General features: G+C 62.3%; 209 protein-coding genes and 2 pseudogenes (2 of these 211 running past the window's edge). 88 read left to right on the forward strand and 123 right to left on the reverse strand.

Annotation, left to right across the window (positions count from 1 at the left end; genetic code table 11):
* The 7 genes from QMY55_RS16165 to QMY55_RS16195 all read right to left on the reverse strand — a co-directional run.
* A protein-coding gene (locus QMY55_RS16165; RefSeq protein ID WP_283485184.1) for a pseudouridine synthase crosses the window boundary here: on the reverse strand, window positions 1-466 show its beginning. It extends 1115 nt beyond the left edge of the window; 466 of the gene's 1581 nt are visible here — the first part of the coding sequence; it begins with the start codon at window positions 464-466; the stop codon falls past the left edge of the window.
* Window positions 463-1632 carry an SMC-Scp complex subunit ScpB gene (gene scpB, locus QMY55_RS16170; RefSeq protein ID WP_283485185.1) on the reverse strand — a complete coding sequence of 390 codons (1170 nt, stop codon included), beginning with the start codon at window positions 1630-1632 and terminating at the stop codon, window positions 463-465. The genes QMY55_RS16165 and scpB overlap by 4 nt, the downstream gene beginning before the upstream one ends.
* Before the next feature lie 99 nt (window positions 1633-1731).
* Window positions 1732-2823: an RluA family pseudouridine synthase gene (locus QMY55_RS16175; protein ID WP_283485186.1), complete on the reverse strand. Its 1092-nt coding sequence runs from the start codon at window positions 2821-2823 to the stop codon at window positions 1732-1734.
* Between the two features lie 2 nt (window positions 2824-2825).
* Complete coding sequence (locus QMY55_RS16180) at window positions 2826-3686, reverse strand: peptidoglycan DD-metalloendopeptidase family protein (protein ID WP_283485187.1); 861 nt, start codon at window positions 3684-3686, stop codon at window positions 2826-2828.
* Between the two features lie 13 nt (window positions 3687-3699).
* On the reverse strand, window positions 3700-4485 hold the full coding sequence (locus QMY55_RS16185) for a protein-L-isoaspartate(D-aspartate) O-methyltransferase (protein WP_283485188.1): 786 nt from the start codon (window positions 4483-4485) through the stop codon (window positions 3700-3702).
* Window positions 4482-5270, reverse strand: coding sequence for a 5'/3'-nucleotidase SurE (gene surE, locus QMY55_RS16190; RefSeq protein WP_283485189.1), 789 nt, complete (start codon window positions 5268-5270; stop codon window positions 4482-4484). The genes QMY55_RS16185 and surE overlap by 4 nt, the downstream gene beginning before the upstream one ends.
* 277 nt (window positions 5271-5547) lie before the next feature.
* Entirely contained in the window at window positions 5548-7377 is a 1830-nt protein-coding gene (locus tag QMY55_RS16195) for a methyl-accepting chemotaxis protein (RefSeq protein WP_283485190.1), read from the reverse strand.
* A gap of 157 nt (window positions 7378-7534) precedes the next feature.
* On the opposite strand from QMY55_RS16195, the gene QMY55_RS16200 reads away from it, so the two are divergent.
* From QMY55_RS16200 to QMY55_RS16210, 3 genes are all read left to right on the forward strand, one after another.
* On the forward strand, window positions 7535-8512 hold the full coding sequence (locus QMY55_RS16200) for an NADPH:quinone oxidoreductase family protein (protein WP_283485191.1): 978 nt from the start codon (window positions 7535-7537) through the stop codon (window positions 8510-8512).
* Between the two features lie 86 nt (window positions 8513-8598).
* A complete protein-coding gene (locus QMY55_RS16205; RefSeq protein WP_283485192.1) occupies window positions 8599-10206 on the forward strand; it encodes an alkaline phosphatase D family protein in 1608 nt (535 codons plus the stop codon).
* 44 nt (window positions 10207-10250) lie between these two features.
* Window positions 10251-11903, forward strand: coding sequence for a phospholipase D family protein (locus QMY55_RS16210; RefSeq protein WP_283485193.1), 1653 nt, complete (start codon window positions 10251-10253; stop codon window positions 11901-11903).
* A gap of 27 nt (window positions 11904-11930) precedes the next feature.
* On the opposite strand, the gene QMY55_RS16215 is transcribed toward QMY55_RS16210, so the two are convergent.
* Window positions 11931-13289, reverse strand: coding sequence for an NAD(P)/FAD-dependent oxidoreductase (locus QMY55_RS16215; protein WP_283485194.1), 1359 nt, complete (start codon window positions 13287-13289; stop codon window positions 11931-11933).
* 387 nt (window positions 13290-13676) lie between these two features.
* Between QMY55_RS16215 and QMY55_RS16220 the strand changes: the two genes are divergently transcribed.
* From QMY55_RS16220 to QMY55_RS16230, 3 genes are all read left to right on the forward strand, one after another.
* On the forward strand, window positions 13677-13940 hold the full coding sequence (locus QMY55_RS16220) for a ParD-like family protein (RefSeq protein WP_283485195.1): 264 nt from the start codon (window positions 13677-13679) through the stop codon (window positions 13938-13940).
* On the forward strand, window positions 13937-14743 hold the full coding sequence (gene map, locus QMY55_RS16225; protein WP_283485196.1) for a type I methionyl aminopeptidase: 807 nt from the start codon (window positions 13937-13939) through the stop codon (window positions 14741-14743). Before QMY55_RS16220 ends, map begins: the two co-directional genes overlap by 4 nt.
* 91 nt (window positions 14744-14834) lie before the next feature.
* Window positions 14835-15167, forward strand: coding sequence for an SMR family transporter (locus QMY55_RS16230; protein ID WP_283485197.1), 333 nt, complete (start codon window positions 14835-14837; stop codon window positions 15165-15167).
* Here the strand turns inward: QMY55_RS16230 and QMY55_RS16235 are convergent.
* The 5 genes from QMY55_RS16235 to QMY55_RS16255 all read right to left on the reverse strand — a co-directional run bounded on the left by QMY55_RS16235 (window position 15161) and on the right by QMY55_RS16255 (window position 18425).
* Window positions 15161-15841 carry an alpha/beta hydrolase gene (locus QMY55_RS16235; protein WP_283485198.1) on the reverse strand — a complete coding sequence of 227 codons (681 nt, stop codon included), beginning with the start codon at window positions 15839-15841 and terminating at the stop codon, window positions 15161-15163. The genes QMY55_RS16230 and QMY55_RS16235 overlap by 7 nt on opposite strands.
* A 164-nt stretch (window positions 15842-16005) precedes the next feature.
* A complete protein-coding gene (gene arfB / locus QMY55_RS16240) occupies window positions 16006-16422 on the reverse strand; it encodes an alternative ribosome rescue aminoacyl-tRNA hydrolase ArfB (RefSeq protein WP_283485199.1) in 417 nt (138 codons plus the stop codon).
* A complete protein-coding gene (locus tag QMY55_RS16245) occupies window positions 16419-17345 on the reverse strand; it encodes an alpha/beta fold hydrolase (protein ID WP_283485200.1) in 927 nt (308 codons plus the stop codon). The genes arfB and QMY55_RS16245 overlap by 4 nt, the downstream gene beginning before the upstream one ends.
* 2 nt (window positions 17346-17347) lie before the next feature.
* A complete protein-coding gene (gene aroQ, locus QMY55_RS16250; protein WP_283485201.1) occupies window positions 17348-17791 on the reverse strand; it encodes a type II 3-dehydroquinate dehydratase in 444 nt (147 codons plus the stop codon).
* Between the two features lie 307 nt (window positions 17792-18098).
* Window positions 18099-18425, reverse strand: coding sequence for a hypothetical protein (locus QMY55_RS16255; protein WP_283488988.1), 327 nt, complete (start codon window positions 18423-18425; stop codon window positions 18099-18101).
* A gap of 190 nt (window positions 18426-18615) precedes the next feature.
* Between QMY55_RS16255 and QMY55_RS16260 the strand changes: the two genes are divergently transcribed.
* From QMY55_RS16260 to QMY55_RS16275, 4 genes are all read left to right on the forward strand, one after another.
* A complete protein-coding gene (locus QMY55_RS16260; RefSeq protein WP_283485202.1) occupies window positions 18616-20433 on the forward strand; it encodes a glutamine--tRNA ligase/YqeY domain fusion protein in 1818 nt (605 codons plus the stop codon).
* Between the two features lie 406 nt (window positions 20434-20839).
* Entirely contained in the window at window positions 20840-22240 is a 1401-nt protein-coding gene (locus QMY55_RS16265) for a YdgA family protein (RefSeq protein ID WP_283485203.1), read from the forward strand.
* A 236-nt stretch (window positions 22241-22476) separates the two neighbouring features.
* Window positions 22477-24510: a DUF3300 domain-containing protein gene (locus tag QMY55_RS16270; RefSeq protein ID WP_283485204.1), complete on the forward strand. Its 2034-nt coding sequence runs from the start codon at window positions 22477-22479 to the stop codon at window positions 24508-24510.
* Window positions 24511-24571: 61 nt separating this feature from the next.
* Window positions 24572-25216, forward strand: a complete 645-nt coding sequence (locus QMY55_RS16275) for an FMN-binding negative transcriptional regulator (RefSeq protein WP_283488989.1) — start codon at window positions 24572-24574, stop codon at window positions 25214-25216.
* A gap of 55 nt (window positions 25217-25271) precedes the next feature.
* On the opposite strand, the gene QMY55_RS16280 is transcribed toward QMY55_RS16275, so the two are convergent.
* From QMY55_RS16280 to QMY55_RS16300, 5 genes are all read right to left on the reverse strand, one after another.
* Complete coding sequence (locus QMY55_RS16280; RefSeq protein WP_283485205.1) at window positions 25272-26042, reverse strand: helix-turn-helix transcriptional regulator; 771 nt, start codon at window positions 26040-26042, stop codon at window positions 25272-25274.
* A 172-nt stretch (window positions 26043-26214) separates the two neighbouring features.
* Window positions 26215-26613 carry an NUDIX hydrolase gene (locus QMY55_RS16285; protein ID WP_283485206.1) on the reverse strand — a complete coding sequence of 133 codons (399 nt, stop codon included), beginning with the start codon at window positions 26611-26613 and terminating at the stop codon, window positions 26215-26217.
* A gap of 65 nt (window positions 26614-26678) precedes the next feature.
* Window positions 26679-26888, reverse strand: coding sequence for a DUF2783 domain-containing protein (locus QMY55_RS16290; RefSeq protein WP_283485207.1), 210 nt, complete (start codon window positions 26886-26888; stop codon window positions 26679-26681).
* On the reverse strand, window positions 26885-28495 hold the full coding sequence (locus tag QMY55_RS16295; RefSeq protein ID WP_283485208.1) for an FAD-dependent oxidoreductase: 1611 nt from the start codon (window positions 28493-28495) through the stop codon (window positions 26885-26887). The genes QMY55_RS16290 and QMY55_RS16295 overlap by 4 nt, the downstream gene beginning before the upstream one ends.
* 20 nt (window positions 28496-28515) lie before the next feature.
* Window positions 28516-29475: an MBL fold metallo-hydrolase gene (locus QMY55_RS16300; protein WP_283485209.1), complete on the reverse strand. Its 960-nt coding sequence runs from the start codon at window positions 29473-29475 to the stop codon at window positions 28516-28518.
* 333 nt (window positions 29476-29808) lie between these two features.
* Here QMY55_RS16300 and QMY55_RS16305 point away from each other — a divergent pair, with 333 nt between their 5' ends.
* Window positions 29809-30657: a peptidoglycan DD-metalloendopeptidase family protein gene (locus QMY55_RS16305; protein ID WP_407650529.1), complete on the forward strand. Its 849-nt coding sequence runs from the start codon at window positions 29809-29811 to the stop codon at window positions 30655-30657.
* 112 nt (window positions 30658-30769) lie between these two features.
* Here QMY55_RS16305 and QMY55_RS16310 read toward each other — a convergent pair whose 3' ends face one another.
* Entirely contained in the window at window positions 30770-31273 is a 504-nt protein-coding gene (locus QMY55_RS16310; RefSeq protein WP_283488991.1) for a DUF2242 domain-containing protein, read from the reverse strand.
* Between the two features lie 367 nt (window positions 31274-31640).
* Between QMY55_RS16310 and QMY55_RS16315 the strand changes: the two genes are divergently transcribed.
* The gene (locus tag QMY55_RS16315) at window positions 31641-32459 is read left to right on the forward strand and encodes an META and DUF4377 domain-containing protein (RefSeq protein WP_283485210.1); all 819 of its coding nucleotides are present in this window, start codon (window positions 31641-31643) and stop codon (window positions 32457-32459) included.
* A gap of 625 nt (window positions 32460-33084) precedes the next feature.
* On the opposite strand, the gene QMY55_RS16320 is transcribed toward QMY55_RS16315, so the two are convergent.
* On the reverse strand, window positions 33085-33432 hold the full coding sequence (locus tag QMY55_RS16320) for a MoaF-related domain-containing protein (RefSeq protein WP_283485211.1): 348 nt from the start codon (window positions 33430-33432) through the stop codon (window positions 33085-33087).
* A 249-nt stretch (window positions 33433-33681) separates the two neighbouring features.
* Here QMY55_RS16320 and QMY55_RS16325 point away from each other — a divergent pair, with 249 nt between their 5' ends.
* Window positions 33682-35037, forward strand: coding sequence for an MFS transporter (locus QMY55_RS16325; RefSeq protein WP_407650705.1), 1356 nt, complete (start codon window positions 33682-33684; stop codon window positions 35035-35037).
* A 99-nt stretch (window positions 35038-35136) separates the two neighbouring features.
* Here QMY55_RS16325 and QMY55_RS16330 read toward each other — a convergent pair whose 3' ends face one another.
* Window positions 35137-36132: a diaminopimelate dehydrogenase gene (locus tag QMY55_RS16330; protein ID WP_283485213.1), complete on the reverse strand. Its 996-nt coding sequence runs from the start codon at window positions 36130-36132 to the stop codon at window positions 35137-35139.
* Window positions 36133-36205: 73 nt separating this feature from the next.
* The gene (gene rarD, locus QMY55_RS16335; RefSeq protein ID WP_283485214.1) at window positions 36206-37096 is read right to left on the reverse strand and encodes an EamA family transporter RarD; all 891 of its coding nucleotides are present in this window, start codon (window positions 37094-37096) and stop codon (window positions 36206-36208) included.
* 5 nt (window positions 37097-37101) lie between these two features.
* Between rarD and QMY55_RS16340 the strand changes: the two genes are divergently transcribed.
* Both QMY55_RS16340 and QMY55_RS16345 read left to right on the forward strand, forming a co-directional pair.
* Complete coding sequence (locus QMY55_RS16340) at window positions 37102-37251, forward strand: hypothetical protein (protein ID WP_283485215.1); 150 nt, start codon at window positions 37102-37104, stop codon at window positions 37249-37251.
* Between the two features lie 172 nt (window positions 37252-37423).
* The gene (locus QMY55_RS16345) at window positions 37424-38182 is read left to right on the forward strand and encodes a pseudouridine synthase (RefSeq protein WP_283485216.1); all 759 of its coding nucleotides are present in this window, start codon (window positions 37424-37426) and stop codon (window positions 38180-38182) included.
* A 54-nt stretch (window positions 38183-38236) separates the two neighbouring features.
* On the opposite strand, the gene QMY55_RS16350 is transcribed toward QMY55_RS16345, so the two are convergent.
* On the reverse strand, window positions 38237-39268 hold the full coding sequence (locus tag QMY55_RS16350; protein ID WP_283485217.1) for a DHH family phosphoesterase: 1032 nt from the start codon (window positions 39266-39268) through the stop codon (window positions 38237-38239).
* Window positions 39269-39571: 303 nt separating this feature from the next.
* On the opposite strand from QMY55_RS16350, the gene QMY55_RS16355 reads away from it, so the two are divergent.
* A complete protein-coding gene (locus tag QMY55_RS16355; protein ID WP_283485218.1) occupies window positions 39572-40771 on the forward strand; it encodes a M20 aminoacylase family protein in 1200 nt (399 codons plus the stop codon).
* A gap of 142 nt (window positions 40772-40913) precedes the next feature.
* Here the strand turns inward: QMY55_RS16355 and QMY55_RS16360 are convergent, their stop codons facing one another.
* Together QMY55_RS16360 and ylqF are read right to left on the reverse strand one after the other, a co-directional pair.
* Window positions 40914-43187: a putative bifunctional diguanylate cyclase/phosphodiesterase gene (locus QMY55_RS16360; RefSeq protein WP_283485219.1), complete on the reverse strand. Its 2274-nt coding sequence runs from the start codon at window positions 43185-43187 to the stop codon at window positions 40914-40916.
* Between the two features lie 93 nt (window positions 43188-43280).
* Window positions 43281-44333 (reverse strand): ribosome biogenesis GTPase YlqF, encoded by a 1053-nt coding sequence (gene ylqF / locus QMY55_RS16365; RefSeq protein ID WP_283485220.1) that lies wholly within the window; start codon window positions 44331-44333, stop codon window positions 43281-43283.
* A gap of 84 nt (window positions 44334-44417) precedes the next feature.
* Here ylqF and QMY55_RS16370 point away from each other — a divergent pair, with 84 nt between their 5' ends.
* Both QMY55_RS16370 and QMY55_RS16375 read left to right on the forward strand, forming a co-directional pair.
* On the forward strand, window positions 44418-44642 hold the full coding sequence (locus QMY55_RS16370) for a hypothetical protein (RefSeq protein ID WP_283485221.1): 225 nt from the start codon (window positions 44418-44420) through the stop codon (window positions 44640-44642).
* Window positions 44639-44857 (forward strand): oxidoreductase-like domain-containing protein, encoded by a 219-nt coding sequence (locus QMY55_RS16375; protein WP_283485222.1) that lies wholly within the window; start codon window positions 44639-44641, stop codon window positions 44855-44857. Before QMY55_RS16370 ends, QMY55_RS16375 begins: the two co-directional genes overlap by 4 nt.
* A gap of 21 nt (window positions 44858-44878) precedes the next feature.
* Here QMY55_RS16375 and QMY55_RS16380 read toward each other — a convergent pair whose 3' ends face one another.
* The 3 genes from QMY55_RS16380 to QMY55_RS16390 form a co-directional block, all read right to left on the reverse strand.
* Window positions 44879-46528, reverse strand: a complete 1650-nt coding sequence (locus tag QMY55_RS16380) for a methyl-accepting chemotaxis protein (RefSeq protein WP_283485223.1) — start codon at window positions 46526-46528, stop codon at window positions 44879-44881.
* Window positions 46529-46670: 142 nt separating this feature from the next.
* Entirely contained in the window at window positions 46671-48197 is a 1527-nt protein-coding gene (gshA, locus tag QMY55_RS16385; RefSeq protein WP_283485224.1) for a glutamate--cysteine ligase, read from the reverse strand.
* A 260-nt stretch (window positions 48198-48457) separates the two neighbouring features.
* Window positions 48458-49369: an SDR family NAD(P)-dependent oxidoreductase gene (locus QMY55_RS16390; protein WP_283485225.1), complete on the reverse strand. Its 912-nt coding sequence runs from the start codon at window positions 49367-49369 to the stop codon at window positions 48458-48460.
* A gap of 729 nt (window positions 49370-50098) precedes the next feature.
* Between QMY55_RS16390 and QMY55_RS16395 the strand changes: the two genes are divergently transcribed.
* The 10 genes from QMY55_RS16395 to tolA all read left to right on the forward strand — a co-directional run bounded on the left by QMY55_RS16395 (window position 50099) and on the right by tolA (window position 58098).
* Window positions 50099-50398 (forward strand): 2Fe-2S iron-sulfur cluster-binding protein, encoded by a 300-nt coding sequence (locus tag QMY55_RS16395; RefSeq protein ID WP_283485226.1) that lies wholly within the window; start codon window positions 50099-50101, stop codon window positions 50396-50398.
* Window positions 50399-50741: 343 nt separating this feature from the next.
* A complete protein-coding gene (ribBA, locus tag QMY55_RS16400; protein ID WP_283485227.1) occupies window positions 50742-51863 on the forward strand; it encodes a bifunctional 3,4-dihydroxy-2-butanone-4-phosphate synthase/GTP cyclohydrolase II in 1122 nt (373 codons plus the stop codon).
* A gap of 18 nt (window positions 51864-51881) precedes the next feature.
* Window positions 51882-52364 (forward strand): 6,7-dimethyl-8-ribityllumazine synthase, encoded by a 483-nt coding sequence (gene ribH, locus QMY55_RS16405; RefSeq protein WP_283485228.1) that lies wholly within the window; start codon window positions 51882-51884, stop codon window positions 52362-52364.
* Complete coding sequence (gene nusB, locus QMY55_RS16410) at window positions 52357-52893, forward strand: transcription antitermination factor NusB (RefSeq protein WP_283485229.1); 537 nt, start codon at window positions 52357-52359, stop codon at window positions 52891-52893. Before ribH ends, nusB begins: the two co-directional genes overlap by 8 nt.
* Before the next feature lie 127 nt (window positions 52894-53020).
* Complete coding sequence (locus QMY55_RS16415; protein WP_283485230.1) at window positions 53021-53797, forward strand: DUF1963 domain-containing protein; 777 nt, start codon at window positions 53021-53023, stop codon at window positions 53795-53797.
* A 14-nt stretch (window positions 53798-53811) separates the two neighbouring features.
* Entirely contained in the window at window positions 53812-55017 is a 1206-nt protein-coding gene (locus QMY55_RS16420; RefSeq protein WP_283485231.1) for a pyridoxal phosphate-dependent aminotransferase, read from the forward strand.
* An 88-nt stretch (window positions 55018-55105) separates the two neighbouring features.
* Complete coding sequence (gene ybgC / locus QMY55_RS16425; RefSeq protein ID WP_283488992.1) at window positions 55106-55594, forward strand: tol-pal system-associated acyl-CoA thioesterase; 489 nt, start codon at window positions 55106-55108, stop codon at window positions 55592-55594.
* Complete coding sequence (gene tolQ, locus QMY55_RS16430) at window positions 55591-56289, forward strand: protein TolQ (protein ID WP_283485232.1); 699 nt, start codon at window positions 55591-55593, stop codon at window positions 56287-56289. Before ybgC ends, tolQ begins: the two co-directional genes overlap by 4 nt.
* Before the next feature lie 144 nt (window positions 56290-56433).
* A complete protein-coding gene (locus QMY55_RS16435) occupies window positions 56434-56865 on the forward strand; it encodes a biopolymer transporter ExbD (protein WP_283485233.1) in 432 nt (143 codons plus the stop codon).
* A 69-nt stretch (window positions 56866-56934) separates the two neighbouring features.
* Window positions 56935-58098: a cell envelope integrity protein TolA gene (gene tolA / locus QMY55_RS16440; protein WP_283485234.1), complete on the forward strand. Its 1164-nt coding sequence runs from the start codon at window positions 56935-56937 to the stop codon at window positions 58096-58098.
* Window positions 58099-58270: 172 nt separating this feature from the next.
* Here the strand turns inward: tolA and QMY55_RS16445 are convergent, their stop codons facing one another.
* Complete coding sequence (locus tag QMY55_RS16445; RefSeq protein ID WP_283485235.1) at window positions 58271-58774, reverse strand: SRPBCC domain-containing protein; 504 nt, start codon at window positions 58772-58774, stop codon at window positions 58271-58273.
* Between the two features lie 92 nt (window positions 58775-58866).
* Between QMY55_RS16445 and QMY55_RS16450 the strand changes: the two genes are divergently transcribed.
* Window positions 58867-59829, forward strand: a complete 963-nt coding sequence (locus QMY55_RS16450) for a LysR family transcriptional regulator (protein ID WP_283485236.1) — start codon at window positions 58867-58869, stop codon at window positions 59827-59829.
* On the opposite strand, the gene QMY55_RS16455 is transcribed toward QMY55_RS16450, so the two are convergent.
* Window positions 59826-60581: a sulfite exporter TauE/SafE family protein gene (locus QMY55_RS16455; protein ID WP_283485237.1), complete on the reverse strand. Its 756-nt coding sequence runs from the start codon at window positions 60579-60581 to the stop codon at window positions 59826-59828. The genes QMY55_RS16450 and QMY55_RS16455 overlap by 4 nt on opposite strands.
* A gap of 144 nt (window positions 60582-60725) precedes the next feature.
* Between QMY55_RS16455 and QMY55_RS16460 the strand changes: the two genes are divergently transcribed.
* A complete protein-coding gene (locus QMY55_RS16460; protein WP_283485238.1) occupies window positions 60726-61673 on the forward strand; it encodes a LysR substrate-binding domain-containing protein in 948 nt (315 codons plus the stop codon).
* Window positions 61674-61679: 6 nt separating this feature from the next.
* On the opposite strand, the gene QMY55_RS16465 is transcribed toward QMY55_RS16460, so the two are convergent.
* The 3 genes from QMY55_RS16465 to QMY55_RS16475 form a co-directional block, all read right to left on the reverse strand.
* The gene (locus QMY55_RS16465) at window positions 61680-63446 is read right to left on the reverse strand and encodes a methyl-accepting chemotaxis protein (protein ID WP_283485239.1); all 1767 of its coding nucleotides are present in this window, start codon (window positions 63444-63446) and stop codon (window positions 61680-61682) included.
* Window positions 63447-63784: 338 nt separating this feature from the next.
* Entirely contained in the window at window positions 63785-65179 is a 1395-nt protein-coding gene (locus QMY55_RS16470) for a sigma-54-dependent transcriptional regulator (protein WP_283485240.1), read from the reverse strand.
* The gene (locus tag QMY55_RS16475) at window positions 65176-67005 is read right to left on the reverse strand and encodes a sensor histidine kinase (protein ID WP_283485241.1); all 1830 of its coding nucleotides are present in this window, start codon (window positions 67003-67005) and stop codon (window positions 65176-65178) included. Before QMY55_RS16475 ends, QMY55_RS16470 begins: the two co-directional genes overlap by 4 nt.
* A gap of 136 nt (window positions 67006-67141) precedes the next feature.
* Between QMY55_RS16475 and QMY55_RS16480 the strand changes: the two genes are divergently transcribed.
* From QMY55_RS16480 to QMY55_RS16510, 7 genes are all read left to right on the forward strand, one after another.
* Window positions 67142-67780, forward strand: a complete 639-nt coding sequence (locus QMY55_RS16480; protein ID WP_283485242.1) for a DUF4166 domain-containing protein — start codon at window positions 67142-67144, stop codon at window positions 67778-67780.
* Between the two features lie 7 nt (window positions 67781-67787).
* Window positions 67788-69293: a TIGR01777 family oxidoreductase gene (locus tag QMY55_RS16485; RefSeq protein ID WP_283485243.1), complete on the forward strand. Its 1506-nt coding sequence runs from the start codon at window positions 67788-67790 to the stop codon at window positions 69291-69293.
* A 62-nt stretch (window positions 69294-69355) separates the two neighbouring features.
* The gene (gene trhP / locus QMY55_RS16490; RefSeq protein WP_283485244.1) at window positions 69356-70744 is read left to right on the forward strand and encodes a prephenate-dependent tRNA uridine(34) hydroxylase TrhP; all 1389 of its coding nucleotides are present in this window, start codon (window positions 69356-69358) and stop codon (window positions 70742-70744) included.
* A 155-nt stretch (window positions 70745-70899) separates the two neighbouring features.
* Window positions 70900-71760, forward strand: coding sequence for a plasmid replication/partition related protein (locus QMY55_RS16495; protein ID WP_283485245.1), 861 nt, complete (start codon window positions 70900-70902; stop codon window positions 71758-71760).
* A 245-nt stretch (window positions 71761-72005) separates the two neighbouring features.
* Window positions 72006-72521, forward strand: coding sequence for an adenylyl-sulfate kinase (gene cysC / locus QMY55_RS16500; RefSeq protein ID WP_283485246.1), 516 nt, complete (start codon window positions 72006-72008; stop codon window positions 72519-72521).
* A gap of 5 nt (window positions 72522-72526) precedes the next feature.
* The gene (locus QMY55_RS16505) at window positions 72527-73384 is read left to right on the forward strand and encodes a sulfotransferase family protein (RefSeq protein WP_283488993.1); all 858 of its coding nucleotides are present in this window, start codon (window positions 72527-72529) and stop codon (window positions 73382-73384) included.
* A 63-nt stretch (window positions 73385-73447) separates the two neighbouring features.
* Window positions 73448-80932 carry a DUF4347 domain-containing protein gene (locus tag QMY55_RS16510; protein WP_283485247.1) on the forward strand — a complete coding sequence of 2495 codons (7485 nt, stop codon included), beginning with the start codon at window positions 73448-73450 and terminating at the stop codon, window positions 80930-80932.
* Window positions 80933-81096: 164 nt separating this feature from the next.
* On the opposite strand, the gene QMY55_RS16515 is transcribed toward QMY55_RS16510, so the two are convergent.
* The 4 genes from QMY55_RS16515 to QMY55_RS16530 form a co-directional block, all read right to left on the reverse strand.
* Window positions 81097-83994 carry an aconitate hydratase gene (locus QMY55_RS16515; protein WP_283485248.1) on the reverse strand — a complete coding sequence of 966 codons (2898 nt, stop codon included), beginning with the start codon at window positions 83992-83994 and terminating at the stop codon, window positions 81097-81099.
* A gap of 167 nt (window positions 83995-84161) precedes the next feature.
* Window positions 84162-85295, reverse strand: coding sequence for a CaiB/BaiF CoA transferase family protein (locus QMY55_RS16520; protein WP_283485249.1), 1134 nt, complete (start codon window positions 85293-85295; stop codon window positions 84162-84164).
* Window positions 85296-85332: 37 nt separating this feature from the next.
* Window positions 85333-86328 (reverse strand): Bug family tripartite tricarboxylate transporter substrate binding protein, encoded by a 996-nt coding sequence (locus QMY55_RS16525; RefSeq protein ID WP_283485250.1) that lies wholly within the window; start codon window positions 86326-86328, stop codon window positions 85333-85335.
* A gap of 100 nt (window positions 86329-86428) precedes the next feature.
* The gene (locus QMY55_RS16530; protein ID WP_283485251.1) at window positions 86429-88135 is read right to left on the reverse strand and encodes an acyl-CoA dehydrogenase family protein; all 1707 of its coding nucleotides are present in this window, start codon (window positions 88133-88135) and stop codon (window positions 86429-86431) included.
* Window positions 88136-88243: 108 nt separating this feature from the next.
* Here QMY55_RS16530 and QMY55_RS16535 point away from each other — a divergent pair, with 108 nt between their 5' ends.
* On the forward strand, window positions 88244-89131 hold the full coding sequence (locus QMY55_RS16535) for a LysR family transcriptional regulator (RefSeq protein ID WP_283485252.1): 888 nt from the start codon (window positions 88244-88246) through the stop codon (window positions 89129-89131).
* Between the two features lie 88 nt (window positions 89132-89219).
* On the opposite strand, the gene QMY55_RS16540 is transcribed toward QMY55_RS16535, so the two are convergent.
* From QMY55_RS16540 to QMY55_RS16555, 4 genes are all read right to left on the reverse strand, one after another.
* Window positions 89220-90020, reverse strand: coding sequence for an amino acid ABC transporter permease (locus tag QMY55_RS16540; RefSeq protein WP_283485253.1), 801 nt, complete (start codon window positions 90018-90020; stop codon window positions 89220-89222).
* Window positions 90017-90679: an amino acid ABC transporter permease gene (locus QMY55_RS16545; protein WP_283485254.1), complete on the reverse strand. Its 663-nt coding sequence runs from the start codon at window positions 90677-90679 to the stop codon at window positions 90017-90019. The genes QMY55_RS16540 and QMY55_RS16545 overlap by 4 nt, the downstream gene beginning before the upstream one ends.
* Before the next feature lie 3 nt (window positions 90680-90682).
* Complete coding sequence (locus QMY55_RS16550) at window positions 90683-91585, reverse strand: glutamate ABC transporter substrate-binding protein (RefSeq protein WP_283485255.1); 903 nt, start codon at window positions 91583-91585, stop codon at window positions 90683-90685.
* 304 nt (window positions 91586-91889) lie between these two features.
* On the reverse strand, window positions 91890-92507 hold the full coding sequence (locus QMY55_RS16555; protein WP_283485256.1) for a YdeI/OmpD-associated family protein: 618 nt from the start codon (window positions 92505-92507) through the stop codon (window positions 91890-91892).
* A 238-nt stretch (window positions 92508-92745) separates the two neighbouring features.
* On the opposite strand from QMY55_RS16555, the gene QMY55_RS16560 reads away from it, so the two are divergent.
* A complete protein-coding gene (locus QMY55_RS16560) occupies window positions 92746-94191 on the forward strand; it encodes an IS1182 family transposase (RefSeq protein ID WP_283485257.1) in 1446 nt (481 codons plus the stop codon).
* Window positions 94192-94457: 266 nt separating this feature from the next.
* Here QMY55_RS16560 and QMY55_RS16565 read toward each other — a convergent pair whose 3' ends face one another.
* Complete coding sequence (locus QMY55_RS16565; protein ID WP_283485258.1) at window positions 94458-94898, reverse strand: hypothetical protein; 441 nt, start codon at window positions 94896-94898, stop codon at window positions 94458-94460.
* Window positions 94899-95210: 312 nt separating this feature from the next.
* Between QMY55_RS16565 and bfr the strand changes: the two genes are divergently transcribed.
* Window positions 95211-95675, forward strand: coding sequence for a bacterioferritin (gene bfr / locus QMY55_RS16570; RefSeq protein ID WP_283485259.1), 465 nt, complete (start codon window positions 95211-95213; stop codon window positions 95673-95675).
* A gap of 71 nt (window positions 95676-95746) precedes the next feature.
* On the opposite strand, the gene QMY55_RS16575 is transcribed toward bfr, so the two are convergent.
* Window positions 95747-96436 (reverse strand): 7-cyano-7-deazaguanine/7-aminomethyl-7-deazaguanine transporter, encoded by a 690-nt coding sequence (locus QMY55_RS16575; protein WP_283485260.1) that lies wholly within the window; start codon window positions 96434-96436, stop codon window positions 95747-95749.
* A 247-nt stretch (window positions 96437-96683) separates the two neighbouring features.
* Window positions 96684-97106, reverse strand: coding sequence for a hypothetical protein (locus QMY55_RS16580; RefSeq protein WP_283485261.1), 423 nt, complete (start codon window positions 97104-97106; stop codon window positions 96684-96686).
* Window positions 97107-97244: 138 nt separating this feature from the next.
* Between QMY55_RS16580 and QMY55_RS16585 the strand changes: the two genes are divergently transcribed.
* The gene (locus QMY55_RS16585) at window positions 97245-98099 is read left to right on the forward strand and encodes a helix-turn-helix domain-containing protein (RefSeq protein ID WP_283485262.1); all 855 of its coding nucleotides are present in this window, start codon (window positions 97245-97247) and stop codon (window positions 98097-98099) included.
* An 88-nt stretch (window positions 98100-98187) separates the two neighbouring features.
* Here QMY55_RS16585 and acnB read toward each other — a convergent pair whose 3' ends face one another.
* The 5 genes from acnB to QMY55_RS16610 all read right to left on the reverse strand — a co-directional run bounded on the left by acnB (window position 98188) and on the right by QMY55_RS16610 (window position 104265).
* Window positions 98188-100773 carry a bifunctional aconitate hydratase 2/2-methylisocitrate dehydratase gene (gene acnB / locus QMY55_RS16590; RefSeq protein ID WP_283485263.1) on the reverse strand — a complete coding sequence of 862 codons (2586 nt, stop codon included), beginning with the start codon at window positions 100771-100773 and terminating at the stop codon, window positions 98188-98190.
* A 97-nt stretch (window positions 100774-100870) separates the two neighbouring features.
* On the reverse strand, window positions 100871-101431 hold the full coding sequence (locus QMY55_RS16595) for a hypothetical protein (RefSeq protein ID WP_283485264.1): 561 nt from the start codon (window positions 101429-101431) through the stop codon (window positions 100871-100873).
* A gap of 30 nt (window positions 101432-101461) precedes the next feature.
* Complete coding sequence (locus QMY55_RS16600) at window positions 101462-102466, reverse strand: HpcH/HpaI aldolase/citrate lyase family protein (protein WP_283485265.1); 1005 nt, start codon at window positions 102464-102466, stop codon at window positions 101462-101464.
* Entirely contained in the window at window positions 102463-103266 is an 804-nt protein-coding gene (gene tam / locus QMY55_RS16605) for a trans-aconitate 2-methyltransferase (protein WP_283485266.1), read from the reverse strand. Before tam ends, QMY55_RS16600 begins: the two co-directional genes overlap by 4 nt.
* Before the next feature lie 9 nt (window positions 103267-103275).
* The gene (locus QMY55_RS16610; RefSeq protein WP_003063568.1) at window positions 103276-104265 is read right to left on the reverse strand and encodes a malate dehydrogenase; all 990 of its coding nucleotides are present in this window, start codon (window positions 104263-104265) and stop codon (window positions 103276-103278) included.
* Window positions 104266-104491: 226 nt separating this feature from the next.
* Between QMY55_RS16610 and QMY55_RS16615 the strand changes: the two genes are divergently transcribed.
* The 7 genes from QMY55_RS16615 to QMY55_RS16645 all read left to right on the forward strand — a co-directional run bounded on the left by QMY55_RS16615 (window position 104492) and on the right by QMY55_RS16645 (window position 110467).
* A complete protein-coding gene (locus QMY55_RS16615; protein ID WP_283485267.1) occupies window positions 104492-105283 on the forward strand; it encodes a GntR family transcriptional regulator in 792 nt (263 codons plus the stop codon).
* A 146-nt stretch (window positions 105284-105429) separates the two neighbouring features.
* A complete protein-coding gene (gene sdhC, locus QMY55_RS16620; RefSeq protein ID WP_283485268.1) occupies window positions 105430-105855 on the forward strand; it encodes a succinate dehydrogenase, cytochrome b556 subunit in 426 nt (141 codons plus the stop codon).
* A 41-nt stretch (window positions 105856-105896) separates the two neighbouring features.
* Entirely contained in the window at window positions 105897-106262 is a 366-nt protein-coding gene (gene sdhD / locus QMY55_RS16625; protein ID WP_283485269.1) for a succinate dehydrogenase, hydrophobic membrane anchor protein, read from the forward strand.
* A 33-nt stretch (window positions 106263-106295) separates the two neighbouring features.
* Window positions 106296-108101, forward strand: a complete 1806-nt coding sequence (gene sdhA / locus QMY55_RS16630; protein ID WP_283485270.1) for a succinate dehydrogenase flavoprotein subunit — start codon at window positions 106296-106298, stop codon at window positions 108099-108101.
* A 27-nt stretch (window positions 108102-108128) separates the two neighbouring features.
* A complete protein-coding gene (locus QMY55_RS16635) occupies window positions 108129-108833 on the forward strand; it encodes a succinate dehydrogenase iron-sulfur subunit (protein WP_158386142.1) in 705 nt (234 codons plus the stop codon).
* Window positions 108833-109126: an FAD assembly factor SdhE gene (locus QMY55_RS16640; protein WP_158390658.1), complete on the forward strand. Its 294-nt coding sequence runs from the start codon at window positions 108833-108835 to the stop codon at window positions 109124-109126. Before QMY55_RS16635 ends, QMY55_RS16640 begins: the two co-directional genes overlap by 1 nt.
* Before the next feature lie 30 nt (window positions 109127-109156).
* The gene (locus QMY55_RS16645) at window positions 109157-110467 is read left to right on the forward strand and encodes a citrate synthase (RefSeq protein WP_283485271.1); all 1311 of its coding nucleotides are present in this window, start codon (window positions 109157-109159) and stop codon (window positions 110465-110467) included.
* Window positions 110468-110700: 233 nt separating this feature from the next.
* Here the strand turns inward: QMY55_RS16645 and QMY55_RS16650 are convergent, their stop codons facing one another.
* The gene (locus QMY55_RS16650) at window positions 110701-111687 is read right to left on the reverse strand and encodes a quinone oxidoreductase family protein (protein WP_283485272.1); all 987 of its coding nucleotides are present in this window, start codon (window positions 111685-111687) and stop codon (window positions 110701-110703) included.
* Between the two features lie 114 nt (window positions 111688-111801).
* Here QMY55_RS16650 and QMY55_RS16655 point away from each other — a divergent pair, with 114 nt between their 5' ends.
* The 3 genes from QMY55_RS16655 (at window position 111802) to QMY55_RS16665 (ending at window position 118597) form a co-directional block, all read left to right on the forward strand.
* Window positions 111802-113115, forward strand: a complete 1314-nt coding sequence (locus QMY55_RS16655) for a DEAD/DEAH box helicase (protein WP_283485273.1) — start codon at window positions 111802-111804, stop codon at window positions 113113-113115.
* 144 nt (window positions 113116-113259) lie between these two features.
* Complete coding sequence (locus tag QMY55_RS16660) at window positions 113260-118110, forward strand: DUF3320 domain-containing protein (RefSeq protein WP_283485274.1); 4851 nt, start codon at window positions 113260-113262, stop codon at window positions 118108-118110.
* 58 nt (window positions 118111-118168) lie between these two features.
* The gene (locus QMY55_RS16665) at window positions 118169-118597 is read left to right on the forward strand and encodes a helix-turn-helix domain-containing protein (RefSeq protein WP_283485275.1); all 429 of its coding nucleotides are present in this window, start codon (window positions 118169-118171) and stop codon (window positions 118595-118597) included.
* Between the two features lie 58 nt (window positions 118598-118655).
* Here QMY55_RS16665 and QMY55_RS16670 read toward each other — a convergent pair whose 3' ends face one another.
* Window positions 118656-119993, reverse strand: a complete 1338-nt coding sequence (locus tag QMY55_RS16670) for a GntP family permease (RefSeq protein WP_283485276.1) — start codon at window positions 119991-119993, stop codon at window positions 118656-118658.
* A 331-nt stretch (window positions 119994-120324) separates the two neighbouring features.
* Window positions 120325-121323 (reverse strand): GlxA family transcriptional regulator, encoded by a 999-nt coding sequence (locus tag QMY55_RS16675; protein WP_283485277.1) that lies wholly within the window; start codon window positions 121321-121323, stop codon window positions 120325-120327.
* Between the two features lie 364 nt (window positions 121324-121687).
* Here QMY55_RS16675 and QMY55_RS16680 point away from each other — a divergent pair, with 364 nt between their 5' ends.
* From QMY55_RS16680 to fghA, 6 genes are all read left to right on the forward strand, one after another.
* Window positions 121688-122629: a LysR family transcriptional regulator gene (locus tag QMY55_RS16680; protein WP_283485278.1), complete on the forward strand. Its 942-nt coding sequence runs from the start codon at window positions 121688-121690 to the stop codon at window positions 122627-122629.
* Window positions 122630-122760: 131 nt separating this feature from the next.
* On the forward strand, window positions 122761-123705 hold the full coding sequence (locus QMY55_RS16685) for a PDR/VanB family oxidoreductase (RefSeq protein WP_283485279.1): 945 nt from the start codon (window positions 122761-122763) through the stop codon (window positions 123703-123705).
* Window positions 123706-123737: 32 nt separating this feature from the next.
* On the forward strand, window positions 123738-124805 hold the full coding sequence (locus QMY55_RS16690; protein WP_283485280.1) for an aromatic ring-hydroxylating dioxygenase subunit alpha: 1068 nt from the start codon (window positions 123738-123740) through the stop codon (window positions 124803-124805).
* A gap of 30 nt (window positions 124806-124835) precedes the next feature.
* On the forward strand, window positions 124836-125840 hold the full coding sequence (locus QMY55_RS16695) for a xylose isomerase (RefSeq protein ID WP_283485281.1): 1005 nt from the start codon (window positions 124836-124838) through the stop codon (window positions 125838-125840).
* Between the two features lie 159 nt (window positions 125841-125999).
* Window positions 126000-127118, forward strand: coding sequence for an S-(hydroxymethyl)glutathione dehydrogenase/class III alcohol dehydrogenase (locus QMY55_RS16700; protein ID WP_283485282.1), 1119 nt, complete (start codon window positions 126000-126002; stop codon window positions 127116-127118).
* A gap of 125 nt (window positions 127119-127243) precedes the next feature.
* Entirely contained in the window at window positions 127244-128113 is an 870-nt protein-coding gene (fghA, locus tag QMY55_RS16705) for an S-formylglutathione hydrolase (protein WP_283485283.1), read from the forward strand.
* 131 nt (window positions 128114-128244) lie between these two features.
* Here fghA and QMY55_RS16710 read toward each other — a convergent pair whose 3' ends face one another.
* The 6 genes from QMY55_RS16710 to phnD all read right to left on the reverse strand — a co-directional run bounded on the left by QMY55_RS16710 (window position 128245) and on the right by phnD (window position 133418).
* Entirely contained in the window at window positions 128245-128544 is a 300-nt protein-coding gene (locus QMY55_RS16710; RefSeq protein ID WP_283485284.1) for a putative quinol monooxygenase, read from the reverse strand.
* A 245-nt stretch (window positions 128545-128789) separates the two neighbouring features.
* On the reverse strand, window positions 128790-129656 hold the full coding sequence (gene phnX, locus QMY55_RS16715) for a phosphonoacetaldehyde hydrolase (protein ID WP_283485285.1): 867 nt from the start codon (window positions 129654-129656) through the stop codon (window positions 128790-128792).
* A 45-nt stretch (window positions 129657-129701) separates the two neighbouring features.
* Window positions 129702-130790 (reverse strand): iron-containing alcohol dehydrogenase PsrA, encoded by a 1089-nt coding sequence (gene psrA, locus QMY55_RS16720; RefSeq protein WP_283485286.1) that lies wholly within the window; start codon window positions 130788-130790, stop codon window positions 129702-129704.
* Window positions 130791-130876: 86 nt separating this feature from the next.
* The gene (gene phnE, locus QMY55_RS16725) at window positions 130877-131725 is read right to left on the reverse strand and encodes a phosphonate ABC transporter, permease protein PhnE (protein ID WP_407650531.1); all 849 of its coding nucleotides are present in this window, start codon (window positions 131723-131725) and stop codon (window positions 130877-130879) included.
* Window positions 131725-132546, reverse strand: coding sequence for a phosphonate ABC transporter ATP-binding protein (gene phnC, locus QMY55_RS16730; RefSeq protein WP_283485287.1), 822 nt, complete (start codon window positions 132544-132546; stop codon window positions 131725-131727). The genes phnE and phnC overlap by 1 nt, the downstream gene beginning before the upstream one ends.
* Complete coding sequence (gene phnD, locus QMY55_RS16735; protein WP_283485288.1) at window positions 132543-133418, reverse strand: phosphonate ABC transporter substrate-binding protein; 876 nt, start codon at window positions 133416-133418, stop codon at window positions 132543-132545. The genes phnC and phnD overlap by 4 nt, the downstream gene beginning before the upstream one ends.
* Before the next feature lie 129 nt (window positions 133419-133547).
* On the opposite strand from phnD, the gene QMY55_RS16740 reads away from it, so the two are divergent.
* Complete coding sequence (locus QMY55_RS16740) at window positions 133548-134411, forward strand: LysR substrate-binding domain-containing protein (RefSeq protein WP_283485289.1); 864 nt, start codon at window positions 133548-133550, stop codon at window positions 134409-134411.
* Between the two features lie 79 nt (window positions 134412-134490).
* Here the strand turns inward: QMY55_RS16740 and QMY55_RS16745 are convergent, their stop codons facing one another.
* The 4 genes from QMY55_RS16745 to QMY55_RS16760 all read right to left on the reverse strand — a co-directional run bounded on the left by QMY55_RS16745 (window position 134491) and on the right by QMY55_RS16760 (window position 137083).
* Window positions 134491-134874, reverse strand: a complete 384-nt coding sequence (locus QMY55_RS16745) for a DUF1090 domain-containing protein (RefSeq protein WP_283485290.1) — start codon at window positions 134872-134874, stop codon at window positions 134491-134493.
* A gap of 120 nt (window positions 134875-134994) precedes the next feature.
* Entirely contained in the window at window positions 134995-135501 is a 507-nt protein-coding gene (locus QMY55_RS16750) for an SMI1/KNR4 family protein (RefSeq protein ID WP_283485291.1), read from the reverse strand.
* Window positions 135498-135923, reverse strand: coding sequence for a hypothetical protein (locus QMY55_RS16755; RefSeq protein ID WP_283485292.1), 426 nt, complete (start codon window positions 135921-135923; stop codon window positions 135498-135500). Before QMY55_RS16755 ends, QMY55_RS16750 begins: the two co-directional genes overlap by 4 nt.
* A gap of 32 nt (window positions 135924-135955) precedes the next feature.
* Entirely contained in the window at window positions 135956-137083 is a 1128-nt protein-coding gene (locus QMY55_RS16760; RefSeq protein ID WP_283485293.1) for a PA0069 family radical SAM protein, read from the reverse strand.
* Between the two features lie 356 nt (window positions 137084-137439).
* Here QMY55_RS16760 and rnk point away from each other — a divergent pair, with 356 nt between their 5' ends.
* Window positions 137440-137847 (forward strand): nucleoside diphosphate kinase regulator, encoded by a 408-nt coding sequence (gene rnk, locus QMY55_RS16765; protein ID WP_283485294.1) that lies wholly within the window; start codon window positions 137440-137442, stop codon window positions 137845-137847.
* Window positions 137848-137976: 129 nt separating this feature from the next.
* Here rnk and QMY55_RS16770 read toward each other — a convergent pair whose 3' ends face one another.
* Window positions 137977-139149, reverse strand: a complete 1173-nt coding sequence (locus tag QMY55_RS16770; protein ID WP_283485295.1) for an acyltransferase family protein — start codon at window positions 139147-139149, stop codon at window positions 137977-137979.
* 244 nt (window positions 139150-139393) lie between these two features.
* Here QMY55_RS16770 and QMY55_RS16775 point away from each other — a divergent pair, with 244 nt between their 5' ends.
* The gene (locus QMY55_RS16775) at window positions 139394-139978 is read left to right on the forward strand and encodes a GbsR/MarR family transcriptional regulator (protein WP_283485296.1); all 585 of its coding nucleotides are present in this window, start codon (window positions 139394-139396) and stop codon (window positions 139976-139978) included.
* A 40-nt stretch (window positions 139979-140018) separates the two neighbouring features.
* Here QMY55_RS16775 and gntR read toward each other — a convergent pair whose 3' ends face one another.
* A complete protein-coding gene (gene gntR / locus QMY55_RS16780; protein WP_283485297.1) occupies window positions 140019-141092 on the reverse strand; it encodes an HTH-type transcriptional regulator GntR in 1074 nt (357 codons plus the stop codon).
* Between the two features lie 189 nt (window positions 141093-141281).
* On the opposite strand from gntR, the gene QMY55_RS16785 reads away from it, so the two are divergent.
* The 6 genes from QMY55_RS16785 (at window position 141282) to eda (ending at window position 147411) form a co-directional block, all read left to right on the forward strand.
* A complete protein-coding gene (locus tag QMY55_RS16785) occupies window positions 141282-141857 on the forward strand; it encodes a gluconokinase (protein ID WP_283485298.1) in 576 nt (191 codons plus the stop codon).
* Complete coding sequence (locus QMY55_RS16790) at window positions 141835-142341, forward strand: TRAP transporter small permease (protein ID WP_283485299.1); 507 nt, start codon at window positions 141835-141837, stop codon at window positions 142339-142341. Before QMY55_RS16785 ends, QMY55_RS16790 begins: the two co-directional genes overlap by 23 nt.
* A 10-nt stretch (window positions 142342-142351) precedes the next feature.
* On the forward strand, window positions 142352-143632 hold the full coding sequence (locus QMY55_RS16795) for a TRAP transporter large permease (RefSeq protein WP_283485300.1): 1281 nt from the start codon (window positions 142352-142354) through the stop codon (window positions 143630-143632).
* Window positions 143633-143756: 124 nt separating this feature from the next.
* Window positions 143757-144764, forward strand: a complete 1008-nt coding sequence (locus tag QMY55_RS16800) for a TRAP transporter substrate-binding protein (RefSeq protein ID WP_283485301.1) — start codon at window positions 143757-143759, stop codon at window positions 144762-144764.
* Window positions 144765-144943: 179 nt separating this feature from the next.
* Entirely contained in the window at window positions 144944-146791 is a 1848-nt protein-coding gene (edd, locus tag QMY55_RS16805; RefSeq protein WP_283485302.1) for a phosphogluconate dehydratase, read from the forward strand.
* On the forward strand, window positions 146776-147411 hold the full coding sequence (eda, locus tag QMY55_RS16810; RefSeq protein ID WP_283485303.1) for a bifunctional 4-hydroxy-2-oxoglutarate aldolase/2-dehydro-3-deoxy-phosphogluconate aldolase: 636 nt from the start codon (window positions 146776-146778) through the stop codon (window positions 147409-147411). The genes edd and eda overlap by 16 nt, the downstream gene beginning before the upstream one ends.
* A gap of 73 nt (window positions 147412-147484) precedes the next feature.
* Here eda and cydX read toward each other — a convergent pair whose 3' ends face one another.
* Genes cydX through cydD form a run of 5 tightly spaced genes read right to left on the reverse strand, consistent with a single transcriptional unit; the run spans window position 147485 to window position 153868 of the window.
* Window positions 147485-147625: a cytochrome bd-I oxidase subunit CydX gene (cydX, locus tag QMY55_RS16815; protein WP_283485304.1), complete on the reverse strand. Its 141-nt coding sequence runs from the start codon at window positions 147623-147625 to the stop codon at window positions 147485-147487.
* Between the two features lie 21 nt (window positions 147626-147646).
* Entirely contained in the window at window positions 147647-148798 is a 1152-nt protein-coding gene (gene cydB / locus QMY55_RS16820; protein WP_283485305.1) for a cytochrome d ubiquinol oxidase subunit II, read from the reverse strand.
* A gap of 23 nt (window positions 148799-148821) precedes the next feature.
* Window positions 148822-150408, reverse strand: a complete 1587-nt coding sequence (locus tag QMY55_RS16825; RefSeq protein WP_283485306.1) for a cytochrome ubiquinol oxidase subunit I — start codon at window positions 150406-150408, stop codon at window positions 148822-148824.
* Window positions 150409-150440: 32 nt separating this feature from the next.
* Window positions 150441-152177 (reverse strand): amino acid ABC transporter ATP-binding/permease protein, encoded by a 1737-nt coding sequence (locus QMY55_RS16830; RefSeq protein WP_283485307.1) that lies wholly within the window; start codon window positions 152175-152177, stop codon window positions 150441-150443.
* Entirely contained in the window at window positions 152174-153868 is a 1695-nt protein-coding gene (gene cydD, locus QMY55_RS16835) for a thiol reductant ABC exporter subunit CydD (RefSeq protein WP_407650532.1), read from the reverse strand. The genes QMY55_RS16830 and cydD overlap by 4 nt, the downstream gene beginning before the upstream one ends.
* A 523-nt stretch (window positions 153869-154391) precedes the next feature.
* On the opposite strand from cydD, the gene QMY55_RS16840 reads away from it, so the two are divergent.
* Window positions 154392-155138: a hypothetical protein gene (locus QMY55_RS16840; RefSeq protein WP_283485308.1), complete on the forward strand. Its 747-nt coding sequence runs from the start codon at window positions 154392-154394 to the stop codon at window positions 155136-155138.
* A gap of 74 nt (window positions 155139-155212) precedes the next feature.
* Here the strand turns inward: QMY55_RS16840 and QMY55_RS16845 are convergent, their stop codons facing one another.
* The 18 genes from QMY55_RS16845 to QMY55_RS16930 form a co-directional block, all read right to left on the reverse strand.
* On the reverse strand, window positions 155213-155542 hold the full coding sequence (locus QMY55_RS16845) for a hypothetical protein (RefSeq protein WP_283485309.1): 330 nt from the start codon (window positions 155540-155542) through the stop codon (window positions 155213-155215).
* A 204-nt stretch (window positions 155543-155746) separates the two neighbouring features.
* On the reverse strand, window positions 155747-155965 hold the full coding sequence (locus tag QMY55_RS16850; RefSeq protein WP_283485310.1) for a DUF2274 domain-containing protein: 219 nt from the start codon (window positions 155963-155965) through the stop codon (window positions 155747-155749).
* Window positions 155962-157239 carry a TrbI/VirB10 family protein gene (locus QMY55_RS16855; protein ID WP_283485311.1) on the reverse strand — a complete coding sequence of 426 codons (1278 nt, stop codon included), beginning with the start codon at window positions 157237-157239 and terminating at the stop codon, window positions 155962-155964. Before QMY55_RS16855 ends, QMY55_RS16850 begins: the two co-directional genes overlap by 4 nt.
* A gap of 2 nt (window positions 157240-157241) precedes the next feature.
* On the reverse strand, window positions 157242-158246 hold the full coding sequence (gene trbG / locus QMY55_RS16860; protein WP_283485312.1) for a P-type conjugative transfer protein TrbG: 1005 nt from the start codon (window positions 158244-158246) through the stop codon (window positions 157242-157244).
* Window positions 158243-158947 carry a conjugal transfer protein TrbF gene (trbF, locus tag QMY55_RS16865; protein ID WP_225582379.1) on the reverse strand — a complete coding sequence of 235 codons (705 nt, stop codon included), beginning with the start codon at window positions 158945-158947 and terminating at the stop codon, window positions 158243-158245. The genes trbG and trbF overlap by 4 nt, the downstream gene beginning before the upstream one ends.
* 17 nt (window positions 158948-158964) lie before the next feature.
* Entirely contained in the window at window positions 158965-160359 is a 1395-nt protein-coding gene (trbL, locus tag QMY55_RS16870; RefSeq protein WP_283485313.1) for a P-type conjugative transfer protein TrbL, read from the reverse strand.
* Between the two features lie 12 nt (window positions 160360-160371).
* Window positions 160372-161115 carry a P-type conjugative transfer protein TrbJ gene (gene trbJ / locus QMY55_RS16875; protein WP_283485314.1) on the reverse strand — a complete coding sequence of 248 codons (744 nt, stop codon included), beginning with the start codon at window positions 161113-161115 and terminating at the stop codon, window positions 160372-160374.
* Window positions 161112-163562 carry a conjugal transfer protein TrbE gene (gene trbE / locus QMY55_RS16880; RefSeq protein ID WP_283485315.1) on the reverse strand — a complete coding sequence of 817 codons (2451 nt, stop codon included), beginning with the start codon at window positions 163560-163562 and terminating at the stop codon, window positions 161112-161114. Before trbE ends, trbJ begins: the two co-directional genes overlap by 4 nt.
* A 12-nt stretch (window positions 163563-163574) precedes the next feature.
* Window positions 163575-163847, reverse strand: coding sequence for a VirB3 family type IV secretion system protein (locus QMY55_RS16885; RefSeq protein ID WP_283485316.1), 273 nt, complete (start codon window positions 163845-163847; stop codon window positions 163575-163577).
* Window positions 163844-164236: a TrbC/VirB2 family protein gene (locus QMY55_RS16890; RefSeq protein ID WP_034075569.1), complete on the reverse strand. Its 393-nt coding sequence runs from the start codon at window positions 164234-164236 to the stop codon at window positions 163844-163846. Before QMY55_RS16890 ends, QMY55_RS16885 begins: the two co-directional genes overlap by 4 nt.
* Window positions 164233-165303 (reverse strand): P-type conjugative transfer ATPase TrbB, encoded by a 1071-nt coding sequence (trbB, locus tag QMY55_RS16895; protein WP_283485317.1) that lies wholly within the window; start codon window positions 165301-165303, stop codon window positions 164233-164235. The genes QMY55_RS16890 and trbB overlap by 4 nt, the downstream gene beginning before the upstream one ends.
* Complete coding sequence (locus tag QMY55_RS16900) at window positions 165300-165770, reverse strand: CopG family transcriptional regulator (protein WP_283485318.1); 471 nt, start codon at window positions 165768-165770, stop codon at window positions 165300-165302. Before QMY55_RS16900 ends, trbB begins: the two co-directional genes overlap by 4 nt.
* Window positions 165767-167773, reverse strand: a complete 2007-nt coding sequence (locus tag QMY55_RS16905) for a conjugal transfer protein TraG (protein WP_283485319.1) — start codon at window positions 167771-167773, stop codon at window positions 165767-165769. Before QMY55_RS16905 ends, QMY55_RS16900 begins: the two co-directional genes overlap by 4 nt.
* A 233-nt stretch (window positions 167774-168006) precedes the next feature.
* On the reverse strand, window positions 168007-168273 hold the full coding sequence (locus QMY55_RS16910; RefSeq protein WP_283485320.1) for an EexN family lipoprotein: 267 nt from the start codon (window positions 168271-168273) through the stop codon (window positions 168007-168009).
* Entirely contained in the window at window positions 168270-169214 is a 945-nt protein-coding gene (locus QMY55_RS16915) for a LysR family transcriptional regulator (protein WP_283485321.1), read from the reverse strand. Before QMY55_RS16915 ends, QMY55_RS16910 begins: the two co-directional genes overlap by 4 nt.
* Before the next feature lie 22 nt (window positions 169215-169236).
* Window positions 169237-170658: an amidase gene (locus QMY55_RS16920; RefSeq protein WP_283485322.1), complete on the reverse strand. Its 1422-nt coding sequence runs from the start codon at window positions 170656-170658 to the stop codon at window positions 169237-169239.
* Entirely contained in the window at window positions 170652-170864 is a 213-nt protein-coding gene (locus QMY55_RS16925; RefSeq protein WP_283485323.1) for a hypothetical protein, read from the reverse strand. The genes QMY55_RS16920 and QMY55_RS16925 overlap by 7 nt, the downstream gene beginning before the upstream one ends.
* Window positions 170861-172102 carry an MFS transporter gene (locus tag QMY55_RS16930; protein WP_283485324.1) on the reverse strand — a complete coding sequence of 414 codons (1242 nt, stop codon included), beginning with the start codon at window positions 172100-172102 and terminating at the stop codon, window positions 170861-170863. The genes QMY55_RS16925 and QMY55_RS16930 overlap by 4 nt, the downstream gene beginning before the upstream one ends.
* A 114-nt stretch (window positions 172103-172216) precedes the next feature.
* Here QMY55_RS16930 and QMY55_RS16935 point away from each other — a divergent pair, with 114 nt between their 5' ends.
* Window positions 172217-172780, forward strand: coding sequence for a TetR/AcrR family transcriptional regulator (locus tag QMY55_RS16935; protein ID WP_283485325.1), 564 nt, complete (start codon window positions 172217-172219; stop codon window positions 172778-172780).
* Window positions 172781-172836: 56 nt separating this feature from the next.
* Here the strand turns inward: QMY55_RS16935 and QMY55_RS16940 are convergent, their stop codons facing one another.
* From QMY55_RS16940 to QMY55_RS16980, 9 genes are all read right to left on the reverse strand, one after another.
* Window positions 172837-174840: a relaxase/mobilization nuclease and DUF3363 domain-containing protein gene (locus QMY55_RS16940; RefSeq protein ID WP_283485326.1), complete on the reverse strand. Its 2004-nt coding sequence runs from the start codon at window positions 174838-174840 to the stop codon at window positions 172837-172839.
* A 457-nt stretch (window positions 174841-175297) separates the two neighbouring features.
* Complete coding sequence (locus tag QMY55_RS16945; RefSeq protein WP_283485327.1) at window positions 175298-175897, reverse strand: S26 family signal peptidase; 600 nt, start codon at window positions 175895-175897, stop codon at window positions 175298-175300.
* Complete coding sequence (locus tag QMY55_RS16950; protein WP_283485328.1) at window positions 175894-176439, reverse strand: DUF2840 domain-containing protein; 546 nt, start codon at window positions 176437-176439, stop codon at window positions 175894-175896. The genes QMY55_RS16945 and QMY55_RS16950 overlap by 4 nt, the downstream gene beginning before the upstream one ends.
* On the reverse strand, window positions 176436-176723 hold the full coding sequence (locus QMY55_RS16955) for a chromosome partitioning protein ParB (protein WP_073646916.1): 288 nt from the start codon (window positions 176721-176723) through the stop codon (window positions 176436-176438). The genes QMY55_RS16950 and QMY55_RS16955 overlap by 4 nt, the downstream gene beginning before the upstream one ends.
* A complete protein-coding gene (parA, locus tag QMY55_RS16960) occupies window positions 176720-177358 on the reverse strand; it encodes a ParA family partition ATPase (protein ID WP_283485329.1) in 639 nt (212 codons plus the stop codon). The genes QMY55_RS16955 and parA overlap by 4 nt, the downstream gene beginning before the upstream one ends.
* Before the next feature lie 289 nt (window positions 177359-177647).
* Window positions 177648-178496 (reverse strand): replication initiator protein A, encoded by an 849-nt coding sequence (locus QMY55_RS16965; RefSeq protein WP_283485330.1) that lies wholly within the window; start codon window positions 178494-178496, stop codon window positions 177648-177650.
* A gap of 26 nt (window positions 178497-178522) precedes the next feature.
* The gene (locus tag QMY55_RS16970; RefSeq protein WP_283485331.1) at window positions 178523-178804 is read right to left on the reverse strand and encodes a helix-turn-helix domain-containing protein; all 282 of its coding nucleotides are present in this window, start codon (window positions 178802-178804) and stop codon (window positions 178523-178525) included.
* Window positions 178805-178879: 75 nt separating this feature from the next.
* On the reverse strand, window positions 178880-179683 hold the full coding sequence (locus QMY55_RS16975; protein ID WP_283485332.1) for a DUF2285 domain-containing protein: 804 nt from the start codon (window positions 179681-179683) through the stop codon (window positions 178880-178882).
* A gap of 321 nt (window positions 179684-180004) precedes the next feature.
* Window positions 180005-180352: a DUF2958 domain-containing protein gene (locus QMY55_RS16980; RefSeq protein WP_283488996.1), complete on the reverse strand. Its 348-nt coding sequence runs from the start codon at window positions 180350-180352 to the stop codon at window positions 180005-180007.
* A 265-nt stretch (window positions 180353-180617) separates the two neighbouring features.
* Between QMY55_RS16980 and QMY55_RS16985 the strand changes: the two genes are divergently transcribed.
* The 3 genes and pseudogenes from QMY55_RS16985 to QMY55_RS16995 all read left to right on the forward strand — a co-directional run bounded on the left by QMY55_RS16985 (window position 180618) and on the right by QMY55_RS16995 (window position 182079).
* Window positions 180618-180908, forward strand: coding sequence for a helix-turn-helix domain-containing protein (locus QMY55_RS16985; RefSeq protein WP_283485333.1), 291 nt, complete (start codon window positions 180618-180620; stop codon window positions 180906-180908).
* Between the two features lie 34 nt (window positions 180909-180942).
* Window positions 180943-181101, forward strand: a pseudogene (locus tag QMY55_RS16990) (HNH endonuclease); the annotation flags it as partial.
* 72 nt (window positions 181102-181173) lie between these two features.
* Complete coding sequence (locus tag QMY55_RS16995; protein ID WP_283488997.1) at window positions 181174-182079, forward strand: HNH endonuclease; 906 nt, start codon at window positions 181174-181176, stop codon at window positions 182077-182079.
* Between the two features lie 308 nt (window positions 182080-182387).
* Here QMY55_RS16995 and QMY55_RS17000 read toward each other — a convergent pair whose 3' ends face one another.
* A complete protein-coding gene (locus QMY55_RS17000; protein WP_283485334.1) occupies window positions 182388-182702 on the reverse strand; it encodes a DUF736 domain-containing protein in 315 nt (104 codons plus the stop codon).
* A 710-nt stretch (window positions 182703-183412) separates the two neighbouring features.
* On the opposite strand from QMY55_RS17000, the gene QMY55_RS17005 reads away from it, so the two are divergent.
* The 3 genes from QMY55_RS17005 to QMY55_RS17015 are packed head-to-tail and all read left to right on the forward strand — an operon-like array spanning window position 183413 to window position 185045.
* A complete protein-coding gene (locus tag QMY55_RS17005; RefSeq protein ID WP_283485335.1) occupies window positions 183413-183919 on the forward strand; it encodes a MarR family winged helix-turn-helix transcriptional regulator in 507 nt (168 codons plus the stop codon).
* The gene (locus QMY55_RS17010) at window positions 183916-184692 is read left to right on the forward strand and encodes a HEAT repeat domain-containing protein (protein ID WP_283485336.1); all 777 of its coding nucleotides are present in this window, start codon (window positions 183916-183918) and stop codon (window positions 184690-184692) included. Before QMY55_RS17005 ends, QMY55_RS17010 begins: the two co-directional genes overlap by 4 nt.
* Before the next feature lie 14 nt (window positions 184693-184706).
* Window positions 184707-185045, forward strand: coding sequence for a DUF6616 family protein (locus QMY55_RS17015; protein WP_283485337.1), 339 nt, complete (start codon window positions 184707-184709; stop codon window positions 185043-185045).
* Between the two features lie 148 nt (window positions 185046-185193).
* On the opposite strand, the gene QMY55_RS17020 is transcribed toward QMY55_RS17015, so the two are convergent.
* From QMY55_RS17020 to QMY55_RS17030, 3 genes are all read right to left on the reverse strand, one after another.
* Window positions 185194-185403 carry a hypothetical protein gene (locus QMY55_RS17020; protein WP_283485338.1) on the reverse strand — a complete coding sequence of 70 codons (210 nt, stop codon included), beginning with the start codon at window positions 185401-185403 and terminating at the stop codon, window positions 185194-185196.
* Window positions 185404-185464: 61 nt separating this feature from the next.
* A complete protein-coding gene (locus QMY55_RS17025) occupies window positions 185465-187534 on the reverse strand; it encodes a ParB/RepB/Spo0J family partition protein (RefSeq protein ID WP_283485339.1) in 2070 nt (689 codons plus the stop codon).
* 81 nt (window positions 187535-187615) lie between these two features.
* Window positions 187616-188443: a DUF932 domain-containing protein gene (locus QMY55_RS17030; RefSeq protein WP_283485340.1), complete on the reverse strand. Its 828-nt coding sequence runs from the start codon at window positions 188441-188443 to the stop codon at window positions 187616-187618.
* Window positions 188444-189511: 1068 nt separating this feature from the next.
* Between QMY55_RS17030 and QMY55_RS17035 the strand changes: the two are divergent.
* Window positions 189512-190385 (forward strand): annotated as a pseudogene (locus tag QMY55_RS17035) (IS5 family transposase).
* A 221-nt stretch (window positions 190386-190606) separates the two neighbouring features.
* On the opposite strand, the gene QMY55_RS17040 reads toward QMY55_RS17035, so the two are convergent.
* From QMY55_RS17040 to QMY55_RS17105, 14 genes are all read right to left on the reverse strand, one after another.
* The gene (locus QMY55_RS17040; protein ID WP_283485341.1) at window positions 190607-191419 is read right to left on the reverse strand and encodes an HNH endonuclease; all 813 of its coding nucleotides are present in this window, start codon (window positions 191417-191419) and stop codon (window positions 190607-190609) included.
* Window positions 191416-193137 carry an ATP-binding protein gene (locus QMY55_RS17045; protein ID WP_283485342.1) on the reverse strand — a complete coding sequence of 574 codons (1722 nt, stop codon included), beginning with the start codon at window positions 193135-193137 and terminating at the stop codon, window positions 191416-191418. The genes QMY55_RS17040 and QMY55_RS17045 overlap by 4 nt, the downstream gene beginning before the upstream one ends.
* A gap of 2 nt (window positions 193138-193139) precedes the next feature.
* Window positions 193140-194768 carry a restriction endonuclease subunit S gene (locus QMY55_RS17050; RefSeq protein ID WP_283485343.1) on the reverse strand — a complete coding sequence of 543 codons (1629 nt, stop codon included), beginning with the start codon at window positions 194766-194768 and terminating at the stop codon, window positions 193140-193142.
* Window positions 194769-194861: 93 nt separating this feature from the next.
* Window positions 194862-196277 carry a class I SAM-dependent DNA methyltransferase gene (locus tag QMY55_RS17055; protein ID WP_283485344.1) on the reverse strand — a complete coding sequence of 472 codons (1416 nt, stop codon included), beginning with the start codon at window positions 196275-196277 and terminating at the stop codon, window positions 194862-194864.
* A 143-nt stretch (window positions 196278-196420) separates the two neighbouring features.
* Window positions 196421-196723 carry a helix-turn-helix domain-containing protein gene (locus QMY55_RS17060; protein WP_027016815.1) on the reverse strand — a complete coding sequence of 101 codons (303 nt, stop codon included), beginning with the start codon at window positions 196721-196723 and terminating at the stop codon, window positions 196421-196423.
* Window positions 196707-197090, reverse strand: a complete 384-nt coding sequence (locus QMY55_RS17065) for a type II toxin-antitoxin system RelE/ParE family toxin (protein WP_003462995.1) — start codon at window positions 197088-197090, stop codon at window positions 196707-196709. Before QMY55_RS17065 ends, QMY55_RS17060 begins: the two co-directional genes overlap by 17 nt.
* Window positions 197091-197227: 137 nt before the next feature.
* On the reverse strand, window positions 197228-198427 hold the full coding sequence (locus tag QMY55_RS17070; protein ID WP_003462997.1) for a tyrosine-type recombinase/integrase: 1200 nt from the start codon (window positions 198425-198427) through the stop codon (window positions 197228-197230).
* Between the two features lie 226 nt (window positions 198428-198653).
* Window positions 198654-199610 (reverse strand): NAD(P)H-dependent flavin oxidoreductase, encoded by a 957-nt coding sequence (locus QMY55_RS17075; RefSeq protein ID WP_283485345.1) that lies wholly within the window; start codon window positions 199608-199610, stop codon window positions 198654-198656.
* A gap of 98 nt (window positions 199611-199708) precedes the next feature.
* Window positions 199709-201499, reverse strand: a complete 1791-nt coding sequence (locus tag QMY55_RS17080; RefSeq protein WP_283485346.1) for an acyl-CoA dehydrogenase — start codon at window positions 201497-201499, stop codon at window positions 199709-199711.
* Window positions 201500-201562: 63 nt separating this feature from the next.
* Complete coding sequence (locus QMY55_RS17085) at window positions 201563-202714, reverse strand: ABC transporter substrate-binding protein (RefSeq protein WP_283485347.1); 1152 nt, start codon at window positions 202712-202714, stop codon at window positions 201563-201565.
* 138 nt (window positions 202715-202852) lie between these two features.
* Window positions 202853-203785 carry an electron transfer flavoprotein subunit alpha/FixB family protein gene (locus QMY55_RS17090; RefSeq protein ID WP_283485348.1) on the reverse strand — a complete coding sequence of 311 codons (933 nt, stop codon included), beginning with the start codon at window positions 203783-203785 and terminating at the stop codon, window positions 202853-202855.
* Window positions 203786-203799: 14 nt separating this feature from the next.
* The gene (locus QMY55_RS17095) at window positions 203800-204549 is read right to left on the reverse strand and encodes an electron transfer flavoprotein subunit beta/FixA family protein (protein WP_283485349.1); all 750 of its coding nucleotides are present in this window, start codon (window positions 204547-204549) and stop codon (window positions 203800-203802) included.
* A gap of 315 nt (window positions 204550-204864) precedes the next feature.
* Window positions 204865-205644: an enoyl-CoA hydratase gene (locus QMY55_RS17100; RefSeq protein WP_283485350.1), complete on the reverse strand. Its 780-nt coding sequence runs from the start codon at window positions 205642-205644 to the stop codon at window positions 204865-204867.
* A gap of 41 nt (window positions 205645-205685) precedes the next feature.
* Complete coding sequence (locus QMY55_RS17105) at window positions 205686-206645, reverse strand: histone deacetylase family protein (RefSeq protein ID WP_283485351.1); 960 nt, start codon at window positions 206643-206645, stop codon at window positions 205686-205688.
* Window positions 206646-206681: 36 nt separating this feature from the next.
* Here QMY55_RS17105 and QMY55_RS17110 point away from each other — a divergent pair, with 36 nt between their 5' ends.
* Genes QMY55_RS17110 through QMY55_RS17130 form a run of 5 tightly spaced genes read left to right on the forward strand, consistent with a single transcriptional unit; the run spans window position 206682 to window position 213099 of the window.
* Window positions 206682-207602, forward strand: a complete 921-nt coding sequence (locus QMY55_RS17110; protein WP_283485352.1) for an AAA family ATPase — start codon at window positions 206682-206684, stop codon at window positions 207600-207602.
* Between the two features lie 35 nt (window positions 207603-207637).
* Window positions 207638-208675 carry a DUF58 domain-containing protein gene (locus QMY55_RS17115; RefSeq protein WP_283485353.1) on the forward strand — a complete coding sequence of 346 codons (1038 nt, stop codon included), beginning with the start codon at window positions 207638-207640 and terminating at the stop codon, window positions 208673-208675.
* Window positions 208672-210771, forward strand: a complete 2100-nt coding sequence (locus tag QMY55_RS17120; protein WP_283485354.1) for a transglutaminase family protein — start codon at window positions 208672-208674, stop codon at window positions 210769-210771. The genes QMY55_RS17115 and QMY55_RS17120 overlap by 4 nt, the downstream gene beginning before the upstream one ends.
* An 11-nt stretch (window positions 210772-210782) precedes the next feature.
* Window positions 210783-211910 carry a lytic murein transglycosylase B gene (gene mltB / locus QMY55_RS17125; protein WP_283485355.1) on the forward strand — a complete coding sequence of 376 codons (1128 nt, stop codon included), beginning with the start codon at window positions 210783-210785 and terminating at the stop codon, window positions 211908-211910.
* A gap of 31 nt (window positions 211911-211941) precedes the next feature.
* Entirely contained in the window at window positions 211942-213099 is a 1158-nt protein-coding gene (locus QMY55_RS17130; RefSeq protein WP_283485356.1) for a lytic murein transglycosylase, read from the forward strand.
* Between the two features lie 4 nt (window positions 213100-213103).
* Here QMY55_RS17130 and QMY55_RS17135 read toward each other — a convergent pair whose 3' ends face one another.
* Window positions 213104-214399: a branched-chain amino acid ABC transporter substrate-binding protein gene (locus tag QMY55_RS17135; RefSeq protein ID WP_283485357.1), complete on the reverse strand. Its 1296-nt coding sequence runs from the start codon at window positions 214397-214399 to the stop codon at window positions 213104-213106.
* Between the two features lie 91 nt (window positions 214400-214490).
* Between QMY55_RS17135 and QMY55_RS17140 the strand changes: the two genes are divergently transcribed.
* Complete coding sequence (locus QMY55_RS17140) at window positions 214491-214874, forward strand: Hsp20/alpha crystallin family protein (protein ID WP_283485358.1); 384 nt, start codon at window positions 214491-214493, stop codon at window positions 214872-214874.
* A 272-nt stretch (window positions 214875-215146) separates the two neighbouring features.
* Here QMY55_RS17140 and tsaD read toward each other — a convergent pair whose 3' ends face one another.
* The 3 genes from tsaD to QMY55_RS17155 all read right to left on the reverse strand — a co-directional run bounded on the left by tsaD (window position 215147) and on the right by QMY55_RS17155 (window position 217601).
* On the reverse strand, window positions 215147-216187 hold the full coding sequence (gene tsaD, locus QMY55_RS17145) for a tRNA (adenosine(37)-N6)-threonylcarbamoyltransferase complex transferase subunit TsaD (protein WP_283485359.1): 1041 nt from the start codon (window positions 216185-216187) through the stop codon (window positions 215147-215149).
* A 90-nt stretch (window positions 216188-216277) separates the two neighbouring features.
* Window positions 216278-216730: a CBS domain-containing protein gene (locus QMY55_RS17150; protein WP_283485360.1), complete on the reverse strand. Its 453-nt coding sequence runs from the start codon at window positions 216728-216730 to the stop codon at window positions 216278-216280.
* 193 nt (window positions 216731-216923) lie between these two features.
* Window positions 216924-217601, reverse strand: coding sequence for a DUF937 domain-containing protein (locus QMY55_RS17155; protein ID WP_283485361.1), 678 nt, complete (start codon window positions 217599-217601; stop codon window positions 216924-216926).
* 255 nt (window positions 217602-217856) lie between these two features.
* On the opposite strand from QMY55_RS17155, the gene ybiB reads away from it, so the two are divergent.
* The gene (gene ybiB, locus QMY55_RS17160; RefSeq protein ID WP_283485362.1) at window positions 217857-218849 is read left to right on the forward strand and encodes a DNA-binding protein YbiB; all 993 of its coding nucleotides are present in this window, start codon (window positions 217857-217859) and stop codon (window positions 218847-218849) included.
* A gap of 11 nt (window positions 218850-218860) precedes the next feature.
* The gene (cobA, locus tag QMY55_RS17165; protein ID WP_283485363.1) at window positions 218861-219652 is read left to right on the forward strand and encodes a uroporphyrinogen-III C-methyltransferase; all 792 of its coding nucleotides are present in this window, start codon (window positions 218861-218863) and stop codon (window positions 219650-219652) included.
* Between the two features lie 70 nt (window positions 219653-219722).
* On the opposite strand, the gene QMY55_RS17170 is transcribed toward cobA, so the two are convergent.
* Entirely contained in the window at window positions 219723-220226 is a 504-nt protein-coding gene (locus tag QMY55_RS17170; protein WP_283485364.1) for an acyl-CoA thioesterase, read from the reverse strand.
* 145 nt (window positions 220227-220371) lie between these two features.
* On the opposite strand from QMY55_RS17170, the gene QMY55_RS17175 reads away from it, so the two are divergent.
* Both QMY55_RS17175 and QMY55_RS17180 read left to right on the forward strand, forming a co-directional pair.
* Window positions 220372-220974 (forward strand): SMI1/KNR4 family protein, encoded by a 603-nt coding sequence (locus QMY55_RS17175; RefSeq protein ID WP_283485365.1) that lies wholly within the window; start codon window positions 220372-220374, stop codon window positions 220972-220974.
* 74 nt (window positions 220975-221048) lie between these two features.
* The gene (locus tag QMY55_RS17180; protein ID WP_283485366.1) at window positions 221049-222341 is read left to right on the forward strand and encodes a BaiN/RdsA family NAD(P)/FAD-dependent oxidoreductase; all 1293 of its coding nucleotides are present in this window, start codon (window positions 221049-221051) and stop codon (window positions 222339-222341) included.
* Here the strand turns inward: QMY55_RS17180 and QMY55_RS17185 are convergent.
* Window positions 222314-223354 carry a BMP family protein gene (locus tag QMY55_RS17185; RefSeq protein ID WP_283485367.1) on the reverse strand — a complete coding sequence of 347 codons (1041 nt, stop codon included), beginning with the start codon at window positions 223352-223354 and terminating at the stop codon, window positions 222314-222316. The two genes, QMY55_RS17180 and QMY55_RS17185, sit on opposite strands and share 28 nt — an antisense overlap.
* 450 nt (window positions 223355-223804) lie before the next feature.
* Between QMY55_RS17185 and rpsU the strand changes: the two genes are divergently transcribed.
* Window positions 223805-224017, forward strand: a complete 213-nt coding sequence (rpsU, locus tag QMY55_RS17190) for a 30S ribosomal protein S21 (RefSeq protein ID WP_003052999.1) — start codon at window positions 223805-223807, stop codon at window positions 224015-224017.
* A gap of 124 nt (window positions 224018-224141) precedes the next feature.
* Window positions 224142-224588, forward strand: coding sequence for a GatB/YqeY domain-containing protein (locus QMY55_RS17195; protein ID WP_283485368.1), 447 nt, complete (start codon window positions 224142-224144; stop codon window positions 224586-224588).
* A 113-nt stretch (window positions 224589-224701) separates the two neighbouring features.
* Here QMY55_RS17195 and QMY55_RS17200 read toward each other — a convergent pair whose 3' ends face one another.
* On the reverse strand, window positions 224702-225637 hold the full coding sequence (locus tag QMY55_RS17200) for a LysR substrate-binding domain-containing protein (protein ID WP_283485369.1): 936 nt from the start codon (window positions 225635-225637) through the stop codon (window positions 224702-224704).
* 130 nt (window positions 225638-225767) lie between these two features.
* On the opposite strand from QMY55_RS17200, the gene QMY55_RS17205 reads away from it, so the two are divergent.
* A complete protein-coding gene (locus QMY55_RS17205; protein WP_283485370.1) occupies window positions 225768-226856 on the forward strand; it encodes a tartrate dehydrogenase in 1089 nt (362 codons plus the stop codon).
* A gap of 91 nt (window positions 226857-226947) precedes the next feature.
* On the opposite strand, the gene QMY55_RS17210 is transcribed toward QMY55_RS17205, so the two are convergent.
* Entirely contained in the window at window positions 226948-227571 is a 624-nt protein-coding gene (locus QMY55_RS17210) for a LysE family translocator (RefSeq protein ID WP_283485371.1), read from the reverse strand.
* A gap of 131 nt (window positions 227572-227702) precedes the next feature.
* Window positions 227703-227999, reverse strand: partial view of an NAD(P)H:quinone oxidoreductase gene (wrbA, locus tag QMY55_RS17215; RefSeq protein ID WP_283485372.1) — the 3' end only. The gene runs 303 nt beyond the window's last position; the window shows 297 of its 600 coding nt (coding positions 304-600); the start codon falls outside the window, past its right edge — the gene reads right to left on this strand; its stop codon occupies window positions 227703-227705.

The following is a 227999-nucleotide window of genomic DNA, read 5'->3' on the forward strand; positions in this document are numbered from 1 at the left end:
GAGAATCGACCTGAGGCGCCAGCACACGCTTGGCCGGCATATCGCTGCCGTTTTCCTCTTCATCGTCAAAGTCACCCGAGATCACATCGGCAAAGGCTATGTTCTGGCCCTTGTGAGACTTGACACTTTTTTGTACTTCAGCGCTGTCTGTGATTACCTCATCAGCTTCAAAATCTGCAGCATCCTGTGCTTCCAACACCATTTCCTGCTCGGCCACGGGCTGAGCCAGCTCTTCAGTGACAGGAGCTTCTTCTGCACGCGGCTTGCTCACGCGCTTGCGGGCCGGCTTGACCTCGGCAGCGCCGTCCTTCTTGACGCCGGCACGCTTGCGCGCAGCCGCGGGCTTCTTGGCCTCGGCGCCATCCTTGGGCTTGACCACGCGCGGCTTGCGGGGCTTCTTGAGCGGCTCGGCTTCCGGGGAAGCGGCTGCAGGCTCTGGCATCTGATTCGATGTCTCGTTGTTCATTCCGGTTTTCCTTCGGGGATGACGCCATCGTCACCCTCCACAATTCGCTCGTTTGCTGAATCGCCGTGCAATGCATCGTCGGCCAGCGCAATGTTCTTATCTTCCACGGCTTCGTCGTCATCGACACCGTAGTCATCCTCGAGAAACGCCTTCAGGCCCACCCATTCGGCACGCCCCGTCTTCCTGGCGGCTGGCGTGGACTCAGGTTCCGCCACCTTCACCGTCCTGGCGGGCTTGGCCACCTTGGGCCTGCTGACAGCGCTGACCGCGGGCTTCTCCACGTCAGGCTCGACCACAGGCTCAGTCACCGCCTCAGGCTGCCACTCAGGTGACTCAATCTCTTCTATTTCAGTAGCTGCTTGCGCAACACCCACCAACGTTTGAGCCGGGTTTGAATCCAACTCCTGAATTTCAGCCTCCGGCTCCACTCCAGACTCTGGCTGAGCTTCGGCAGTTTCTATGCGGCCCGCAGCTTCCTCTGCTTGATCGACCTCGGCCTGCGCTTCAGGCTCTGGCACAACCTCGGTTTCTGCTTCAGCCAGCGCTGCGGTGTCACCACCGTCCTGCGGCAATGCGTTCTCAGCACCCGCTTCCGACCCGGCGGCTTCACCGCCGTCCTCTCCATCCAGCGCCTTGAACAAGCTTTGCTGGGCCTGGGTTTCTTCCAGCATGGGCAACTGGTCCAGCGACTGCAGGCCCAGGTCATCGAGAAACTGGCGCGTGGTGGCAAACAGTGCCGGGCGACCCACGGTTTCCCGGTGGCCGATGACCTCGATCCAGCCTCGATCTTCGAGCTGCTTGATGATCAGGCTGTTCACCGTCACGCCGCGAATATCCTCGATATCGCCACGCGTGACCGGCTGACGGTAGGCAATGATGGCCAGCGTCTCCAGCGTGGCACGCGTGTACTTGGGCGGCTTCTCGGGATGAAGCTTGTCCAGATACACCCGCATTTCGGGTCGGCTCTGAAAACGCCAGCCCGAAGCCACCTGCACCAGTTCCACGCCCTTGAGGGCCCAGTCTTTTTGCAGGTCCAGCAGCAAATCCTTGATCGTGTCCGAGCCCAGCACATCATCAAAAAGTGAGCGCAACTCCCGCAGCGTTACAGGCTGCGGAGCACAAATCAATGCTGTTTCAAGAACCCGCTTGGCATCTACCGTATTCATGGGCGCAGCGTTTCGGGAGCGGCCGTCGCACCGTTTGCGGTGGGACGCCTGATTCTAAGAAGTGAGGGAAGCGCCCCGGAGATGCCATGCGAGTGATGGTCAGAGGCTTTCGGGGGGATTGTAACGCAGACCCCATAAATCCAGTGCTGCAGCCATGTCTTGCGGCGGCTGCGCATAGAGCACCAGCGGCTTTCTGGACACCGGATGTTCGAAAGCCAGCCTGAAGGCATGCAGGGCCTGTCGCTCCAGACCGCCCTCGGGATGGCCGCCATACAGTGTGTCGGCAATCAAGGGGTGGCCCAGCGATGCCATGTGCACACGAATCTGGTGCGTGCGCCCCGTGTGCAGCGTGCAGCGCACCAGGGTATGAGAAGCATCACCGGCCAGCCAGTCGAAATCGGTTTGCGCCTGCTTGCCCGGGTGCAGATTCAGGTCCACCACTGCCATGCGCAGGCGGTTGCGCGGGTCACGGCCAATGGGCGCATTGACTTCGCGGCGCTTGCGTGCGCCCCATTCCTTGTGGGCAATGGCCAGGTACTGGCGACTCACATCGCGCGCCGCAATCATCTTGATCAGGGCATCCATGGTGCTGCGATTGCGCGCCACCACCATCAGGCCGCTGGTGTCCTTGTCCAGACGGTGGACGATACCGGCGCGCGGCACCTGGCGCGCTTTTTCATCGCGCGCCAGCAGGCCGTTGAGCAGCGTGCCCGTCCAGTTTCCGGGAGCGGGGTGCACCACCAGACCGGCAGGCTTGTTGATGACCAGCAGATCATCGTCCTCATAGACCACCTGCAGATCCATGGCTTCGGGCTGAAAAGCCATGGACTGCTGGGTAGGCCGCATTTCCACACGCAGCAGATCGCCCACCGCCACCTTGGCCGAGGGCTTGAGCAGCACCTTGCCATTGAGAGTGACGGCGCCATCGGCCAGCAACTGCTGCAGATAGCTGCGCGAGAACTCGGAAACGCCCTGCGCCAGCACCTTGTCGGCGCGCTGGCCGTGATGCTCGGTGCTGACGACCAGCTCGCGCTGCTCGACCTCGGGGCTGCCAAGCTCGGGATCGTCAACGGCTTCCTCGGACGATTCGTCCCAGTTTTGATCGGCACTGCGTGTCATATTCTGCGCATCAGAAGACACAAGCCCCTGCGGGGCAGGGGCTTGTGAGGCTTGCTTGCGTTGTCCAGCCATGCTCAACGAGAGGGCAGATAGCGCGAAGGATCGACAGGCTTGCCCTGGCGACGCACCTCGAAGTGCAGCTTGACGCGATCGGCGTCGGTGCTGCCCATTTCGGCAATCTTCTGGCCCTTTTTCACCGACTGGTCTTCCTTGACCAGCAAGGACTGGTTGTGGGCATAGGCCGTCAGATAGGTGTTGTTGTGCTTGAGGATGATCAGGTTGCCGTAGCCACGCAGGCCGGCACCGGCATACACGACACGACCATCGGCAGCAGCGAGCACTGGGTCACCGGCCTTGCCGCTGATGTCATAGCCCTTGTTGCGGGCCTCATCGAAGCCGGCAATCAGCGAACCGCTGGCAGGCCAGATGAAATTCACATCGTCGGCGCCCTTGGCAACCGGCGCAGGGGTGGTTGCAGGCGTGGATGGCACGGGCGTTGCCGTTGCAGCGGGGGTGGTCGTCGCCGAGGATGATGTCGCGGTGCTGCCACCGCCCACAACCACAGGCGCGACACTGCGACCCGAACCCGACGATGCGACGGGCGCATCACGTCCTGGCGGCACCACGCGCACCACCTGACCGACTTCGATCACATTGGGGTTGTCCAGATTGCTCCAGCGAGCAATGTCCTTCCAGCTCTGGCCATGCTCCAGGCCAACCTTGATCAGCGTGTCACCGGGCTTGATGGTGTAGTAGCCGGGCTTGCCCGCATTTTCCGCACCGGGCAGGGACTTGACGTCCACACTGGAAGACGAGGAGGCCGACTGTCCGCGATCCTCCACAGGAGCCCTGTTTGCCTGGGTGGAGCAACCTGCCAGGATGACACCTGCCAGCACAGCCGTTCCCAATGCACCAAGACTTCGCGATACCAACATAAGCTATTCCCTTCTAGGCGATCCCCGATTTTAGAGGGACAAAGTTGACTGCTTCCAAAATTGTCTGTTTAAAACCGTGTGAACTCTTGTCAATCACCAGCAGTGCCTGCTTACCAGCGCCCACCACGACAGGAGCCACCAGGCGTCCACCAACGGCCAGCTGGTCGCACCATTCCTGCGGCACGGACTCTCCGCCCGCCGCTGCAATAATGCCCGCATAGGGTGCGCCGCTGGCAAAGCCCACCATGCCGTCCCCCAGAATCAGGTGCACATTGGACAGGCGCATGGGGCGCAGATTGCTGCGGGCTTTTTCATGCAGGCCGCGCAGACGCTCGATCGAGTAAACCTCTTTGGCCACCATGGCCAGCACAGCCGCCTGATAGCCGCAGCCCGTGCCGATCTCCAGCACACGCCCCAAGCCGGCCTTGCCCGCATCGGAGTCCAGCAGCAACTCGATCATGCGCGCCACCACGCTGGGCTTGGAGATGGTCTGACCCAGGCCTATGGGCAAGCTGGTGTCTTCATAGGCCTGATTGACCAGCGCACTGTCGACAAAACGATGGCGCTCCACCGTCGCCATGGCCTGCAGCACCGCAGGGTTACCGACACCTGCTGCACCAATGCGCTGGGCCATGCGCGCACGCACGGTCGAGGAGTCCAACCCCACACCGACGGGGGACGCGGCCACACGCAACGGATTGATGGGCTTGGGCGCTGCGGGCGCACGCGCCGCGCTGGTACTGGTTTGCACCGAACGGGCAATCCAGCCCGGTACCTGAGGCGAGCGGCGCTCGTTCACGATGACACCGCCGGCGAAGAGGCTTGCTGGCCCGCCAGTTTGCTGGCTGTCTGCGCCCAGTAGCCCAGATTTTCGTGATCGGTCAGATCCACCTTAAGCGGTGTCATGGCCACATGACCATGGGATGTGGCGTGGAAGTCCGTGCCTTCCGAATCATCCTTGGCCGCGCCAGCGCTGCCGATCCAGTACATGGTCTCGCCGCGCGGACTTTGCTGCTGAATAGCCTGCTCGGCCGCATGGCGACGCCCCAGGCGGCACAGCTTGACGCTTTTGAGCGCGTCCAGCGGCATATTGGGGATGTTCACATTGAGCAACCATGGCAGGGCACCGATCAGCTGCTGGCTTTGCATGTCCTGCACCAGTTGGCGCGCCGTGGCGGCCGCTGCTTCCAGCTCGGCCCAGCCCTTGTCCACCTGCGAGAAGGCGATCGATGGAATACCGAACAGATAGCCTTCCATGGCTGCACCCACGGTACCCGAGTAAATCGTGTCGTCGCCCATATTGGCGCCGTTGTTGATGCCCGAAACCACGAGGTCAGGCCTGTAGCCCAGCAGCCCCGTCAGCGCGATATGCACGCAGTCGGCCGGCGTGCCGTTCACATAGCGAAAGCCGTTGTAGGCCTTGTGCACATACAGCGGCGCGTTCAGCGTCAACGCGTTGGACTTGGCGCTGTTGTTGTGCTCGGGCGCCACCACTTCAACGTCTGCCACAGTACGCAGCGCATCGTGCAAGGCCACGATGCCTGGGGCCTGGAAGCCGTCGTCATTGCAAATAAGAATCTTCATGGATGCTGCGGATTGTAGGCGTGCCGCGCGTCACGACAGAGACACGCGGCATTCACGCCACACTTCCATCATCATCGCCGCATACGGCCCCTAAAAGACCAGAAATGCCGCGTCAACCGGCATTCGGAATGTACATAAAACCAAGCATGGCGCCTGCCCCTTCGATGAAGGGGAGGACGACGCCAGCAGATCCGGGTCACCCCGCCCTGCCAGAAGCTCCTGAAAAAGGAGCTTCTGGCGCTTACAGGACAAGGGCCGAGACCTGATCTGGCTTGCTTCAACTCCGGGACAGGAACGCCTGCCTGCCCGTGGGCTCCGGCAGCTTGAAGCCAGCCACCACATCGGCCAGGTTCTGCGCCTGCTGCTGCAGCGACTGGGCGGCAGCCGTGGCCTCTTCCACCAGGGCGGCATTCTGCTGGGTCGCCTGGTCCATCAGGCCCACCGCCGTACCGACTTCGGCAATGCCAGTGCTTTGTTCCTGGCTGGCGTTGCTGATTTCAGCCACGATGGTGTTCACCTGCCGGATGCTGTCCACCACCTGGGCCATGGTGGCGCCAGCGTCCTGCACCTGGCGACTGCCGCTGGCCACTTGCGTCACCGAGTCTTCGATCAGCATCTTGATTTCCTTGGCCGCTTCGGCGCTGCGTCCGGCCAGGGTGCGCACCTCGCTGGCAACCACGGCAAAGCCTCGCCCCTGTTCCCCGGCGCGGGCAGCCTCCACGGCGGCGTTCAGCGCCAGGATATTGGTCTGGAAGGCAATGCCGTCGATCACGCTGATGATGGCCTCGATCTTGCGCGAGGCCTGCTCGATGCCGCCCATGGTCTGTACGACCTGACCAACCACCTCCCCGCCATGTACGGCGATGTCGGAGGCATCATGCGCCAGCTTGCGTGCCTGCTGGGCATTGGCCGCATTCTGCTGCACGGTGGCAGTGAGCTCCTCCATCGCCGCGGCGGTTTCCTCCAGGCTGCTGGCCTGCTGTTCGGTGCGATTGGAGAGATCCTGGTTGCCCGAGGCAATCTCGGTCGTGGCCACACGCACGTTTTCCGCAGAGGCGCGGATTTGCAGCAGCACGGCAGCGATCTTGTCGGCGAACTGGTTAAAGGCGTGGGCGATCTGCGCCAGCTCATCCTTGCCGGAGGCATCCATGCGACGGGTAAGATCGCCCTCGCCGCTGGCAATGTCAGCCAGGGCATTGCGCACCAAGGGCAGGCGGCGCAGCAGACGCGTGATGATCAACAGCATCACCAACGCCGCCCCCAGAGCGCTCAAAAGAGTGACGCCGCCGGCAATCCAGGCCAGATGAGTCAGCCCCTTCAGGGCATCGTTCTTTTCGGCAACCACCAGCAAAATCCAGTCAGTCCCTGCAATTTTTGCGGCATAGACAAAGTCGTCTTCCGCACCCAGCGTGGCTTCGGTGTGCCCGTTGCTGCCGGCAAGCTGCTGGATCAAGCCCAGACTCAGATCATCATCCAGCGCCGTGATAGGCTTCAGCGTCAAATCTGCGCTGGGGGCCACCAGAATCTGGTTGGCCTTAGCATCCAGCAACACGCCAAAGCTTTTGCTCGTGGGGTGAATCGCCTTGACTTTTTCGATGACGGTGGTCAGCTCCACATCCGAAGCGATCACTGCCGTGGTCTGGCCGTTCTCGATGATGGGCTCGATCAGGCTGACCACCAGCCGGCCCGTACCGGCATCGGGATAGGCCGCAGTAGTGCCGGGCTTGCCTTCTTGCACAGCCTGCTTGTACCAGCCACGTTGTGTGCCGTCGTAATCCGCAGGGCGGGGCGAAGTGAAGGCGTGGGATTTGTCTGCACGCACAAAGTAGGCCAGATCCAGCCCGGCTTTTTCTGCAGCCTGCAACATGGGCATGGGATCGGACTGATCCATCGCCAACCGGATGGAACTGGTGAGCCGGCGCTTGTCGCCGATCCACTGCGCCAGCTCGCTGGCGTGTTGCTGGGTCTGCCCGCTCAGATGCTGATTCAGGTCTTTCAGCATGTTGTCACGGGTGACGTACAACACCGCGCAGGACAGGGTCAACACCGCCAAAACGGCCACGCCAATGCTGGCCAGTAATAGGCGGGTACGCAAGCTATGCCACATAGAACTCCCTCTGATAATTGCTTGTGATTTGACTTCACACTATGTCACGAATGAAACATGGTGCTGTCAAAGGGTGGGCTAGGATTTTCGATAACGGATTGGGTGGTGCCCTGTTGCCCATCGCCGTACTGAATTCAGCAATACCAGGAGACTTCCCATGCACGCTTGGCTCTGCACCACGCCCACCGGCGTTGAAACCCTGAAGTGGACCGAACAGCCCACTCCCGCACCCGGCCCCGGCCAGGTGCTTCTGGAGATCAAGGCCGCCAGCCTGAACTTCCCGGATCTGCTGATCGTGCAGAACAAATACCAGATCAAGCCTCCCCTGCCCTTTGTACCCGGCTCCGAGTACGCGGGCGTGGTGCAGGCCGTGGGCGAAGGGGTCAAACACCTCCAGGTCGGCCAGCATGTGGCCTGCCTTTCAGGCACGGGTGGATTCGCGACACATACGCTGGCACCCGCCGCCATGTGCATGCCGCTGCAAGGCAGCTTCCCCTTTGTCGATGCCGCCGCCTTCATCATGACCTATGCGACGTCGCACCATGCGCTGATAGACCGGGGCCAGCTCAAGGCGGGCGAAACCGTGCTGGTGCTGGGCGCGGCCGGCGGCGTGGGCACGGCAGCCATACAGATTGCCAAGGCCGCTGGCGCACGCGTGATTGCAGCAGCTTCCACCGATGAAAAATGTGCGCTGTGCAAAACGCAGGGAGCAGACGCCACCATCAACTACAGCCAGGGTGATTTGCGCGAGGCCATCAAGGCCGCCACCGATGGTAAGGGCCCCGATGTGATTTACGACCCGGTGGGTGGCGACTTTGCCGAACCGGCCTTCCGCTCCATCGCCTGGCGTGGCCGCTATCTGGTCATCGGTTTTGCCTCCGGCCCCATTCCCTCGCTGCCGCTGAATCTGCCACTGCTCAAGGGCGCCTCGCTGGTCGGCGTGTTCTGGGGCGACTTCGCCAAGCGCGAACCACAGAACAACGCGGCCATGATGCAGGAGCTGGCCCAGTGGTATGGTCATGGCAAGATCAAGCCAGTGATAGACCGCACCATGCCCATGAGCGAGCTGTTTGCCGCCTATGAACGCATGGGATCGCGCCAGGTACAGGGCAAGCTGGTACTGGTCAACGAGTGAGGCTGCTGTAAACCGTGGCGATACCTGCCGGGTCAAAGGGATACTTCCAGCCACTGGCTACACAACCCAAGCCCCCCAGCATCGCCATGTTTTCACCCCTCCTCACACCCACGGCCGATCGCCGGCGCTTTCTGATTGCCTCGAGCCTTGCCACGGCCGTGGGCGCCCTGCCCGCCTGGGCCCGCGCTGGCGAAGCGCTGGCGCATAACCCCTTCACCCTGGGCATTGCCAGCGGCGACCCGCAGCCCGACAACATCCTGATCTGGACCCGGCTAAGCGCGCCACCAGCCTATCTGGGCAGCGATATAGCGCCAGAGCTTGCACCCCAGACCGTGTACTGGGAAGTGGCCCACGATGAGCAGTTTCGCCAACCGGTAGCCCAGGGCCAGAGCATGGCCCTGCCGGAGCATGGCCATGCTCTGCACATCCAGGTCAATGGTCTGAGTCCCGATCGCTGGTACTTCTACCGCTTTCGCTGTGGCAATGCCTTCAGCACCACAGGCCGCTGCCGCACTTCCCCCGCTGCCGGATCCAGCGCTCAGAAGCTCCGCATGGCCGTGGCCTCCTGCCAGCGCTGGGAGCATGGCTTCTACACCGCCTGGGCCGATGCGGCGCAGGCGGCACCGGATCTGGTGCTGTTTCTGGGCGACTACATCTATGAATATGCCCAGCACGCCAAATCCGAAGGGCTGGCCCGCCCCCAGCCGCTGCGCACCGCCCGGACACTGCAGGACTATCGCGACCGCTACGCTCTGCACAAAAGCGATGCCCATCTGCAGGCCGCCCACGCGGCTTGCAACTGGTCGGTCATCTGGGATGACCACGAGGTAGAAAATGACTACGCATCCCAATACGGACGTGGGGAACCCGCTCACTTTTTGGCAAGACGCAACGCCGCCTGGCAGGCTTTCTATGAAAACATGCCGCTGCGGGCCAATGCCCTGCAGCGCGGCTCTCAAGGCCTGGCCCTCTATCGCAGCCTGCAATGGGGAAATCTGGCCCGACTGCATCTGCTCGATGGCCGCCAATACCGTGATCTGCAAGCCTGCCGCCCCGAAGGCAAGGCCAGCACCGGTACGGTGGACCCCAAAGAATGCGCAGCGCTGCACGACCCCGGACGCAGCTTTCTGGGCTGGGAACAAGAGCGCTGGCTGGGCCGGCAATTGCAGGCCGATGCAGGCTCTGCCAGCCATGCCCCGCAATGGAGCACACTGGTGCAGACCACGCTGTTTGCCGCCCGCAAGCACCCCAGCGGCAAGCAGTCCACCGACAGTTGGGACGGCTACCCTGAAGCCCGCCAGCGCCTGGTACGCCAGATCAGCGAAAGCCGGCCCCGTAACAGCGTGCTGCTGGGTGGCGACATCCACCAGAACTATGTCTGCAACATTCCCGCCCTGAGCGATGAGGCCCCCGGGCAGCGCAACCCCGTGGTTGCCAGCGAGTTCTGCGGCACATCCATCAGCTCGCACAGTGGCACGAGCCAGACCAAGGTGGACGCCATTGTGCAAAACAGCCCGCAAGTCACTTATGCACGCTGTGATGAGCGTGGTTACAGCCTGGTGGAAATCACGCCCCGCCAGATGATGACCGAGCTGCGCGCCGTCACCGATCCGCTCAAGGCCGACAGCAGCGTCTATACCCTGGCACGCTTTGCAGTGGAGGACCGCAAGCCGGGCCCCATCCGCATCGGTTGATGTTTCCGCCCTGGCGCACCGGACGGCTGCGGCATACTTGACGCATGCCATATACAAGTGCTGCAGCCCCTGCGTTTCCATTCTGGCGGTCTGCCGCCACCGGCCTGCTTCTGGCCGGTCTGCTCACCGGCTGCGGGCTCCCGCCCATGCCCCAGCGCACGGAAACCCATGCCATCAGCGCCGAGGAGTCCCGGCAGACCTTGCTGGGTCAGGGGCTGGCGCCGCTGGAGCAGATCCATCCCGGTAAAAGCGGCATTCACTTCCTGCCCGACGCCTATGACGCGTTTGCGGCTCGCGCCCTGCTGGCCCGGGCGGCACAGCGCACGCTTGACGTGCAGTACTACATCTGGCGCAACGACACCACAGGCCACCTGCTGCTGGACGAATTGCTGCTGGCCGCAGATCGTGGCGTGCGTGTGCGCCTGCTGCTCGATGATGGCGGCACGGGGGGCCTCGATGCCACCCTTTCCGCGCTCGACCAGCACCCCAATATCGAAATACGCCTGTTCAACCCCTTTGCGCTGCGCACGCCCAAGGCCCTGGGCTACCTGACCGAGTTCTCGCGCACCCAGCGGCGCATGCACAACAAGAGCTACACGGCGGACTCTGCGGCTTCCATCGTCGGTGGGCGCAATATCGGCGATGAGTACTTTGCCGCGACAGACGGAGTGCTGTTCGCCGACCTGGATGTGGTGACCACCGGATCCGTGGTCCAAGAGATTTCACGCGAATTTGACCGTTACTGGAACAGCCCGTCGGCCTACCCCGCCACCAGCATCCTGCCCCCCATGCCCGAGCGTGCGGTCGAGCGCGTCTATGAAGGCCTGCACGCCGATGTGAACCGACCCGAGTCCAGAGCCTATGTCGAAGCCGTGCGCCAAAGCCGCTTCAGCCAGGAACTGCTGGCCGGCACCTTGCCGCTGCAATGGGCGCCCACCACGCTGGTCAGCGATGACCCCGCCAAGGTTCTCAGCGAAGCGGCCAAGGAAGACCTGATGCTGTCGCAGCTGGCACCCATCATCGGCAAGCCCGAGCATTTTCTGGAACTGGTCTCACCCTATTTTGTGCCCACCAAGGCCGGTGTCGAGGCCTTTGCCCGCCTGCGCGATCAAGGTGTGCGCGTGCGCATCCTGACCAACAGCCTGGAAGCGACCGACGTTGCCATGGTCCATGCCGGCTACGAGAAATACCGCAAGCCGCTGCTGGAGAAAGGCGTGGAGCTGTACGAAATGCGGCGCGAAGTCGATCTGCAGCCCCAGTCCACCACCGCCAGGGTCGCCAGCCAAGTACGCGCCGAGGAAAAGCGCGAGCCGCCCTCACCCGCGACACTCAGCGGCAGCTCGGCCACCGGCAGCTCCGGCGCCAGCCTTCATGCCAAGACCTTTGCCGTCGATGGTCAGCATCTGTTCGTGGGCTCGTTCAACTTCGACCCACGCTCGGCCATGCTCAATACCGAGCTGGGCGTGGTGATCCAGCACCCCGAGATGGCCCGGCAGATCACCACTGCGCTGGACCAGCACCTGCCGCGCATGGCGTACAAGGTGGAACTGGATCAGAAGCAGAAACTGCACTGGAGCGGACTGAACCCGCGGCCACCGCACGAGCCGCAGTCCTTCGGTACGGACCCCGGTACCAGCTGGTTCAAGCAGCTGCTGGTGCGGGTGATGAGCTGGCTGCCGATCGAGGGCCTGCTGTAGACCCCCTCAAGCCGCCATCGGGCCTGCTCAGTCGAGACGGATCGAAGGCCGCAGCCGCGAATTCATCAGATCGATCAGCCACAACAGACCGCCGCGCCAGAAGCCATAGAGCCGGGCCTGGTGCGAGCGGTACAGCATGATGTGGCTGAGCATGGCCAGGCGGCCACGAATCACACCGCCGTTGAACAGGCCGAACTTGCCCAGCGACCCATAGGCGTCGTAATGCGCGAGTGAGACCAGAGCGCCAAAGTCGCGATAGGCAAAGCCCACGGTTTGGGCGCCAGGCCTCTCCAGCACATGCGGCAGCGTCTCGATCAGATAGCGTGCCTGTTGATGCGCCACCTGCGCCGTGGGCGGCAGAGGGGCTTCCTGGCCGGGCAGCGTGTAGCTGGCGCAGTCGCCCAGCGCATAGATATCGGGGTCGCTGGTCTGCATCGCATCGTTGACCAGCAACTGGTTGCTGCGCGTGGTCTGCAGGCCCAGGCGGGTCAGAAATTCCGGCGCCTTCACCCCGGCCGCCCAGACACGCAGGCTGGCAGGAACCAGCTCGCCATTGGCCAACTCGAAGCCCTGCTCGGTCGCGCAGCTCACGCGGCCGCTCACAATGACCGAGACACCCAACGCCTGCAGGCGCACCCTTGTCGCCTCGGAGATCTCCTCGGGAAAACTGGGCAGCAGCCTGGGGCCGGCCTCGATCAGCACGATACGGAACTTGGCGGCTTCGCCCAACGCTCCGTAAGCAGTAGCACTCTCCGCAAGCTGGACAAGCTCTGCAGCCAATTCAACGCCTGTGGCACCACCGCCCACAATGGCGACCTGCAACGGCTCGCCACTGGCCATGCAGCGCACCATGCGCAAGCGGATTTCCTGGTTGAAGGCATCGGCCTTGCGGCGCGAGTCGATCATGAAGCAGTGCTCGTTGACGCCCGACGTGCCGAAGTCATTGGCACCGCTGCCCACGGCGATGACCAGCTTGTCATAAGGCAGGCGCCGGCCTGCCACCAGCTCACGGCCATCGGGGGCATAGATGGGGGCCAGCAAGATTTCACCTGCCTCGCGGTCCAGACCGCACATCTCGCCAGGCTGGTAGGCGAAGTGAGCATCGCTGGCCTGGGCCAGATAGGTGGTCTGCTGCTGGGCCAGATCCCGCGTTCCCGCCGCAATGGTGTGCAACATGGGCTTCCAGACATGGGCCGAATCGCTGTCCACCAGCGTCACGCTGTCTATGCTGTCGCTGCCCAGCTTGCCCAGCGCCGTGGCCACCTCCAGCCCGGCCACTCCTCCACCCACCACCACAATGCGCGCCGCATGGGAGTCGCGATTCCTGCGCGCTCTGCGGGTCTGTTGAACATCGGTGTGCTCGGAGGGATCGACGGTGTGTTCCATGAATTTCTGTCTGGTTGCAGGGTCTGGACGTTTGCCAGTTCAACCCTGTGCCGCAAGGCATCCATAGATTTTTCTTGCATTTCGATAGCAGGAAATACAGAAGGGACATAGGGAAAACAGATGAAATATATCTTTTACAAGAGTGCCGGGGCCAGACTCCTCACACCCGGCCTCAAGTCTTGCAACATTCATTCTCGAAAATGCCTGTATCCCTTTTCAGACAAGCGCAAGCAGCTATCAAAATTTTCAATGCCCAGTCAAATTTCCCGCATGCTCTGAGCGCTCCGGCGTGCAGGATCTGTCAGTGATTTCAAAATCCGCACGTTCTTCCATGCAATTGCCGCTTGTCAATATACGAAACGTATACAGCCGCTATGATCGCCGGCCATGGGAATCGTCAAAATTTCAGATCAGCTGCACGATCAAGTGCGCCTGTCCAGCGCGGCTCTTGGCCGCTCCATCAACGCTCAGGCCGAGCACTGGCTGCGGGTCGGCCAGATGGCCGAACACCACCCTCAGCTCAATTACGAAGGCATCTGCGCCCTGCTGCTGCAGCAGGCCGAACGTGATCTGCAGCTGAGCGAGCCCGCTCCTGCCCCGACCGCCCTGCGCCGCCCACGCCCAGTGCGTCTTGTCGGAGGTCTGCAATGAAGCGCGGCAAGCAAAAAACGGTGCCTATTCATGATGCATCGGATATCTACCTGTCCCGCAAGGCAGGCGGTCTGGCTGCCAAGGTACTGGCCATGCTCACGCCCCATGTCCAACCCGGCATCAGCACGGGCGAGCTGGACAAGCTGTGCCATGACTACATCGTCAACGAACTCCGGTGCGTGCCGACCAATGTGGGCTACTACGGCTTTCCCAAGACCGTATGCACCTCGGTCAACCATGTGATCTGCCACGGCATCCCGGATGACAAGCAAATCCTCAAGGATGGCGACATCATCAACGTGGACGTCGCCGTGACCACGCCCGAAGGCTGGATAGGCGATACCAGCCGCATGTACCACGTGGGCCAGCCCAGCAATCTGGCCAAGCGCCTGGTCAACACCACGTACGAAGCCTTGGTGGCCGGCATCCATGCCGTCAAGCCCGGCGCGACATTGGGCGATGTGGGCCATGCGATTCAGACCGTGGCCCAGCGCGAGCGCTTTTCCATCGTGCGCGAATACTGCGGTCACGGCATCGGCAAGGTCTATCACGACGAGCCCCAAGTGCTGCACTACGGTACACCGGGTCAGGGCCTGGTGCTGCAGCCCGGCATGATCTTCACGATCGAGCCCATGCTCAACGCCGGCAAGGCGGCGACACGCGAGCTGGCAGACGGCTGGACGGTGATCACCAACGACAAATCGCTGTCCGCCCAATGGGAACATATGGTGGTGGTGACCGAAACCGGCTTCGAGGTGCTCACCCCCTGGCCCGAAGGCACGGGCGAATACCCCGCCATCTAAGCAGCCGCCCAAGGCCTGTTGCCTTGCGGCCCCCTGCTGGCAACCCAGCTTTTAAACAAGGCCGGGTTGCCGGAGCTCCACATTCGCCACCATGAACAACTATCTGTACCTGGGCCTGGCCATCCTCAGCGAGGTGATCGCCACCTCGTTTCTGGCCAAGTCCAACGGCTTCACCAATCTGGCGCCCACCGCCACTGCCCTGGTGGGCTATACCATCTCTTTTTTCCTGCTCTCCCTGACCTTGCGCACCGTGCCAACGGGCGTGGCCTATGCCATCTGGTCGGGCGTGGGCATCGTGCTGGTGTCTGCCGTGGCCTATTTCTGGCAGGGCCAGAAGCTGGATGCACCGGCCCTGATCGGCATGGCCATGATCGTGGGTGGCGTGCTGGTCATCAATCTGTTTTCCAAGACCGCCGGTCACTGATCGTCATCGGCTGCGGGCTCCGTCAGATCCTGCAGCCATTGCATGCTGGCGCCAAGCTCCTCCGGGCGTATCTCATGCGCTCCCGGATACTCCTGATAGCTGAGCTGCAGCGGCAGCTGCGCCAGCCGGTCGCGTATGGCATGTGCACTGGTCAGCGGAATCACATTGTCATAAGTGCCGTGGCTGACCCACGCGCTTTTCCCGTCGAACGCCTGAACAGGCGCATGCAGCGATGCGATCTCGGGCAGCAGGCGGCTATGCCAGATCAGCACGCCGCGCAAGGTCTGGGGCTGAGTCAGCAACTGGCTCAGCGCCATGATGCCGCCCTGGCTGAAGCCGCCCAGCACAATGCGCTGCGCAGGAATGCCAAGCTGCTCCGCACAGGCCTGCACGGTCTGCTGCACCAGGGCCCGGGCCTGCTGCTCCTGCGGTACATGGATATGGCGGGTGCCATCGGCATCCACGGTGAACTGGAACCAGGCATAGGCCCCCTGCCCCATGGCAAACGGCGCACGCAGGCTGATGACATGAAACTGCGGCGGCACATAGGGTGCCAGTCCGAACAAGTCCCGCTCGTTGCTGCCCACGCCGTGCATGAGTACCAGCAGCCAGGGCTGCTGCCCGGGTCCAGGCCGGGCAGGCCGCTCCAGAAAGCTCAAAGACGATGAATTCATGGCAAAAACCCCATAAAAGCCATATCTGGCAAGCGCTATCAGCTATCTTTTTCGGTACAACAACACAGCCCGCCGCCAAGGACAGGGCCACGCACCATTGTCGATCAATATTATTTTGATAGCAGTCGGCGCCTGCTGCCGTGAGTTTGGCACCACAAAGGCCGCTAATCCCTATCGACAGGGCGGCTGCGCAGCTGCTTGACTCCGCTGCGCAGGCTCTTTCCCTGCAGGCGCCGCTGCTGTGAAGACCAGGTCGGCTTGGTCGGCTTGCGCACCCGGGGAGGCCTTGCCACGCTGGCTACCAGCGCGTTGAGGCGCTGCAGCCCATCCCAGAGATTGTGTTCCTGCGTGCGGTACTTCTGCGCCTTGATGACCACCACGCCCTCGCTGGTGATGCGCGAATCGCCCAGCGCCAGCAGCCGCTGCTGCACATCAGGCGGCAGGCGCGAGCTGCGCACGTCAAAGCGCAGATGCACGGCACTGGCCACCTTGTTGACGTTCTGGCCGCCAGGGCCTTGCGAGCGCACGGCCGTCCACTCGACGTCGGACTCCTGCAGTTCCCAAAGCAACGGCTGTGTCATGCCAGCACCTTGAGCAGCGCTGCCGTGGTGGCTGCCGGGTCTTCATGCTGCACCCAGTGACCCAGGCCGTGCAACATCTGCCAGTTCACGCCCGCCGCATGACTGCGCTGCAAAGCCGCCCGAAGCTCATCCATGCGACCGATATACAGTGGGTCAAACTCTCCATAGATGGCAGCCACGCGGGCCTTCACCCGCGGCAATGCCTGGGCCAGGATGTCGGTTCGCGACAGGCGTCGGCGCGGCAGCCGGTCACGTGCCACGTTCAGCGCATGCAGGGCCAGAGTTTCTTCATCAATGCGGCTGGCATCATGCAGCATCAGCTCGGCCAGATTGTGATGATGTGCCTGCATCTGTGCCTGCAGGTCCTGCAGATGACGCCAGCCCTTGAGCCTGACCACCCGCCCCTCGGTAACTCCCATGGCCGGAGCACCAACCAGCACGAGCTGGCGAATATGCTCGGGGTGCTGCGCAGCCAGCAAACCTGCAGCCATGCCGCCAAAGGAAAACCCGATCAGATCGCAGACGGGCGAGCTGCCATGCTGCGCCAGCAGCTGTTCCAGGCCATGGGCCAGTGGCGCAATCATGGTATCCACATCCGTGCCACCGGGCACGCCATCAGACTCGCCAAAGCCGGGCAGATCCGCAAGCCACAGGCTATAGCCCGCCTGGGTCAGGGGCTCGATCACGCGCAGCCAGTGCGTCCAGCTGCCGCTGCCGCCATGCAGCAGCACCAGAGGCACGGCGTGGCGGGCCACACCAGCTGGGGGCTCCCAACCATGCCACACCATGCGTCCAGCATCTGCCTGCTCGCCAAGTGGTGTAGTGACCCGCCGGCTGCGCACCAGCAGGCTCTGAATGCTTGCAGGCACCTCCAGCCCCAGCGCGTCGGCCACGGCTTGCAGCGTCTGCGGCGACTCGGCCATGGTTACCACTGAGCAACCGCCTCGATGGCCAACCCATAGCCAGCCACGCCAAAGCCGCACATCACGGCACGAGCCGCGGCGGACAGGTAGGAATGGTGGCGAAAGCTTTCGCGCGCATGGACATTGCTAATATGCAGCTCCAGCAGCGGCACGCCCGTGCCCTTGACCGCATCAAGGATCGCCACACTGGTATGGGTGTAGGCGGCAGCATTCATCACCACGGCAGCCAGTTCGCCCTTTGCATGAACCAGGCCTGCTTCGTGCACCCAGTCCACCAATTCGCCTTCATGGTTGGTCTGACGGAACTCCAGCGCCAACCCATGGCGTGCGCAAGCCGCTTCGCAAAGCTTTTTCACATCTTCGAGGGTTGCCGAGCCGTAGATGGCAGGCTCACGCATGCCCAGCAGATTGAGATTGGGGCCATTGAGTACGTAAACGGTTTTCACGGGCTAGCTCTCCTTGTTCTTGATCCGTCCCAGATTCACTGCCCGGATTATGCGAGTGCCCAGACCTGGCACAGGCATAAAACGCCCCGCGCTTGCTCACTGACGTGTAGCCACTGCCCCCAAGGGGGTCACTTTATTGCCTTGGGGCGGCCCGGCGGTCATAAAAAAGCCCCCCAAGCTTGCCCACTTCGTGTGGCCGCTGCCCCCAAGGGGCCACTTATGGCCTTGGGGCGGCCCGGCGGCGATAAAAAACGGCTGCCGAAGCAGCCGCGCACTAAAACCTTACAACGTCAAGCCTGGTCTTTGCTTACCAACGATGTCCGTGACCATGGCGATGGCCGTGCCAGCGAGGGCCGCCACCGTAGTAGCCATAGCCGGGAGTCACATAGACCGGCACAGGGCGGTAGATTGGACGAGGCTCATAGTAGACCGGAGCGGGTGGCGCATAGTAGACGGGGCGGGGAGGCGCCACATATACAGGAGGGGGAGGCATGTACACGGGCGCAGGAGCACCCACCACCACGCCAGGCACGCCCACGCCGATGGACAGGCTCACACCGCCATGGGCCTGAGCCGCCATACCCACCATCAAACCAGCAACAGCCACAGCACCTGTAGCCAGAATTTTTGTCATCTTGGGGAAAGTTGCCTTGAACATCACAATCTCCTCTTTCTCATTGAGCTGGGCAGGCCGACAAATGCATGCGGAACCTGTGACCCTATCGATACAACGCATGAGAATACGATTTGGATGTCAAGATTCCTCAAAAACATTGTGTCCGCAGGTAAATGCGAGGTCATGAGGCTCGCCCTAAAATGGCGCAATGAGCTCTGCTGACGCATCCAAATCCAATAACGCCGCTCCTGAAGCGGTCAAGCCCACCAACTTTCTGCGCCAGATCATCGAATCTGATCTGGAAAAGGGTACGCATCTCCAACGCCGCTGGGGCGGCAACCCGGGCGACGCCCAGCATCACAGGCAGGGCCAGCCCGATCCGGCCAAGATCCGCACCCGCTTCCCGCCCGAGCCTAATGGCTATCTGCACGTGGGCCACGCCAAGAGCATCTGCGTGAACTTCGGTCTGGCCCGGGATTTCGCCGGCACCTGCCATCTGCGCTTTGACGACACCAACCCCGTCAAGGAAGATCAGGAATATGTGGACGCCATCATCGACGCCGTGCACTGGCTGGGCTTTGACTGGAAAGATGCCGACGGGCATGAGAACCTCTACTTCGCCAGCAACTACTTCGACTTCATGTACCGCGCCGCCGTGTACCTGATCGAGCAGGGCCTGGCCTATGTGGACGAGCAGTCGGCCGACGACATGAAGGCCAACCGTGGCGACTTTACCCGCCCCGGCGTGAACAGCCCGTTCCGCGATCGCAGCGTGGCCGAAAACCTGCAGCGCTTTGCCGACATGAAGGATGGCAAGCTCGAGGACGGCGCGGCCGTGCTGCGCGCCAAGATCGATATGGCGTCGCCCAACATCAATCTGCGCGACCCGGCGATTTACCGCGTGCGCCATGCGGAACACCACAACACTGGCAACCAGTGGTGCATCTACCCGATGTACACCTTCGCCCATCCCATCGAGGACGCGCTGGAGCACATCACCCACTCCTTCTGCACGCTGGAGTTCGAAGACCAGCGCCCCTTCTACGACTGGTTGCTGGACCACCTGCGCGAAGGCGGCCTGATCGACGCGCCCCAGCCTCGCCAGTACGAATTTGCCCGTCTGAACCTGACCTATGTGGTCACCAGCAAGCGCAAGCTCAAGCATCTGGTGGACAGCGGCCTGCTCAACGGCTGGGACGACCCACGCATGCCCACCATCTTCGGCCTGCGCCGCCGCGGCTTCACACCTGCTTCGATCCGCAATTTCTGCGATCGCATCGGCGTGACCAAGGACTACAGCTGGATTGACTACTCCACGCTGGAAGGCTGCCTGCGCGAAGACCTGGAAAACCAGGCTCATCGCGCCATGGTGGTGCTGGACCCCGTCAAGCTGGAGCTGACCAACTGGGCAGAAGTGTTCGGCAGCGCCGATCATCTGGAGCAGTGCACCCTGCCCGCCCTGCCCCATGCAGCCGAAGGCGAAGCAGTGCCCGAACGCCACTTCACTCTGGGCCGCGAGGTCTGGATCGAGCGCGAAGACTTCGCCGAAGTGCCGCCCAAGGGCTACAAGCGCCTGTTCCCCGGTAACAAGGTGCGCCTCAAGGGCGGTTATGTGATCGAGTGCACCGGCGCCGAAAAGGATGCTGACGGCAACGTGACCAAGGTACTGGCTACCGTGGTGCCCGACACCAAGAGCGGCACGCCCGGCGCAGATAGCGTCAAGGTCAAGGCGGCCATCACCTGGGTGGGCGCTGCCGACGGCGTCGAAGCCGAGGTGCGCCTGTACGACCGTCTGTTCACCGATGCCCAGCCCGACGCTGGTGGCAAGGACTATCTGGCGCTGATGAACCCCGACAGCCTGAAGGTGATCACTGCCTATGTGGAGCCATCGCTCAAGGCCGCCCAGCCCGACGACAAGTTCCAGTTCGAGCGCTTTGGCTACTTTGTCGCCGACCGCAAGGATCACAGCGCAGAAAAACCTGTCTTCAACAAAATCACGGGCCTGAAGGACAGCTGGGGCAAATAAGCCCTCGCTCCTGTTTACGGCCTGAGTGCAAGCTGCCTCTTTTTCAAGGAGGCAGCTTTTTTTATTGCCGCCGAGCCCCCCCAAGGCCATAGGCAGCCCCTGGGGGGGTAGCGACCACATGTTTGTGTGCAAGTGCAGGGGCTTTTTACGCCTGTTTCAGCACAATGACTGCAAAAAATGGGCAATTGCGTCGACTTCACTCAGCAAGCCACTTTGCCTTGTCGCGAGATGCCCAGACAGTATCGCGGTGCACCGCCAGAAGTTGCGCCTGCAGCTACTTTCTAAAGAAAAGCATCAAAACAGCATCAAAAACAAGAACTGCAACCTTTTCTTTCTACAATTCCGTACAAGATCCCGCTATCAGGCGGCATATTTCAACTGTTTTAGTCAATAACCAAGGGACACAATGAGCAAAAAAGTGGGCATAGGTATTGCAACAGCCGCCGTGATGGTGGTCGCCGGTGCACTGGGCACCAGCTATTACATGGGCGGCAAGCTGGAACAGGAGTTCACAGCCAACCTTCCCAAGCTGAATATGAACGGCGTGACGGTCAAGGTCGTCAGCTACGAGCGCGGCGCCTTCTCCTCCACTGCCAAGACCAGCTGGACCATGGAGGGCGGTGACGAGCCCGTGCAATTCATGGCCGATCACAGGATCTCGCACGGCCCGCTGCCCATGGGCCATGCGGCGCAGATTCACACCAGCTTCCAGCTGCCCGCCGATGCCGATGAGGCCTTGAAAACCGCCCTCAACGGCCGCTCTCCCCTGGAAGTCGATACCAAGCTTGGCTGGGGTCGCAGCAGCTCCAGCGTCATGACCTCACCGGCCGTCACCGCGCGCATCAAGGACAGCGATGTGAACTGGGGTGGCATGAAAGTGGAATGGGACATGCCTGCCGATATGAAGGCCGCCAAGGGCACCGCCCAGTTCGCAGCCCTGCACTTCAAGGACGAGGAAGGCAGCGCAGGCATGGACAAGGCGCAGATGCGCTTTGACATCAAGCAGCCCGAAGGCCAGAAGTTCTGGATCGGCCCTTTTGCCATGACCATCGACAAGTTCTCCGCGCTCAAGCAGGAAGAGGAAGGCAAGACCTCGGCTTCCAGTTTTGAAGGCATCAGCATGGACAGCGATACCAAGCTGAACGGGGATGTGGTAGAGATGACGCTCAAGAGCGGCATCAAGAGCATCAAGCTGGAAGATGCCAAGGCCGATGATCTGCTGCTGGACGTGAGCTTGCACAACCTGGATGCCAGCTGGATCAACAACGTCATCGACATGAGCAAGCGCAAATCGGCCAGCACCGATGAAGGCGAAGCCCCCGAAGACCTGGAGCCCGATCTGCGCGAGAAGCTGATGAACAGCCTGACCCAGGCTCTGGCACGCAAGCCGTCCATTGATATCAACCGAGTCTCCATGCGCACCGAAGACGGCGTGAGCGAATTCGGCGCCTCCCTGTCCTATATCGGTGATGGCCAGAAGATGGGCAATCTGCTCAAGGACGTCAAACTCAGCCTCAAGGCCGATGTGCCATCCAAGGCCATGGACGCCTTCCTGGTCTCTCGCAAGAAAAATGCGCTGTTGTCGGTTTTCGAGGATGAGAGCGAGTACAAGCCCGAAGAAATCGAAGAAACTGCCAAGCTGCAAGCCCAGGCCAGCGTGCAGGCTCTGAAGGACAAGGGCATTTTGCTGGAGAAGGACGGCAAGCTGAACACGCAGATCGTCTATGCCAATGGTGAGATTCAGGTCAACGGCAAGGCACTGGACGACACCGGCACAGCCGTGCTGATGGGCGAGGCCCTGGAATAAACAAGGAAGCGGACATGACATTCATCCTGGCTGTGCTGGTGGTAGCTGCCATCGTGGTCTGGCTCATCATGCGCTGAAACCTTAACTCTTTTACCCCTCAAGCCCAGGCCCATCCTGGGCTTTTTGCTATCCAAATCAAGGATTCCCAAAAACTCTTCTTTGCTTACAAACTGCTGTCAACGACAAGCCCATGATGGCGTTGAAATAGCAATGGACCCAAGTCCCAGGAGAGTCAGATGTCGTATCCATCCACCAAGAATCAGCAGTCATGGCGGCTTGCCGCCACCGCCTGTGCAGCCCTTGCTCTGCTCAGCGCCTGCAATGACAAGGACAAACCTGCAGCCTCGGACACGACGACAGCCCCGCCCCAGACGAGCCTGAGCGACAGCGGCCCGGCAACCGGCCCTCAACCCATCGCCCCCGTAGCCTATACACCGCCGTCTGCCGAAGTGCTCTATCAGATGGTGGCCCCTATTGCCCTCTACCCCGACAAGCTGGTCGCACAAATTCTGGCCGGCGCCACCTACCCGGAACAGGTCACAGCCGCAGAAAGCTGGCTAGGCCAGAACCCCGGCCTGCAAAAGACTGCCATGAGCAATGCGGTCAACGCCCAGAACTGGGACCCTTCCATCAAATCGCTGACCCAGTTTCCCAATGTGCTGGAGCAGCTGGCCTCCAACCTGCCCTGGACCACCGCGCTGGGCAAGGCCTATTACAACGACCCGGCTGATGTGCTCAATGCCATACAGGTCATGCGCAACCGCGCATACAAGGCGGGCACGCTCAAAAGCTCCAAACATCTGGTCGTCAGTGCCGGCAGTGCTCCCAGCCAGGGTGATTACACGCCCAGCAACGCTGTTTCCGCCATTCCACAAGCGGTGATCGCGCCGCCGGAGCAGTACATCGAAATTGCCCCCTCCGAAGTCAGCACCGTCTATGTGCCCCAATATGATCCCGGCGTTGTCTATGGCGAACCGCTGCCGGTCTACGGAGGCTATAACTACGTCTCTGCGCCTGTCGCAGTAGGCGTCGGCGTCCCCGTCGCCGCAGGCCTGTTGGGCTTTGGCGCAGGCGTGCTGCTGGCGCAGGCCAGCATGCCCCATCCGTCCTGGGGTTGGCATTCCTGGGATATGCACTGGGGTGCACCCGAGCGTCATGACTGGCGCCCAGGCATGCCTCCACCCCCTCCCATGGCCAGGCCTGCCGTGGTCTACAACAACCAGACCTATATCTCCCAGTCGCGCACGGTGCGCACCGTGGTGCAGAACAATCAGCACACGGAGAATGTCAGAGTCACCAACATCTACGAAAACGGTGCGCCTAGCCATGCCATGCCGCAGGCAGCCATGGCCACCGGGGTAGGAGCAGCCGCCGGAGCGGCAGTGCTCGCGGCCAGCCATGGCATCGGCTCCAGGCAGGTCCCCGTGCAGCAGGCCATGCCCCCAACCGGCCAGCCTCCCTCACCCCAGACGGCCCGTATGCCCTCTCCTGCTGGCACACCCACGATGCCTGCCATGCCCATGCATCAGCAGGCCCATGCCCAGGGCATCATGGATCAGCGTGCCGGCATGCCGTCCGGACAAGCCCAGATACTGCCGCAGCAAAAAGCACCGCAAGCCATGATGCAGCAACAACATCAGCAACAGTTGCAACAGGCGCAACACGAGCAGCAGCAACGCCAGCAGCAGGCCCAGATGCAAGCGCAACAACAAGCTCAGCAGCAAGCCGCCCTGCACCAGCAGCAACTGGCCCAGCAGCGTGCCGGGGCTCAATCACAGCAAAAGCAGGCTGAGCAACAGGCCCAGATGCAGCAACGCCAGCAACAGCAGCAGCTGGCTCAGCAACAGGCACAACGGGAAGCCACCCAGCACCAGCAGCAGATGGCACAACAGCACGCGGCCCAACAGCAACGCCAGGCGGAACAACAGGCCCAGATACAGCAACGCCAGCAACAGCAACAACTAGCTCAGCGCGAACAGCAGCAGGCACAACGGGAAGCCGCCCAGCGCCAGCAGCAGCAACAAATGGCACAACAGCGCGCAGCCCAGCAGCAGCAGCGCCAGGCGGAACAACAAGCCCAGATGCAGCAACAACGTCAGCAGCAGATGCAGCAGGCCCAGCGTGAGCAGCAGCAACGCCAGCAGCAGGCCCAGAGAGAGGCGCAGCATCAGCAGCAAATGGCTCAGCAGCGGGCAGTCCAGATGCAGCAGCGCCAGGCCGTTGCCCATGCCGCCCCTCAGCAGCATGGCGACCATCACGAGCACCGATAGCCGAGCCGGCATCCGGTTAGCATGGACGGGTCTGCCTATTTACGTCTCGCTGCCCCCGTCCATGTACAACCCCGCCCACTTTGCAGTTACCGACGAAGCCCGTCTTCACGCCCTGATACACCAGCATCCTCTGGGCTGTCTGGTCATGCATGGCCCGCACGGGCTGGATGCCAATCACCTGCCCTTCGAGCTGCTGCAAGCCGATGACGGCAGCCTGAGCCTGCAAGCCCATGTCGACCGCGCCAATCCGCTGTGGCAGCAACTGGCCAATGGCGATCCGGTCATGGTCATCTTCAAGGCCGCCGACGGCTATATCTCGCCCAACTGGTACCCGAGCAAGCATCAGACGCATGAGCAGGTTCCGACCTGGAACTATCAGGTCGTCCATGTCCATGGAAAGATCCGGATTCGCGATGACGAGAAGTTTCTGCGCGGCGTTCTGGGCCGCCTGACCCGCACACACGAAACCCGTGTTGCCGCCTTGCCCGGCAATGATTTCAAGCCCTGGAAGATGAGCGATGCTCCCGCGGCCTATCTGCAAAAATTGCTGGGAGTCATCGTGGGGCTGGAGATCGAGGTGCTGCGCCTGGAAGGCAAATTCAAGCTCAGCCAGAACAAAGAGAGCAGCGACCGCGTGGCGCTGGTGCAGACCTTGTCGGCACTGGGCCAAGCCGATATGGCCCAGGCCATTGAAAAACCCCTATAAAAATCGACTCTAGCGCTTACTCATCAAGCGCTGGCAGCTATTGATTTCAAAGCATTCAGTGCAGCAGGCCGGCCAGAAAATCGCTGGCCCGATTGAAGCGATAGCGCTCATAGGCACGCTGGCGGTAGGTCAGCACCGTGGCGGGCTTGATGTCCAGCGCCTGCGCAATTTGCGCCGCACTCTCACCCAGCAAGGTCTGGGCCACGATGGAGCGCTCTCGTTCGGTCAGCTGCGGAAAGGAACGCTGCAGCCGCTGAAGCAGCGTCTGTGCGGCATCAGGCGGTGCAGGCTCTGCAGCAATGGCTGAATGACATTGCGCATGCAGGCTGAGCGCGGCCATGGCGACCTGCCCCAGCGACCAGAGCTGACTGGCAGATTCCCCTTGCGCGTTCAGACCGCGGTAAAAGCTCAGCACCATGAGCTTGCCTGGCTCCTGCCAGCCAAAACTGACCTTGTCCAGAAAGCCCGGTTGCTCAAAACACAGCTCTCGATACTCTCCCTTGGGAATATCGGCAGCGCGCACCTGACGGCTGAAACCGCAGGCCTTTCCCGCCAGCGAACCCGTCAGCAGCGGATCGGAGGCATGAAAGCGGCGCGCATATTCCCCCGTGCGCTCGGCAATGCCCTTGCGCTGCCCCGAGGCAAGCAGGGTCTGGACATCGCCCCTGCCGGTGTCGACCTGATAGGCAAACACCTCGTCAATACAGTCAAACTGCCGCGCTGCCCCAAGCAATGCCGAGGCGAAATGCGGCGTCGCAGCCGCCTCTATCAGCGCCTGACCGAGGCTGGGACTGAGCAGCGCCGGTCGGGAAAAAATTGCAGCCATGGCCTGTCTCGCTTTGCTGAGGGCCTGTGATGAACTCCACTATGGCGCCGCACGCCAGTGACCTCACAAGCTCTTTTGAATCATCGGCAAAGAATAGCCTGCCTGCATCGCAGGCGCAGCAGGGCGACTCCCGATGAGTGAGCAGGCCTGCCCCCTCAAACCACCTGGAATCTCAGTTCAGAAGTGCCGGAATGATGCAATGCTTGAGCAATGGTGCGACATCCTCCGGCAGGGGCCGATTCAGTGGCAGCCATTTCATCTCCGCGATTTCGGCAGCGTTGCAAGGAGAGCATCCCTGCGGCAACTGGACCAGAAAGGCATGCGCATGCACCGTGGTGTCGGCCTCATTGGCGGCCACTGCATCAAAGATGCCCAGAGGCTTGAGCGAAGACTCGGCAATCTCCAACTGCAGCTCTTCCCGGATTTCACGGATCAAGGCCCTGGCAGGAGTTTCGTCGGCATCCAGCTTGCCGCCCGGTAGCATCCACGCTGAGGTGTTCTTTTTGCGCACCACCAACAGCTCCTGCTTCTGATTGAGAAAGCACGCGGTGGCAATTTTCAGATTGTGCATTGCACAATTTTAAGTGCCCGCATCTGCGGCCAAGCCCATCCGAAATAGAGCGAAGCCATCCCCTGTCAGAGCTCCTCGCCTTCTGCCTGGCCCTTGGCCAGCGCTATCGCCTCCAGCACCACGGCACTGCTGCCGATATGGTTGGACAGGGCCAGGATCAGCCGGGCGCAGGCCTTGAGGCTTTGCGCTTCGTCCAGACCCTCATGCATCAGCAGCAGTTGCTGGTAGACATCGTCCACATGGTCCAGATTCGGGGTTCTGATCAACGGGGTCATTGCTGCACTCCTTGGGCGCGGGCCAGGCTGGCCTGCACCGTGGCGACAGATACCGGAGACTGCCAGCGCGCAGCCACATAGTGGTCGGGGCGTATCAGATAGCCGCAACCGGGCTGCAGCCCATAGCGTGCCTGCAGCAGGCTGTGATCACCAGCCCATTGGGCAATGTCGAGCAGCTCCACCCCTACCGGCAGACCCTGCGTCCAGCTATTGGCCAGCAGCACAAAGCGCCCGCCCAATTGCGGCAGCAGCCATGCTCCATTCACAGGAGCATCCAGCGCGGGTGAGCCGGGCGCTATACCGCTGTTCCAGACCTGATCGTCCGGCGTATTCAAACGGCTTTGCGGATAGGAAATCGCCGTGGATAGCCGCCCCGAATTGACAAAGGGGCGGGCAAAAGCCTCGGTGGCCGCCAGTTCCAGCACCGCATCGCGAAAAGCCTTGCTGACCGTGGTCTTGGGCGTCAGAAAGTCGGTGGAACGCGTGGAGTTGAGAATGTTCTCGTCCGCCGTGGTCACGGCTTCCTCGTTATAACTCTCCAGCAGCTCCTGGCCCGCCTGACCGCGCATGACCAGATCCAGCTTCCAGCCCAGGTTGTCGATATCGGCAAAGCCGCCGTTGCAGCCGCGCGCGCCAAAGGGCGAGACCAGATGCGCGCTATCGCCGGCAAACAGCACATGGCCGTGCACAAAGCGGCTCATGCGGCGGCACTGGAAAGTGTAGATGCTGTACCACTCCTGGCTGAACTGCACATCCGGGCCCAGCATGGCACGTACATAGCGCTCCACGTTTTCGGGCTGCACGCAGGCCTGGCGGTCTATGCCCCAGCCCAGCTGAAAGTCCAGCCGCCACACACCATCGGGCTGGCGATGCATGAGAGCCGACTGGCCGGGGTTGAACGGCGGGTCGAACCAGAACCAGCGCTCGGCAGGACGCTCCTGCTCCATGCGAATGTCGGCGATGAGAAAGTTCTCCTCGAACACGCGGCCATCGAAATCCAGCCCCATGAGGCCGCGCACCGTGGACTTGCTGCCATCGCAGGCCACCAGCCAGTCGGCGTGGATCAGATAACGGCTCTCGCCGGCCAGCACCTCCAGCTCCACCCCCTCTGGCAGATGGCGCACGGCCTCGATCTGCTGGCCCAGGCGCAGCTCCACATTGGGCAGGTTTTGCAGAGCGCGCAGCAGCGCATCTTCCACGTAGTACTGCTGCAGATTGATGAAGCCCGGATACTGCTGATCCTTCACGGGCAGCATGTCAAACTGGTAGACAGACTCCTCGCGATCGCCCCAGAAGACCTTGCCCACATTCCAGGTCACGCCTTTTTGCAGGAGCTCCTGGCCCACACCCAGGCGTTCCAGAATGTCCAGCGAGCGCTTGGAAAAGCAGATGGCCTTGGAGCCGCCAGCGATGAAGTCCAGCTTGCTGATGACCAGCACCTTGTGCCCGCGCCGCCCCAGATCCAGCGCCATGGCCAGGCCCACCGGGCCCGCGCCGACAACCACCACCGGAGCCTGCTCCGGCACATCTGTCGCCGGTGCGGCAGTGGCGCCAATATGTCGCCACACGGGCACGCCACGGTGATGCGTGACAGGCTGCGGAGCCATGCTTGCTTGCGCCATATGCATCACCCCTGCAGTTGTGCCCAGACTTCCTGATCACGCTCGGCCGTCCAGATACGGGGCCAGTCGATGCCGTCAAACTCGTCCCACAGGCGCTGCACATCGAAGGGCAGGCAATGCTCGAAGATGGGCCAGCGGCCAAACTTGGGCGCCAGCGCCTTGTGCGTGGCCTCGAACGCCTCCTTCAAAGTGCCGCCGCGCTTGTGCACGGCGCCCACATTGTCGATCATGCCGCGCAGGAATTCGCGCGTCTGCTCGATGGCCGCATCGGTGGCCGCCGTGCCCTTGGCAACGGCTCCGCGCCCGCCCACGATGAATTCGGCACGGTATTTCTTGAGGTTGTCCAACGTCTTGCTGGCCCACTCCATATGGAAGGCATCGCCGGTGTAGAGCGCAGCTTCGGCTTCGACCAGATCGCCGGCAAACATGGTTTTGCTCTTGTCGTGCCAGACGATGATGTCGCCCGCTGTGTGGCCGCGGCCTTCAAAGCGCAGGTCCAGCTTGCCGCGGTTGCCGCCCAGATCGATCTCGAACTGCGTATCGAAAGTCTGTGTGGGCCAGGTCAGACCGGGAATGCCCTCGGGTTCCTTGAACAGTCGCGGCATGCGGCCGTACTCGCTGTCCCAGTCCTGCTGGCCGCGCTCCTCTATGAGCTTGCGCGTGGTCTCGCTGGTGATGATGTGCTCGGCATCGAAGGCCGATGCGCCCAGTACGCGCACGGCGTGGTAGTGGGTCAGGATCAGGTATTTGACGGGCTTTTGCGTGTGCTCGCGCAGCTTGGCCAGCCAGTCTCGCGCAGCCGCAGGCGTGGCACGGGCTTCGATGGCAACGATGAAATCCTCCCCTTCGAAGGCACCCACATTGGGATCACCTTCGGCCGTCAGCGCATAGACGCCGTCGGCCAGAATTTCCAGGGTTTCTTTTTTGGCCGCTGTATCGGCCGACGATGCAAAAGGCTTTGCCATGGGTGTACTCCTTGAATCTTGTATGAACGAACCGGCGGGCTTGCTGCCCCGCTTCTGCATTCGCAACCACACCAGTCTGCGCAAAGTCGGCGCCCTTGTCTGTCCATAGTTCTATGGACAAATTGGCACAAACCACGACCCAGGTCCGGTCTGTGCCTGCATGGCTTCGTGCTATGGTTCCTGTATCAGCAAGCGTTTGATACATCTGCGCTTGAAGCCAATAGGACTTAGGAACTTACGCAAACAAGCGCCAAGGACTGCTGCCTTGAGGTGAGGCACTTGCCCGAACCGGATGGGCATCAGCCGCGGCCCATTTCCCTGCAGGATTTCTCCATGAATACCGCTTTTGACCGCCGCCAGTTGCTGCAATGGATGGGCACCGCTGCCGCCGCCAGCGCCCTTCCCGCCTGGGCTGCCAAAGACAATCGCCTGTGGCCGCAGGACAGCCGCGTGCCCGGCGGCGTGGCCCGCCTGTCGCTGGGTCCGGCTTCCAACCGGCCTACGCTGAGCTTCAACGATGCACCCGTGCTGGTGCTTGGCGACATGATCGAATGGACGGCCATCGTCGGCATTCCGCTGTCCACCGCGCCGGGGCAGTACCCGCTGCAACCGAAGGCCGACGGCCAGCCGCGTGAAATCATGCTCACCGTGCAGGACAAGAAGTATGTGGAGCAGCGTCTCAAGGTCTCGCCCAAGACCGTGGACCTTTCCCCTGAGGACAATGCGCGTTACGAGCGCGAGGCGGCTCACCTCAAGACCGTGATGACCAGCATGGCCCAGCCTCTGCCCATGGCGCAGGAACTGCGCATGCAGGTGCCAGTGCCGGGACGTCGCTCCAGCAGCTTCGGCCTGCGCCGCGTCTTCAACGGCCAGTCACGCAATCCGCACAGCGGCATGGATATCGCTTCCCCCACCGGTACGCCGGTCAAGGCGCCGCTGCCGGGCAAGGTCATCGATGTGGGCGACTATTTCTTCAACGGCGGCACCGTCTGGCTGGACCACGGCGGCGGCCTGCTGTCCATGTACTGCCACCTGAGCCAGGTGGACTGCAAGATCGGCGACATGCTGAAAACGGGGGACGCCTTCTGCAAGGTAGGCGCCACGGGCCGCGTAACCGGCCCGCACCTGCACTGGAGCGTGATGCTCAACCGCGCCATGGTGGACCCGGCGCTTTTCATCTGAGCGCTATCTGCACCTGCAAAAAAGCGGCCGGAAAGGCCGCTTTTTGCTATGAATTTCAGACTTGGTGCGCAGGAGTAGCAAGCGCTGCAAGACGATTCAGTGCAGATTCACATTACGGTGTGTCCCTGTCCTGCTTCAGATAGTTTTCCACCAGCTCGAAGAAGCTGTCGTAGAAACTGCGCGCGGAAATGGTTTCGCTACCCACCTTGACCAGGGAGTCGCTGCTCGATGAAAAAGGCAATGACAAGGAGCCCAGCGCCCCAACCCCCACACTGGCCGAGCTGGCACTTTTCTTGAGGGCATAGCGGTCCTGCAAAGCCGTGGCAAAACCCAGGCTCACCTGACCATCGCTGGTCTGCGGCACACAGACCACCCGGAAATTGATCTCCAGATTGGTCTCCATATTGGGCTGGAAGCTCTTGCGCCCCTCTATCAGTTCCTGCGTCCTGGCCGTGGCGATGTAGCCCTGGCTCAGCAACGCACGGCGCGCCGCCTCGCAGGTCTGGGCGGGCGGGGCATCAAAGCCGCGCGAGAAAGTGGAGCTGGAATCAAAGGTCTCCTGCACTGCCACCGGACTGGGAGCATGTGACGCACAAGCCCCCAGAACGGCGGCCATCAGGCTGGCAACTCCCAGACGCAACCAAGTTTTTCCCGACAAAACAACTCCACCTGCGCGCACAAAACCTCCTAGGTACATCAACCGTGGCACCAAGCGTAGCAGCTTGGCAGGTGTGCCCGAGCCCGGTTGGGTTCGGCATAGATTTTTTTTCGATCTTTACATGGCGGAGCAGACATGCAGCTGGCATAGGTTGACACTCTTTGCATTTCCTTCATGCGCGCAGCCGTCTTCGTGGGTTATGGTTCTGCTTCTATAGGCGTCTGCCTGCGCAATCTTCAGCCCGGCGCATTATCGGGGGAACTGTCAGTGCGCGGCGGACTCCAATAGGGTAGATTTTTTTCATCCATATCTTGAAGGAACACTTATGAAATTTCGCTGGACCTGGTGCCTACCTCTGATCGCCACTGTGACGCTGGCCGCCTGCGGCACCACTGGCGGCGGCGCCAGCAAGCCCGGCCCCAGTGGCCCTGCAGGAGATGCCAACTCCCTGACGGCCTACCACTGGAAGCTTCAGCAAGCATTCAATCCTGCTGGCGCTGATGACCAGACCTGGTTCCTGGATTCGACCAAGGCCCCCATCGAGCTGGAATTCATTGAGCAGCGCGCAGTCGTCAAAAACCTGTGCAACGTCATGTCCGCCGGCTACAGCGTGGAAGGCCAACGCCTGAACGTGCAAAGGCCCATGAGCACGCTGCGCGCCTGCGCCGACAACCAGCTGATGATGCTGGAGCAGAAAGTCGCCCGTATCCTGCCCACCACCAAGCAATGGAATGTGCAACTGCCTGCCAGCGCTGCCGAGCAGCCTCGCCTGACCATTCAGTTCATCGACGGTACACGCTGGCAACTGCAGGGCAGCCCCACCCCGCAGACCAAGTACGGCGGCAAGCCTGAGCGCATGTTTCTCGAGGTCGGCCCCGAGCGCAAACCCTGCAGCGCAGGCGCAGGCCGTCACCAGTGCCTGCAGGTACGCGAGATCCGCTATGGCGACAACGGCGTCAAGACCTATACCGGCCAGTGGGAAAACTTCTACAGCGAGATCGAGGGCTACAAGCACCAACCCGGTATCAGCAACACTCTGCGCATAGACCGCTACAAGCTCCAGAACGTGCCGGCAGATGCCTCCAGCTACGCCTATGTGCTGGACATGGTGATCGGCTCCGCCGTCGAAAAGCCAAGCAAGTAAGCATCCGCCCCACTTGCACCAAGCCGGCCTCAGGCCGGCTTTTTTATGGCCGCAGGGTCGTCCAAAGGCAATAAGCGCCCCTTGGGCGCAACTGCCACACGAAGTGGGCAAGCGTGGGAGATTTTTATGCCTGCCGGCAATGTTTCACGCCATGCGCATGGAACCTGGCCGGCCAGGCTGGCAACTATCTATTTCCCATAATTACTCTTTGATGACAGCCACTTGCAAAGAAAATGCCAGTCGCAGGCAATTTGCAACGCATTTGTAAAGTTATACCCAATTGCTGTGGGCGGTCCTGTGGACAAATCCACCCTCCCCCCTGCAAACCCGCATAAAACCTGGGCCGATGTTCCGCGATCAAAAAATACGCAGCCCGCCTGGCCCTGCGCAATGTTTCACGGATCCCCAAAGGCCCCCACGCTTGCCCACTGGCGCGTGGCCGCAGCCCCCCTCGAGGGGCCACTTATGGCCTTGGCCTTGAGGGGGCCGCGGCCATAAAAAAGCCGGCACCTTTTGGATGCCGGCACAGAGGAGAGACCTGGGTTTCAGCGCACAAGGCACAGGATTTCAGTGGGCACTCGTCGCCATCATGTCGGAAGTGCCAGGGCTTGCATTTTCAGGCAGCTCAACGCAGATGGAAACTGCCTTGAACAAACATGGACGAGCGATGTCCTGTTTCGCACTGCTCATCGGCATAGGACCAGAAGGCCTGCACCGTACCTTTGGAGGAGTCTATGACCTGGCTCACGGTGAAGCCGGTTTTTTCGACCCAGTTCAGAAAGTGCAGATGGTCGCTGAGCTGCAGATAGCTCAGGCTCTCACAGCCCTCGGAGACATGGCCTTGAGAGTCCACCACCCGCCAGCGCATCTGTCCATTGGCGGTGTAACGGACTTCCGCTCGGCTATCGGGAAACTCGATGACCGCTTCGCGACCCAGCAGCGTTCCAGCGTATTGAAGGGAAAGCATGGACATGATGGCGACTCCTTCTACAACTGCACGGTCTATGGCAACAGAATTCATTGACGTGCAACTATGGTGGCGCTGCGCCCAAGGGCGGCTTGTGGGAATGAACCGCATGCCATCGTCGGCAAACATTTTTTGACAGGCAGAGATTCAGGTCACGAATTCATAGCTGCACTGCCAAGACCAGCACCGCCGGAACTTTTCCAGGCAGTCAGCACCAGCACAGCGCAAAAACGCAAGATCACAGATACTTCCAGCCTGCCAGAACACCATCACCGTCGCCATGCGCGCTCTGGCTGGCCTTCCCTTCCCGCGCCTTCACATTCCACCGTGCCCAGCACCGCCTCTTCCTCACTGCCACCGCTGCGCGATCGCGCCTTTGTCTCTTTTGTACTGGCCCGCATGCTGGCCATGTTCGGCCAGCAGATGCAGGCCGTGGTCGTGGCCTGGCAGGTCTATGACATCACGCGTGATCCGCTGTCGCTGGCCTATGTGGGTCTGGCCCAGTTCCTGCCCATGATGGGTCTGTTGATTCCCGCTGGAGACCTCAGCGACCGCATGAGCCGCAAACGCCAGCTGGGCATGAGCTGGCTACTGGCTACCGTCTGCTCGGGCCTGCTGTGGCTAATCTCGGAAGCGGGCATCCACCATGTGCAGTGGATTTATGCCGTGCTGGTTCTGTTCGGCTGCAGCCGCGCCTTCAGCGGGCCTGCGCTGCAAAGCCTGCTGCCGCAGATCGTGGCCCGCGAGCAACTGGCCAAGGCCCTGGCAACCAACAGCATGCTGATGCGCATCTCCGCCATCGCCGCTCCGGTGCTGGGCGGCCTGCTCTACGCCCTGGGTGGCGGGGTTCTGACCTATGCGGTCTGCGGCCTGGGGCTGCTGCTGGGAGCCGCGCTTTTGAGCCAGGTGCCCGTGCGTTTTGCCGCTGTGCAGCAACGGGGCGCACAGGATGAGAGCTCGATGTGGCAGCGCTTTGTCCAGGGCGTGAACTTCATGCGCACCAGGCCCATCATCCTGGGCACGATTTCTCTGGATCTGTTTGCCGTGCTGCTGGGCGGCGTGGTGGCCTTGCTGCCCGTCTATGCGCATGAAGTGCTGCAAGTCGGCCCGCAAGGCCTGGGCCTGCTGCGCTCATCGATGGCCATGGGAGAGGTCTGCATGGGCCTGTGGCTGTCGGCCCGCCCCATCAACCGCCATGTCGGCAAGGTGATGTTCGCGGCCGTGGCCGTGTTTGGCCTGGCCAATCTGGTGTTTGCGCTTTCGCACTGGTTTGTGCTATCCATGCTGGCACTGGCCCTCGCGGGCGCGGCCGATATGGTCAGCGTCTATATCCGCGGCGCGCTGGTGCAGTTTTCCACGCCCGACCATATGCGCGGCCGCGTGAATGCGGTGAACATGCTCTTCATAGGCTCATCCAACGAACTGGGCGAGTTCCGCGCGGGCAGCAGTGCCTCGTGGTTTGGCGCCGTACCTGCCGCCGTTCTGGGCAGCTTGTGCACGCTGGGCGTGGTGGGCGCTTGGATGACGCTGTTCAAGCCGCTGCGCGATGTGGACAGGCTTGAAGATGCAGCCCGCGTGGGCACAGGAAAAGACAATCCCGTCAATTCCTGATTTGATAGCTATCAGCGCTTGATATATAAGAGATAGAGTTCAATTTATACAAAAAAGCCTCATCCGAAGATGAGGCTTTTTATCTGGAGCTCAGTGCGGTTACAGCATCTGGGCGCGCAGATCGGCCGCGCTCTTGGGCGACAGCAGGCCGGGAGCCACGTCAAACACGGTCTTGCAACCATGCTGACCGGTCTGGGCCATGCGGTGCACGGCGCGGGCATAAGCCACGAGCACGCTGGAGGTGAACTCGGGGTTGCTGTCCAGTTGCAGACGGTATTCGATGACCTGCTTGTTCTCCGCGCTGGTGTTGCCGCTGCGGATCACAAAACCGCCATGGGGCATGGTCGCATGATCGCGCGCCAGCTCTTCGGCGCTGATGAAGTTCACCGTGGTGTCGTACTCGTCGAAGTAGTGAGGCATTTCCACGATGGTCTTACGCACGGCCTCGGCATCGGCGCCGTCCTTCAGCACCACATGGCATTCGCGCTTGTGCTTTTCACGCGTGGACAGCTCGGGGCGCACACCGGAGCGCACCTTGTTGACGGCCTCTTCCACGGGAATCGTGTACTGCACGCCGCCGGCCACGCCTTCGACGCGTCGGATCGCATCGGAATGCCCCTGGCTCAGGCCCTTGCCCCAGAAGGTGTAGGTTGCACCATCGGGCAGCAGGGATTCGCCCATCACACGGTTGATGGAGAACATGCCGGGGTCCCAGCCGGCCGAGATCAGCGCCGTGGTCTGTCCGCCCTGGGCGGCCTTGTCCACATTGGCAAAGTGCTCGGGGATGCGGGCGTGGGTGTCGAAGCTGTCGATCAGGTTGAAATGGGCCGCCAGCTCGGGGGCCTGCTTGGGCAGATCATCCTTGGAGCCGCCACAGAGAATCAGCACATCGACCTGCCCCTTGTGCGAGAGCAGGCTGTCCATGGCGTACACGGGGGTGCCGGCGTGCAGGGGCTTGAGCTGCGCGGGATCGCGGCGGGTGTAGATGCCCACCAGCTGCATGTCGGGGTTCTTGGCGATGGCAGCTTCCACGCCACGGCCCAGATTGCCATAACCAACGATACCAACGCGCACAGAGGATGTTGTCGATGCCATTCGGGGCACTACCTTTCGAGAAAAAGCCAAAAAGCAATTATTGCCTTGCTGCACCACGCGGGAAACGCTGCGCTCAGTGCAGTCTGTGTGAACGTACGCGCCATAAATGCCAGATGCCATCGACGATTAGCAGGCCCACCGCCACGAAGATCAGCGCATAAGTCAGCACCTGCTGCGGTGCAATGCTCTCGCCCAGCAACCAGGCCACCACCACCAGCAGCGCCGGCTCCACATAGGACAGCAGCCCGAACAGGCCCAGGGGCAGCCAGCGACTGGCAATCATGTACAGCGCCAGCGCCACGGCGCTGACCATGCCCAGCACCGCCAGCAGCACCCATAGCTCTGAATGACCGGCGACCAGCGGCCAGCTGTTGGGTGCGCGCAGCGTGAAGGCAATGGCCGCCGGCAGCAGCAGCGCCATGTCTATCCAGTGGCCGGCCAGCGTATCGGTCTGCAACCAGCGGCGCAGCGAGAAATACACGGTGTAGCCCAGCGCCACCACCCAGGTTTCCCAGGACATGCCGCCGGCCTGCCAGAACTCGTGGCCCACGCCCACGGCGGCCACCAGCGTGGCCAGCGCCTGGCCACGCGTCAGCCGCTCGGCAAACAGCAACCGCCCCGCCACCACCATCACCAGCGGCAGCAGAAAATAGCCGAGCGACACGGGCAAGGCGCGCCCGTTCATCGGCGCCCACATGAAAATCCATAGCTGCACGCCCAGCAGCGCTGCGCTCAGCAGCAGCAAGCCGCCAAACCTGGGTTGCTTCCAGGCCCGCGCCAGCAGCGCACGCACGGCTGCCGTTTCCTTGAGCGCAAACAGCAGTGCCGTAGTGAAGGGCAGTGTCACCAGCACCCGCCAGCCAAAGATCTGCTCGCCATCGAGCGGCGCCAGAAACGGCGAGAGGTAATAAAGGGAAGCGAACAGAACGGACGCCAGAACCGAGACAACAACGCCCTTGAACATCAGAGTTGAAAAATCAAGAAAAACAGCTTCAAACGCTTGCTGGTAAAGCGCAAGAAGCTAGGAATAAAGAGAACAGAATTTATGCAAACAAAGATGCACCAGGGCTTTGCCTTGAAGCGAAGCTCTTGCTTGAATCTGATCTGCACAAGTCGTGAAAGTATTGCGGCAGACCTTGCGCCGCCGCGAACCAGCCCGGCATTGTCCAGTAACCCGAAGCTGCACATGCACCCCTGCACCGATGCCAGCCCTGGCCGCCAGGAATGCACTGACCGCTGCGCACAAGAGCCGCCGCTGCGGTAGAGTGCGGCTCGCCACCCGCTTTGCCCCATGACCGAATCTGCCCTGCCCGCACATCCCCCTTTGCACATTCTCTGGCAGGACGAACACCTGGTCGCGGTCTACAAGCCTGCGGGCTGGCTGGTGCATCGCACGGGGCTGGATGCGCACGAAACCCGCTTTGTCATGCAGGCGCTGCGTGATCAGCTAGGTCGCCATGTCTGGCCCGTGCACCGTCTGGACAAGGGCACTTGCGGCGTGCTGCTCATGGCCCTGCACAAGGAAGCCGCGCAGGCCCTGGCCGCCAGCTTTGCGGCGCATGAAACCCGCAAGGAATACCGGGCCCTGGTACGCGGCTGGCTGCCCGATAGCGTGGAGGTGGAGCATGCCCTCAAACCCGACGATGCCCCCGAGGATGCACCGGTGCAGCAAGCTCACACGACGCTGCGCTGCCTGGCGCGCCTGTCCTGGCCCGAGAGTTACGACGGCCGCCATCCAGAGACCCGCATCAGCCTGGTCCAGGCCCTGCCCACCACAGGGCGCAGACACCAGATTCGCCGCCACCTCAAGCATGTGGCCCATCCCATCATCGGCGACGCCACCCATGGCAAGGGACCGCTGAATCGCTGGTGGGCCGAACGTCTGGGCCAGCAGCGCTTGTGGCTGCATGCCCAATCGCTGGCAATCGCCCACCCCATGAGCGGTGAGCCCATGCGCTTCGAGGCCGACTGGTCAGCGCTCGGCCATTTGCAGGAAGCGCAGGACTGGCAAAGGCTGCTGGCCCTGCCGGGCTGGCAGGCTGTCACATGAAAAAAGCGGCCAGCGCTTACCCATCAAGCGCTGGCCGCTATGGTTTTTCAGCAATCAGGCAGACTTGGGCGTAGCGCGAATCCACTTGCCTTCTTCATCGAACTGCAGGCTGGGCGCGGCCACAAACTCGTACTGGCCTTCCGGGTCGGACTTGAGTTCACCCTGCAGCAGCTCCACCAGACGTTCGTTGGGCATCTTGAAGCCGCAAGCCTGCGCATGACCGCCGCCGCCAAAGCTCTCGGCCAGCGGAATGCAATTGAACTCCGAACGCGAACGCAGGCCCACCTTGGTGCCCTTGTGATTGGCATGCCACATCAGGGCAAAGCTGCCGCTCTGGCGCGCCAGCAGATCGCCAACCTGGCTGTGGAACATGCCGGGGCAGTTGACCATCAGGCCCTGCTGGCCGTTGAAGACCAGCACTTGCGCGCCGTCAGCGATGTCCGCGCACAGCTTCTGGAACTTCTCGTCCATTGCTCCGCCACGGGCCATATAGGCGGCCTCCTGCTCGGGCGTGAAGGCCGCGATCTCGGCCCAGCGCTCGAAGCTGCGCTCCGGCTCCATGTCCAGGGCCGCCAGAAAGGCCGCGCTTTCGGGAAACTCCCATTTCCAGATATCGCGGTCTTCGATGTAGCGAATCAGGCCGGGCACGGGCTTGTCGGCCTGGAAGAACTCCCAGCCCAGGCGCGCGCCCGACTTGTTCATGTCGAAGTGCACCGCGCCGCAGTGGCACTGGTAGCCATTGAGCTTTTCGGCCGCGCTCTTGTGATGATCCAGCACCACGAGTTTGGCCACGCGCGACTCGATTTCGGCCATCAGCGCGGGCTCGAAGGCAAAGTCCAGCACATAGACAGCGCGGCCGCTCAGATCGCCGAGGTCATCGGCGCTCAGGATCTCGCCATGGTCGAGACCGCGAAACTCGGCCTGGCCTTCATAGAACAGCCAGGCAGCCAGGGCCGCACCAAAGCCGTCGGGGCAGCGGCGGCCATGATAGAGAATGAGGGGATTGAGATCGTTGCGATCGGGGCGCACCAGCAATTGCTGGAACAAAGTGGGTTTGGCGCCCGATGGAGTGTTCTGTGCGGTCATAGCCGGGTATTTTCGCCGTTTGCTGCACTGCACGACAAAGCGCGGGCATTGCGGGTCCGCGCCGTCTGGCCGGTCCCATGCCGGTGCGCACTCCGGGCCTGGCAAGCCCCTCGTAAGTCACCGCTTGCTACTGGGCGAGATAGCACAAGCGCTGATACCCCTGATTTCGGTATCTACCTAAGCGCGGCGCCGCCGCATACGCCTATGATGGGGGTCTTGCTATTGAAATGCTGCGGTCACCGGCAGGCCCGCCTTGCTCGCTTGCCAGGACAGTTACAGCACTGGGTGCTCCGCGGCCCCTGTATGCGATCTACACCAGATATCACTCCTCACCTCGGCACACTGCTCAGTTTTCGCCGCGATCTGCACGCCAATCCTGAGCTCAAGTACGAAGAGCACCGCACCGGCGACAAAGTCGCCGCATATCTCACCGCCCTGGGCCTGACCGTGCACCGGGGCCTGGGCCAGACCGGCGTCGTGGCCAGCATCTACGGCAAGGGCCGCAGCAAGGACAACCCCGGCCGCAGCATCGGCATCCGCGCCGACATGGACGCGCTGCCTGTCACGGAAATCAATACCTTCGATCACATCAGCCAGAACAAGGGCCGCATGCATGCCTGCGGCCATGACGGCCACACCACCATGCTGCTGGGCGCCGCCACCACCCTGGCACAGCACCCCGACTTTGACGGCACGGTGCACCTGATCTTCCAGCCCGGCGAAGAAGGCGGTGCTGGCGCCAAGGCCATGATGGATGACGGCCTGTTCGAGAAATTTCCCTGCGAAGCCGTGTTTGCGCTGCACAACTGGCCCTCGCTGCCCGCCGGCCAGATGGCAGTGCGCGTGGGCCCCATCATGGCCTCCACCCTGCGCTTTCAGATCAAGGTCATGGGCAAGGGCGGTCACGCGGCCATGCCCCACACCACGCTGGACCCGATTCCCGTGGCCTGCGCCATCGTGACGCAGCTGCAGACCCTGGTCTCGCGCAGCACCGACCCGCTGGATTCGGCCGTGCTCACCGTGGGCAAGATCACCAGCGGCACGGTCGAGAACATCATTCCCGACGAGGCCATCATTGCCGGTACCGTGCGCACCCTGAAGAAGGAAACGCGCGAGATGTTCGTGGAAGGCCTCAAGCGCATCAGCAGCCATGTGGCCGCCGCGCATCTGTGCCAGGCCGAGTTCACGCTGCGCCCCGGCGCCTACCCCAACACCACCAACCACGCCCGCGAAGCCAAGTTCATGGCCGCCGTGATGCGCGAGGTGGTGGGTGATGCCAATGCCTTTGACGATGTGCTGCCCGCCATGACATCCGAGGACTTTGGCTTCATGCTCGAAGCCGTGCCCGGCGCCTATGGCTGGATCGGCAACGGCCCCGGCAACGGCCAGCCCGGCGTGAGCCTGCACAACCCGGCCTATGATTTCAATGATGACAATATCGGCCGTGGCTCCAGATTCTGGGATCTGCTGGCGCGCCGCTATTTCGAGCAGCCCGCTGCCTGAGGACTTGCGCTTCATCGAAAAAGCCCGCAACCATTCATGACAGCGGGCTTTTTTTCATTGCCGGGCCGCCCCAAGATGAAAACGCCGGGGCCGCCTAGGTCCTACGACCACACGGCAGCGAGGGAGCACGGGGAGCCATTTCTCATGCCGTCCCTGAGCGGTCAGGTTCACCAAGCACCTCGGCCATCCATTGCTGCTGCGGCATGGGTTTACCCAGCAGCAGGCCTTGCAGCACGATGTCCGGGTTCCACTGCATCAGTTGCTCCGCCTGCTCCTGCAGCTCCACGCCTTCGGCCACCACCCGCAAGCGCAGGCGGCGGGCAATCAGCAGCATGGCCTCGACCATGGCTGCATCCCTGTCGGAGCGGTGACTGCCACGCACAAAGCCCTGGTCGATCTTGATCTCATGGATAGGCAGATGCTTGAGGCTGTACATGGACGAATAGCCCGTGCCAAAGTCGTCCAGCGCGATCTCTATGCCCATATTGCACAGCTCCTGCAGCAAGTTGCGCACCTCATGCATATCGCGAAGCACCACCCCCTCGGTGATCTCCAGCGTGAGCTGGTGCGGATTGGCCCCGGTCTCATGCAGCACTGCCTTGAGCATGGGCATGAACTCCTCATGCCCGAACTGGATGGCGCTGATATTGACCGACAGCCTCAGGCCTCGCTCCACAAAGGCAGGCTGCGCCAGCAGCATGCAGGACTGACGCATCACCCATTCGCCCAGGCTCACGATCAGCTCGGATTCCTCGGCCACGGGGATGAACTCCACGGGGCTGACCAGCCCCCATTGCGGATGCTGCCAGCGCACCAGCGCCTCGGCGCCCACACACTTTCCATCGGCCGAGGCCTGGGTCTGCAGGAACAGCCTCAACTCGCCCTGCGAGATGCCGTTGCGCAGGTCCCTGGCAATGCGCATGCGCTTGATCAACTCCTTGGCCATGCGCGGCTCGAACAGCAGCACGCTGCCCGGACCGATCTGCTTGGCCTCGTGCAATGCGACGCTGGCAAAGCGCAGCACATCGCTGTTGCCCACTGCATCGGCCCCGGGCTCCATCACGGCTCCGCCCATGGAGCAGCTGACGGACTCCACTCCGTCCCTGCCCAGCAGCTGGAACGGGCGTTGCACCGCTTTTTTCAGCGTGCGGGCATATTGGTTCAGCTGCTCTTTCGCACCTGCAGCGGTGACGTCCAGGTTCTCGAAAAACAGAGCGAACTCCGCCGATGCGATGCGCCCTACCCAGACATCATCGGGCAAGACCTCCACCAGCCGCGCACCGATGGCATGTACCAGCTCGTCGCTGTACTGCATGCCATGCGCATCGCCAAAGAGCGAAAAGCTGTCCACATCCAGCAGCAGCAGACCATGGCAGACACGCCGCTTGCCGTGAGCCAGGGCCCGCAGATGCAGCGCCAATGAATGGCGGTTGGGCAGGCCGGTCAAGGAGTCCAGGTACACGAGATCATGGATGCGCCGGGCTGCCAGCACTTTTTCCGACAGATCCCGCTTGAGCTCGACATAGTTGACGACCTCGCCCCGTGACGTGCGAATCGGCGCCACAAGCACGGATTCGCGCAGCGGCTCTCCATTGCGGGTGCTGTTCGTCATCTCGCCGCTCCAGACCTTGCCGGCCTTGAGCTGCTCCAGCACCCGCTGCCTTGCAGCCTCGCTCATTCCCACGGTGGATATTTTTTCGGTGGGCTGATGCAGCACCTCACTGCGCGTATAACCGGTACGCGCCAGAAAAGCCTCGTTGACGTAGACGATCTTCAGTTCCGGGTCGGTGATGACAATGCTCTCGGGGTGCTGTTCCACCGCGCGCTGGAACTTGCGCAGCTCATGCTGACTGGCTTCCAGCGAAGCCAGCATGTCCAGGCTTTTCTGCTCGCGCCGGCTCAGGCTGGCACGGGCAATCAAGGTCGTCATCAAAGCCAGGCCCAGCATGCCCAGCATATAAAGCAGCGCGGTCAGCTCAAACGTGCGGCCCGGTGTCGCATTGAAAGCATCCAGTGCCCATAGCCCCAGCAGAGTCAGCGCCGACAGCAGCAACATGGCCACGGCCTGAAAAGCGCCCAACAGCCAGGCCGTGACCAGCACCCAGACCGGAAACCCCATCGTGGCCTTGCTGACCAGTCCGCCCGAGCACAGCGTGGTGGCCACCCCCAAGGCCCAGTTGGCCCAGACAAAGAACAGCGCAGCCATTTGCCAACGTCTGGCCTTGATCATCCGCTGCGTGATCAGCGCCGTGGGCAGCAGCAGAAACACCAGCGCAGTCATCCACCATGACACCTGCGTCAACATCAGCGCAGACACCGTCAGCACCAGTCCCAGCCCGCTCATCCAGAGACAGGCGAAGCGCAGCACATGCCGCATGGACAGACGGTTTCTGACCTCGATGAAATGACCCTGCATGCGAAGCTCGCGACCCTGTGGTGATGCCAGGCCCTATGCTAGCCGCAGACAGGGACTCGACTCCAGCCCCGGCACGCAGGGAAACTTCGCCAATCAGTGTTTTGGCGCGCGTGGCTTGGCGCCGGCCTTGCCTGCTTCGGCCTTGGCGGATGCGCCCTTCTTTCCCGTCGAAGTGGCGGCACGGCCCCCGTCTTCGCGCGGCGGGCGAGGAGCACGGTTTTTCTTGCGCGCCGCCGCCTGGGCATCCTTCCTGGCCTGGCGCTCGGCATCTTTTTGCTGGCCTTCGGCCAGCCAGGCCTCGAACTCGGCAGGCGTTTCCAGCGTGATGCGCCCCAGGATGGCATCGCGGAAATCGGTCAGCACCAGCTCTGCCGCTTTTTGCAGATTGACACGGCCACCGCTCATCACGGCGCCGCGCTTCTTGCCGATCAGCGTCAGCAATTCGTCATCATGCAGCGTGGCAATCTCTGCGGCATCCAGCCCCAGCTTGTAGCGCGCGTCCAGCATGGCGGCGTAATGCTTTTGCAGATACAGCAGCAGCTCCAGCGCCACCAGCTCTTCGTCATAGGCATTGCGGCCCACAGCCCCGCTGGCGGCCAGGTTGAAGCCGCTTTTCTCGACAATGATGCGCGGCCACAGCATGCCCGGCGTATCCCAGAGATAGAAGTCGTCGGCCAGCACGATGCGCTGCTCGATCTTGGTGATGCCGGCTTCGTTGCCCGTCTTGGCCTGGGTCTTGCCGCTCATGGAGTTGATCAGCGTGGACTTGCCCACATTGGGCACGCCGCAGATCAGCACGCGCATGGGCTTGGCCATGCCGCCACGGCTGGGAGCCAGCAGCTTGCATTGCTCGATCAGGCGCTTGGTGGGGGCGGGCTCGGAGGCATCGAGCGCGATGGCACGCGTTTCGCTCTGGGCGTTGTACCAGTCCAGCCAGGCCCGGGTCTGCACGGGGTCGGCCAGATCCTGCTTGTTGAGAATCTTCAGGCGCGGCTTGTGGCCTGTCATTTCCTGCAGCAAGGGGTTGGCGCTGGAGCCTGGCAGGCGCGCATCCAGCACCTCGATGACCACGTCGATTTCCTTGACGCGCTCCATGATGGCCTGGCGTGTCAGGTGCATGTGACCGGGGAACCATTGGATGGCCATATCAGCGTATCTCTCTTTTCAGGTAGGTGAATTCAGGCGCGCAAGGATAATCGCCCTCTGCTTTTCTGACCCGCGCACCCTGCTATGCCCCTGCCTTCTACCCCCCAAAAATCCAAATCCCGCAATGAAATTCTGATCAAGGGCCTGACGATTGCGCTGATCGGCATCATTATTTTGCTCGCCCCGGTTTTCAAGCCCGAAAGCGGCATCGGCCAATTGTTTGCCCAGTCCTATCTGGTGGGCTGGTTTGCGCTGGTGCTGGGCCTGGCCTTCATCGCCCAATATCTGCTGGCCCGCTTCAAGAAGTGACGGACTCCGCCTTGCTGCAGCCGCTGGCCCGGGCCCGCAGCCAGATTGCGCAGTGGCAGGTCCGCGCGGCTGCGGCCGGCCTTGCGCTGCGCAAGCCGCCGCCCGAGCCAACCAGTTGCTGCGGTCGCGGCTGTAACGGCTGCGTCTGGGAAGGCTATTACGACGCGCTGGGCTTCTGGCTGGAAGATGCCGCCCAAGCCTTGCAGGCATGCTGAAAGCCTGCCACCTCGGCCGAATCAAGCCATTTCCTGCTCCAGCGCAGGCAGGTAAAGCGCATGAACTTCTGTTTTCATAGCATTTTCATCGTGCCCCGCCAGTTGCCGATCACCGATGCGAAAGCGCCCGGCGCCCGCCTCCAGCCGCTGAGCCTGATGAAATAGTTCGCGCGCGGCGGCGCTGGACTCGGCCACCAGGCCCGCATTCTGGCTGGTCATATGGTCCAGCACCTGCACGGCCTCGCTGATCTGGGCAATGCCCTGGTTCTGGGCCTGGGCGGCTTCCGTGATCGAAGCGATCAGGCCGCTGACCTTGTGCACATCGCGCACGATGTTCTCCATGCGCTGGCCAGCCTGCAGCGCCAGGGTCTGGCCCGACTGCATCTGCCGCGTGGAATGCTCCATGAGCTGACGGATCTGCTTGGCCGCTTCGGCGCTGCGCTGGGCCAGCTCACGCACCTCGGCCGCCACCACGGCAAAGCCTCTGCCCTGCGGGCCCGCACGTGCGGCCTCGACGGCCGCATTGAGCGCCAGGATATTGGTCTGGAACGCAATGCCGTCGATCACGCCCACGATCGCGGCCACCTGCTGATTGCTTTGCGCCAGCTGCTGCATATTGCTGACCACCTGCTGCACCACGCTGCCGCCGCTTTCCGCAGCCTCGGCCACGCTGCGTGCGCTGTGGTCCGCATGGCGCGCGCTGTCGGCCGACTGTATGACCAGGGTGACCATGCTCTCTATGCTGTCTACCGTGGTCTTGAGCTGCTCGGCCGCATGGGCCGTGCGGTCTGACAGGTCGCTGTTGTCCTGTGCCATCTGGCTGGAGGCCGCCGCCACGGCCACCACGCCCCCCTGCACCTCGCCCACCAGGCCACGCAGCTGCTGCGTCATCTGCGCCAGCGCCTGCATCAGCTGCCCCGGCTCGTCGAGCCGCTGCGCGCCATCTCCCTGGGAGGTGAAGCTCAGATCGCCTGCCGCAATGGTTTGGGCCAACTGCACGGCCTGTGCCAACGGCATGGTGATGGAGCGAATCGTGGCCAGGGACAGCAGCGCACCCAGCAGCCCCATAAGCAGCCCCACGCCCATGGCCATGCGCTTGGCCAGGCCGCTCTGGGCCTGGGCCTGCTGCTCGGTCTGCTGGCGCTGCTGCTGCTGAGCGGTGATGAAGGCGTCCTGCGCCTGTACATAGCGCTGCGCGGCCGGCACCAACTGCTCATCGACAAGCTTTTGCGCCTCCCAGGCCTTGCCCAGATCGCGGGCCTGATAGGCCTGCTCGTAGATGCTCAGCACGGCCTTGCGCTCCTGCTCGACCCGTGCCAGGCCGCTGCGGTCCGCATCGCTTTGCGCACCCTGCTGCACCTGTTGCTGCAGGCCGCTGGCCTGCTGCATGAGAGCGCGGGCTTTTTGCGAGAGCTGGGCAATCAGATGCTCTTCGGACGAAAGCACGCTGGCCAGGGCCGCTTCCACGCTTTGCAGCGTCAGCGCCTGCCAGCGCAGCGCCAGATTGATGCGCTGGTCCGTGGCCTGCACGGCCGCACTCACCCGCTGCTCCACATTCTGCAGATAGCTGAACAGACCGCCCGCCACCAGTACACAGCACAGCAACAGCCCCAGGAACAAAGCCCACATCTTGCGGGCCACCGAAAGGTTCTGGAATTTTTTCAACAACATGAACACACCGTCGATCAGGCATCCGGGCACTGCGCCCGTCGATCGTTACGATATGAAACACAGATGTCAGCGCTATGACAAATATGAAAAAAGCGCCTGCAACCCAGAGGTCACAAGCGCTTTCAGCTATCAAATTGCTAGATCAAAGCAGGCTGGCCGGGTCCATATAGCGCAGCCGCCATTCTTCAAAAGTCAGCGTATCGGCGGCCTCGATGGCCGTCTGGTCCGCAAAGGACTTTTCGCTCATCTGCTCGAAGCGCTGCTGCTGCTCGGCCGTCCAGGGCATGGCCAGCAAGGTATCACGCGCCCTGGCCGACTGCGCCGTCATGAAGTCGATGAAGCGGTTGTCATAGGCACCGGTCAGCTGCTCCAGCACATGGGCCGAAGGCGTGATCTGCGCGCCGTTGACGCGGTCCAACGCCTGCTGCAGAGCCGCGCTGTAGTCGCCGCAACCGTGGGCGGCATCAAGCGCCTGGGCATAGGGCTTGCATTGCTGCAGCACATCGAGCGCCCAATCCGTCAGCAGCACCTGCTGACCGTTGCGCACGAGCTTGAGGCCGGGCTCGCGGCCCTGCTCGGCCGTCAGATGCTGGTTGTGCTTGAGGTCGGCGATTTCCTGGGGCGTGTCGGGCGGGCTGTCTGTGTGCAGGCAGTGGAGCAGAAAGACATCGAGCATGCGCATGGTGGCCGGGGCAATGCCCACGGTCTCGAAGGGATCGATATCCATGAGACGCACTTCCACATACTCCACGCCACGCTCGCGCAGCGCGTGCAGCGGACGCTCGCCGCTCTTGACGGTGCGCTTGGGGCGGATGGTGCCGTAGAACTCGTTTTCGATCTGCAGCAGGCCCGTGCCCAGCTGGTTGTAGTCGCCCCCGGGGTTGCGCACACCCAGTTGCTCGTAGGCCGGATAGGGGCGTGTCAGCGCTTCGTGCAGCGAGTCGGCATAGCCGTCCAGACCGTTGTAGCTGACGTTGATGCTGGACTGCGCATCGCTCTGATAGCCGAGGCGCCCCATGCGCAGCGAGGTCGCATGCGGCAGATACAGCGCGTCCTTGCCGTCGCCCAGCGGCTGCAGGCGGTGCTCGCGCCCTTCGACAAAACAGGGGCACAGCGCGGGCGACGCGCCATACAGATACAGCAACACAAAGGCATCGCGGCGGAAATTGCGGATCAGCGCAAAGTACTCATCGCTGCTGACGCCCGGTAGCGACCAGTTGTAGTGGATGCCCGAAATGGTCTGCATGCGCCGGCCATAGCGGTGGCCCAGGCCCATGCGGTAGACGCTCTTGGAGCGACCCGAGTGCGAGCTGCCGTAGCGGCCCAGCGGAATCGTCTCGTCGATGGGCAGCCTGCAGGGCATGCTGGAGTTCCACATCAGCTCGCCGCTTTCGCTGAGATTGCGCAGCACGAACTGATGCACCTCCATCAGCTCGTCCAGGCATTCCTCCACGCCCAGGCGCGCGCCGGTGATCAGCTCCAGCTGCGACTCGCTGTAGTCGGTGGTGATATGGGGATGAGTGAGGGCCGAGCCCAATTCGGCCGGATGCGGCGTCAGGGCCAGCGAGCCCGTTGCCAGCGCCCGCAGCCCTTCTTTCTCGATGCCGCGACGAATGCCCAGCAGCCTTTCGGCGGAAGGCATGTTCACGGCGGCCTGCGATGTCTTCATTCTTTTTACCTTTTGGTGAAGACGCTGACGACAAACTTCGTCTGCCCAATCGCGCCCAGACGGCGAATCATAGAGAAACACAAGGCAACGCGATGAACGCTGGCCGCTAAACCACCGGTTTCGGCCTGTCAGCCTTCAAGAGTGCGTGGGATGCGCCAGCAAAATGTCAGGATCACCAGTCAATCCAGCGTGAGCATACGCCCACTTCCAGGCGTAAAAAAGCCCTCCAGGGAGGGCTTATGCAAGACGTGCTAGACGCTCTAGTGCCCATGCGCCTTCATGGCCTTGCCCACTTCCACCTGTCCCTGCACCGAGCCGCTGCCAGGCACCTGCTCGCCTTCGCGGGCCGTGACTTCGGCCAGTCGCGCAGCCAGCTCTTCGGGCACGCCATCGCCCATGCCCAGGTAGACACCCTCGGTCATGGTGATGTGCGCTGCCTCGAAACCGCCTGCGCCAGCGCAGAGGATGGTACGCGTGGGCGCGCGCTCATGGGCCAGCACCAGCATGGCGGGCACCACGGCCTCGGGCCTCAGGGCTTCAAGCACGGGCTCGGGCAACAGGCCGGCCGTCATGCGCGTGGCCGCCGTGGGCGCCAGGGCATTGACACGGATATCGTTCTTGGCGCCTTCGATGGCCAGGGTCTGCATCAGCCCCACCTGGGCCAGCTTGGCCGCGCCATAGTTGGCCTGGCCGAAGTTGCCATAGAGGCCCGTGGACGAGGTCGTCATCACGATGCGGCCATAGTTCTGCGCCTGCATATGCGGCCACACGGCCTTGCAGCAGTTGGCAGCGCCCATCAGGTGCACATCGACGACGAGACGGAAATCCGCCATGTCCATCTTGGCAAAGCTCTTGTCACGCAGAATGCCGGCGTTGTTGACCAGGATGTCCACGCGGCCCCAGGTGTCGACGGCCTGCTGCACCATGGCCTGCACCGCTTCGAAGTCCGTGACCGATGCTGCATTGGCAATGGCCTCGCCACCAGCAGCGCGGATTTCATCGACCACCTTCTGCGCCGCCGTGGCCGAGCCGCCCGAGCCGTCAACCGCACCGCCCAGATCGTTGACCACCACCTTGGCGCCGCGCTGGGCCAGGGCCAGCGCATGCAGACGACCCAGGCCACCGCCCGCACCGGTCACGATGGCCACACGACCTTGAAAATCCATTGCCATGATGTCTAGCTCCTTGCTCTGTGCATTGATGGCAGTCACTGTAAGGGCTGCATGCTGCAGTGCAGCGTAGCCTTGGCGACTGATGCGGGTAATTCAGGAGCAGTCACTATGAATTCAGGAGCTTCTTACGCCTGTCCATATTTCATTTCAAATATCTTTTTTATCGAAGTTGAAGGTATTCAGGCGCTGCAAGCTCATTTAGTCATAGCAGTCACATTTCATGCACAGGCTGAGGCTTTTCCCCATTTTTTCTCAACAAGCCTGTGGACAAGCTTGAATAGCTTCTAAAGCACCGCAAAAAACCATTGATTTCATTGAAATTTTTATAAACGCCTTATTTTTAAGCAGCTTCATGGGAGACATCGAAACTTATCCTGCATCTTGCTGAACAAGCTTGTGAACAACTGCACAAGCCGCATGAATAAGCCACGCAAGCCATTGATTTACAAAAGAATCAAGACAGATGCTCATTTAATAGGCAAATAAGCAGCGCTTTGGCGACGGCTGACCATCCACAGCGGGCTCCAGGCCCTGAACTGGAATTACCCCCATTTCCGCTGAACAAGCATGTGGACAAGGCCATCCAAAGTGCATGCAATTTCTGTAAGCCGTTGTTTTGCAAGGCATCTTGATGATCTGCTTAAAAACCAGGCAAACCGCTTGTCCTCCACGGCCTTGGCAAAGGCGATACAAACAGAGGTTTTGCATGCTCTTAGCCGCACCGTATTCATGTCCAACGATTCCCCATTTGCCCCACCTTTTTTCATAGCCAAATGCGAGCCCAGCGGCCATCAGGTCGATGCCTGGGCCGACCAGCCTCTGCTCGATTCGCTGGAGGGCGGCGGTGTGGACTGGCCCAGTTCCTGCCGCAACGGCACCTGCCGTACCTGTCTGGGGCAACTGGTCTCGGGCTCGGTGCACTACGAGATCGACTGGCCGGGCCTGACCGCCGAAGAAAAGGCCGAGGGCTATGTGCTGCCCTGCTGCGCCTACCCCGACAGCGATTTGGTTTTGAAGAACGCCCCCTGAGCCGCGTTGCGGCTTCCCTCACCGGGGACGGCAGCCTCGCCGTGAGGCGGTGGGGCCGCCCAGGCTCTTGCTGGCTGCCCCTGATCTGGAGAGCGCCTGGTTCTTGCTCTGCATCACGGTTTCAGGGGCAACTGCCACGCTGAAACCTCGCTCTGCAATAGAATGAGTGCTTTGTGCAAGGCTTCGCCCTGCTACAAAGCGGCCCTGCTCTGGCGTCCGCCCCACACGTTCTTTGGAAGTCCTGCCTGCGCCCTCTGGCGGCGTAGTCAATGCCTGACTGGTGCGTGTAAGCGCCAGTTGCTGACTGCAATGCATCGCATCATCACGTCCCAAAAGGCATTCCATGAACAGCTCCCTCCAACCCGTGCCCATCTCGCCCATCGAAGAAATCGTGGCGGAAATGCGTGCCGGCCGCATGGTCGTTCTCGTTGACGAAGAAGATCGCGAAAACGAAGGCGATCTGGTACTGGCATCGGACCATGTCACGGCCGATGCCATCAACTTCATGGCCAGGTTCGGGCGCGGCCTGATCTGCCTGACGCTGACCCGCGAACGCTGCGAATTCCTCAAGCTGCCGCCCATGGCGGCACGCAACGGCACCGTCTACAGCACGGCCTTCACCGTTTCCATCGAGGCTGCCGAGGGCGTGACCACCGGCATCTCGGCCGCCGACCGTGCGCGCACCGTGCAGGTAGCCGTGAACAAGGACAGCCAGCCCACCGATCTGGTGCAACCCGGCCATGTCTTTCCGCTGCAGGCGGTGGACGGCGGCGTGCTGATGCGCGCCGGCCATACCGAAGCCGGTTGCGATCTGGCGGCTCTTGCCGGTTGCTCGCCCTCTTCGGTGATCTGCGAGATCATGAAGGACGACGGCACCATGGCCCGCCTGCCCGATCTGCAGCTGTTCTGCGCCGAGCACGGCATCAAGATCGGCACGATTGCCGACCTCATCGAATACCGCAGCCGCAACGAGTCGCTGCTGCAGAAAGTGGGCAGCCGCCCCATGCAGACGGCCCATGGCGAATTCACCGCCCATGCCTTCCGCGACATTCCCAGCGGCTCCGTGCACCTGGCGCTGGTCAAGGGCGAATGGCAGAGCAACACCACCGTGCCCGTGCGTGTGCACGAGCCCCTGTCGGTGCTGGATGCGCTGGAAGTCGGCCGCAACCAGCATTCCTGGTGCCTGGACGAAAGCCTGCAATACATTGCCGACAACGGCCAGGGCGTGGCCGTGCTGCTCAACTGCGGCGAATCGGGCGAGCAGTTGCTGACCCAGTTCGAGGGCAAGGCACGCTCGGCCCAGGCGCCCGAACGCGGCCGCATGGATCTGCGCACCTACGGCGTGGGCGCACAGATTCTGCGTGAACTCGGCGTGAGCAAAATGCAGCTCATGGGCCAGCCCCGCCGCATGCCCAGCATGGCGGGCTACGGCCTGGAGATCACCGGCTACATCCCCAAGAAATAAAGAGACGGAATACCAAGCATGCAAAACGCAGAAAAAGGCCAAGGCCAGAACATGAACGGCGCTGAACTGAAAATCGGCATCGTGCAGGCGCGCTTCAACGAAAGCATTACCAACACCCTGTTTGCTTCCTGCCGCGACGAGCTGCTGAAGCTGGGTGTGAAGACCGAGAACATCGACCATGTCACAGTGCCCGGCGCACTGGAAGTGCCCGTGGCACTGCAGGCCATGGCCGAAACCGATCAGTACGACGCCCTCGTGGCGTTGGGCTGCATCATCCGTGGGGAGACATACCACTTCGAGCTGGTGGCCAATGAATCCGGTGCAGGCGTGACACGTCTTGCCCTGGACTACCACCTGCCGATCGCCAACGCGATCATCACCACCGAAAACACCGAGCAAGCCATTGCCCGCCAGGTCGAAAAAGGGCGCGATGCTGCCCAGGTCGCCGTGGAAATGGCCAATCTGCTCAACACCTACGACGACTACGAAGATCATGAGTGAAGAACAATCCAGCGACTCCGGCTCGCGCCGCCCTCCCCAGAAGCGCACGGGCCTGACCAGCACCGGCGCACGCAAGGCGGGCTCCAAGTCCAACCGCAGCCGTGCGCGTGAATTTGCGCTGCAAGGCCTGTACCAGCACATCGTGGGCCGCAACGCGGTGCTCGACATCGACCGATTCACCCGCGATCTGGCCGGCTTTCACAAGGCCGATGTCGTGCATTACGACGCACTGCTGCGCGGCTGCGCCGAGAATGAAGCGGCGTTGGATGCACTGATCACGCCCAAGCTGGACCGCGGCCTGGCCGAGATCTCGCCCATCGAGCATGCCTGCATGTGGATTGGTGTGTACGAGTTCCAGAACTGCCCCGATGTGCCCTGGCGCGTGGTGCTCAACGAGTGCATTGAGCTGGCCAAGGAATTTGGCGGCACCGACGGCCACAAATATGTGAACGCCGTGCTCAACGGCCTGGCCCCCGAGCTGCGCGCCACCGAAGTGGCTCACGATCGCGCGAGCAAGAATCAGGCTTGATATGGAAGCGGGCTGCTGCAGCCCGCCTCTGCGGCGGGCCCAGCCCCGCCCTTTCCACGTTTTCGCCGCTTCTTCACTACTTTCCCCGCCGCCTTTTTCGCCGCCTAGGCATGCGCAAGGACCATCCATGGACTCCTCTCGTCTGGCATCTTTGGCCCCCAGCCCCAAGCTGACTCCTGAAATCGCCCAGGAGCTGGCGCCCTGGCTGGCTCTGAACACCAGCGCCTGCTGCGTACTGGAGGTTGGCGGCTTCAGGCCCAGCGGCGATCCGGCGGCCTCGCATTTCGGGCTCTCCCCGCTCATGGCCGCCGACGAGGCCTGGCCTGTCGACGCCGCAGGCCAGCCCATGCAGTTCATCGCCCAGCTCAATCTGGAGCAAGCCCCCTGGAAGCCCGAGGCACTCCAAGGCCTTGCGCTGCTGCAGTTCTTTGTCGGCGAAAAATTCATAGAAAGCGGCTGTGCCCCCGAGACCTGGGCCATCCGGCTGCGCCATGACACTGCGGGCCTGATACCGCGCGAGCAGCCCCTCTTTCGTGACGACGCCTGGATAGGCAAGGGCTTTGAAGCACGCTGGCTGGCTCCGCAACAGGATCATCCTTGCTACGACGACGGCTGCATGCGCCTGCCCGAAGGTATGCCTGAGTTTCCCGACGACGCCCACGGCCTGTGCTCGGGCCGCACCAAGCTGGGCGGCTACGCCAGAAGCCTGCAGCACGAGATCGCTTTTCTGCCTGCCGTTGAAGATGAGGACAGCAACTGGCAGCCCTCGCCCCACGAGCCCGAATACCTGCTGCAGATCGACAGCGAAGCCAAAGCAGGCCTGAACTGGGTCGATGGCGGCATCGTCTACCTGGGGCGCAACCCCGCTACCGGCCAATGGTCGGCGCACTGTCAGTTTTATTGAGAGAACATTGCTTCATGTCTGTCATTGAGCTATCCCGCCGCGCCCAGCGCATCGAGCCGTTCTATGTCATGGAAATGGCCAAGCACGCACAGCAAGTGGCCCGCCAGTCCAGCGCCAGCGACTCGCCCATGATCTATCTGAACATTGGCGAACCCGACTTCAGCGCCCCGCCCCTGGTGCAGCAGGCTGCCGAGCGCGCCATCCGCGACGGTCGCACCCAGTACACCCAGGCACCGGGCCTGCCCGAGCTGCGCGAGCGCATCAGTGCCTGGTACGCCAGCCGCTTTGGCGTGGATGTGCCGGCCCGGCGCATCATCATCACGGCCGGCGCCTCGGCCGCGCTGCAGCTGGCCTGCCTGGCGCTGATCGACGAGGGCGACGAGGTGCTGATGCCCGACCCCAGCTACCCCTGCAACCGCCACTTTGTCTCGGCCGCCGAGGGCAAGCCCGTGCTGATTCCTTCATCGGCGGCGGAGCGCTTCCAGCTCAGCGCCGCCAAGGTCGAAGCCGCCTGGGGCGAGCGCACGCGCGGCGTGATGCTGGCCTCGCCCTCCAACCCCACGGGCACCTCGATTGCGCCCGACGAGCTGCGCCGCATCCACGAAGTCGTGCGCGCCAAGGGCGGGCTGACCATCGTCGATGAAATCTATCTGGGCCTGTCCTATGACGAAGCCTTTGGCCAATCGGCCCTGAAGCTTGGTGACGACATCATCTCCATCAACAGCTTCAGCAAATACTTCAATATGACGGGCTGGCGCCTGGGTTGGATGGTGGTGCCGGAGTCTCTGGTCGCACCGATAGAGATGCTGGCCCAGCACCTGTTCATCTGCGCCAGCACCGTGTCGCAATATGCGGCCCTGGCTTGCTTCGAGCCCGAAAGCATTGCCGAATACGAACGCCGCCGCGCCGAGTTCAAGGCCCGCCGCGACTACTTCATTCCCGCGCTGGAGTCTGTCGGCCTGCCTGTGCCTGTCAAGCCCGATGGCGCTTTCTACGCCTGGGCCGACTGCCGCGCCGCGGCCGAGAAGCTCGGCGTTGCTCAGGGGAACACTTGCAGCTGGGACTTTGCCCACGCTCTTGTGGACCGCGCCCACCTGGCCATCACTCCCGGCCGCGACTTTGGCCAGGCCGAGACGGCCAGCTATGTCCGCTTTTCCACGGCCAACTCCATGGAGCAATTGCAGGAAGCCGTGGCCCGCCTGAAAAAACTGCTCGGTTGAACCTTTGATGACGCAAAGCAAACTGAACGCCCTGTCGCATGACACCGGTGCAACGGACAGAAATGCCGAGCAAGGGCCGCCCCGCAGCATGGGCTGCCCCAGCGAAGGCATTGTCCCCCTTGAGGGGGGCCCGGCGAGGGGAAGCGACGCAGTCGCCCAGGGGGGCTTCACATACCCTATCCGCGTTTACTGGGAAGACACCGACGCCGGCGGCGTCGTCTTCTACGCCAACTACCTCAAGTTCTTCGAACGCGCACGCACCGAGTGGCTGAGGTCTTTGGGCATCGCCCAGCACAGTCTGCGGGAACAAACGGGCGGCATCTTTGTCGTAACTTCAGCGCAGATCGAATATCTGCGTCCGGCGCGACTGGACGACCAACTCATTGTTACCGCAAAGCTGCAAAGCTCGGGCCGTGCTTCGCTCACAATCGAGCAGCAGGCATTGCTGGTGAACACTGACAATCAATCCCAACAACCTGTGCTGCTGAGCACGGGTCTTATCCGAATTGGGTGGGTGGATGGTCAGACCATGCGCCCCACGAGAATTCCAAACCGTATCCTGGAGCAACTTTCATGAACTCCCAAGACATGTCCATCCTCAGCCTGATCCTGCAGGCCAGCTGGGTGGTGCAACTGGTCATGCTGATTCTGGTGATCGCATCGATTGCCAGCTGGGCCACCATTTTCCGCAAGGCCCAGACCCTGAAGCGCGTGCGCACGCTCAACGACAACTTCGAGCAGGACTTCTGGTCGGGCACCAGCCTCAACGACCTCTATGCCTCGGCCGCGCAGAACGCCAAGACCGGCGGCCCCATGGAGCGCATCTTTGCCAGCGGCATGCGTGAATATCAGAAGCTGCGCGAGCGCCGCATCGGCGACGTCGCCACACTGATGGACGGCACACGCCGTGCCATGCGCGCCAGCTTTCAGCGCGAGCTTGACGAGATCGAGTCTGGCCTGTCCTTTCTGGGCACCGTGGCTTCGGTCTCGCCCTATGTCGGCCTGTTCGGCACCGTCTGGGGCGTGATGCACGCCTTCACGGGCTTTGCCAATATGGAGCAGATCACGCTGGCCACCGTCGCCCCCGGCATTGCCGAAGCCCTGGTCGCCACCGCCATGGGCCTGTTTGCGGCCATTCCGGCCGTGACGGCCTACAACCGCTACGCCCACAACATCGACCGCATCGCCAGTCAGGAAGAAACCTTCATCGAGGAGTTCTCCAACATCCTGCAGCGCAATGTGGGCGCCACCACCAGTGCCTCCGGCCATTGAAATGGGACAGCCCCTGAGTCGCTTCGCGCCTTCCCCCTTGAAGGGGGGCGACACCTTCGCTGGGGCAGCCCCTGCTGCGGGGGCTGCCCTTGCCCGGTGTCTCTGTCCTGTGCTGTGCAACCTTTTTGCAAGGAGTGAGGATTCATGCCAGCCATGAGCTCACGCGGCCGCAACCGCCGCACCGTCAACGAAATCAATATGGTGCCCTTCATCGACGTGATGCTGGTGCTGCTCATCATCTTTATGGTGACGGCTCCCATGCTCACGCCGGGCTCCATCAACGTACCGAGCGCAGGCAAATCCTCGCGCCCGCCGACCAAGAACATCGCCTATGTGCTGCTGGACAAGGATGGCAGCATCCAGTTCAAGAACGGCAGCAGCACACAGACCGTCAAGCTTGATGATCTCAAGGGCCTGGCCCAGTCCTGGCAGGAAGGCCAGGGCGAAGACAGTGCCATCCAGATCGTGGCCGACAAGGGCCTGCCCTTCGACGATGTCATGAAGGCACACACCACGCTTTCCAAGGCCGGCGTCAAACGCATCGCCTTTGGCGTGGTCTCCTCTTCCAGCAACTGATCTCATTCATGAAACTCTGCGCCCCCGCAGCCCCCTTGAGGCCGCAGTCCGGCAGACCACCAATTCACCATGCCTAACCAGCAAGACCGCGATCAGTTTGCACCGCCCCGCCCCAAGGGCCGGGTGCGCTCCTGGTCGCTCGCCCTGGCCGCGCACGGCCTGCTGATTGCGGCCCTGATGTGGACGGTGCGCCCCCCCAAAGAAGCCGACGAAGCCATGGTCGAGGCCGAGGTCTGGAGCAGTTCTGCCCCAGCCTCGGCCCCTGCCGTGACTCAGCCTGCACCGACTCCCGCGCCCTCACCGGAGCCCGTACCCGAGCCTCCGCCGCCGCCCCCACCACCGACCCCGGCTCCCGAGCCCGTTGCTGCACCAGTGCCCGCACCAGCCCCCAAACCTCAGCTTCATGACGACGATCACGAGGCCGAGATAGCGCTGGCCAAAAAGAAGAAGCTGGAGCAGCAGAAGAAGGAAAAGGCCGAGCAGGAAGCCCGCGAACAGCGCGAGAAGGAGCGCAAGGAAAAAGCCGAAAAGGCCGAGAAGGAAAAGGCTGAAAAAGCGCACCAGGAAAAGCTGGACCGCCTGAAGGCCGAGAAAGCGGAAAAAGCCGAGAAAGAGCGCAAGGAAAAGCTAGAGCACGAGAAAAAGGAAAAGGCTGAAAAAGCGGCCAGGGACAAGGCCGAGAAGGAAAAAGCCGAGAAGGCTGAGAAAGAAAAAGCCGAAAAAGCCGCCAGGGACAAGGCCGAGAAAGAAAAGGCCGAAAAGGACAAGGCTGCCAAAGAAAAAGCCGCAAAGGACGCCAAGGAAAAGGCGGCCAAGGAAGCCAAGGCTGCCGATGAGCGCCGCAAGGCCGAGCTGGCGCGCCTGCAGGGGCTGGCCGGCAGCGCTGGCGGCAGCGGCGGAAGCGACCACAGCGGCAGCGGCGGCAGTCGTAGCGGTGGTGCGGGCAGCAGCGCCAGCGGCGGCCCCTCGGCAGGCTATGCGGCCAAGGTGGCTGCACGCGTCAAGCCCAACATCGTCTACCCCGATGCGGTCAGCGGCAATCCGCGCGCCGAAGTCCGTGTGCGCACGGCCCCGGACGGCACCATCACCGGCGCTACGATCTCCAAGTCCAGCGGCAATCCCGCCTGGGATGAGGCCGTGGTCCGGGCGCTGCACAAGACCGACAAGCTGCCGCGTGATATCGACGGCAAGGTGCCATCCGATCTGGTCATCGGCTTCCGACCTCAGGACTGAGGCTCTGCCCAACACAGGCAACTATGAAATTCATAGCTTCCTGCGCTTAACCCAAAAGGGCTTGAAGGCTAAAAACCTTCAAGCCCTTTTTGATTCTGCGGCCTCAGGAACAAGTCTGTAATGGCATCGCGGGCCGAAGCCTGTGAAAACCGTAGCAGCCGACAGTGCGGCCCTATTGCTCGGCAGCGGACTTGAGCGCGAGGTTCAGGCGCTCAAAGTCGGGGCGAAACTCTTCAACGTCCATCCACCAGAGCAACAAGCCTCTAAACCGCTCCCCATGCACCAGCCGCGTGCGCGGACGAGAAATATCTGGCCGCTGAACCGGTTGCAGCTCAAAGAAATGCTCACCGTCAAAAATGCGGGGAAACAGCAACCGCCCGCGCCAGCGCAATTCACGGGCGGCCTGCACCTTCAGAACCAGCGGCCTGAACTGCATGCGCCTGCCTTGCGAAGTCTGCAGCTGGTTGATCAGCCTACCCCCCTGCACCAACTCGCCCTGCATGGAAACAATGAACGGATTCCAGTGGCTGTAGCTTTCGGGATTTCCCAACAGCTCCCAGACTCTTTCCGGCGTGGCCTCGATCTCGATGCTGGTGTGCAGCTCTGCCTTCGGGGCCCGCCAGAGCGCCAGCGCAGTCAAAAGAATGGAAGTTGAAATCAGCAAAATTCCAGGCATGGCAAACCTTTCAAGTCATGAGCGAGAAATGCTAGGCAAACCTTGCCCAAACTAAAATTGCCTAAATACTTGCAGTTGATATACGAAAATCAATGAACCAAGCCTCCTCAGAGTCCGGGCAGAGCAGCCCGCCTGCGCCGCCCAGCTGGGAACTTTGGCGCAGCTTTCTGGCGGTTGTGGAGCACGGCAGCCTTTCGGGTGCAGCGCGGGCCCTGAAGTTGACGCAGCCCAGCATCAGCCGACATGTCAACGCACTGGAGCAGTGCCTGAATGCAGCACTGTTCACGCGCTCGCGCCATGGCCTCAATCCCACGCCGCTGGCGACCTCATTGCTCGCACAGGTGCAAAGCATGGCGTCTGCTGCCGAAAGCCTGTTGCGCAGCGCATCCGCAGCGAGTGCTCAGGCACAGGGCATCGTGCGTATCACTGCCAGCGAAATGGTTGGCACCATGGTTCTGCCCCCCATGCTGGCCGCATTTCGGGAGCAACACCCGGCCATCGTGGTCGAGCTGGCCCTGTCCAACCGCAACGACGACCTGCTGCTGCGCCAGGCCGATATCGCAGTACGCATGCAGCGCCCCACGCAGGCAGCATTGGTTGCACGCCATGTGGGCTCGGTCAAAGCAGGGCTGTTTGCCCATCAGAGCTATGCCCGCAGACATGGCCTGCCCGGCAATCTGCAAGCGCTTTTTGCGCATCCGCTGATCGGGGTGGACCGGGATGAAACGCCTTTGCAGCACCCGGCTCTGGCAAAGCTTGGCCTGAGCCGTGAAAGCTTTGCCCTGCGCTGCGACAGCGACGTGGCGCAGTGGATGGCCATGCGGGCCGGATTCGGTATCGGGGCCTGTCAACACTCGCTGGTCGCGGAAGACCCGCAATACCTGCATGTGCTGCCTGAAGAGGTGCAATGGAACTACGAGATGTGGCTGGCCATGCATGAAGACCAGCGCGATACCTTGCGAATACGGCTGCTGTTTGACCATCTGGCCAATGGCTTGCAGCGCCATCTGTCGCAGACCGCAACAGCACCGCAGCCACCTGGGCCTGCCTGCTAGAAAAGCATATACACGCCCAACACCATCAGGCTTCCCATCAACACCTTCTTGAAACGCACAGGCGAGAGTTTTTCACGCAGCACCTCGCCCCAGTGCATGCCAGCCAAGGCAGGAATCAACATCAAGCCCGAAACCACCAGGCCGAGGCCCAGACCGCCGGAGACAGCGCCCTCCTTTTCAAACCACCACATGCCCAGCCCCAATGCCACGGTGGACACGGTGAAGCACAGGCCCATGGCCTGCATCAGTGCCTGACGCGCCAGCCCCAGAGATTGCAAAAAGGCCACGGCAGGCACGACAAACACACCGGTCAATGCGGTGATGCCTCCGGTGACAAAGCCCACCACCAGCCCCGACCAGGCCTGATGCCGTTGCGGCATCAGCCATTGCGGCCCGCACAATCCCCAAAACCCGTAGACCACCAGCGCCAGCCCCAAGGCCATACGCGCGCCAGGCAGGCCGCCCACACCGCCCCAGATGGCCATGCCGCCCAGCGTACCCGCCATGATTCCCAGCTGCATGCCTCCCAGACGCTTGAGTAGCAAAGGCAAGGTGTTGACGGGCCGCATCTGCACCACATTGGTCACCAGCGAGGGCAGCAGCAACAGCGCCGCCGCCTGCGCGGGCGGCATGAACAGCGCCAGCAAGGCCATGGAGACCGTGGGCAGCCCCAGGCCCAGCATGCCCTTGACCCATCCCGCCAGGCCAAACACCGCGACAGCGGCTGCGACCAGCCATGCTTCACTCAACATACTCATCCTTCAGATTTACCGAACTATCGACTCATGAGAAATTGCTTCACAAGCTCTTGACAGCCCAGATAATCCGCCGATAAATAGTGTTACACCAGCTGGATTTTTCAAACCAAGACTTCGTTAAAACCTGAATCACTTGCCATGCGCTTTGACCTCACCGATCTGCAGCTATTCGTGCATATCCTGGACAGCGGCACCATGACGGCTGCCGCGGCGCTCTCGCACATCACGCTGGCCTCGGCCAGCGAGCGCGTACGCGGCATGGAAGAGCAACTGAGCTGCGCCCTGCTGGAGCGCAAGGCGCGCGGGGTATCGCCAACGGCGGCTGGTCATGCGCTGGGCCAGCATGCGCGCCAGGTGCTGGCCCAGATGCAGCAGCTGCGCGGGGCCATGGGGGAGTTCGGTGCAGGCCTGGCCGGTCAGATCCGGCTGCGCGGCAATACCTCGGCCTTGCGCGAGCACCTGCCGCTGGCTGTTGGCGGCTTTTTGCTGCAGCACCCGCAAATCGCGCTGGAGCTGCAGGAATGCCCCAGTGTCGAGGTTCTGGATGGCCTGCGCCAAGGCCTGTGCGATCTGGGCGTGGCTGCCTGGGATGCAGACCAGCCTCCACCACTGGCCGGCCTGGAGTGCAGCATGTGGCGCTCCGATCAACTGGTGGCCGTACTCGCAGCCGACCATCCGCTGGCCGGGCATTCCAGCCTGACGCTGGCCGATCTCGTGCATGAAAACTGGGTAGGCCTGCCGCGTGACTCGGCCCTGCAGCAGTTGCTGATAAAGCAGGCCCTGAGGCTGGAAAAGGCCGATGCCGAAAAAAAGCCCCCTCTCACAGGCAGCACACTGCGCATGCGCGTGCAGCTGCCTCACCCCGAGGGTCTGTGCCAGTTGGTTGGGCAGAAGGTAGGCGTCTGCATCCTGCCTGCCGCCGCGGTCCGGCGCCACGCCGCAGCCACCGGGGTCGTGGCCGTACCTCTGGGCGACGCCTGGGCCAGGCGCCAGCTGTGGCTGTGCACGGCCAGAGGCAGCACCTTGCCCGGCCCGGCCAGCCAGTTGCTGGCCCATCTGCGCCGGGAGGCCGCTCTGCAGCCGTAGCCAGCGTTAAAAGGTCTCCCAATCGCCCCCATCATCAGATGCGGCAGTGCGCGCAGCAGGCTTGCCGGTAGCGGCAGGAGCAGCGGTCGCCAGTGCGGGGCGCTTGGGCTCCACCTTCCTGGCGGGCACAGCTCTGCTCGGCGCAACCGCAGGCTTGGGGTGAGGTTTGGCGACTCCAGGTTCATGCTGGATCAGCCCCCTCTGGCCCGCATCGCCGGGCAGCCGAAAGCGCGAGACGGCTTGCTGCAAACGGCGGGTCTGCGCTTCCTGTGAGCCGGCAGCGGCCGCTGCCTCCTCCACCAGGGCCGCGTTCTGCTGCGTGTTCTGGTCCATCTGGGTCACGGCCTGGTTGACCTGGGAAATGCCCGAAGCCTGCTCCTGGGAAGCGGCCGAGATCTCGCCCATGATGTCCGTCACACGCTGCACCGATGCCACGATCTGCTGCATCAGCTCGCCCGCATGCGCCACCTGGGCCGAGCCTTCGTCCACCTTGGTCACGGAGTCCTCGATCAGACCCTTGATCTCCTTGGCCGCCGTGGCCGAGCGCTGGGCCAGCGCCCGCACTTCGGAGGCCACCACGGCAAAGCCCTTGCCCTGCTCGCCGGCACGCGCCGCTTCCACGGCGGCATTGAGCGCCAGGATATTGGTCTGGAAGGCAATGCTGTCGATGACGGTGACAATTTCCGCCATGCGCCTGGAGCTGTCGGCCAACGCGCCGATGGTGGCAACAGCCTCCGTGCCGGCCTGACCGCCGCGCACGGCCACCTCCAGGCTGCTGGCGGCCAGTTGATTGGCCTGACGCGCGTTGTCGGCATTCTGGCTGACGGTGGAAGACAGCTGCTCCATGCTTGCCGCAGTCTCCTGCAGGGCCGAAGCCTGCTGCTCGGTACGGCTGCTCAGATTGGCATTGCCCAAGGCAATCTCCTGCGCCGCAACGCCGATCTCGTTCACGCCCTGGCGCACTTCGGTCACCATGCCGCTCAGGCTGGCCTGCATGCGCTGCAGCGAAGCCATCAGGCGGCCGATCTCGTGATGAGCTTCGGGGATACGGCCCGTCAGATCGCCCTGCGCCACGGTTTCCAGCACGCTGTTGGCCTCGGCTATGGGGAGCAGTACCTGGTTGCGAATGAACAGCCAGCAGCCCACGGCCAGCGCCAGGCCCAACACCATCAGCGCCGTGCTTCCGGCCAAGGCCTGAGATTGCGAAGCCTGGGCCTCGGCAATCAGGCTGTGCGAGCGCTGGTCCGCCGCCTCCAGATAGGTGCGGGTGGCCGCTGTCAGACCTTGCAGGGCATTGCGCCGCTCGGCGCGCATGGCCGTGCCGTAGTAACCTTCCTCATTACCGCTGCGCAAAGCCTGGGCACTGCGCTGCGCCATGTCCTTGTAGACCTGGAAGGCCTTGACCAGGGCACGGGCGCGCTCCTGCTCGTCCGGCAAGGCCTTGCCCTCGGTCTCGGCCAGAAAGGCCTGGGCCTGCTTGTCGGCACTGGCCAGCGCTTTTTCCGCATCGCCCACAGCCTCCTCCAGCGCAGCCTTGTCACCACGCAGCAATTCGCGGTAGCCCGTGGAAAACTCCAGCCGGTTCTCCACGATATGGATCTGCATCTGCTTGATGGCCATCAACCGGCCCTGAAAAAAATCGTACTGAGCCTGGGTTCCTGCAGCGCCCTTGACCGTGCTGTGCAGGCCTTCACCTATGGCCACCGCCAGGGCCAGCAGCATCAGGACCAGCACCAGGATCAACCCCTTGCGGATACTCAGAAATCGGAACATCGAAAACTCCCGTTGTGAACAACTACCTTCACCGCAACACAGGCCAATGCTGACGACGCGGCCGTCCGATTGTGCGCATCCCTGCCCTGCAGGTATCGCTGGAAAAACAGGTATTCGACCATCCAGCCCGGGCGACCGACAGCGCCCGCACACTCAGGTAAAACGGGTGTATTGCAAAAGTCGGTGCCCACTCGTAGGTCAGCAGCTGTGCTACCTCAGGCTGCGGTGCTGCGGCGGCGGCTCCATGCGCAGACAAACGGGCTGGCTCCTCACCAGCACTGCTCCAGCAACCACCTCAAGGCAGCAACGACAAAAAACATTGCTGCAGAGCAGTCAGCTCAGGTCTTGAGCCCCAGCCGCGCAAGCTTTTTGATCAAGCCAACACGCGAAATACCCAGACGCCGCGCGGCTTCGGATTGATTGCTGCCCGCCTGCTCCATCGCGTCACGGATCATGCGGGTTTCCAGCTCGGCAATGGCTGCATCCAATGCACCAGCTTCCATCGACACTGGTGCAATTGCTGCACTGATCTCGGGCAGGCTCATGCTCTCGCCACTGGCAAACTTCAGCAGATCCACATCGACCAGCTCGCTGTCCGGCATGATCAGCGCGCCCGCGGACTCGACCGTAGCGCGCAGTTGGCGCACATTGCCTGGCCATTCATGTGCGGCCAGCCAGCTCAGCGCTTCAGGCGTCAGACGCGCATGGCTGGCCACGCCGCGTAAAAAGCGCGCCGCCAGCAGTGGCACATCGTCTTGTCGCTCGGCCAAGGACGGCGTACGCAACACCATACCTTTCAACCGGTAATAAAGGTCTTCGCGAAAGCTGCCCTCGCGCACCATGGCTTCCAGATCGCGGTGAGTCGCTGCCACCAGCCGCACATCGGCTTTTTTCAGCTCTCGCCCGCCCACGGGCATAAAGCTGCCTTCTTGCAAAAAGCGTAGCAACTTGACCTGCATGGGCGCGGGCATCTCACCCACTTCGTCGAGAAACAAGGTGCCGCCATGCGCGGTTTCCACCAAGCCGGGCTGGTCGCGATACGCACCGGTAAAACTGCCTTTGAGGTGGCCAAACAGCTCACTTTCCAGCAACTCCGCAGACAGCGCCCCGCAATGAATCACGGCAAACGGACCGCCGCTTCGGCGGCTTCCCTGGTGCAAAGCTCGCGCCACCAGCTCCTTGCCCGTACCCGTGGGGCCCAGCACGATCACATTGACCGAGGTGGCAGCCACACGCTGCACCATGGCGCGCAACTGCAGCATGCAGGCAGTCTGTCCGACCAGGCCCATTTCGCCATTGCCGTGCGCCAAGCTGGCGGCGCGCAACTCGCGCAACTCTTCATCCAGCCGCGCCTTGTGCATGGCGCGGGTGACAACAAAGCGCAGCATGTCCGGATCAATCGGCTTGGTGAGAAAGTCCCACACGCCCTGTTCCGCCGCACGTAGCGCTAGGTCACGATCTCCATGGCCGCTGAGCACCACCACCACCGCCGAAGAAAAATGCGGAATCAGCGAAAGCCCCGCCTCGGGGTCCATGCTGGGCGGCATGGCCAGATCCAGCAACACCACCTGCGGTGGGTCTTGCACAAAGGCCTGCAAGGCTTCATCCACATCGCCGGCCACCGAGACCCTGTGGCCCAGATTGCGCAAAAAAGAACTACCCAGGCGCTGATAGGCGGGCTCGTCATCGACCAGCAAAATATGGCCTACAGCGGAAGTCTGCACTTTATTCATAGAGGTGAGGTCTGCGGAAAACGCAGCGTAAAACAGGTTTGCCAGGGTGCACGCGTGCTCAGTTCGGCAGTTCCTCCATGGGCCGCCATGATGCGTGCAACAATGGCCAGGCCAAGCCCTGTTCCGCCAGGGCTGCGCGATGCAAAGGGTTGAAAAATCTGCTCGCGCATGTCGGCAGGAATGCCAGGGCCGTCATCGCAAACATGGACCAGCAGTTGCTGGGCGCTGCTCTCCACATCCACATAGATGCGCCGCTGGCCTGCCGCAGCCTTGGCATTGGACAAAAGATTGCTCACGGCCTGATCAAAGCGCACCGGGTCCACCAGTGCCTGCACAGGCTGCGCCAGAACCGCGCCAAGCTCGATGCCCGGCACATGTCTTGCCAGGCTCTGCATACGCGCCGCAATATCGGTTTGCACGGGCTGAATCTGCCAGGGTTTGGCGTAGTCCAGCAGATCTTCGGTCAACCGCGAGATACGGCCAATCTGCGCATTGACCTCCTGGCGCGTCTCCGCAGGCGACATGGCCACCGCCATGCTGATGATGTTGAGCGGGTTGCGCACATCGTGCGCAACCGTGGCGGCCAGCGAACCCAACTCAGCCAGCCGTGCCTGCAACTGGTACTCACGCTCACGCTGCTGGGCCAGCTCCGCCAGTTCCACCTGGGTGGCGGCATCCGCCAGCGTGGCACCAAACAGCTCCACCCAGTGGCGCTGGCCGGGTGATGCTTCATCGAACCCCGTCAAGATGGTTTGCCATTCGGCGCCCGCATGGCTGCTTGATTTGGTGCAGCACATGGTGGGCGCATGGGTCTGCGCCCCGGCAGTGGCCAACACCTGCATGCTGCGCTGCAATTGCACGCATACATTGAGGCCCATGCGTTGCGAGGCCATTTGGGCTGCGTTGTCTGCCAAGGTCTCCATCGATGCGCCCTGGCTGAGCTGACCACGCCACTGGCGCAAATCGGCAGCCGATGGAACACCGCCCGGGTAGACCAGCTTGGCTGCAATGCGCCAAACCGGCCCGCTCAATGCCACACAGGTTGCGGCAACCACCACGGCATTCAGCCACCTGGAATCCATGGGCAGCAGCACCGTCAGCGGCACCACCATCACGCACAACAAGATCAGCAAGGCCGACGCCAGCGCACGCCGCGCCCAGACATTCGCCACAAACACGCGGTAGCGCAGGATGCCGTACACCAGGATCACCGGGTAGGCAGGCGCAGCCAGCACCTGCCAGGGGTACACAGGAATATCCAGCGCCGCAAAAAGATAGCCCGACATGGCCATCAAGCCCCAACCGCAAGACACGGCAACCGCCGCAATTTGCCGCCGCCGCTGCGAAGACGCATGCCACCACCCGACTGCCAGCGCCAGCATGCCGCCAGCAGCCAGCACGACCCAGGCAATGCTGCTGATCCAGCCATGGATATTGGGCACCACCACCCATTCCACCCCCGTAAAAGGCGGGAAATGCTTGAACTCCCCAGGCCACCCAACCAGGGACTGGACAGTGGCCAACCCCGCCATTGCATAGGCCAGGCGCATCCATCCCGGCCTGATGGCAACCTCGCAAAAAATCACACAGAAATGCAAAAAAGCGGCGGACGTCAACGGTAGCGATGACAGCAGCAGCATGGCCACGGGCGCGGTCTCGATACCAGCCCAGTTGGGCAGCTCATTGCCCACAATCCAGGCCGCGACACCCAGCAGAAAGATCACCAGCAGACGCGCGCCTTGCACCTGCCGGGCCCAGTTCATCAGCACGGCACTGAGCGCCAGCGTTTCGATCAAGGTCAGCAACAAAGCAATATGGATGAGCATGGCCTGCACTGTAAACAGCGTTGACGATTTGCGATAGCAAACTGCCCCAACCTGTATACGACGTTTACAGGTCATAAAAATAATTCAATGAAATCAATGCACTAGAAAATGGCACGGTTGCTGCGTAGCTATAGCCATGCACACCACACCCCACTCCACTGCAGGCGCTACCGCTCAGCCAGAGCTGGATTTCGCCCTATTGGCGGGCGTTGCGGCCTGGCAGCAACTCTCGCCCGCCATACGCAAGCGCTTTGCCGCCGGGCATGGAGATGTCGCCTATCACGGCAGCTTGCAACTGCAGGCCTCTGTGATTGGCCGCGTGTTTGGCGCTATTGCCCGCTTGTTTGGCAGCCCGCTGGCAGCCAGGCGCAAACACCCGGTGGCAGCCACGGTCAACGTTCTGAGCGATGGACAAGGCGGCGTGATTTGGGAACGGCATCTGGGCCAAGCCGGCCAGACAGGCAGCCAGTGCGTGCGATCCACCAAACGGCTGGGACCTGGTGGCGGGCTCGATGAATGCACGGACGGCGGCCTTTCCATGCGACTTGAGGTCTGCGTGGAGGAAGGTGCCCTGGTCTTCTACAGCCGCCACTACTTTCTGCTGCTGGGTCGCTGGCGCCTGCGGGTGCCCAGCCTGTTGACCCCCGGCACCTGCCGCGTGGAACACCGCGACGAAGGCCCGGGCTGCTTTCGCTTCACGCTGGACATGAAGCACCCGCTATGGGGCCACACCTTTCACCAAACCGGGATTTTTCACGACCCCAAGGAGTCATGAGATGAACATGCATCTTGTTTTCGCCGTCATGAGCTTTCAAGCCTTGGTCGGTGCTTTTGACAACTTCTGGCACCACGAACTGGAGGCCAGACTGCCGCAGCGCATATCCGCCCGCCACGAACTGCGCCTGCACTCTGTGCGTGAGGCCATTTATGGCCTGCTGTTTGCCGGGCTTGCCTGGGTCCAGTGGCAAGGCTGGTGGGTCATGCTGCCTGCGGGCCTGCTGCTGGTGGAAATGTTCATCACCATTGCCGATTTTCTGGAGGAAGACCGCAGCCGCAAGCTCCCGCCGCTGGAGCGCGCCCTGCACACGGTGCTGGCTGTCAGCTACGGCCTGCTGCTGGGTGTGATTGCCCCCTTGTTCTGGCAAGCGGCGCAGCGCCCCTCGGCATTGATGCTGACCTCTTATGGTCTGTGGTCCTGGCTATTCAGCGTGGCCTCCATCGGCGTATTGGCCTGGAGCGTACGCAATGCCATTGCCGTGCGTGAACTGGGGCGCATGGTCGCCCCCCTGATGGATCCGCCCGCAAACCCGCAGGCCCGGGCGCAAGCGATTGGCCGATTGACCGTGCTGGTGACCGGTGGTACAGGTTTCATAGGTACGGCGCTGGTGCAAAAGCTGCTAAGTGAAGGCCGCCGCGTGATTGTGCTGACCCGCGATCCGCTCCAGGCCCGCGCTGCTCTGGGGCCAATGGTGTGGTGCGTGGACCGACTGGACGATATTCCGTCGGAAACACATATCGACGCCGTGGTGAACCTGGCTGGCGCAGGTATTCTGGGCGCACCGTGGACCCAAGCCCGCCGCCAATTGCTGGTAGGCAGCCGCCTGGAGATTGCCCGGCAACTGCGCCAGCTCATGCAGCGGCTGGAGCGCAAACCCGAAGTGCTGATCACCGCATCTGCCGTGGGTTATTACGGCGTACCTGACAACGACGATGCTTTGACAGAGAGTGCGCCTGCCCAATCCGGCTGCTTTCAGTCCGAGCTATGCGTCGCGATCGAAGCGGCTGCGCTGCAAAACCAGGACATGGGCATTCGTGTGGTCTGTCTGCGCCCCGGCATTGTGCTGGGCAAGGATGGGGGGGCCTACCCGGCTCTGGCTTTTGCCGCCCGTCTGGGCCTGGGCGCGACACTGGGCACGGGTCGGCAAGTCATGCCCTGGATTCACCGCGACGATGTACTGGGCCTGATTACCCACGCCATGGCCGAGCCCGCAGTGCAAGGCCCGCTCAATGCAGTAGCTCCGCAAATGCCCAGCCAGCAAGGCTTCACGCGGGCACTGGCCGCATCTCTGGGCCGCAATGCCTGGCTGCGCCTGCCTGCATGGCCGCTGCGCCTGGGTCTTGGCGAGATGTCGCAACTGCTGCTGTGTGGGCAAAACGCCGTGCCAACGCGGGCGCTGGCCAGCGGTTACCGCTTTACCCACGCCAGTCTGGAGAGCGCCCTGGCGGTTCTGGCGCATCCAACTTCAGAGCAGGCGGCGCCGGTCGCGCTTTATCAAGAGGCCTCTTGACACCTCCCAACCCACTGCCCAGCACTTTTCAAGCGCCATATCAATCTGTGGTGAAAAGCGCTATGCAGGACAATAGCGCCATCATGACCCTCAAAGCCCCCGAACTGCTGCTGCCTGCCGGCTCGCTCGACAAGATGCGCGCCGCCTACGACTTTGGTGCCGACGCCGTCTACGCCGGCCAGCCGCGCTACAGCTTGCGCGCTCGCAACAACGAATTCCGCCTGGAGCAGATCGGCCAAGGCATTGCCGAGGCGCATGCGCGCGGCAAAAAGTTCTTCCTGACCAGCAATCTGATTGCGCACAACGACAAGGTGCGCACCTATCTGCGCGACATCGAACCCATCATCGCCATGAAGCCCGACGCCATGATCATGGCCGACCCCGGGCTCATCATGATGGTCAAGGAAAAGTGGCCCGAGCAGGAAATCCACCTGTCCGTGCAGGCCAACACCACCAACCACGCCACCGTGAAGTTCTGGCAGAAGATGGGCGTCTCGCGCATCATCCTGTCGCGCGAGTTGAGCCTGGACGAGATCGAGAAGATCCGCCAGGAATGCCCCGACATGGAGCTGGAAGTGTTTGTGCACGGCGCGCTGTGCATCGCCTACTCGGGCCGCTGCCTGCTGTCGGGCTACTTCAACCGCCGCGACCCCAACCAGGGCACCTGCACCAACGCCTGCCGCTGGGACTACAAGACGCATGACGCGGCCGTGGACCCCAACACCGGCGAGGCGCTGGGCCAGACCATGGAAAACGGCTTCAACTTCGAGGAAGCCAAGAACGATCTGGACAACCAGTTCACCAGCACCTGCGGCGACCAGCAGCGCCATCCCAAGGCCGATGCCATCTATCTGCTCGAGGAAAAAGGCCGCCCCGGCGAGATGATGCCCATCATGGAAGATGAGCATGGCACCTACATCATGAACTCCAAGGACCTGCGCGCCGTGGAGCATGTCGAGCGCCTGACCAGGATCGGCGTGGACTCGCTCAAGATCGAAGGCCGCACCAAAAGCCTGTATTACGTGGCCCGCACGGCCCAGACCTACCGCCGCGCCATCGACGACGCCGTGGCCGGTCGCCCGTTCAACCCGCATCTGATCACCGAACTCGAAGGCCTGGCGAATCGCGGCTATACCGGCGGCCTGCTGGAGCGCCGCCCTGCCAATGACTACCAGAACTACGAAACCGGCCACAGCGTGCTGCAGCGCAGCCACTTCGTGGGCGCGGTGCGCGGTTATGCCGACGGCATGGCCGAGATTGAAACCATGAACCGTTTCGCCGTCGGCGACACCATCGAAGTGATTCATCCCCAGGGCAACCGCCAGGTCAAGCTGGAGAAGATGTTCAACCTCGAAGGCCAGCCCGTGGAAGTCGCACAAGGCAACCCCGTGCGCGTGCGCATTCCGCTGGAAGGCCCTGTGGAAGGTGCGCTGATTTCGCGACTGCTGTAAGCTCGACCGGCTTTGCTTTTCCAACGCCCCATTCGCTGGGGCGTTGCTCTTTTGTCTATAGCTGCTTTCGCTCGCCCCGTCTTGAATTCACATTGATTTCATGCTGAAAGCGAATACCAACAAGCGCAAGCAGCTCCTCAATTTAAAGAACACACATGGAACTGAAGATTGACGAAGGCCTGAAGGCCTATATCGACCCTCTGACCCCGGACGAGCACGAATCGCTGGAGCGCAGCATCCTCGCCGAAGGCTGCCGCGACTCCCTGGTGGTCTGGGGCGATCTGCTCATCGACGGCCACAACCGCTACGGCATCTGCCAGAAACACGGCCTGCCCTACAACACCGTGCAGGCCACGCAGTTCAAGAACATGGACGACGTGCATCTGTGGATGATCGACCAGCATCTGGGCCGCCGCTCGGTCTCCGACTTCCAGCGCGGCGTGCTGGCGCTGCGCAAGCGCGAGATCATTGCCGAGCGACGCGCTGCAGCAGCCGCTGCCGTGAACGCCGCCAAGGCCGCCCAGCCGGCCAGCGAGGAAGCCCCCAGGGAAGGCGAGACCGACCCCGTGGTGGCCCAGGCTCTGGCCAGCGTGGCCAAGGTGCCCGACGAGGCACTGGACACACGTGAAGCCCTGGCCCGCGCCGCCCGCCTGTCGGCCGGCCAGGTCAAGATGATCGAGACCATCCAGGAAAAGGCCGCGCCCGAAGTCGTGGCAGCGGTCAAGGCCGGCGAACTCTCGCTCAATGCCGCAGCCGTGGTCGCCACCCTGCCCGAGGAAGAGCAGCAGGCCGTGGCCGCCGAAGGCGCCGATGCGCTCAAGCAGGCCGCCAAGCGCGTGCGCGACGCCAAGAAAAAGCCCAAGGCCGCCAAGCCCGAAACCGAAGAATCGGCAGAAGCCGCGCCAGCCGCCAGCCCCGAAGAGCTGCAGGCCCGCGTCACTGAGCTGGAAGCTGAAAACGAGCGCCTGCGCATGCAGGTCAAGACGCTGCAGGAACTGCTGGCCGAGCAAGGCTGATCTCCTTCTGCCGAAAGCCAAAAAAACCCAAAGGCGAGACCGAGGTCTCGCCTTTTTCATGCCTGGGTTGCGCTAGCAATAGATCGTTTCGGATGCTCATCGTGTACCAATGGTTGCCTCAGATAAGACTCAAGTCATAGAACAGCCTCTTCCAAATACCTGAAATCAGTGATTGCACAGGTGTGTGCCATACATATAGGATTCACAGTTAATTACATTTATTGACAATCTCATACCTCTTGTATATGCCTTCTCATACAACCACGACTTGGTGGTTAACCGGCTTATCAGGTGCCGGCAAGACCACTTTGGCGCAGGCTCTTGCCAAAGAGCTGCGCGACCGTGCTGAAGCAGTCTGCGTCGTGGATGGCGATGAGTTGCGCAGCGGCTTGAGCCAAGATCTCGGCTTTGATAGTGCCAGTCGTGCGGAAAATGTCCGCCGTGCAGCTCACATGGCACGCATCCTCAATGCCAACGGCATTCATGCCGTGGTCGCGATGATCTCTCCTGCGGCGAAAGAGCGTGATGCCGCCTTGGCCTTGATCGGCAAAGAGCGCTGCAAGGAAATCTATATAAACACACCGCTGGAGATCTGCATGCTGCGCGATCCCAAGGGCTTGTATAAGCGTGCAGAGATAGGTCAGCTGACGCAAATGACCGGTGTGCAGTCGGCTTACGAGCCTCCACTCAGTCCCGCCTTGCACCTCGATACCAACGTCACTGAGATATCGCAGGCTGTGCTACAAATTCTTGCCATTTGACCCCAATGCGCTACCACTTCATCACCGGCCTGCCCCGCTCTGGCTCCACCCTGCTGTCGGCCCTGCTGCTGCAAAACCCGCGCTTCCACGCCGGCATGACCAGCCCCGTGGGCAGCCTGTTCAAAAGCATGATCAATCAATTGAGCGCAGGCAGTGAGTTCGGCCCTGTTGTCAGCAAGGAGCAGCGCCGCCGCCTTGTGCGCGGCCTGTTCGACAGCTACTACGCAGACCAAGCCCAGGCGGGCAAGAGCGCAGTGTTCGACACCAACCGCATGTGGAGCGCCCACCTGCCCCTGCTCATAGACCTGTTCCCCGGCGCCAGGCTCATCGCCTGCGTGCGCAACGTGGCCTGGGTCATGGACAGCATCGAGCGCCGCTACCGCGCTAACCCCTACGAGACCACGCGCCTGTTCAACGACGACACCGAGCGCAACACCGTCTACAGCCGCGTGGACACCCTGGCGCAGCGCAACCGCATGGTCGGCTACCCCTGGGCTGCTCTCAAGGAAGCTTTCTATGGCGAGCACGCCGCATCGCTGTTGGTGGTGGACTACGACCTGCTGGCCCAGGCGCCTGAGAAAGTCATGCCGCTCATTTACCAGTTCCTGGGCGAGCCAGAGTTTGGGCATGACTTTGGCAATGTGCGCTACGACGCTCCGGACTTCGACGACGCCCTGGGTCTGCACGGCCTGCATAAGGTGCGCAGCAGTGTGGCATTCCAGGCACGACAAACCATCTTGCCTCCCGACCTGTTCGAGCAGTACAGCCGCCTGAGCTTCTGGCAAGACGGCAGCCGCAGCCGGGCGAACGTTATCACGGCCAAGCCGGCCCCCTGCCCTCCACCGCGCCGGGAAAGCTATTGAATTCATAGCTTCTTGCGCCCGTCAGCAGGGCGCTAGAAGCCAAAAAATACCCCAAGGAACGCCATGACCGACAGCACCGCTACCCATGACATCGTCTTCATCGACAGCCGTGTGCAAGACGCCGCGACCCTGCTGCAAGGGCTCCAACCTGGCACCCAAGTGGTCTACCTCGACGCCAGCCAAGACGGTCTGGCGCAAATGGCCGCAGCGCTGGGCGAGCGCGGCGATGTGGGCTCGGTGCAGGTCATCGCCCACGGCAGCGCGGGGCAGCTCTGGCTGGGCAGCACCTTTCTGGACAATACCGCGCTGCAGCGGCCCGAGGTACAGGCCCAGTTGGCTGCCCTGGGCCAGGGGCTCACGGCCGATGGCGACCTGCTGGTCTATGCCTGCAACACCGCCCAGGGCAGCGAGGGCGCGCAGTTCGTCAGCGCACTGGCCGCGCTCACGGGGGCCGACGTAGCGGCCAGCAGCAACCGCACCGGCGCGGGTGGCGACTGGGACTTGGAGGTGAGCACAGGCACCATTGACCGCACCCCGGTGTTCTCGGCCCTGGGCGAGGCAGCGTACCAGTACAACCTGGCCACCCTCACTGTGACCAGCAACGCCGACACCGGCGTCGGCACCCTGCGCAACGCCATTGCCGGCGCCATCACCGGCGACACCATCACCTTCAGCAGCGGCATGACCGTCGGCCTCACCACCGGCCAACTAGTCATCAACAAGGGCATCACCATCGACGGCGACCTCAACAACGACGGCGTCGCCGACGTGACCCTGGACGCCAACTACCACAGCCGCGTGCTCCAGGTGCAGGCCGGCAGCAACGTGATGCTCGACGGCCTGGTGATCACCCGTGGCCTGGTGTCCGGCGACGGCGGCGATGCCGGCAGCGGCCTGGCCGCCGCCAACGCCTTCGGCGGCGGCATCTGGAACGCCGGCACGCTCACCCTGCTCAACACCTCGGTCACTGCCAACGCGGCGGCCGGCGGCGGTGGTGGCGGCGGCAACTTCGCCTATGACGGCGGCGGCGGCGGCGGCGGCGGCGCGCTGGGCGGCGGCATCGGCGGCCGCGGCGGCGAATCGGGCGTCTCCAACAATCTGGGCGGCAGCGGCAGCGCCAACCAGGGCGGCCATGGCGGCGCCGATAGCGCCTTCCCCGGCATGGGCGGCCAGGGCGGTACCGGCGTCGGCGGCGCCGGCGGCAGCTACCTGGGCTATTCCACCGGCGGCACGGGCGGCACCGCCACCAACGGCAGCATCAGCATCGGCGGCGGCGGCGGCGGCCTGGGCACCGACGCCACCGGCGGCGCCGGCGGCTCAGCAGCGGGCGGCATCTACAACGCGGTTGGCGGCACCATCAACGTCATCGGCAACTCGATCATCAACAACAACCTCGGCGCTGGCGGCGGCGGCGGGGGCGGCGGCGCTGGCGGCTCGCTGGGCAACCAGAACGGCGGCGCCGGCGGGCGCGGCGTCGGCGCGGTGTGGAACAAGGGCATCTTCAACATCACCACGGCCAACAACGCGGCCATGACCAACAACGGCGCCGGCAGCGGCGCCGGCGGCCAGGAACTGGGCACCGGCTCGCCCGGCCCCAGCCCCGCCGCGGTCACCGGCATCTACAACGACGGCGGCGCGCTCAACACCAGCTACGTGCCCAATGCGCCCCCCGTGCTGGGCGGCCTGCAAGGCGACAGCGTCACCTTCACCGAGGGCGACAGCGCCCGGCTGATCGACCTGGGCAGCAATGCCACGGTGTCGGACGGCGATTCGGCCGACTTCAACGGCGGCAGCGTGCGAGTGTCGATCACCACCAACCGCGTCACCGCCGAAGACCTGCTGTCGATCCGTAACCAGGGCACCGGCGCCGGGCAGATCGGCGTCAGCGGCAGCACCATCACCTATGGCGGCGTCGCCATCGGCACCTTCACCGGCGGCAGCGGCAGCAACGATCTGTTGATCACCTTCAACTCGGCCTCGGCCACGCCGGCCGCGGTCGAAGCGCTGCTGCACAACCTGGTGTACGACAACAGCAACGTCGACAACCCCACCGCGTCGGCGCGCACCCTGAGCGTCACCGTCTACGACGGCGACAGCTACACCACCACCACCACCAATACCGTCACCGTCACCGTGGTGGCGGTGAACGACGCGCCCACGCTCAGCCCGGCCAACAGCAACGCCAGCTACACCGAGGGCGGCAGCGCCGCTGTGCTCAGCAGCAGCCTGACGCTGGCCGACGTGGACAGCACCACCTTCCAGGGCGCCACCGTCACCGTCAGCGACTTTCGTGCCGGCGACGTGCTGTCCGTCGGTGCGCCCAACGGCTTCACCGTCAGCTACGACAGCGGCACCGGCGTGCTGACCCTGAGCGGCGGCGGCTCGCAGGCCGCGTTGCAGGCCGCGCTGCGCTCGGTCACCTATTCCTCGTCCTCGGACGACCCCACCGCCGGCGGCAGCGACACCACCCGCCAGATCAACTTCACCGTCACCGACAGCGGCGGCGCCACCTCCACCGCGGTCACCGCGCAAGTGACCGTCACCGGCGTCAACGACGCGCCGACGCTGTCCGGCGGCCCCTACACCTGGGCCGGCACCAACGAAGACACCACCTCGTCCGCCGTTACCGTCGCCACCCTGCTGGGCAGCACCACCCACGCCGACCCAGACGGCCCCGCCGGCGGCATCGCCATCACCGGCAGCAGCGGCGGCGGCACCTGGGAATACTCCACCGACGGCGTCAACTGGACCGGCGTCGGCACTGTCTCCAACAACTCCGCGCTGCTACTGTCCAGCACCACCCAGTTGCACTTCGTGCCGGATGGCGCCAATGGCAGCGCGGCCGGCCTTACCTTCCGCGCCTGGGACCAGAGCTTCGGCACTGCGTCCACCAACGGCACGCGCATGACCGCCGACACCAGCACCAACGGCGGTAGCGCCGCGTATTCCAGCGGCACCGCGCAGGCCACGCTCACCGTCAGCAGCGTCAACGACGCCCCGGTGCTGACCCCGGTCGGCCCGACGCTGACCGGCCTGACCGATTCCGACACCAACAACCTCGGCGTGGCGGTGTCCAGCTTCCTGAGCGGCCATGTCACCGATGCGGACACCAGCGCGGTGCAGGGCATCGCCCTCACCGGCCTAACCTCCGGCACCGGCACCTGGCAATACAGCACCAACGGCGGCGCCAGTTGGCAGAACGTCGGCGCGGTCTCCGACGCCTCGGCACTGCTGCTGCGCAGCGGCGACCGGGTACGCTTCGTGCCCGATGGCATCAACGGCGACAACGTCAGCCTGACCTACCATGCCTGGGACCAGAGCGGCGCCACCGTCGGCCAGCAGGGCACCAAGGTCGACGCCAGCGCCACTGGCGGTGCCAACCCGTTCTCAACCGCCACCGACACCGCCACCCTGGCCGTCACCGCCATCGACGACGCGCCGGTGATCACCACCAGCGGCGGCGCCGCCACCTTCGTCGAGGGCAACAACGTGACCTCGACACCGGTGGTGATCGACAGCGGCCTCACCGTGTCCGACAGCGATTCGCCGCAGCTCTCCAGCGCCACGGTAGCGATCAGCGGCAACTTCCTCGGCAGTCAGGACGTGCTGGCCTTCACCAACAATCCGGCCACCATGGGTGACATCGTCGCCAGCTACGACAGCGGCACCGGCATCCTGACGCTGACCTCGGCCGCCGGCGCTTCCGCCGCCCAATGGCAAGCCGCGCTGCGCAGCGTCACCTACAGTAACAGCTCGGATACCCCATCCAGCCTCGACCGCACCATCACCTTCAAGGTCAACGACGGCAACAGCGACAGCAGCGGCACCGACCGCACCGTCACCGTCGCCGCCACCAACGACGCGCCGACCGTGTCGATGCCAGCCAGCCTGACCGCGGCGGAGGACACCGCCACCGCCATCACCGGCATCAGCTTCGCCGACGCGGACGCCGGCAGCGCCAGTGTCACCGTCACTCTATCGGTCGGCAGCGGTACTCTGTCCGCCACCAGCGGCGGCGGCGTCACCATTGGTGGCACCGCCAGCGCGCTGACGCTGTCGGGCTCGATCGCCAACATCAACGCCTTCATTACCGGCGGCGCCGTGCAGTTCCTGGGTGCGGCCAACAGCACCACCAGCGTCACCCTCACCGCCAGCATCGACGACGGCGGCCAATCCGGCGGCGCAGCACAGACCGGCAGCGGCACGGTCACCATCGCCATCACCCCGGTCAACGATGCGCCGCATGTCAGCGCGCCCTCGTCCATCGCCGTCACCGAGGACGTGACCAGCGCGCTGAGCGGCATCAGCTTCAGTGACGTCGATGCCAGCCTGGGCACGGTGAGCGTGCAGTTCAGCGTCGTGCCAGGCAGCGGCACCCTCAGCGCCACCGACGCGTCCGGCGTCACCGTACTCGGCTCGGGCACCGACACCCTCAGCCTCAGCGGCACGCTGTCCGACATCAACGCCTTCGTCACCGGCGGCGCGGTCGGCTACACCACCGCGGCCAACGCCACCGGCAACGTAGTGCTCGACGTGACCATCGACGACGGCGGCAACACCGGCAGCGGCGGCAGCCAGACCGACCACACCACCGTCACCCTTACTATCACCGCCGTCAACGACGCCCCGGTCAACAGCGTGCCGGGCACCCAGAGCGTGTTGCAGGACGGCACCCTGATGTTCAGCACCGGCAACGGCAACGCGCTGTCGATCGCCGACGTGGACGTCGGCGGCGGCACCATGCGCGTCACCCTCACCGCCAGCAACGGCCTGCTCACCCTGGGCAGCCTCAGCGGCGTGAGCTTTCTGGTCGGCTCCGGCACCGGCGACGGCACCATGGTGCTCGAAGGCACCCTCAGCGACATCAACAACGCCCTGGCCGGCCTGTCGTTCGCCCCCACCGGCGGCTACTATGGCCCCGCCTCGGTGCAGATCACCACCGACGACCTCGGCCAATCGGGCAGCGGCGGTGGTCAGACCGATACCGACACCATCCTGATCAACGTGGCTCAACCCAACCCGTCGATCACCGGTGTGGCCAGCAGCAGCGCTAACGGTGCCTACAAAATGGGCGACACCGTCCACATCACCATCACCTACGATCAGGCTGTGACCGTCTCCGGCGGCGTGCCTACCCTGCTGCTGGAAACCGGCGCCAACGACCGCCTCGCCGTCTACGTGAGCGGCAGCGGCACCAACACGCTGACCTTCGCCTACGTGGTGCAGGCCGGCGACCACAGCACCGACCTCGACTACGTCGGCTCCGCCGCGCTGTCACTGAACGGGGCCTCCATCGCCAGCGTCAGTCTGGGCAACCCGGCGTTCACCGCCTTACCAACGCCCGGCGCGGCGGACAGCCTGAGCACCAATGCCGCCATCGTCATCGACGGCGTGGCCCCGACCATCACATCGGTGGATGTGCCCACGGCCGCCACTTACACCTTGGGCCAGACGCTGGATTTCACCGTGAATTTTGCTGAAGCCGTCGCGGTGGATACCACAGGCGGTACCCCACGTCTGACGATTGCGCTTGACACTGGCGGCACTGCCTACGCCAACTACATCAGCGGTAGCGGCACTACCAGCCTAGTCTTCCAGATGGTTGTTGCCTCAGGCCAAGTCGATCTGACGGGCATCACGGTGGGCGCTCTGCAAGCCCACGGGGGAGTGCTGCGGGATCAGGCGGGTAATAACGCTGAGCTGGGTCTGCACGGCATTGCTGCAACCAACGGGGTGAAGATCGATGCACCGGCTCCGCCGCAGCCTCCGGCCCCCCAACCGCCAGCCCCAGAGCCTCCTTCCCCACAGCCCCCCTCCCCGCCAGTCATCATCGACGGCACCACTGTTACGACCACGCCGGGCACTGGGGGCACTGTCATCACCACGATCCCCGTGATTACGTCCAACCGCCCAGAAGACCCCAGCACGCCCAACAGCGAGTTGGCGGACATTCCTGTCCTCTCTGCCCCGGACGGCAAACCCATCCTTGAAGTGGGCCTGCCCATCGGTGTGGGCGTGGTGGCCGAAGGCTTGCCCACAGGCAGCAGCGGCGAAGCAGCCTTGGCTGAACTGGGCCTGCGCATTCAGCGCATCAATGCACAGACCGGGCAAGATAACAGCCTCGTCAATAGTGGAGAAACTTTTTTTGCGACCATGGACCCGAATGAGGCCCTGTTCGTTCAAGCCATCACTCTGACATCGGGCACAGGATTCAATCCTGCCGTGCCTATCATCGTCCACGGCAGTACCCGGCCCGAAGATGGCAAACAAGCCATTATTCTGGATGCCCGTGGCCTGCCCAGCGGCAGCGTCATCCAGATCGACAACGTCGACTTCATCGCAGTAGCCGGGAATGTTCGTCTGATCGGAGGTGCAGGCCAGAACATGGCTGCTGGCGATGGTGCGGCCCAATGGATGGTGCAGGGCGCCGACGACGATGTGCTGCACGGCGGCGGCGGCAATGACACCGTCGGCAGCCTCGGCGGCAATGATCAGATCTTCGGCGATGCCGGCGACGACATCGTCTTCGGCGGCTCTGGCAACGACACCCTCTCAGGCGGCACGGGCAATGACCGTCTCGATGGCGGCCTGGGATGGGATCGAGCCTTGCAAAGTGGCAGCTTGCAGGACTATGCGCTTAGCCGTGAAGGGGACTCACTGGTGCTCACGCACAAAGGCACGGGCGAGGTGGACCACTTCAAGTCCGTGGAGATGATTCGCTTCGACAACGGATCCAGTCTGTACGTGGCTGCCAGCAACGCCGAGGCGGCACTGGCGCATATCGTCACCCGCTGGCTGCACCGGGACTTGACGCCCGCAGAAGGCGCAGAAGGACAGCTCAACAGTCACCTCAGCGCCCTGGAGATTGCCCAAGCCGTGCTGCGTGGTCCTTTTGCAGCGCAGTTGCAAGGGCACAGCGCCGAAGAACTCATTGCCGGCTGGCAGAACAACCCTCAGATCGTGCGCATGAACGTCACTCCCGAACTGGTGCAAGGTGGTTCAGGACTCGATACCTTGACCTATGGTTTCCAGTCGACAGAATTGCATTTGCAACGTCTGGGTGATGGCCACTGGGAAGGCACTCACTTGGGCAGTGGAGCCATGGCCGACCTTCAAAGTATTGAGCGACTTCACTTCCAGGACGTCAGTGTGGCACTGGATACCGAAGGTGCTGCAGGCACAGTGGCGGCGCTGCTGGCGGTGACGCTGGGCGCGCAGGGACTGAGCAATCGGGTCTGGGCCGGCGAAGGACTGGCGGCGCTGGACTTTGGCATGCAGGCCCAGGACATTGGTGAGGCAGCGATGCGCCAGGTGCAAGCGCAGCAGGGACACACCTTTACGGCCCAGGAGACAGTGCAATGGTTATGGAGCCATGCCATGGGCAGTGCGGGGACGGCGCAGCAACTGCAGCCATTCGTGGATCTGTTAACGAATGGGCAGATGACGGTGGGAGAGTTGGCAGGCGCTGCGGCAAAGCGCCTGCTGGAGCAGCCGACAGTGGAATTGGTCGGGGTGTTGGAGCAAGGGCTGATGTATACGCCGATGTGAGAGAGACAAGGAGGATCTGCTGGAGGGATGCAAGAGCCCTCCCCTTGACAATGAAAAAGGCAACGTGTAAACACGTTGCCTTTTAGCGCATTGAGATGCCCCTCAGTCTTAGCGGGCTGACATTAGCCATACCAGCGTTTTGTTAGTTTACCGCTCAAAGCCTGTCAAGCCAGCAACTGCCTCAGCACATAAGGCAGGATGCCGCCGTGGCGGTAGTAGTCGACCTCGATGGGCGTGTCGATGCGCAGCTTCACGGTCACGGTTTTCTTGCTGCCATCGGGCCTGGTGATCACCAGTTGGGCATCGCTTTGCGGCGCCAGGTCGGCGGCCGGGATCACATCGATGAACTCCTCGCCCGTCAGGCCCAGGCTTTGCCAGCTGTCATTGCCCTTGAACTGCAGCGGCAGCACGCCCATGCCCACCAGATTGGAGCGATGGATGCGCTCGAAGCTGCGCGCCACCACGGCCTTGATGCCCAGCAGCTGCGTGCCCTTGGCCGCCCAGTCGCGGCTGGAACCCGTGCCGTACTCCTCGCCGGCCAGCACCACGGTGGCGCGGCCCGCGGCCTGGTACTTCATGGCCGCGTCATAGATGGCCATTTTCTCGGTCTTGCCGCTGTCGTCACGATACAGCGTGACGCCGCCCTCCTCCCGTGAGCCGTCGGCGGCCGCGGGGATCATCAGATTCTTGATGCGCACATTGGCAAAAGTGCCGCGCATCATCACCTCGTGGTTGCCTCGGCGCGAACCGTAGCTGTTGAAATCGGCTTTTTTCACGCCATGCTCGAGCAGCCATTTGCCTGCTGGCGAGGACTCCTTGATGGAGCCCGCAGGCGAGATATGGTCGGTGGTGATGGAGTCGCCGAACAGCGCCATCACGCGCGCGCCGTGCACGGCATAGGTATCAGAGTCCTTTTGGCCTGCAGCGCCTGCTGCATCAGCGGCTGGCGCTTTCAATTCCAGAGCAAAATCGGTAAAGAACGGAGGCTCTGCAATATAGGTGCTCTCCGGCCAGGTATAGGTGGCGCCAGTCACGCCATGGATTTTTTCCCAGAGCTTGCCGGGCTCGCTGGCCACCTGTTCATAGTTGCTGCGGAAAGCCTTGCCGTTCATGGCGTGCTTGAGCAGCGCATGGACTTCTTCGCTGCTGGGCCAGATATCGCCCAGATAGACATCCTTGCCACGCTTGCCCTGTCCGACAGGCTCGGTCATCAGGTCCTTGAGTACTGTTCCGGCAATCGCATAAGCGACGACCAGCGGTGGGCTGGCCAGGAAGTTGGCCTTGATATTGGGGTGAATGCGCGCCTCGAAGTTACGGTTGCCCGACAGCACCGCCGCGCAGACCAGATCGTTCTGGATGATGGAGGCATTGATCTCCGGAGTCAGATCGCCCGCATTGCCGATGCAGGTGGTGCAGCCGTAGCCGGCCACGGCAAAGCCCAGCTTTTCCAGATAGGGCAGCAGGCCGGCCTCGGTCAGATAGCGGGTGACCAGGCGCGAGCCCGGTGCCAGCGAAGTCTTGATATGCGGCTGAACCTTGAGGCCGGCCTCTACCGCCTTCTTGGCCAGCAGGCCGGCCGCCAGCATGACGCTGGGGTTGGAGGTGTTGGTGCAGCTGGTGATGGCGGCGATCAGCACATCGCCATTGCCGATCCTCAGCGCCTTGTCGTCGCCTTCGGGCAGCTCGCAGACGGCGCTGTCGCCTTGCATGGCTTCCAGCGTGGGCCGGTTGCCCACCATCTCCACGACCGAGCGCTGCTGGCCCGGCTTGAGCGCCGGCGCCTCGCCCGCCGGCTCGCCGCCGTCGCAGGCAACGCGATAGCGCTGCGCCAGCCGCTCAGACGCCTGATTGAAGCCATTGTCAGCCACAGGTGCACTGAACAACTCGCTGAACTTGCCAGCCACATGGCCGATCTCTATGCGGTCCTGAGGACGCTTGGGCCCGGCCAGACTCGGCGCGACCGAGCCCAGATCCAGCCTGACCACATGGGAGTAGTCGATATCGCCGGCCTTGGGCACGCCAAACAGCTTCTGCGCCTTGAAATAGGCTTCGAATGCCCGGATTTCGCTCTTGGTGCGGCCCGTACCCTTGAAATACTCGATGGTCTTGTCGTCCACCGGGAAGAAGCCCATGGTTGCACCATATTCAGGCGCCATATTGCCGATGGTGGCGCGGTCGGGCAGCGCCAGACTGGCCGTGCCTTCGCCAAAGAACTCGACAAACTTGCCGACCACTTTTTCCTTGCGCAGCAGCTCCGTGACGGTAAGCACCAGATCGGTGGCCGTCACGCCCTCACGCAACTGGCCGGTCAGCTCGAAGCCCACCACGTCGGGCGTGAGGAAGTACACGGGCTGGCCCAGCATGGCCGCCTCGGCCTCTATGCCTCCCACACCCCAGGCCACGACACCAATGCCGTTGATCATGGTGGTGTGGCTGTCGGTGCCCACCAGCGTGTCGGGGTAGTAGACATCGCCCTTGGCCTTATGCACGCCGCGTGCCAGATATTCCAGATTGACCTGGTGCACGATGCCAAAGCCCGGCGGCACCACGCCAAAGGTGTCGAAAGCCTGCATGCCCCATTTCATGAACTGGTAGCGCTCCTGGTTGCGCTGAAACTCCAGCTTCATGTTCAGGTCCAGCGCCTTCTTGGTGCCGAAGTAGTCGACCATGATGGAGTGATCCACCACCAGATCCACGGGCACCAACGGCTCTATGGCCTTGGGCTTCTTGCCCAGCTTGGCGGCCGTGCTGCGCATGGCGGCCAGGTCAGCCAGCAGCGGCACGCCCGTGAAGTCCTGCAGCACCACCCGCGCGACGACAAATGGAATTTCATCGACACGCTCGGCCTTGGGTTTCCAGCGCGCCAGCTGGGCCACATGCTCCTCGGTAATCTTGTTGCCATCGCAGTTGCGCAGTACCGACTCCAGCACGATGCGGATCGACACCGGCAAACGGTTGATTTCGGGAAACTGCTTGGCAAGTGCGGGCAGCGAATAGAACTTGCCTTTCTTGCCCTCGGCCAGTTCAAAGGACTTCAGGGTTTTGGCAAAAGCATGCGACATCGTGAGACTCTCCATGGACAGAACACAGGGGTAACGCTTTTGTGTTCCATTGTGCACACAATGCCCGCGAAAAGCTTGTGCGGCAACGCCGGCAACGCAAACCTTGCTCGCATCGGGGCAAAAAAGAAAGCCCGCACTAGGCGGGCCACAGTCACGAAAAACAAAGCTCAGCAGTCGCTGTCCGGCAGAAAATCCTGGCCCTCGCTCAGAGGCGCAAAGCGGTAGCTGGCCGGCGTGCGGCTGAGCTTGACCGGAGCGCCCAGCCCCTGGTATTCGCCCATCTTCACCACCATCTCGCGGTGCGCGGTATGTGGATGCTCCAGGGCCTGTTGCACGTCCAGCACTGGCGCGGCGGGCACGCCGATGGCCATCAGCTCGTCGGCAAGCGTCACGCCATCGAGCTGCGCAAACGCCTGCTCCAGCAAGGGCTTGAGCTCGGCACGATGGACGGAGCGCTGGCCCGCCGTGGCAAAGCGCTCATCCTGCCCCAGCGCCTCCCGGCCAACATGGCTGCACAGCAGCCGGAACTGACGGTCGTTGCCCACGGCCAGAAAAATGGGCGCGCCGCCCGTGCTCAACACGTCGTAGGGATAGATGTTGGGATGGGCGTTGCCCGAGCGCTGCGGCACCTTGCGCCCCATGAACCAGTTGGCAGCATGGGGATGGAGCAGCGACAGGCCGGAGTCGTAGAGCGAGGCATCCACCAGTTGCCCCCGGCCGCTACGCCCCCGCTCGTGCAGCGCCAGCAGCACGCCTATGGTGGCGTTCAGGCCGGTCACCATGTCCACCACCGGCAGGCCCACGCGCAAGGGTTCGCCATCGGCCTCGCCGTTGATGCTCATGATGCCGGCCATGGCCTGGATGGCGGCGTCGTAGCCGGGCAGGCTGCCCAGCGGACCGTCGGCGCCAAAGCCCGTGACGCGGCACCAGACCAGGTGCGGCAGCTCTTCGCGCATCTGCTCGTAGCCTATGCCCCACTTCTCCATGGTGCCGACCTTGAAGTTCTCCAACACCACATCGGCCTCGGCCATCAGCTCGCGCACGCGCTGCTGGCCTGCGGGCGCGGACAGGTCGAGGAACTGGATGCGCTTGTTGCGGTTCAGGCCAAAGTAGTACGAGGCCACGCCATCCTTGAACGGCGGCCCCCAGGTGCGCGTGTCGTCGCCCTGCGGCGGCTCCACCTTGAGCACGTCGGCGCCATGGTCGCCGAGGATCTGGCCGCAGAAGGGGCCGCCGAGGATGCGCGAGAGGTCCAGCACCTTGACGCCTTGCAACGCGCCAGGGGAAAGAGGTGTGTTCATGCGAGGGATTTCTCCATGTGGACGGGGCACGGCTGCATCAATCCAGCTTCACGCCGGCCTTTTGTACCACCTCGCTCCATTTGTCGAGCTCGGTCTTCACAAAGCCGGCCAGATAGGCGGGCTTGGTATCCGCGCCGCGCTCCAGGCCCTGGGCTGCAAATGCCTTCTTCACGTTCTCGGAATCCAGCGCCTTGGCATAGGCCTGGTTGAGCAGCTCCACCCGGTCCGCAGCCATGCCCTTGGGGCCGACCACGCCGAAGAACACGCTCACGTCATAGCCGGCCAGGCCCTGTTCGGCGATCGTGGGGATCTGGGGCATGGCGCTGGAGCGCCGGGCCGTGGCCACGCCCAGGGCCTTGACCTTGCCGGCCTTGATATAGGGCATGGCCGTGAGGATGTCGGTGAAGGTCATGTCCACCTGACCGGCCAGCAGATCGTTGAGCGCCGGCCCCGTGCCCTTGTAGGGCACATGCTGCAGCTGGGTGCCGGCCATGCCGTTGAACAGCACGCCCGCCAGATGGGACGAGGCGCCGTTGCCCGAAGACGCGAAGTTGAGCTTGCCGGGCTTGCTCTTTTCCAGTGCGATCAGCTCCTTGACGTTGCTCACGCCCAGATCGGGCCGCACCACCAGCACATTGGGCAGGTAGCCCACGTAGATGATGGGCGTGAAGCTGGTGCGCGGGTCGTAACTGATGGACTTATACAGCGGCTTGTTGATGGCCAGCGGGCCCGAGGTGCCGAACATCAGCGTATAGCCGTCCGGCTTGGCGCGGGCCACGTAGTCCGCGCCGATGTTGCCGCCGGCGCCGGCCTTGTTCTCCACGATCACGCTCTGGCCCAGTTCCCTGGTCAGCTCGGTGGCCAGGATGCGGGCCATGGCATCGGTGGGGCCGCCGGGCGGGAACGGCACGATGAACATGATGGGGCGCTCGGGGAATTTCTCCGCGGCCACGGCATTCGAAGAGATGCCCAGGCACAGGGCTGCGCTGGCGACCGCGATGGATCCGGCCAGCAGGCGACGGTTGATGTTCATGACTTGTCTCCTTGGTGGGTACGCCAATCGATGTTGGCTTTCAAAATACATAGCTACTGGCGTTTGTCTGTATTGCGCCAGAGCCGTTTTATTCATTGATTCACTCTTGCCAAGCAGGCGGCATCTCGGCCGCCGCCAGCGGATCGCGTGGCTGCACGCGGTGCAGCAGCACCAGCTGCGACAGACGCAGGCGCTCGTTGGATCCGGTCTGCACGGCCTCCCAGGCCATGGCGATGGCCGTAGTGCAGTTGTACAGGCCCGTGGCGGCCTGGCGGGCCAGAACATCGCCGCCATCTTGCGCGGCCTTCTCGGCCAAGGCGCTGGCGCGGGCCAGGCCGTCTTGCAGGGCCTGGCGGTAGCCGGGCACCAGCTTGGCCTGATCCAGCAGGCCGCGCAGGTGCTGCTGCAGCACCGGCAGCGAGCCTTCGCGCCTGATGGCGCGGATCACGTCCAACGCCACGATATTGCTCGTGCCTTCCCAGATCGAGCCCAGATGGGCATCGCGCACCAGGCGCGGATCACTCCACTCCTCGATGTAGCCGCAGCCGCCGCGCACCTCCATCGCGTCGCCGGTCACCTTGCGCGCATCGCGGCAGGCGCGGAACTTGATCAGCGGCGTGAGGATGCGCAACAGCGGATAGGCGCCCTCTTCGCCCGCATCGGAGCGCATCAGCGTCTGCGCGGTCTGGAACACCATGGTGCGCGCCTGCTCGGCAGGCACGCGCAGCTTGTCGAGCTGGCGCTGCATCAGCGGCATCTGCTCCAGGCGCTTGCCGAAGGCGATGCGCTCATGGGCGATGAATTCGGCCTCGGCCACGGCGCGGCGCATCATGCCGGCCGAGCGCACGCCGTTCGATAGGCGCGAGTTATTGACCATGTCGGCCATCTGCACGAAGCCCCGGCCCTGCTCGCCCACCAGATAGGCCACGGCGCCGTCCATGCGGATCTCGCCGCTGGCCATGGACTTGGTGCCCAGCTTGTCCTTGAGGCGAATGATGCGGTAGTGGTTGGCGCTGCCGTCGTCCAGGGTGCGCGGCAGCAGGAACAGCGAAATGCCCTTCATGCCCGGCGCCCCGCCCTCCACGCGGGCCAGCACCATGGCGAACTCGGCATCGGGGTTGGAGCAGAACCACTTGTCGCCGCTCAGGTGCCACGAGCCGTCGGCCTGCGGGGCAGCCATGGTCAGCGTGTTGGCGATGTCCGAGCCGGCGGCCTGCTCGGTCATGAACATGGCGCCTTGCGCCTGTTCATCCCAGTCCAGCGACAGCAGCTGCGGCAGGTATTTGTTGACCAGCTCGGGCGTGCCGAATTTCTTGAGCGTGCGTGTCAGCGAATCGGTCATGGACAGCGGGCAGCACAGACCGAACTCCGACTGCACGAACAGATAGGTCAGCGCGTACTTGACGATGGGCGGCATCTTGCCTTGCCAGCCCAGCATGTCATCGCGGTGCGAGATGGCCTGCAGGCCGAACTCGCCATAGGCAATGCGCTCCAGTTCCTCATAGGCCGGGTGCTTGATGATGCGCTGGCTGTCCACGCCAGCGCGCGTGCGGTATTCCAGCGCGGGCGGATTCCTGTCGGCAATTCCGGCCAGCTCGTCGATGCGCCCGCCGGCCAGCTCGCCCATGCGCCGCAGATAGGGCTGGAGATGAGCCAGCAAATCGGCCGGCAGATAGAGTTTTAGCAACGACTGCAGCTCAGAGTCGGTGGCGTAGAAATTGGCACCGTGGCGGTCTGGCACGGGGTGAGCCGCAATATGGGAGGCCTGGGCCACTGCGTGCATCTGGGTCTTATCGTTGGCGGACATGCGAGCGTCTCCTGCTGAATTCGTTTGCCGCAAATTTCAGCACCCTCATGTATTCGCTTCAAATATTATTAAAATCTTTCTCCATACTTTTTTAATATCAAAAACACCATGGAACTGCGGCTGCTGCACTACTTCGTCACACTGGCCGAAGAGCTTCACTTCAGCCGCGCGGCCCAGCGGCTGTCGATCTCGCAGCCGCCGCTGTCCGTGGCGATCAGGCAGCTGGAGCAAGAGCTGCAGGCCCAGCTGTTCGAGCGCAGCAGCAAGGGCGTGCGGCTCACGGCCGCCGGAGAGCATCTGCTGGACAAGGCGCGCCAGTTGCTGGCGCTGAGCCGGCAGGCCGCGCAAGAAACGCGCGATGTGGCCCAGGGCACGCGCGGCCATCTGCGCCTGGGCTTTGTCGGCTCCAGCCTGTACCGCGGCCTGCCCCAGGCGCTGGAGCAGTTCCAGCAAACCCACCCCCAGGTGCGCGTGGACATGCTGGAGGCCAACAGCGCCGAGCAGATCCTGGATCTGCAGCAGATGCGGCTGGACATGGCCCTGGTCCACTCCATACAGCCGCCCGAGGGCATTGCCAGCCAGCTCATCATGGAAGAGCCCTTCGTGGTCTGCCTGCCCGAGCAGCATGCGCTGCATGCCAGCGCAGCCATCGACCTGGCCGAACTCAGGAACGACCGGCTGATCCTGTTTTCCAGTCTGGTCTCGCCCACCTACCACCAGCGCATCTACGAGATGTGCCTGGCCCACGGCTTCGCGCCCGAGGTAAGGCACGAGGTGCGGCACTGGCTGTCGGTGATCTCGCTGGTCTCGCTGGGCCAGGGCGTGGCGCTGGTGCCCGCGGCACTGGAACGCGTGGGCATGCCGCGCCTGGTGTTCCGCCCTCTGCTGGGCTCACACCCCTCGTCCGAGATGCTGGCCATGTGGCGCCGCACGCCGGCCAATCCGCTGGTGCAGGCGCTGCTGGCCTGCCTGCAGCAGGCCGTGGCCGAGCTCTGACCTCAGGTCATCGAGCCTCAAGTGCGGGTACTGGTCGGCGTTGATCGCCATCTAGCGCGGAAGACATCAATGAGCAGACCGATGGCGGTCAATGCATAGGCCGGCCAAGCCGTTTGCTCGCTCTTGATATAGCGTAATTCACAAGGCAGTAAAGCGCCGCCACAACAAGGTATACGGGCACCAGCGAGTGGTAGTTGGCGATGAGTACCTTGCCGTTCTGCATGAGCTCACCATAGGTGACGACGTAGCCAAAAGTGGTGTCCTTGACCACAATGACCAGTTGCGCGACCAGTGCCGGAACGATGTAGCGAAGGGCCTGGGGAAAAACGATAAAGAAAAAAGCCTGGGCTTCGGTCAGCCCCAGGCTTCGCGCTGCATCGGTCTGGCCGCGGGGTACGGCAAGCACGCCAGCGCGGTAGACCTCGGCGACCACGGCGGCGGTACTCAGGCCTATGGGCAAGGTCAGCATCCAATAGGTGCTCAGCTTGATCCCGGCTGACGGCAGCACCAGAAAGCACACATAGATGAGCAGCAGCGTCGGCGTGCCACGCAGAAACTCGATGACTGCAATGCTAGGCCAACGCACAAGCCTCAGTCGCGACAGACGCCCCACCAGCAACAGCAGCCCGAGGGCCAGCGCAATGACGGCGGCCATCGCCGCCGATGCCAGCGTGCCGAGCAGGCCTTTGGCGAGAAAGCTCCAGGTCGTCGACCAGGCAAAGAATCCCCAATATTGGGCATCAAGCTGCCCTGCTGAATGGAAGCGGAGCACGACGGCCGCAACCAGCAGGAGCAGCACAGCTACGGCGATCACGCTCAGGGCCCGTGTGACAGTCCGGGCCTGGGGGCTTGGCGCAGCAAACAGAATGTCTTCCAGAGAGCGGCTCATCGCAATATCCGCGCTTTCTTTTCCAGCGCAGCACCGGCCCAGGCAATGAGCAAACCAGTCGCTACATACATCGCTGCAGCCACGGCGAACGCGGCAATGCCGGCTGCCGAGTCGTTGGCGATCTTGGACACGAGTGCGGTAAGTTCGCGGCCAGGAAACGGCAGCTGCGACGCCAAAGAAGTCGACAACATCAGCGCAATGAGCAGCGAGGTCATGGGCTGTACCACCGAGCGCAGCGCCTGCGGCAATACCACGGCAGAAATAATCTGCATCGGCCGCATGCCGAGGCTGAGTGCGGCCTCAATCTGGCTGCCGGGAATGGTGTTGATGCCCGAGCGCAGGTAGTCTGCCGTGAACGCGGAGCAGACCAGCGTCAACGTCAGGATCACGCTGGGTTCATAGTCGATCACGACCTCGAGATCGGGCAACGCGAACACGATGAAGATCAATAGCGCCACACTGGGAATGTTGCGGAAGATCTCGACATAGATGCTCAGGACGAAACGCAGCGGCGGCAATGGCAGCAGCCTAAGCACCGCCACGACCACGCCCAGCAAGAAGCCGGGTACGAACGACACAATCGTGAGCTTCCACGTCAGCAACAGGGCCTGCCCGAAGGCAGGCCCGTAGTCGGCCAGGAGCCGAGAGACATCCCCCATCGCTCAAGGAATCGCGGGTGGCGTCGGAACGGCCGTGCTGCCGGTGCGCTGCCCGATGGATACGGTCCAGAGCTTGGCCCAGGTACCGTCGGCCTCCAGCTTCTTCAGGAAGGCATTGATAAAGGCCACACCGTCCGAGCCCTTGGGCAATCCAACGCCGTAGGGGTCCTGCGCACCGAATGGCGCGCCCGCCAGCCGCGCATTGCTGGCGCCAAGGCTCAGGGCGTTGAGCAGCAGCGTGTAATCGGTCACGTAGGCATCCACGCGCCCCTGGCGCAACGCATCGAGGGCTTCCTGGTGCGTCTGGAACTCCTGCACGACAGCCTTGGGAGCGTACTGAGCCAGTATCGCGGGCCCTGTGGAGCCAGCCTGTGTGGCGACCTTCTTGCCAGCCAGATCGTTGTACGACTGGACCATCTTGTTGTTCGCCTTGACCAGCACCCCGGACTGCGACGTGTAGTAGGGGCCGGCGAACGAGATCTTCTCGGCGCGAGCGGGGGTGATGGAGTAGGTGGCGAAGACCATGTCCACCTGATTGTTGATGAGCACCTGCTCGCGCGTGGACGAGGTCACCTGCGTGAACTGATACTTGGCAGCATCACCCAGAATGTAGCGAGTGATGAGCTGGGCCAGACCTGCATCGAAGCCGCGGATCTTGCCGTCCTTCTCGTTGAGCAGCGAGAAAAGATTCGAGGTCTGCACACCGCCGAAGCGTAGCGTTCCGGCCTTCTTGATCTTGCTGGCCCAGGTGCTGGATGCAATGGTCGCCGCATCGGCAACAGGACCCTGCGCAACCAGAGCGTCATAGGCCGCTGCATTGATGGGCGCGCCCTGTGCGAAAAGCGCCCCACCGGTGACGAGTGCCAGTGCAGCCACGGTGGATTTCAGAATGGATTTGATCGACATGCGGTCTTCTTCGATGGTCTGTGACGCGAATCAATATAAAGCAGCTATGGCATGGCGCGAGCCGCTCGCCCGAGCTTGGCACCATTGTGCACACAATACGACCCTTCTGCCGTTCATCGCGGCAGCCACCACGGACCGACTTTGGAGCAGCCCCTCGCCTTGCCTGGCATTCATTCAAGGTCTGACTCGGCCCCGGAACTGGTTGATGCCTTTCGCGAACATTGCGCCGCCAAGTCCGAATATCGGAGATCAGCAGGAACCGGTCGACCGGGCCCAATCAAACATGTGTGCATAAGCCTTGCGCTCAAGTTCTGGCACGGGGCTTGAAGATATGAATGGTTTCGCCGCGCGCGAGCATTGCCACCAGTTGGACGATGCGATTGGCGCGCGTCTCGGCTTTTACGGCGGTCTGGATGCGCCACAGCACCGCGTAGCGGTTGGCCGCATTGAGCGTTGCGAAAAAGGCCTTGGCCTTGGGCTCGGCTTCCAGCGCGGCCAGCAGATCCTCTGGGACCCTGGACGTGCGTGCACCGTCGTAAGCCCGCGCCCAGCGCCCGTCAGCCTTGGCGGCTTCGATCTGCGCCTGGCCCGCCGCCTGCATGCGGCCCGCCTCAATGAGTGCCTCGGCCTTGTCGACATTGGTTTTCGACCAGATGCTGCGCGCGCGCCGCGGCGTGAAGCGCTGGAGAAAATGCTGATCGTCGAGACCTTTTTTCTGGCCATCGATCCAGCCCCAACAAAGTGCGATCTCCACGGCCTCAGGGTAGGTCACACTGGGTTCATCGGAGCCCCGCTTGGCGATCTTGAGCCAGAGACCGTCGGAAGTGGCGTGATGCTTTTTCAGCCAGGCCTCGAAAGCCTTGGCACTTTTGAACAAGGTCGGGACGGAGCCGAGTTGCGCGGCTGATTTGGCGGTAGGCATTGGCTGGAGTGTGCCGCAAAAGCCCTAGCGCAGCACGCTGCATGGAGGCATTGGGTGCCTCGCCGTGGCATGGAAACTGCGGCTAGGTAAGAGTCCACGCAGCAGGCCAGGAAGCGGCCATGGGCTCTAGTCTTGGCCAATTGCAGCTGTTGCTGTTCGATCGAGGCTGTGTGAAAACCCTCTCGTAGCCAACCCATGACCTGAATAAAGTCAATTCATCTCGGTTTCGGGAGATGGCATGCCTCGATTCATTGAAGGTCAAGCGCGGCAGCAAGTGACGCTGATGCCGGAATGTCTGGAGGACTTTATTGCTAAAGACAACCCGGTACGTGTTGTCGATGCCTTTGTCAGCGAACTCAATCTGCAGGCTTTGGGTTTTGACGGTGCAGAGCCTGCCTGTACGGGCAGACCTTCTTACCACCCAGCCGTGCTGCTCAAGATCTACATCTACGGCTATCTCAATCGGCTGCAATCGAGCAGACGGCTTGAACGTGAATGCCAGCGTAACGTTGAACTGATGTGGCTGACTGGGCGCTTGGCTCCTGACTTCAAAACGATTGCAGACTTCCGCCGTGACAACGGCTCAGGCATTCGCAATGTGTGCCGCCGATTCGTACTTCTCTGCCGTGATCTGAAACTGTTCAGCCAGGCGCTGGTGGCCATTGATGGCAGCAAATTCAAAGCCGTCAACACGCGTGACAAGAACTTCACCTTGGGCAAGATCGACAAGCGGCAGCAGCAGATCGAAGAAAGCATCCAACGTTATCTGACGGCTTTGGATACAGCGGACCGCACGCAGCCTGTGGAGCTCGAAGCCAAGACCACAAGGCTCCAAGACAAGATCGCCATGTTGCGCAAGCAAATGCGGGTGCTCGATGCAGTGAAGGAGCAACTCAAAGAGCAGCCCGAGAAGCAACTCTCGATGACAGATCCTGATGCACGGTCCATGGCAACCAGTGGTCGAGGCTCGGGCATGGTGGCCTATAACGTGCAGGTGGCGGTCGATGCCAAACATCACCTGATCGTCACTCATGAGGTCACCAACCAAGGGCATGACAGAGCTGCTCTGGCATCCATGGCTCAAGCAGCTCGCAAGGCAATGGGAAAACGCAAACTGCAAGCTATTGCAGATCGTGGCTATTACAGCGGTGAGCAAATCAAAGCGTGTGAAGATACAAGCATTGCAGCCATTCTTCCCAAGCCCAACACATCGGGTGCCCGAGCTCACGGGCGCTTTGACCGCTCAGACTTCATCTATATCCAAAGCGACGATGAATTCCAATGCCCTGCGGAACAGCGCGCGATCTATCGTTTTACGCGGGAAGAGAACGGCTTACAGATGCGTCGTTACTGGAGCAGTGCGTGTACGCAATGCACGATAAAAGCCCAATGCACACCGAGCGACTACCGCCGCATCAGCCGATGGGAGCACGAAGACGTGCTGGAGCGAGCACAACAGCGCTTGGACCAGATGCCCGACGCCATGATGGTGAGAAGAAGGACAGTCGAGCACGTGTTTGGCACCCTCAAGCATTGGATGGGGTACACGCACTTCCTGACCAGGCGACTGCGCAACGTCAGCACGGAGATGAGCTTGAATGTGCTGGCTTACAACCTCAAGCGAGTGCTTGGAATCCTCGGGTTCGACAAAACGATGACGGCGATGCATCTGGTGGGCGGGTGAGCCCTTTTAAAACCGGGAAATTAGCGACCCAAGGGTTCTGGAATGCAATGAGAAGGCTAAGGGCGCTCTTGGCGTCGAAGGCGCCTCAGTCGTGCTTGCCTGAAATCTGCCAGTTGGATTGTTCAGCCATTAATAGTTTTTGCGTTTCCACACAGCCTCGATCCATTGCGGTCGGTCGCAGTGTGATCGATCAATGCTTGCTTTGCAGGGCGGATTCAACTGGCCAATGCAACACATGCGCTGAACATCTCTGCGGGGGCGTGCGCTCATACCTTGGCGAGGAAGGCCGCCGCATCACCCGCTTCACACTTCCAGTCTGCGAAGACCCCAACCAGATTGCATTCCACACAGTGGCAAGCGATGTAGTACCAGCGCACGTCATGTGTGCCCTCGTACACGGAGACACCGGACATCAGCTCGAACACCTCGTTCTCGCACACACATTCGTGCGCCTCGGGGTTGGCCTCTTCAATGTAGTCCGCGCTGTCGCCCATCAGGTGTTTCTGCCCGCAGTCGGTGCAGGTGCGGATTGCCACGCCGGCTTCTTCATCGGTCTGCAGCGCAAAAGTCCGGCACCCGCAATTGCATTTGGACGAGGCAAACCGGACGGCCTCATGGCGATTCGCAACGCTGTAGTTGCGCAGTTCGGCTTGGGTGTCACCGGACGTCGTTCCGTACCAGAACTCGCCCTTCTTCGTCAGTGCCATTGATGATGCTCCATTCTTCAAGGCGGGCTTCCCGGCAGACCTGACGCCAAGCTTGTCCCGATCATCTGGATTTTGCCTGAAGGCACGGTGAATCGTCGTCAAGCAGCCATTCGCGAATAGCTTGCTCCTGGCCGATTGCAGCCGGTCACAGCAGCAGTCTGGTCGACCGGAATACGTATTCAAGCAATGCGAATGCATCTGCTTACAGCCCGCATCCAGAGTGTTGGCGCTCGGGAATTGATAGCTGTCTTTGATTCCTGAAGCCAGTCGCGGGATACTTCGGGCTTCGCAAACTCAACGAGAACAACAAACATGCAAGGCCACCCCGAAGTCGTCGATTACCTCAAGGACTTGCTGCGCGGCGAGCTGGCAGCGCGCGATCAGTATTTCGCGCACTCGCGCATCTATGAAGACCAAGGTTTTACCAAACTCTTCACGCGCCTGGACCACGAGATGCAGGAAGAGACCCAGCATGCCGACGCGCTGCTGCGCCGCATCCTGATGCTGGGCGGCCGCCCCGACATGCGCCCCAAGGAATTCACGCCCGGCGAGACCGTGCCCGAGATGCTGCGCAAGGATCTGGACACCGAGTATGAAGTGCGCGCCGGTCTGCAACAGGGCATTGCACTATGCGAGCAACATCACGACTATGTGAGCCGCGACATCCTGCTGACCCAGTTGCGCGACACCGAGGAAGACCACGCCTACTGGCTGGAAAAGCAGCTGGGACTGATCCAGATGGTTGGGCTGCAGAACTATCTGCAAAGCCAGGCTTGAGCCCTCAGGCCTCAGAAACACAAAGAAAAAGGCCGTCCATGAGACGGCCTTTTTTGACAGGGACTTCACAGTCAATGCGCCGCAGTCGCAGGCGCAGCCTGCACGCTCATATTGCGCACGATGGCTGCCAGTACCACCCCGTAGGCCGGCACGAACAGCAGCAGGCTCACGGCCAGCTTGATGACGTAATCGACCATCGCGATTTCCACCCAGTTGGCTGCCATGAAGGCGTCGGTGCTGTTCCAGAAGGCGATGGAGAAAAAGGCCGCCGTATCCAGCGCCTGACCAAAAATCGAGGCCGCCGCCGGAGCCAGCCACCATGCGCGGCTCTTCTGGCGAATGCGGTCAAAGACCTGGATATCCAGCAACTGGCCCAGCGCGTAGGCGGCAAAGCTGGCCAAGGCAATGCGGAACACAAAACTGTTGAAGTTCTGCAGCGCATCCCAGCCGTTGAAGTGGCCTTCATGAAAGAGCACGCCCACCACATAGGACACCAGCAGCGCAGGCAGCATGGCACGGGTGATGACGCGCCGCGCCTCCACCTTGCCGATCAGGCGCACGGTCAGGTCGGTGGCCAGAAAGATGAAGGGAAAGCTGAAAGCCCCCCAGGTGCTGTGAAAGCCCAGCAGATTGATGGGCAGTTGCACCAGATAGTTGCTGGCGATGACGATGGCGATGTGAAACGCCACCAGCAGAGAGAGATAAAGCGGCACGCGCGAGGGCGGCGACAGCGGCGCCTGCACGGCATGAGCGGATGTCATGACAGTCCTTTTTAGTCGATGGGGGCGAGGGAACCCATGGTTGCGAAGAATGCGCCGGTGTGGCGCAGCCCCAAATTTTAAGCGGCGCTCTATTATCGCGAGCGCCGTGCAGCAGCTTATCCAGGCATAAGCATGGTGGATATAAGAAAAAGCATAGCTGGGTGCACTGAGCAATCGATGAATTCAGAATCAAACTCCAATCTTTTCATGAATTGACAAGCGCTTCCAGCTATCTTTTTTGAAGACATCAGACTGCCGCCTGCAATGACTGATGCGTGCTGCCGCGTGTGGCGCGCAGGCCCAGCCACTGCAGATCGGCCAGAACGATCACCACCAATGCCTGCGCCGCGACCCAGGCCACACCCCAGCCGCTGAGCATCAGGCCAGAGCCAAAGATCAGCAGCGCACAAGCCAGGGCCCAGCCCAGATTGCCCAGGGCTATCAGGCCAATCAGCGTGCGCGGCACGGGTTGGCGCCGGGCAATCCAGCCTGCAAGCAAGGCATAGAGCAGCAGAAAGACACCGGTACCAGTAAGCAAGGCAAGCGGCAAGCCCGTGAGCGCCGCCAGAGGCCGAGCAGCCAGCAATTGCAGCGCACCGGTGGCCGCGCAGGAAGCTGCATCGGCCCACATCACTCGGGGCAGAAACCGGGAAGAAGCAAGAATGGACATGAAAAACTCCTGTTGCATGTAGAAGATCTGCGACCGACCCTGTGCCGGCTGCTGGGTCCATGATTGCCGGCGGCATGCAGCGCGTCGATAACCTCGCAGGTCATGGCCTCGCGCCCTACCTGCCACTACCATGCAGCTATGAATACCTGCTCTGCGCCCTCTTCGACCGCCGCGGCCACCTCGGCGCCCGGCATGCGCGCGCCATTCGGCGAACATCTGCGTCATTGGCGCCAGCACCGCCGGCTGAGCCAACAGGGCCTGGCGCTGGAGGCCGATATCTCGACCCGCCACCTCAGCTATGTGGAAACCGGCCGCGCCCAGCCAAGCCGCGAGATGGTGCTGCGTCTGGCCGAGCGCCTGTCGGTGCCGCTGCGCGAGCGCAATGCGCTGCTGGTGGCTGCAGGCTTTGCCCCCATGTACCAGGCCCGCCCGCTGGACCATCCCGATCTGGCTGCAGCACGCCAGGCGGTGGACCTAGTGCTCAAGGGCCACGAACCCAACCCGGCCCTGGCCGTGAACCGGCACTGGAATCTGGTGGCTGCCAACACCGTCGTGCCGCTGCTGCTGGACGGTGTGGCGCCATGGCTGCTGGAGCCGCCGGTGAATGTGCTGCGCCTGAGCCTGCACCCCGAAGGCCTGGGCCCACGCCTTGCCAATGCCGCGCACTGGCGTGCCCATCTGCTGCACCGCTTGCAGCAGCAAATCGCCGCCACGGCCGATGGCGAGCTGCAGGCGCTGCATGACGAAATCGCGGCCTATCCGTTCAAGGAAGATGTGCCATCCGCTGCAGCAGCCTCGGCTGCCAGCCTGATCGCCGTGCCCTTTGAGTTGAACACCCGGCTGGGCAAGCTGAGTTTTATCAGCACCATCACCATCTTTGGCACGCCTGTGGATGTCACGCTGCAGGAGCTGGCCGTCGAGTCTTTTTTCCCCGCCAATGCCCAGACCCAGCTGGCCCTGCAGCAGCTGCAGCAGAAGCACCGCTCAGGCTGACAGGCAAAAACAAAAGCCCGCAGGACTTTCATCCTGCGGGCTTTGGAGAGCAAGGCCCTTGCAGGCCTTTCCCTTTTACCTCGAACGCTTACACCTTGGCGGCGACTTCAGCGTACTCGGTGATTTCATTGAAGTTCATGTAGCGATAGACGGATGCCTTGTCGGCATCGATCACGCCCATTTCCTTCAGATACTCTTCCTTGGAAGGCAGATAGCCCAGACGCGAAGCGATGGCTGCCAGTTCGGCCGAGCCCAGATACACATTGGTGTTCTTGCCCAGACGGTTGGGGAAGTTGCGGGTCGAGGTGGAGATCACGGTCGCACCTTCACGCACCTGGGCCTGGTTGCCCATGCACAGCGAGCAGCCGGGCATTTCGGTGCGCGCACCGGCAGTGCCAAAAGCAGCGTAGTGACCTTCCTTGATCAGCTCGGTCTGGTCCATCTTGGTGGGAGGAGCCACCCACAGCTTGACGGGGATGTCGCGCTGGCCGCCCAGCAGCTTGGCTGCGGCGCGGAAGTGACCGATATTGGTCATGCAGGAGCCGATGAAGGCTTCGTCGATCTTGGCACCGGCCACGTCAGACAGGGTCTTGGCGTCATCGGGGTCATTGGGGCAACAGACGATGGGTTCCTTGATATCGGCCAGATCGATTTCGATGATGTGGGCGTACTCGGCGTTCTTGTCGGCTTCCAGCAGATCGGGCTTGGCCAGCCAGGCTTCGACCTTTTCGATACGGCGCTGCAGGGTCTTGGCGTCAGCGTAACCGTCGGCGATCATGTTCTTCATCAGAACGATGTTCGAGGTCAGGTATTCCTTGATGGGCTCGGGATTCAGCTTGATCGTGCAACCGGCGGCAGAGCGCTCTGCAGACGCGTCGGACAGCTCGAACGCCTGCTCGACCTTCAGATTGGGCAGGCCTTCGATTTCCAGGATACGACCCGAGAACTCGTTGATCTTGCCGGCCTTGGCCACGGTCAGCAGACCTTGCTTGATGGCGTACAGGGGAATCGCGTGCACCAGATCGCGCAGGGTCACACCGGGCTGCATTTCGCCCTTGAAGCGCACCAGCACGGATTCGGGCATGTCCAGAGGCATCACGCCAGTCGCGGCACCGAAGGCCACCAGACCGGAGCCTGCAGGGAAGGAGATACCGATGGGGAAGCGGGTATGCGAGTCGCCGCCGGTACCCACGGTGTCGGGCAGCAGCAGGCGGTTCAGCCAGCTGTGGATCACGCCGTCACCAGGACGCAGGGCCACGCCGCCACGGTTGCTGATGAATTCGGGCAGTTCGCGGTGGGTCTTCACGTCCACGGGCTTGGGGTAAGCGGCCGTGTGGCAGAAGGACTGCATCACCATATCGGCCGAGAAGCCCAGACAAGCCAGATCCTTGAGCTCGTCACGGGTCATGGGGCCGGTGGTATCTTGCGAGCCCACGGTAGTCATGCGGGGTTCGCAGTAGGTACCGGGGCGCACGCCCTGGCCTTCAGGCAGACCGCAGGCGCGGCCGACCATCTTCTGGGCCAGCGTGAAGCCGGCGTTGGAAGCGGCAGGAGCCTGGGGCAGGCGGAACACCGTGGATGCGGGCAGACCCAGGGCTTCGCGAGCCTTGGCGGTCAGCGAACGGCCGATGATCAGGTTGATACGGCCACCGGCTTGCACTTCGTCCAGCAGCACGTCGGACTTGAGCTGGAAGTCAGCCACGGTTTCACCGTTCTTGACGATCTTGCCGGCGTAGGGCAGCACGTCGATCACGTCGCCCATTTCCAGCTTGGAAACATCGACTTCAATGGGCAGAGCGCCGGAGTCTTCCTGCGTGTTGAAGAAAATGGGAGCAATCTTGCCGCCCAGGGTCACGCCGCCAAAACGCTTGTTGGGGACAAAGGGAATGTCCTGACCCGTGGCCCAGATCACCGAGTTGGTGGCGGACTTGCGCGAAGAACCGGTACCGACCACATCACCCACGTAGGCAACCAGGTGGCCCTTCTTCTTCAGGTCTTCAATGAACTGCATGGGGCCGCGCTTGCCGTCTTCTTCGGGCTTGAACGCCGCGTCGGGACGCGTGTTCTTCAGCATGGCTAGGTAATGCAGAGGAATGTCGGGGCGGCTCCAGGCATCGGGAGCGGGCGACAGGTCGTCGGTATTGGTTTCGCCAGGCACCTTGAAGACGGTGACGGTGATCTTTTCCTCGACCTTGGGGCGCGAAGTGAACCACTCGGCGTCGGCCCAGCTTTGCATCACTTCCTTGGCCTTGGCGTTGCCGGCCTTGGCTTTGTCGGCCACGTCGTTGAAGAAGTCGAACATCAGCAGCGTCTTCTTCAGCGCGTCGGCAGCCACGCCAGCCACTTCGGCATCATCAAGCAGCTCGATCAGGGGATGCACGTTGTAGCCACCCACCATGGTGCCCAGCAGCTCGGTGGCCTTGGCCTTGGAGATGAGAGCCACCTTGACGTCACCGTGAGCCACGGCAGCCAGGAGGGAAGCCTTGACCTTAGCGGCATCGTCCACTCCGGGCGGCACGCGATGGGTCAGCAGGTCGAGCAGGAAGGCTTCCTCGCCAGCAGGCGGGTTCTTGATCAGCTCGATCAGCTCAGCGACCTGCTTGGCATCCAGGGGCAGCGGGGGGATGCCCAGTGCGGCGCGTTCTGCCACATGGTCACGGTAGGCTTTCAACATGGGTTCTCTCCAATGGTTTTTGAAAAAGGCTGCGCGTTGATGCGCGATTCACAGGGCTGTCTCCGTGTGCGCGGCGACAGCCCTCAGCCTCGCTGGATTACTTGTTGTCCAGCAGGCTAGGAGGTGGGTTCTTGCGAATGGCCTCGGCCACTTGCTGTTGCTCGGGAGCCATGCACTCGTCGGCCAGACGCTGACCGGCCTTCTGGTTCATCAGCATGGACTTGTTGGCGATCTGCAGCCACACGGCACCAGCGGCCTTGTCTTCCAGGCGCACGGTGCCGGTCGAGGTCTTCACGGGCGACATGTGGTACTTGAAGCCACGGCCGTCCACGATGAAATAGCCAGGGTTGGCCGCGTCGGCGGTCACGTTCACATAGGCGCCCAGTTCGCAGGGGATGCGGCCCTTGAACACGCGTTCGGACACGGCCAGGTCTTCTGCGCTCAGCGCGGCAGAAGCGGGGCCGGCCGCCACGGCTGCAGCACCGGCACCAGCCGCCGCAGCGGTAGCAGCCTTGGTGCCCTTCTTGGCGGGAGCCTTCTTGGCTACAGCCTTCTTCGTAGCTGTGGCTTTAGCCTTGGGTGTGGTCTGTGCCACAGCGGATTGACCAACGGCCAGCAGCGGAGCTGCAATCATCAAGGTAGCGATAAGGGTCTTCATAGGAATTGGCTCCTGCAGACTTGTTTGAGTTCAATGGGTTGGGTCCGGGACAAACCAGGGTTGAACTTCAACCGGCAAGACCTGCCCCGTCTGATGAGCGCGCTCAAGCAACTGCCAGAAATAGCGATAGCTGGCGCGATCGTGTAGTACACCACCAAAACTGATGGGGGCCCAATTCTGCACCGCCGCAGAGGTAAGAATTTGTGCCGACTGTCGAACCTCGTCTTCTGCGGGGGCGAAGGCTCTCAAAATGGGTCGAATCTGGTCAGGATGGATACTCCACATGCGTGTGTAGCCAAGCTCCCGTGAGGCTTTTTGCGCGCAAGCCTCCAAAGCGGCAGGATTCTTGAATTCGGTGACCACGCAGTGCGATGGCACCTTTCCGTGGGCATGACAGGCCGCGGCAATCTCCAGCTTGGCGCGCACCACCAGCGGATGCTCGAACTGGCCCTGAGCCGTCATGGCCGACGCGGGAATCGCACCGCCGTGGGCCGAGACAAAGTCCATCAGCCCAAAAGAGATGCTCTGCACCGCAGGGTGGGCCGCAATCTCGAATGCCTGGTGCACGGCCGCTGGTGACTCTATCAAAACATGTAGCGGGATGCGCTTGCCTGTAGCGCGTTGCAAGGCTTTTTCGGCATGAATCACATCATCAACCGACTCCACCTTGGGAATCATGATGTGGCAGAGCTTGCCTGCCGCGCCGCCGGCAATGATGTCCATATCCGCCTGGAAATGCGCATGATCCACGGCATGCACCCGGGCTGCGACTCGTGCACCCTCGGCTGCGCCATTGGCCAGCTCGGTCACCAGCTTGGCGTGCGCTGCTTCCTCTCCGACCGGGGCTCCATCCTCGCAATCGAGCGTGACGTCGAATACGCAGGTGCCGAATTCGGCCATCATCTCAGCCTGCAACTGCAGGCTTTTGCGCATGCGCACTTCCACACCGCTGTAGTGATCGCAGACAGGCAGGCGCTGAAAGCCACCCTGAGCGTCGAGCAGCACCGAGGCAGGATGAACCAGTTTTTGCGTCATGACTTGCGCTGCGCCACCATGAAAAGTCGGGGAAAAGCCAGCAGACGCTTGCCGTCGGCCCGCTCGGGATAGGCCGCATCAATGCGGCGCTCATATTCAGCCAGAAAATCGGCTTGCAGCGGGGCAGGCAGGCCTTCCACAAAAGGCTTGAGGCCTGTGCCGCGTAGCCACTGCACAATGGCTGCCGCCGACTCCATAGGGTGCTGGTAGATGGTGTGCCACACATCCACGCTGGCCACATCACGCACGGGCGCGGCCAGCAGATCGTAATAAGCCCCTATGGGCAGGATATCGGTACGCACCTTGCTCGCATCGCCAATATGCGCCACAAACCGGGGCAGCTGCGCGACTTCGCGCATGTTTCGGTGCGAGGGTTCCTGACGGTTGTCAGGCATCTGCACGGCCAGCACGCCACCGGGCGCCAGCAGTGAAAACAGACGGGGAATCAGGGCCTCATGCTCGCCCGCCCACTGGATGGAAGCGTTGGCATAAATCAAATCAGGTGCTGGCTCACCTTCTGCAGGTGCCCAGGAGGCAATATCTCCAGCCTCGAACTTGGCCTGCGGCAACTGCTTGCGTGCAGTCTCCAGCATGGCTTCGGAGTTGTCGATGCCGAGAACATCGGCATCAGGAAAACGCTCCACCAGCAACTCGGTGGAGTTACCCGGCCCGCAGCCCAGGTCCACGATGTGGAGACGGCGGGCCGGCTGCAAGGCTGGCACCCGCGCCAGCAGCTCTGCGGCCGGGCGCGTGCGCTCATTGGCAAAGCGCAGATACAGCGCGGGGTTCCAGTCTTGCATGGGCGCTAATTACAGCAGGTGCTTGACGCCGTCTTGCTCGCCTTGCAGCTCAGCCAGAGTCTTGTTGATGCATTCTTGCGAGAAGGCATCGATTTCCAGACCTTCGACGATCTTGTATTCGCCGTCGGCCGTGGTGGTCACGGGGAAGCCGAACACGATGCCGGCGGGGATGCCGTACTCGCCGTTGGAAGGCACGCCCATGGTGACCCATTCGCCGTTGGAGCCCAGAGCCCAGTCACGCATGTGGTCAATGGCAGCGTTGGCAGCCGAGGCAGCCGACGACAGGCCGCGAGCAGCGATGATGGCGGCGCCGCGCTTGCCCACGGTGGGCAGGAAGACGTTGGCGTTCCATTCCTGGTCGTTGATGGCTTCCTTCACAGACTTGCCGTCCACGGTGGCGAAGCGGTAGTCAGCGTACATGGTGGGCGAGTGGTTGCCCCAGACGGTCAGCTTCTTGATGTCGCCAACCTTGAAGCCGCCCTTGGCAGCCAGCTGGGAAGCAGCGCGGTTGTGGTCCAGGCGCAGCATGGCGGTGAAGTTCTTGGCCGGCAGATCGGGAGCCGACTTCATGGCGATGTAAGCGTTGGTGTTGGCGGGGTTGCCGACCACCAGAACCTTGACATTGCGCGAAGCCACGGCGTTCAGAGCCTTGCCCTGAGCGGTGAAGATCTGGGCGTTGGCAGCCAGCAGGTCGGCACGTTCCATGCCGGGGCCGCGAGGACGGGCACCGACCAGCAGGGCGTAGTCGGTATCCTTGAAGGCGGTCATGGGGTCGGCGTGGGCTTCGATGCCGGCCAGCAGAGGGAAGGCGCAGTCTTCCAGCTCCATGATCACGCCCTTCAGAGCGTTTTGAGCCTTCTCGTCGGGAATCTCGAGCAGTTGCAGAATAACGGGTTGATCCTTACCCAGCATTTCGCCAGAGGCGATGCGAAACAACAGGGCGTAACCGATTTGGCCAGCTGCGCCGGTAACGGCGACACGGACGGGCTTCTTGCTCATGGTGAAACTCCAATATTGGAAAAAAGTGGATGTCAGGGGTGCCAGGTTGCACCAGCGTAATCACCAGTTACCCAAGCTCCGCAAACATGCGGCAAGTGTACTGCTGAAATCAAAGCCCGGTCAATTTGTCTTATGTCTTATATAAGATATGATCCACACTGGGCTACACACACCGAAGCAGCCCGTTTTACGCATTGCATCGCGGAGACGAATCGCTCAAACAACTATGCCAACGCTTCACAACACAGCTCCAGACACCTTAACCAACAATACTGGTGGTGCTGGCGTCTCCACTCCGGCCTTCAGCCCCCTGTATCAGCAGATCAAGGGGCTGATCCTGCAAAGCCTGGAAGCTGGCGAGTGGCGCCCCGGAGAGCTGATCCCCAGTGAAATGGAGCTGGCGGCCCGCTTCAAGGTCAGTCAGGGCACGGTGCGCAAGGCTATCGACGAGCTGGCGGCCGAAAATCTCGTGATGCGACGCCAGGGCAAAGGCACGTTTGTGGCCACTCACGCAGCCCAGCAGGTTCAGTACCGTTTCCTGAAATTGCACCCCGATGCCGGCGACTTGCAGCGCGAAGGCCGCGCCGAGCGCCATATTCTTGAATGCCGCCGCCTGCGCGCCCCAGCCGAAGTCGCGCGCGCCCTGGCGCTGCGCACCGGCGATGCGGTCATGCATGTACGCCGCATTCTGTCCTTTGCCGGCATTCCCACCATTCTGGAAGACATCTGGCTGCCCGGCCACGCCTTCAAAGGCCTGACTGCAGAGCAGATGTCCAGCTACCAAGGCCCCACTTATGCCATGTTCGAGCTCGACTACGGCGTGCGCATGGTACGGGCCGACGAAAAGATTCGCGCCGTTCTCCCGGACGCGGAGCAGGCCCAGGTGTTGAACATCCCCAGCACCACGCCGCTGCTCAGCGTGGAGCGCACGGCATTCACCTACAACGATGTTCCCATGGAGTTACGCCGCGGCCTGTACCGCACCGACACCCACCATTACCGCAATGCATTGAACTGAATCCCCCCGCAAAAGCGTTGATTGCGTCATATCCCAATCATCTGCTATTCAAATTCGGCTAACGGATTCTGCTGCATTGCAATAGAATTTTGTGTCGCTTCGCACTAGCGATTACAACGCAGTTACATCCACGAAAGTACCCTGCCATGACAGAGCAAAAAGCCAAACAGCGGCCAGAGTTCCGCAATATCAACTTCTTCTCGGACCTTCCGACCTATCGCCTGCCCCTGGCAGGCATCATATCGATTCTGCACCGTGTCAGCGGTTTGCTGATGGCGATCCTGCTGCCGTTCATCATCTGGATGTTCGACAAGTCGATCTCGTCGGAAATCTCGTTTGACTCCTTTACCTCGGTGTTTGCGGGTCCGTTCGGCTGGTGTGCCAAGCTCGTCTGCCTGGCTCTGATCTGGGCCTATCTGCACCACTTCTGCGCAGGTGTTCGCCATCTGGTGATGGACGTGAACCACCACGCCGTGAACAAGCAGACCGGCAAGTCCACTGCCGCAACCGTGCTGGTCATCAGCGTTGCCCTGACCGTGGTGCTTGGCGCCAAGCTGTTTGGTCTGTACTGATCAGCGCCCAGTCAATAACACCTCACGATAAGGAAACAACCATGTCCGTGAATTACGGCTCCAAGCGCACTGTTGTCGGTGCGCACTATGGCACTCGCGACTTTCTGGCCCAACGCTCCACTGCCGTCCTGATGGCTCTGTACACCGTTGTGCTGCTGGTGCGCTTTCTGACAGTCGGCGGCCCCGTGGGCTACGAGCAATGGGCAGGCATCTTCGCCCCCCAATGGATGAAATTTCTGACCCTGGCCCTGTTCGTGGCTCTGGGCTGGCATGCCTGGATCGGCGTGCGCGATATCTGGATGGACTATGTCAAGCCCGTGGGCCTGCGTCTGTCGCTGCAAGTCATCACCATTGCCTGGCTGGTCGGTTGCATCGGCTGGGGCATCCAGGTTCTGTGGCGTCTCTGATCGAGACACGGTCTCCACGATTGAAGGTTAAGAATGAGCTATACCAAAGCAAATATCACCAAGCGCAAGTTTGACGTCGTGATCGTCGGTGCCGGCGGCTCCGGCCTGCGCGCTGCGCTGGAACTGTCGCGTGCCGGTCTGTCCGTCGCCTCGCTGTCCAAGGTCTTCCCCACTCGCTCGCATACCGTGGCCGCCCAAGGTGGCGTGTCCGCTTCGCTGGGCAATATGTCGGACGACAACTGGCACTACCACTTCTACGACACCATCAAGGGCTCCGACTGGCTGGGCGACCAGGACGCCATCGAGTTCATGTGCCGTGAAGCACCGAACGTCGTGATCGAGCTCGAGCACTTCGGCATGCCTTTCGACCGCAATGCCGACGGTACCATCTACCAGCGTCCTTTCGGCGGTCACACTGCCAATTACGGCGAAAAGCCCGTGCAGCGCGCCTGCGCCGCAGCCGACCGTACCGGCCACGCCATGCTGCACACGCTGTACCAGCAGAACGTCAAGTCCAAGACCAACTTCTTCGTGGAATGGATGGCGCTGGACCTGATCCGCAACACCCAGGGCGACGTGGTCGGCGTGACCGCCATCGAACTGGAAACCGGCGACCTGTATGAGCTGCACGCCAAGGCCGTGCTGCTGGCCACCGGTGGTGCCGGTCGTATCTTCCAGGCATCGACCAATGCCTTCATCAACACCGGTGACGGCCTGGGCATGGCCGCACGCGCCGGCATCCCGCTGCAGGACATGGAGTTCTGGCAGTTCCACCCCACCGGCGTGGCCGGCGCGGGCGTGCTACTGACCGAAGGCTGCCGCGGCGAAGGCGCTATTCTTTTGAATAGCGAAGGCGAACGCTTCATGGAGCGCTACGCCCCCACGCTGAAGGATCTGGCACCGCGCGACTTCGTGTCCCGTTCGATGGACCAGGAAATCAAGGAAGGTCGCGGCTGTGGCCCCAACAAGGACTACATCCTGATGAAGCTGGACCACCTGGGCGCCGACACCATCCGCAAGCGCCTGCCTTCGGTGGAAGAAATCGGCCACAACTTCGCCAACGTGGACATCACCAAGGAACCCATCCCCGTGGTTCCCACCATCCACTACCAGATGGGTGGCATCCCCACCAACATCAACGGCCAGGTCGTGACCTGGGACGGCGAGAAGAACAATGTGGTCAACGGCCTCTACGCCGTGGGCGAATGCTCGTGCGTGTCGGTGCACGGCGCCAACCGCCTGGGCACGAACTCGCTGCTGGACCTGCTGGTCTTCGGCAAGTCCGCCGGCAAGCACATCGTTGAATTCGTCAACGGCTTCGGCACTCACCACGAAGTGCCTGCCGACGGTGCCGAACGCACCCTGACGCGCCTCAACCAGCTGCAAGACTCCAAGGACGGCACTTACGCGCAGGACCTCGCTGGCGAAATCCGTCAATCCATGCAGACGCATGCAGGCGTGTTCCGTACGCAAAAGTCCATGGACGAGGGCGTGACCAAGATCAATGCCATCCGCGACAAGGTCGGCTCCGTGACCCTCAAGGACAAGTCCATGGTGTGGAATACCGCACGTATGGAAGCGCTGGAAGTGGACAACCTGATCGAAGTGGCTCAAGCCACCATGACCTCGGCCGCTGCCCGTCACGAATGCCGTGGTGCACACACCGTGTACGACTACGAGCACCCTGCCGATCACGCCGAATTCCCCCTGGGCCGCAACGACAAGGAATGGCTCAAGCACACCCTGTGGGACAGCGCCACCAACAGCCTGTCTTACAAGCCTGTGAACCTCAAGCCCCTGACCGTTGACAGCGTGCCTCCCAAGGTCCGCACGTTCTAATCCAGCAGCCCACGAGAGAAGATCAAAATGAAGCGCACATTCAAAATCTACCGCTACGATCCGGACAAAGACGCCAAGCCCTACATGCAAACCGTGCAAGTGGAGCTGGACGGTCATGAGCGCATGCTGCTGGACGCCCTGGTCAAGCTCAAGGCCATGGACCCCTCCATCGCCTTCCGCCGTTCCTGCCGCGAAGGTGTTTGCGGCTCCGACGCCATGAACATCAACGGCAAGAACGGCCTGGCCTGCCTGACGAACATGAACACCCTCAAGGGCGACATCGTCTTGAAGCCCCTGCCCGGCCTGCCCGTGATCCGCGACCTGATCGTGGACATGACGCAGTTCTTCAAGCAGTACCACTCGATCAAGCCCTACCTGCAAAGCGACATCTATGCATCGCCCAGCAAGGAGCGTCTGCAGTCGCCCGAGGAGCGCGAAGAGCTCAACGGCCTGTACGAGTGCATTCTGTGCGCCAGCTGCTCCACCAGCTGCCCCTCGTTCTGGTGGAACCCCGACAAGTTCGTGGGCCCGGCCGGTCTGCTGCAGGCTTACCGCTTCATCGCGGACAGCCGCGACACCGCCACGGGCGAGCGCCTTGACAACCTGGAAGATCCGTACCGTCTCTTCCGCTGCCACACCATCATGAACTGCGTGGACGTGTGCCCCAAGCACCTGAACCCCACCGCAGCCATTGGCAAGATCAAGGAGCTGATGGTTCGTCGAACCGTCTGATGCTGATGACGAATACTCTGCTCGAAGAACGTGAGCGCGACCTGCTGAGGTGGCGCAGCCGCCGTGGCCTGGTTGAGAACGATCTGTTCATCGAGCAGTTCTTCGCCACCTACGGAAGCCAGCTCACGCGGAGACACGCGACTGGCCTGTCTGCCTTGATGGATCTGGCAGACAACGACCTGATGGATCTTTTCTTGCGTCGCAAGGAACCAGAAGGACAACTCGATACCCAAGAAGTCAGGGAAGTGCTGGAGATGGTGCGCAAGCGCCAGCCCGGTAACTGTCCCCAGTAGGCTAGGCAAACTAGAGAAGGAAGTTTGGAAATGAAACTCGCTGACAACAAAGCAACGCTGTCTTTCAGCAACGGCGCTCCCAGTGTGGAGATGCCTGTGTACCAGGGCAATATCGGCCCGGATGTGATCGACATCCGCAAGCTCTACGCCCAAACAGGCATGTTCACGTACGACCCAGGCTTCCTCTCTACCGCTGCCTGCCAATCCGCCATCACCTACATCGATGGCGACAAGGGTGAGCTGCTGTACCGCGGCTACCCCATCGAACAGTTGGCCAAGAACTGCAACTTCCTGGAAACCTGTTACCTGCTGCTGTACGGTGAACTGCCCAACGAAGCCCAGAAGGCCGAGTTCGAAGACACCGTGACCAAGCACACCATGGTCAACGAGCAGATGCAGTTCTTCCTGCGTGGTTTCCGCCGCGATGCCCACCCCATGGCCGTTCTGACCGGTCTGGTGGGCGGCATGTCGGCCTTCTACCATGACAGCACCGACATCACCAACCCCGAGCACCGCAACATCGCCGCGATCCGTCTGATCGCCAAGATGCCGACTCTGGTTGCCATGGCATACAAGTACGGTATGGGCCAGCCCTACATGTACCCCAAGAACGACCTGTCGTACGCGGGCAACTTCATGCGCATGATGTTCGGCAATCCTTGCGAAGAGTACCAAGTCAACCCCGTGGTTGAGCGCGCTCTGGACCGCATCTTCATCCTGCACGCCGATCACGAGCAAAACGCCTCCACCTCCACCGTGCGTCTGTGCGGCTCGTCGGGCACCAACCCCTTCGCCGCCATCTCCGCCGGCGTGGCCTGCCTGTGGGGCCCTGCCCACGGCGGCGCAAACGAAGCCTGCCTGAACATGCTGGAAGGCATTCAGGCCAACGGCGGCATCGCCAAAGTCGGCGAGTTCATGGAACAGGTCAAGGACAAGACCAGCGGCGTCAAGCTGATGGGCTTTGGCCACCGCGTCTACAAGAACTACGACCCCCGCGCCAAGCTGATGCAGGAAACCTGCAACGAAATCCTGGCCGAACTGGGTCTGGAAAACGATCCCCTGTTCGCCCTGGCCAAGAAGCTGGAAAAGATTGCCCTGGAAGACGACTACTTCGTCCAGCGCAAGCTCTACCCGAACGTGGACTTCTACTCCGGTATCGTGCAGCGCGCCATCGGCATCCCCGTCAACCTGTTCACCGGCATCTTCGCCCTGGCCCGCACCGTGGGTTGGATCGCCCAGCTCAACGAACAGATGGCCGACCCCGAGTACAAGATCGGCCGTCCCCGCCAGCTGTATACCGGCTCGGTGGCACGCGACGTCAAGCCTATCGCTCAGCGTTGATTGGCAGACTCAGGCCCGCAGCAGCGGGTCTGCAGAATGCAAAGCCCGCAGACTGCAAAGCCTGCGGGCTTTTTCTTTGGCGCTCGCTGCAGCCGTCTTTCAGATGAAGGACTACCAAAACAGTAGCTGTTAGCGCTTTTCAGCTAATGATTTCAATATCAAATTGATTCAAGACTGAAGCTTATAGAGCGTCAGCAGCTTCCATGCTCATAGCAAGCAGAGACCGGCAGCCCTCAAGGCACGAGCAGAATCGGCTGCAGTGCGCCATGCGCCTCCAGCTCGCGATGGGCGGCTGCCGCATCGGCCAACGCAAACTCCAGCGGCTCGCCCATGCGGAAATGCTTTTTGCGCAGCGCCTCGAACACACGCGCTGCCATCGCATCGCGCTCCCTGGCCTTCTTCACGAAGTGAAAGACCATGGGCCGGCTCACACTGTTCGAGCGCGCGGCCAGACGCGCAATCTCCAGCGGCGCGACCGGGCCGGACGACTGGCCATACATCACCAGTTGCCCGCCAAATGCCAGACTGGCCAGCGAACCGTCAAAGCTGTCCCTGCCCACGCCGTCATAGGCCACATCCACACCTTCGCCATGGGTGATCTCCATCACGCGGGCCGCCACATCCCTGGCCCCGGCGCCGCGATAGCGAATCACTTCCACGCAGCCGCTCTGGTCAGCCTTCCTGGCCGTGGCATCGCCGCCTGCCGTGCCAATCACCATGGCGCCCAGCTGCGTGGCCCACTGGCTCAGAATCTGCCCCATGCCGCCTCCTGCGGCCTGAACCAGAATGCGCGATCCCTGGCCTATCTGCGCCACGCGGTGCAGCAGCACGTCGGCCGTGAGGCCGCGCAGCAGGCTTGAGGCCACCAGCGCATCGCTCAAGTCGTCGGGCACGGCGATCAGCTCATCGGCAGCCATCACACGCTCGGCGGCATAGATCGCATAAGCCGCCGAAACATAGCAAACACGGTCGCCCACCTTGAAGCGGCTCACGCCTTCACCGACTTCGGCCACCACGCCCACGGCCTCGATGCCCGGCGTGCCAGGCAAAGCCAGCGTCTTGTACAGGCCCAAGCGCACATAGATATCGTGAAAGTTCACGCCAACACGCGTGTTGCGCACACGCACCTGAGCGGCGGCCAGCGACGGCGAGTCCACCTCGGCCAGCTTCAATACTTCGGGGCCGCCGTATTCGGTCATCACGATGGCTGAGTGGGCCATGGGTTTGCTCCTTGCTTTTTGATCTCTGGCCTTACTGTAGCTTGTCCCTGCGGCGTGCTGCGAAGCGGCAATTCCCCGACAATGCGCCTCCTGCCCCTATTGAAGCCCATCTGTATGTCTTTTGCCCCACTAGGCCTGCGCGCCGAGCTTTTGAATGCCGCCCAGGACCTGGGCCTGCACGACGCCACCCCCATCCAGTCCCAGTCCGTTCCCCCCGTGCTGGCCGGGCGTGACCTCTGGGCCTGCGCACCCACGGGCTCGGGCAAGACCATGGCCTATCTGCTGCCGCTGCTGCAGCGCTGGCTGCAGGCGTCGGGCAAGCGCGGCCATACCGGCTTTGTGCGACCGCTGACCACCTTGATCCTGGTGCCCACACGCGAACTGGCCCTGCAGGTGCATGAAAGCTTGAGCGATCTGACGCGCCAGCTGAGCAATGACCCACGTGAGCAGCCCCGCAACCGTGTGGTCTATGGCGGTGTTTCCATCAACCCGCAGATGATGCAATTGCGCGGCAGCGCCGACTTTCTGGTCGCCACACCCGGCCGCCTGCTGGACCTGGTCGAGCACAATGCCGTGCGTCTGGGCAGCGTGCAGCATCTGGTGCTGGACGAGGCCGACCGCCTGCTGGACCAGGGCTTTGCCGAAGAGCTGAACCGCGTGCTGGCCCTGCTGCCCGCTCAGCGCCAGACCCTGCTGTTTTCGGCCACCTTCCCGCAGAACGTGGAAGCGCTGGCCCAGCAACTGCTGCAAAACCCGGTGCGCGTGCAAGTCGATGCGGATGCAGCAGCCGAGCACTCGGCCAGCCCCGAAAACATCAGCCAGCGCGCCATTGCCGTGGACAGCACGCGCCGCACCCAGCTGCTGCGCCAACTGGTCAAGGATGGCGAAGGCCAAAGCGAATGGGAGCGCGCCCTGGTCTTTGTCGCCAAGCGCCACACGGCCGAAATGCTGGCCGACAAGCTCTACAAGGCAGGCATCTACGCCACCACCTTCCACGGCGACATGAGCCAGGGTGCGCGCAAGGATGTGCTCGACCAGTTCAAGGCCAGGCGCTGGCAGTTGCTCATCACCACCGACCTGGCCGCACGCGGCATCGATATCGCCCAACTGCCCACGGTCATCAACTACGACCTGCCGCGCTCGCCCGCCGACTACATTCACCGCATTGGCCGTACCGGCCGCGCCGGGCATGCAGGAGCCGCCATCACTTTCGTCAGTCCTCCGGATACAGCGCACTGGAAGCTGATCTGCAAGCGCAACCAGCTCGACATCGCGCTGGAGCAGCTTCCCGGTTTCGAACCCACCGAAGAAGCTCCGCCGCCACCTGTTGCGCAGGACGGCAATGGCGGCATCAAGGGCCGCAGGCCCAGCAAGAAGGACAAATTGCGGGCTGCAGGGCTTTTGCCCACCAAGCCTGGTCAGAGCTGATGCCTTGCAAATAGAACCGACGCAAACAAGGATGTACCAAGGGCTACGCCCCTGAGGCGAAGCATCTTGCCTGATGCTGCTTTGCGTAAATCGTGGCTGGATTTCCCAGTACAGTCAGTACCAACTGATTGATCCGGGAAATCCATGTCCGCCAATGTGAATCACAGCGCCGACGACAACTCCACGCCAGCGCTTTCCGGCACAGAGTTTGCCAGCGCTGCAACTCCTGCCTCCCCCATCACCCGCCAGCTCGAAAAAAGCCGCCAGTCGCTGCTGGACCTGTCCACGCGCAACCGGCTGCTGAGCCTGCCCCAGGCCGCCACCGCCAGGCTGCTGCACTTTGCCGATGAGCTGACGCCCGAGGTCTATCGCCTGCTGGTCAGCGAAAACAAGGCCATGAGCTTTGTTCCAAGCCGAAGCGACGAGGCAGAGCAGACCAATGCCGCAGAGCAAGCTGCTGCCGAAGTACAGTCCCCTGCCCTGCCCCAGCCCGACGACGAGCCGCGCGATGAACGAGGCGTGGCCCAGCGCCACCGCGACCTCAAGCTGCAGACACGCCTGTCCAGTGAAAAGCTGCAGCGCCGGCTGCTGGACATGTATTCCGACGCCCGCACTTTCGTGGAAGAGCAAGGCGTCAATATTCTGTTTCTGGCCTTGGGCCATCTGCAGTGGTTTGACCGCAATGCGCCCGACAAACCACGCTTTGCCCCCTTGATCCTGCTGCCCGTGGCGCTGGAGCGCAAAAGCGCGGCCGAGCGTTTCACCCTGTCCTGGCTGCAGGAAGATGCAGCGGAAAACCTCTCGCTGGCGGCCAAGCTCAAGGCCGACTTCGGCCTGGAACTGCCCGAATTCAAGGCCGGAGACGACTTTGACCCCGCCGCCTATCTGGCCGAGGTCGGTGCCATGGCCGCCTCTCAAAACGGCTGGCAGGTCTTGCCCGATGCGATGACGCTGGGCTTTTTCAGCTTTGCCAAATTCCTCATGTACCGCGACCTGGATGCCAGCACCTGGCCTGCAGAGAAGCGGCTGGACCAGCAGGCGTTGATCGCCGCCGCGCTGCAGGACGGCTTTGAGGCACGCGATGAAATCTTCCCCGAAGACGCCGATGTCGATGCACTGATTCCCGTGGCCAGCCAGCGTCATGTGGTCGATGCGGACAGTTCGCAGTCCCTGGCCATAGAGGCCGTGCGCCGCGGCGAGAACCTCGTCATTCAGGGGCCCCCCGGCACGGGCAAGTCCCAGACCATCACCAATGTGATTGCCGCCGCGATTGCCGATGGCAAGAAGGTGCTGTTCATCTCCGAGAAGATGGCGGCGCTGGAGGTGGTGAACCGCCGCCTCAAGGCCGTGGGCCTGGGACCGGCCTGCCTGGAGCTGCACAGCCACCATGCCAACAAGCGCAAGGTGCTTGAAGAGCTCAAGGCCACGCGCGACCTGGGCAAGCCGCGTGTGGAGCACCGCGACCAGATCATCAACGAGCTTGGCAGTGTGCAGCAGCAGCTCAATGCCCACAGCGAAACCATGCATGCGCCGCTGGCGCCCTGCGCACTGACGCCTTATCAAATCCTCGGCCATCTGGCCAAACTGGATGCGGTGCAGATCGCCCATCTGCCCGATCTGCTGCAGGGCGCGCAAAACTGGTCGGCCAGCGACTTTCATGCGCGCCAGCAAACCGTGCAAGCCCTGTGCCAGGCCGCGGCCAAGCTCACGCCCATCGCCGAACACCCCTGGCGCGGCGTGTGCCACCCGGCTTTGCTCAAGCTCGATGCCGATCGCTTTGCCCAGCAACTGCCTGCGCTGCAGGCCTTGCTGCAGCAAACGCTGCAAGACGCGGAGCAGCTGGCGCAATCGCTGAATGAGCCAGCGCCCGAAAACATGCAAGGCCTGCAGGCACAGATGGTGCTGGCGCAGCAACTGGCTCTGGCTCCCACGGTGGACCGCCAATCGGTGGCCAGCGTGATCTGGAATCATGGCCTGGGCCAGTTGCAAAAACTGGTGGAAACCGGCCAGCAGTTCAGCCAGCAGGCACAAAGCCTGCGCAGCCGTTTTGCCGATTCGGCCTGGAGCCAGGACTGGAGCCCTGCCCGCCAGAGCATTGCCGCGCATGGCGATTCGCTGTTTCGCATCTTCAACAGCGGCTATCGCCAGGCCATTGCCAGCGTCAAAGCGCATCTCAAGGAGGCTCTACCCAAGACCAGGGCAGAACGCATCCAGTGGCTGGATGCGCTAATGCAGGCCCAAGGCCTGCGCCAGACATTGACCCAGCAAAACAGCGATGGCCTGGCGGCCTTTGGCCAACTCTGGCAGGGCGAACAAAGCGACTGGAGCCAGTTGCAAGCCGTGCTGCGCTGGATGGCCGGGCCTGACGGCCAGGGCCGCAGCGAGGCCTTTCGCCAGCTCTACACCCAGCTGCCATCGCCCGCACACTGTGCGGAACTGGCGGCCAGGGCCGCAGCCTCGCTACAAAAATTTGAGCAAGCAGCGCAGACCACGCTTGCCAATTACCAGATAGATACTCAGGAAGCCTTTGAAACATCAGCGCTGCAAGCTATTCCTTTTGCAGCGATGAATGAACGCCTTGCGCAGTGGATGGGCGCGCCCGACGCACTGCTGAACTGGGCCCAATACCATGCGACCCGCAGCCAGGCGCGCAGCCAGGGCATGCCTGTGCTGGTGGAGCAGCTGGAACTGGCTGCCATTGCCCTGGATGATCTGCCACAAGGCTTTGAGCGCGCCTACTATGAGGCGCTGCTGCGCCAGGCCACGCAGGCCCACCCCGAGCTGGTGGGCTTCAACGGCGATCAGCACAGCCAGAAGGTGCGTCAGTTCCGCGCGCTGGACATGGAGCGCATCGAACTGGCGCGCGCCCAGTCCGCCCTCTCGCATTACGAGCGGGTGCCGCGCACGGCCTCCGGCATGGGCCCCATGGGCGTGCTCAATGGCGAGATCGCGCGCAAGCGCGGCCATATGCCGCTGCGCAAGCTGTTCAAGCTCGCGGGCGAGGCCGTGCAGGCCATCAAGCCTGTGTTCATGATGAGCCCGCTGTCGGTGGCGCAGTTTCTCGAACCCGGCGCTGTCGAGTTCGACCTGCTGGTCATCGACGAGGCCAGCCAGATCGAGCCCGTCGATGCACTGGGCGCAATTGCGCGCTGCAAGCAGCTGGTGGTGGTGGGCGATGACCGCCAGTTGCCACCCACGCGCTTTTTCTCGCGCATGACCAGCGAGCAGGACGAGTTTGACGACGAGGATGAAGACCAGCTCATCGCCGGTGCCGCCGATGTGGAAAGCATTCTGAGCCTGTGCCTGGCCAAGGGCATGCCCCAGCTCATGCTGCGCTGGCATTACCGCAGCCGCCACCAGTCGCTGATTGCGGTGTCCAACCAGCAGTTCTACAACAGCGGCCTGTTCATCGTGCCCAGCCCCTACACCGCCCGCGCCGGCATGGGCCTGCGCTTTCACCACCTGCCCGAGGGGCGCTTTGACAGCGGCGCCACGCGCGTCAACCGTATCGAGGCGCAGACCATTGCCCGCGCCATCATGCAGCATGCTCTGCAGACCCCGCAGCTGAGCCTGGGCGTGGCCGCGTTTTCGCTGCAGCAGAAGATCGCCATTCAGGACGAGCTGGAGCTGCTGCGCCGCCAGCAGCCCGAGGCCGAGCCTTTCTTTGTCGCCCATCCCAACGAGCCCTTCTTCATCAAGAATCTCGAAAACGTGCAGGGCGACGAGCGCGATGTGATCTTTATCTCGGTGGCCTATGCGCGCAATGCCCAGGGCTATCTGCCCATGCGTTTCGGCCCCGTGAGTGCCGACGGTGGCGAGCGCCGCCTCAATGTGCTTATCTCGCGCGCCAAGCAGCGCTGCGAGGTGTTCGCGTCCATCACGGCCGACGATATCGATCTGGAACGCGGCAAGGGCAAGGGCGTGGCCGCACTCAAGGTCTTTTTGCAGTACGCGGCCACGGGCCAGCTGGCCATGGCTGGCATCAGCGGCCGCGATCTGGAGTCGCCGCTGGAGGAAGATGTGTATGAGGCTCTGACCGAGGAGCTCATGGCCCAGGGCCTGAAGGTAGAGACGCAGATCGGCATTGCCGGCTTCTTTATCGACCTGGCCGTGGTCGACCCTGAGCAACCGGGCCGCTATCTGCTGGGCATCGAGTGCGACGGTGCCAGCTACCACCACAGCCGCTCGGCCCGCGACCGCGACCGCCTGCGCCAGTCCGTGCTGGAGAGCCATGGCTGGCAGCTGCACCGCATCTGGGGCTGCGACTGGTTTCGCCAGCCGCGTGCCGAGACGCAGAAAGTGCTGGCCGCCGTGCAGCGCGCGCAGCAGAGCTTTGAGCAAGATCTGCCTCAAACGCAGGCCCCACCTGCGCCAGCAGCTATGGAAGTGATAGAGCGTGAAGTAGTAGAGGCAGAGCCCACGGAAAATGCCGGCAACAGCGGCCAGGCAAGGCCTGAATCCGCCTATGCCGAGGCTCGCTTGGAGGTGCCCGCCAAGGATCTGCACAGCTTGCCCACCTCGCTTCTCGCGCAGCTGGTGCTGCAGGTGGTGGAGCAGGAAGGTCCGATTCACGCCGATGAGCTGACCACGCGCATGCGCACCCTCTGGGGTCTGCAGCGTGCGGGCAACCGCGTGCGCGATGCGCTGGAGGCGGCCCGCCAGTCGCTGCTGGCCGATGGTGCCATCACCAGCGAAGCCGATTTTCTCGATCTGCCGGGCCGCACGGTGCGCGTGCGCGACCGCTCTGCCGTCAGCTCGGCCAATCTGCGCCGCCCCGACTGCCTGCCCCCCGCGGAAGTTCGCCAGGCCATCCGGCAGGCGCTGCGCTCCAGCCTGGGCGGCCAGCGTGACGAGCTGCCCGCCGCCGTGGCACGCCTGCTGGGCCTGAACGCCGTGACGGCCCCCGTGCGGGAGCTGATACTGGGCCAGCTCGATGCACTGCACAGCAGCGCCGAAGTCGAGTTCAACGGCACGCTGTACCGCTTGTCCGTCTGATGGCTGGCCTGATCGAGATCTTTCTTCACAGGCCCTCCAGGCCCACTACCATTGGCATATGCCTCGTCAGAACACCAGCCCCGCAGAGTTTCCTCCCGCCATTCTTTTGCAGATCGAACAACTGGCGCAGCGCATCGTCCAGCAGCGCAAAAGCCGTGGGGAGACTCAGGCCCAATGGGCCGAGCGGCTGGGCATCTCCCAGCCCACCATGGCGCGTATAGAGCGTGGCGATGCGGCCGTCTCCATGGCCACCTATGTGGCCTGTCTGTGGCAGCTCAATCCGGCGCTGGATTTGACACAGTTGCTAGCACCCGCCGGTGTGCCCAGGCTCGCGCCCGCTGCTGGCTCCATGGCAGAGGAAAAGGCCAAGGCCTCAAAGCGCGCCAACACCATCACCGCATTGCCTGCCGAGCAGCAAGCCCAGGTCGAAAGCAATTTCGCGGCCGCCAAGGCGGCGCTGGACTTCTTCAAAAGCCCGATGTTCTGAGCACAAAAAAAACCCCGGCCATGGCTGACCGGGGTTTGCGGCATGAGAGCTGGCTCGTTTACAGCATGAAGACGCTGGCGGCCCAGATGCAGGCAAAGCTGACCAGACCCATGACGATGGTGGAGGTGGTGAAGACGCGCAACGACTCTTCCATCTCGATCTGGGAAAACTTGGTCACCACCCAGAAGTAGGAGTCATTGGCATGCGAGGCCACGATGGAGCCCGCGCCAATGGCCAGCACGGCGAAGATGCGGCCGGTTTCCGAATCCAGGCCGAAAGTGGCCAGGCTGGGAGCAATGATGGCCGCGGATGTCAGTGCCGCCACGGTGGACGAGCCCTGCGCCGTCTTGAGCAGCAGTGCAATGATGAAGGGCACAAGCAGGCCCACGGAAGCGCTGCCCAGGGCATCGCCCAGTGCGGCGCCCACGCCGGTTTCCTTGATGATGGCGCCGAACATGCCGCCCGCGCCGGTGATGATCAGCGTGGGGCCGGCCTTGACGATGGCGTCTTCCAGCACGGCGCTGAAGTCGCCCTTCTTGCCGCCATTGCAGGCCAACAGCCACATGCCGCAGAGCATGCCGGCCAGCAGCGCGATCACGGGGTTACCCAGAAAGTGGAACGCGGTGGCCAAGCCGTCCTTGTAGCCCAGCGTGGTCAGCAGCGTGGAGATCGAGATCAGCAGCAGCGGCAACACCACGGGCAGCAGCGAAAAGCCGAACGAAGGCAGATCGGCAGTGGACTGCAGCTCGCTCTCATCAGCCACGGCAGGCGCGTAGTCCTTGCCCTTGCACATCCAGTTGGCCCAGAAATACGCGGCCAGCAGACCGGGAATGGCAAACAGCACACCGGCCAGCACCAGCATGCCCAGATTGGCGTTCAGCGCCGTGGCCGCCGCCAGCGCACCGGGGTGGGTAGGTACCAGGCAGTGCACGGCGTACAGCGAGGTCCCGAGGATAGAGGCGATCAAGGGCATGGGCACCTTGGAGCTGGCGCTGATGCTGCGGGCAATGCCGCTCAGGATGATGTAGCCGGTATCGCAGAAGATGGTCAGGCCGGGGATGAACCCGGTCCAGGCCATGGCGGGCCTGGCGTTGTGCCTGCCGGCCAGGTTCAGGATATGGGTGGCAATGCTCAGGGCTCCACCGCTTTTTTGCATGCACACGGCAATCGCTGCGCCGAAGATGATGACAAAGGAGATGCTGCCCAGCGTGTTGCCAAAGCCGGTCTTGAGCGCGTCGATCACCTTGGGCAAGGGCAGGCTGGTGCCCAGCAGTGCCAGCGCCAGAGAGACGGCGAACAGTGCGCCAAACACATTGGCCTTGAGTTTGGCCGTCAGGTAGATGATGGCCACGATGCTGAGGACCACCAGAATGGATGAAATAGCAATACTGCTCATGAACTGGGATTTTCTGATTGGTTGCCAGTGCTCCACGGATGTGGTCTGACGAAAAAATGGCGCTGGATTCCAGCGCCTGTTGACCGATCCGGCTGGCCATCTGTCATGCAGTTGCCATGCCCACCTTGGTGGGCGAAATTATAGGTTTGCCGGCATCCGCAACCAGGTTACGAAATGCGGACCCTGGCATGCACAGCCAACAGACGGTTTTCAGACAGGTCTCACCCGCAGAGCAATTCAGCAAACAGTGAGCAGATACTCAGAGCCCGCTGTTTCTGCCGCTCACAAACGGCATTCCTACCGGGGCGCGCCTGGCTCTTCCGCTCTGGCTTCAATCGCCAAAACGCTCCCGGTACACCACGGGCGTGATGCCCAGACGGCGCACAAACAAGTGGCGCAGCGCCTGCTCCGAACCCAGCCCCACCTTGGCTGCCACGGTCTTCAGCGGCAAGCCGCCCAGGTTTTCCAGCAACTGCTTGGCGCGCTCCAGCCTTGCATTTTCGACAAAGGTGCTGGGGCTGCATCCGGTCTCCTGCTGGAACACGCGGCGAAAGTTGCGCTCGCTCATCGCCGCCTTGCCCGCCAGCAGCGCCAGCGGCATAGGTTGGTCCAGATGGGCCAGCACCCATTGCTGAGCCGCCTGCACCCCGCCATGCTGGGTGGCTTGCGCGGCCAGCGAGACGCTGAACTGCGACTGCCCGCCAGGCCGCTTGAGGTACATGACCAGATCGCGCGCCACATCCAGCGCCAGGGCGTGGCCAAAGTCCTGCTCCACCACGGCCAGCGCCAGGTCTATGCCTGCCGTCACGCCAGCCGATGTCCAGTAACTGCCGTCGCGCACATAGATGGCGTCGGCATCCACGGCAATGCCCGGATAGCGCTGGGCCAGCAGGCTCGCCACGCTCCAGTGCGTGGCCGCGCGCCGGCCATTGAGCACGCCGGCCGCCGCCAGGAAAAAGCTGCCGCTGCATAGCGCAATCATGCGCCCGACCTGCGGTGCCACGCGCGCCACCCAGTCCACCAGCTCGCCCGATGCAGCCAGCACCTGCTCGATATGGCGCGAGCCCACCAGCAGCACGGTGCAGCCCGTGCCATCGGCTTCCACCTGCGCCAGCGTGTGTGTGGCCTGCAAGCCCATCAGCGTGTCCGACGGCACCATGGCGGCCTGTGCCGCCACCACGCGCACGGCGTAGCCATCGGGCAGGCCTTTCTGGCGCAGATGCACATTGGCATAGTCGAACACCGACATGGGGCCTATGGCCTCCAGGGCCTTGAAGCCAGGGTAGACGACCAGATCAACGCGATGCGCGCCAGCGTGGCGGTGTTCCATATCAAAACAAGAGCTTGAAACGCAGGTGGATATTGCGCCGCAGGCCTTTTTGATAAAAATTCCGCAGCAAGAAGCACCCACTATACGCAGACATGACAACCGGCCTCACCCAGCACCGGGGCAACCACCGCTACAGCTGGGGATTCCAGGTCTGCCGCAATGGCTGCACCATGGCTGCGGCTCTGCCGATGCCTGCCGGCGGCCTCCGGGTTGTCGAGATGGGGCGGTTCACGCCGAGCCGCCGGCAGTCAGCGCTGCCGCAGGACTGTCGCCTTGGCCTGCTTCGGCCTTCAAGGGCGGTGGACCTGAAGCAGGCGTCACCAGGCTTCACAATAAGCCGCCTCAGCCCCGACCCTATCCCACCATGCACATCCACGCCCGCGGCCTGCTCTACTTCGACGCCATCCGCCGCAACGGATCGATACGCGGCGCCGCGCGCCAGCTGTTCATCGATGCCTCGGCCGTCAACCGCCAGCTGATACAGCTGGAGCAGGAACTGGGCTTTGCCCTGTTTGAGCGCCTGAGCGGCGGCCTGCAGCTCACACCGGCCGGAGAACTGTTCGCCCGCCATGCCACCCATGTGCTGCAGGATGCCGAATGGCTGGAGAACGAGTTGGACATGCTGCGCGGCCTGCAGCGCGGCAAGGTGCATGTGGTGGGCGTGGAAAGCCTGCACAGCGCGCTGCTGCCCGAGGTGATAGGCAGCATGCTGGAGCGCTATCCGGGCATCTCGCTGCAGGTCACTTCCGCCAGCTCGGGCCATATTGCCGAATACGTGGCCAGTGGCCGAGCGGACGTGGGCATGGCTTTCGACATGCCACAGCACGAGGATGTGGAGCACGCTGCCAGCGGGCGCTTTCGCCTGGGCGCGCTGGTCACCACCGGCCATCCACTGGCCCGCAAGCGCAACGTGACGCTGGCGCAGTGCACGCCATGGCCCTTCATCCTCGGCACCGAGGACCTGGCCTCCTATGCCCTCATTCAGGACGAACTCAAGGTCCTGCCCGAACCGCCCAAGGCCGTGGTGCGCGCCACCTCGGTCGAACTGATGAAGCGCCTCGCCGCTGCGGGCCACGGCATCGCCTTCCAGACCCGGCTGGGGCTGGAAGCCACGGCATCGGCCGCCACACCTGCCGCAAGGTTCGTGCCGCTGGAGTCGGCACAGGGCGCTCCCATCCTGGGCACGCTGGGCATCCATGTGCGCAGCGGACGCAGCCTGCCGCCGGCCACGGCGGCCTTTGTCGAATGTGCGAGCCAGGTCATCCTGCGCCTGTCGGCGCAGGAAGCGCGGCCGAAGCGGCGGTAGTTCCGTCGCGCCTGGCCGCTGCATTTTCAGCCACGGTCCAGTGCAAATTCGGCCATTTTCAACAACGGCAACGGACCCTAGCATGGGTCCATGCCATCCTCTTCACCCCCCCCTCTTCTACCGGCACCCTGGTGCTGGAGCTCGTATCGGCCGAAGCGCTGACAGCGGAAGTACGCCGGCTGCGCCTGTGCCGCCCTGACGGCCAGGCACTGCCGCCGTTCACCGCAGGCGCCCATATCCGTGTGCACCTGCCGGACGCTGACACAGAGCCCACGCGCTGCTATTCGCTGGTCAACAGCGACGGCGACGGTCTGGTCTATGAAATTGCCGTGAAGCTCGAAACCACGAGCCGTGGCGGCTCGCGCTTCATGCACCAGTTGGCGGTGGGCGACCGCATCGAGGTCGATCCGCCGAAAAACGACTTTGCACTGCACGACGCGCCGCACGAGGCCTTGCTGATTGCCGGCGGCATAGGCATCACGCCCATTCTGTCCATGGCCCGGCAGCTGCAGGCGGCGGGCAGGCCCTATGCCCTGCACTACGGCGCCCGCAGCGAAGAGCTCATGCCCTATCGCACCGAGATCGAAGCCGTGGCCGGCGCCCAGGCCCATCTGTATTTCGACGGCGGCGATCCCTCGCGAGGCATGCAGCTGGCCAGCATGCTGGGTGCACTGCAGGCCTCGCGCCATGTCTATGTCTGCGGTCCGCGCGCCTTGATCGACGCCACGCTGACCGAAGCCCAGCAACTGGGATGGCCGCGCAGCCACATCCACTTCGAGCTTTTCGCGGCGCCGGCCGCCACGGCGGCAGACCGCAGCGTCACCGTCCGTCTGGCGCGCAGCGGCCGCCAGCTCGAGGTGCCTGCCGGCACTTCCATCCTGGACGCGCTGATCGCCGCCGGCTGCGATCCCCTGTTCGACTGCCGGCGCGGCGAATGCGGCATGTGCGCGGTGCGCATGCTGGACGGCGAGGCCGACCACCGCGACTACGCACTGTCCGACGAGGAGCACGCAGAAGGCATGGTCTGCGTCTGCGTCGCGCGCGCCCGCAGCCCGAGCATCACGCTCGACCTGTGAACCATCCCACCAAGAACCAGAAGGAGAACCCCATGAGCAGCTTTGTCAAAAACGCCTGGTATGTGGCCGCATGGAGCCGCGAGATCGGCCGCCACCTGACGGCGCGCACCATCCTCGGCGAGAACCTGGTGTTCTGGCGCCGCCAGGACGGCACGCCGGCCGTGCTCGTCGACCGCTGCCCGCACAAGCTGGCGCCGCTGTCCATAGGCACGCTGGTCGGCGACGATCTGCAGTGCGGCTACCACGGCATGACTTTCAGCGGCAGCGGCCAGTGCGTGCGCATTCCCGGCCAGGCCGCCATCCCACCATCGGCCTGCGCGCAGTCCTTCCCGCTGGTCGAGCGCTACGGCGCCGTCTGGATCTGGATGGGCGACCCGGCCCTGGCCGATGCGCAGCACATCGTGGCAGTACGCCACTACGGCGAACCCGGCTGGGCGCTGGTGGACGGGCAGTACCTGCACTTTGATTGCAACTACCTCAACATCACCGACAACCTGGTCGATCCTGCGCACACCACCTATGTGCACAAGAACACCATTGGCAACGCGGCGGCCGAGGACGTGAGCGTGAAGGTGGAACAAGGCGACAACCAAGTGCTGGCCTACCGCTGGGTGAACGACTCCGAGCCCGTGCCGCTGGTCAAGGCCATGGGAAACTTCACGGGGCCGGTGGACCGCTGGCAGTACTACTACCTTCATCTGCCCTCGGTGTCCTGTGTCGATTTCGGCAGCATCGCCACGGGCCGCGAGCACAGCGAGCAGGAAATGGACGCGGGCCTGCGCTCGTTCTCGTACAACTTCCTCACGCCCGAGACCGAGACCACGACCCACTATTTCTGGCTGCACCTGCGCAACTACCACGCGGACAGCGCCGAGGCCAGCACCCAGGTCGCACGGCTGATGACGGACACCTTTCTCGAGGACGCCGCCATCCTGGCCCTGGTGCAGCGCGAGCAGGAGCGCACTGGCGTGCGCGAGTTCGTGCGCCTGGGCATAGACAACGCGCCCGCCCGCATCCGCCGGCTGATTGCACGCCGGCAGGAAGCCGAGCAAGCCGCAACGGCTACATCGCCCGCCGCCAGTCAGACCGCCGTCGCCTGATTTTTCACCCTCACTACAGCAAGCTTACCCATGCAAGATTTTTCCCTGGGCTGCAACGGCCGCGGCATACGCCATTGCGAAACATTGCCGCTTGAAGAGCAATTCAAGATGCTGCGCGACAGCAAGGTTTTCGACCATTTCGACCGCATGCCCCAGCCGGGTGAAGAACGCGAATACATAAGGCTGGCCAACAAATACGGCATGCCACTGCGCACCGGCCTGTGGTCGTACACGGCGGGGCGCGACGAGGCCGCGCTCGAAAAAAACCTGCGTGTGTGCAAGGAAGCCGGCGCCGAGTTTCACAACATCATGCTGTACACGCGCCATGCCGCGGGCCATGTGGTGAGCGATGACGACATCGTGGCCTTCTACCTGCATGCCTGGGAACTGGGCCAGCGCATAGGCATGGAGATCGGCATGGAGAACCACATCTACATGTGGAGCGAAGACCCACGCCGCATCACGCCGATTGCGCAGCGCGTGCGTGCGCAGGGCCTGCCCTTTCAGTATGTGCTGGATCACAGCCATGTGCTGCTCAAGCTGGACAACCCCGAGGAGCAGGATGTGGTCGGCATGCGTGCGCAGGTCGAGTCTGGCGAGGTCGTCATCGACCCTTACGAAAGCGGCAACCTTATCGACGACTGGATAGCCCAGAACATGGTGCACTGGCTGCAGATACGCCCGGTCTCGCCCAATGGGCCGCGCAATATCTGGCAGCTTACGGACAACGGCCACTACGGCCGCGCCTGCCAGTACCCGTTCACGCGCCCGGCCCCGGGCCAATGGCATGCCACCTGGACGGCCTGGCGCGTCGAGCCCTGCAAGGAGGTCGTGCGGCGCGCGCTGCGCCATCACTACAGCACGCCGGGAAGCCCGCTGCGCTACATCACCACCGACATGATCGACATGCCCGACTACGGCGGCGGTACCCGATATTCGCTGTTCGAGCAGAACGTGGCGATTGCCCTGTGGTTCCGGGAAACCGCGGCGCAGATCCGTGCGCAGCATCAGCCCGGCGAAGCAAGCAAAATCTGAAACACAAGGCATGGCCGAGGCATTCAATTACGTCGATATTCGGCCAAAGCCCCTCAGGCGGCGGCCATGCCTGCCCTCTTCGCCACCAGACTGGCCTACATTCAAGGTTTCGCTGAGCGAAGGCCAAGCCTCGCTCCCCCTATTTCCAGAAAGACAGACATGAAATCACGCGCCGCCGTGGCCTTCAAGGCCGGAGAACCCCTGCAGATCGTCGAGATCGACGTGGCCCCGCCGCAAAAGGGCGAAGTGCTGATCAAGATCACCCATACCGGCGTCTGCCATACCGACGCCTTCACCCTGAGCGGCGATGACCCCGAAGGCATCTTCCCCGCCGTGCTGGGCCATGAAGGCGCGGGCATTGTGGTCGAAGTCGGCGAAGGCGTGACCAGTGTCAAGCCCGGCGACCATGTGATTCCGCTCTATACCGCCGAGTGCGGCGAGTGCCTGTTCTGCAAGAGCGGCAAGACCAATCTGTGCGTGGCCGTGCGCGCCACCCAGGGCAAGGGCGTGATGCCTGACGGCACCACGCGCTTCTCGTACAACGGCCAGCCCATCTACCACTACATGGGCTGCTCCACCTTCTCCGAGTACACCGTGGTGGCCGAAGTCTCGCTGGCCAAGATCAGCCCCGACGCCAACCCCGAGCAGGTCTGCCTCCTGGGCTGCGGCGTGACCACGGGCCTGGGCGCCGTCAAGAACACCGCCAAGGTACAGGAAGGCGACACGGTCGCCGTGTTCGGCCTGGGCGGCATCGGTCTGGCCGTGATCCAGGGCGCCAAGCTGGCCAAGGCCGGCCGCATCATCGCCGTCGACACCAACCCCGGCAAGTTCGACCTGGCCAGGACCTTCGGCGCCACCGACTGCGTGAACCCCAAGGACTTCGACAAGCCCATCCAGCAGGTCATCGTGGAGATGACGGGCTGGGGCGTGGACCACAGCTTCGAGTGCATAGGCAACGTCAACGTCATGCGCGCCGCGCTGGAATGCGCGCACCGCGGCTGGGGCCAGAGCGTGATCATCGGCGTGGCCGGCGCGGGCCAGGAAATCTCCACCCGCCCCTTCCAGCTGGTGACCGGCCGCAAGTGGCTGGGCACGGCCTTCGGCGGCGTCAAGGGCCGCAGCGAGCTGCCCGGTATGGTGGAAGACGCGATGAGCGGCAAGATCCAGCTCGAACCTTTCGTGACCCACACCATGGGCCTGGCCAAGATCAATGAAGCCTTTGACCTGATGCATGAGGGCAAGTCCATCCGCAGCGTGGTGAATTACGCCGAGGCCTAAGCCATCCCCACCTGAAGCTATCGACAAGAGAGCATATGGCGCCATCCGGGCGCCATTTTCAATATGAAAAATGCTGCATTCGTTTGAATAGCAAGCGGCTGCAGCTTCTGATTTTGGAGCATCCCATGACTGCCCAACCGTCTCTGGAACTCAAAACCGCCCACGCCTGCTTTGGCGGCGCACAGCGCTATTACGAGCATTTCTCCAGTGAAATCGGCCTGGCCATGAAGTTCTCGGTGTATTTGCCGCCCAAGGCCGTAGCCGGAGAGAAGGTGCCGGCCCTGCTCTATCTGGCCGGCCTGACCTGCACCGAGGAAACCTTCATGATCAAGGCCGGTGCCCAGCGCCTAGCGGCCGAGCTGGGCATTGCCCTGATCTGCCCAGACACCAGCCCGCGCGGCGCGGGCCTGGCTGGTGAATCTGACGCCTGGGACTTCGGCGTGGGCGCAGGCTTCTACCTCGACGCCGCGACCAAGCCCTGGGCCCTGCACTGGCGCATGGAAAGCTACATCCTGAACGACCTGCTGCCGCTAATCAATGCCAGGCTGCCCGTGGATCTGCAGCGTGTCGGCATCTTCGGCCACAGCATGGGCGGCCATGGCGCGCTCACGCTGGCGCTGCGCCACCCGGACCGGTTCAAGAGCGTCTCGGCCTTCGCGCCTATCGCCAATCCCGTCAACTGCCCCTGGGGCCAGAAGGCCTTCAGCGGCTATCTGGGCGATGACAAGGCCGAATGGTCACAGCACGATGCCAGCGAACTGATGGCCGCGCTAAAGCAGGCGCCCTATCCCGCCGGCATTCTTGTCGACCAGGGCCTGGCCGATAAATTCCTGATCGAGAAGCAGCTGCTGCCCGAAGCCTTCGAAGCCGCATGCGCCAAGGCCGGCCAGCCGCTCACGCTACGCCGCCACGCGGGCTACGACCACGGTTATTACTTCATCCAGAGCTTTATCGACGACCATCTGCGCCACCATGCGCAGCAGTTGCAGGGCTGATGCAGCAGGCTGCGTAAAAGCACAAGCTGCCTGAAAAAAGAAAATCCGCTTCGGCGGATTTTCTTTTGGATGGATGCCATTGGCTAAAGTGCGACGTCAGGCTCCGGCCATCCAGCTGAACCAGCGTAGCATCAGGTCTTGCGCGGCGTGCCCACCTCGTAGACGCGCAGATCACGCTCCCCAATGCCCAGCCCGGGCCAGGCCGCGCGCCACACAGCGATATGGCTGGAGGCGAAATGCGCATCGAGTGAGGCCTGATCCTGCCACAGCTCCTTCACATGGATCAGGCCCGGCACCAGCACGTCCTCGGCGTAGCCATATTCCAGGCAGCCCGGCTCGGCGCGCGAGGCTTCGGCCATGGCCCGCATGGCAGGCCTGGCGCGCTCCAGGTTCTCGGCGGGCAGGCGCACGGTTCCGACGATCAGCAGCATGTTCGTATCTTCCAGAAAAATCCACGCGCCAATCCATTGCGTGTGGTGGCCTGACGGTGGTATGAAAATCCGCCCTCATGCTCTGAGACCTGTGGACGGACAGTGTGGCCGGATACTAACCGGACAGACCAGCCATTCATGGGACCAGGCTGCAGCGCCCGTGAAGCAGGCTCGGTGCAATCCGGGAAATAGCCGGCAAGAGCTGCTTCCCAGCAAAGCCACGCAGCGACTCCAAAGCGCTTGCTTCAGCCCGGCATGCGACCCGCACGCATTTCAGCGGCAATCTTTGCCAGCACCTCGGGCAGATCGGCCACGCTGCGCACCACATAGTGGGCTCCAGCGGCCTTGAGCTTGGCTTCGGCCACGGCCACACGGGCATCCACCTCGGCGGCATCGGCCTTGGCAAATTCCTCCACGCTATAGCCGACCTCATTGCCCGACAGGCTCAGGCCCACGGTCCACATACCGGCGCGCAACCCTTCCTCGATACCGGGAACGGTGTCGTCGACCTTCACGCAGGCACGCACATCGCCAATGCCCAGTGCCAGCACATTGGCCAGCGCCATAAAGGGGCCGGGGCGGCCACCGGCCTCCAGCTCGTCGCCGGCCACCACATAGTCGGGCTTGAGGCCTGCAGCCTCGGCCTGGGGCAGCAACTGGTTCAGCACTTCGCGCGGATAGCCCGAACAGGATCCGACCTTCAGGCCGTTGGTGCGCAACCATTGCAACAGTTCCACCGCACCGGCAATGGGGGCCGAGAACTCGCCCACCTTGGCAATCTGCATGGGCATGAAGCGGGCATAGATGGCATCCACATCTTCATTACTCGGCACGCGGCCAAAAACGGCCTGCCACTGGGCGGCAATGCTCTGCTCCTGCAGCAGCTGGTAGATATGGTCCCATTTGGACAGGCCCATGGGCCCGCGTGCCTGCGCCAGCGTGATGGTGATGCCAAAGGTGGCAAAGGCTTCCACAAAAATCTGCGTGGGCGCCAGCGAGCCGAAGTCCACCAGCGTGCCGGCCCAGTCAAAGATGACGGCTTGCAGCGGCGAGAGATCTGCGGCGATGGATTCGCGCAGGGCATGGGGTTCGGTTTGGGCAATGGAGTTCATGGTTTTCAGAGCTTTGGTCAACGAAAGAGAAACGTTCAAAAAGGTTCAGTCCAGGGTACGGATGAAGTTACGCCCGCGCGGGCCAGTAGCTGCCTTGTGCACCATGGTCTGCCAGTCATCGGGCGCCACGCCGTAGTGCGCAGGTTCTGTTGCCACGCCCAGTTGCTGCAAAAAGACCTGCAACCGCTGCACGGCCACGGCGGGTGCCATGGCATCAAAGATGGAGAGCAGCGCGGCATCGGCCGCGGGGTCGGCGCCCAGCGCCATCTCCAGCACCAGCGGCAGGCTGAACGAGCAGGCAATGCCATGGGGCACGCCATGCTGCAGCGTGATGTCGTAGGACAGCGAATGCGCGAGCGCGGTCTTGGTATTGGAAAACGCCAGCCCAGCCAGCAGCGCGGCCTGGGCCATGTCGGCGCGCAGCTGCAGATTGCCCAAGTCCTGCATCAATGCCGGCAGGGTCGCCATGGCGCGGCGCGCGGCCTGCACGGCCAGACTCATGGACACGGGGTTGCGGTTCACGTTCCAGATGGATTCCAGCGCATGCGAGAGCGCATCCAGGCCCGAGGCCAGCGTGGCGCCTGCGGGCAGGCTGGCCATGAGCTCGGCGTCGATGATGGCGGCCTCGGGCCAGGTATGGGGCTGATGCAACGAGTATTTCCGGCCCTGCGCCTGATCCCAGATCGTGGCCCAGGGCGTGACTTCGCTGCCGGTACCTGCCGTGGTCGGAATGGCGATCAGATGCTTGTGCAAGGCCGGAGGCAGTTGCGCTGCCTGCTGCAAAACCGGGAGCAGATCGGTGAACCGGCCTGTGGCCGTGGTGCAGATCAGCGCCTTGGCCGAGTCAATCGCACTGCCGCCGCCCAGCGCCACGATGACGGGCACATCGGCATGGTCGCGCTGCACCTGCTCGTACAGAGGCGCCAGCCATTGCACATCGGGATTGGGCAGGATGCTGTCGATCACGCCACGCAGTTGCTCGCCGATGAGCTGGCGTATGCGCTGCACCAGACCCAGGCTCCCGGCCTCGGGAAAGGTGACCAGCAGGCAGTTGCGGCCGGCCAGCAGCGCGGGCAGCTGGTTCAGGCTGCCGTTGCCGGCGATGACGCGCACGGGGTTGTGATAAGTCCACACGGGAGAAAACCTTTGAAATTCAGAGTGAAATCAGCCTCTGGCGCAATGCAGTCAAGCGCAAGCAGCTATTGTTTTTATTGAAGCCATCAGTGACGTGCGCCCTGCTGGATGCGGCTGCGCAGCCAGTTGGAGATCAGATCGGCCGCGATGACCATCACGGTGATGACGACGATGCAGGTGGCCGTCTCCTGATAGCGGAACAGCTTGAGGCTGCTGACCAGCTCGAAGCCCAGGCCGCCCGCACCCACCATGCCCAGCACGGTGGCCGAGCGCAGATTGACTTCGAAGCGATAGAGCACCACGGCAATCCAGGCAGTGATGACCTGGGGTACGACGCCAAAAGCAATGATCTGCAGCTGGCTGGCGCCGGCGCTGCGCAGGGCCTGCAGCGGGCCGTCATCGATTTCCTCGATGGCCTCGGCAAAGAACTTGCCCAGCATGCCCATGCCGTGCAGGGCCAGCGCCAGCACTCCAGGGAAGGGGCCCAGCCCCACGGCAGAGACAAAGACCAGGGCCAGAATCAGCTCGTTGATGCTGCGCACCACATTGAGAAACTGGCGCGTGATGCGGCGCAGCCAGTGCCAGCTGTGCAGATTGCCGGCCGCAACAAAGGACAACGGCAAAGCCAGAAGCACGGACAGCAGCGTGCCCCAGATGGCGATCTGAATCGTCTCCAGCGCCGGCGCCCACAGGCGCGGCAATATGCTCCAGTCCGGCGGCACGGAGCGCGAAAGAAAGTCGCCGATCTGCGGCATGCCGGCAGCCAGCTCGCTCCAGCTCATCTGTGCGCCTGCAGCACTCCAGTGCAGCACCCAGGCCAGTGCCAGAGCGATGGCGGCCATGGCCAACCAGCCTCTGTTTCCATCGGGGCGCGCCGCCGTCCACCGCCACCCATCAACTGCGTGGCGCGTGGAATTCATATGAGTGCTGCTCATCACAGGCCTCCTGTCGTGGCGACCATGGGGCTGGCAGGCATCCAGCTGCCTGCGGGCATGGGTGTGTGCTGCTCCTGCAGCTCTGCCATTGCCGGCACCTGATGGTAGATGGCGTTGAGAGCAGCATCTCCGAGCTGATCGGGCGCACCATCGAACACCATGCGGCCTTGCGACAGGCCGACGATACGGTCGCCAAACTCGCGGGCGTAATCGACCTGGTGCAGATTGCAGACCACGGCAATGCCCAGCTCACGCGTGGCATCACGCAGATACTGCAGCACGCTGCGCGCGGTCCTGGGGTCCAGGCTGGCCACGGGCTCGTCGGCCAGAATCACCTGAGGCCGCTGGGCCAGGGCGCGGGCAATGCCCACACGCTGCATCTGCCCGCCAGACAATGCCTGGGTGCGCTCGCCGGCCTTATGAGTCAGACCCACGCGCTCCAGGCATTGCTCGGCCAACGCAATATCGCTGCGCCTGAAGAACTGCAGCACCGAGGCCAGCGTGCTCACCTGGCCCAGGCGTCCGGTCAGCACGTTCTTGCGCACCGACAGGCGCGGCACCAGGTTGTGATGCTGGAATACCATGGCCACATGGCGGGCCAGCTCGCGGCCTGAATGCTTGCGCATGAGGTCGATACCGCCGACTTGCAACTGGCCGCTGTCGGGCTGGTTCAGCCCGTTGATGCAGCGCAGCAAGGTGGACTTTCCCGCACCCGACAGACCCAGCATGACCACGAACTCGCCCGCTTTCACATCCATGTCTATGCCATGCAGCACATGGTTGCTGTCATAGCTTTTGCGCAGGTTGCGGATGGTGATCATTTCATCTTCCCCAGGTCCAGATTCAGGGTCTTGGCAGTGGCGCGGACCACGTCATAGGCCTGGTCGTTGGTGGATGCAAAGCCGTTGAGCTCGCCACGGTCACCCCAGGGCAGGCCTTTGATCTCGGCCAGTGCGGTGGCGACTTTCTGCTTGGTCGTCGCATCCAGGCTCTTGCGCCAGGCCATGGGCGACTCGGGGATGGGCTGGGAACGCCACACGACCAGGAAGTCCTCGGCCTTCACATGGCCCTTGGCCACGGCGTTGAAGAAAATGGGCTCGGCCACGGCTGCCGCATCGACCTTGCTATTGGCCACGGCCAGGATGCTGGCGTCATGCGAGCCCGAGAAGATCACGCGCGAGAAATATTTGTCGGTGTCAACGCCCTCGCCCTTGAGGCCTGCCTTGGGGAACAGATGGCCCGATGCAGAGCTCGGGTCGACAAAGGCAAAGGTCTTGCCCTGCAACTGGGCCACGGTGTTCAGGCCCTTGTCCTTTCTGGTGATCAGAATGCTCTGATAGGAGCTCTGCCCGCTCTTCTTGGACACGGGAATCGCAAAAGCTTCGGCATTGGCCAGCTGACTGGCCAGCACATAGGAAAAGGGGCCAAAGTAAGCCACATCGATCTTGCCCGAGCGCATGGCTTCGATCACGCCGTTGTAATCATTGGCCACAAAGGGCTTGACCTTCATGCCGGTCCTGGCGGCCAGTTGCTCCATGACTTGCTGGCTGGCACGGATCATGGCCTGGGCATCTTCCGAGGGGATCAAGCCCACACGCAGTTCCGTGGGCTGCTGGGCCAATGCGCCACCAGCCATCATCAGGGCCAGGCCGGCAGCTGCACCTTGCAGCCAGGTTTTGCGGGTCATCTTCATGGTCTTCATCCTTTGCCGGTATCGGCTGTGCGTTGGGATGAATCCTAGGGACGACTTATGACTGTCATATGAAGGTTTCAGAATGGTTTTGAACAGCTTCCATAGATCAGACCTTGAGATGAATCTTTCATGAGCAATGCCCGCTATCGCAGTTTTGTAGCCGTGGCCCAGCACGGCAGCCTGAGCGCCGCTGCCCGCGCCCTGGGCGTGAGCCAACCCACCATCTCAAGCCAGATCACCACGCTGGAGCGGCAAAGCCAGATCGAGCTGTTTCACCGCCAGGGCTATCGCATGTCGTTGACCGTCGCGGGCCTCAAGCTGCTGAGCCTGGCGCAGAAGCTGCTGGCCCTGGAATCCGAGGCCGAGTTCTTTCTGCGCGACTCCGGCAAGCTCAACCAGGGCGAGCTCAAGATCGGTGCCGTCGGGCCGTTTCATGTGATCGAGATGGTGGCCGCCTACCGCGCCCGTCACCCGGGCATGCAACTGTCGATCCGCATGGGCAACTCGCAGCAAGTGCTGCGTGATCTGGAAAACTACAGCACCGACGTGGCCGTGCTGGCCGGGCTTTATGAACGGCCGGAGCTGCTGGCACGCGAATATGCACGCCACTCCATCATCTTGTTTGCTCATGTGGAGCACCCACTGGCGCAAAACAACACGGTTGACCTGCGCACGCTGCAAGGCCTGCCTCTGCTGCTGCGCGAACCGGGCTCGACCACCCGTGCAGCCATGGAAAAAGCGCTGGCCGCCGCCGGCGTCAAACCCCGGCTGAACCTGGAGATCGGCAGCCGCGAGGCCATACGCGAAGCCGTGGCCCGAGGCCTGGGCATAGGCGCGGTTTCAGAGGCCGAATTCATTCCCGATCCGCGCTTCAAACCCATTCGTATCAAGGGAGATCCGGCCAGCACCACCACCTATGTGTATTGCATGCAAGAGCGCAGCGACAGCCTGCTGGTGCGCTCGTTTCGTGATGCGATCCAAGAGCGGGAATGAGGTGATGAAAAGCTTGGCCTAATCGTCCTCTGCAAGCTCCAGTCAAGTACGTCTGATGCAGGCGCGGCTTGTCTCAGACTCAGAGCGCTCCTCTGCGCAGTTTTTCCAACTCAGCCTTTTCCTTGGCTAACTTGGCTTCACGGTCTGCGATCTTGCCAGTCTTGCCTGTGTCTCGTGCCGCATCGAGATCACGCTGCCGCTTCTCCACCTTCCTCTCTTGATCGGCAATGCGTGCTGCATGCTCTTGCTCAAGTTTGGCATCACTGCAATGGGCCTGGTTTTCACGCAGTGCCTTCTCCAGGCCACGTACACGGCTCACCTGGCCCTTTGCCTTGGCATGCTCCATATCGCGTGAGATCTCTGCTCGCTTGCTTTCACAAGTGGCATGTACGGGCTGCGCCAGTGCAGCATGGGCCGCCAAGGCGGAAACAGCGATTGCAATCAACGTGGCTGAAGTGCGCATAGGGCTTTATCTCGATAAGCTGGGCTGTCCATGATGCCTCAAGGCATGCAGGCATGCGCATGCATGGCTCCTACCGACTCGGAAAGTCGGCTTCCGGAGACTATGAAATGCCACACCAAGTCAACCCAGCGGTCTGGGCTGAAACACCAAAGGCAAGGCGCCCACGCCAAACAGATTGGCACCCTCTACCAGCAGCAGTCTGAAGAACTCGGCAGTGGAGGCTGCAATCACAGCACCATCAAAGCTGCGCGGCGCAATACGGATGACGGGGCAATCGTTGGGCGGCATGCGAACCAGGTCATGCAGATGCCAGCCGCACATATCGCCGTTGTCGCTGTTGGCAAAGACCAGCACATCGGCCGTGGGCTCCAGCATCTGCTCCAGGTCCTCATCCATGAATGGAGCCAGCAGCTCCTCATGGGTGCTCATATGCTCCATGGCATGAAAGTGCAAAAAGCCGCCCCAGCTGCCCGGCCCCACAATTCGCATGAAGTGCCGATAAGCCGATGGGAGCTCTACCGCGTGGCCGGACTGCAACTGCGCCAAACCGGCACCCACGGCCATACCTCGCGCGCTGCTGGATTCGGCAAGAGATTCAAACAAGACTTGCAGATCGGCTTCGGTCATTCATTGCCCCAGCCATCAAACAAGGCCCGGGCGTTGTCACCAGCCTGCACAACCAGTGGAACATCGCCTGCATCGCTGATCAACACCAGCGGTCCGGTGGTGACACACAGATCGCAGAGAAACTTCAGAATCATCACCGGGTCGCCTTTTTCAAAATAGAACTCGTTTTCGGCAGGCCGCAGCTCCATGATTTGCAGCATGCACCAGGGCTTGCGCCCAGCCTCCCCCGCCATCGTGAGCAAGGCGCTCCAGCGTTTGCCAATTTGTTCGTCCGACAGCTCCGCCTGCCACCGAGGATTGGCGGCAATCACGGCCTTGATCTCCGAGAGCCTGGGGTTGCGGCTGGGCTCTTTCGGATATGCCAGGCCCTCCTCGTCCAGCCATGCGCACAGCTCGGGCTGCAGAGGAAAAACCGAATACATCACACCCATGGGGCTCCTTTCCGTATCGACTCTTAAAACAGGCTTTGCTGCGCCGACAAGCGGCTGTGATGGTACTGGCTGCAGTCCAGCTGCACCCGCTCGCGGTTCAGACCCAGCTTGCGGCAAGCCAGGGCAAAGCGCTGGGCCAGCATCTCGGCCCAGATGCCTGTGCCTTTCATGCGCTGGCCAAACTGCGCGCTATAGGCTTTGCCTTGGGCGCGATCGGCTTCGGCGATGCCATGCAGATCGCGCACACGCTCCATGACCCGCTTGGCGCGGTCCGGGTAATGCAGTTGCAGCCATTGCTCGAACAAGGGCGCGACCTCCCAGGGCAGGCGCAACACGGCATAGAAAGCCTGCCGCGCGCCGGCTTCGTAGGCGGCGGCCAGCACCTGCTCCATATCGTCGTTGAGAAACGGGATCTGCGGCGCAAGGCTCACGCCCACCGGAATACCGGCCTCGCTCAAGGTCTTGATCATGCGCAGCCGGCGATGCGGCGCGGCAGCCCGGGGCTCCAGTTGCCTTGCCAGTTCGGGCTGCAGCGTGGTCAGCGTGACATAGACCGCCACCAGATGCCGCTGCGCCAGCGGCGCCAGCAGATCCAGATCGCGCTCCACGCCGCTGCCCTTGGTGACGATGGAAAACGGGTGATGCGCCTGGGCCAGCACTTCGATAACGCGCCGCGTCAAGCCCAGCTCGCGCTCCACCGGCTGGTAGCAATCGGTGACCGAGCCCAGCATGACGACGCCAGGCTGATGGCCGGGCCTTGACAGTTCGGCACGCAGCACCTCGGGCAGATTTTGCTTGGCGATCAGTCTGGTCTCGAAGTCCAGCCCCGGTGAATAGCCAAGATAGCTATGCGTGGGCCGGGCATAGCAGTAAATGCAGCCATGCTCGCAGCCGCGATAGGGATTGAGCCCCAGATGGAAAGGTAGATCCGGCGATCCATGGCGGCTGAGCGCGGACTTGCACTGCTCCCACTCCACGGAAGTTCGCAGCGCTGTCGCCTCTTGCGCGTCAGCGTCCGCACTCCAGCCATCGTCAAACGCCTGCCTGTCATCGCCTGCGAAGCGATGGGCAATCTGGCTGGCCGAGCCTCGCCCCTTGATGATCGTGACAGGCCGGACTCCTGAGTCCAAGTGAGTGCGGGCTTTATTCATCCAATAACTGTATATAAATACAGTTAATTAAGCAATCCAAAAAATGTTTCAAGAGCACAAGCGAGCAGGTCAATACAGTTGCAGCATTTACGTCCGAATTCCATAAAAACATGGCTGCAGCACACACCATCAAAGCGCTAGCAGCTACCTAATAAATAGCAATAGATCGTTCTCAATCCGCACTGCCGAGGTGCGAGATGGCTTGGCTTTGCTCACAGTCCCGTACACAATGGCCGCTGTGCACCCACAGGGTGCTTTTTCCAAAGCCTTGGCCCGGACAACACCGTTGCCCGGGCTTTTGTCCGTTTGCGCGACGCGAAAGCGCTAACCACACCACCACGCAAGGGAGCCACACCATGGAGCGCAAGCCCCAAATCACTTTGTCGTCCTTGGATCTGGAACGCATTGAAGCCTTGCTGGAGAAGAACTCCAGCCACTTTCCGGGCCGCGACGCGCTGGAAGCCGAACTGGACCGCGCAGATGTCCTGGAACCCCAGGAGATGCCACCCAATGTGGTGACCATGAATTCCACCGTGCGATTCACGATGCTGGAACTCAAAAAGTCCAATACCCTGACCCTGGTCTACCCCAAGGACATGGATGGCAGCGCAGACAAGGTCTCCATCTTTGCCCCCGTGGGTATCGCACTACTGGGCCTGTCCGTGGGCGATGAGTTCAAGATGCCCAGCCCCACAGGCCAGGTAACCGTGCGCGTGGATGCCATCGAGTTTCAGCCCGAAAGCTCGGGCGAACTGCATCGCTGATTTCAAGACGCCCATGAAAAAAGGCATCCCACACGCTCCCCACCGCGTGTGGATTGCGCCCACACCGCGAGAATCTAAACGGCCCCGGCGATAAAAAAGCAGCTTTCAAAGCTGCTTTTTTGTATTCACTCACCGCAAGCCGGCGATCATGGTTGTCAACAGCCCTGCTCCAATCAGCCCGGCCTGCCAGCGCAGCGCCTGGCTCCAGGAAGAGACATGGCGCTCCACCAACTGATACAGCGCATAGCCCGCGGTCAGCGACAGCACGAACGCAAACGGGATGCCCACCACAGCGGCGGTGACCGATCCATGCCAGAAATGGTTGACCACGGCGTTGACCAGCAGGCAGATCGAGAAGTGGATCAGGAACACCGAATAGGAAATCTCGCCCAGGCGGCGCAGCGGTGCAAAGCCCTTCCAGCGTGCAACCCCCTCGGTACGCATGCAGACGATCAGCAGCAGCGCCGTGGCACCGGCCAGAAAGATGCGGTCGCGCCACTCAAAGACCAGCGCACCGATGACCAGGGCCGCAATCAGCATGGCCCAGCTCCAGGCCGTGCTGCGTTTTTCGGCAGCCACGGCCCAGTAGGCCATCATGCCCAGACCATAGGCTCCCATGAAATAAATCGCCCAGATATCGAGATCCGAGTCCAGATTGAAGCTGAACAGCGAGGCCGCCGTCCCCAGCACCACCAGCATCTGCATGCCGGTCACTGCCCAGGGCCACCACCGCTGCACCGCCTGCACACCCAAGCGGCCAGCAACAACCTGCTTGAGCCAGCGCACCGCGCCCAACAACAGAACCGTGCCGGCAAACAGCTGAAAGTCTATGGATACATACCAGACACCGGCCGACAGGGACTCCTCACCGACGATGTTCTGCAGCAGCAGGGCATGGGCGAACAGTTGCCAGAGGTCGGGGTCTGCAGATACCGATTCATGGTCGAACCAGGGCCGGATGGCAGCCGAGATGACGATGGTCACCACCAGGGCCACGGCATAAGGCACGACCAGCCGGACAAAGCGCTTGCCTATCTTGGACCAGGGCGAGTCAAAGCGTGCCAGTCCTTGCGGTGCCAGGCTGGCCGCAGCCAGAAAGCCGCCGATCACCAAAAAGATCTGCACGGCCATGCGTGCGTACTCATACAGCCAGTCCAGCAGATTGGGCATGACAGGGTGCGCCACATCGGACATGGGGCCGTAGAACGCAAGGTGGTGCCAGACAATGGCGGCGCAGGCCAGACCTTTGGTGCAATCGATCAGTGCGCTGCGCGAATGAGAGTGAGTTGAGCTTTGAGCCATCGGCGTCCCTGACCACCGGTGCCCTGCGGCACCACTGGCTGAAAGTGGATTTCTGAATGCGCTGGTCGTGTCAGAAACCCGACAGGTAATTAGCAATTTCGAGATTTTGCGCTCAAAGCCAACAATTTGCTGACGACGACTGATTCCTGATGCAACAAGTGACAAACTTTCACGCGCACTTCACGGATGAATGTGCAAGCAGTTTGATCCCACATCACGGCTGAAAAACCCATGCAAAGGCACAATGGAGACCATGACGCAAGCCAAACCACTCTCGGAGTTGAGCCGACAATTTGTTTCTCATTTCGGTGAGATGGGCAGTCGTTGGGGGATCAACCGTACCGTGGGGCAAATCTACGCCCTGCTGTTTCTGTCTGCCGATCCCCTTAATGCGGATCAGATTGCCGAAACGCTGGAGTTCTCTCGCTCCAACGTCAGCATGGGACTCAAGGAGCTTCAGGCCTGGCGGCTGGTTCAGCTGCGTCATCAACCTGGCGACCGCCGCGAATACTTCCAGGCGCCGCAGGATGTCTGGGAAATCTTCAAACGCCTGGCAGAAGAGCGCCGTCGCCGCGAGATCGAGCCCACCCAGTCCATGCTGCGCGCAGCCATGATGGAAGAAGCCAGCACCGAAGAAGAGCGCTATGCCCAGCAGCGCATGCGCGACATGCACGAGCTGATCGACAAGCTCATGAACTGGTTTGACGATGTGCAGCGTCTCTCGCCCGAGACAGCCATGCAGCTCATGGGCATGGGCTCGGCGGTGACCCGACTGCTGGATATCAAGGACAAGATCACGGGTCGAAGCAAAACAGCCCCCGAAGCTTGAACAGCCCTCGGGTCTCAATACATACGGTCAAGTCACCAGATCAGGCACTGGCTCTTGGCACCAGCCTGAATCCCAGGTCCACACGCGGCTCCTTCACGGCCTTGCCATCCAGCAGCTGCAGCAGCATGTTCGCGGCTCTCTCTCCCACCTCGTCTCTGGGGGTTCGAATGGTGGTGAGCGGCGGCACCATCTGGTCGCTGCCAGGCAGATCGTTGAAGCCCGCAATGGCGACCTGCTCAGGCACTTTGATGCCCATGCGTGCAGCCTCCAGCAGCGCGCCTTGTGCAATGTCATCGTTGCAGAAGAAGATGGCATCCACCGCCGGTTCGGACTTGATCAGCGCCTCGAACTGCCTTGCACCCAGCGCCAGCGAAGAGCGCTCGGGATTGAGCATTTCCAGGCCCGGGTCATAGAGGCCCGCCTGCTTCAGCACAGTTCTGTAGCCCTCCAGCCGCTGCATCACCCGCGCATCAAGCTGGGCGCCGCAAAATGCGATGCGGCGATAGCCCTGGCCTAGCAGATGCCGGGTCATCTCGGCGCCAGCCGCAGTCTGTGAAAAGCCGACGCAATAGCTGTCTGCAGACATTTCCGGCTCTCGCAGCTCCATCAGATGTACACGCGGCACGGGGTTGGCCGCCAGCAGTTGCTGGGCTGCCTCGCTGTGATCAAAGCCTGTCAGCAGCAAGCCGGCAGGCCGCATGGGCAGATAGGCACGCAGCAGTTGCTCTTCTTCCTGCGGGTCGTAATGGGTCACGCCGATCAGCATGTGATAGCCCTGGGCGAACAGCACCTTGTGCACGGCTTCGATCACATCCACAAACAAGGTGTTGGAGAGCATGGGAATCAGCACCAGCACCTGCGTGCTTTTCTGCGAGGCCAGTGCCCGGGCCGCCAGATCAGGCACATAGCCCAGGGAGGCAGCCACCTCACGCACCTTCTCCACCAGTGCGGGAGCCACGCGGCGCTCGCCCCGCAGGGCGCGGGAAACCGTCATGGAGCTGACCCCGGCCGCCTCGGCCACATCGCTCAAGGTGACACGCCCACTGGCACGCGAACGGCGCTGCCCGCCGGTTTCAGAATGACTGTCACTTTTGATGCGAGGCTCGGAAGGCAAGGGATTCTCCTAGTCTTGTTTTGGAAACTCGGCCTTTATGATAGCGCTAACCAAGCTTCGATTGAAGCCTTAAATCAGCAGTCCGGCTGTGTGCCCATCACCTCTGATGCCTTTCCGGCACCAGAGGCGAAAACCAAGCAGCATGCCGGCCTGCACTTTTTTTAATCGCCAAGGATAGCGCTAACCAAGATGCCAGAAAGACAATCTCAAGCACCCTCCCACAAGGTGGCCTTGGTCATCATGGGTGTCTCCGGCTGCGGCAAGTCCAGCGCCGGCGAGGCCATTGCCAGGCAGTTGAACTGGGAGCTGATCGAAGGCGACAGCTATCACTCCCCGGAAAGCGTGGCCAAGATGCAGGCCGGTATCGCCCTCACGGACGAGGATCGCGAAGGCTGGCTGGAGCGGCTGGCACAACGGCTGGCGCAGGCCAGCAGCGCACATGGTCTGGTGTTGACCTGCTCTGCCCTCAAACGCAAATACCGCGACCGGCTGCGAGCCGCCCAGCCGCTGGGGTTTGTGTTTCTCGAACTCGACTACGCCACGGCACTGGAGCGCGTGCAGTCCCGCGCCCAGCATTTCTTTTCCCCGCATCTGGTCGCCAACCAGTTCGCCACCCTGGAAGACCCGCGCCAGGAGAGTGACGTTCTGACGATCGATGCCACCCGGCCATTCAACGCCATTGCACAGCAGGTCCAGCAGTGGTTGTTGGCCAGCACCGCGCGCACAACTCAGGAGCCCGACCATGAGTCACGACAACAAGGCTGAATCTGCGAAAAAGCCGCTGGCCAAGCGGCTGGCCGAAGGGCTGATGGTGCTGGCCCTGGCCGGCATGGTGGTAGCCGTCTTCGTCAACGTGGTGCTGCGCTATGTCTTTCACACCAGCATCGTCTCGTACGAGGAAATTTCGCGCCTGCTCTTTGTCTGGCTGGTCGCCGTCGGCGCGATTGTTGCGGCCTTTGAAGGCTCGCACCTGGGCTTTGACATGGTGACCTCCCGTGTCGGACCCGGCACCCACAAAGCGCTTTTCTGGCTGTCGCAGCTGTTGATTGCCGCTTGCATGGCCTTGCTGCTGTGGGGCTCCTGGGAGCAGGTGGTCGCGGGCTGGAACAGCTACAGCACCGTGCTGGGCTACCCGCTGGCGCTGGGCGCTGCGGCCACGCTGGTGCTGGCCATTGGCATGCTGGTGGTGGTCGTGCGCGATGTGCTGCGCGGCGCCCCGGCCGAATCTTCCGAAACCAGCGTGGAGTAAGGAAAACGCCATGGTTGTGACCCTGATTTTTCTGTCCGTGCTGATTGGCGGCATGGTGATCGGCATGCCGATTGCCCATTCACTGGTGCTGACCGGCGTCGCGCTGATGTGGTATCTGGACTTTTTCGATACCCAGCTGCTGGCGCAGAACCTGCAGGCCGGTTTCGATAACTTCCCGCTGCTGGCCGTGCCGTTTTTCATTCTGGCCGGCGAGCTGATGAATGCGGGTGGCCTGTCGCGCCGCATCATCGATCTGGCGCGCGCCTTCGTCGGCCATATTCCCGGCGGCCTGGGCTATGTGGCCATTGGCGCAGCCGTGCTGCTGGCCTCCATGAGCGGCTCGGCCATTGCCGATACGGCAGCTCTGGCCACCATCTTACTGCCCATGATGCGCGACCAGAAGTACCCCGACAGCTACAGCGCGGGCCTGCTGGCCTCGGGCGGCATCATCGCCCCCATCATCCCGCCTTCCATGCCGTTCGTGATCTACGGCGTCACCACCAACACCTCCATCAGCAAGCTGTTTCTTTCGGGCGTGGTGCCGGGCCTGTTCATGGGCGCGTTTCTGATTGCGGCCTGGTGGTTCATTGCCCGCAAGTACCAGCTGTCCTCGGGCGAGCGCGTGGACTGGGGCACACGCATCAAGGCCCTGTTCAAAAGCTTCTGGGCCATGATGATGCCGGTCATCATTCTGGGCGGCCTGAAAGGTGGCGTATTCACGCCTACCGAGGCCGCCGTGGTGGCCGCCGTCTACGCGTTGTTCGTCTCCATGGTGGTCTACCGCGAGATGAGCTGGCACAAGCTCTATGAAGTCTTTCTGGCTGCCGCCAAGACCACGGCCGTGGTGATGTTCCTCTGCGGCGCCGCCACCGTCACCGCCTACATGATCACGCTGGCCGATCTGCCCAATATGCTGGCAGACAGCTTTGCCGGCCTGCTGGACAAACCCGTGCTCTTCATGGCCGTGATGATGATCTTCCTGCTGATCGTGGGCACGGCCATGGACCTGACGCCCACCATCCTGATCTTCGGCCCGGTCTGCGCGCCGCTGGCGGTCAAGGCCGGCATCGACCCCGTGTATTTCGGCTTCATGTTCATCTATGTGGGCTGTATCGGCCTCATCACGCCGCCCGTTGGCACGGTGCAGAACGTGGTGGCCGGCGTGGGCAAGCTGCGCATGGAGACCGTGATCAAGGGTACCAATCCCTTCCTCATGGTCTATGTACTGCTGGCCGCCCTGTTCGTGCTCTTCCCTCAGCTGGTGACCGCACCGCTCAAGTGGATGCACTGAAGACCAGGCCATGGCGATCTCGAAGACTCTCAAATCAATAGCTGCCAGCGCAAACCACATAAGCGCTGCAGGCCAATTTCGCTTCAACCCAAGGGCTCCGGCCCATTCAAGCAAGGAGACAGGTATGCGTATCAAATTTGCAATCACTGGCCTCGCGGCCATGCTGCTGGCCGCCGGTGCCGTTCAGGCCCAGGACTTCAAGCCCCGCCTAGTGCGCTTTGGCTACGGTCTGGTCGAAGACTCCAACCAGGGCCGCGCCGTGCGCATGTTTGCCAAGGAAGTGGAAAAAGCCACGGGCGGCAAGATGAAGGTGCGCGCCATCGGCAATGCATCGCTGGGCTCGGACACCCAGATGCAGCAGGCGCTGATCGGCGGTGCGCAGGAGATGATGGTCGGCTCCACGGCCACCCTGGTGGGCCTGGCCCCCGAGATGGCGGTCTGGGACACGCCTTTCCTGTTTGCCAACACCAAGGAGGCCGATGCGGTGCTGGACGGCCCCGTGGGCGAGAAGGTCAAGGCCACGCTGGAGCCCAAGGGCATGGTCGGCCTGGTCTATTGGGAAAACGGTTTCCGCAATCTGACCAATAACAAGCGCCCCATCGCCAAGCTCGAAGACCTGCAGGATGTGAAGCTACGCGTGATGCAGAACAACGTCTTCCTCGACAGCTTCAAGGCCTTGGGCGCCAATGCCGTGCCCCTGCCCTTCTCCGAGCTGTTCACGGCGCTGGAAACCAAGGCCGTTGATGGTCAGGAAAACCCGTTCAACACCGTGCTGTCGAGCAAGTTTTACGAGGTGCAGAAGTACCTGACCGTTTCCAACCATGTCTACAGTCCCTGGATCGTGACGGTCAGCAAGAAATGGTGGGACACGCTGAGCCCGGCCGAAAAGAAGGTGCTGCAGGACGCGGCCATCAAGAGCCGCGAATTCGAGCGCAAGGACACGCGTGAGGAAGCGGCCAAGGCCCTGGCCGAGATCAAGACCAAGGGCATGCAGGTCAACGAACTGCCCAGCGCCGAAGCGGGCCGCATGCGCGACAAGCTGGCGGCCGTGAACGCCGGCATTGCCAAGTCCGTGGGTCAGGGCACCTGGGATTCGGTGCAGGCAGCGGTCAAGCAAGCTCGCGCCAAGTGATTCCATTTCTAAATCATCCGATTACTTTGTCGGCTTCGCTTGCCGTGCTGCAGCACTGTCTTCGCTTCGCCTTCGCGTACTCGAATGATTGATAAACGGAATAAGACGCCCCCCACCAAGCCGCTGCCGCGTGATCGCCCAAAGCTCTAACGCGGCAGCGCTTTTGAAAGATTTTCATCATGGCAATCCACCCCGTTCTGTCCCAGGTAACGCAGCGCATTCAGCAGCGCAGCCAGGCCAGCCGTGCGGACTATATGGCCCAGGTCAATGCCATGGCCGCGCGAGCGCCGCAGGTGCGCTCCATGGGCTGCGCCAATGTGGCCCATGCCTTTGCCGCCCTGCCCGGCGCCGACAAGATTCGCATCGTCGAGGAAAAAGGGCCGAACATCGGCATCGTCACGGCCTATAACGATGTGCTCTCGGCCCATGCGCCGTTTGCGCATTACCCCGATATTCTGAAAGACGAGGCCCGGCGCCACGGCGCCACGGCCCAGGTGGCCGGCGGTGTACCCGCCATGTGCGACGGCGTGACACAGGGCATGCCCGGCATGGAGCTGAGCCTGTTCAGCCGTGACGCCATCGCCATGTCCACCGCAGTGGCGCTCACGCATGACACTTTCGATGCGGCCCTGATGCTGGGCGTCTGTGACAAGATCGTTCCCGGCCTGCTCATCGGTGCCCTGCACTTCGGCCATCTGCCCATGGTGTTTGTGCCGGCCGGCCCCATGACATCGGGCCTGTCCAACAGCGAAAAAGCCAGGGTGCGCGAGCAGGCCGCTCAGGGCCTGGTAGGCCGCAAGGAACTGCAGGCAGCAGAAAACGCGGCCTATCACGACCAGGGCACCTGCACCTTCTACGGCACGGCCAACAGCAACCAGATGCTGCTCGAAGCCATGGGCCTGCATGTGCCCGGCACGGCCTTCATCAACCCCGCAGAGGCCGAGCGCGAGCTGCTCACGCGCGAAGCCATGTGCACCGTGCTCTCCATCACCCACGGCAAGCGCTTTGCGCCCATAGGCCATATCGTGGACGAGCGCTGCATCGTCAACGCCATGGTGGCGCTGCTGGCCACGGGCGGCTCCACCAACCATCTGATTCACTGGGTGGCCGTGGCGCGCGCCGCGGGCATCCTCATCGACTGGGATGATTTCGAGCAGCTGTCTGCCGTCGTGCCGCTGCTGGCCCGCGTCTATCCCAATGGCGCTGCCGATGTGAACCAGTTCCAGGCGGCAGGCGGACCCGGCTATGTGATCGCCCAGCTGCTGCAGGCCGGGCTCATGCATGGCGATGTGCTCACCGTCAGGCCCGAAGGCCTAGCCGCCTTCGCCCGCATCCCCCATGTCGAGAACGGCGCGCTGCGCTGGAAAGATGCAGGCGCTTCCGGTGACGACAGCGTGCTGCGTCCGGCCAGCCGCCCCTTCAGCCCCACGGGGGGCCTGAAACTGCTCAAAGGCAATCTGGGCCGCAGCGTCATCAAGATCAGCGCCGTGCCCGAAGACCGCCACACATTGCGCGCACCGGCCTGGGTCTTTGATTCCCAGGACGAGCTGCAGGCGGCCTTCAAATCCGGCGCGCTGGAGCACGCCTGCCAGAGCAATGGCTTCAACGGCGTGGTCTGCGTGGTGCGCTGGCAGGGGCCGCAAGCCAATGGCATGCCCGAGCTGCACAAGCTCACCCCGCCGCTGGCTGTGCTGCAAGGCAAGGGCTATACCGTGGCCCTGGTCACCGATGGCCGCATGAGCGGTGCCTCGGGCAAGGTACCTGCTGCCATCCATCTGAGCCCTGAAGCCCTGGCGGGCGGGCCGCTGGCCAGGGTGCAAAGCGGCGACATCATCACCATGGATGCACCCAGCGGCCTGCTTCAGGCCGAGGTGGCAGAGGCCGACTGGAATGCCAGGCCTCTGGCCACCATGCCTGCCGAACTGCAGCAGGCCAACCATCGCGGCCTGGGCCGCGAACTGTTTGCCGGATTCCGGCGCAACGCGCTGAGCGCAGAGGAAGGAGCTTGCACATGGCTGCTCAAATAACGGCTTTGTCCCTGATGCAGGATGCACCGGTGATTCCGGTCATCGTGCTGCACAGCACGGAGCATGCAGTGCCCATGGCCGAGGCCCTGCTGGCTGGCGGCATACACGTGCTGGAAGTGACCTTGCGCACCCCGCAGGGCCTGGCCTGTATAGAAGCCATTGCCAAGGCCGTACCGCAGGCCATTGTGGGTGCAGGCACCGTGCGCAATGCCGCCGATGCAGCGGCGGCAGCCAATGCAGGTGCCAGGTTTGCCGTCAGCCCCGGCTATACCAGCGCGCTGGGCCAGGCCTGCCGCAAGCTCAATCTGCCCTTGCTGCCCGGTGTTGCCACCAGCAGCGAGATCATGGCGGCGCAGGAAGACGGTTTCGGTGAGCTGAAGTTCTTCCCCGCCGTACAGTCCGGTGGCATCCAGATGCTCAAGGCCTGGCAAGGTCCATTCGGCGATGTGCGCTTTTGCCCCACGGGCGGCATCTCTCCCGCCAACGCAGCCGAATTTCTGGCGCTGTCCAATGTGGTCTGCGTGGGCGGTTCCTGGCTGGTACCAGGCAGCGCCCTGGAGAACGGGCACTGGTCGCAGATCACCGATCTGGCCCAGGCCACGCACAAGCTGCGCGCATAAACATGGCCACAAAAAAGCCCGGCTGGCAAAACCAGTCGGGCTTTTTGATCACTGCGCTGCAGATGATGCCGAATCAGGCTTCTGGCAACGAGTTGGTCTCCTCAAGAATGCGGCGGCGAGTCACCTCGTCGTCCGTCAGCTCATACCACATGGCGTTGAGCACCGCAAAGGCCGCTGCCAGCGGCAGTCCCAGCAACCAGGCGAAATACCACATATCCAGTTCCTTTCTTCTTGATCAGTACGAATGGCCACGACCGGTGGCGATGGCAGCGATGTCCACCTTGCCGCGCAGCACCGAATACACCCAGCTGGTGTAGGCCAGAATCAGCGGCAGGAAGATCAGCACGCAGACCAGCATGATGAACAGCACCACATGGCTGGAAGACGAGTCCCAGACCGTCAGGCTGAAGCGCGGATCCACGGTGGATGGCAGGATCATGGGGAACATGGCGGCGCCCACGCTGAGGATGATTCCGGCAATGGCCAGGCCGCTGGCCATCAGGCCCAGCCACTCGCGGCGGCTGCGCAGACCCAGGGCCGCGATCAGCGGCATCAGCAGGCCGATACCGGGCACCAGCCATAGCACGGGATAGCTTTTGAAGTTGGCCATCCAGGCCCCGGCCACTGCGGCGGCAGTCTTGTTCATGGGATTGGAAGGGCCGACAGGGTTGACCTCGCTGGTGATCACATAGCCGTTGATGCTGGCCAGCCAGACGCCGGCGGCCGCAAACAGCACCGTGGTCAGCACGGCGAACAACGTGCCATACCTGGCGGCGCGTGCCGAGACCTCACCTTCGGTCTTGAACACCAGCCAGGCCGCACCGTGCATGAGCAGCATGGACAGCGACACCAGGCCGCACAGCAATGCGAAAGGCGTCAGCAGCCCGAAGAACGTGCCGTCGTAGTAGATGCGCATGTCATTGCCCAGGCGGAAAGGCACGCCCAGCATCACATTGCCCACGGCCACGCCGAACAGCAGCGCGGGCACCAGACCGGTGATGCACAGCACCCAGTCCCAGCCGTTGCGCCAGGCTGCGCTTTCGCGCTTGCTGCGGAACTTGAAGGCCACGGGGCGCAGGATCAACGGCACCAGCACGGCGAACATGGCCAGGTAGAAGCCCGAGAAGGACACGGCGTACAGCTGGGGCCAGGCGGCGAAGATGGCGCCGCCGCCCAGGATCAGCCACACCTGGTTGCCCTCCCACACGGGGCCCACCGAGTTGATGGCCGTGCGTCGCTCCACATCGGTCTTGGCCGTGGCGCGCAGCAGGCCCATGGCTCCAAGGTCAAAGCCGTCGGTCACAGCAAAGCCCACCAGCAGCACGCCCAGCAGCAGCCACCAGATGACGCGCAACACGTCGTAGGTAATCAGTTCATGCAAGATCATTTGCTCATACTCCTTGCAGGCATTCAGCGGGCTGCTGCCAGCTTTTTGATCATGGGTTCATAAAAGCTCAGATGCGGCTCGCTCTCGTGCTCGGGGCCCTTCTTGATGGCCTTGACCATCAGCTTGAGTTCGATCACCAGCAGCACGGTGTAGATCAGCACAAAGCAGGCAATGGTCAGCAGCAAGGTGCTGGCCCCCAGGTTGGACACGGCCATGGCCGTGGGCAGCACGCCTTCGATGATCCAGGGCTGGCGGCCCAGCTCTGCCACCACCCAGCCGCATTCGGCAGCAATCCAGGGCAGAGGAATGGACAGCACGGCAACCTTGAGCAGCCAGGGATAGGCATCGAGCTTGTGACGCACGGACAGCCAGAAGAAGGTTCCGGTCAGCACGATGAAGAACATGCCCAAGGCCACCATGATGCGGAAGGTCCAGAACAGCGGGCCCACAGGCGGCACGGTGTCCATGGCGGCCTTGTGAATCTGCTCGTCGCTCGCCTTGCGCGGATCGTCCACATAGCGCATCAGCAGCAGGGCATAGCCCATGTTGGCGCCGTTATTCTCGAAGCGCAGACGGGCTTCGTCGGGAATTTCCGCCTCGCTCTTGGCCGCACGAATGGTCTGCAGCGCGTCATAGGCATCGATACCGTTGCGGATATTGCCCTCGGCGTTCTTGACCAACTGGTTGATGCCGGGAATCTCGGTGTTCAGGGAACGCGTGCCGATCAGACCCATGACCCATGGGATATGCACGGCAAAGTGGGTTTCGCGCGCTTCACGGTCCGGAAAGCCGAAGGCCGTAAAGGCCGCAGGCGCAGGCTCGGTCTCCCACATGGCCTCGATGGAAGCCAGCTTCATCTTCTGATGCTCGGACGACAGATAGCCAGACTCATCGCCAAGCACCACCACCGACAGCGAGGCAGCCAGGCCAAACGAGGCGGCCACTGTCATCGAGCGCTTGGCCAGATGCAGGTGACGACCCTTGAGCAGATACCAGGCCGACACACCCAACACAAACAGCGAGGCCATCACATAGCCTGCAGATACCGTATGCACAAATTTGGCCTGTGCCACAGGGTTGGTCAGCACGGCAAAGAAGTCTGTCACTTCCATGCGCATGGTCTGAGGATTGAAAGCCGCACCCACAGGGTTCTGCATCCAGCCATTGGCCACCAGAATCCACAGTGCGGAGAAGTTGGTGCCGATGGCCATCAGGCAGGTCACGATCAGGTGCTTGAGCTTGGAGAGGCGATCCCAGCCGAAGAAGAACAGACCCACAAAGGTCGCCTCCATGAAGAAGGCCATCAGACCTTCAATGGCCAGCGGCGCACCAAAGATGTCGCCCACATAGTGGCTGTAATAGCTCCAGTTCATGCCGAACTGGAACTCCATCACCACGCCGGTCGCCACGCCCATGGCAAAGTTGATGCCGAACAGCACGCCCCAGAACTTGGTCATGTCGCGCCAGATGGTGCGGCCTGTCATCACAAACACCGTCTCCATGATGGCGACGAGAATCGACAGGCCCAGCGTCAGCGGCACAAACAGAAAGTGGTAGAGCGCCGTTATCGCGAACTGCAGTCGCGATAGATCGACGATATCGAGGTCCATGGTCAGGTCCTTTCTCTCGGTACTTCAAAAAATCAAACGGAAAATTCTTCGGCCTGCCGCGGCTCTTGGCCCCGCATGCCCACGCCCGAGGCATCCGGGCGCAGCCGGGCAATCAACTGTTCAAACTCTGGCGTGCCACGCAAGGCCTGTTTTTGCACTGCTCCTGCCTGCAGGCACAGGATCCGGTCCGCCAGCCTGGCTTCGCGCTGCCAGTGCGTGGCAAAAATCAGCGTCCTGCCTGCTGCGGCTTGTGCCAGTCTTTGCAGCACATCTGCGGCCGTGGCCGCATCCAGCCCCTCGCTGACCTCATCCAGCAACCAGCAGGAGCGTGGGCTCAACAAAAGCCGCGCCAGTGCCAGCCGGCGTGACTGCCCTCCGGACAGGCCCAGACCGCCCTCGCCCAATATGGTGTCCAGCCCTTGTGGCAGGGCCATGACGTCACTCTTCAATCCTGCAGCTTCCAGCACATGCCACAGCTGCGCATCGCTGGCATCCTGGTCGGCCAGCTTCAGGTTCTCGCGCAGGCTGTCCTGAAAAAGCTCGGTACGCTGCGTCATCCAGCTGGCCGCCTGGGCTTGCACCACTCCGTGTTCGGCATTCAACTCACCGGCCATCAGCTGCAGCAGCGTGGTCTTGCCGGCACCGCTGCTGCCGATCAGGGCCACCCGCGCGCCTGGAGCCACCATCAGGTTCACCGGGCCCAATTGCCTCAGTTGCGCAGCCTGCAACTGCACCGCGTTCTGCTGCGGTGCTTGCAGCTTGTTCCTTGGCGCCGGCTCTGCATCGCTGACCAGTGCAGGCCCCAGGCGGCGCATCGCCAGCCAGGTACGCCCAGCCTGTTCAGCGCCTCGGCGCAGGGCTGCAAACGGCTCCAGCGCCGATAGTGCCAGCAAAATGCCCAGCGCCGCAACCGGAATATCGGCCCAGCCCTGCTCTACCAGCCAGGCCATCAGCAAAACCGATGCACTCAAAGTAATAGCAGATACCGCGCCATAGGCCTTGGTTGCAGCGGCTTCCGTACGATAGAGCTGGGCATCGGCATCGGCTGCACGCGCATCGCTGCGCAAAACCTGCTGCATCTGGCTTTGCAACTGGCCTGCCATCAGCAGCTCGGCCTGCCCTGCCACCAGGTCCACGGTCTGCGCACGCATGGTCTCCAGCACCATGGCTCGGCGCACGGCTGCCTTGCGGCTGCGCAAGCCATGCCACAGCGCTATGCCCCAGCCCGCCAGCAGCAGCCATGCCAGCGCAATCAAGCCCAGCCACCAGCGCATCACCCCATAGGCCAGGGCCAATAGCAAGGCCGCCCCCAGGGCTGACACCGCAGGCACCAGCAGCCGCAGATACAGGTTGTCCAGCGCATCCACATCGGATGTCAGCCGCTGCAGCAGGCGCACCGGGCGTTGCAGCAGCAGGCGCGCCGCCTGCGGGCGAGCCCAATGGAGAAAAAGCTTCTGGCGCAATGCGGCCAGCACCGCCAGCGTGGCATCGTGCGTGACCATGCGTTCGGCATAGCGCGCGCCCGTGCGTCCCACGGCCAGCAGGCGAATGCCTGCCGAAGGCATGAAGACGTCAAACACCAGTGCTGTCGCGGGCAGCAGCCCCGCCAGCGCAGTGGCCGTAATGAACCAACCCGACAGCCCCAGCAGGGCCATGCCCATGAGCACGGTCAGCGATGCCAGCGCGGCACCGCCCAGCCAGAGCTTGCGCGGTGCCATCTGCCCGAGCTCACTCAGCAGCTGGCGCATGGAGACATGTTGCCGGCTCATGCTGACGGCTCCTCTGCCTGCAATGGCCGAAGCGGCAGGACAGGCAGCTCGATCACGCGATCCATGGCGGCTGCCAGCTGTGCATCATGCGTGGCTACCAGCAAGGTGCGCCCTTTGGCCATCCGCCGAAGTGCCTGTGCAATCTGGGCCGCTGTCACAGGATCCAGGTGGGCCGTGGGCTCATCGACCAGCAGCAGCCCGGCCTCTTCCCGGACCGCCAGCCGGGCCAAGGCCAGTCGCACAACTTCGCCGCCTGACAGGCCCGCGCCCCCTTCGCCCAGGCTCATGCCGGCACGCGAAACCAGGGCCTCGTCCAGATGAGCTTGCTGCGTGGCCGCAGCGATCTGCGCTGCAGATACCTTGTCGCGCCCCAGTCCGATATTGCGCGGCACCGAGCCTGAAAACACATGGGTCTGCTGGCCCATCCAGCCCATGCGGCAGCGCAGCCGGGCCGCGCTGCCCTCATCGAGGACTTCGCCATCGAGCTCGATACGGCCTTGCTGAACCGGCAGCAGGCCTGCAATCTGTGCCAGCAGCAGCGACTTGCCGCTACCGCTGGGGCTCCACAGCGCCACATGCTCGCCAGACGCCACGCTCAGGGACAAGGGAGCCAGCGGGCTTTGAGCACCGGGTGCCTGCACCATCAGATCGACAACACGCAATTGAACAGGCTGGCAAAGCGCTGTGCACTCATCTTTCAGTAGCACTCCTGCCCCCACAATGGCGACAGACTGAGATTGCATATTCTTCAAAGTCTGCAAGGCAGCTTCACCCGCTGCGCGGTCATGCCAGACTGCAGACAGCTCGCGCAGCGGTTCAAAGAAGGCAGGAGCCAGCAGCAGCACAAACATGGCCTGACCCAGGCTGAGCTTGCCGCCCCAGGCACCGAACTGCAAGGTGCCCAACAGGTGAAAACCGATATAGACGGCAACCATGGCCACACCCAATGCAGAGAACAGCTCCAGCACGGCAGAGGACAAAAAGGCAATGCGCAGCACGCGCATGGTGCGGGCGCGCAGGCCTTCGGCATGCTCGCGCAGGCGCTGCCCCGTCATGTCCACGGCCTGCAAGGCCCGCAGCGTGCTCAGGCCGCGCAGCCTATCCAGCAGAAACGCATTCATTTCGCCCAGCTGCAACATCTGCTCTTCGCTGGCGGCCTTGGCGCGCCAGCCCACAATGGCCATGAACAAGGGAATCAGCGGCGCCGCAACTATCAGGATCAAAGCTGCCACCCAGGACTGACTGGCCACAACAGCCACGATGGCCAGCGGCAGAATACGCACGCGCCACATGGCGCTTTGATAGCGCGCCAGCCAGGGCACGATGGACTCGGCCTGCTCGACCACCGCGCTGGCCGCCTGGCCCGAAGCGACGCGCGCCTTGTCCAGCGGCGAAGCCTGGCCCAGGGCCCGCACCACCTGGGCACGCAACTGGCTCAGTTGTTCACGCGCAGCGCGATTGGCCAACCAGCCGCCATGCCCGTCCAGCCAGGCACGCAGCAAGCCCAGCAGCAACACGCCAGCAGCCATGGGCCAGATCTGCACCACACCTAATCCATCCGCCATGCGCTGCACGGCCCAGGCCAGCAACGCGGCCTGAGGCAACCAGATCAATGCAGCCGTCATCTGCCACAAAGCCCCTGCGCTCGGGCGGCGCACATCCACCGCCATGGCGGCTGATGCCGTTTCCATGGCGGTCTGAGTACTTGCGGAGGAAGAGGAAGGCATTGATCTGAATTTCTCAATTTTCAGTATTTACTGAAATTAAAATAATCTTACTCTTTTTTTGACAATCATCATGGCGGCTGCGGCAAAAGCCAATTGAAGGACTTGGACGACATTGACTGGCATCAAATCCAAGTGCAATTCACAAGGGTTAACCCTTGATGTCTGATGTACTTGAGCAACATCAAGAGCGCTGATGGCACAAAAAAGGGCCGGCGTCAAGTCCTTAGTGCAAGTCGCGCGGGGCTTGAAACCATATACGGGGCAATAAGTTAGCTCTGTTTTGTGCCGCTTGCAGGGGATTCGGCGTTGTGGGCTGGGAGCCACATGAGAGCCTTGGGAAAGCAAGTCGGGGCGTGCTATGGCGACGAATGCCCCAATTCCGTGCTGCCCGGATTCGCGTATACCAAAGAGATGCTATCGTACAGTAGAATTTTCTGATTTTTCGATATTCATCAGGATCTGATGCGAGGACAGAGTGGCGCAATCAATGAGCAAGCTGTTTCCTAAAAACCATGAAGCTTTCGTTGGTGACAAGAGTCTTCAGGGAAAAATCAAGTCGCTGGAAGACAGGATTGAGCAGAGCTATCAGGTGCATCAACTGATGCAGTCACTCCAGGCGATCGCGGAAATAATTGAACCCCATTCCGCTCCTAAGCAGAAATTGCCAATTCCACCGGATCTCCTTGCGAGTTTTGAGGAAATTCTCAAGGATGCCCCTCCTCCAACCCAACTCGACATGGATCGGGAGGCCATATGGGGAATGGTGGGGCGTTCTGGAAAAATGTACGTACTGGCGTTTTTGAGTCCGAAACTGTGGCAGAGCCTTGAAGTTTTATTCTCCGGCATAGTTGTTGGATATATTCAAATGTTTGCCGGAGGGGATGGGCGCTCCAAGCTCGATTATTTGCGTGTATTCAAGGGCAATGAAGATCTAAAGGTCGCACACGAGAAATTCGACAATCTCAGAAACAAGCAGTATGCCCATAAGGAGCTAGAGCACGATCGTCACCGGATCTCCTATTTTGTCGATAACCAGGGGGGCATCGCTATCGACGTAGATGGTGCACAACACACAAGGCACTACCATCTTGCCTTGACTATGGATTTACTCCGATGCCTTGCAGAGGTTTCCGCGTACCTGAAGCAAGATATTAAGGAGCGCAGCGAAAACCTCATTAAAAAACTGACGGAGACCGAAAAGTTGGTTTTGATCGAATATGCAAACCCGGCATGACCCTGGACTCAGGGCAGCACTCCCAACTCTTGAATTGATCCGCGCCACGAGGCAGCTGCGGCCTAAATTACTTGTTATGCTGCGGAAACGGTGCAGACAGCCTCGTACTTGCCGTTCTCCAGTTGACGATAAACGACCTTTCCTCCAGCAAGGTAAATGCGACAGAGGATGCAGTCCCATTCTGAGCCATGGAGCTGGATAAGTGCTTGAAGTTCAGGTGTCTCGATCAGTGAAGTTGGAGGGATTTCAAATCCTGTTCTCAGCTTCGATTGCAAAGAAGCCAGAGTTTCAAACGCTGCATCGTGCGAGATGTCTGTGCGGTCAATTTCAAATGTTATGGATCCACCATTCACCTTAAAGGCGTTCCATTCTTCATTCTTCTCTGCCGTGTATGTGATAGCCATAATTTTCCGATAATGTTGGATTAAAAAACCAAACTACCAATAGACGACTTAGTGCAGGGCATCGCCAGTCATCCTAAGGCACGGCAATCTCAACGCGCTCATTCGGTAGAAAACACTTGCAGCCCTAAGGCTTTAGGATAGGCTGAATGTCTATTTCTATCCAAGAATTGACATTATAGAATTCCGTTCAGGTTTTTGTTGCCTCTACTTAGCCAGCTTCCTGAATCCCCGATCCCCCGCCATGAACGCCTCCAGCATGTGCGGGATCAGCGTCACTGCATCGACCGTCTCGCCATACGCCTGCGCGTGCAGCGCGGCGTAGCGGTCGAGGTCGGCTTTCAGGCTGGCTGGGCATGCGAAGGTCAGCTTGACGTTCTCTGTCTTGGGCAACGGCCCCAGCCGCAGTTTCCTGGTCGTGCTCATCGTGAAGTCCCCTTGTTGAAGAACAGCGGCTGATAGGGTCGCAGCACCAGATCGCGGTTGACGATGATGCGTACCGACAAGCCGGGGCGGCTGGTCAGCGTGGGTTGGATGTTGAGGTTGCGCCGGGTCACTTCCTGGCCGACCTGGTTCACGGTGTCCTGCAGGCTGTCGCGCCCGGCGATGATGACGCGATCACCGTCCTGGCGATTCTCGGGTGCGGCCAGTTCGGCACCGACGCCCAGCAGCGTGGTCAGCACGGCACCGGCAAAGATCCGATCCCAATGCCAGTCCACGTCGTCTTCCAGACCCGCATACCCTGCTGGGTCGGTGCCGACCAAGTTGTCGAGCGTCAGCGATGACGTATCGGGCAGGATGATGCGGTTCCACACCACCTGCACGCGGCTCTGCCCATAGCTGACCTGGCTGTTGTACTTGCCCAGGATGCGCGAACCCTGCGGGATCAATAGGAACTTGCCAGTGGCCGTGTCGTAGATCGGCTCCGTCACCGTGGCGATCACGTCGCCCGGCAGGTCGGACTTGATGCCCGTGACCAGTGCCCCGGCAATGACCGTTCCAGCCATGACCTGATATGGCGATGCAGGCATTTGCAGGTTGCCGGAGTTACGGGTTTCCGCAGAGCCGCCAGTCAGAAACGCCTCTTTCTGGTCTTGCCGGTTCTGCACGGCAGTCGGATCAGCAGGCTGGGCCGCCGTCGAGGCCGGGCCAGCGGCCAGCGGATCGAAGGCGGCATTGGCGGCGAAGCCCGGCGCGGTAGCGACCTGCGACTGCGCCACGGGCGCAGCCTGCGGAGCGCCAGTGCGGAAGAATACCGATGAAGCCGCAGCCGCTTCTGCTTCCTTGCGTAGCGCATCGTTGGGGTCGTAGCCTGGCGCGGCATAAGTGGCGGCGACCGGCTGCTGCGAATTGACGATGGCTGGCCCCAGATCACCCGGCAGCGGTGGCCCCAGCTCCGGCACATCGGGCGGCAGCGCTGGCAACTTGGAATAGTCGGTAGGAAGTTGGTCGAGGCCTTCTGAGCGCGAGACGCGATCCACGTTGTACAGCTCCGTGGATTCGCCTGCACCGCGTTGCTGCGGTTGCAGCGACCAGATCAGCGCACCCATCACGCCAACCGACAGGCCGCCGGCGAGGATGGCCAGCGTGCGCCGGTTCAGGCGCGTAACCGGGCGTGGTTGGGCGCGCAGCGCCACCGCCTCGGGTGCCACCTTGTCCGCCTGCGGCGTGGCAAGGTCGGGAATGTCGTCCTGGCTCATGCTCAGTTCCTCCCGGCGATGCCATCCGTGCGCTCGATGCGCACCACGTCGCCCTTGTCGGCCCCCAGACGCAGTTCGGCCGCACCGAACAGGCGATCCACGATGTAGTACGGCGAGCGGAAGCGGTAATTCACCAGTTGCCCGTCGCCCTGCGCGCCAATGACGAACAGCGGCGGCAGCTCGCCTTGGGCGATGCCTGCCGGGAACTGGATATAAACCTTCTCGCCATCATCGAAGGCACGCAGCGGCTTCCACGGCGGATTGCTGCCGCTGATTGCATAGCGAAAGCGGATGTTCTCCAACGACAGACCCGCATCAACCGGCGCGGCAGCGTTGGCGGCTTGCGCCTGGCGCTGCAACGCCAGCATCCGATCCTTGGGATAGTCCCAGGACACCGACGCCATCCATGCCTTGTCGGTCGAGGTCAGTTCCAGCAGGTACGTTCTGCGGCTGGTGGTGATGACCAGATTGGTCTTCAACCCGGAACGGATAGGCTTGACCAACACATTGACACGCAGATCGACCCCGCTGCCGCTGGAGGTGTCACCCACGATCCAGCGCACGGTATCGCCCGCAGCGACCGTCACCAGTTCCTCGCCGGGCTGGAGCGCGATCACCGTCACGCGGCCCACGGACGCATAGACTTGGTACAGCGCGCCATCGGTGAAGGGCCAGACCTGGATCGCATTGACGTAGCCCTCGCGGGTCGGTGCGATCCGTGCTTCGGCATTGGCGCGGGAGACGCGCACTTTCTCGTCGGCGGGCTCCGGTGCCACCGGGGCCGCATCAACGTCCGGCAGCGGCTTCAACTGCGCGGGCAATGCCAACGGTTCGGGCACAGCCACGACTTCGATGGGCTTGGGCGGCTCGGGCAATGGCTGCGCCTGCACCGGCTCATCGAGCGAGATCACCAGCGGCGGTTTGCCCTGCGTGGCGCAGCCCGCAAACAGGACAGTCGATGCCAGCAGGATCTCCGGCAATACGGTTCTACGGAAACGTGCATTCATGGTTTGGCTCCTTCAGAAGAATCCAGTTCACGGCTCCACGACAGGCCATTGACGTAGATGCCCAGCGGGTTGCGGCGCAGGCGTTCTTCGGTGCGCGGGGTCTGCTGCACGATGGACACCACCGCCGTCCATCGCTCCAGCCCGGCAGCCGCACCATTGACGTAACGGCGTTCCGTCCAGCGCACGTTGAACGACGCATCGCTGGCGCGAACCACACTGGTGATCTGCACCGTCACCGACTCCTTGCCGATGCGGGCGAACGGGTCATTCACCCGCGCGTAGTCGTTGAGCACCGCCGCGCCCCGGTCGGTGGTGTAGTCATAGGCATCGAGCCAGTTCTGGCGCACGACGATGGGGTCGATGGACAGCGAGCGCACCAGCGTCACGAAGCGCGCGATGTGGTGCGCCGTCTGCGCATCGGTGGGCCGGTACGGCGTGGCCGCTTCGCCCACGGTGCGCACCTGGCCGGACTGATCCACCTCGATGACATAGGGCGTGACGATGGACTGGGCCGAGCGCCACACCAGGCCACCGGCCATCAGCAGCGCGAGCGCCAGGCAGCCGAAGGCCATCAGCCGCCAGTTCTTGGCCTGCACGCGGGCCGAGCCGATGCGCTCGTCCCAGACCTGGGCAGCGGCTTGATACGGGGTGGCAGGCTGCGGCGTATCGGCATAGCGCACCTGCGGTCGTTTGAATCGCATGGAGTTTTCCTTGAAAGTCAGTTATCGGAATCCCGCAGGCTCGGGCCTTGGCCCGAGCCGCCGCCATCGCCACCGCGCAGCGTGTGCGCGGCCGTGGTGGTGGCCTGGGTGAGTTGTTGGCGGCGTTGCAGGCGCTTGGCCCAGCCGGGTTGTTCCTGCTTCTGCGCGTTGGCCGTGTCACCATCGGCATCGCCTGTGGTGGCCTGCCCGGAACTGGCGGCACCACTGCCTGAACCGCCATCGGTGCCGGAGCCTTGCCAGCCTGCTTTGAATGGCGCGGCAGCCTTGGCCGCCGCTGCCTTGATACCAGCACCTGAGCGTTGGCCTGCCGCCTGTGCGCCGCCCTTGGCGACATTGCCTAGCCCTGCCACTGCACCCTTGGCCCCGCCGCCCGCAGCGGTAGAACCGGCCTGGAAAGCCGACTTCGCGCTGCCAGCCGCCGAGGTCGCGGACCGCACGCCAGCCCCGGCGAGCTTGGCGGCAGCCGGTGCCATGCGAGCCCCGGCCATCACGGCACCGCCCACGCCAGTTGCCGCAGCACCTACGGCCACCGCCGCGCCTGCTGCAGCCACAGCAGCACCGGCCATCGCGCCTGCGCCAAGCTGCGGTGCACCGGATACCAGCCCGGTGGCAATGCCAGGGCCGAAGATCCCCAAGGCCAGCAGCGTGAGCGAGGCCAGCATGATGACCACCGCATGGTCGATGGACGGCTCGGCGGGATGTACCTGGAACTCGGCGAACAGGCCCGAGCCGATGCCGACGATGACGGCCAGCACCAACACCTTGATGCCCGACGACACCACGTTGCCCAGCACCTTTTCGGCAAGAAAGCTGGTCTTGTTCCACAGCGCGAACGGCACCAACACGAAGCCCGCGAGCGTGGTCAGCTTGAACTCGACCAGCGTGATGAAAAGCTGGATCGCCAGCACGAAGAAGCACAGGATCACCACCGCCCAAGCCAGGAACATGACCACGATGGGCGTCATGTTCACGAACACTTCGGGGAAGCCCGCCATATCGCTGATCTGCTCAAGGATCGGCGCTGCCGCGTCGATGCCGGTCTTGGCGAGGCGTCCCGGTTGCAGGAATTCGGCCATGCTCATCGTCGAACCGCTGGCCGTCAGGCCCAGGCCCGCGAACGAGCGGAAGACGATGCTGGCCAGCCAGTTGAAGTTGTTGATGATGTAGGCGAAGGCGCCGACGTAAAGCACCTTGCGCAGCAGCTTGGCGATCACATCATCGCCCTGGCCGGTGGCGTGGCTCATCGCCCAGTACAGCCCGGCAATCGTCATGTCGATGACGATCAGCGTGGCGGTAAGGAACGCGACTTCTCCCTGCAGCAGCCCAAAGCCCGAGTCGATGTAGCGCGAGAAGGTAGCGAGGAAGCGGTCGATGACCGTCACGTCGTTCATGGCGGCACTCCGTCAGTTGCCGTAGAAATCCACGCGCTGCGGCGTGTAAGGCGTGCCTTCCCCCAGGAAGCGGCGCGTCACTTCACGACCACGTTCGACAGCCGCCGCCTGGCGTGCCAGTTCCAGCGCGGCGGCGCGTTCCTGCGTGATCTGGAGCTGCTGCGCCTGGATGGACTGCTTGGCCTGCAAGGCCAGAAGCTGGTTGGTCGCCTGCATGGCTTGCAGCGCGCCGGTGGCGGACTGGCTCTGGCTGACCAGATCGGACAGCGCGCTTTCGTCTTGCGCCAGGTTCTGCGACACCTGCGCCTGCATCCGCATCGCGGTATGCAGGCCGTTCAAGGTGTTCTTCCAGCGTTCCTGCGCGTCGCGCAGCATCTGGTCGCCGCTGACGGTCGCGGCGTACTGCTCCGGGTACAGCCGGGCGAAGGTGGCATCCATGCTCTGCACGTCGTAGGCCAGGCCGCGAGCCTCGGCGATCAGCCGCTCGGTGGTCGCCAGTGTCGAACGCAAGCGATTGACGACGTTGAAGTCCAGATTCGCCAGATTACGCGCCTGGTTCATCAGCATCTGGGCTTCGTTCTGGAGTTGGTTGATCTGGTTGTTGATCTGCTCCAGCGTGCGCACGGCGGTCAGCGTGTTCTGCACGAAGTTGGACGGGTCGAACACCGTCAGCGCGGATGCAGGCTGTGAGGCCAGCAGCGATACCGACAGCACGGCGGCGAGCGAGACGGACAGCAAACGGGGTTGGGTCTTCATGGTGAAACCTCCGGTCGTTGAGAAGCGAGGAAGGACGCTGCTGCCGGTGAGGACGGCAACAGGTCGGCAGCCCAATCGAGGCCGCGATGGCGCAACCAGGCACCGGCGAAGCCCGGTGTGCCGGCATCCAGCAGCACGCGATCCATGTCGCGTTGGTCTTGCGGGGTGGATGCACTCGCGAAGGCCAGCGTGGCTGGCCCCAGGTCGAGGTCGAAAAGGCGGTTTCCGAGGCGCGATTGGTAGTAGTAGTCACGCTTTGGCTGCGCGGTCGCCACAATCTCGATCTGGCGCGAGTTCAGCCCAAAGCCTTCGTAGATCGTGCGAATCTGCGGCTCGGTCGCCTGTGGGTTAGGGAGAAAAATCCGACTGGCGCAGCTTTCGATCACCGCCGGGGCAATGCTCGAATCCTTGATGTCGGCCAGCGACTGCGTGGCGAAGATGACGCTGACATTCTTCTTGCGCAGCGTCTTGAGCCACTGGCGGATGCGGGCGGCGAACACCGGGTCATCGAGAAACAACCAGGCTTCATCGAGGATCAGCAGCGTGGGTGCGCCGTCGAAGCGTTCATCGAAGCGAGCGAACAGGTAGCCCAGCACGGCCAGCACCGCTGCCTTGCTGTGCATCAGTTCTTCCATCTCGAAGCCCTGCACGCTGCCGGAACCCAGCCGGTCGGCATCGGCGTCCAGCAACTTTCCGTGCGCTCCACCCAGCACATAAGGAGCGAGCGCCTGGCGCAGTGCGTTCGATTGCAGCAGCACCGACAGGCCCGTCAGCGTGCGCTGCTCCACCGGCGCGCCGGCGAGGCTGCCGAGTGCCGACCAGATCGCGGCCTTCTCATTCGGGCCGATGGCCACGCCTTCGTGCAGCAAGCGGCCTTCCACCCATTCGGCGGCCCAGGTGCGATAGCCTTCCTGGTCAATGCGGGCCAGTGGCTGGAAGGCAATCGCCCCGTCGTTGCCGAGGTCGTAGTGCTCGCCGCCCAGCCCCAGGATGGTGGCGCGCATGGAGCGGCCCATATCGAAGGCGAAGATGCGCGAGCCGGGATAGCGGCGAAACTGCATCGCCAGCGTGGCCAGCAGCACCGACTTGCCCATGCCGGTCGGCCCGGCGACCAGCGTGTGGCCCACGTCGCCAATGTGCGTCACCAGCCGAAACGGCGTTGCGCCATCGGTGCGGGTGACGATCAGCGATGGGCCGTCAAGGTGGTGGTTCTTCTCCGGGCCAGCCCACACGGCGGACAGCGGCATCATGTGCGCCAGGTTCAGCGTCGAGACGATGGGCTGGCGCACGTTGGCGTAGGCATTGCCGGGAATGGACGATAGCCAGGCATCCACCGCATTCAAGGTTTCGGGGATAGTGACGAAGCCCCGGCCCTGAATGACGCGCTCCACCATGCGCAGCTTTTCGTCGGCAGCGGCGGCATCCGTGTCCATGACGGTGACGATGGCCGTCAGGTATCCGAAGGACACCTGATCGCTGCCCAGCTCCTGCAAGGCGGCATCGGCGTCGGCGGCCTTGTTGTTGGCGTCGGTATCGACCAGCGGGCTTTCCTGCTGGAAGATCGTTTCGCGCAGCAGCGCGACGACGTTCTTCCGTTTGGCGAACCACTGGCGACGCAGGCGACCGAGTTCTTTTTCCGCCTCGGCTTTGTCCAAGCACAGAAAGCGCGTGCTCCAGCGGTAGCCAAAGCCCAGGCGGTTGAGGTCGTCCAGAACCCCCGGCCAAGTCGAGGTCGGAAAGCCGCGCACCGACACCACGCGCAGGTGCTGGTCGCCCAGCATGGGTGCCAGGCCGCCAATCAGGGCGGAGTCGGCCAACAGTGCGTCGATATGGAACGGCACGTCGGGCACACCGACGCGATAGCGCCGCGTGGACACCGTGGTGTGCAGGTAGGTCAGTGTCTGGCTGTCATCCAGCCAGGCAATTTCCGGCATCACGCCGTCGAGCAGGTCGAAGACGCGATCCGTTTCAGCCACGAAGGCTTCAAGCCGACCCTGCCAGTCCACACCTTCGCCCGGCGCGTTCTCATAGAGCATCTTGGCGGCGCGGGCGCGGGATTCTTCTGGTGGCAAGTAAGCCAGCGTGAGGTGATAGGCGCTCTCGTAGTGATGGCCGGATTCCTCGAAAGCCGCGCGGCGTTCTTCCTCCACCAGCCAGGACAACGGCTCGGGGAAGTCGGAACGCGGATAGCCCGCCGCTGCGCGGCGCTCGGCTTCGATGAACAAGGCCCAGCCCGATCCCAAGCGGCGCAGTGCGTTGTTGAGCCGCGCCGACGTGGCGATCAGCTCGCCTTGCGTGGCGCTGTCCAGATCCGGCCCACGAAAGCGTGCCGTGCGCTGGAACGAGCCATCCTTGTTCAGCACCACGCCCGGTGCGATCAGCCCGGCCCAGGGCAGCCAGTCGGCCAGCAGCGCGGGCCGCTGGCGGTATTCGGCAAGGTTCAGCATGTCGGCATCCCCCTATGCGTCCAGCAACGGCTTGTGCTTGATGTGCCGGGCGAAGACCTGCATGAACTGCGGATCGACACGGGCACCCCAGACCGCCAGCGAATGGCCGACGATCCACAGCACCACGCCGGGAATCCACAGTTGCAGGCCCAGCCCGACAGCGGCGGCCAGCGTGCCGTTGGCAATCGCCACGGTGCGCGGCGCACCGCCCAGCAGAATCGGCTCGGTCAGCGAGCGATGCAGCGGCACTTCAAAGCCGGCCGCGAAGCTGTCCGGCCCGTTCATACGACGGCCCCGCCTGAGAAGCTGAAGAACGACAGGAAGAAGCTCGAAGCCGCGAAGGCGATGGACAGGCCGAAGACGATCTGGATCAGCTTGCGGAAGCCGCCGCTGGTATCGCCGAAGGCCAGCGCCAGGCCGGTGGCGATGATGATGATCACCGCGACGATGCGAGCCACCGGCCCCTGGATGGATTCGAGGATGGATTGCAGCGGGCCTTCCCACGGCATCGAGGAACCGGCGGCCTGCGCGGTTCCGGCCAGGAACAGCAGCAGCGCGGCCAGCAGCAGCCCTTGCCCTGCGGGGCGGGCCAGGCTACGCAGTCCTGCCAGGCTGGACAGGTGGGAAAGCGGATTTACGGAAAAGCGGAAAGCAGGAACGTGCATCTGCGTCATGGCAGTTCTCCAGGTTGGTCAGGGATCGAGAAAGGCGCAGCGGCAGCGGCTGCAAGAGGAACCGGCGTCAGCTCGGGAAACGGCGTTTCCAGTGCGTCCGCCAGGCGGTAGCCCGCGCCGTCGAAACCGACGACGCGGGCGATGCTTTCGACGCGGCGCTTGCGGCCACGTCCGGCGATGTGGATGACGACGTTGACCGCCTCGGCGATCAGCGCACGCGGCGGATTCACTGCCACTTCGAGGATCAGTTGCTCCAGGCGCAGCAGTGCGCCCAAGGCGGATCCGGCATGGATGGTGGCGATGCCACCGGGGTGGCCGGTGCCCCAGACCTTCACCAGATCCAGCGCTTCGCCGCCGCGCACTTCGCCGACGATCACGCGATCCGGGCGCAGCCGCATCGTGGCGCGCACCAACTCCTGCATCGACACCACGCCCGCACGGGTGCGCAGCGGCACATGGTCACGGGCCGCGCATTGCAGTTCGATGGTGTCTTCGAGCACCAGCACGCGGTCGCCGGTGGCGGCGATCTCGGCCAGCAAGGCATTGGCCAGCGTGGTCTTGCCGGTGCTGGTGCCTCCGGCGATCAGGATGTTCTGCCGCTCGCGCACGGCATGACACAGGAACTCGGCCTGCCCAGCGGTCAGGATGCCGTCGGCCACATAGCGATCCAGACCGATGATGCTCACGGCACGCTTGCGCAGCGCGAAGGCTGGGCCGGGTGCGGCGGGCGGCAAGATGCCCTCAAAGCGCTCGCCGGTATCAGGCAGTTCGGCGGTCAAGAGCGGTTGGCCGCGATGCACCTCCGCACCGACATGGGCGGCGACCAGACGAATGATGCGTTCGCCATCGGCCTCGGGCAGTTCTACGCCGAGTGGCGTACGGCCAGAAGACAGCCGATCCACCCACAATGTCCGATCGGGGTTGAGCATCACTTCCACCACGTCCGGGTCTTCCAGCGCAGCAGCGATCACCGGCCCCATCGCCGTGCGCAGCATCTGGATGCGGCGATCCTGAGACGCTGCAGCGGATGAGCGCGGATCGGGCGGGATTTGAGGAGCGGCACTCATGACGCATGCTCCGCAGTGCGTTCATGGGCCTGTGCCGCTGCTTCATCCATCCGTATCGGGTCGGGATGCAGTTCTTCCACCACATCGCGCACCAGACTGCGGCCACGCAGCAGGTGGCGACCCAACTGTTCGACGAACTGCTCGAAGCGCGCCTTGCCTTGGGCGCGGGCTGCATCCTGATGGGCTTCGGGCACCGGCGTGCTGACGGTCAGGTAGTAGCGGATAAACAGCGCCAGCGTTTCGATCTGGATGTTCTGGTCACGCTCCAGACGCTCGGCCTGCCGCGACAAGCGATCAAGACGCTTGGCAATGGCAGCTTCGCGCTGGTCGCCAGCATCAGGCGACAGCCAGGACGCCAAGGCAGCGGCGACGATGCTGGACTTGGACACGCCTTTCTTGGCGGCCAGCTCGTCCAGGCGTTTGGCGTGCTCGTGCTGGATGAACAGGTTCAATCGGTATTGGCTCATAGGTCGATTCCGTCGTTGGGGTTCAGCGATGCCAGCCGCGCCGTGCGTTGCAGGGCGGGGTCGAGCTGGCCGGGAAGCAGCAGAGGCATGTCGTCGTCATCGAGCAGCGACAGGTCGCTGGCCGGGGCGTCCATCTCGGGGGCATAGGCGATGGCTTCGGACAGTTCGGGCTGGCGGCGTGGGCCGCCGTCGTCGGTCGATCCCAAGGCCTCCAAGTCATCGCTGGATGCAGTGGCTGGCGCCGCAGGAACTGCAGGTATTGCCAGGCCGCTCCAGTCGTCAGGTCGTGCTGGCGGCACATCGGCATAGCGGCCTGCCATCACCGCAGGCGGCGGCAATACCCGTTGTTTGAAATTGGCATCGGCGTAGTAGCGCAGCTTCTTCGCCTTGATCGGCGCGACACTGGACACCATCACCACCGCCTCATCGGTCGGAAGCTGCATCACTTCGCCCGGCGTCAGCAGCGGGCGCGCCGTTTCCTGCCGCGACACCATCAGGTGCCCGAGCCACGGCGCGAGCCGGTGGCCTGCGTAGTTGCGCTGGGCGCGCAGTTCGGTGGCTGTGCCAAGCGTTTCGGAAATGCGCTTGGCTGTGCGTTCGTCGTTGGTGGCGAAGGTCACGCGCACATGGCAGTTGTCCAGCATCGAATGGTTCTGCCCATACGCCTTGTCGATCTGGTTGAGCGACTGCGCGATCAGGAAGCTGCGGATGCCATAGCCCGCCATGAAGGCCAGCGCCGTCTCGAAGAAGTCCAGGCGCCCCAGCGCCGGGAACTCGTCGAGCATCAGCAGCAGCTTGTGCCGGCGCTCGATACCGTCGGAGCCGTCGAGCGATTCGGTGAGCCGCCGGCCGATCTGGTTGAGGATCAGCCGGATCAGCGGCTTGGTGCGCGAGATGTCGGAGGGCGGCACTACCAGATACAGCGATACCGGATGCTCGGCGGCGATTAGGTCGGCGATGCGCCAGTCGCAGCGCGACGTGACTTCGGCCACGGTCGGATCGCGGTACAGACCGAGGAACGACATGGCGGTGGACAGCACGCCCGACCGCTCGTTGTCCGACTTGTTGAGCACTTCGCGGGCAGCGGATGCAACGACGGGATGCTGGGCATCGCCCAGGTGCTTGGTCGTCATCATCCGGTGCAAGGTCAGCTCGAACGGGCTGGCCGGATCGGACAGGAAGTTGGCGACGCCACGCAGCGTCTTGTCCTCGCCCGCATACAGCACATGCAGGATCGCGCCGACCAGTAGCGCGTGACTGGTCTTCTCCCAATGGTTACGCTTCTCCAGCGCGCCTTCGGGATCGACCAGGATGTCGGCGATGTTCTGCACATCGCGCACCTCATGCGCGCCGCGCCGCACCTCCAGCAGCGGGTTGTAGGCCGCCGAACTGGCATCGGTGGGGTTGAACAGCAGGCAATGCGAGAAGCGCGAACGCCAGCCAGCGGTGATCTGCCAGTTCTCGCCCTTGATGTCGTGGATGACGGCGGACGCGGGCCACGACAGCAGCGTTGGCACCACCAGCCCGACGCCCTTGCCTGAGCGCGTCGGCGCAAAGGTCAGGACGTGTTCCGGCCCTTCGTGGCGCAGGTAGTGGCGGTCATGCTGGCCCAGAAAGACGCCAGCAGGCTGCGTGAGCCCGGCCTTTCGAATGTCGGCGGCATCGGCCCAGCGGGCCGAGCCATAGGTCGTCACCTTGCGCGCCTGGCGCGAGCGCCATACCGACATGGCGATGGCGACCACCACAGCTAGCAGGCCGCTGCCCGCCGCGATCACGCCGCCGGCGTCGAACACCTGCGGCGCGTAGGCGTCGAAGAAGAACCACCACTCGAAAAGCTTCCACGGGTAATAGACCGGCGTGCCGTGGAAGTCGAACCATGGAGAGCCCAGGCGTAGCTGGTAGCCCAAGGCGGCGGCTGTCCATTGCGTGGCACCCCACACACCGGCGATCACGATGCCGAACACGGCGGCGATCTGCCCGAACAACACACCTTGAGCCTGCATACCCTGACCTCCGATTTCTCCTGCGCTGATTCCTCAATCAGACGCGGCACAAAGGCGTGCCGCAGGCGTCAGGATCGGTGCCGGCTCAGTGCCGGTCAAAGACCGTTATCGGCAGCAAGGTGATGCAAAAAGCATGGTTTCATGCAGGGAAAAAGCCAATAAAAACGCCGCAGGCATGAGCGCGCTGCGGCGTGTTGAGAAAGAAAAAAGGATATGCGGCAAGCCGCCAACGGTCAGAACTTCGGCGGCGTTTCCGATGGTGTGTAAGGCACCTTGCCGTCGCCGAAGAAGCGCTTGTTGGTCGCCTCGGCCACGCGGTCGCACAGCACGTCGCCCATCGTTTGGCGCTCGGTCTTGCACCGGCGGCGCAGTTCCTTCAAACGTTCGGGATCGGCGGCCAGTTCGTCCACGGTCGGCACATTAGCTGCCGGTTTCGGCGGCTCGGACGGGCCGCAGGCGGTGAGTACAGCAACCAGTAACAAAAGGGTAAGTCGCTTCATGGCTCGATGTCCTCCGTGGAATCGGGTTCAGGTGGTTGCGCGGGCCTCGCGCCTTCGGGCAAGTCGATGGTCTGCACTCTTTCGATGAATCGGGAAAGCACTTCCGAAGACTCGCCCTCGCGATGCAGCACATAGGTCGTCAGCACCGGGGAACGGCCCGCCAAGGGACGCGCGACCACACCCGGTTCGCGGCTGGCCTCGATGTGGGGTGCGCCAGTCAGGCCCAGCGCGAAGCCCGCCGACACCAATGCCATCATCAAATCGCACGAGGCCACGCGCTCGGCAATTAGCGGCTCCATGTCCGAGCGGCGCAGCACCCGCTCCACCTGGCGCGCATGTCCTTCGCACGCGAGCGGATCGCACAGCACGAGGGGGTAGCGCATTATTTCTTCCAGGGGAATGCGCTTGTGTTTTAGCAAAGGGTGGCGCGCTGGCACCGCCACCATCAGCGGATCATTCCACACCGCGTGGGCTGCAATGCCTTCGCCTACTTCATCGGACTGCGCGAAACCCACGTCGTAGAGATCATCATGCAGCCCCTTGATCTGCTGTGACAGCGGCACCTCGAACAGACGGATATCTACTTCGGGCTCCTCCTGCCTGCACAACGCCAATAAGGCCGGCAGACGCGTCGGTGTGATGCCGTCGGACAGGGCAATGCGCAATTGTCCATGAAAGCCGTTGGCCGCTGCCTGCACGCTGTCACGGGCTTGCTGCAAGGCCGTGAAGATGCGCGGCACATGCTCAAGAAACAGTTTGCCCGCCCGTGTCAGCCGTGTGCTGCGGCTGGTGCGGATGAACAACTGTTCGCCCAGGTCTTCTTCCAGCTCCTTGATGGTGCGGGACAGTGGCGACTGCTCAATGTGTAGCCGCGCGGCTGCCCTTGCGAAGTGAAGTTCTTCAGCCACAGCGAGAAAGCAACGAAGATGGCGAAGTTCCATACCCCTTTTACCTTCGAAAGCATCATGAAGCCGCGTGTTCGTTAGTGGTTTCATCGGATGGATGAAACAGGGACTGGCCTTCTTCAATAACTCGTCCTACGCGTAGCACGGTGGCATCATCCAATCCTTTGCCAAGGATCTGTACACCCACAGGCATACCTTGCGGATCTTTTCCGTAAGGCACGGTCAGCGCGGGCAGCCCCGTAACATTGGCGGGTGCGCAAAAGCGTACATAGGCTTCAGCCACACTCTCATGGCTGCCATCTGGCCAAACGAAGTTTTCCTCAGTAACAAGGGCAGCGGTCTGCGGCACGGTGGGGGCCAAAACAATGTCGATCTGCGCAAACAATGTTTGCCAATGCGCTGTGATGAACTGACGGGCGCGTTGCGCTTTCAGGTAGTCAGTTGCGGGCAGCAATTGCCCAGTCTCCAGCAGAGTGCGCACATCCTCCCCATATAGCGTTGCATCCCGGCGTATATTCCGCGCATGCACGGAGGCTGACTCGGCCACCATTAACCCCCATTGCGTCGGGATGAGGTAGTCGGCCAAGGGAATATCCACCTCCACTAGCGTAGCTCCCCTCTGGCGCAGATACACTGCCGCTTGCCGCACAGCATTTGCCACTGGCTCTGCAACTCGGTCGGAGTAGTAGTTTTTGGGAATGCCGACACGCAAGCCATCCACATTCGCATTCGCAAGCAATGGATGGGAGAGAAGGGAGACAGGAGTTGCACGGCTGGCAGGATCGCGGGCGTCAAAACCTGCTATCGCCTGGAACATCAGACTGACATCTTCCACAGTGCGTGCAATTGGTCCGACATGGTCAAGCGACCAAGCCAGCGGCACCACGCCATGACGCGATACCAGGCCATAGCTGGGCTTGAAGCCAACCAACCCACACAGGGCCGCAGGCACCCGGATGGAGCCACCAGTATCTGTCCCCATCGCGGCCCAAGCACCTCCATAGGCCACCGCAGCAGCCGATCCTCCACTGGAGCCACCTGGTGTGCGCTGCGGATCGAGAGGATTGCGTGTCTGCGGCGTGGTCAGACCGAAAGCGAATTCATGGGTATGGGTCTTGCCGATCAAAATGGCTCCGCCGCGCAACAACGCGTCCGTCACGGCGCTGTTTTGAGTGGCACGGTGCCCTGCTCGCACGCGGGAGCTGGCACTGGTAGGTTTGCCCGCCACATCGAACAGGTCTTTTAATGCCACAGGGATACCGTGCAGCGGCCCATGATGAATGCCTTGTGCAATGTCGCGTTCGGCTTTCAGTGCTTGCTGGCGTGCAGATTCTTCCCACACCGACACAAACGCATTGACTTCTGGCTCTCGCGCAGCAACGCGTTCCAGCGCAGCGTTGACCAGTTCCACGGGCGATAGTTCTTTGGCCATGACGGCTGCGCTGGCTTGTGCCAGTGTCAGGTTCAAGGAATTCAGCATGACGTGTTCCCCCGTGTGGCATCAAAAGCGAACGTCGGAGAGCTCGACATTTCGATAGGCAATTCGTCCAACCTCGCAATCACGGTGTGGACATGGTGCAGCACACTCGCAATCAATGCGGCGCGTTCTGGGGCCAGCGGCAAACCAAGACTGGATGCGAGAGCCAAGGTGTTTTCTACGGATAACAGAGTGGTGTTTTCAGTCATGCTTTTTCCCCTTCTTGATGATTACGTGCCTGCATGCACAGTAAGGCAATGGCCGATCCGGCCAATACCGCAATCACCAAGCCATAGACATTGACAGCCACCAGCAGCCCAGTGCGCTGGGCCAAATAGCCGATGGCTATCGTGGGTAAGCTATTGGCCAGATAGCTTTCGATGTAGAACACCCCCATCAAACCCGCACGCTCGTGCGGCTGCGCCAAGGGAAGGACGCTGCGCACCGCGCCCAAGAAACTCGCACCGAAGCCAAAGCCAGCGATGATCGAACCGCCCAGCAATAAAGCGGCGTGGCCTAGGTTGGCCCCCAACAGAATGATGAGCAGGCCCAGCATCAGCGCCAGCTCACCCGACAAGAGAGTGGCAAACGTGCTCAGTTTTCGTGCGGTCAGCACCGCAACGGCCCCCGTCAGCGTCAAGGCAGCAACCACAAAACCGCCCAACCAAGGCGTGTTCGCCTTCGTGACAGTCATAATTAAAGAAGGCATAAGTGACAGGTAAAAACCACCTAGCATCCATACCGCCACATTCGCAAACGTGACAGACAGCAATGCCTTTCGTGCTTGCGATGGCACGGTAATGCGCGGTTTGAGGCTGGCCCAAGCACCAGGGCGGCGCTCCGTCGTCTCAGGCATGAACCAAATCAAACCCAGTAGTGCCAGAAAAATGCCTAGCAGCACGCCATACACCGTGTGCAGCGGCCAGGGGACGTACACCATCAACGCAGTACTGCCCAGTGCGCCTGCAGCCATGCCTACCATTGGTGCGATGCTGTTGATCAAAGTGCCGCGCTCACGGCTTAGGTCAAGCAAAGCTGCGCCAACGGCGGCCGTTGCCATACCTGTTGCAAAGCCTTGCACGACACGTGCAGCAATTAGCCAGTGCACTCCATCGGCACAAAGAAAGCAGACCATCGAAACGAGCTGCAATGCCAGGGCCAGGGAAATGACCGGACGGCGTCCCACATGGTCTGACAGCCGCCCAGTCACCAAGAGAGCCAACAGCAGTACCAGCGCGTAGGCGGCAAAGACTACCGCCAGCAAGGTGGAGCTGAACCCCCATTGCTGCTGATATAGCCGGTACAACGGCGTAGGCACACTCGATGCCGCCAGGAAAGCAATCAACGTGCTGCTGTGCAGCGCGACAGGCCAGAGTGAAGACTGCTGACGATGCCGCTCATGGTGCAAAGGACACTGCCCCTGTGAAAAATTATGAGTGGTAGACATGACTTCTCTTCAAATGCAAAATATTAGCTTTTGAGATCATACATCACCCTGAACACTAACGCAAATATTTAGCTTTAGTGGCTAAGAAAAATTTATCTAGCCCAAAAGGAACTCATGAACGACAAATCCGCCCCCCGCCCTGGCGGGCGCAGCGCCCGTATCCAGGCCGCCGTGCACCAAGCAGTACGTGCTTTGCAACAAGAACAAGGACGAGACGGTTTAACCGTGCCGGCCATCGCCAGCCGCGCGGGTGTGACGCCTTCCACCATCTACCGCCGTTGGGGAGATCTTGCGCAGTTACTGGCAGATGTTGCCGTCGAGCAATTGCAGCCTGAGCAGCCGCCAACAGATACAGGCAGCTTTCGCAGCGATTTGCTCGCGTGGTTATTGCAATATTTCGACGAGATGTCTTCTTCCCCTGGTAGAGCAATGCTCCGCGACGTGTTGGGAACAGAGGGCCATGCTGGTGCGGGCAAATGCGACAGCTTCGTGCGCCAGCAGATCGAAGCGATCCGCGAACGAGCCCTAGCTAGAGGGGAAAGTCCAGTCACAGCAGACTTGATCATTCGTATCGTAGTCGCTCCACTGATGTATCGCATATTGTTCGCCAGTGAAAGGCCCGCAGCACAGGCGGTAGAGGTTCTTTTTGAGCAAGTCATGAACGCAGGCGATACCTGATAGCAGCAACTCGTATCCACTACAGCGTGTGAAAATGGTGCTGAGATCAATCTCGCTTAAACCAATACCGTCCGCTGCCTTCCAATTTCCCACGACACTCCACCGCTGCGCACTGTCGCAGCGAGTTGCTGCCCCAGCCGTTGCTCGATCACGGGCCGCCACGGCACCAAGCTGAATCCCAAGCCGTCATCTAGCATCGCGTAGCGACCGCTTGCGAGCATGACCGAGCGTCGGTAGATGCCAGCCACGCGCTGCCCGTCTGTGACGGGGCGATGCGCCAGTCCGGTGTCGGCGGCAATGCCCTTCGCTGCCTGCGCCAGTTCCCGATTGCGCAGCGTGCCCAGCAGGTTCCGGGCGAGGATCACACGCTGCCCCCGCCGCTCAGCCAGCCCTTGTTCGGCCAGGAAAACGGCGCGCTGTTGCAGAGCGTTCTTCACCTCACCGCCAAAGCCCAGATCGCCCAGCCCACGGCCGCCGCCAATCAGTTGCTGGTCGAGCCAGGTAGCCCCGATCACGCGGGCCTGCCGCTCGATGGGTAGATGCGATTTCAGCTCCACAGCCACGCCGCCCAGCCGCTGTGCGTCGTACTGGCGGCCACGCTCGGCCAGGTTGTCTGGCACCTTCCATAGTCCGTCGGCCACGCGTTCCACGATGCCAGCCCGGCGCAGGGCTTCCAGTCGGCGGACGTGGGCCGCAACGACTTCCTGCGGGTCGCGTTCTGCCTTGGCCCGGCCTTGTTCGATGGCAAGGTGGTGGTCGGCGCGGTACAGGCCATCGCTCGCCAGCGCGGCGATGTTCTTGTCGGCTGCGCGCACCTCGGCGGAACCGCGTACCTCTACCACCGCGCCGGTCGGGTAGTTCGCCAACTCCTCGCGGGCGTTCAGCGCGACGTAGTGGGCCTTGCCATCCACGCCGTCGATGACCAGATAGCCGCGGTCGTGCAACTCGTCGGCCAGCCCCTTGGCGGCCACCCGGCCGACGATGGTGCGGCCGCTTTCATCTGCATTCTGGCCCGGCTCGAACACCGCCAGCTCGCGCGATTGGCCGCTCATTGCCTGCTGTATGGTGCGGATGATGTCGCCGCGCTCGCCCAGGGCGCGCAAGGTCTTCTCGGCATCCGCATGGATGGCCCAGGTGCCGGGCTGCACCTCGTCGGCTAGGCCCAGGCGCTGCAAGCGTTGCAGCCGGCCGATCAGCAGCAGGCGCTGGCGTTGCAGCCAAGGTTCGTTGAAGCGTTCGATCTGCACCCGGCCGTCGTCATCGGCCTCGCGCTGCAGCGTGCGGTCGAGGCTCGTCCACCGCTCTTGCTCCACCTCGCGTTGCAAGGTCTGCTGGATCTCCAGTTCGGTGCGCGGCCCCAGCCATTCTGTCGCCAGTTCGGCGGCTCGATGGCGGAAACCGTGGGCGATGTAGTCGCCCGCGATGATGAGATCTTTGCCGGTGTCGTCGCGTCCGCGCACGATCAGGTGGGTGTGCGGGTTGTCGGTGTTCCAGTGATCGACCGCCACCCAATCCAGGCGCGTGCCCAGGTCGGCTTCCATCCGATTCACCAGATGCCGGGTATAGGTGCGCAGGTCGTCCAACTCGGCGCCGTCCTCCGGGGAGACGATGAAGCGGAAATGGTGCCGGTCGTCGTCGGCCCGCTCCTTGAAGGCGTCGAGGTCGGCGTCGTCGGTCTGCGGCCCATAGGCCCGCCCAGGTTCGCCATCGCGCCCCGCGCCGTCGCGCTCGATGTAGCGCAGGTGCTTGGCGAGCGACTGCGGGCTGGCGTTGCGCTGATTGACCAGCAAGGTCTTGATAGTCACGCGCCGCGACATGGGCGTCAGCTTCGCGCCCACGAAGCGTGCCGCCGTGTGGCCGCGCCCCAAGCGCGAGCCGGGCCGCTGGCCTGCGCGTGTGCCGCTGCCACCGGCTGCGGAATGGCGCATCGAGGACTTGCCGCCGCTGGCCTTGCCCGCCTGCTTGAGCACCTTGGAAACGAAGCTCTGCCCCTGGCCCTTGCCCCGGTTCTTCGGGGCGCTGGGACGCACGCGGAAATCGTCATCGCGGCGGTTGCTCATGGCTGCGCTCCCTGCAAGCTCTGGCGTGTCCTGTCGTGCGAAGCACGCGGACATGCCTGCATTGGCGCGACCCGCGCGCCGAACGCGGCACGGCGGCGAAGCCGCTCCGTGCTGCGTTCCCCCCATGTGCAGACTGGCTTTGCGTTCGGCTGCGTGCCGAACCCTTTTGTCTTGCCTTCCGCCTTTGCCCTTCGCTCCCGCTCCGGGCATAGTCGGCCCGGCGGCGTTGCTGCACCCGCAGCCAGCCCGCCGGCAAACGCGCCAATGGCCGCAGGCCAAGCGCGTTCGAGGCAAGACGCCTGCACGCTGGACGGCTGCGCCGAAGGCGGCGCGAAGTACGGTGCCCAATGCGTAGGATTGGCACCCGCACTGCACGCGCGACGACACGGCAGCAACAGCCGGAACGACACGCCCGATGGCACGAAAAGATGCACGACAACGTGCAGTGAGTCGGCCATCATGGGCGCGACTCCAGCCAGACCGGATGCGCGACGCCGATCACGGCGGATGCGCTGACCGGGCCGAAATAGCGGCTGTCAAACGACGCCGGATTGGTCACGCTCAACAGGAACATTTCGCCCGCCTCAAGGTGACGGCAAAGCTGCAAGGATGGCAACGGCCAGCCCAGCCGGTCGGCAGGCCGAGCAGCGGCCACCGGCACGCCGTCGATGCGTACCTGACCGGCGATGATGCAGACGTGTTGCGGCGCGACCGCGCCCACACGTTTGAGCAGCGGAACGTGTACGGGCAGGTAGCCGCGCTGCGCAGCGAGCGCGGCAACATCTGGCGGCAATGTGGTCAGGACGACGCTGCCCACGGACAAGGGGCGTGGCAGCAAGCCGGTGTCGTGGCGCTGCGGATCGACGCGATACCAGCCGACCGGAACGCTGTCGGACGGGTTGTAGATCAGGCGCGGCAGCGGCTGCACGAAAGCCGCCCAGGCCAGCGCAGCGAGGCCGACGGCGACGAAGCCCGCCAGCACGAGGCGAGCGCGCAGGCGCGAGCGAGGATGCGGTGCGGCTTTGGGTGTGCGTGCGGCGGTGGGATGGGCCGTCATGGCAGTGCCCTCCCGGCCAGCCAGGCGGCGTGCCGCTCGGCGGTGTATCCGGGCAGCGGCAAATGCGCGGCGAGCCGGTTGGCGAGCGTGCGCCAGTACGCGGGCGACACGTCGATGGCAGCGATGCCCAGCGCCTCGATGCCGTCGATGCGTTCCAGCACGGCGCGCACATTGGCGTCACCTTCGGCATGCAGCAGCAGGCACGCGCCTGGCTGCACGCCGGGGATGCGCTGCGTGGCATCAAGCGGTGTAGCAGCCTGCATCACCATGAGCTGCCAGCGGATCGTGCCGTAGTCGTTGGCCTGCCAACGAACGCGGCAGAGCATTGCACCCGGCATGAACATGGCGCAGCGCCGCCAGCGGTCGAGCTGAAGCGTGCGCGCCGGTTCGCCGAAGCGCAGGTAGAGCTTGACGCGCGGTTCGATGTAAGCCAGCGCGACGCGCGTCAGCGGCGCGCTGCTAGGCTGGCTGCAAGGTGCAGCGTGCGCAGCCGTGACCGCGATGGCGGCAGGTGCGGCAGCAGACAATACGGATGTGGTCATGGCGTGTTCTCCCTGCGGTGTTCTGGAAACTCGCGCTCCAGCAAACCGCGCAGCAAGTCGGCCACGGTCACGCCTTGCGTGAAGGCCGACACCTTGATGCGTGCCCGCATGGCAGGCGTGATGTCGAGGGTCAGGCGAGCGGTGTAGAGGTCGCCCTTGTTGAGCGCATCCGCGTCGCCCTGGCGAATCCACGCCTCGGCGTGTGGATTAGCGGGCGGACGCGCACCGATGCCAACCCGCTTGGCTGGGCGTTTGCCGTTGGGTGGATTGCCGCCGGTGCTCATGACGGCCACCGCAGCAGTTCATCGACCAACGCGGTGATTTCCTGCGCCGCTGCGCTATCGGGGGCGGTCTCCCGCGCCAATCGACCCGCAGCCACGCTGTCGGCAAAGACGATGCGCTGGCGCACCTCGCTGCGTAGCGCTGGCAACGGCTGTTCGGTCAAGGCTTGCCGTGCTTCGCGCCCGATTACCGTGGTGCTGACGCGCCGGTTGATGACGAAGGCCGCGCGTAGCGCAGGCCGGAACACCTGGGCCTCACGGATCAGCGCCACCATCTCGGCGCTGGCCCACAGGTCATAGGGGCTGGGTTGTACCGGTATCAGCACCCGTTCGGCCGCCAGCAGCGCAGAGCGCGCCAAGGCGGCGATCCTGGGTGGCCCGTCGATGATGACGTGATCGGCCCGCCTGGCGAGTTCTGGGGCTTCCTGGTGCAGTGTTTCTCGCGCCAGGCCCACAGCGCCGAACAGCCGGGGCAAGCCCTGCTGGCTTCTGCGTTGCGTCCAGTCCAGTGATGAACCCTGCGGGTCGGCATCCAGCAGGACGACGTGCAAGCCGCGCAAGGCCAGTTCTCCCGCGATGTGCGTGGCGAGCGTGGTCTTGCCGACGCCGCCTTTCTGGTTGAGCAAGGCGACGATCATGGCGCGGCCCTCCAGCTTGGAAGACCGGCCTGTTTTTGCCGTACCGAGCGGGATGGCTTTTGGAGTTTTTGCTGACTGGTTTTTCGACCTGTGGCAGTTGTCCACCGCAAGGCGGTTTCTCTATCAATAGTTAGAGAATTTAAGTTAGTAATGTTAGAGGGATCGCAAACCCGCGCCGTTACTGGCTTTCCGGCGTTTTCGTACTCCTGATAGCACGATAGGCGTACTCCTGATAGCACGACACCTCTTACTCCTGATAGCACGACCCCATCCACAGCTTGTCCCGCTGTTATCCCCGTGCCGTCTGCGGCACGGGCCGGAAGGTCAGCAATTCCATGTCGTCCTCGGGAATCCGCACGATGCCCAGCTCGTATCCCGGCAGCGATTGCCGGGCGACCAGCGCCCGCAGGTCGTAGGCGAAATCCGAAAACCGCGTGCTGCTGCCCGACTTGCGGTGCAGATGCCGGAAGTCGAACTGCCAGCCGTATTCCTGCCTGCCGCCATGCTTGCGCACCAGGCGGTACAGCCAGCGCTCGATGCCGCCCGTGAGCCGGAAGTACGCCGGGTCGATGGTCAGCACCAGAGCAGCGTCCAACACGCCGGCATAGAACCAGTCCGGCAGGATCAACTCGATGCCCAGTGGCGTGCCTCTGGCATCGGCCAGTTCCTTCCATTCGTTGATCCACGAGAAGCGGTGTAGCCGTCTTCCCGTGGTTTCGCGGATGGACGTGGCTACCGTGGTCGATTGCAGCCGATCCAGCGCGGCCTTGAGACGCTGGTAGTCGCGCAGCGACTTGCCGCGCCCGATGAAGCGCAGGATCTCGTAGGGCGTGGCCTGCATCCGCCGGGACGGCTGGATGCCCGCGTCCTTGGCTTCGACGATCTGGCTTGCCGCCCAAATCAGGATGTCGGCATCCCAGATCGTGGCAATGCCATGCTCCTGCGTGCCTTCCACGCGAATGGTGATGTTGCCGCTGCGAAAGTCGATCGGCGCGGTGCGCCGCGACTTCGCCAGCGAGAAGAACGGATAGGCCATCAAGTCCTGGGCATCGCGCGGTGCCATGTCCTCGCCCGGCAGAGCGCGGAACAGGTCGAGCTGTTCGCGCTGCGGCAAGGCGTGCCCTGGTGGGCGGGACATGGCGGTGGCCACCGGCGATGCGCCGATCAGCGCGCACGGCTGTCAGCCGAGTGGTGCTCGGCATATTCAGGATCGGAAGTGGTCTCGAAGCTGCGCGTTTCCGCCCAGGCATCGAGGTCGACCACCGCGTACATGACGCGGCGACCGAACTTGCGAAACTTCGGGCCACCACCGATGACGCGCTGTTTCTCCAGCGTGCGCGGTGACAGGCGCAGGTAGTCGGCAGCCTCATCGTTGGTGAGATAGCGTTGGGGTTGTGCGGGTGTGGCAACGGGAGCGGTGGCAGGCCGCAAGGGAGCGGGTCGCATGGGATGTACCTCCATCAAGCCCGGCCACACAGCGCAGCCGGATAGAGGCAGTCTCAAGAAACTTGAGGCTCTTGCTCAGGGACGTTCTGCTGCGGATGCGAAACGTCCCCCCTCATGCGAAGTGACAACCGGAAGCTTTGCCAGACGGCGATAACCGCCGCGCATCAGCCCATCGCCACGGCGCACCAGCCGCCGCACGCGGGCGCGCAGAGCGCTGTCGGCGTGCCAGTCGGCGGCAACAGCATCCACACCAAACAGCCCTTCGGCCACCTCCCGCAATGACGCACCCGCCAGGGTTGCGTCCAGCGCCTGCAGCGTGTGCAGTTCCAGCAATGCAGACAGCGGCGGACGTGGCCGGACGGTCGCCGCAGGTACGGCACCGGCGGCGGCGATCTTGTTCAATTCGCTCGCCAGGGCCGCATAGCGCTCGCAAGGCGCGGCGCAGGCTCGGATGGCATAGGCGTAAGCCATGCCATCAGCCAAGCCTGGTGCGAGCACGAAGCGCAGGCAGCAGCCGGGCCAGCGCGCCACCAGCACCAGGCGCTTGCCGTCATGGATCAGGTGTTTGTGGCCCGGCAGCTTCCAGAACTCAAAGCACAGGGCATCAGGCGGTGGATCGGCATCCGGGTAGAGCTGCACCACGGCATCGTGATCGGGGAACCAGGCCGGGTGCGCGTCCCGCGCATCCAGCGTGGGATCTTCCAGCAGGCGCAGCCCCCAATGCCCGGCGGCATCCGGTTGGCGACGATGGCGCAGCCAATCGTGCCGATAGTCTGGATGACGGCGCAGGTACTCCCAGGCCAGCGCCGGGCCATCCAGGTGCAGAACGTAGAGATAGGCCGCCGTGGCATACCACGGCTCGGCACTGCGATCAGCCATACGGCAACCTCCCTGTGCTGGGGGTGCGTCGCCACGGCGAAACGGCGTGCTACGAGGCCATCGTCAAAACGTCATGGGTGAAGCGTAAACTGGCAGTGTCAAGACCGATGAACTCCGATGCGTTGCTGAAATCGTCCGAGTGCGACGGCGGCAACGCTCTCCAATGGCATGCCGCGTCGGTCAGCTTGCCACAGCCCGCGCCAGGCATCATGACCGTTTCGATCTGGCACGCACCGCTTCGGTGCAACACTGCCGATTCAGACCGAACGGGTCACAGACCAGACCGAAATAGACACAGTGCGCCCCGCTTGGCGGTGGCGCTCAATCGGTGATCGAGCCGTTGTCTTCGGCCAGGCGCAGGTATTCCGACAGCCGCCGCACCGGCTGAAAGTAGCGATCCCGCATCACGGGCTGTTGGCGCGGCCCGACGATGGATGCCAGGTCGGACAGCTTCACCGTTCCCAGTGCAGGCATGCCAATCCCCAAGTCGATCAGGCCGTGGGCAGTATCGTCATCGGCTGGGTCGAGCGAAGCCAACAGCCAAGTGGCATGCGCATCTGGCGTAAACAGGCGCACCACAGGCATCGGATCGGTGTCCTGCCCGGCGGCGCGGGCGTGGCCGTTGGCCAGCAGGCACATGCGCTCGTCGGTGGTGATGAGCGTGGTCATGGCTGTACGTCCACGGACTTGCGGAGCAGCAGAGGCGCTTTCACGCATTCCAACGAAAGCACCAATGTGCAATCCCACGTATCCGCAGAGACGTAGAGGCACGAAGGCACATGCACGTATGTCAGGAAAGACACGGATCAGGCTCTCCGCTTTTGAAGAAAGCCGCCGATGCGGATTTCAGTAAAGGCACAAAAACAGGTGAGATTGGATGAATGAGTTAAATATAACGTGGTTTTAATTGTGCTGCGAATCGACGCTTCTGTCTATGCAGAAGCGAACCGTCCAGCGCGGCCGACCGGCCGGCTCCACCACCTTCGACGCCGAGCTGGCCCAGGCCTTCGGCGCGGCGGTGCGTGCGCTGCGCACGGAACGCGGCATCGCCCAGGAAACGCTGGCCAACCTGGCCGGCGTCGAGCGTTCCCATATGGGCAAAGTCGAACGCGGCGAGCACCAACCTACGCTGTCGCTCATCATCAAGATCGCTGGCGCGCTTGAATGCAGCTCGGCCGTGCTGATGAGGAGGACAGAAGAGTTACTGGGAGTAGTCAAGTCGTAGCCGCCGAAGCGCTGCTTTTTGATCGGGAGTGTTCATGAAAAAATGTTGGCTTTGCTCCAACCCATTGGAGGGCAATCACCGAACGGGTGAGCACATCATTCCCAGTGCAATAGGTGGGCGCAAGGAAGTCCACGATTTCATCTGTAGGAGTTGCAATAGCACACGAGGCGACGCATGGGAGGCTGAACTCGCAAGACAGTTTCTCTGGTTTTCGAGTGCAGCCGGAGTCAAACGCGGTCGAGGCGGCACACACCCAGACTTCAAAGTGGAAACAGCATCGGGAGAAAAGCTAAGGCTTAGGGCTGACTCTGTATTGGTACCCGATGGGCACGATATATCTACCGAAGAGTCAGGCAACAGGATAGAAGTTGCCATTCGCGCAAATGATCCAAGAACCATAAAGAACTTGCTCAAAAAGATTGCTGTCGATCACCCAGAATTCGATTTCAAGAACGCCACTACCCACTCTGAACAAGTAGACAGCTACTTGGACGAACCGCTCTGCATGAATTTCCGCTACGGTGGCCCGGCAGCGGGAAGGTCTATGGTCAAGTCGTGCCTGGCCCTCTTGTCTGAGGTTGACCATATTGAAACGAGCAACTGCGTTCGGGCACTGGCTTACCTATTAGATCCGAGCCTGGATGCCCCAAGCCCCTGTTACTTCTTCTTCGATGCTGATCTGGTTGAGAACCGACCACAGAATCACCTTTTCCACTGTGTTTCCGTGGTTGGTCAGCCACAGGAAGGACGAATCCTCGGATATGTAGAACTCTTCAATTTTGCAAGGCTCCTTATTCTTATCGCTGATGAGTACAGTGGCCCGGATTTTCAAGAGACCTATGCCATTGATCCCGTCGAGGGGAAAATGCTGGATTTAGCCATTGATTTCAGCCTTGTGGGCCGCTTGGATGACTTGCCAAAAATAGCGAGCGAGCCACCAAAGATGTACCTTGAGGCTTTTCAGCATACTGGTAATCTTGTTCAGGACCTTAACGATGATCGAGTCAGAACGCTGGCGATATCGAAGGCCAGGGAGGGTGCGTTGAAAGCACTGGGCTTGGCCCCGTCGGCGGAAGAAGTACCCCCTGAATTGAAAGACGAATGGATTCGCCTATTTATGCAGAATCTCAGGCCATACATCGAATCAACAATTAGAAGGGCAGCGCCATAACCCAGCTGTTCCCGCGGAAGCAAGCGGAGCGCGCAGCGCTGCAGGTGCGAAGGCGTGAGGGATTGAAGCCGGATGGACATGACGCCATTGGCGGCACGGGGCGCAGCCCGAAAGCCCGGCGGCGCATCGCGCCGACACGCCATGATGCTGTTTTTGCTGCCACGGGCTTCGAGCCATTCGACCATCACCGATGCGATGCCGGCCCTGGACATGCAGGGCATGAGACAACCGCCGAAACCATGTGCGTGCGGCGCTGCGATCAGCAGCATCGCGCCCCGCCGCAAGGGACGGGGCGCGGTGGGCGACCGTCAGGCCGCCTTGGGCTTGCTGCGCGACCAGATCAGGTCGTGCGTGCCGTCCTCGTTCTCGATCAGGCGGGCATAGACCGTCGCCGGGAACGAAGGATCGTCCAGGGATACGGACAAGTAGGGCCGTCCGGCTTCGCTGGTCTTCTTCCACGCCGCGCCGATGTCGTGGCCGGCCGCCTGAAGGCGGAAGTCGGGGGCGCTTTCGTTCTCGCCCTTGGCGTTGGCAACCAGCTTGACCTTGACGTTGAGGGTCAGGGTGCGAAGCGTGCCGGTGAAGCCGTCTTTCTCTGCGGTGAAGGTGCCGATGTTTGCCATGATGAATTTCCTTTCGGTTGAACAGGGTTCGCGCCCATCGCGTCCTGTTGTGATCCGACCGGCGGGGGACGGGCTGGCTGCACCGCTTGCGGGCGCAACGTAGTGGAGCGCCTGGAAGCGGAAACAATTTGTCCCGCGAGGAATGCGCGTAGCGCAGGGGAAATTGTTTTCGCTGGAAGGTTGCAGCAAGCCCGGCCACCGCCAGGATTCACAAACAGACAGGACGCCTTGGGCCGACCCGCTCCGAAAGGAACATGGCCGACTCGGCTCCCCGCGTGACGGCTTCACCGGCTTGCGTCCTGGCACGGGCAAGGACAACGCCCAACGACAAAGTGAAAGCGTCCCTGACGTAGCAGGCGGCGTCTTGCCCGAGGCGTGGCGTGGAAGCTCCATTGCAAGGCCCGGCGGCGTGTCGGTGAACCGTCCTTCGTGACGTACAGGCGACGAACTGCCAGCGTCGAGGACGGCACGCTTTCGTGCAACCTGCGGCAGCAAGCCGGGGCGTAGGCCCACAATCCCTGCCCAGGCGGCGGGACGCTCACTTCACCGCAAGCGCAGGCGCGAAGGCGTGAGGGATTGAAGCCGAATGGACATGGCGCCATTGGCGGCATGGGGCGTAGCCCGAAAGCCCGGCGGCGCGTAGCGCCGACACACCCTGTACGACTTCCAACATATATAATTAGCCACCATACTATATGGTGGCGACAATCATGGTTTTGGAACAGAAGTACCAGGCACTGCTACAGGAAGCGCAGCGGCGGCAACTCCCCGACGTGGCAGGCATCCGCCTGTGTTTCCAAACCCTGTCTCTAGCATCAAAGATCGACCGCGATTGCGCGGCGCTGCTGGCCCCACATGGTCTCTCCGAAGGCCGCTTCGTACTGCTCTTTCTACTCGATGCGGCCAGCGAAGGGCTGGCCCCCAATGCGTTGGCCGAACAGGCAGGCGTCACCCGCGCTACCGTGACGGGCCTGCTCGATGGCCTGGAGCGCGAAGCCCTGATCGAGCGCCGCGCCGACGCCAGCGACCGCCGCGCCCTGCGCATCCGGCTAACCCGCAAAGGTAAACAGGTCGCCAGGAAGGTCTTCGACCAGCATGGTCGTTGGATCGCTGGCTTGTTCGGCAATCTGTCCGCCTCTGAGCGCGAGCAACTGGCCGGTCTGCTTGACAAGGTAGCGGGCAACGTCGGTACGTCCTGCAAGCGGACACGCCAATGAACGCGGCGACTCAACGCAAAGGTGCCACCCGCGCCGCCGACATCCCTGCAGACGTGCTGCATGCCCTGTCGCACGGCGAATTGCAAAGCGCCACATTGGCCGAAGGACTGGCGCTCGATCAGGCTCGGCTTCTGCGCACGGTGTTCCCGCAACTGTCCCGTCACACCGTGCAGCGCACGGATGCCGCCTGCCAGTTTGGCATTCTCAAACGCATGGCCGGCATCGGGGCCGCACTGCTGGAAGAATTGGGCAACGATGGCATCACGCAATGCCAAGGCCATGCCTCGGACACCGTGCGCGGCTGGGCCTGCTTCATGATTGGCTCCCAAGCCGGGCTATCGCTGCCGCGCCGGCTGGCCGCCATTCGCCCCTTGGCCGATGACGCACATTTCGGCGTGCGCGAATGGGCCTGGATGGCCATTCGCCCTCATTTGGCTGAGGATCTGGACGATGCCATCGCGCATTTGACGAAGTGGACAACCGAACCCTCCGAACGTTTGCGCCGCTTCGCCAGCGAAGCCTTGCGGCCGCGCGGCGTGTGGTGTGCCCACATTGCGGCGTTCAAACAGCAACCGGAACGGGCGCTGCCGGTTCTCTCGCCGTTGCGCGCCGACCTATCCGTCTATGTGCAGGATTCGGTGGCCAACTGGCTCAATGACGCTGGCAAGGATCGCCCCGATTGGGTGCGCGAGCTATGCGCGCAATGGCTGCAAGGCCATCCCACCGCCGCCACCCATCGCATCTGCCAGCGCGCCCTGCGCAACCTGAAATGAAGGAGCACTCTGCCATGTCGCACTATCTCGTCGAACTCTATACGCCCAATGCCGCATGGCGGGCATTGCCAGTCGAAAACCGTCAGCGATTTCTGGATGGCATTCAGGCTGCAATGGGCGAACTGTCCAGCCTGGGCGTTGAAGTGTTGGCCTTGGGCGAAACGGATAAGCGTATCGACCGCGCCAGCGAACACCGTTTTTTGGGTATCTGGCGCTTCCCTGACATCCAAGCCAGAAACGCGCTGCTGGCTGGCATAAAGGCGAGCGGCTGGTACGACTATTTCGACCATGTGAATGCTGCCAGTGACGCTGGCGGCTTTACTACTCACTTGGCCGCATTGGCGGCCGGGTGATGATCTTCCGCCACGCCACCGTCTGATTGAAGGCGGCGGCGTGGCGGGTTGGCTTTGGGCCTTGAAACCGGGCGCGGCCGCCGCCGCGCCCGGATTTTTGACCACCAGCCCCAGGGCAGAACGGCTTGGGGCTGGCACGAATGAGGGGCTATTCCTTCGTCTCGACAATCCACCACACGGCACGCGGCAAGGCGCGGCCCGTGATGGGATGCAGGTCTGTCAGATCGGCGCTGGCAGTCCAGCCGCGAGGCGGGCGGTAGCCGCGCACATCGCCATCGCCATGCCAGCGGCGGGCGCGTACCGTGCCGGGGGCGTAGGTCGCGGCCATGCGGGGGCGGTTCGTGGTGTCGTGGCTCATGGGGGGAATCCTTGGCATGAAGCGCCCCGGCCGGAACCGGGGCGCTATCTGTGGTGCAAGGTCACGCGGCCAGTGCCTCGGCCTGCGGCTGTTCATCCGCCACGGCGGGGACTTCCTCCGGCTGTTCGGCTTCCACCGCCGCCGCGTCCTGCTGCGGGCCTTCGGCGCGGAAGATGGCGGGCATCCATCCGGTGCCATCGGCCAGCCGTTCGGCTTCGCTGGCGATGTCGCCTTTCTTCAACTTCGCCAGCCGGGTGACGTGCGAGGGTGCGAACGCGCCGACGGCTTCCAGAATCGCGGCCTTCGGCACACGCTGGAAATAGCCGTCTGCGGTCGGCTGCCACCATGCCGCCATGTCCAGCCCCACGGCCTGCGCCAGTTCCGCGCCCGGCTGGTGCGGCGTGGCGCGGGGTGTCACCACGTCCACCGTGGAAGCCACGCACACGGCCAGCAGCCGCACCAGTTCATCCTGCGATTTCGCCAGCAGCGCGGCGAACAGTTCGGCGCTGTCCTCCGGCAAGGCTTCGCCCGCGACTTCCTGCAAGGTGCGCAGCGCCACGGCGGCAGGCGATTCCGACACGTCCGGGGCAAGGCTTTCGAGCCGGTCTTGCTGTTTCAGGCTCACACCCAGCGGCAGATCATGGCCGTAGTAGCTTTCCTGCAAGACGGTCTGCACCATGCCATGCACCAGTGCGGCCAACGCCACCTGCGGATGCCGGGCGACTTCGATTTGCAGCGCGGCGGTACGGTGAGCACTCAACCGCTGCGCCAGACGGTCAGACATGGCGGCGGTCTTGGGCGGGTCGTCGTCCTCGCCTTCGTCGTCGTTGTCGGCTTCGCCTTCGCTGGCGAAACCCTGCCGCAGCCGTTCCAGCGTGCGCAGCGCCTTGGCTTCCGCTTCGCGCAGCAGCCCGCGATGAATCACGGCCTGCCCGTCGCGGTCGATGGTGACGATGGCACCGGCTGCGGCCTTCACGTTGGCCGCATAGTCCAGCAAACCATCTTCCAGCGCCTGCAACTGCTCGCCCAGGCGTTCGCCTTCCTCCTGCAAGGCGTCGGCCTTTTCTTCGTCCTCGGCGTCCAGGGCGGCATCCACGGCCTCGGCCAGCGCCTGCATCTTGGTTTGCAGCTTCTCGATGCGTTGGGCTTCGCGCTTGTTCGGGCTGCGGCGCTGCCTCGGGGCGCGCTGGAAGGCTTGCAGGTCGGCATGGGTCGCGCCGGGGGTGGCATCCACCCATGCCCAGCCTTCGGCCTTCACCTCGGCGGCAAGGCTGGCCAGCTTGTCCTGCGCCAGCCGTTCCAGCAACGTGGCATCGGTCAGATACACGCCACTATCGGCTTCCGCGAACAGATCGCGGCGGGTGCCACCGCCTGCGGCCTCGTAAGCATTCAGCCCAACGAAGCGCACCAGCGGATGCCGGTGGGCATCAATCTCGCGCTCCGTCAGGCGGTCGCGCAGGTTGTGCGGGCTGCGCTGCCATGTCGGCGCATTGTAGAACGCGGCTTCCTGTGCGGTGTGGTCGTCGGTGATGGCAAGTGCCATCAACTGGTCAAGGCTCACGGCGTCGGCTCGATAGTCGGCCAGCAGGCGCGGCGACACGTTGGCGAGTTTCAGGCGACGCTGCACCACCAGCGGCGTGACGCTGAAATCGGCGGCAATGTCCTCGATGGGGCGGCCTTCGGCCACCAGCGCGGCAAATGCCTCGAACTGGTCGGCGGGGTGCATGGCTTCACGCTGCACGTTCTCGGTCAGGCTGGCGGTGCGGGCAGTGCCATCGGCCACCAACAGGCAAGGCACCTCCCATTCCTTGCTGATGCGGTGCTTCTTCGCCAGCAACTTGAGGGCGGCAAGGCGACGGCCTCCGGCCACGACTTCGTAACGCTCACCGTCAGCGGTCGCGGTCACGATCAGGTTTTGCAACAGGCCGACACGCTGGATGCTGGCGGCGAGTTCAGAAATCGACATGCGCGGGGTCTTGCGCACGTTGCGGCCCGTGGGGCGCGACACCAGCCGCGACAGCGGCACCAGAATCAGATTCTTGCTCGGGTCGGCGGCTTCCAGCAGCACGGCAGGCGCGGCGCTGGCTGCGGCGTGGATGGCTTGGGCTTCGGTGTGGTTGATAGCGTTCATGGTGAAAACTCCTTGCGATGATGGAATGCAGCAGCGAATAACGCGGCAAGGGTTGCTGCCAGCCCCTGCCGCGCAGGGAAATCAGGCTTTCAACTGGCGCAGGCCATCAGCCAACAGCCACAGGGCGCGATTCAGGCGCACATCGGAATCAATGCCCTGCACCGGGCGGGTCTGCTGGCGGCGTCCGTTGGCGCTGCGTCCAGACAAACCACCTTTGGTCAGGTTTTCCTGTACGCGGTTGAAGGTCATCCACAAGTCCGGGCGGCGGTCGTCGAACCGGCGCGGCATCAGGATTTGCGATTCGGTGATGGGTGCGGGCTTGTCCGGGTCGTCGTACTTGAGCGACAGCGCGGCGCGGGCGAACACCTCGGCCTCGCCTTCGTCCAGCGTGATGGCCTGCATGGATTCACGGGATTCCAGCGCACGGTCAAAACCGTGCAGCACCTGATAGGCACCTTCGATCACTTGTCCGGCCACGTCGCCCTTATGCGGCACGCGCACATCGGCCACGGTATCGCCGCACACCAGCCCATTGCTGCACACGAAACGGAACATTCCGGCCAGCATCTGGTAGCTGCTGGTGCCATCGTGCGAGTTCAGCAGGATGATTTCGTTGGCTTCGCTTCGGGCGTTGATCTGGCTGGCATGGCGCAGCCGGATCATGTGCTTGGTGTAGTCGCGCCGGTCTTCGTGGCGGGTGCGGGTCTGCGTCACCATGAAGGGCTGAAACCCTTCCTTGCGCAGTTCGGTCAGCACCGTGGCGGTGGGGATATAGGCGTAACGCTGGGAACGGCTTTCGTGGGGTGCGTCCGCAAAGATGGATGGCGCTACACGGTGAATCTGGTCATCGGACAGCGGGGAATCGCTGCGCAGTACCGGGGAACGGGAAGCGAAACGGGATGCAAGCATGGTCTTTCTCCTGACGAAAAGGGTTTGCTGTTCAAACCGCACACCGGATTCCTAGATTCGGAGCCCAGCCTTTCGGCTGTTCGGTGCGGTTGGCACGAGGAACCCGGTTGGCCCTGATGCCACCGTCTTTCCTGAGTTCATCGCCCGCGACGGTCAGGAGCCCACGGACGTGGGCCGTCAAGGAGAAAAGCGTCAGGTAGGTGCGGCCCGCAGGCGCAGCCGAGGACACGGCCTGGCGCGCCTTGATGGCACGCGGCCACGGGCTACAGTCGCGAGCAAGGTGATGGAGTCAGGAGAGACGGCTGGACATGGCAACGGCCGCCGCGATGTGCAGACCGCACGCAAGCGAAGCGCGCAGGCCCGAAGCTGGAAGCCGGGCCGTAGGCGTCAGCCGAGCGGAGCGAGGGAACGATGGAAGCCCGAAGGGGCGAGACGCCGCAGGCGGCTCGATGCGAAGCACGACAGCGCGACCGGCCATGTTTCCTGGCCGGGGACGCCCATTCAATCAGCGATGGACGTATAGACTAGATGCCCTGGATGAAATGCTACTGGTTCGCAAGGGTTTCTGCGTCTGCCCAGCCGGGCAACGGTATCGAGCAGTGCCAAGCACAGCGCCCCAGTTGGGGGCAAGGCATCGGCACCGAGCGCTGCAGAAAAAAGCGCGTCGGCCCGAAGGAAAAAGCGCTGAATGGTCGCCGCACGGTCACTGCGCTGTCATCGCCTGCAACGGCTAAAACACGCCGCGTTGAAAGATCACACATGGCTGCCTGTCTTCGATCGGCGACGGCAAACATATCTCGTTCCAGGTGCGTTAAGCGGCGTGTGCGGTACGCCTGTTTGGGATCTGCAGCCGCTTGTCTGCGAGCAAAGACGCCGCTTGTCGGAGACCGGCGCGAGAAAGCCATCGTCGGAGAGATTCTGAAGATCCAGACACGAGCCTCAATCGGTCATCGCTGCATGCCCATGCGCAGGAAACAATCCAGCAGAACGGCACCAGTGTCTAAGGATCCTCTGCACGAATCCACGCCTGATGTGCTTGCAAGGGCCTGAAGCCCAGACAATACAGACATGAAGCAAAGCAGCCTGGGCCTGAGCAACACCGTCAAGCGCACCCGCAAGCGCGAATTCCTGGACGCCATGGAGCTGGTGGTTCCTTGGGCTGAACTGGTAGCGCTGATAGCGCCCTACGCCCCCGAGAGTGGGCGGCGGGGTCAGCAGCCCTTTGCGGTGCAGACGCTGCTGCGCATCCACTTCATGCAGCAGTGGTTCAAGCTCAGCGACCCTGCAATGGAAGAAGCGCTGCATGATGTGCCTGCGTTTCGTGACTTCGCAGGTCTGGCAAGCCAAGGGCTTGCAGTTGAAGGCGGGCACCGTGGTGGATGCCACGCTGATTGCGGCCCCCAGTTCCACCAAGAACCAAAGTGGCGAGCGTGACCCCGAGATGCACCAGAGCAAGAAGGGCAACCAGTGGTACTTTGGCATGAAGGCCCACATCGGGGTGGATGCCGACTCGGGCCTGGTGCACACAGTGCGGGGCACGGCTGGCAACGTCAGCGACATCGTCGAAGCCAACAGCCTGCTGCACGGGCAGGAGACAGATGCCTTTGGTGATGCGGGCTACCAAGGGGCGGACAAGCGCCCCGATGCCAGGCAAGCCGTGTGCTGGCACGTGGCCATGCGCCCAGGCCTGCGCCGGGCGCTGGACAAAGACAAGCCTCTTGATGATCTGATCGACCAGCTGGAGCGCACCAAGGCGCGCATCCGGGCCAAGGTGGAACACCCCTTCAGGGTGCTCAAGCAGCAGTTTGGATATGTGAAGGTGCGCTACCGTGGTTTGAAGAAAAACACGGCGCAGATCGTGACGCTGTTTGCCCTGTCCAACCTGTGGATGGCCAGGCACAAGCTGAAAGCCATGGCACAGGTGCGCGTGCAAGGGGCGTAATGCCCACGAAATCGGGGAATTGCATCCCCCTGGAGGCGCCTGGACAACGTTTGGGCGCCTTGCTGAGGCAGGCTTTATCTCACGGACGGGCGTAGCTCACTTCCAAGTAATTCGTGCAGACCTTCCCTAAGTGCTGCAGGGAAGACAAACGTATTGTTCAAGCGGCACATGCTATTTTCCGTCCATAGCGATCTCAAGCCGGCACAGGAACCAGTCTTTCATCAAGTTTCCAACAAGGTCTGGATCCAAGAGTGAGCCATATCCCTCTCTCCGCTCAACAGAAACCGCATTTCGCCGCTGAAAGCACTGTCGACATGAATAGATTTCAATATTCGCGCAGCCACCCTTTTGAACGCTGGCTCTTGTAAAGCATCAGATTGTGTCGCAATGAACAGTGCCTTTGCCTCCTCAATATCCCCTAAAAGCTTTACAGCTTCTGAATGCCGCAGTTTGCAAGTTGGCTCGTGATGCAAATGGTATATTTCTATCGAAATATCTGCACGCTGGCGTTGCTCGGGAATATCACTCGTGGCACAAGGCTTCCCATTCTCTTTTCTGCATCCTAAAAGCCGCCAATCCCCGACTTCGCAAGGATCGACCAGAATTGGTCGCTCGCCAGTGACAGACCCTGGCTCATAAACTCGGCGCGCCTCGTCTAACAGTGGGAACCTATCAGCCTTTCCACCGGCAGTGTCACCCTCGATATCTTTCCGGCGAGAATTGCAGAACGTGCAGGCATACCGAAAATTCGACTGTTCAAAAGCGAGCCAGCGATAACCTCTATGCTCATTCTCTGCGTCTCTTACGCGGCCTTTCGGTCGAAAATGATCAACGGCGTTATCCGAGCGAGGAACTGAAACTTCGCAATACCAACACTTGTCATTAAAAAGATTCGCCAATCCGTCTTTCAGTTCTCTCCAGATCCGGGCATAATCATCTGGATTCGCACCATTCTCGACTGCAATTTTTGCCGCAGCCGCACGCTCCAGCCAACCATCAGGCAAACGCAATCGCGTCGAGTCAATGTACCTCACTGATCGGGCTCCTGCTTATCGCGCTGCTCGGCAAGTAGTTCCCGAATGAGTCGCTGCCCCAACTCCTCCCGCTCTTCGGACTCCATTGCTATTGACCGGTTAGCTAACTGCTCCGGATCGTCCGACTCAAACTTAGCGCGCAGTGCAGCGCTTCTCAAGCGTAGGTAGCGGGAATACTCTTCATCGGGATGGAAAAATCGAAACCCAAGTCGTTCCAATTTAGAGTTAATTTCAGATAGGGCTGCGAGCTCTTCAGGTGTCAAGTGCTCTTTACCTGCGTATGCCCTTTGCCGCTCTAGGAGCAAATGCGTCGGCTGATCAAGCGTTGAGGCGATACCAAACATATCGCTTGTTACAATTGCAGCGTAGCCCAGGCCGCGCGGGTCAAGTTCCGGGTGCACGGCGACAATGCGCGTCGATTCTGCATCCTTTGATAACTGCAGAATTTGAACCTGCTCCCGCACAAGCTCTGCAATTGCCAGCGGATTATGAGTGGTTAACAGTATATGGCTATTTTCCCGATCATCATTACTTTGACCAGCAAAGGTTCGTAGATAGTTGAAATAGTCGACGGCCCAACGTGGATTTAAGTGCGTATCGGGCTCATCCAGCAAGAAAAGACTTTCACTTTCAGCTGTAAATCTAAGCAGGCCTAAAACCGTCAATAGCTGTTGTTCGCCTTCGCTAAGTTCACGAAAGGTAACTGTCCCGTCATTCTTTTGGAGGCGCACCCGAATGCGTACTTCATCAATTAGCTGGGAAACGTGGGTGCTTTCCATGTCACGAAAAAATTCAGCCGGACGCTGCTCACCCACCAGTTTGCGGAGCGAGGCGATGTCTTTAACGTATAAATATTTGAATTGAAGTACCTTGTCGCTCCAAAGGGAAACGCGCTCACGACGGCTGAGCTCGACTGGGGCCAATGCAATATTGTAGAGGCGGTCCAGAAAAGAGGCGACGACTCCCTTAGCACGCCAAAAGCGAGGGTCTCCTTCTTTAGATGCCCAAGGGGGCTCTCGCAGTACAAATAAAACCGACTCGATCCCCTCATCTGGATCAATACCCAAGTGTTCGGCCAAAAAATTCCTTACATCATCGGACTGCTGAATAAGGAATGCCAGCAGGACAAACTGGCTATGTACTGGCATGGCATAAAACAGTCTTTTTAATCCAGGATCCTCCCCCCGCCTTAATTTTTTATCAAAATCCTCCAAGTATGGACGGAATACTTGATAGAGCCGGTCACTTTCACCTGAATAATAGGCAAATACATATCGCGGCAAATACCCGAATTTAGGATCGAAGAAACTCTTCAGCGGAATTCTTTTTCCTCGTAGGGCGGAGGTTTTCGAACTTATCTCGAAAGAGGCGTCGAATAACTCATCGCTTTTAGCCTCTGCGTCTGTTGCGACATGAATAATAAGTGAATCACGCGGCCGATCCGGGTCAGCATCAATATTGACGTGCAACGCAGTTGAACCAGAAGAAATCCTGTATTCAAGATTGAATGCAAATGCAGGTTTTCGCGCCCCTTGAATGAAGTCCCGGAAGATGGTAGCAAGCGCCTCAAGTACATTTGACTTTCCCGTGCCATTCCATCCAATTACGACCGTAATCCAATGCTGCTGATCAAAGTCGATTGAGACATTTTTTAGATTTTTGAACTGATGCGTAGGGCTGCTTTTCGGGCTACCTATGGTGATCCTATCTAGGCGCATACTTACACCGCCTTCAAACGGATGCGGTCGTAAATTTTACGTCCCTGATCGTCATTGACGGCCTCCGTCTCCAGCTTTCCGGCCAAATCCAAATCTCGCAATTCCGAATACAATCGCTCAATCTCTTCGGTAGACGCTCCGTCGCCGATTCCACAGCGCTGAAATACGTCTTGCGCAGGAAGCCAATTCTTCGCCTCTGTTAAAACCTGCTCAAGTGTTCTTTCTATCGCCATGAGTTTCTCCCGTGTCTGCCCCTGGTAGATCTGCTTTCGACTTTGAATTTTTCTGGGTTGTGCCACAAATTCTGCTTTGACACGCTCTAGCAAAGCCGACGCTGGTTCGTCACCTGCGTTTTGAGGAATCAGTTGTCCTTCAAAAGCTTTGGAGAGGAGTGCAGTGTCGAGCTTTTCCAGCAACTGAGAAGCACCACCGTGACTGGCAGCGACCCGATCTAACCACATAAAAGTGCGTTCTATCCGACGAACAATCTCTACCGCTTCCTCAAAAGGAGGAACCGGCAGTGGCAGAGCCGCTACCTTTCTTTTACTGATCGAAGCTAAATTTGTCGTCTGAGTACCTTCATCAAAAAAATATTGTTGACCACGCTCGTTAGAAAAATGAGAGACAAATTCTGGCGGCAAGGTCGCCGGTTTCATACGGATACGGAAAACGTGATTTTGGTGAATACATTCGTCAACTTCACCATTCCAGACCCACCCCCGCCCCAACTTATCACGATCGCCCCCTTCGTTCATGAGCACGTCACCCTGTGCTAATAAAAGACGGGCTTTCTCTTCCGGGGTGACGAAAATCGTCTTGATCTCGTCAAGATTCAACCATCCCCTTTGAACATTGGCCACACGAAGATACGACACCTCAACTAGTTCTTCCTGTCCGCTTCTACGTTTCCCAACTTGGATTCCGCTTTGAATTTCACTGATATCGCCCAATCTTTGTATCGTCCACCCTTCGGGAAGACCAGAAGTAGTATCAGAATTACTGCCGCGAAGATCGGCTGTCAATTTTCCCGAGAAAGCTAATTCAAGCACTGCGGACTTATATGCCGCTAGTAGAGAAGGAATCTTCTTTAATTCGCTACGAGCACGCGCACTACGGGAAATCAAATTATCTATCTTGGCGACGATACGCTCTTGTTCTTGGAGAGGGGGCAGCAATAAGGGGTGGCTCCTTAAATAATCTGCCGGAACTCTTTGCTGACCAACTGCGCCAGACATTACTTTTCGCGCGTTATCCCGAAAGCTCTGTTGGCGGATGAAATACCAAAGAAATTTCGGAAGAACCGCCCCTTTGCTTCGAAAGACGTGAAATTCCGTAGAGCCGAAACCTATCCCATTAGTAAGATTGGCAGCAACGGCAGCCTTTCCATTCTCCATGGAAGGCGTAATCTTCGCGAAGATCACATCATTTTCGGCAAACTGAGTGAACCCCTTATTAACTTGTCTAAGGGGGCGCCCCATCGGAGTGGCGATCGTCCCAGTTATTTCGCTAACAGCCGCCATAGGAACAAATGTTACGAACTCATCTGGCGAAAGATCGACTGATTTGCGTGGGTTAACTTCCGCCACATCTGCAATATTAACGCTCACCCATCCCTGAGGAAGCTTACTCATATGTGGCCTCCTCGAAAACTGCATTCACCTCCAGCCCGCGGCCGTCTAAATAGGCAATTCCCTGAGTCACTGCCGAAACCAAGTTCGCGGCGATCATTTGTCAGTCTCCGAGCTCTCAGCCAACTCGTCGGCAACCGCCTCTATCTCGCTCAGCGCGGCGCGTAGATGAAGTAGAATTGCCGCAGAAATGTCATCTGGTTCTGTAAGTCCATCTTCAGGATCTGCCTCCGTTTCAGAAAGCCATGAGATATTCAAATTATCGAATTTCTCGGCAATTTCTTCTCGACTAAAGCAGCGCCAGCGCCCCCCTTTACCTTGATCTTTACGTAATTTCATTGCCTCAAGATCAACGCCATATACGGCCTCGAATGAGGAGAAGTCCGCAGCCTGCAGGGGTCTTTTCTTTCCATATCTTGGGGCGTCATGGCGCATATCGTAAATCCATACGGCCCGAGTATTCCCAGTATTCTTTCGGCCACGGGTAAAGAAAAGAACATTCGTCTTCACGCCTGGACTATAGAATATCCCGGATGGCAATCTCAAAATCGTATGAAGATCGCAACGATTCATCAGATCTTGTCGAATTTTTCTTCCCACTCCGTCTTCGAATAAAGCGTTATCAGGGAGTACAACTGCTGCGCGACCACCTGGCTTAAGCCCTAAATATATATGCTGGAGAAAAGCGAGCTGCTTGTTGGTCGTGGCGTAAGCGATATCATCTCGTTGCTTTCTAGCGCTCCCAGCCTTTGATCCAAAAGGCGGATTTGCAAGAATGACGTCTGCGGGGGAGAGATCTTCTGCATCTTTTGTTAGTGCATCACCAAGAATCAGATGAGCCTCAAGTCGATGGAGGAACGCATTCATGAGGCAGATGCGATACGTCCCTTTCTCAATTTCCACACCCTCATATCGTGGAGGATTACTCTTGTACTTCTTTTCACTCACTTGAGAACGCACATAGTGATCTGCTGAGATCAAGAAACCTCCGGTGCCGGTGGCCGGATCCTGTATCACTTCCCCCAATCGTGGCTGAAGTAGCTTAATCATACAATCCACCAGGGGGCGCGGCGTAAAATACTGACCCGCACCGGATCGTGCATCCTGAGAGTTCTTCGCAAGCAGCCCTTCGTAAATACCCCCCATGCCATCAAATGTTATTGAATGCCAGTCAAGCTTTGCGATTCCATCAATAACCGCCTTGAGGTTTTCTGAATGCGAGAATACGGTTGTCGGGAAGGCATAAATTTTGCGCACTGCTTCGCTTGAAGCATGCGCGCCTAGGTACGTAAGCATTTCCCGATAAAAATCTAGAAGATTATCACCCTTATAAGCGACAAGATCGCTCCATCGTCTCCCATCTGGAATGAGATTCTCCGTCTTATTTTCCTCTGCAATTTTAAGAAAAAGAAGATAAGTCAGTTCCGAAATGTATTCGTGGTAGCTAACACCATCACCTCGAAGGACATGACAAAGGTCCCATATTTTTTGTACGATACTTTCAGAATTCATAAATCCGACCTGGTAACTTTATGGCTTAAGACAGCCTGAATATATTTGAAAATTTGCTCTTGGCCGTCTTGCTTCCCCTGCCGACGCCATTGCTGCTCGATCAAGTTAACTTGTAGCCAACCCACCTCAAAATTGACTAGCCATCAGATGATGGCCTGCAAGCCCTTGTCTGCAATTAAGTTGAGCAGCTTGAGCGCCGGGCCGGCCGGGCGAGTCTCGCCTTGCTCCCACTTGCGCACGGTCGATGCCGTGGTATGCAGGTGCAGCGCGAACACCGGCTGACTGAACTTCAAGCCTTCGCGCAGGCGCTTAATGTCGGCCGCGTCGAACTCCCGCACCGGCGGCGGGCAAATCGCGTCAAACTCGCGCATCGTCACCTTGCCGATGGCTCCTGCCTCGTGGAGCGCCGCCAGGTCGCCGCGCAGCGATTCAATGATCTTGCTCACAATGCACCTCCATTAACACGCCAACCTGCAATGCTTTCGACAGGGCTTCTGCAGTCAGTTCCAGAAACACCTTGCCGGCGAATTGCAGCGCCTTCTTCTCATCCTGCGTGACGTTCGCCTTGTCGCTCTTGGGGAACCCATGTAGGAACACATAGCGGCTGCCAATCCTGGCCGACAGCAGCGTGCGGTAGCCGCCGCTCTTCCCACCACCGGGACGGGCCACCCGCTTCTTGTAGAGGAAGCCGCCCAAGTCCGCATCAATCAGACCGCTTTCCATCTCCTGAACTGCCTTGCACAATGCAGCATCGGGCAGCTTCTCGCCCGCCTGCCACCGTGCAAAGTCCTTGCGCTTGAGGATGCTCTTCACATCAACCTCCAAACTATACCCGTAACGGGCATATCTTTCAATCCCTTGCCGTACCACCACGAGAGGAACGGTACGCTCGATTGTTGTGACAGCGACACGACAATCGGGACAGGCAAGGCTGGGGTACCGGCCGCCGCTCATACCGTAGCTTCCGCAGGGCACGATGCGCCCGTAATCGCCAGCCGCCGACTCGCTACCAGTTCGGCGGCATCCCGTACAGGCTTGTCCTCGGTATGAACATAGTGCATAAACATCGCCACGGTCTTGTGACCTGTGAGCTTCATGCCCACCTTGGTTGGCACGCCCGAGTTGGCAATATCAGTGGTCGCCCGGTGGCGAATGCCGTGCGTGCCAACGTGCGGCACACCAGCGGCCTTGAGCACGCGAGTCCAGCCGCCGTAGTGTTCACCGTGGGTCATGTGCCGAGTCGGATCGTTGGGCGAAGGTAGGACGTAGGGGCAGCCTTCCCGGCGCGGCGCTGTGGACAGCAGCCGATAGGCTTCCTCGCTCATGGGCTTGGAGATGCCGCCGGTCTTGCTGTCAGGCCAGACGACGCGGCGCTTCTCCAGATCAATCCAATCCCACTCCAGCGGGCAGATTTCGGAGCGGCGGGCGGCGAACTCGAACTGCAGGCGGATCGCCAGCGGGATGACGTAGTTCTCCAGTCCCTCAGATTCCAGATACTTCAGGTGACGGAAGATCCGCACCAGCTCGTCATCCACGATGAGCCGAGTTTCCTTGCCGGGCGGGTACATCGGGACGTGACGGCACGGATTCGTGCCGTCAGGGCGCAGCCCCCACACTTCGGCCAGGTTGAACATCTTGCGCAGCACGCCGAAAGTGCGGTTCGCCTCGGCTTGCTTGTAGGCCAGCTTCTTCATCAGCGCCGCCACGTCCGGGCGCTTCACATCCTGCACCTTCATCCGGCCCATGATCGGAATGATGCAGCGGTCAATCACGCCCTGATAGCCGCGCTGCGTGCTGGGCTTGTTGCGCTGTTTGGAATAGTCCTCCATGAAGGTGTGGCAAAACTCCTTCATGGTCGGTGCCTTGCGGGCGGCGTTCTTGGCCGCGCCGGGGTCGCCCCCCCTGCGCACCTCGGCCAGCCACTCCTGCGCCATCGTGCGTGCCTGATCGACCGTCAGTTCCCCGTACTGGCCCAAGGCGGGCTTGCGTCGCTCGCCGGCATTCGTGCGGTACTGGAGCATGAACACCTTGCGGCCCGCCGGGGTGATCTTGCACAGAAAGCCAGGCACCACGGTATCCCGCAGTTCGATGGCCTTGTCTTGAGGTTGCGCCGCATCGACTGCGGACTTGGTGAGCTTGATCTTCGCCATGATGACTCCTCGGAAAGCCCGGTTTCCAAGAGCCGCATGGGAGCCACGCGAGGGGAAGCCGGGTCAAGTTTCGGAAAGCACCGGCATATGTTGAACTCGCCTAAGTGATTGATAAACCTGCTGTATCGAGCCTTGGCGTAGTCCAGCGAAATGCGGTGCTGGAGTCATCGTGAAACAAAAAAACGGCACCCGAAGGTGCCGTTTTCAATGTTGGAAAATCCAGGAATCAAGCGCCCAGCAGACGCGATCTGGCTTGTGCATATTCGCGCTTGAGTCGCGCCACCAACTCTGCCGCAGGCACGACTTTCTCGATGGCGCCAATGCCCTGACCACAGCCCCAGATATCCTTCCAGGCCTTCTGGGCACCACCGCCAAAGTTCATCTTGCTGGGGTCGGACTCGGGCAGATTGTCCGGGTCCAGACCTGCTGCACGAATCGAAGGCGCCAGATAGTTGCCGTGCACGCCTGTGAACAGATTGCTGTAGATCACATCGTCAGAGCTGCCATCGACAATCGCCTGTTTGTAGGCCTCCACGGCGCGCGCCTCCTCGGTGGCGATGAAGGCCGAGCCGATATAGGCAAAGTCCGCACCCATGGCCTGGGCAGCCAGTACGGCATCGCCCGTTGAAATCGCACCGGACAGCGCCACGGGTCCGTCAAACCACTGACGAATTTCCTGAATCAGCGCAAACGGGCTCTTCACCCCTGCGTGGCCACCCGCGCCGGCTGCCACGGCGATCAGGCCGTCGGCGCCCTTCTCGATGGCCTTGCGCGCGAACTTGTTGTTGATGATGTCGTGCAGCACCACGCCGCCCCAGCTGTGCACGGCCTGGTTCACGTCCTCGCGCGCGCCCAGGCTGGTGATGACGATGGGCACCTTGTACTTGGCGCAGACCTGCATATCGTGCTCCAGGCGGTCATTGCTCTTGTGCACGATCTGGTTGATGGCAAACGGCGCCGAGGGGCGATCCGGGTTGGCCTTGTCCCAGGCCGCCAGGGTTTCCGTAATTTCCGCCAGCCAGTCCTCCAGTTGCTCGGCTGGGCGAGCATTGAGGGCAGGCATGGAGCCAACAACGCCGGCCTTGCATTGCTCTATCACCAGCTTGGGGTTGCTGATGATGAACAGCGGCGAGCCGATCACCGGCAGGGCCAGCTTTTGCAAAACAGATGGCAGATTGGACATGACTTGTCTCCTTGTTGGTATTTTCTCAGGTCAAATTGGCCGCTAACGCTTATCCATCAAGCGTCAGCAGCTCTTGTTTCAATAGTAGCCAATCAGGCTCAGAACTGATCCATGGGCAATGCCATCACACTGGCCGCACCGTTGATCACGGCGTCGGCCTGGCCGGGCACCCGCGTCAGAATGTGCTCGGCGTAGAACCGGGCCGTCGCCAGTTTCGCCTGCATGAATGCGGCGTCCTGTCCCTTTTGCAACAGCTCCTGCGCCACCAGCACCGAGCGGCCCAGCTGCCAGCCGGCGACCAGATTGCCGGCCAGCATCAGATAGGGCACGCTGCCCGCATACACGGCATTGGGGTCGGCCTTGGCCTGCTCGACGATGAAGTCCACCACCCGCACAAAGGCCTGGCGGGCTTCGCCCAGGTGTTTGGCCACGGACCGGGCGATGTCGCTGCCGCTGGCCTTGAGCTCGCCTTCGGTTTTTTCGATCTGCGCGGCAATGGCCTTGGCGGTCTGGCCGCCATCACGCGCGGTCTTGCGGCCCACGAGGTCATTGGCCTGGATGGCGGTCGTGCCTTCGTAGATGGTCAGGATCTTGGCATCGCGGTAGTACTGCGCAGCGCCGGTTTCCTCGATGAAGCCCATGCCGCCATGCACCTGCACGCCCAGGCTGGTGACTTCCAGGCTCATCTCGGTGCTGTAGCCCTTGACCAGGGGCACCATGAATTCATAGAAAGTGGCATTGGCCTCGCGCACCGCGGCATCGGGATGGTGGTGGGCGGCGTCATAAGCAGCAGCGGCCGTGGTGGCCATGGCGCGGCAGCCTTCGTTGCTGGCACGCATGGTCATGAGCATGCGGCGCACATCGGGGTGGTGGATGATGGTGGCGCTGGCCTTCACGGAGCCGTCGACGGGGCGGCTTTGCACACGCTCCTTGGCGTAGGCCACGGCATGCTGGTAGGCACGCTCGGCCACGGCAATGCCCTGCACGCCCACGGCGTAGCGGGCTGCATTCATCATGATGAACATGTACTCAAGGCCACGGTTTTCTTCACCTACGAGATAACCGATGGCACCACCGTTGTCGCCATACTGCAGCACGGCCGTGGGCGAGGCCTTGATGCCCATCTTGTGCTCGATGCTGACGCAGTGCACATCGTTGCGCGCGCCCAGCGAGCCGTCCTGGTTCACGAGGAACTTGGGCACGACAAACAGGCTGATGCCCTTGACGCCTTCGGGCGCCCCGGCCACGCGGGCCAGCACCAGGTGCACGATGTTGTCCGCCATATCGTGCTCACCGTAGGTGATGAAGATCTTGGTGCCGAAGACCTTGTAGCTGCCATCGCCCTGGGGCTCAGCCTTGGTGCGCACCAGGGCCAGATCGGAGCCGGCCTGGGGCTCGGTCAGGTTCATGGTGCCGGTCCACTCGCCGGTCACCAGCTTCTCCAGATAGGTGGACTTGAGCGCATCGCTGCCGGCCGTGAGCAGGGCTTCAATCGCGCCGTCGGTCAGCAGCGGGCACAGCGCAAAACTCAGGTTGGCGCTGTTGAGCATCTCGATGCAGGCCGCACCGATGGTCTTGGGCAGACCCTGCCCGCCGAAGTCCGTGGGGTGCTGCAGGCCCTGCCAGCCGCCTTCGGCGTACTGCTTGAAAGCATCGACAAAGCCAGCCGTGGTCGTAACCACGCCGTCCTTGAAGGAAGACGGGTGCAGATCACCGGGCACGTTGAGCGGAGCGACCACGCCCTCGCAGAGCTTGGCGCATTCTTCGAGCACAGCCTGGGCGGTCTCCAGGCCTGCGTCTTCAAAGCCGGGAATCTGGGCGACCTGATCGATACGGGCAAGGTGCTCCATGTCGAACAGCATGTCCTTGATGGGGGCGGTGTATGTCATCGTGCTTGAACTCCTGAAAAATGGCCCGTCAGCACTGAGCACTGCGGGCCTTGTTATCGCTGTTTACTGAGTCACCCGCCCGGAGGCGTTGACAATGGACAGGTCCACATACTTGGACCCGATCTGGGATCCGGGGCGATACCCCACCCAATAGCCACCCAGGTCATAGGCATCGAGTGTGCGCAAGGCTGCAGTGACCTTCTCGGGCGTCACCGGCTGGCTGCGGCGCATGGCCTCGACGATGACCTTGGCATTCACATAGCCTTCCATCATCGCGAAGCTGACTGGCACCTCCACAGACTTTCCAGCCGCCGTCACCGCATCGCGGAATTCCTTGTTGAGCTTGGCCGAGACCTTGTAGGGACTTGGCACGACCTGGGCAATCGACAGACCGCTGATGTATTCCACCGGCAGGCGCTTGGCCAGTTGCTCGATATCGGCCTCTGCCGTGGCATACACCTGGGCATTGCCGCCATCCATGCGATACGCTTCGACAAAAGCAGCTGTCGTGGGGCTGGAGGCCACCACCAGCACGGCCTGGGCGGGAGTCTTGGCAGAACGTAGTTGCTCCACCGTCTTGTCCACCGAAGACTTGTTCTTGATCGACGCTGCAGACACCAGCTTGGCACCGCTTGGTGCAACGGCCTTGCTCACCAGATCGTTCAGCGCCTGCGCATCTGGCCGGTCTTCAAACACCAGGGCCAATCGCGTGATGCCCACGGTCGCCAGATGCGTGGAAATCTTGTTCATCTGTTCGGCCAGACCTGCGCGTGTCGCAAAAAACTGGCTGGACCCCAGCACCCGCGTATCCGTGCTCTGATAGCCAACCACGGACAGCGGCGAGGACTCCAGCAGCTTGCTGTCGATCAAGGCCGTCATATTGCGATTGCCGAAGAATCCGGCCAGCACCACGGGCTTGCTATCGCTGAGCAGCTTGCGGGTCTTGCTCACCGTTTCCTCAGGATGGCCCACATCGTCCACGACCACCAGCTCAACCGATTGCCCTTGAACACCGCCCGCCTTGTTGACCTGATCGAAATACAGCTTCATGCCCTGGGCATAGGCCCGGCCCTGCGTCGCGTCAGCCCCCGACAAAGGCGCCACCTGACCCACCGTCCAGCCTGCGGCCTGGGCCATGAATGCAACACCACCACACACCATGGCTGCCGCCACACGAAGCGTGCTCGGCACGCTACCCCAGCGCTTGCTCATCATTGATTGCGTCCCTCCAAAAAACAGTCACCGACAGTGACCAGACCACTCCGGTTTTATTGTTCAAGCATTTCTGCGCGCCCGGTTCAGCCGCCTATGGAAAAAGAGGGGCTATCAGCCCCTCTTTTGATGTGCACCAAATTACAGCGCCTTGACCAGCTCCGGCACAGCCGTGAACAGATCCGCCTCCAGACCGTAGTCAGCCACCGAGAAGATCGGCGCCTCCGGGTCCTTGTTGATCGCCACGATCACCTTGGAGTCCTTCATGCCCGCCAGGTGCTGGATCGCGCCCGAGATGCCGGCTGCGATGTACAGCTGAGGCGCAACGATCTTGCCGGTCTGGCCGACCTGCAGGTCATTGGGCGCGTAGCCCGCGTCGACAGCAGCGCGGCTGGCACCGATGGCGGCACCCAGCTTGTCGGCCAGGGGCGTCATGACTTCCTGGAACTTCTCGGCCGAGCCCAGGGCGCGGCCGCCGGAGACGATGATCTTGGCAGCGGTCAGCTCGGGACGGTCGCTCTTGGTGACTTCACGGCCCACAAAGGCGCTCTTGCCGGAATCGGCCGCTGCAGCCACTGTTTCGACGGCCGCCGAACCACCGCTGGCCGCTGCAGCATCAAAGCCAGTGGTACGCACGGTGATGACCTTGACGGCATCGGCGGACTGCACGGTGGCAATGGCGTTGCCGGCGTAGATGGGGCGCTCGAAGGTGTCAGCGGAGTCCACCTTGGTGATGTCGCTGATCTGGGCCACGTCCAGCTTGGCGGCCACGCGAGGTGCGACGTTCTTGCCCGAAGCGGTCGAGGGGAACAGGATGTGGCTGTAGTTGCCAGCGATGGCCAGAACTTGAGCCGCCACGTTTTCGGCCAGGCCATCCTTCAGCGATGCGCCATCGGCGTGGATGACCTTGGCAACACCGGCGATCTGGGCGGCGGCTGCGGCCGCAGCGCCAGCACCTTCGCCAGCCACCAGCACATGCACATCACCGCCGCAGGCCTTGGCAGCCGTCACGGTGTTCAAGGTCGCGGTCTTGATCGAAGCGTTGTCGTGTTCTGCAATAACGAGAGAAGTCATTTGTCGTTCTTCCTTTAAATCACTTTGGCTTCGTTCTTGAGCTTGTCGACCAGGGCCGCCACATCGGCCACCTTGACGCCAGCGCCGCGCTTGGCGGGCTCGGCGACCTTCAGGGTCTTGAGGCGCGGCGTCACGTCCACGCCCAGATCTTCGGGCTTGAAGGTATCGAGCTGCTTTTTCTTGGCCTTCATGATGTTGGGCAAGGTGACGTAGCGGGGCTCGTTCAGGCGCAGGTCGGTGGTGATGACGGCGGGCGTGGACAGGGCCACGGTTTCCAGGCCGCCGTCCACTTCACGGGTGACATTCACCTTGTCGCCGGCGACTTCGACCTTGGAGGCGAAGGTGGCCTGGGGCAGGTCGGCCAGGGCCGCCAGCATCTGGCCGGTCTGGTTGGCATCGTCGTCGATGGCCTGCTTGCCGCAGATGACCAGACCCGGTTGCTCCTTGTCCACCAAGGCCTTGAGCAGCTTGGCCACGGCCAGGGGCTGCAGCTCGACATCGGTCTCGACCAGGATGCCGCGATCGGCACCGATGGCCATGGCCGTGCGCAGGGTTTCCTGGCACTGGGCCACGCCGCAGGAGACGGCGATGACTTCGGTGACCACGCCTTTTTCCTTCAGGCGCACGGCTTCCTCGACGGCGATTTCGTCAAAGGGGTTCATGCTCATCTTGACGTTGGCGATGTCCACACCCGTGCCGTCCGATTTGACGCGGACCTTGACGTTGTAGTCCACCACGCGCTTGACAGGGACCAATACCTTCATTGCTGCGGCTCCTTAATGATTAATGCATTGACGTTTACGTAAACTGGATTCATTTTATGCGGCGCTGCAACACTCTCCGAACAATTTTCCAGACAATCTTTCTGGAGATCTTCAGCTCGGGCCATCTCAGGCACCGGACACAAAAAGAACGACCGTTCTATTTTATGCACGACTTCCAGGAAATCGGCTATCTCTCAGGAGTCAGCCTAGGGTAATACCTAGGCCTGCGATTGATGCGAGCGCCATGCCAGCATCCAATCCGGCGACACGCTAACACCTCTGACGATGGCTTACGTCGTTCAAATGGACGGGCACTCACCGCTGCCACTGCGGTGCGCGCTTTTGCGCAAATGCCTGAGCGCCTTCCTGCGCATCGATATCGAGCATATTCGTAGCCATGGTCTGACCTGCCAGCTGGTAAGCGGACTCCAGGCCCATTTCCCGCTGCCTGTAGACCAGTTCCTTGCCCATGCGGATCGCCATGCGAGGCTTGCTCACAATGGAATCGACCAAGGCATCCACGGCCTCGTCCAGTTGCTGGGCAGGTACCACTCGGTTGAGCAAGCCATAGTGCAGCGCCGTTGGTGCATCGATGAATTCACCGGTCAACAGCATCTCCATGGATTGCTTGATGGGCATGTTGCGCACCAAAGGAACACTTGGCGTGGAGCAGAACAGCCCATACTGGATGCCGCTGGTGGCAAAGCGGGCCTGGTCACTGGCCACGGCCAGATCGCACTGCGCCACCAGTTGGCAGCCAGCCGCCGTCGCAATCCCGTGAACTCTCGCAATGACAGGCACCGGCAGCTTCTGGATCGACAGCATCATGCGACTGCAACTAGCGAACAGTTGCTGGTAATAGGCCAGCTCGACATGGGTCGCCATGTCCTTGAGGTTATGCCCCGCGCAAAAAGCCTTGCCCTGAGCAGCCAACACCACCACCCGGGCCCGGGAGTCTTTGGCGACCGTATCCAGCGCCTGCTGCAGCTCCATCAACATGGCTTCGCCGAGCGCATTGAAGCGCTGCGGATCATTCAAGGTCAGGCGCACCACGCCGCGCTCGTCCTGCTGAAACTGGATCAAGGAATCTGTCACCACTGCCTCCTTGCGAATGGACTGGAAATAGGACTCAAGCGTCAGATATCGGCCAGCACACGCAGATGCGCTTCCACGCTACGTGCCAACGCCTCCATTACATAACCGCCCTCCAGGCAGGAGACGATGCGCCCGTTGGAAAAGCGCCGGGCAATATCCTTGATGCGCGTGGTAATCCAGGCAAAGTCGTTTTCCGTCATGCCCAACTGCCCCATGTCGTCGTCACGGTGGGCATCGAAGCCAGCACTGATGAAGATCAGTTCGGGCTTGAACTCCTCCAGCCGCGGGATCCACATCATCTCAACGATCTCGCGAATGTCCATGCCCTTGGTATAGGCCGGAATCGGCACATTCAGCATATTGGGCGCAGGATCCTTGTCACCGCTGAACGGATAGAACGGGTGCTGGAAGATGCCGCACATCAGCACGCGCTCATCACCGGCCAGTATGTCTTCCGTGCCATTGCCGTGATGCACGTCAAAGTCGATCACCGCCACACGCTTGAGATGGTGGCGCTCCAGCGCATACTTGACGCCGACCGCCACGTTGTTGAAAAAGCAAAAGCCCATGGCCTGGTTATGCGTGGCATGGTGGCCTGGCGGACGCACGGCGCAAAACGCGTTTTCCAGCTCACCCGCCAGCACCGCATCGGTGGCAGCCAACGTGGCACCCGCAGCGCGCAGTGCGGCCTTGAAGGTGTAGCGATTGATGGAGGTATCGGTATCGAGCTGACGATGCTCGGGTCCGCCCGCCGCCAGTTCCTGCTCCAGCCGGCCCGTCAGCCCCTGCAGCGCAGCGATATGCATGGGGTCATGCGCCAGCTCGATTTCGGCCAATGAGGCCACGGGCACCTCGCAGCGCTCCAGTGCATCGCCCACACCGGTGATCAGCAACCGGTCCTCTATCGCGTCAAGCCGCGCCGGGCACTCCGGGTGTCCCGGGCCCATCTCATGCAACCAGCAATCCCGGTGGGTGAAATAACCTGTCTTGCCCACAGCCATGTCTCCGCTATCGCTTATTTAGGATATGTTTCTGCCATGCATGCACAGAACACAATTAATGCGCTTTTGAGTCAGCTTAACACGGTGATGGAGGGGAAACCGGATCAGGTCAGGGATGGGGTGGCCTGTCTGCTAGCGGGCGGTCACCTGCTCATTGAAGACGTCCCGGGCGTGGGCAAGACCACGCTGGCACATGCTCTGGCGCACAGTTTTGGCTTGCAGTTTTCCCGCGTTCAGTTCACCGCCGACCTCATGCCCAGCGACCTCACGGGCGTGTCCATCTATGACCGCGGCCAGGAGGCTTTTGTGTTTCATCCTGGCCCGGTATTTGCCCAGGTGCTGCTGGCCGACGAAATCAACCGCGCCAGCCCCAAAACACAGAGCGCGCTGCTGGAAGCCATGGAAGAGCGCCAGGTCACGACCGAAGGCAAGACACACAGCCTGCCCTCGCCTTTCTTTGTGATTGCCACCCAGAACCCGCTGGAGCAACTGGGCACCTTCCCGCTGCCCGAGAGTCAGCTTGACCGTTTTCTCATGCGCATCAGTCTGGGCTACCCGTCACGCGATGCCGAGCGCAAGCTGCTCGTCGGCAATGGCCGCCGCGCCGCGGCCGATGCCCTGCTGCCCGTCATCTCCCAGCAGGAGCTGCAGCAGTTGCAGAGTGCCGCGCTGGCCGTGCATGTCAGTGACGCCCTGCTCAACTATGTGCAGGACCTGATTACCGCCACGCGCAACGGACAATGGTTTGCCCAGGGGCTGTCGCCGCGTGCGGGCATTGCGCTGCTGCGCGCTGCCAAGACCGTTGCCCTGATGGAAGGCCGCGACTATGTGGCCCCCGATGATGTGCAAACCATCCTGCCGCAGGTGATTGCCCATCGCCTTGTGCCCGTGGGCCATGCGGGCCGCGGCGCGGTGGAGCAGGTGCGGGCCATGATGCAGGCCGTGCCTCTGTCCTGATGCTGCTGATGAACATCAGCCATGAATTTCGTAGCATGAAGCGCTTTATCAGCAAGGGCCACAAGCCAGAATCCCTCAAATTACCCCAAGCACGCAACGCTTTTCACGCCTGGATGCTGGCACGCCTGCCGCGCAACGACCAGCTCACCTTGACCCAGGGCAATGTCTATATCCTGCCTTCTCGTGCAGGCTGGGCCATGCTGGCCACGCTGATCGTGCTGCTGATTGCGGCCATCAACTACCAGCTCAACCTCGGCTATCTGCTGACCTTTTTGCTGGCTGGCAGCGCTGCAGCCAGCATGGTCGTGGGTCACGGCAATCTGCGTGGCTTGCAGCTCAGCCTCACTCACAGCGGCACGCAGGGCGGCTGCTTTGCTCATGCTCCCTGCCCCGTGCAGCTGAAGCTGCACAACGCCCGCCCATCAAGGCGCTGGGGCATAGGCCTGGCACTGAGAGATGCCGTACGGACCAGGTCCGAAGGCCATTCCTGGACCTGGGTGGATGTGCCCGAGCAAGGGGATGCAGCCGTGCAACTGAGCTTTGTGCCAACCCAACGCGGCCAGCAGGAATTGCCCGCCATCACGGTTCTGACGCGCTACCCGCTGGGAGCCTTTCGTGTCTGGGCGCTGTGGCGGCCTGCCAGCAAGGTCTGGGTCTATCCAGCCCCTGAAACCCATGCGCCGCCCTTGCCCGCCGCCAGCCCCGAAGCCGGCGGCCGCAGCAGCGCCCAGGTGCGTAGCGGTGAAGATTTCGATGGCGTGCGCGCCTACCAGAATGGCGACCCGCTCAAGCTGGTGGTCTGGAAAAAGGCGGCCCAGTCGTTTGCCGCAGGCAGCCACCAACTGGTCAGCCGCGACCGGCCATTCGCCCACCATCACCGCCTCTGGCTCGATGTGCGCCATACGGGCCTCGCCGACCATGAGGCCCGGCTTTCGCGCCTTACGGCCTGGGTGCTGATGGCCCAGCAGCAGGGCCGTACCTGGGGCCTGCGCCTGCCCGGAGGCCAGGAGATCGCCCCCGGCAGCGGCGCGCAGCATGCCACGCGCTGCCTGGAGGCATTGGCCGCATCATGAGCAGTACCGCACCGATTTCTTCCGGAACGAGCTGGCAGCAGAAGCTGGGCTCGCTGCCGCGCGATGCGCGGGACACCTTGTTTCTGCTCGCCGTCATTGCCTGGATCATGCTGCCCCAGGCGCAGCACATGCCCTGGTGGAGCAGTGCCTTTGCGGCAGCCCTGCTGCTGTGGCGCGCAAGACTGGCTCTGACGGGCACGGCCTTGCCCGGCCGCTGGGTGCTGGCCGGGGCACTGGTCATTGCCATTGCCGCCACCTGGGCCGCGCACAAAACCATCGTGGGCCGCGACGCCGGTGTGACGCTGGTCGTCATGCTGCTGGCGCTCAAGACCTTGGAGCTGCGTGCACGACGCGACGCCATGGTGGTGTTCTTCCTCGGCTTTTTCGTGCTGCTGAGCAACTTTTTCTATTCCCAGTCCCTGCCCACGGCTGCCGCCATGGTGCTGGGATTGATGGGACTGCTCACGGCCCTGGTCAATGCCCATATGACCGCTGGCAAGCCACCTCTGATGCAGGCGCTGCGCACCGCAGCCAAGCTGGCACTCTGGGGGGCACCGGTCATGGTCGCGCTGTTTCTGTTCTTCCCGCGCATGGCGCCGCTGTGGGGTGTTCCCGCCGATGACCTGGCCGGCCGCAGCGGCTTGTCGGAAAACATGCGCGTGGGTGAAGTGGCCTCGCTGGCCATGGATGACAGCGTGGCACTGCGTATTCGCTTCGATACGCCCGGTGAGAAAGAGCCACCGGCCTCCACGCTGTACTTTCGCGGCCCTGTGCTCAGCCAGTTCGATGGCCGCAACTGGCAAGCCGATCCGGTCAGCGACGCCATGGCCCTGCCGCAGTTGCGCGTGAGCGGCGAGCCCATACGCTACCAGATGCTGATCGAACCCAGCAAGCGCCGCTGGCTGACTTTGTTGGATGCCGTCAAGGCCGAGCCGCAGATTCCGCCAGGCGCCTCGGTAGGTCGCTTGCGCATGACAGCCAGCCTGCAGTGGCTGAGCTGGCGCCCGATCACCGATGTGCTGCGTGTCGATGCACAAAGCTATACCGAGTTCAGCCACGGCCCGCTGCAACCAGCACCTGAACTCAAGCGCTATCTGCAACTTCCGGTGGGCAGCAACCCGCGCACCTTGGCGCTGGGGGAGCAACTGCGCTCCCAGCTAGGCGCAGATGCAAGTGCAACAGCGCTGATTACCGCAGCCCTGCAGCGCCTGAAAACCGGCGGCTACACCTACACGCTGGAGCCCGGCGTCGTGAACACCATCCATACCGCCGACGACTTCTGGTTCGACAGCAAGCAAGGTTTTTGCGAACACATCGCTTCGGCCTTTGCCGTGCTCATGCGCGGCATGGGCGTGCCTGCGCGCATCGTCACCGGCTATCAGGGTGGCGACCGCAACCGCGTGGACAACTACTGGACCGTGCGCAACAGCGACGCCCATGCCTGGACCGAGGTCTGGATTGCCGGCCAGGGCTGGACCCGCGTGGACCCCACCGCCGCCGTTTCGCCAGGGCGCGTCGGCCAGTTTCAGCGTCTGATTGCACCACGCGGAGCCATCGCCAGCGCCGTTGGAAATTTTGTCGATGTGAGCACGCTGGAAAAAATGCGGGCCATCTGGGAGGCCGTCAACAACCGCTGGAACCAGTGGGTCATCAACTACACGCAAAGCCGCCAGCTCAATCTGCTGCAGAGCCTGGGCTTTGAATCACCGAGCTGGACCGATTTGCTGCGCCTGCTGGCTGCCAGTTTGAGCACGCTGGCCCTGCTCTGGCTGATCTGGGCCCGCGCCACACGCCCACAGCGCGACGGCTGGAGCCAGCTCATGCACAGCGCCAGGCTGCGCCTGCAACGCGCGGGGCTGGAAGGCGGCGCCAGCATTTCGGCCCGTAGCCTGGCCAGCTCGGCACAGTCCCGCTGGGGCGCCGATGCCAGCTCTGCCTCTTTTGCTGCAGCCTTATCCGACTGGCTGCTGGACATGGAGCGGCTGCGCTATGCCGCGCCCAACGACAATATGCCATCCGAGCTGAATGCATTGCGCCAACGCTGGCGTCAGTTGCAGCGCCAGCGCTGGCCCCAACCTCTACCCCATCAAGCATGAGCATTCATTCCATGTTTCCCAAGCGCTTCACCGCCGCCGCCACAGCCGTCCTGAGTCTTTGCCTGCTGGCTGCCAGTGCCAGCGCAGCACCCCACAAAAAGACAAACCGCAAGAAAGCTGCTCCCGTAGCCGCAGCCAGTGCTGCCGCAGCGGTTGTGGCCTATGCCAGCCGCGACGACGCCATGCAACTGGCCAACGATATTGCCGTCCGCCGCGATCTGCCGGCCGACTGGGTGCGCGCGCAACTGAGCGAGGCACGCAATCTGCCCGTGGTCACACGCCTGATGACGCCGGCAGGCAAGACCTTCGTGAAGAACTGGACCGTGTATCGCAGCCGCTTTATCGACCCTGTGCGCATACGCGCCGGCGCCAGCTTCTGGCAGGCCAACCGCCAGGCGCTGGAACGTGCCGAGCAGCAGTTTGGCGTGCCGGCCGAAATCATCGTCGGCATCATCGGTGTGGAAACCATCTACGGCCGCAACATGGGCAATTTCCGCGTGATGGATGCACTGGCCACGCTGACGCTGGACTTTCCCCAGTCCCACCCACGCGCCCAGGCTCGCACCGACTACTTCCGGGGCGAGCTGGAGCAGGTATTGGTCACGGCCAACCGCACGGGCAGCGATCCGTTTGCACTGCGCGGCAGCTATGCCGGAGCCATGGGCCTGGGCCAGTTCATGCCCACCAGCTGGGACAAGTATGCGGTCGACTTTGACGGGGACGGCCGCATCGACCTGTTCAACAGCGCCAGCGATGCCATTGGTTCAGTAGCCAACTACTTCATCGGCCATGGCTGGAAGCCCGGCCTGCCCACCAACTTCGCCGTAGACATGCGCGCCCAGGGCGAGAACCTGGCAACCCTGCTGGCACCCGATATCAACCCCACATTCACTGCCGCGCAAATGGCCGAGCGCGGCGTGCGCGTGCTGGGTGCCGAGGGCTATGAACGCCCTCTGGCGCTGATAGAGCTGAAAAACGGCAGCTCCGGCCCCACCGAATACATCGCGGGCACCGAGAACTTCTACGCCATCACACGCTACAACTGGTCGGCCTTCTATGCGCTGTCCGTCATCGAGCTGGGCCGCGAGGTGCATGAGGCCTACCTGGCCAGCCAGAGCACCGCAGCAAGCCGGAACTGAAGAAAGTCCGACTACAGCCCTGCTCCCCATCGTGAAACCTCTGCATGTCGCCATTGCCAGCACCACGCTCCTGCTTGCGGGGATGGCGGTGCTGGGCGGCTGGATGGCGCACAAGGCAGCGCATATGGGCAAGCATGCGGCACTGCAGCAAACAGCATCAAGCCACCTGCAGCCATCAGTGCCCGGACAGGACAGTCGCTTCTACGCCAACAACCCGCGCGCCATGCGACTGGCTGAACGCATTGCCGAGCGCAGCGGGCTGGACTTAGCATGGCTGCAAAAAATCATAGGCACGGCTCGCATCAGCGAGCCTATACGCCAGTTGGTGCTTCCACCCAGGAAAACCGGCGCACGCCCTCAAAGGAAAAACTGGAATGCCTACCGCGCCCGCTTTGTCGAGCCCGTGCGCATTCGTGCGGGAGTGAAGTTTCGCGATGAACATCGCGAGGCCCTGCAACGCGCACAAAAGCAGTTTGGCGTGCCCGCAGAGATCATCGTGGGCGTGCTTGGCATGGAAACTCTCTGGGGCAAGCAAACCGGCCAGATCCGCGTGCTCGATGCACTGGTCACACTGGCCGTGGACTTTCCGTCGGCACATCCGCGTGCCGCCCAGCGCGCTGCCTATTTTGCGGATGAGCTGGAGTACTTTCTGCGCCTGATGCACGACAGCGGCACCGACCCACGCGAGCCGCGTGGCAGCTATGCGGGCGACATGGGGCTGCCGCAGTTCATGCCGTCAAGCTGGGCGCGCTTCGGTGTGGATTTCAATGGCGACGGCCATATCGATCTCTGGAATGCCGAGGATGCCATTGGCTCGGTGGCCAACTATTTGCTTGGCAAAGGCTGGCTGGCAGACCAGCCGGTGTATTACCCGGCCCAGATGGACGCATCGGAAGCCGTAGCTGCGCCACTGACGGCCACAGGACTTGCCCCCCTGCATAGCGTCGACAAGCTGCGCAGCCTTGGCATCACGCTGATGACGTCGCCAGACAATGCACCATCACCCGATGTACAGCTGGCGCTGGTGGAGCTGGAAAACCGCGACCAGCCATCATTGTGGATCGCAGCTACTGGCAATCTCCGCACACTCACGCGCTACAACCCGTCGCGTTACTACGCCATGGCGGTTACCGAACTGGGGGCAGCGATTGCGGCAGCCCCGGCCCTAAGCACCGAACAGCAAGACTGATTTTTCAGCGGGGCCGCACCATCCTGCAACTTGTGGGCATCTCAGCCTTGGTCGCGGCGATCTCTCGCACCACCTTGAAGCCATAGCCCGAACCTTCCACATCAAAGTCCACGCCGGGGCTGCCCTTTTTTTCCATCATGCCCACCACCAGAGACTGCTGAAACTGGTGGTCGGCGGCCCGCATCTGGCCGCTGCGGCCGGCCAGCTCTACCTTGGCATGCTCCATGGCCTGCGCCACGGCTACAGCGTCAGCACGGCCCGCTTTCTCCAGGCTTTGCGCCAGGGCCTCGATCATCAGCTGCATGCGCATGTGTACATAGTCGTCGCGCGGGTCAGGGAAACGTTCCCGGAATGAACGGTAAAACGCCCGGCTCTCTGCCGTCGGCACATTGGGCAACCAGTCGGCCACGGCCAGCACCTTGCCTACACCCGCGTCGCCCAGTGCTGCCGGAGCCCCTAGCGCATTGCCATAGAAGGTGTAGAAGCGACCTTCGTAACCGGCCTCCCGTGCGGCCTTGACCAACAGCATCAGGTCGTTGCCCCAGTTGCCGGTGATGACCGCCTCGGCGCCACTTTGCTTGATCTTGACCGCATAGGGCGCAAAGTCCTTGACCCTACCCACAGGGTGCAGCTCGTCACCCACAATGCGTACGTCGGGGCGCAGCGCAGCCAGTTGCCGCCTGGCTTCGCGCAGCACGGCCTGCCCAAAACTGTAGTCCTGCCCGATCAGATAGGCGCTGTGCACGGCCTTGTCGTCCTTGATGACCTCCATCAGCGCAGCCATGCGCATATCGGCATGGGCATCGAAGCGGAAATGCCAGAAACTGCAGCGCTCGTTGGTCAATGCCGGATCCACGGCCGAATAGTTGAGATACAGCACGCGCCGCGCGGGGTCGCGACTGTTGTGCTTGTCGATGGCATCCAGCAACGCTGCCGCCGTGGCCGACGAATTGCCCTGCATGATGATGCGTGCACCGTTGTCTATGGCTGCACGCAGGGCCGACAGGGCTTCCTCGTTCTGCCCCTTGCTGTCGTAGCGCTCTATCACCAGCTCATGCAATCCATCGGCCAGACGCACACCGCCGCGTGCATTCACGCGCTCGGTGGCCCACAGCAGATTGCGAAACACCGCCTCGCCGGTGTTCGCGAAAGGGCCCGAGAGACTCTCCACCAGCGCCAGTTTGATTGCAGGTGCTGGCTTGACCTTGGGCCCAGCCGACACAGCACCTGCGACCCCGAACGGCGCGCATATTAGTGGCAACTGCAGGTATTTCAAGACATCACGGCGCAATTTATTCATCAAAAAAACCTCTTGAAATGCGCTTGCGGCCACCTACCTATGAGTCAAGCGGCAGCAACGCAAGCCGCGCAGTTTATAGGAGTTAAACACCATGATCTTCGCCCCTGTGATGAGCCGTAATGCCTTTGTTTCCCCTCGTGCCGCCGACCTGGCCCTGCAGCGCTTTCTGCAAGGCACACTGGGCGCCGCAAGCCCTGTGCAGCAACAGGTTCAAGTCAGCCGCGATGACAAGTCCACCACATTGAGCCTGGATGTCCCGGGCCTGGCTCGCGAGCAGCTCAAGCTCTCCATTGACGGAGCCGTCATCAGGCTCGAAAGCGCGGAAGGAGCCTCCCGTCAGGTCAAGCGCGCCTGGGAGCTGGACCACGAGATCGATGCCGCCGCCAGCAAGGCCAAACTGGAACATGGCGTGCTGACATTGACCCTGGTCAAGCTGGAACCACAGTCCAAAGCCACGGAACTGGCGATTGAATAAGCGCCCATCCTGTTGACCTGCCTGCCGCCCTTCCTTTCTTCCATCTCCTCTTAGCCCTGGCAGGCCGGAAAACTCAAAGCCCGCAATGTTTTACATTGCGGGCTTTTGTGATGGAGCTCATGAGTCTGAACTTGCTATTGCCGACCAATCCTTGTTGCCGGCAAGGCCTGAATATGGAAAAACTCTCTGCAAGTCTTTCTGGACAAGCGCCAAGCGCTCTCAAAACAAAAGCAGCCCTGAGGCTGCTTTGTCTGACTGTCTGAAACCAGCGCTTATTTCAGCGCATCCAGCGGCCAGCGCGGCTTCACGTCAAACGCGTATTCCTTGTTCGCCTGTTCGCGACCGGCCTGCAGGCGCATGGCCGCAGCCATGGCAATCATGGCGCCGTTGTCCGTGCACAGATGCAGCTCGGGGTAGTGCACGCGAATCTTGCGCCTGGCACAGGCCTGGTTGAGCTGCTCGCGCAGCAGCTTGTTGGCGCCCACACCGCCTGCGACGACCACGCGCTTCATGCCCGTCTGGTCCAGAGCCTTGAGCGTCTTCTTCACCAGCACTTCCACAATCGCGGCCTGGGTGCTGGCCGCCAGATCGGCTTTGCGCGCCTCCAGCTCCTCGCCCAGCTTCTTGGCCTGTGTCAGCACCGCCGTCTTGAGCCCGGCAAAGGAAAAATCCAGATCGCCGGAATGCAGCAAGGGACGTGGCAGCTTGAAGGCCTCGGCGTCTCCTGCTTCAGCCAGCCTGGAAAGCACCGGGCCACCGGGATAAGGCAGGCCCATGAGCTTGGCGGATTTGTCAAATGCTTCGCCTGCAGCATCGTCAATGGTTTCGCCGAGGATTTCGTACTGGCCCACCCCGTCGACACGCATGAGCTGGGTATGGCCACCCGAAACCAGCAGCGCCACAAAGGGAAACTCGGGGGGGTCCGCGCTCAGGAAGGGCGACAGCAAATGACCTTCCAGGTGATGCACGCCGAGCACGGGCTTGTCCAGCGCAGCGGCCATGGCACAGGCGGCACCCGATCCCACCAGCAAGGCTCCGGCAAGGCCGGGACCGCGCGTGAAAGCAATCACATCCACGTTGTCGAGCTTTTCTCCCGCATCGGCCAGTACTTTCTCGGTCAGCGGCAGCACGCGGCGGATATGGTCGCGACTGGCCAGCTCCGGCACCACGCCGCCATAAGCCTGGTGCATTTCAATCTGGCTGTGCAAGGCATGGCTGAGCAAGGCGGGTACGCCCTGTCCATCCGGCATGCGCACCAAGGCCACGCCGGTTTCATCGCAGGAGGATTCGATTCCGAGGATCAGCAAACTCATGGGGCGCAAGTGTAGAACCAGCGTGCCCGCAATGCACAAGGGCGGACATTAGCCCTGCCCGCCCTTGTGTTGGAAGATGTCTGCCCAGCCTCAGCTGTGGATGGGAGTGGTGCCAGAGATGTAATGCTCCAGCTGCTGGATGGTGAACTGCTGCTCGGAAATGATTTCCTTGACCAGGTCACCAATGGAAAGCACCCCCACCAGTTGACGGTTCTCATCCATCACCGGCAGGTGACGAATGCGGTGGGTGGTCATCAGCGCCATGCATTCGCCGCTGGTCTGGCGCGGCAGCACGCAGTGAACCTTGGAGGTCATCACATCGCCCACCAGCGTGCTGCTGGAATTTCGGCCCTGCAGCGCAATCTTGCGCGCGTAGTCGCGCTCGGTCACTATGCCTGCCAGGGCTGCACCGTCCAGCACCAGCAGCGCACCAACGCCTTTCTCGGCCATCATCTTCAGAGCGTCCAGCATGGTGCTGCGGGGAGATACGCTGTAAATGGCGCTATTGCCTTTGTCTCTCAGGATCTCGGCTACGGTCGTCATCGGGTCCTCCTTTCAGGTCCAAAAAGCACTCACGCGGCCAGTGTCAAGAAATTGCTGCAATGCGGCAATCAGGCGATGCCCTCATGCCTCCATGCAGTTTGCACTCGCTGCCTGATAGCCATCTTAAGCCGCAACAGATGCAAAAAAAGGCAGCCAAAGCTGCCTTTTTTCTGTCAGTGGAGTGGGGCCGGTTTCAACGGCGTCCATTGAGAAAGCTGCTGCCCAGCTTGAACAGATCGCCCACATCGAGCTTGCCGTCGCCGTTCTGATCCAGCAGGCTGCCCAGGATGCCGCCGGCAGCACCGCCCTGGGCTTGAATCTGGCTGCGCTCCTGGCCCAGGGCATTGCCCAGGTCATTGGCGCCCATGCCCTGGGACTGAACACGGTTGGCCAGGAAAGACATCACCAGCGGCGCCAGCAGAGCCATCAACTGGCCCGCATTGGCGCCCAGGCCCGTGGCCTGGCCCAGCTGCGACTCGGCCTGCTGACGCTGACCGCCAAAGATATTGCCCAAAATGGAGCCGCCATTGGTCTGCCCGCCACCGGAGCCACCGCCCAGCACGGCCCCCAGGATGCTGCCCAGGCCACCGGCACCGCCGCCCGAGCCCCCCAGCAGGCCACCGACCAGACTGCCCAGGTCCATGGCGCCATTGGCGCTGCTGTGATCCCGCTGCAGCGCACCCAACAGATCAGCGGCGCCTTGAGGCTGGGCAGCGTTCTGGCCCAGCGCGCCAAACAGCATGGGCAGCGCCACGCCTACGGCCTGCTCCGCCTGCACGGAGTCGATGCCCAGTTGCTGGGCCAGCCCCTGCATGGGGGCACCTTGCAATTGGCCCATGAGCTCGTCGGACAAAGATGCGTTACTGGTCATGTCAAATGCTCCTAAAAAACAGCGCACATCGTAAGCGCGCCACATGGCACCAATTGTGATGAATCTTCACCGCGCAGCACAAAGCGCAGCCAGCGCATCACCGAGACTGGATATTTGAGCACGAGCGGACTCTCCAGTGCGCATTTGCAAGCGCGGTGCAGACCTGATCTGACAGACGGCATGCGACCCGCATAGATTTAGATATAGCCCAAATGTCTTATGAGCTGCGGTTTTTATGACGACAATTGTCGAATCATGAGCATCAGTCATTACATCAAGGAAATTGGCCGCGGCAGCAAGGGAGCCCGTTCCCTGACGCGTGCACAGGCCTGCGACCTGATGGGACAGGTGCTCGACGGCCAGGTCAGCGACCTGGAGCTGGGCGGCTTTTGCATTGCCATGCGCTTCAAGGGCGAAAGTGCCAAAGAACTGGCAGGTTTTCTCGATGCCACGCACCAGCGCCTTCCCGCATGGCCTCAGGCCCACAGACCCATGCCCGTGGTGGTCATCCCCAGCTATAACGGCGCGCGCAAGCAGGCCAATCTGACCCCTCTGCTTGCCGGTCTGCTGAGCCAGCGCGGCCTGCCCGTGCTGGTCCATGGCTGCGATACCGAAGCGCAGCGCATAGGCACGGCCGCCGTCTGGCAGGAGCTGGGCTGGTCCACATCAGCGCAAGCCCTGGCGCTGGAACCTGGCGACAAGGTATGGATGCGCACCCGCCATTTGCTGGCCCCGCTGGAGCGGCTGTTGCAACTGCGCCGCCAGATGGGCCTGCGCAACCCGGCGCACAGCCTGGTCAAGCTGCTGGACCCCATACGAGGCGCCAGCCCGGATCGGTCGGCGCTGCTGCTGTCCAGCTACACCCACCCGGCCTATGTGGAGCCCATGAGCCAGACCCTGGCCCTGCTGGGCAGCAGCGCCCTGCTGCTGCGCGGCAATGAAGGCGAAGCCGTTGCAGCCCCGCACCGTGAACCCGCCAGCCTGGGCATGATCGCCGGTGAAATCGTGTTCGAGCGCTGCGCCATCCATAGCAGTCAGCTCGCATCCGACAAGGTGGCAGAACCCATTCAACAGAATCTGGACGCCGCGCAGACCGCGCGGCTGATTGAAGACATGCTTGGCAAGCCGCAAACCGTTCCCGCCCCCATCGCGGCACAGGTAGAACAGATCGTGGCCCTGCACCAGGCCATGCAAGACAAGCTCGCCAGCCGCATTGCGTTGCAGGCATTTCAGCGCAACGCAGACTGAGAACAAGCGCCATGAACTCTCTCTCATCCTCCCCCATCCCACAAGGCTCATGCACGCTGGTCGGCGCAGGCCCTGGTGACCCCGAGCTGCTGACCATCAAGGCCGCCAAGGCCATTGCGGGCGCCAGCGTGCTGTTTGTCGACGACCTGGTCAGCGACGCCATCCTGGCCCATGCCAACCCCAACGCCCGCGTGGTCTACGTGGGCAAGCGCGGCGGCTGCAAGAGCACGCCCCAGGCCTTCATCGAAAAACTGATGGTCGCTGCCGTGCATGAGGGCGAGAACGTGGTGCGCCTCAAGGGCGGCGACCCTTTCATCTTTGGCCGAGGCGGCGAAGAGGTCGAGCACCTGCGCGAAGCCGGCATCGCGGTGCAGGTCATCAATGGCATCACCTCGGGCCTGGCCGGCCTGACCAGTCTCGGTGCACCGTTGACCCACCGTGACCGCGCCCATGGCGTGTTGTTCATGACCGGTCACGCCAAGCCCGGCGACAGCGGCCCCGACTGGCGCCTGATTGCCGCCACCGCACATGCGGCCAGGCTGACACTGGTGATCTATATGGGTGTCAGCGGCGTGCAGCGCATCCGCGACGAGCTGCTGACAGGCCTGCCCGGCAACACGCCCGTAGCCATTATTCAGCATGCAAGCTTGCCCCATCAGCGCCACGCGCTCACATTTTTGCAAGATCTGCCCGAGTGCATTGCCGAAAACCAGCTGGGCAGCCCCAGCATCATCGTCGTGGGCGATGTGGTGCAAGGCATTGCCGCCTGGCAGGCCGAACAGGGTCAGCTCAGGGTGGCCTGAGGTCGCGTCCCCAGTTCAATACAAAAAGGCCGCATCAAGCGGCCTTTTTTCATGGCTTGCCTGCAGGCCATCAGACCGAGGGCGTGACGCTGCCGCCGGTCACACGGGTCTGGGCAAAGCGCTCTGCCATGTCCTTGCGCAGTTCCTTGCGGATGATGGCGGCCTGCCAGCGGCGCTTTTCTTCGTCGGTCTGCAGCTGCAGCGGCGGCACGGGGGCAGGCTTTTTGTCATCGTCCACGGCCACCATGGTGAAGAAGCAGCTGTTCACGTGGCGCACCACCTGGCTGCGAATCTCCTCGGCAATCACCTTGATGCCGATTTCCATGGATGACTTGCCCGTATGGTTCACGCTGGCCAGAAAAGTCACCAGCTCGCCCACATGAATGGGTTGCAGAAACATCACCTGATCCACACTCAGCGTCACGACATAGCGGCCCGCATAGCGGCTGGCGCAGGCATAGGCAACCTGGTCAAGCAGCTTCAGAATGGCGCCGCCGTGCACATTGCCGGAAAAATTGGCCATGTCGGGCGACATGAGCACGGTCATGCTCAGCTGGTGGGATGGTGTATTCATGGGGCGCGATTTTAGAAGTGATCACTCCAGTGTGTAGCAGCTCCAGCGCTATATCCCGACGCAGTACCCCGGCACTGGGCCGCAGACACGCTATAACCTCCAAACCTTTGCTACCCCCTCGGCCTTTGCCCTTGAGTTGCCTTCCATGCAAATCCTCTTTCCCAATCCCTTTGGAGCCCAACCCGCCCCGGAGAAGGACATCCAGGCCCTGCAGGCCCATATTGGCTTTTCCGAGTCCTATGCCGACTTTCTGCGCACGCAAAACGGGTTCTCCGTGCTGACCATGGAAGAGTCTGCCGATATCAGCGCGCATATCCGGCCCAGCCCTGTGCAAAGCGAGGAGCGCTACGCCAATCTGCGGGTGCTCAACAGCTTTGCCGCGCAAGACCCGTATTACGACCTGGAGTCCGAGCAAGCCGACTTTCTGCTGGCCGACTGGTTTCTCAACATCGGCAGCGACCCGGCGGGCAACCCTTTTGTCGAAGTGCTGCACGGCCGCCACAAAGGCAAGATCGGCAGCCTCGATCACGACCTGTTTGCAGGGGCAGAGAATCGGCAGGAGTTTCTCGACGAAATGGAACTGGGCCATATCGCAGCACTGAGCCTGGCCGAGCAGGCCGATGCACTGTGCGACGACTCGCTGGGGCTGATCTGGTTTCACGCCCGCGATATGAGCGCCTTTACCGCGCACTGCATCTACTGCGATGAGACTTTCTGGGGCTTTGTGGTGGACGAGCCCGGCATCTGAGCCAGCTGGGACACAATCGCGCAGATTCGCGCCTCAGCTCAGGCGCCCTGTTTTCTCTTGCCTATTCGCCTGCCGTGTCCTCCTCCCCCCAGATTTTTGACGCCATCATCATCGGCGCCGGTGCTGCCGGCCTGTTCTGCGCCGCCCAGGCCGGGCAGGGCGGCCTCAAGGTTTTGCTGATCGACCATGCCGAAAAAGTCGCCGAGAAAATCCGCATCTCCGGCGGCGGGCGCTGCAACTTCACCAACCGCGATCTCGATGTGCGCGCACCGCACAAGCATTTCGTAGGCCAGAACCCGCAATTCTGCCGCTCTGCCCTCTCGCGCTTCACGCCCGCCGATTTCATCGCGCTGATGGACAAGCACGGCATTGCCCACCACGAAAAACACAAGGGCCAGCTGTTTGCCGACCACTCGGCCGAGGACATCATTGCCATGCTGCTGGCCGAATGCGCGGCTGGAGGCGTGCAGCGCTGGCAGCCCTGCAGCGTCAAGAAAATAACGTTTTTGGCCTCAGCCCCAGACCCAGAGAGCGCAGACAGCTATCAAATCGAGACGGACCGTGGTCTGGTGCAAGCGCCCAATCTGGTCATCGCCACCGGCGGCCTGAGCATCCCCAAGATCGGGGCGACCGACTTTGGCTACCGCCTCGCCCAGCAGTTCAATCTGCCGCTGGTGGAGCGCACGCCCGGCCTGGTACCCATGACGTTTGACGGCGAAGGCTGGCAACCTTATGCGGGCTTGGCAGGTCTGGCGCTGCCCGTGGAAATCAGCACCGGCAGCAAAAAGGAACGCATGAGCTTCCACGAGGATTTGCTGTTCACCCACCGCGGCCTGTCCGGCCCGGCCGTGCTGCAGATATCGAGCTACTGGAAGCCCGGCACGCCGCTGCAGATCAATCTGCTGCCTGGCGTGGACCTGACCGAGCTGCTGGCCCAGGCCAAGCTCCACTCACGCAAGCTGGTGGCCAACGAGCTGGCAACTCACCTGCCCGCACGCCTGGCCGATGCCTGGGTCGGCCGCATGCCCGAGCTGCAGCGCCCCATCAACGAGGTCAGCGACAAGGCGCTGGCCAGGCTGGCCGAGCAGCTCAGCCGCTGGGAAATCACGCCCACAGGTACCGAAGGCTACAAAAAAGCCGAAGTCACGCTGGGCGGCGTGGACACCAAGGTGCTGTCCCAGCAGACCATGGAGTGCAAGACCCGGCCGGGCCTGTACTTCATCGGCGAAGTGGTGGACATCACCGGCTGGCTGGGTGGCTACAACTTTCAATGGGCCTGGGCCAGCGCGGCGGCCTGCGCCCAGGCCTTGTCTCAGACCATGCCCCAGGCGCATTCAGTTCAGACGGCGAACTCGGTGCCCTCGTAAATCTCGGGTACCTTGAGCTGACCCGAGGCAATCGCTTTGGATGCCTGCTCGACCCGGCTGCGTACCTGGGCAGATACGCCCTGCCCCATGATCAGGCGCACGGCTGCCGGGTCCTGCAGACCGATCTTGACGATGCCGGGCCTTGGCGCCCCCTGCTCCTTCATATCCTTGACGGCCAGATAGGCGCCAATGCCCACATCGGCCCAGGCCGAGGCAACAAACACCTCGGGGTCGATGGCGGTCCAGTCGATCACATTGCCGATCTGGCGCACTTTCTTCTCGCGGCAGGCTCGGGTCACGCCATCGCGGCCGGAATTGAGCATGGTGAAGATCACATCGGCACCCGCTGCGATCTGCGCCTGTGCCACACGATAGGACAGCGCGTTGTCGTCCTGATCGCCCGAGAAGTTGGTCAGCAGCTTGACCTTGGGATTGGTATCGCGCACGCCGGCCGCATAGGCCGCGCGCCCCTTGAGGCCTGGCGGCACGCGAATGCCCGACATATGGCCCACCACACCGGTCCTGGTCGTCAGTGCGGCCAGCACACCGGCCAGATAGGCGGACTCCTCCTGCAGCACGTCATAGCTGCTGAGATTGCTGCCCTGCACCAGCCCCTGCGTCACGACAAAGCGCGTCTTGGGGAAGCGCGCTGCCACCTCGGCTGCCGCCTGATTGTTCTGCCCGCCATGGGCCACCACCAGTTGCGCACCCTGCTCGGCCAGCTGTGTCAGAGCAGGAACCAGCAATTCCTTCTTCGGTGCCATACCGTCAAGAAAACTGATTTGCACACCCAGCTCCTGACGCGCCTTCTCCAGGCCGCGCCAGCCCGCTTCCATGAACCCCTTGTCGCTGCGGGAGCCGGCAAACACGCCGCCCACCTTCAGACTCTGACCACTACCCAGCACGGACGATCCAGCGCAGCCGCTCAGGGCCAGCAGACCGCCTGCTCCAGCCGCACCGGCCAGCCATTGACGACGAGAAATCAGATTGCGCGCAGCACGCTCCAGCACCATAAAAAGCTCCTTGAACCTCGCAAGACAATAAGAAAAAATGTTTTCGCAAATATATTCAACGAAAATATTTCTCCGCACACTGTATGCAAGAGAGCGCTGAAATTTCACTCAGGCAAACCCCATCAGGGTCTGTACGGTCAATATCCAAGCCAAAGCACACTACGGTTGTGATAGCAAACCAGATCGAACAATGCCGCCCCGAAGCACGCCACTTCGGCCCTTTGGCATCCAACTTTGGCATCCAATCAAGGGCTTTTCCGCACCTCTTTCAGGTGGCACGGCTTCGCAGTATTCGACGAGGCCGCCGCCATCGTTTATAATGCTCGACTTTGCTGGCATTACCCCGTCGGCCATACTAGTTACTAGAGACGGGGAACAACCGCTGTTCATGGCTCTCAGGCCCGATCTTCCCGAGAACCCGCTGTCAGCACAGATATATCTGGAAATTGAATGACTACTATCCGCGTCAAAGAAAACGAGCCCTATGAAGTTGCCCTGCGTCGCTTCAAGCGCACCATCGAAAAGCTGGGTCTGCTGACCGATCTGCGTGCTCGCGAGTTCTACGAAAAGCCCACAGCCGAGCGCAAGCGCAAGAAGGCTGCTGCCGTGAAGCGTCACTACAAGCGCGTTCGCAGCATGCAACTGCCTAAGAAGCTGTACTAATCGTTGGATTAGGAATAGCCGGCCTTAAAAAGCCGCAAACCCGCGCTCGGGACGCCAGGCGCGGGTTTTTTGTTTTCTGGCCACTGCGCCATCGCGCAGTGACCTTTCACTGAAGGAGAAAGCCATGAGCTTGAAAGCCCAGATTACCGAAGATATGAAGACCGCCATGCGTGCCAAGGACAGCGCACGCCTGGGCACCATCCGCCTGCTGCAAGCCGCGATGAAGCAAAAGGAAGTGGACGAGCGCATCGAACTCGATGACGCCGCCATCATCGCCATCGTCGACAAGCTGATCAAGCAGCGCAAGGACTCCATCGCCGCCTTCGAAGCCGCCAACCGCGCCGATCTGGCCGATGTGGAAAAGGCCGAGATGGAAGTGCTCAAGGTCTATCTGCCCGAGCGCATGGGCGAAGCCGAGATCACCGCGGCCGTGCAGGCCATCGTGGCCGAGCTGGGCGCCTCCGGCCCCGGCGACATGGGCAAGGTGATGGGTGCCGTCAAGGCCCAGCTGGCAGGCAAGGCCGATATGGGCCTGGTGTCGGCTGCCGTGAAGGCTTCTTTGACCCAATGATGAGCCCGTCGCACAGACCGCCTGACGGCACTGTGCGACACCTCAAAAAAAGAAGCTGCCAGCGCATTCTCTTTCAGCATTTCAGGCACTAAATAGCCTGAAAGGTAGAGATATCAAGCGCTAGCAGCTTCTTTTTCAATAGTTTGCTTGAGGGCCCCGGGCTTGTTTTCCCGAAAAAAGGCCTGCAGAAACTCCACACAGACCCGCACCTTGGCCGAACGTTCCAGCCGCGTCGGATAGACGGCCCAGACATTGGCTTGCTGCGTCCACTCGGGCAGCAACTGCAGCAGCCGCCCCGCCTGCAGATCGGTCGCCACATCCCAGAGCGAGCGCAGCACGATGCCATGACCGTCTCTCGCCCACTGCACGGCCATCTCGCCATGATTGGTGGACAGCGGTCCCGTCACCTTTACGCTGCGCTCCTGATTGCCCGAACGCAGCCTCCAGACACCGAATGGATGATCGCGCTCCTTGATGACCAGGCAGTCATGAGCCGCCAATTCATCCGGCGTACGCGGACTGCCGCGCCGCCGTACATAGGCAGGGGCCGCGCACAGTACGCGGTGGTTGTCGGCCAGATGCCTGGCAATCAGATGCGGCGCGATCTCGTCGCCCACACGTACATCGAGATCAAAGCCCTCGGCCGCCACATCGACGATGCGGTCGAACACCTCCAGCCGCAGCTGCAGCGCCGGAAATTGCGCAATCAGCTGCGATAGCGCTGGTGCCACCACATTGCGGCCAAAGCCAAAGCTGGTGGACACACGCAGCAGGCCGCGTGGCTGGCGGCGCGTCACATCGACCTCCTGCAGCAGATGCTCGACCTCGTCCAGAATGCGCTGCGCCCAGTGGTAGATACGTTCGCCCTGCTCCGTCACCGCGACCCGCCGCGTGGTGCGGTGCAGCAGTTGCACGCCCAGCTCCTGCTCCAGCAGGCGAATGCGTTTGCTAACAAAGGCTGGCGAAGCATTGAGCGCCGCAGCGGCGGCACCGAAGCTGGCTTTGCGCACCACGGTGATGAAGACACTCAGGTCTTCGGGCGAAGGCATTTTCTGCACGATCTGTGAACAATCAGGCCACGATCTGGCAATTGTATGCAGCTCAAGGCACTGCAAAATAGCCGCATCGCGGGCTGACAAGCAGTCCATCACCGCCCCCCCCTTTCTGCGAGAAACCGCCATGCCCCTGCCCAAGAAAATTGCCGTCATTGCTGGTGACGGTATCGGTCGTGAAGTCATGCCCGAAGGTCTGCGCGCACTCGAAGCCGCAGCCCGCCGTTTCAGCCTGCCGCTGGAGTTCCATCACTTTGACTGGGCGCACTGTGACTATTACGCCCAGCACGGCCAGATGATGCCGGACGACTGGAAGCAGCAACTCTCGGGCATGGACGCCATCTTCTTCGGCGCCGTGGGCTGGCCCGCCACCGTGCCCGACCATGTCTCGCTGTGGGGCTCGCTGCTCAAGTTCCGCCGCGAGTTCGATCAGTACATCAATCTGCGCCCCGTGCGCCTGTTCGAGGGCGTACCCTGCCCACTGGCCGGCCGCAAGCCCGGCGATATCGACTACTACGTGGTGCGCGAGAACACCGAGGGCGAGTACACCTCGCTGGGCGGCATCATGTTTGAGGGCACGGACCGCGAGATCGTGATTCAGGAATCGGTCTACTCGCGCAAGGGCGCCGAGCGCCTGCTCAAGTTCGCCTTCGACCTGGCTCGCAGCCGCGACCGCAAGCATGTAACGCTGGCCACCAAGAGCAACGGCATCGCCATCAGCATGCCCTGGTGGGACAAGCAGGCCGATGCCATGCACCAGCACTACCCCGAGGTCGCGCTGGACAAGCAGCATATCGACATCCTGACCGCGCGCTTTGTGCTGCAGCCGGGCCGCTTCGACGTGGTGGCCGCCACCAATCTGTTCGGAGACATCCTCTCCGACCTGGGCCCCGCCACCACGGGCACCATAGGCCTGGCTCCCTCGGCCAACCTCAACCCCGAACGCAGCTTCCCCAGCCTGTTCGAGCCCGTGCACGGCTCGGCTCCCGACATCTATGGCAAGAACATCGCCAACCCCATCGCCATGATCTGGTCGGGCGCGCTGATGCTGGACTTTCTGGGCCACAGCCAGGGCGAGTGGCGCGCCGCGCACGACGCCATGGTTGCCGCCATCGAAGAAGTCATCAAGACCGGACCACGCACGCCCGACCTGGGCGGGTCGGCCAATACCACCGAGATGGGCGAGGCCGTGGCGGCGCTGATCGCCCAGGGTTGACGCTTCCATCTTGATAGCTTCCAGCGCTTGAGACTCAAGCGCTATCAGCCATTTTCATGCGAAATAGTGCAGTGCAATAGCGCTGCCTTTCTCATCGGCTTGTCGCCATACGCAGGCCAAGGCCGACCAGAGCGGCGCCCATCAGCGCGTCGATGGGACGGCGCATGCGCCTGTAGACGGATCGCACGCCGCCTACCGAGAAAAACACCGCCAGCAAGCCCATCCACAGAGCGGTGATGCCGCCCACCAGGCCCACCACGGCCAGATAGACCCAGGCGGGCGCACCAACGGGTAACAAGGTCACGAACAAGGTGGCAAAGAAAGTCGCGGTCTTGGGGTTGGTCAAGCCCACCAGCAAACCGCGCCGCCAGGCCTGGCCCGCACTGCCGCAGGACACCTGGGAAACCTCGGCATCGCCGGGCGCCTTCTTGAATGCGGCCATCAACATGCGCATCCCCAGATAACTTAGATAGATGGCGCCCGCCATGCGGATGATTTCATAGAGCCAGAACATCTCCTTGATGAGCAGGCCGAAACCCAGAATGGCCACAACCGCCCACAGCGTCACGGCACAGGCGATGCCCAGGCCCACGAATACGCCCGCTCGCCGCTCATGGAGCGCATGCGAGGTGACTGCCACAAAGTCGGGGCCGGGACTGGCGCAGGCCAGAAGAAGAATGCCGGCAAGCGTTGCCAGCTGAGGCTGGTAGTCCACGAAATCTCCGCAAAGCTGCTACAGACCATCGCCTAGCCGCAAGAACCGGGACATATGCAATCTGCTGCCCCTTGCATGCACAGCACATACAAGGGCCGGCGATCCCCAGGTCGGCCTTGCCCGGTACGAGCTCAGCCTTTTAGCTTCGTGGCGATCTGCGCAACATATTTGCCTTGATAGCGCGCGCCTGCAAGCTCCACCGCGCTGGGCTTGCGCGAGCCGTCACCCGCAGCGATGGTCGAAGCGCCATAGGGTGAATTGCCCATCACCTCATCCACCCCCATCTGCCCCTGGAAGGCATAGGGTAGGCCGACCACCACAAAGCCCAGATGCAGGAGTACCGGGTGGAAGGTGAGGATGGTGGACTCCTGGCCGCCATGCTGGGTGGCGCTGGATGCGAACACGGAGCCGACCTTGCCCACCAGCGC

The organism is Comamonas resistens, from assembly GCF_030064165.1.
GTDB lineage: Bacteria > Pseudomonadota > Gammaproteobacteria > Burkholderiales > Burkholderiaceae_C > Comamonas > Comamonas resistens.

Bases quoted from the DNA above. Each gene is read 5' to 3' on its own strand.
- scpB (WP_283485185.1), bottom strand. From the start codon at position 1,632: ATGAATACGGTAGATGCCAAGCGGGTTCTTGAAACAGCATTGATTTGT.
- QMY55_RS16175 (WP_283485186.1), bottom strand. From the start codon at position 2,823: ATGGCTGGACAACGCAAGCAAGCCTCACAAGCCCCTGCCCCGCAGGGG.
- QMY55_RS16180 (WP_283485187.1), bottom strand. From the start codon at position 3,686: ATGTTGGTATCGCGAAGTCTTGGTGCATTGGGAACGGCTGTGCTGGCA.
- surE (WP_283485189.1), bottom strand. From the start codon at position 5,270: ATGAAGATTCTTATTTGCAATGACGACGGCTTCCAGGCCCCAGGCATC.
- QMY55_RS16195 (WP_283485190.1), bottom strand. From the start codon at position 7,377: ATGTGGCATAGCTTGCGTACCCGCCTATTACTGGCCAGCATTGGCGTG.
- QMY55_RS16200 (WP_283485191.1), top strand. From the start codon at position 7,535: ATGCACGCTTGGCTCTGCACCACGCCCACCGGCGTTGAAACCCTGAAG.
- QMY55_RS16205 (WP_283485192.1), top strand. From the start codon at position 8,599: ATGTTTTCACCCCTCCTCACACCCACGGCCGATCGCCGGCGCTTTCTG.
- QMY55_RS16210 (WP_283485193.1), top strand. From the start codon at position 10,251: ATGCCATATACAAGTGCTGCAGCCCCTGCGTTTCCATTCTGGCGGTCT.
- QMY55_RS16215 (WP_283485194.1), bottom strand. From the start codon at position 13,289: ATGGAACACACCGTCGATCCCTCCGAGCACACCGATGTTCAACAGACC.
- QMY55_RS16220 (WP_283485195.1), top strand. From the start codon at position 13,677: ATGGGAATCGTCAAAATTTCAGATCAGCTGCACGATCAAGTGCGCCTG.
- map (WP_283485196.1), top strand. From the start codon at position 13,937: ATGAAGCGCGGCAAGCAAAAAACGGTGCCTATTCATGATGCATCGGAT.
- QMY55_RS16230 (WP_283485197.1), top strand. From the start codon at position 14,835: ATGAACAACTATCTGTACCTGGGCCTGGCCATCCTCAGCGAGGTGATC.
- QMY55_RS16235 (WP_283485198.1), bottom strand. From the start codon at position 15,841: ATGAATTCATCGTCTTTGAGCTTTCTGGAGCGGCCTGCCCGGCCTGGA.
- arfB (WP_283485199.1), bottom strand. From the start codon at position 16,422: ATGACACAGCCGTTGCTTTGGGAACTGCAGGAGTCCGACGTCGAGTGG.
- QMY55_RS16245 (WP_283485200.1), bottom strand. From the start codon at position 17,345: ATGGCCGAGTCGCCGCAGACGCTGCAAGCCGTGGCCGACGCGCTGGGG.
- QMY55_RS16255 (WP_283488988.1), bottom strand. From the start codon at position 18,425: ATGACAAAAATTCTGGCTACAGGTGCTGTGGCTGTTGCTGGTTTGATG.
- QMY55_RS16260 (WP_283485202.1), top strand. From the start codon at position 18,616: ATGAGCTCTGCTGACGCATCCAAATCCAATAACGCCGCTCCTGAAGCG.
- QMY55_RS16265 (WP_283485203.1), top strand. From the start codon at position 20,840: ATGAGCAAAAAAGTGGGCATAGGTATTGCAACAGCCGCCGTGATGGTG.
- QMY55_RS16270 (WP_283485204.1), top strand. From the start codon at position 22,477: ATGTCGTATCCATCCACCAAGAATCAGCAGTCATGGCGGCTTGCCGCC.
- QMY55_RS16275 (WP_283488989.1), top strand. From the start codon at position 24,572: ATGTACAACCCCGCCCACTTTGCAGTTACCGACGAAGCCCGTCTTCAC.
- QMY55_RS16280 (WP_283485205.1), bottom strand. From the start codon at position 26,042: ATGGCTGCAATTTTTTCCCGACCGGCGCTGCTCAGTCCCAGCCTCGGT.
- QMY55_RS16285 (WP_283485206.1), bottom strand. From the start codon at position 26,613: ATGCACAATCTGAAAATTGCCACCGCGTGCTTTCTCAATCAGAAGCAG.
- QMY55_RS16290 (WP_283485207.1), bottom strand. From the start codon at position 26,888: ATGACCCCGTTGATCAGAACCCCGAATCTGGACCATGTGGACGATGTC.
- QMY55_RS16295 (WP_283485208.1), bottom strand. From the start codon at position 28,495: ATGGCTCCGCAGCCTGTCACGCATCACCGTGGCGTGCCCGTGTGGCGA.
- QMY55_RS16300 (WP_283485209.1), bottom strand. From the start codon at position 29,475: ATGGCAAAGCCTTTTGCATCGTCGGCCGATACAGCGGCCAAAAAAGAA.
- QMY55_RS16305 (WP_407650529.1), top strand. From the start codon at position 29,809: ATGAATACCGCTTTTGACCGCCGCCAGTTGCTGCAATGGATGGGCACC.
- QMY55_RS16310 (WP_283488991.1), bottom strand. From the start codon at position 31,273: ATGGCCGCCGTTCTGGGGGCTTGTGCGTCACATGCTCCCAGTCCGGTG.
- QMY55_RS16315 (WP_283485210.1), top strand. From the start codon at position 31,641: ATGAAATTTCGCTGGACCTGGTGCCTACCTCTGATCGCCACTGTGACG.
- QMY55_RS16320 (WP_283485211.1), bottom strand. From the start codon at position 33,432: ATGTCCATGCTTTCCCTTCAATACGCTGGAACGCTGCTGGGTCGCGAA.
- QMY55_RS16330 (WP_283485213.1), bottom strand. From the start codon at position 36,132: ATGGCATCGACAACATCCTCTGTGCGCGTTGGTATCGTTGGTTATGGC.
- rarD (WP_283485214.1), bottom strand. From the start codon at position 37,096: ATGTTCAAGGGCGTTGTTGTCTCGGTTCTGGCGTCCGTTCTGTTCGCT.
- QMY55_RS16345 (WP_283485216.1), top strand. From the start codon at position 37,424: ATGACCGAATCTGCCCTGCCCGCACATCCCCCTTTGCACATTCTCTGG.
- QMY55_RS16350 (WP_283485217.1), bottom strand. From the start codon at position 39,268: ATGACCGCACAGAACACTCCATCGGGCGCCAAACCCACTTTGTTCCAG.
- QMY55_RS16355 (WP_283485218.1), top strand. From the start codon at position 39,572: ATGCGATCTACACCAGATATCACTCCTCACCTCGGCACACTGCTCAGT.
- QMY55_RS16360 (WP_283485219.1), bottom strand. From the start codon at position 43,187: ATGCAGGGTCATTTCATCGAGGTCAGAAACCGTCTGTCCATGCGGCAT.
- ylqF (WP_283485220.1), bottom strand. From the start codon at position 44,333: ATGGCCATCCAATGGTTCCCCGGTCACATGCACCTGACACGCCAGGCC.
- QMY55_RS16370 (WP_283485221.1), top strand. From the start codon at position 44,418: ATGCCCCTGCCTTCTACCCCCCAAAAATCCAAATCCCGCAATGAAATT.
- QMY55_RS16380 (WP_283485223.1), bottom strand. From the start codon at position 46,528: ATGTTGTTGAAAAAATTCCAGAACCTTTCGGTGGCCCGCAAGATGTGG.
- gshA (WP_283485224.1), bottom strand. From the start codon at position 48,197: ATGAAGACATCGCAGGCCGCCGTGAACATGCCTTCCGCCGAAAGGCTG.
- QMY55_RS16390 (WP_283485225.1), bottom strand. From the start codon at position 49,369: ATGGCAATGGATTTTCAAGGTCGTGTGGCCATCGTGACCGGTGCGGGC.
- QMY55_RS16395 (WP_283485226.1), top strand. From the start codon at position 50,099: ATGTCCAACGATTCCCCATTTGCCCCACCTTTTTTCATAGCCAAATGC.
- ribBA (WP_283485227.1), top strand. From the start codon at position 50,742: ATGAACAGCTCCCTCCAACCCGTGCCCATCTCGCCCATCGAAGAAATC.
- ribH (WP_283485228.1), top strand. From the start codon at position 51,882: ATGCAAAACGCAGAAAAAGGCCAAGGCCAGAACATGAACGGCGCTGAA.
- nusB (WP_283485229.1), top strand. From the start codon at position 52,357: ATGAGTGAAGAACAATCCAGCGACTCCGGCTCGCGCCGCCCTCCCCAG.
- QMY55_RS16415 (WP_283485230.1), top strand. From the start codon at position 53,021: ATGGACTCCTCTCGTCTGGCATCTTTGGCCCCCAGCCCCAAGCTGACT.
- QMY55_RS16420 (WP_283485231.1), top strand. From the start codon at position 53,812: ATGTCTGTCATTGAGCTATCCCGCCGCGCCCAGCGCATCGAGCCGTTC.
- ybgC (WP_283488992.1), top strand. From the start codon at position 55,106: ATGGGCTGCCCCAGCGAAGGCATTGTCCCCCTTGAGGGGGGCCCGGCG.
- tolQ (WP_283485232.1), top strand. From the start codon at position 55,591: ATGAACTCCCAAGACATGTCCATCCTCAGCCTGATCCTGCAGGCCAGC.
- QMY55_RS16435 (WP_283485233.1), top strand. From the start codon at position 56,434: ATGCCAGCCATGAGCTCACGCGGCCGCAACCGCCGCACCGTCAACGAA.
- tolA (WP_283485234.1), top strand. From the start codon at position 56,935: ATGCCTAACCAGCAAGACCGCGATCAGTTTGCACCGCCCCGCCCCAAG.
- QMY55_RS16445 (WP_283485235.1), bottom strand. From the start codon at position 58,774: ATGCCTGGAATTTTGCTGATTTCAACTTCCATTCTTTTGACTGCGCTG.
- QMY55_RS16450 (WP_283485236.1), top strand. From the start codon at position 58,867: ATGAACCAAGCCTCCTCAGAGTCCGGGCAGAGCAGCCCGCCTGCGCCG.
- QMY55_RS16455 (WP_283485237.1), bottom strand. From the start codon at position 60,581: ATGTTGAGTGAAGCATGGCTGGTCGCAGCCGCTGTCGCGGTGTTTGGC.
- QMY55_RS16460 (WP_283485238.1), top strand. From the start codon at position 60,726: ATGCGCTTTGACCTCACCGATCTGCAGCTATTCGTGCATATCCTGGAC.
- QMY55_RS16465 (WP_283485239.1), bottom strand. From the start codon at position 63,446: ATGTTCCGATTTCTGAGTATCCGCAAGGGGTTGATCCTGGTGCTGGTC.
- QMY55_RS16470 (WP_283485240.1), bottom strand. From the start codon at position 65,179: ATGAATAAAGTGCAGACTTCCGCTGTAGGCCATATTTTGCTGGTCGAT.
- QMY55_RS16475 (WP_283485241.1), bottom strand. From the start codon at position 67,005: ATGCTCATCCATATTGCTTTGTTGCTGACCTTGATCGAAACGCTGGCG.
- QMY55_RS16480 (WP_283485242.1), top strand. From the start codon at position 67,142: ATGCACACCACACCCCACTCCACTGCAGGCGCTACCGCTCAGCCAGAG.
- QMY55_RS16485 (WP_283485243.1), top strand. From the start codon at position 67,788: ATGCATCTTGTTTTCGCCGTCATGAGCTTTCAAGCCTTGGTCGGTGCT.
- trhP (WP_283485244.1), top strand. From the start codon at position 69,356: ATGCAGGACAATAGCGCCATCATGACCCTCAAAGCCCCCGAACTGCTG.
- QMY55_RS16495 (WP_283485245.1), top strand. From the start codon at position 70,900: ATGGAACTGAAGATTGACGAAGGCCTGAAGGCCTATATCGACCCTCTG.
- cysC (WP_283485246.1), top strand. From the start codon at position 72,006: ATGCCTTCTCATACAACCACGACTTGGTGGTTAACCGGCTTATCAGGT.
- QMY55_RS16505 (WP_283488993.1), top strand. From the start codon at position 72,527: ATGCGCTACCACTTCATCACCGGCCTGCCCCGCTCTGGCTCCACCCTG.
- QMY55_RS16510 (WP_283485247.1), top strand. From the start codon at position 73,448: ATGACCGACAGCACCGCTACCCATGACATCGTCTTCATCGACAGCCGT.
- QMY55_RS16515 (WP_283485248.1), bottom strand. From the start codon at position 83,994: ATGTCGCATGCTTTTGCCAAAACCCTGAAGTCCTTTGAACTGGCCGAG.
- QMY55_RS16520 (WP_283485249.1), bottom strand. From the start codon at position 85,295: ATGAACACACCTCTTTCCCCTGGCGCGTTGCAAGGCGTCAAGGTGCTG.
- QMY55_RS16525 (WP_283485250.1), bottom strand. From the start codon at position 86,328: ATGAACATCAACCGTCGCCTGCTGGCCGGATCCATCGCGGTCGCCAGC.
- QMY55_RS16530 (WP_283485251.1), bottom strand. From the start codon at position 88,135: ATGTCCGCCAACGATAAGACCCAGATGCACGCAGTGGCCCAGGCCTCC.
- QMY55_RS16535 (WP_283485252.1), top strand. From the start codon at position 88,244: ATGGAACTGCGGCTGCTGCACTACTTCGTCACACTGGCCGAAGAGCTT.
- QMY55_RS16540 (WP_283485253.1), bottom strand. From the start codon at position 90,020: ATGAGCCGCTCTCTGGAAGACATTCTGTTTGCTGCGCCAAGCCCCCAG.
- QMY55_RS16545 (WP_283485254.1), bottom strand. From the start codon at position 90,679: ATGGGGGATGTCTCTCGGCTCCTGGCCGACTACGGGCCTGCCTTCGGG.
- QMY55_RS16550 (WP_283485255.1), bottom strand. From the start codon at position 91,585: ATGTCGATCAAATCCATTCTGAAATCCACCGTGGCTGCACTGGCACTC.
- QMY55_RS16555 (WP_283485256.1), bottom strand. From the start codon at position 92,507: ATGCCTACCGCCAAATCAGCCGCGCAACTCGGCTCCGTCCCGACCTTG.
- QMY55_RS16560 (WP_283485257.1), top strand. From the start codon at position 92,746: ATGCCTCGATTCATTGAAGGTCAAGCGCGGCAGCAAGTGACGCTGATG.
- QMY55_RS16565 (WP_283485258.1), bottom strand. From the start codon at position 94,898: ATGGCACTGACGAAGAAGGGCGAGTTCTGGTACGGAACGACGTCCGGT.
- bfr (WP_283485259.1), top strand. From the start codon at position 95,211: ATGCAAGGCCACCCCGAAGTCGTCGATTACCTCAAGGACTTGCTGCGC.
- QMY55_RS16575 (WP_283485260.1), bottom strand. From the start codon at position 96,436: ATGACATCCGCTCATGCCGTGCAGGCGCCGCTGTCGCCGCCCTCGCGC.
- QMY55_RS16580 (WP_283485261.1), bottom strand. From the start codon at position 97,106: ATGTCCATTCTTGCTTCTTCCCGGTTTCTGCCCCGAGTGATGTGGGCC.
- QMY55_RS16585 (WP_283485262.1), top strand. From the start codon at position 97,245: ATGAATACCTGCTCTGCGCCCTCTTCGACCGCCGCGGCCACCTCGGCG.
- acnB (WP_283485263.1), bottom strand. From the start codon at position 100,773: ATGTTGAAAGCCTACCGTGACCATGTGGCAGAACGCGCCGCACTGGGC.
- QMY55_RS16595 (WP_283485264.1), bottom strand. From the start codon at position 101,431: ATGAAGACCCTTATCGCTACCTTGATGATTGCAGCTCCGCTGCTGGCC.
- QMY55_RS16600 (WP_283485265.1), bottom strand. From the start codon at position 102,466: ATGACGCAAAAACTGGTTCATCCTGCCTCGGTGCTGCTCGACGCTCAG.
- tam (WP_283485266.1), bottom strand. From the start codon at position 103,266: ATGCAAGACTGGAACCCCGCGCTGTATCTGCGCTTTGCCAATGAGCGC.
- QMY55_RS16610 (WP_003063568.1), bottom strand. From the start codon at position 104,265: ATGAGCAAGAAGCCCGTCCGTGTCGCCGTTACCGGCGCAGCTGGCCAA.
- QMY55_RS16615 (WP_283485267.1), top strand. From the start codon at position 104,492: ATGCCAACGCTTCACAACACAGCTCCAGACACCTTAACCAACAATACT.
- sdhC (WP_283485268.1), top strand. From the start codon at position 105,430: ATGACAGAGCAAAAAGCCAAACAGCGGCCAGAGTTCCGCAATATCAAC.
- sdhD (WP_283485269.1), top strand. From the start codon at position 105,897: ATGTCCGTGAATTACGGCTCCAAGCGCACTGTTGTCGGTGCGCACTAT.
- sdhA (WP_283485270.1), top strand. From the start codon at position 106,296: ATGAGCTATACCAAAGCAAATATCACCAAGCGCAAGTTTGACGTCGTG.
- QMY55_RS16635 (WP_158386142.1), top strand. From the start codon at position 108,129: ATGAAGCGCACATTCAAAATCTACCGCTACGATCCGGACAAAGACGCC.
- QMY55_RS16640 (WP_158390658.1), top strand. From the start codon at position 108,833: ATGCTGATGACGAATACTCTGCTCGAAGAACGTGAGCGCGACCTGCTG.
- QMY55_RS16645 (WP_283485271.1), top strand. From the start codon at position 109,157: ATGAAACTCGCTGACAACAAAGCAACGCTGTCTTTCAGCAACGGCGCT.
- QMY55_RS16650 (WP_283485272.1), bottom strand. From the start codon at position 111,687: ATGGCCCACTCAGCCATCGTGATGACCGAATACGGCGGCCCCGAAGTA.
- QMY55_RS16655 (WP_283485273.1), top strand. From the start codon at position 111,802: ATGTCTTTTGCCCCACTAGGCCTGCGCGCCGAGCTTTTGAATGCCGCC.
- QMY55_RS16660 (WP_283485274.1), top strand. From the start codon at position 113,260: ATGTCCGCCAATGTGAATCACAGCGCCGACGACAACTCCACGCCAGCG.
- QMY55_RS16665 (WP_283485275.1), top strand. From the start codon at position 118,169: ATGCCTCGTCAGAACACCAGCCCCGCAGAGTTTCCTCCCGCCATTCTT.
- QMY55_RS16670 (WP_283485276.1), bottom strand. From the start codon at position 119,993: ATGAGCAGTATTGCTATTTCATCCATTCTGGTGGTCCTCAGCATCGTG.
- QMY55_RS16675 (WP_283485277.1), bottom strand. From the start codon at position 121,323: ATGGAACACCGCCACGCTGGCGCGCATCGCGTTGATCTGGTCGTCTAC.
- QMY55_RS16680 (WP_283485278.1), top strand. From the start codon at position 121,688: ATGCACATCCACGCCCGCGGCCTGCTCTACTTCGACGCCATCCGCCGC.
- QMY55_RS16690 (WP_283485280.1), top strand. From the start codon at position 123,738: ATGAGCAGCTTTGTCAAAAACGCCTGGTATGTGGCCGCATGGAGCCGC.
- QMY55_RS16695 (WP_283485281.1), top strand. From the start codon at position 124,836: ATGCAAGATTTTTCCCTGGGCTGCAACGGCCGCGGCATACGCCATTGC.
- QMY55_RS16700 (WP_283485282.1), top strand. From the start codon at position 126,000: ATGAAATCACGCGCCGCCGTGGCCTTCAAGGCCGGAGAACCCCTGCAG.
- fghA (WP_283485283.1), top strand. From the start codon at position 127,244: ATGACTGCCCAACCGTCTCTGGAACTCAAAACCGCCCACGCCTGCTTT.
- QMY55_RS16710 (WP_283485284.1), bottom strand. From the start codon at position 128,544: ATGCTGCTGATCGTCGGAACCGTGCGCCTGCCCGCCGAGAACCTGGAG.
- phnX (WP_283485285.1), bottom strand. From the start codon at position 129,656: ATGAACTCCATTGCCCAAACCGAACCCCATGCCCTGCGCGAATCCATC.
- phnE (WP_407650531.1), bottom strand. From the start codon at position 131,725: ATGAGCAGCACTCATATGAATTCCACGCGCCACGCAGTTGATGGGTGG.
- phnC (WP_283485287.1), bottom strand. From the start codon at position 132,546: ATGATCACCATCCGCAACCTGCGCAAAAGCTATGACAGCAACCATGTG.
- phnD (WP_283485288.1), bottom strand. From the start codon at position 133,418: ATGAAGATGACCCGCAAAACCTGGCTGCAAGGTGCAGCTGCCGGCCTG.
- QMY55_RS16740 (WP_283485289.1), top strand. From the start codon at position 133,548: ATGAGCAATGCCCGCTATCGCAGTTTTGTAGCCGTGGCCCAGCACGGC.
- QMY55_RS16745 (WP_283485290.1), bottom strand. From the start codon at position 134,874: ATGCGCACTTCAGCCACGTTGATTGCAATCGCTGTTTCCGCCTTGGCG.
- QMY55_RS16750 (WP_283485291.1), bottom strand. From the start codon at position 135,501: ATGACCGAAGCCGATCTGCAAGTCTTGTTTGAATCTCTTGCCGAATCC.
- QMY55_RS16755 (WP_283485292.1), bottom strand. From the start codon at position 135,923: ATGTATTCGGTTTTTCCTCTGCAGCCCGAGCTGTGCGCATGGCTGGAC.
- QMY55_RS16760 (WP_283485293.1), bottom strand. From the start codon at position 137,083: ATGAATAAAGCCCGCACTCACTTGGACTCAGGAGTCCGGCCTGTCACG.
- rnk (WP_283485294.1), top strand. From the start codon at position 137,440: ATGGAGCGCAAGCCCCAAATCACTTTGTCGTCCTTGGATCTGGAACGC.
- QMY55_RS16770 (WP_283485295.1), bottom strand. From the start codon at position 139,149: ATGGCTCAAAGCTCAACTCACTCTCATTCGCGCAGCGCACTGATCGAT.
- QMY55_RS16775 (WP_283485296.1), top strand. From the start codon at position 139,394: ATGGAGACCATGACGCAAGCCAAACCACTCTCGGAGTTGAGCCGACAA.
- QMY55_RS16785 (WP_283485298.1), top strand. From the start codon at position 141,282: ATGCCAGAAAGACAATCTCAAGCACCCTCCCACAAGGTGGCCTTGGTC.
- QMY55_RS16790 (WP_283485299.1), top strand. From the start codon at position 141,835: ATGAGTCACGACAACAAGGCTGAATCTGCGAAAAAGCCGCTGGCCAAG.
- QMY55_RS16795 (WP_283485300.1), top strand. From the start codon at position 142,352: ATGGTTGTGACCCTGATTTTTCTGTCCGTGCTGATTGGCGGCATGGTG.
- QMY55_RS16800 (WP_283485301.1), top strand. From the start codon at position 143,757: ATGCGTATCAAATTTGCAATCACTGGCCTCGCGGCCATGCTGCTGGCC.
- edd (WP_283485302.1), top strand. From the start codon at position 144,944: ATGGCAATCCACCCCGTTCTGTCCCAGGTAACGCAGCGCATTCAGCAG.
- eda (WP_283485303.1), top strand. From the start codon at position 146,776: ATGGCTGCTCAAATAACGGCTTTGTCCCTGATGCAGGATGCACCGGTG.
- cydX (WP_283485304.1), bottom strand. From the start codon at position 147,625: ATGTGGTATTTCGCCTGGTTGCTGGGACTGCCGCTGGCAGCGGCCTTT.
- cydB (WP_283485305.1), bottom strand. From the start codon at position 148,798: ATGATCTTGCATGAACTGATTACCTACGACGTGTTGCGCGTCATCTGG.
- QMY55_RS16825 (WP_283485306.1), bottom strand. From the start codon at position 150,408: ATGGACCTCGATATCGTCGATCTATCGCGACTGCAGTTCGCGATAACG.
- QMY55_RS16830 (WP_283485307.1), bottom strand. From the start codon at position 152,177: ATGAGCCGGCAACATGTCTCCATGCGCCAGCTGCTGAGTGAGCTCGGG.
- cydD (WP_407650532.1), bottom strand. From the start codon at position 153,868: ATGGAAACGGCATCAGCCGCCATGGCGGTGGATGTGCGCCGCCCGAGC.
- QMY55_RS16840 (WP_283485308.1), top strand. From the start codon at position 154,392: ATGAGCAAGCTGTTTCCTAAAAACCATGAAGCTTTCGTTGGTGACAAG.
- QMY55_RS16845 (WP_283485309.1), bottom strand. From the start codon at position 155,542: ATGGCTATCACATACACGGCAGAGAAGAATGAAGAATGGAACGCCTTT.
- QMY55_RS16850 (WP_283485310.1), bottom strand. From the start codon at position 155,965: ATGAGCACGACCAGGAAACTGCGGCTGGGGCCGTTGCCCAAGACAGAG.
- QMY55_RS16855 (WP_283485311.1), bottom strand. From the start codon at position 157,239: ATGAGCCAGGACGACATTCCCGACCTTGCCACGCCGCAGGCGGACAAG.
- trbG (WP_283485312.1), bottom strand. From the start codon at position 158,246: ATGAATGCACGTTTCCGTAGAACCGTATTGCCGGAGATCCTGCTGGCA.
- trbF (WP_225582379.1), bottom strand. From the start codon at position 158,947: ATGCGATTCAAACGACCGCAGGTGCGCTATGCCGATACGCCGCAGCCT.
- trbL (WP_283485313.1), bottom strand. From the start codon at position 160,359: ATGAACGACGTGACGGTCATCGACCGCTTCCTCGCTACCTTCTCGCGC.
- trbJ (WP_283485314.1), bottom strand. From the start codon at position 161,115: ATGAAGACCCAACCCCGTTTGCTGTCCGTCTCGCTCGCCGCCGTGCTG.
- trbE (WP_283485315.1), bottom strand. From the start codon at position 163,562: ATGCTGAACCTTGCCGAATACCGCCAGCGGCCCGCGCTGCTGGCCGAC.
- QMY55_RS16885 (WP_283485316.1), bottom strand. From the start codon at position 163,847: ATGAACGGGCCGGACAGCTTCGCGGCCGGCTTTGAAGTGCCGCTGCAT.
- QMY55_RS16890 (WP_034075569.1), bottom strand. From the start codon at position 164,236: ATGACGCAGATGCACGTTCCTGCTTTCCGCTTTTCCGTAAATCCGCTT.
- trbB (WP_283485317.1), bottom strand. From the start codon at position 165,303: ATGAGTGCCGCTCCTCAAATCCCGCCCGATCCGCGCTCATCCGCTGCA.
- QMY55_RS16900 (WP_283485318.1), bottom strand. From the start codon at position 165,770: ATGAGCCAATACCGATTGAACCTGTTCATCCAGCACGAGCACGCCAAA.
- QMY55_RS16905 (WP_283485319.1), bottom strand. From the start codon at position 167,773: ATGCAGGCTCAAGGTGTGTTGTTCGGGCAGATCGCCGCCGTGTTCGGC.
- QMY55_RS16910 (WP_283485320.1), bottom strand. From the start codon at position 168,273: ATGAAGCGACTTACCCTTTTGTTACTGGTTGCTGTACTCACCGCCTGC.
- QMY55_RS16915 (WP_283485321.1), bottom strand. From the start codon at position 169,214: ATGGAACTTCGCCATCTTCGTTGCTTTCTCGCTGTGGCTGAAGAACTT.
- QMY55_RS16920 (WP_283485322.1), bottom strand. From the start codon at position 170,658: ATGCTGAATTCCTTGAACCTGACACTGGCACAAGCCAGCGCAGCCGTC.
- QMY55_RS16925 (WP_283485323.1), bottom strand. From the start codon at position 170,864: ATGACTGAAAACACCACTCTGTTATCCGTAGAAAACACCTTGGCTCTC.
- QMY55_RS16930 (WP_283485324.1), bottom strand. From the start codon at position 172,102: ATGTCTACCACTCATAATTTTTCACAGGGGCAGTGTCCTTTGCACCAT.
- QMY55_RS16935 (WP_283485325.1), top strand. From the start codon at position 172,217: ATGAACGACAAATCCGCCCCCCGCCCTGGCGGGCGCAGCGCCCGTATC.
- QMY55_RS16940 (WP_283485326.1), bottom strand. From the start codon at position 174,840: ATGAGCAACCGCCGCGATGACGATTTCCGCGTGCGTCCCAGCGCCCCG.
- QMY55_RS16945 (WP_283485327.1), bottom strand. From the start codon at position 175,897: ATGACGGCCCATCCCACCGCCGCACGCACACCCAAAGCCGCACCGCAT.
- QMY55_RS16950 (WP_283485328.1), bottom strand. From the start codon at position 176,439: ATGACCACATCCGTATTGTCTGCTGCCGCACCTGCCGCCATCGCGGTC.
- QMY55_RS16955 (WP_073646916.1), bottom strand. From the start codon at position 176,723: ATGAGCACCGGCGGCAATCCACCCAACGGCAAACGCCCAGCCAAGCGG.
- parA (WP_283485329.1), bottom strand. From the start codon at position 177,358: ATGATCGTCGCCTTGCTCAACCAGAAAGGCGGCGTCGGCAAGACCACG.
- QMY55_RS16965 (WP_283485330.1), bottom strand. From the start codon at position 178,496: ATGTCCCGCCCACCAGGGCACGCCTTGCCGCAGCGCGAACAGCTCGAC.
- QMY55_RS16970 (WP_283485331.1), bottom strand. From the start codon at position 178,804: ATGCGACCCGCTCCCTTGCGGCCTGCCACCGCTCCCGTTGCCACACCC.
- QMY55_RS16975 (WP_283485332.1), bottom strand. From the start codon at position 179,683: ATGGCTGATCGCAGTGCCGAGCCGTGGTATGCCACGGCGGCCTATCTC.
- QMY55_RS16980 (WP_283488996.1), bottom strand. From the start codon at position 180,352: ATGACCACGCTCATCACCACCGACGAGCGCATGTGCCTGCTGGCCAAC.
- QMY55_RS16985 (WP_283485333.1), top strand. From the start codon at position 180,618: ATGCAGAAGCGAACCGTCCAGCGCGGCCGACCGGCCGGCTCCACCACC.
- QMY55_RS17000 (WP_283485334.1), bottom strand. From the start codon at position 182,702: ATGGCAAACATCGGCACCTTCACCGCAGAGAAAGACGGCTTCACCGGC.
- QMY55_RS17005 (WP_283485335.1), top strand. From the start codon at position 183,413: ATGGTTTTGGAACAGAAGTACCAGGCACTGCTACAGGAAGCGCAGCGG.
- QMY55_RS17010 (WP_283485336.1), top strand. From the start codon at position 183,916: ATGAACGCGGCGACTCAACGCAAAGGTGCCACCCGCGCCGCCGACATC.
- QMY55_RS17015 (WP_283485337.1), top strand. From the start codon at position 184,707: ATGTCGCACTATCTCGTCGAACTCTATACGCCCAATGCCGCATGGCGG.
- QMY55_RS17020 (WP_283485338.1), bottom strand. From the start codon at position 185,403: ATGAGCCACGACACCACGAACCGCCCCCGCATGGCCGCGACCTACGCC.
- QMY55_RS17025 (WP_283485339.1), bottom strand. From the start codon at position 187,534: ATGAACGCTATCAACCACACCGAAGCCCAAGCCATCCACGCCGCAGCC.
- QMY55_RS17030 (WP_283485340.1), bottom strand. From the start codon at position 188,443: ATGCTTGCATCCCGTTTCGCTTCCCGTTCCCCGGTACTGCGCAGCGAT.
- QMY55_RS17045 (WP_283485342.1), bottom strand. From the start codon at position 193,137: ATGCGCCTAGATAGGATCACCATAGGTAGCCCGAAAAGCAGCCCTACG.
- QMY55_RS17050 (WP_283485343.1), bottom strand. From the start codon at position 194,768: ATGAGTAAGCTTCCTCAGGGATGGGTGAGCGTTAATATTGCAGATGTG.
- QMY55_RS17055 (WP_283485344.1), bottom strand. From the start codon at position 196,277: ATGAATTCTGAAAGTATCGTACAAAAAATATGGGACCTTTGTCATGTC.
- QMY55_RS17070 (WP_003462997.1), bottom strand. From the start codon at position 198,427: ATGGCGAAGATCAAGCTCACCAAGTCCGCAGTCGATGCGGCGCAACCT.
- QMY55_RS17075 (WP_283485345.1), bottom strand. From the start codon at position 199,610: ATGTCCAATCTGCCATCTGTTTTGCAAAAGCTGGCCCTGCCGGTGATC.
- QMY55_RS17080 (WP_283485346.1), bottom strand. From the start codon at position 201,499: ATGACATACACCGCCCCCATCAAGGACATGCTGTTCGACATGGAGCAC.
- QMY55_RS17085 (WP_283485347.1), bottom strand. From the start codon at position 202,714: ATGATGAGCAAGCGCTGGGGTAGCGTGCCGAGCACGCTTCGTGTGGCG.
- QMY55_RS17090 (WP_283485348.1), bottom strand. From the start codon at position 203,785: ATGACTTCTCTCGTTATTGCAGAACACGACAACGCTTCGATCAAGACC.
- QMY55_RS17095 (WP_283485349.1), bottom strand. From the start codon at position 204,549: ATGAAGGTATTGGTCCCTGTCAAGCGCGTGGTGGACTACAACGTCAAG.
- QMY55_RS17105 (WP_283485351.1), bottom strand. From the start codon at position 206,645: ATGGCTGTGGGCAAGACAGGTTATTTCACCCACCGGGATTGCTGGTTG.
- QMY55_RS17110 (WP_283485352.1), top strand. From the start codon at position 206,682: ATGCATGCACAGAACACAATTAATGCGCTTTTGAGTCAGCTTAACACG.
- QMY55_RS17115 (WP_283485353.1), top strand. From the start codon at position 207,638: ATGAAGCGCTTTATCAGCAAGGGCCACAAGCCAGAATCCCTCAAATTA.
- QMY55_RS17120 (WP_283485354.1), top strand. From the start codon at position 208,672: ATGAGCAGTACCGCACCGATTTCTTCCGGAACGAGCTGGCAGCAGAAG.
- mltB (WP_283485355.1), top strand. From the start codon at position 210,783: ATGTTTCCCAAGCGCTTCACCGCCGCCGCCACAGCCGTCCTGAGTCTT.
- QMY55_RS17135 (WP_283485357.1), bottom strand. From the start codon at position 214,399: ATGAATAAATTGCGCCGTGATGTCTTGAAATACCTGCAGTTGCCACTA.
- QMY55_RS17140 (WP_283485358.1), top strand. From the start codon at position 214,491: ATGATCTTCGCCCCTGTGATGAGCCGTAATGCCTTTGTTTCCCCTCGT.
- tsaD (WP_283485359.1), bottom strand. From the start codon at position 216,187: ATGAGTTTGCTGATCCTCGGAATCGAATCCTCCTGCGATGAAACCGGC.
- QMY55_RS17150 (WP_283485360.1), bottom strand. From the start codon at position 216,730: ATGACGACCGTAGCCGAGATCCTGAGAGACAAAGGCAATAGCGCCATT.
- QMY55_RS17155 (WP_283485361.1), bottom strand. From the start codon at position 217,601: ATGACCAGTAACGCATCTTTGTCCGACGAGCTCATGGGCCAATTGCAA.
- ybiB (WP_283485362.1), top strand. From the start codon at position 217,857: ATGAGCATCAGTCATTACATCAAGGAAATTGGCCGCGGCAGCAAGGGA.
- cobA (WP_283485363.1), top strand. From the start codon at position 218,861: ATGAACTCTCTCTCATCCTCCCCCATCCCACAAGGCTCATGCACGCTG.
- QMY55_RS17170 (WP_283485364.1), bottom strand. From the start codon at position 220,226: ATGAATACACCATCCCACCAGCTGAGCATGACCGTGCTCATGTCGCCC.
- QMY55_RS17175 (WP_283485365.1), top strand. From the start codon at position 220,372: ATGCAAATCCTCTTTCCCAATCCCTTTGGAGCCCAACCCGCCCCGGAG.
- QMY55_RS17185 (WP_283485367.1), bottom strand. From the start codon at position 223,354: ATGGTGCTGGAGCGTGCTGCGCGCAATCTGATTTCTCGTCGTCAATGG.
- rpsU (WP_003052999.1), top strand. From the start codon at position 223,805: ATGACTACTATCCGCGTCAAAGAAAACGAGCCCTATGAAGTTGCCCTG.
- QMY55_RS17195 (WP_283485368.1), top strand. From the start codon at position 224,142: ATGAGCTTGAAAGCCCAGATTACCGAAGATATGAAGACCGCCATGCGT.
- QMY55_RS17200 (WP_283485369.1), bottom strand. From the start codon at position 225,637: ATGCCTTCGCCCGAAGACCTGAGTGTCTTCATCACCGTGGTGCGCAAA.
- QMY55_RS17205 (WP_283485370.1), top strand. From the start codon at position 225,768: ATGCCCCTGCCCAAGAAAATTGCCGTCATTGCTGGTGACGGTATCGGT.